We start from the raw sequence: 194,505 nt of genomic DNA, 5'->3' as shown, positions 1-194,505 counted from the left end.
CCCGCGGAGCGGGTCAGAACGCGCTGCGCGCGTTCGAAGGGAATCCACCTCGCTTCGCTCGGTGGCCTGGGTCCGCTTCGCTCTCCCAGGTTCAACCCTCGCGAAGCGAGGGTTGAATGACGGAGTGTCCGTTGAAGGCCGGCTTCGCTCGGCCTTCAACGGACCGCGCCGCTTCGCGGCGCGGTGGGCAGGTCCGCTGCGCTCCCCTGCCTTCGGCTTTTCGGCTACGCCTTCAAGCCCTGGCCCACTTCGTGGGCGGCTGGCTACGCACTCTGCTGGCCTGGATGTTGGTGAGGGCTTCGGCTTCGCTCGATGTGGTGGGCTGTTCCTTCACGCTCGTACGGGCGGGCGGTGGTCCTGTCATAGTGGGTGGGGGCCCGGTCCTACGGGCGAATGCAATCAAAAATAACTCCGGATAGAGTCTACGCTTAGCGGGTAGTTCCTCTTCCGCGGTGGAAGGTGGTGTGGTGTGTCGGCTCGGGTGACTCTCCGTCCTCACCAGGTCGAAGCCGTCGATGCTGTGGTTCGGGCTTTGGGGGGCGTACCGGGTGAAGGATCGTCGGATGGGGGGCGGGCACAGGTCGTCGCGGCTACCGGTACCGGTAAAAGCCTGATCGCTGTCCATGCGGCGAGGGCGCTACGTGCCAAACGAGTCCTAGTGCTGGTCCCTACGCTCGGGCTGCTGGCGCAGACCGTTTCGGTGTGGCGGGAGGCGGGGCGCCGGGGCCCTATGTTCGGCGCCTGCTCGCTGTCGGGTGAGGACGGAGAGGGTCTTCAATGCACCACTGACGAGGTGGAGTTGGTGGGGTGGGTATCGGGTCTGGAGTCGGTGACGGTCTTTGCCACCTATGCCTCGCTAGGACTGGGGGTGCTGGAGCGGAGCCATCGCGTGGGGCTGGAGGCGTGGGACCTCGTGGTGGTGGATGAGGCACACCGGACGTCAGGGGCGTTGGGGAAGGCGTGGGCGGGGGTTCATGACGATGGGCGGGTGCCGGCGCTGCGTCGGTTGTATATGACGGCTACGCCGCGGTTGTGGGAGGTGGCGGATCGGGAGGGTCCGGAGAGGGGTGGTGAGCTGGTTGCGTCGATGGACGATGAGGCGGTGTTCGGGCCGGTGGTGTATCGGCTGTCGCTGTCGGAGGCGATCGAGCGGGGGCTGATCGCTCGCTACCAGGTGGTGTGTGTGGACATCGCGGATCCTGGTCTCCCCGTGGTCGAGTTGGCGGGGGGTGCGCGCAGGACGGCGCGGGTGCGGGGGGCGCGGCTGGCGGCTTTGCAGACGGCGGTGGTGAAGGCTGCTGCGGAACGGCGGCTCGGGCGGTTGCTGACGTTTCATTACCGCACGGGTGAGGCCGAGGCGTTCTCCAGTGGCCTGGGTGAGGTGGCGAAGGAACTGCACGAGAGCGATCCGGGTCTTTATCCGGGGGTTGATGGGGTATGGGCTGACTGGCTGTGCGGGGAGCACAAGCCGGGGCACAGGGGTCGGGTGCTGGAGCAGTTCGCGTCGGAGCCGGAGGTTGATCCGGGAGCGGCGTGGGTGCGGGTGCTGTCGTCGGTGCGGGTGCTGGGTGAGGGGGTCGATACCAAGGAATGCGACGCGGTCGTCTTCGCGGATGTGCGAGGGTCGGCCGTCGACATCGTCCAGGCGGTGGGGCGGGCGCTTCGGATGCAGCCGGGGGAAGGCAAGGTGGCTTCCCTGGTCGTTCCTGTCTTTCTCGGGCCGGGCGAGCAGCCTGACGAGATGCTGGTCTCGCGGGCCTACGGGGAGCTGGTGAAGGTCTTGGCGGCGCTTCGGGCACACGACGCCCAGGCGGTGGAAGAACTGGCTGCTCCCCAGGTGGCCGGGGGCCAGTCGGGCGGCGGGGTGGTGGAGGTACCGGGCGAGGTGAGCCGGGTGGCCGCAGAGCTGTTGTCGTTCTCCCGGCCGCGGGATCCCGCGCAGCTGGCGGCCTTTATCAGTCTGCGAGTCCTGCAGCCGGAGAGGCAGTTCTGGCGACGGGGTCTGGCGACCGCGCTGGCCTACCACAGTGACCATGGTGATCTGGCGGTCCCGTACGAGTACCGGACCGCGGACGAGTTCGCCCTGGGAATGTGGATCGCCCGACAGCGCAGTGCCCACACCCGTGGGGAGCTCAGCCAGGAGCGGATCGACCAGCTGGACGAGCTCGGCATGATCTGGTCGCATGCCGAGGTCGCATTCGCCGAAGGACTGTCGGCGGCACGAGGGTGGGCCTCCGAGCATGGGCACCTGCTGGCGCCGGCCGATGCCATGTGGGACGGGTACGCGGTCGGGGTGTGGCTGAAGAACCAGCGGGCCGCCGCAAGACAGGACAAGGATAAGCAGGGGGCAGGCGGACTGAGTGCGGCCCGGCGGCAGGCGCTGGAGGACATTGACCCGGCGTGGTGCCCGTCCTGGTCGGTTGCCTGGCAGCGATGCTTCCACCTCGCCCGCCTCCACGTCCAAGACGGGCGGGCGCTGCCCGAGGAATCGGGACGGGTCGTGGTCCAGGGAGAGGACCTGGGGCAGTGGGTCAGCCGGCAGCAGCGCCAGTGGGAGGCCCTCGGGACGGCGCAGCAATGGCTGCTGAGAGAAGCCCTCGGCCTCGGGCCCTTGGAGGTCGGCGAACGGGGCGTGGCAGCGCCGCGACGTACCCGGGCGCAGGTATGGGCAGCGAACCTGGCTGCCGCCCGCCAATACCAGGAGCGGGAGGGGCACCTGGAAGTACCCCACCGCCACATCGAGAAGGTCGACGGGAACGAGCATGCCCTCGGGGTGTTCATCGCCAACAGTCGGACCCGCCAGGGACGGTTGGCGCCCGAGCGGATCGAGGAGTTGTCCGAACTCGGAATGCGCTGGGGGTGAGTCGGGAGTGGGGCAGCCGAAGATGCTTGCCTTCAGGAGGCGCGGTTGCTTCTGCGTGAGCGGGGGCAGTGCTGGCAGACCATGCCCTTGCTTCGGTTAGCCACGGAGTCTTCGGCGGCGTGTCCCTGAGTGCACAGCCACCACACCACGCGTCGGGTATGCGGCGTAACGTGCGTGGGCAGGAGGGGCCCGTTGAGCGTTGGATGCCACTGCGCGGCAAGATCCGGTATACGGGCCGCAAGCGAGGTCGTCTCGGTGGCGTAGCGGCCGGAGCAGAAGCCGCATCCGGTTCCCTTGCCGACACGCTGGTCGATCTTGGCGCGCCATGCGTGTCCTGCGGCGCACAGCCACCACACCTCTTTGCCAGAGTGGGCAGTGACCTGTCTCGGGGTCAGCTTGCCGTTTCGGTGCGGATGCCATTGCCCGGCGATACGGGGGAATTGCGCTGCGAGGGATCTGGCTCCGTGGTCTTGGGCGCGCAGCGCGTTGATGGCGCGGTCTGCTTCTTCCTGGGCGACGAGTCGACCGGCGGCGATGTACATCACGACTGCTTCTCGCGCAGCGGCCGTGGGGAGGTAGTCCTCCTCGATCATTTTCGGCATAACCGCCGCTGCTACCTGGAAGGGTTTCGCGGCTCTCGGCGCCGTGGTGTCGCAGAGGCCAGTCAGGAGCAGTGGGTGCTCGCGCACCCTGATCACATTGTAGCCGGCGCGTTGCAGCCGCTGTGTCTTCTCCCGGTCGCGTGTGCCGGTGTCCTTGTGCCAGTAGAAGCCGTCGTACTCCACCGCGATATCACCGAGGATCATGTCCACCCGCAGGCGCTGCCTGTGGGGCGTGCTCAGGCGCACGTCACGATTGAGCGGCTTCAGGTGACCATCCAGCACGTGGCGAAGTTCGGCGAAGGCTCTCACCTCCACCTCAGATACGCCGGTGAGCTTGCACTGGTCGCACGCGCTTCCTGCGGATCGCTTGAAGACCATGGCTCGCCATTCGTGGCCGCCGACGCAGCGCCACCAGGCGTTAAGCCGTGCCCCGTAGGGGATTTGGTTTGGAGTCAGATCCTTGTTACGGGTGGGGTGCCACTGCGCTGCGAGTTCCGGGTTTCGGGTAGCGAGGTCATTGCCGTACCCGACCTTCTGGTTGGCGCAGTACGGGCATCCGGAGCGTCTGGCTGTGCGGTTCGCTACGACGGCCTGCCACTCGTGGCCGCAGGAGCCCAGCCACCAGACTTTCCGGTTGGATTTGGGGGCGATACTGTCGGGTTGCAGGTCGCCGTTGCGGGTGGGGTGCCAGTCACCAGCTACCTCGGGGAACTGGGCCGCCAGATCGTTGCCGTATCCGACTCTACGCTTCCCGCAGTAGGGGCATCCGCACCCGCGGCTCCTGCTGTGGACCACGGCCTGCCACTCGTGGCCACACGAGCCGAGCCACCACGCCTTTCGGCTTGACCCCGCTGCGATCGAGTCCGGAGTGAGGTCACCGTTGCGGGTGGGATGCCATTCGCCAGCTACCTGCGGTGCGGCCGACCTGAGGCTGGTCCCCCTGGCCGGTCTCAACTCGTGATCGCCGGTGGTGGGTCGGGGTGCGGATGTCATGGCCGTGAGGTTAACTCCCGCCGCTGACAGTTGGTGTGGAGGCTGAAGGGGTCGACCGTTCTGCGCTGCGTGCCGTGGCGGCTGTGGCAGAGGCGGAGTCGATGGACACCTGCGAGTTATGCGGGGCACCCGGCAGCGTCCGTACCCGCAATGACGAGCCGGCCGGACGGCTGGCGCAAAACCGTGTACGCCACCTGCCACCGCAGGTGGTCCGCCCACCGACTCATGATCATTCATGGTGTGGTGTCAGGAGCGGCAGAGATGAGGCAATGCCTCGTCTCTGCTCGCGTTACCAGCACCAGCCCTCCAGCCAGTGCGTTAAGGCCAGTTAACCTCGCCTGACCCTTGCTGTCAGTCCCTGCGGCTAGGCTTCAAAGCCGGTCAAGGAGGAGGGTTGCATGATCTACGGTCTGCTGACACCGGATGTGCCGCTCGGCCCGTTCGAGGGCTCGCCCATCACCGTGTGGTCCGCCCAGGGCAAGCAGGCCAAACTGCACGCCAGTTCTTCGTGTTCCTACCTACGCTCCGCCCGCGCCACCAAGCGGGAGGTGCATCTGGATGCCTCGGTGGTCGCCCGGATGTGCCCGCAGTGCGGGGCATACAGCTCCTGGGCGCGCCCCGGGACGGGCCTGGCCGTCTTCCTGGACACGCTGACCGGGCTGGGCCTGCTACACGAACTGGACAGCTTCCGGGACGCGGACGAGGACGCCTCCAGTGACGAAGAGGTCCGGCAGGCGGCGGCCCTGCTTCACTGGCCTGCGCCCGGGGTGCCGACGGACACCGCCGCACAGGCCGAAGCGGAGGACGACGACGACACCGCGTGGGAGGAGTTGCAGCAGGCTCGGCGTGTGCGCGAGGCGGTATTTCGTGAATGGCGCGACGCGTTGGCGAGCATGCACCGTGCGCACCAGCAGCTGGAGCTGTTCCCGTGGCTGAGGTCTTGGGCCAAGGCTGCGCTGCAGGTGAAGGCCGATCGGCTACGCGCCGTGCAGGTCCAGGCCCAGCTGCTGGTCACGGAGGATGCGCTGCTGGCGGCAGCAGCAGCAGCCGCAATGCAGGAACCGGATGTCCCCGCCGACGACGCGGGATTCGCCCTGCTGGGCGCTCCTGCCGAGGCGAGGAAGAAGCTGTTGTCGCTGTGGCGGCGGTGGCAAAGGACGGTCGAGGACAGCTGGGATCCTCCACGGGAACAGGCCTACCTCGTCCACCATCTGGCAGACGGGACGAGCAGCCGCCGCAAGGGACGCGACCAGATGCTCGAGCGCGCCCGGGCTGTACTGACCGAATGGGAAACCCGTGCCCGGTTGGCGGCCGAGCGAACGTATGACGAGCAGGTCCTGGTCGCGCGCCTTCCCCACGACGCGGTGACGGAGCGCGACTCCCGCAGGTCACTCCTTGACCGGTTGGACGAGTGGGAGCTGGGCGTCCTCGCCGTGTACACGGTCGACACCGTCTGGCAGCCGCATTCCGTCATCACCGTGCGGGTACCGGAGCCCGTGGCCGCGCGCCTGCTGAAGCAGCATCACGGCCTCTCCTACACCAAGAGGGAGGCTGCCGGGATGGAACCGGCGTCCGATGCAGTGGCCGAACCATCTTTCGGTCCTGGGGTGTTCGACGACACTCCGGTCCGCAGCAGGCGCCCAGTCACCCTCGCACACCTGCGTGCACTGCGCGCCGCGATGCGGAACGCGGAGCAGTTGTACGTCGTCTTCTCCGCCGACGCCGGCCTCGAGGTCGTGGCGCTGAGCGTCCTGGAACAGCGCTGCGCTGCGGGATGGCGGGGCGTCATCATCGCGGGCGCCAGCGACCTGCCCGACGCCCTCTTCGACAACCAGCCCACCCCTGCCGGTCAGGACGCGCCGGAAGACGGTGAGATCTGGCCCGAGCGTGTCTACGATCCGCATCACGCGGCGTTCGGCGCCGGACTGGGTGTGGCGGAAGGCGAAAGGGTGCTGGTGCGGCTGTGCGCGGGGCGCCGGGACGTGGATCACGCGCTGCGGTCGCTGGCCCTGGCGCGAGGCATGGCCGACCTGCGCGAGTTGGAGACTGCCGGGTACGACGACCGGGGCCTTGCACGCCGTCCCTTTGCCACCGCGGTCTGGCACGGTCTGCTGGCCATGGAGCAGCTGGACCTGCAGCCTTTCGAGCCCGACACTGAGACTGGCTGGCAGCGCGGGTCGGGTCTGCCGCTGGGCGTGCTCGCCCAGGCGCAGGTGTACACCTCCGACGCGGCCGGCCGGTTTCAGGGCCGGGCCCACTCGCCCGGCTGCGCCCACCGGCGCCCGGAGCGCGGCGTCGGCCGCGATGACGACCTGGTGACCCTCGAGGAACTCATGGGCAGCAAGGATTTCGACCCGTGCAGCAAGTGCGGCGGATACGCGATACGTCGCCTGGACCACGACGAGGTCGCCTACTACCGCGCTGCGCACCTGCTGCACCATCTGGCACAGCAGGTGCATGCCGTGGCCCGCAAAGATGGCGGGGACCGCTCGGACCTGGCGGCCACGCTGGAGGAATTCGCCAGCCTGGACCGGAATCAGACCGAGGCGTGGTTCCCCTCACGGGAACAGGCCCGCCGCTGGCGGGAGATTGTGGACCGTCTGCATCGGGCGCTGCCCAGGCCCGGACCGGCATAGCACAGACCCCGTCCGCGGCAACGGGCGTCCCGGCCCGCCGCCGCCCCACACACAGGTCAGCAGGGAGCACGGCTCATGAGCCCGCGCGCCCAGGTCGACGTATCCTCCCTTCATCTCCCGGAATGCCGCCCCGTACAGGGCGTGAGTCCGCAAGGCCGCCTGGGTAACGAGGTGATTCGCCTCCATCGCGTGCCACGATGAAGCAGAATCGGCCGATGTGAGTGACATTCCTCCCATGCCCTGCGGTGATGTCTTCCTTACGCCCGAATCCGGGCTGGCCGACACGTACTCGCGGTTGAGCTCAGCAGAAAATCCGCACCAGCGGGGCAAAGACTTCGAGAAGCTGCTGCGCCGGGCCTTCGAGCTGGCGCACTTCATCGTGGAGCTCGATCCGGGCATGGCCCTGCCCCGGCAGACGGACCTTGCCGTGCGTTACGGGGAGCGGCAATACCTGCTGGAGTGCAAGTGGCAGCAGGCAAAGGCCGACATCGATGTGCTGGGTACGGTGCATGATCGGCTGCGGCGTGTCAGTTCCCATGTGGTCGGGGTCATCGTCAGTGTCTCGGGGTTCACCACAACGCTTATTGACGAGGTGGGCCGAGAGCGCAGCAGGCCGGTGCTGCTGATGGATCACGCAGATGTGCTTGCCGTACTGCGTGATCCCGCGTCGCTCCCGGGTCTCTTGCAGAGCAAGCAGGAACGGCTCGTCACCCACGGGCGCGTTCATCTGGGCGGCGGGGCAGTTCAGGGGCTGCGCCGCCCAGCGCGCGAGCTGCCAGCCAGCGATCTGATGCTGTGCGGCCGGGATGGTGAGGCCTTGCCCTACATGTTCGTTCCAGGAGGGTTTACCTCCGCGGTCTTCGCCATATCGGTGACGGATGTCGACTGGTCTTTCGGCCGAGGGCGCGGGGTGTGCCTGGACATGCCTGTGCAGGCTCGTTCGACCGAGGATCTGGTGGGGCTGCTTCACACTCTCGACGAACTCGGTCTGACCAGCCACCGTCCCACATGGGCTTTACAGCAGCTCGGGTCCTCCTGGTTCGGGATCGGCGCCCCGGCGCTCATCGAGGCTCTCGACGAGGCTCCGCAGCGGACAGCAGCCCTGGACGAGCCCCACCACAGTGAACAGCTCGTCTACTGCGACACCGCGCTGGACGGTCTCTACACCCTGACCGCAAGTATCAGCGCTCCCCCACTACCCGGTGAGGTCTCTTCCGAGGACGAGCAGGCAGGCCGGCGCGCGGTCTCCCAGTGCAGGCTTTCCTTCCAGCTGCCCGGTACTCCGCTGGACACGACCGCGCTTCAGCACCTAAGGGAGCGCTTCGGCGTCACCACGAATGCCTACTTCCGACCTCTGGAGGCCACAGCGGTACGGGTAACCTGGCTCGACCAACAGCCGGTTGAGCCGCTGGCCACGGTCGTGGAGCTTGACCCCATCACCGGAACAAAGTTCGTCGTCGGTCTCGTCATACGCGACCATTACTCAGCAAACGGCGACCACGCAGTCCTCACGGACTGGCCCCTTGAGCTGCAGGACAGCGGATTCCTCGTGTGTACCCTGGCCCACCACCATCCCGTGGACCAGCCGCCCGAGCGGTACTGGCTCGAGGCGATCCACTCGACCAGCACGTCCGACCTCACCGTCACTACCATCCAGGCCAACTGGTAACCGTAGAGAAGGCCGCTGAAGCATCAAGGCCGTGCGCTGCATGGTGGGGCTGAGCGGGGGCGGGGCCACGTCCGGTTTGGGAGATGTAATTCTTGATGTCCTTTGAATCGTGATGGGTGGGCAGCGCTAGAGAGTCCCGGAATGACCAAGGCTGTGAACAGGCAGGCTAAGACGTTGTTTCAGTTGGTGAGTCTGCGGTGGCAGATGAGGGCTGCGGCTATGCCGACGAAGGCGAGGAAGTGCTCGGGCTTGCGTTCGTAGCGGCGGTGGAGTCGTCGGCAGCCGGCCAGCCACGACACCGTGCGTTCGACTACCCAGCGGTGGCGGCCCAGGCGCTGGGAGGACTCAATGCCCTTGCGTGCGATGCGGTGGCGGATGCCTCTGCCGCGGAGCCATCGGCGCAGGTAGGCGTAGTCGTAACCCTTGTCACCGTGGAGCTTGGCCGGGCGGCGCCGTCGTGGTCCGCGTCGGGAGCGGATGGGCGGGATGCCGCGCACGAGGGGCATCAGGCCGAGGCTGTCGTGCATGTTCGCGGCCGAGATGCCCAGCGACAGGGGCAGTCCGTTCCGGTCGGTGATCAGGTGGATCTTCGATCCGAGCTTGCCACGGTCGGTCGGATTCGGTCCGGTCAGTAGCCCCCTTTTGCAACCCGGACACTCACGGAGTCGATCGCGCACCGCGACCAGTCCAGCTCTCCGCGGGCACCGAGTTCGTCCAGGATCACGCGGTGGAGCCGGGCCCAGACCCTCTCCCGGCTCCACTGGGCGAAGCGGCGGTACACCGTCTGCCAGCACGGGCCGAACACCGGGGGCAACTGCCGCCACGTGCAGCCCGAGGTGGCCACGAAGACGATCGCCGCCAGGGCCTCCCGATCACCCGCCCGCCGCTTGCCCCCGCCCTGCGGACGCCTGTTCTCCGTCGGAAGCACCACTCTCCGGAACAACACCCACAACTCATCCGGCACCAACCGCTCAACCAGGTCCGTCACACACAGTTCAACGAACGATCAAGCCAACAGAAACGATGTCTAAGCGGCGGCTAAAGCCGGGGCTCTGGGAGCGGCGTGTGACCTTCGCGGACAGCCACGCGGCCCTGGCGCCTTGTATCCGCTCGGCAGTCCCCGTGGAGAACCGAGGGTGGACGACCCTGTCGCTGGCTGGCTGGCTGGCTGGCTGGCTGGCTGGCTGCGGCAACGAGGAGTGGTGTGCCAGTCACCGGATCCAGCGGAAGTCGAGGGCTTCGAGTGCGTGGCGTTGTTCTTGGGTGAGCCGGAGTGGGTCGCGGCGTTTGTCGGCGATCCAGGTCGCCAGGTGAAGTCCGGTGTCGGGGCAGAGATAGTCGTAGGGGACTTCAAGGTGCTGGTGACTGCGCCAGAAGGCACGTGCCGCGCGCAGTCCTCGGACGAAGGCCCACGCTGCATGGCCGCGGGGGCGGCGCAGGAGCAGGGCCAGGGGGTGGCGCAGCGGGAGGGCGCCGAGGAGTTCGTGCTGGTCTGGGTGGAGGGTGGGGAGGGCGTCGATCTGTGTGTCCAGCCAGCGGGTGAGGGCCGTCTCGTCGGTGTCGGGGCTCAGGTCTGGGAAGGGGAGGTTGCCGGCGCGGGCGGCAGCAAGGGCCTGGGCATAGGTGTGATGCCAGTGTTTCGGCCAGTAGGTGTCCCACCACGGATAGATCTCGTTCAGGGCACGCTGATAGCCATAGGGCAGGATGTGCCGGCGCGCCTCCCGGCGGCGGTCCGCGATCCAGCGGCCGAGACGGATTCCGCCGAAGGATTCTTCGCGGTGCGGGGCGAGGTGGCCGTGGCGGGCTTTGTAGTCGCGGGCGATCTGGAGCTTGTGCTCGATGCTGTGGTGGGGGTGGGGCCAGATCATGCCGAGGGTGTCGAGCTGTTCGATGCGTTCGGGCAGGAGCATGTGGTTGATGCGCAGGGAGCGCTGTCGGCCGAGCCACCAGCCGAGGTAGAAGTGGTCGGGGTCGAGGTAGCGGCTGGGGACGTTCAGGTGACCATAGGTGTCAAAGTAGCGCTGTGCGCTTTCGAATCCGATCTGCCATACCCGGTTGGGTACTCCGGTGGCTTGGAGGTCGAGCAGGGGGATGATCTCGTCGGCGCGTTCGGGCCGGGCGGCGACTCCTAGGTTGTCCTCGGAGTCATGCGACAGGGCCCAGTCGACGCGATGGATGACGTGCTCGTCGTAGGTGCTCAGGGCGATGAGGACCTGGTAGAGGAGCCGGTAGCGGGTTCCTTTGACTCCGTCCTCCAGTTCTTGTCCGGGTTCCATGAAGACAGGGACGACGATGGTGGAGATCTTGTCGTCGCCGGGATTCTGACGCAGCGCGCGACCCACGGCCTGGGTGATGTCGAGGGAGCTCTGTTTGGAGTCGGCGAAGAGGATCGAGTCGGTGCTGGGGACGTCGATGCCCTCGCCCAGGCAGCGGCAGTTGCTCAGGACCGCCCTTTGAGGGGCGGCGTCGGCGCTGGAAGTGTTAATCGGGACGGAAGCGAAAGCTTCGAGAGACTGGCGGCGGACAGCGGGGCTCTGCTTGGCGTTGACGGTGCCGACAAGCAGAGGCGCCCGCGCCTCTACGGGCATGAGCGCTGCTGTTTCAGGGAGGGTCTCGGCGAACATGCCGGCGGATGCGATGAGGCGGTGGAAGGTCAGGGTCCGCCGCAGGTCGTAGAGGTGCTGGGCGCGCAGCAGGGCGATCTGTGCGGCTGCCACGCGTAGGGCTTCGGCGCCAGCGGATGCGATGGAGGCGTATCTCAGGACGCGGTGCAGTTCGGCGTCGCTGATCTCGACGGCGACGATGCGGTAATCCGCGAGCAGGCCTTGGTCGATCGCTTCGGCCAGCGAGATGCGGTAGACAACGGGGCCGTAGAGGCTGTGGTCGTCCATGGAGGCCGCTTCGCAGCCGATCGCGACGTGTGAGCCGGCTTTCTCGTCGAAGACGCGCGGGGTGGCGGTCATGTAGAGGCGGTGGCGGGCGGGCAGGACGTCGTTGTCGTGGATGACGCCCCAGGCTTTGTGGCGGTTGCCGGCGGTGCGGTGAGCCTCGTCGGAGATGACGATGCCCCAGCGCGGCAGGTGGTGATCGCGGTGGGCTCGGGCCAGGTGATTCAGCGAGTGGTAGGTGCAGAAGACGTTCACCGGGCCGCCGGTCAGCGAAGCGTGGCGAGCGAGTTCGCCCGGGTCGTGGACCATGGTGAGAACGCCTCGCAGGGAGCGGACGTGGGTGTCCTCGCGCGAGCAGTAGCCCAGGTAGATCCCCGGGCGGCCTTCGCTCTGCCAGACGGCGGCCGTCTGCTCGAGCAGGTCCAAGGTGGGCATCACGACCAATGCGTTGCCGTGGGATGCGGTCTCTCGGGCGGTGTTGAGGGCGACGAGGGTCTTGCCCGTTCCGGTGGCCATGACGACGCTCACACGGGGCGCGCCATCGGTGAACTCGTGAACGCAGGCATCGACGGCGAGTGCCTGGTGCCCGCGTAGCGGTGTTCTGAGGCCGTTGCTCGTCAGTGTGGGCACAGTGCCCTCCCGGCAGCGGATCGTCACTTTGCGGATCAAGGTTCAGACCCGTGCCGCGGAGACTGTCGGGGTGTTGCCGCCAGATTCACCCGAAGGAGTTAGAGGTCCTTGACCGGGCTACGCGGTGGCTGGTGACGATAGAGCGCAGACATGCGTGCGGGGCGGGGCGGTCGCAGAAGAGGAGGTGCGGCGTGGTGGTGCAGATGCTGGGGCTCTACGGTCCTCGTCAGCCCCTGCCGATGCGGGTGCTGCCTCTGCCCGGTGAGTCGACGGGGTCGTTCGTGAACCGGCTGGCGCACGCCAACGGGCTGGAGCTCTGGGACTTCCTGCAGCGCGTGGGTCAGGGCACGGGATCATCGTCGGATGATGCGGCCCGCGTGGCGAAGTACCCCCAGTGCACGGAGATGTACGTGAACGGGCCGGGCCTTGAGTATCTGGCCATGCTGGCCGGTCAGCCGGCGGCCAGGCTGCGACGGGCACTGCCCGGGCTGGCGCCACGCCACCGGCTGCCCGGTGACGGGGACGCGGTGTGGAAGTGGCCCTGGCAGCCGGCGGAGGGGCGCCTCGTGCGCTGCTGCACGAGGTGTGCGGAGGGCCGCGGGGTCAGGGAGCCAGCCTGGTGGCTGCTGTCGGACGGCTGGCGGGTGTGTGCCCGGCACTCGCGATGGTGTGACGACTCAAGAACGGAGCCGCTGGACGGGCTGTCCTTGACGGAGCTCCCCGAGGTCGTCGAGGCGCATCTGGAGCGTGGCCGGCTGCAGAGACAGTTCGGCGGGTCGGGTGAGGAGCTGTTCGCCGACGCTTTCCAGGTGGCGGCGGAATGGTGGCGGACGATGCCCATGGTGCTGCGCTGGGTCCACCGGGCGTGGGCGTGCAAACTGGAGGACCGCAGCCGCCGGGTGATGCCGCTGGTGATCTACCCGGAAGCGGCGCGGCTTGCGCGGTTGATGCTCGAGTTCGAGCAGTCGGACCTCCGGGACAGCGATGCCCGCGGCCGGTGGCTCGGCAAGACCGAGGCACTGATGGGGTCGTGGGAGCTAGACGTGCAGGCGGGAAAAGGGCCGCTGCTGGACTGGCTGCACCGCCACCGGCTACTGGCTGCCCCGGAAGCACAGCCGGCTGACCGGTCCGGGCGGGGACGGTTGCCGCTTGCCCCGGGGCACCGTCGGCTCGCCTCGACGAATGGGCCGTTGGAACAGCGCTCATGCCTGTCTTGATGGCCCTTGCCCTTCAGTCGGCAGCTGGTGCGTAGCAGGAGCCCGTCGTGTCCTGTGCCGGTTCGGTTCCCGGCGGAAGAGCGGGCCTCGAGTGTCAGTGCGGGTCTCTAGGCTGGCATCCGGCGCGCACGCTGTGGGGCGGCATAACGAGTCAGAGGGCGGCATTGGTAGCAAACGACAGCAGGGCTCACAACTGGCGCAGTATCCGTGAGTGGGACGGAAGCCAGCATCGTGCCTTCGAAGAATTGTGTTTCCAGCTCCGCTCAGCGGCCCCTGCGGGTTGGGAGACGATCAAGACCGCTGCTCCGGACGGCGGGGTCGAATGGTACGACCAGGCCCCTGACGGCAGTGCCGCACACGGTTACCAGGTCAAGTTCGTCCACAGTCTCGACGACCTCCTCCCCCAGGCGAGGAAGAGTGCGGCGACGGTGGGTGAGAACATCGCCAACCGGAAGATTGTCCGTCTGGAGTTCCTCACCCCCTTCGACCTCCCCGACCCCACCCCACTCACCCCGGCGGGCAAGCCGCGTGAAGGCGCACGGGACAAGTGGAACAGGAACGTCGCCTCGTGGAAGGAGACGCTGCCCGGTCTCGCTAATGTCGACATTCGCTACGTCGGTGGTGGTGAGCTGCTGGACCGGTTGACCCGGCCGGGAAATGAGGGGCGCCTGTGGTTCTTCTTCGAAAGGCGCGCACTGGGCAGCGACTGGCTCAAGGAGGAGCTCACGCTGGCTGAGCGTCTGGCTGAAGCACGCTACACCCCCGAGCATCATGTGCCGTTGCCGCTGGCCCAGGTGGCCGACGCGTGTGCGCTGCCCGCGGAGTTCGTGCGGCAGGGCACCCAAAGGGCCCGGGACCTGCAAAGCCAGATCGAAGCGTTCCTCACCCAGCTGACACGGTGGAACAGCACCCATCCCCCCTCGCCCAGCAGCCCGGCACACCAGGACCTGTCGCGGTGGGTGCGATCGTGGACGCCTGCGATACGGGAGGGCGTACAAGAGGCCGTTGACGGCCTCTCCGCCGCGTCTGCGCTTTCCGGGTTCCCTGCCGAGGAGACAGCCTCTGTCGCTGAGGACATGGCGCGCCTGCTGGATGACTTCGCGCAGCTGGCCGACCGGTTCGTCACGCACTCTCGGCGCGCCGAGGCTTCCGCTTCGCCTGCGACGCCGGGGCAGATACGGCCGGCCTGGGAGGGCGTCAAGGCGCTGGCCGAGGGCCCGCTGGCTCGTGCGTACGGCACCTGCGAACGGATGACGGCGCTGATGCGGGACACGGCGGCCCAGGCGGCACAGAAGGGGATGTGGCTGCTGAAGGGAGCCGCCGGGCAGGGCAAGACGCATCTGCTGGTCAACGCCGCACGCAGGGCCGTGGACGCCGGTCGGCCGGCGCTGGTGGTGTTCGGCCAGGAGCTCAGCGGGCGCGATGCGTTGACTGAGATCGCGCAGAAACGCGGGCTGGGCGCGATCGCCGAGCGGGACTTCCTTCAGGCGATGGACGCCGCGGGAGCCGCCAGCAACTGCCGCTTTTTGTTGATCATCGACGCGCTCAACGACGCCGACGATGCCACGCGCTGGAAGAGCGAGCTGGTCGCCCTGCAGGGGCGCATCGCCGCGTTCCGGCACATCGCCCTGGTGGTGTCCTGCCGCTCGACCTTCACATCCCTGGTCGTACCCGACGGTTTCGAGGGCCCCGTCTCGGACCACCCCGGTTTCGCCGGCCGGGAGATGGAAGGCCTTGAGAGCTACCTCAAGGGAGACCCTGCGGCTCTTCCGAGCACTCCCCTGCTCTCCTCGGTCTTCACCAACCCTTTGTTCGTGAAGCTGTACGCGGACGGTCTGAGCAGGAGCCGAAGCCGCGGTTCGACCGACACCGCCGGGCAAGCCCGTGACCGCAGCACCGTCTTCGACGCCTACGTCGAGCACCGGGCGGAGGTGATCTGTGCGCGCCTCGGCCTGGATCCGCTGACCCGGCCGGTCCACCGGGCGGTGGACACCCTGGCCGCGCACATGGCCGCCGCCGGGGTGTCCGTTCTGGGCCGGGCACAGGCCCGTGCCCTGGTCGACGCGTATGCGCCCGCGGCCGCGAAGTGGCCGGACACCATGCTCGGGGAACTACTTCTTCAGGGCATCGTGTCGAACGAGCGGACCTACCGAGCTGAAGAGGAGACGGGGATCGGTTTCCCCTACCAGGCGTTCGGCGATGACCGCATCGTGCGGGCGGTGTTCGCTTCCCACCCGGGCGAGATCGATCGCTTGCGTGAGGGCCGGGAACTGGGCGAGGACTCTGCGTTGCGGGCCTGGCTGGCTGCGGCCGCCCCGAACTATCAGGAGGCCGCCTCGATTCTGCTGCCCGAGCAGACGGGGACGGAAATCATCGATCTTCTGGCCTCCCCTTCCCCGCCGCCGGCCGGGGAAGACAGGCCCGCCGGCCGGCCGGAGGTGCGCAGCCGTCAGCTGGCCCGGAGCTTTGTGACCACTCTGCCGCTGCGCAGCGCCCGCAGCGTCAACGAGCGCACCGTCGAGCTCCTCAACGAGACGGGAGCCCGTCACGGACGTCTCGGCGATGTGCTGGAGGCCGTGGTGGCAGTCACCGCGGAGCCGGGGCATCTACTCAACGCCGACCGTCTTCACGCGACGCTGGCGAAGATGCCGCGGCCCGAGCGTGACGCGTGGTGGGGCATCGAGACGTACAACCTGTTGGGGGAGGTCACCGCGCTGCACCGGCTGCTGCGCTGGGCCGAGCAGTACCCCACGCCGCCCCGTCTGCGCCCGGCCTCGCGCCCTGGCCGGCCCCGTCTGGGCCTGCGGGCACGCCTGCAGGCGCAGACGTCGGGTCCAGCGGAGAAGGAGGCGGTCCGTCTGGCGGCCACGACACTGGTGTGGACGCTGACGTCGTCCAACCGGTTTCTGCGGGACCGGGCGACGAAGGGACTCGTGCAACTGCTCTTGGGGCACGGGGACGTTCTGGTGTCCTTGCTGGACAGGTTCCTCGATGAGGACGTGGAGAAGGTCGACGACCCCTACCTCTTCGAGCGCCTGGTGTGGGTCGCCTACGGGGTGGTGGGCCGGTGCGGGCAGGGCGAGGAGCAGGATGCGCTGGTGGGCCAGATCGCCCGGCGGCTCATCGGTCACGTCTATGGGGACGTCGGTTCGCCTGCCCATGCCTCACGCAACGCGCTGCTGTGCGATGCGGCCACACGCCTGGTCACCCTGGCGCACGGGGCCGGATGCCTGACCGATGAGGAGGCAGCCGCGGTCCGGCATCCGCACCCCTGTGCCGAGATCGGGCCGGCGCCTGCGCAGGAAGACCTTGATGCGCTCTTCCCCCGGACAGCGCAGCCGGAGTCTTCGTGGGGGGCAGTCCTCGCTTCCCTGTCGTCGCTGGGCGACTTCGCGCGCTACGAGATCGAGCCCGCGGTGCACCACTTCAGCATGCTGCCATTGTCCTGCGACTATCCCGGCCGGCCGTCGTGGGAGCGGAGGAATGATCCGGTCGTGGTGGACCCTGCGAGCATCCCGGCTTTCGCCGAGAGCCTCCCGCCCGACGTCCGGGCCGCTTTGAGCACGCCGGAAGCAGTCGCGCAGCTCCTCGCCGGCGGGGAGGGCAGACAGGTCCTGGAACAGGACCAGTACGCACTGCTGCAGGGCTGCCAGGTGCCGCCGACCGAGGACGAACGCCTCGCGCAGGACCGCGTGGATGCCGAATGGGCGTCGCGCTGGGTTTTGGGCCGCGTCGCCGAACTGGGCTGGTCGCCCGAGCTCTTTGCCGAGTTCGACACCTACCGGCGTCATCTGCCCAGCTCCGCTGTCTCCCACAAGGGTGAGCGGATCGGCAAGAAGTACCAGTGGATGGCTCTGCACGAGCTCGTGGAACGCCTGGCGAATCATCACCATCCTCACCGGACCAATGAGCAGGACCCTGCCGCATATCCCGGTGCGGCACAGCTGTTGCTGCTCGACATCGATCCCTCCCTGCCTCCGGCCCGGCAACCGTTCTCCGTCATGGACGACGACACCAGCCCCGACGAAGCCGACAACGCCACGTTCCCGCCCGCGGATCCCTCGCACCCCCTGGCGCCTGCCGTGCCGACTCTGCCGGACGACGACGCAGCGGCCGACTGGATCAATGCCGCGGACCGTATGCCCGATCTTGAGGAGCTGGGCCTCAGGACCGACAGTGAGGGCAGGCAGTGGATCGTCCTCCACGAGCAGGCCACGGACGACCACGACGGCAGAGGCTGGAACGCCAGCCGGGGCCAGGCCGAACAGTGGCACCACCTCTACAGCTGGATCGTGCCCGACCAGCAGTCCGCAAGCCTGCTCGCATGGCTTGAGGGCCGCCCCTGGACGAACCGGCTGATGCCCGAGGGCCCCGACCGTCACAGTCTCCTTCTGGCCGACTTCCCCACACCTCCCGGCCCCTGGACCGATCCCGAACCCGATACCTGGCATGTGGCCACGTTCGCTTACGAAGAGGCCCAACCCGTTCAGGAAGCAGAAGCAGCCCTGGACAGCCTGCTTGTCCCAGACAGCGACGAGGAATCCGATGACGATACGCAGGCGCTGGATCCCGATCCTGAGCCCGCTGACCTGAGCGGGACCGGCGACGTCTACACCCGTTGGCGTGAGCGGCAGGCACGGAGGAGGGCGGAGAGGCTCGTCGGTCTCGCGCGGCGGTGGGCGGACGGTCCAGTCGAGGACGACGACGAGTGGGCGGAGCGTCTGCTCACCACGCCGCGGGGCCGGCGCGACCGCGCCACGGACGCCACCGGCAAGCCCGTGACGGCCATCCCGACCGACCAGACCTACCAGTGGAGCGGGCAGGCTTCGGACTGTTCCCTCGATGCCTCCGTCTGTGTGACCCTGCTCAACGACCCGCTGCTGAGAGAGGCCGGGCTGCGACGCGACCCCGACCAGCCCCACTGGTACGACGCGGACGGGCTACTGCGGGTGCAGTACCTGACGTGGGTCCGCCCCAGCGGCAAGGCCAACGCCCTGCTGGTCTGCCGGCAGTGGCTCGAGCAGCAGCTCAAGCGCCTGGGCTGCGATTTGATTCACGCGCTGCGCGGAGAACGGCAGACGCTGTCTGAACACCCACGTTCCTGGCGGGAGTTCAGACAGATTAGTGGTCACAGCGCCCAAGGGCACCGGACTGCGGGAACGCCCGTCACCGCCCTGAAGAAGAGCTTCCGCTAGGTGGCGGGAGCCGGGCGCCTCGGCGTGGCTGGACGTCCCGTCAGCCGCGGTGCGGCATAGGGCGCAGGGGCCGTGCCCGGGCAGGCGGCACAGATGCCTGTGGTGCGGCGGCCTGCTGCGGACGGGGCCGGTGGCCGAGGCGGGCCACGTTCTGCGCGGGAGGATCACTCCTTGTGCGGGGGCGTGTAGGTCACGGCTGCAGCCGATGCTGCACGCACCGGCGCGTTCACCCTTTCGGGCGTATCGGGCCGCCGGGGAATCCTGGGCACACCGGCGCGGAGCACTATGGCTGCCTGGGCTTTTGCGGTACTTCCAGCCGTCGAAAGAGGGGCAGGGCAAGGGCGTGTTGCGAACCTGTGCGTCCTCGCCTGTTCCGTCGTGGCCGGCAGAGAGCCGACCGGGGTGGGGGCGCGCCATCCGCGTGGCGCCCGGGCGGCGGGTGAGGGAGGAAGCGCCGGCCGGACATGGACGCGGGCGGTGGTCTGTGTGAGCGCGGCGACGTCCTCTGGCGGGCTGCTGGACAACAAGGCGGGCCCGGGCGTCGTGGCACTGTACCGCGAGCCGTACGGGCCGGTGCGTGCGTGCCGCGCTACGGCGCTGCGTGGGTTGGCCCTGGAGGAGTTCGGGCCGGTGAGCGAGCCGGTGCCGTACCGGGGCCGCAAGGGCATCATCACGTACTGGCCGATCGCGACGCGGGAGCAGACGGTGGTGTGCGGCAGCCTGCGGCAGTGGCGGCTGGCTATGGAACTCGACTTCGAGCCGCAGTGGGTGGCGTTCAGCGCCAGCCCGGTGGAACTAAGGTGGCAGGCCAGTGGGCGCGAGCGCCGCTGGCGGCCGGATTTCGTGGCGCGCACCGCCGATGGGGTACGCGAAGTGCTGGTGCTGAAGCCGCCGGGCAAGCAGGACGTGCCTGCGTCGAGATCTCAGATGCTCGCGGAGGTGGCCCGGGAGGCAGGCTGGCGGGTACGTCAGGTCCGCGAGCCCTCAGGGGTCCGCGGACGGAACCTGGCCTGGCTGGCCGGCTACCGGTTTGCCTGGGGTGATGAGGAATCCCGGGGGCGGGCTCTGCTGGAGACGTTCAGGTCACCGAGGGGGCTGCGGGCGGGGGTGGCGGCAAGCGGACTGGACAAGTTGTCGGGGCTTGACCTTGCTTATCGGCTGCTGTGGCAGCGGCGGCTGCTGTTCGACGGTAAGCGGCCTCTGTTGCCCGATGCCGAGGTGTGGACAGCCTGAAGGCCGGAGAGGGGCGCGTGGCGATGACGGGCAAGGGCGGGCGTGCACAGTCGCTGTCCATCGGGGCGCAGGTGCGCTGGCAGGGGCAGGAGTGGGAGGTGGTGGAGTGGCGGGGGTCTTTGGTCACGTTGGTGGGGCAGAACGGCGAGGAGTCCCCTCGCGCGGTGTCGTACCGGTGGCTGGTGGGAGCGGACGACTTCGCCGTTCTCACCGGCGGTGCAGCGCAGGCGGTGAACGGAGCGGCCCGTAGGGCGACGGGGCTGCAGGAGGGACGGGAGGAGGAGGCCGTTCTCTGGCAGGCGCGCATGGTGGAGATCGACACCGGTTGGGCGCCGGGCCGCAGCGAGCGTGCGCAGGGGTTCGGGCCGGAAACGACGCTGGCCCAGAGGTGTGCTGCGATGTCGGCGCGGATGGCGGCTGAGGGGCTGCGCTGCTCCGCCCATACTCTCGCTGACAAGCGGCGTAAGTGGAAAGCTGCTGGGGAGAACCCGGTCGTTCTGCTGCCTGCAGCGCGGGAACGACGACCAGGGGGCTTTACCGATCCGCGCTGTCTGACCGCCATGCAGGACGTCGTGGCGCGACGTGCGAACGATTCGGACGTGACCATCGACCTGATCCGTGAAGAGGTCGAGGACCTGCTGCACGCGCGCCATGGCAAAGAGCTCGGTGGCCGGGCGGCCGTGGCGGCTCTGTTGCCTTCCCGGTCCACGTTCTATCTGCGGATGAAAGAGTCCGGACTGGCTGATGTCCTGGACCTGCCGACTCGCGGCCGTGCTGCGCTGGCCTCCACTCCGCCGCTACCCCATGGCGGGCGTGAGGTCGTGCTGCGGCCGGGGCAGGTGACGCAGGTCGACACGACACCGCTGCGGATCCTGGCCCGCGGCGACAACGGCCGGCCCATCGCCACGGAGATGACCACGCTGATCGACGTGGCCGGTCACAGTCTCTGCGCGATGATGATCACTCCCAGCCGTCCCAGGGACACCGAGAGTGGGCGGGTCGGCCAGGCGACCCGTGCGATCGATCTGACCTTGATGCTGGCCCAGGCTTTCGCGCCCTGGCCCGTGATGCCCGGCTGGGACCCTCTCAGCGCGGCTGCTGCCTCGAGTCTGCCGTTCGAAGCGCTGGCGGCGGCGGATGAACGGTTCACGGAGGCGACCGCCGCCCGCCCGGTCATCCGCCCCGAACTGATCGTCTACGACCAGGGCAGTCCTTATGTGAGCGAGCACTTCACCGAGGTCTGCGACCGGCTGCGTATCGCCCGCCGCCCCGCGCGCAAGAGGACCGCGTCCGACAAGCCGATCGCCGAGCGCTTCTTCATCACCCTCGCGGTCCGCTTCAGTCAGTACGTTCGGCACGGCTGGCAGGGCCGCAGCCACAGAAAGCGTGGCCGCGGCATCGACCGCATGCCGCTGTTCACCATCGCGGAGCTTCAGCAGATGGCCCAGGAATGGGTGGCGCTGGAGTACCAGCAGAACCCGCACTCGGGGATGTGTGATCCGTTCCGCCCGGGCATCATGCTGTCCCCCAACGACATGTATGCCGTCCTGGTGGCACGCAGCGGCTACCGTGCCGTACCGCTCTCCCCTGCCGACAACCGCTTCTTCCTGCTGGCGCGGTGGGTCACTCCAGGCAAGGGCGGATTCATGATCAACCGCCGGACGTATCAGCCCGTCGCGCAGGACGCCGGGCACTACCGGGAGATCCTCCTGCGCGGCGGATCGAAGCTGCCCGGCCGAGGCAGCCAGTGGGAATGCCGCTTCAACCCCTACCGCCCCGAGCGGGTGTGGCTGTACGACCACACCACGGACACCTGGGTGACCTGCGATTTCCGGCTGCGGCACCTGCTGACCGATCCGTGGACTGCGGACATGTGGCAGGAGCACGCAGAGCAGCACCTCGTATCCGGCGACAGCAAGCAGGACGAGGAAGCCATCGCCCTGTCCCTGGCGCAGCGCGACCGGCGGCGGCGCTCCTCGAAGACGCCGCCCAAGCGCACCGGGAAAGAACCGATCTTTCAGGGAATGGAGCTGGAGACCGAGGAACCATCCCAGGACCCCTACGCGGAGCTGGAGGAGTTTGACCTGTCGACGCTGCGACCTTATCCGGCACAGCCCATCTCTCCCTGGTCCCCTCCGGCCGCAGACTCTCTGCCGGCGCTGCCCGCAGGCGCAGGTGGCACAGAGACGTCGCAGGGCGGGCGGGACCCGCACCCGCTGGCAGCGCTCTTCCCCGACGACGAAGGCGACGATTTTACGGACGGCGCCGTGGTCGAAGATCCGGACGATGTCTATGAGGTCGTCGAGGCGGAGCTTGTCGACGACGTCGATCCGGATGGTGATGTCGGTGGCGAGAGCGAGGGCGACGTGTGGGAGGCGTAGACGACGTGCCACAGCCGTGCACATCCCGGCACCACGTAAGCCTGCGCCCGGGGCAGGACATCCGGCTGTGGGCCGGCCTGTGAGTGCAAGGCCGAACCGCGATGAGAGAGAGGTGTGATGAAGGCATCCGTCGAACTACGCAACAAGCGGGAAGCACGTCTGCGTCAGCAACTGCAGGACACCCCTATGCGGCCCCTGCCGCTGTTCCAGCTCACCGGCTGGACACACTTCGTCGACGAGGATGTGCTCCCGCCCGCCCTGGCGCCGGACAGTCCACCCGACGCGAACCGGAAGGAGGACGAACAGGCCATCGCCTACCACCGGCATCTGCGCATGGTGCCCACCGACGCGATGACCCACATGCAGGACATGGTCGTCAAGGCGGTCCACGGCAACAGCGGGCGCCGTGACGGGCTGATGGACCACGTCATCGACGGCCCCTCAGGCACAGGCAAGTCCTGCCTGCTGCGGGCGATCGGACGCACCGCCCAACGAGAGATCGAAACCGCCATGGGCGGCAGGCAGACGAACACCATCCCGGTCGTGCACATCACCACCCCCGCCGACCCCGAACAGAGGGTGAACTGGATCTGGGAAATCGGCTCCTACCTGGGTCTCAACCCCGAGCCGAAAAGCCTGGCCGAGGTTCTGGAGATGCGCCGCCACCAGGACGTGACCCTGCCGGTCAACTACGTCCTCGAGACCGCACAGACCCGCCTGCTCCTCATCGACGACATCGACCGAGCATCCCCCCAGCACCTGGCGAACGTCCTCCCCTACTTCGACTACCTGCGCAACAAACTGGGCATCTCGCTCATCTTCTGCGGCACCGGCGCCAGCCACCGTCTGCACCAGGCCCGCATCCTGGCCCAGGACCTCACACGGGTCAGCGAGGAGAACCGGGTCCGGCTCGAACAGGCAGGCCGGCCAGCCGAGCCCGTCTCGCCCTCCCCCACCGCCCTGCTGCCGGTGACCTGGCTGCACCCCCTGCCCCTGGGCACCAAAGCCGAGGAACAGGAGCTGTTCCGGCGCGTGCTGACGGGCTTCGAGGCGGACCTGAGCCTGTACCGCCTGGAGGGGAATGCCCTGAGCCAGCATGCCGCCGAACTCCACCGGCGTACCGGCGGTTACTTCAAAGCCCTCACCTACGTCGTCTCCACCGCCGCCGTCATCGCGATCCAAAGCGGCAGCGAGAACATCACCATGAAGGAGATCAACGCCGCGACAGCACAGCTCGGCTGAGCCGCCCCGGCGACGCTCCTGCAGACGCTGAGGGGAGGAGTGGCTGGGGTGGGGAGTCGCAGGCGCCGAACTCACCGGCCCTATGCCCTCCGCCCTCTACGCCGCGGTCGCAGCCGGGCGCAGCCCGGCCAAGGCCGCGTAGGGAAGGTCCCTCGACGGCGTGCCCGTACTCCTGTTGGTCGACCTCTCCCGCTATGGAGCGGCATGGATGCGGTCCGACTGTGTCTGGGCGGGTGCTCTGACCGCCTCTGAGGAGGTGACGGCCGACTACCCCTTTGCCAGCATCGGTGCCTTCCAGCAGAGGCTGGAGAGTCCTGCCGTTGTTGGTATGGGTGTCGGGCTCTCACCACATCTCGGTCCTGAGTCCCGACAGGCGGCTGAGGAACTGTGCGACGCTCTGGGCTGGGCCCGCTCCTGACCGCCCCGAGCCTGGCGACCGCGTTGCTACACCCGTGAGGCCTGCCCCGGGTGCACACGGCTCAGTCAGGTCCCACGACGATGAGAGCACCAACTACCTGCAAGAACGCCAACCACGTGAGAGGGGACCTATGAGCAGTCGTGGTGACATGCATTTCCCGGTCATCATCAACGGGCTCGACTACCTGCACAGCACGGTCAGTTCGCTGGCCGACGAGCCGGAGGGCCGCGCGCTGAAGTACGCCGTGCTGCACCTGCAGTTCGCGGCCGAGACTCTGTTCAAGGCACGTCTGGAGCAGCACGATCCGGCCCTCGTGTGGGTGAAGCCGGAGAAGTTCGACGAACGACTGCACCGTCAGGGCGACTTCAAGAGCGTCGGGACGAAGGATGCGCTTGAACGACTGCGTGACAAGGCGAAGATCGCGGATCCGATCGACCCGGATCACGCGGCCTTGAAGGCCTTGGTCGATCTGCGTAACCGTCTCACTCACTTCGGGGCCACCGACACCGCCGTTGCCGTGGAAGCGCGAGCCGTCCCTGTCCTTGACCTGCTGCTAACGTTCATCGACGAGGAGCTGCTGCCCCACGACAACAGCGATGCGGCCGCAGAGGCCTGGGAGCTGATGGAGAGCATCAGACCGCTCGTCGGCCGGATCCACGGGCTGGTGAACCACCGCCTGGGCCCTCTGGGCGAGAAACTCGGGCCCGCCAGCGGCCATACGCTACGGTGCCTGTCCTGCGGCCACTTCGCGGCGCTCGTGACCGGCGGTGACGAGCGCCCTGTGGGATGCCTGCTGTGTGGGAAGGCCTACGACGACATTCCGGATGCAGTCGAGGCCTATGGCATCGGGAGCTTCTATGAAGCCATCACGCAAGGCGGGGAACCGCCGGCTTACGAGTGCTCCGAATGCTCCACCGGGCAGGCATGCGTCGTGCCAGTACCGACAGCCGAAGAGCCTGACAGGCAGGTGCTGATGTGCCTGTGGGGTGTGCACCCCGTCGAGGGTGTGTGTGGCGACTGTCAGCGTGGGGCCGACTTCGCACTCGACATCGGAATGTGCAGCGACTGCACCGGCAACGCCTACGCACGGTTCTGAGGGGCACCAGGGCGGTTCTGACTACAAGGCAGTTCGTCGAATCGTCCTATCAGCCAGTTCCGGCCCCGACGGTCCCGCCGACAAGGCGGACATCTCACGGCCGCCCCTCGGCGTCATCGCGTCGCAAAAACTTCGCAGTCTCGCTCTCCTGGCTCGAAGCCCCGCCAACGACGTCGCATCGCACCCTCTCCAGCCGCCAAACACACGGCTGCGGTACACCGTCGGGCCGACTCCCGGCGCCGACCGCCACACCGGATCTGAAGCCCCGTCCACCTCCGCAGCACGAATAGAATCCCGCACTGATCACTACATTCCGAGACAACTGCTAAACCTGCGCTTCAGAGCCCATCCACCCCATCAACACTTCTCGTAGGCCACTCCAGAGGCGCCTGGAGCAGTCCGGAAACGATCACTAGATCACCAGCTCAGACAACCCATCGATCTGGTGATCGTCGGCAGATTCATCAGAGGAGCGGGCGCATGGAGGGCAGAGTGACGACGGCGTCGAAGTCCCAGATCCGCAGGAGTTCGAGGAGTTTGCGCAGGTTGCGTGAGTCGAGGGCGGCATCGAGTTCGTCGATGAAGACCATGTGCGGCCCCTGGTAGCCCTCGGTGGAGTAGAAGGCGTGTGCTGCCGCGAGTAGCGGCAGCATAGTGACCAGTCGCTTCTCTCCTCCGGAAAGGCTCGCGAGGGGGTTGTTGCGGGTGGTCAGCGTGCGAAAGACCTCGGCGTCGCTGGTGGGGTCGTCACGGAAATCGTTGTGGGTGAGTGCGATCTCCCAGGTAAACCAGTTGCGGTAGTTGAAGACGTGCTCTACGCGTTTGGCCCATGTGGGGTGGTTGGCTTCTTCGTTCTTCAGCTGCTCGATGAAGAAGTCGTACATGCGGTCGAAGTTGCCTGTGAGGTCGACTGCCTGGATGAGCTGGAGTGCTTCGGTGGCGATCGGGTCGTTCTTGGGCTGCCACTGGAGGCGGATTCCGACGTTGGCTACGCCTGTCCGGACGCCGTCGAGGGTTTTGGTGATGTCGTCGACGATGCTCTGGGCCGTGTCGATGCGGGTGTTGATGTCTCTGCGGAGTTCGGAGAAGACAACGCCCTTGACTTCGTTCTGCACCTGTTCGCTGAAGTCGTTTTCCAGCGTGGTGATGGTGTGGGTGAGGCCGGCCAGGATGGCGCTGAGCGGCTGCATGTGGGGTTGCGTGGCGCCGGCTTCGCTTGCGTGGCCGAGGTGGGTGACGGTGATCCGCCGCCAGGTGGTGCCGGGGATGTCCTCGGAGACGACGTGCCGGTTGATTTCCAGGAGTCGGCTGAGGTTGTGGCGAATGCGGCGGTCGAGTTGTGTTCTGGCTTCGCTCTCGGCTGTAGCTGCCTGTTCGCGGGTCGGCGCGAGGCCGAGGCCTCGTTGTTCCATGACGGCCCGGGCGATGTCGAGTGCCTCGCCGGGATGTTCGGGCCGGTGAAGGCTCTCGCTGTCTGCGAGTTCGGCGACCAGCCCGTGGTCGAACAGCGCCTGCAGTTGAGTCAGGGCCGCTGCTCGTCCTTCTGCCGCGGCCGCGACGCGCGCGGTACAGGCCACGGTCTCGTCGCCTCTGCGCGAATGGTCAAGGCGGGCCTGCTGATCGGCGTTCCGGCGTTCGGCAAGGCGGGTGCCAAGGTCGTTCTGTTCTTTCAGGCGTTGTTCGAGTTCGGCGGAGAGCTGCTGGTACGGACGCTCATGCTGGCGGACCTCCTCGTCATGGCGGTGGCGCGCATGGTCGGCGGCGCGTTGATCGTCGCTGGCACGTCGGCGAAGTCGTTCCGCCTGCTCTTTGGCGGCGGCGGCATTGCTGAGGCTGCCCGCAGCGGTCTGCGCGGTGAACTGCGCGCGCATGGCGGCGTCGCCCCAGCCGGAGAGGGAAGCAATGAGCGTCTGCAGGCGGCTGCGGTAGCGCCCCAGGGCTTCGGCTTCTACCGGGAGCTCGGCGACGCCATCGCGCGCTGTGGAGTGCAGGCGGGATACGGCTGTACTGAGCAGGCGTGTGCGGCGGCCGAGTGCTTCCTCGGCTGCGGTCGCTTCCTTCGCCGCCTCCTGGGCGCACCGGTGGGCCCGGCCGGCCGCTTCCTGGGCTGGGGCCAGGAGGTCGAGTTCGCCCGGGAGGTTCCTGCGGTCCTGTTCGGTTTCGTGTGCGGCTTGTCGTGCACGGCTGAGTGCGTGGTGTGCTTGGGCAGCCTCGACCCGAGTCCTGTCGGCGTACTCGTTGGCGGCGTGCAGGGTGCGAGTGGCTGCGATCGCGGACTTTGTGGCGACGGTCGTGGTGGTGAGGCGCCCGGCCAGCTCGGTGCACAGCGCCAGGGCGGCTTCCGCGGCCTGCTGGTTCATGGTGAGGCTCGCGTTGGTGCAGGCCTGCTGTGCGGTGCGAGAGGTGGACTGCCGGTGCTCCTCCACGACGGCGGCGGCGTGTGCCGCGTCGCCGGCGGCGGCGTTCTTGACCTCGGCTTCGAAGGCAATGGTGGCGGCGGCTTCTTCAGCGCTGCGCCACGGTACCGGGTCGGGGGTGGCCTGCTCGCGATCGGCGGTGGTCAGGTCGCGCTTGAGGGTGTCGACAAGCGTACGGGTTGCGGCGAGTGCCGTTGTCGCGTGGTGACGTTTCTCGTTGAGGTCGGCGAGGAGCTGCTGGCGAGCGCGTTCGCGGGCTGCGGCACCGATGTGGCAGGCGTCCCAGGTGGCAGGGGACGCGGCGGCCAGGGGGCCGATGTATGCGGTGCCGTCCAGTCCGACGGCTGCCTGCCCGGGCAGCGGTTGTTCACCGGGCTGCAGGAGGCGGATTCCTGCCAGGATCCGTCGGACCAGTGCCGGGTCGAGGGGGGTGTGGGAGTCGGGCACCAAAACGTCGGCCAGGGACGGTCCTTGGTGCTCGGGGGTGAGGGTGAGGGTGATGTCACCGACTGCCATTTCGCCTGTGGGCGAGATCCAGGCGTCCAGGAGTCCGGCCGCGAGCAGGGCTCCTTCCAACCGGCTGGCTTCGTCGGGCTGGAGGTGCTGGGCGAACTCGACGGCCTCCCACAGGGGCGTCCCGGCCCGGCCGTGCCGCGAGGCCCTCCAGTCCGGTGGGGTGGGAGGGGTGCCGGCCTGACGGGCGTGGCGGATCTTCGCCTCGAGGTCTTCCAGGGATGCGCGGTCTGCGTCCAGGCGCAGTTCTGCTTCGGCAAGTCGGCCGGAGAGGGCCTCCACGGCGCTGCGGTGCGCTGTCGCGGTGTCCTGGGCGAGGTGGTGCGCCGCGTTGAGGTCAAGGGGGCCATCGGTAAAGTCCGGCAGGCGCAGGCCGGCCGGGTCGAGGATCTTCAGGTCGTGGGCCCATGCGTGAACATGGCGTGCCCAGGTGTGTGCTTCCTGGTCCGCGGTGCATCGTGCGTCGCGGGATGTCTCCTCCGCGGCGTCTGCGAGGGCTTGTGTCTTCTGGGCCTGGGCGTATGTGGCGGTAGCCCGATCCTGGGCGCGTGCGGCGTCGGTGAGGTCGCGGGCGGCTTGCCGAATCAGGAGCCGGCGGCGGCCGAGGTCGCTGTGGGCGGTCTCCTCCAGGGTGTCGAGGAGACATTCCTCCTGGTCACTGGGCTCCGTGTGAGTGGTGGACTTCGGGCGTGGGGGTGCGGGGCGGGTGACCTCGCGGGCGGCGTGTACGAGGTCGAGCAGGGAGCAGGGGGTGTCGGTCAACGCATCGGCTTTGTTGCTCAGCGCGTCTGCGATGGACGTGGCTTGCCTGACTGCTCCGGCCGCGAGTTCACTGGCTGTGGTGGCACGCGCGGACGCTTCGTCCGCAGCCTGGGATCGGGCATCCGCGCGTTCCTCGCAGGCTCTGACGTCGAGCTTCGCGAGGGCGTCGGCGGTCTGGTCGTTGACCCAGGCGCGGATGGCAGTCGGGTCGAGCGGGGTCGCGTCGCCCAGGTCGTCCGGGAGCGCCGGGAGTCGCTTGAGGTGGGTGCTGTAGCGCGACAGTGCGGTGCGGGTGGCCACCTCGGCCTGTTCCAGCGCGTCGGTCGCATCCTGTGAGTGTGCTTCTGCTGTTTCGGCGTGCTGCCGCTTGTTCTCGTAGGTGTCTTGAGCGGCGCTCTGCTCGTTCTGCTCGTTGGTGAAGTGCTCCAGCGCTGCCTGAACACGTTCGGCCGCCTGGGACTGTGCCTGGCCCCATGCTGCTGCCTGTTCGCGGGCGGCTACGGTGGCGCCGTTGTCGGCAGGCTTCTGGTGCTGCTGGGTTTCGCTGAGGACGCTGGCCAGCGGCTCGTGAAACGCCGCGGCGCCCAGGTCCCCGGCGAGTCTGCCGAGGTCGTGTGTCGTCTTGGCCCAGGCCGCCAGGGCTTGGTCGGCTGTCTGCTGGTCGGCTGCGCTCTGTGCCTGGCGCTCTTGGTGGATGGCTTGTGCTTCGTCGGCGTGCTGCAGGCTGTCGGAGGCGCGCTTCTCGCAGTCCTGGGCGTGGCGGCTGAGGTCTGCGAGGCTCGTTCCGGGATGCTCGTTGAGCCGGTTCTCGAGGGTGCGGATTGTGCCGCGTAGTTGCTCTGCTCGGTCTTCGTCCTCCTGGAGGGCTGCGGCGGCCTCTTTCTGTCGCTGTTCTGCGAGGGTCTCTGCGTGGAGTGCCTGGTCGCGGGCGGTGACGGCGTCGGCGTGCAGGGTGTGGAGGTTTGCGTAGGTCGTAGCGGTCGTGGTGGCGGCAGCGGCGACGTAGCGGCGGTAGGCGGTTCGGACGTCGGACAGGATGCCGCGCTCGGTGTGTGCCGCTTGCAGGTGGCCCTGGAGCTGTTCGGCCTTGCTCAGAGCGTCGGCAAGGTTTTGGACGCGGCGGGTTTCGAGGGCGGGCAGTGCGGAGGTAAGGGTCTCCTCCATGATCCGGGGGCTGATCTTGTCTCCGGCCTGGACGCTGCGCAGGGCGCGCAGGACGGTGGCGAGGGCGTCGGTCTGGGTGCCGTCCAGCGGCTGGTACATCAGCTCGCGGACTGTCTCCGGATAGTCCTCTTCCTTGCGCAGCACAGAGGTGTGGTCCCGGCATTGCTGTTCCAGGCGGGGGGACGAGGTGAACAGCAGGCCGTCGAATGCCTCCAGCTGGGCGGCGAGGTCGGTGATGGTGACGGGCATGCCGTCCCGTTCGAGGATGAGCTGGGCGTGGACGCGGGCGGGGACAAGGAACCACGCCCGGTCCAGGGTGTTGCGCTGGCCTCCGCCGCTGTGCAGCCACAGACCGGCGGTGAGCCACCGCGTACGGGAGTGCGGGCCGTCGGGGTCGGTTCGTCCGTACTCCTGCCACCAGGTGCCGCTCTTGGGCGGTCCTGGCCTGCCTAGCGTGTGGATGGCGGTCAGCGTTCCGGCGGCCTCTGCCGCGGCCGAGAGGTTCTTGGCGGTGACGTTGCCATCGATGAAGGTCGGGAACAGGACGGCGCTGGTCAGGGACTTCCCGGAGCCGTTCATGCCGACCATGGCAAGGCTGCCGCCTGCGTAGGCGAACTGCTCGTTGGTCCAGAGCCAGGAGTTGACCGCTCCGGCCCGGGTGGGCTGCCAGCGCCCGCGTGCGGTGGGGTGCGGGTCGAGGGTCGGTACATCGGTGAAGGCTCCGGCCGCGTCGGCGAGGAGGCGGTGGCGGGGGGTGTCATTCATCTCGGCTGGATCCCTCGTGAGCTTCGGTAGCCGGGTGCGGGCGGGGCGCGTCGGTGATGCTGAGTCGCCAGAGGTGGATGGCGGGGGTGGGCTGCCAGCCGGTGCCGGGCGGCGGGTCGGCGGGTCGGCGGTGCACGCGCCGATGGAGAGCAGGTGGTGTACCGCGGCGGTGGCGAGGGTTCTGGCCTTGCCTGTGCCTTGGTAGTTGCGGGCCCACCACGGTCGCTGTCTGAGGTGCTCGGCGAGTACGTCGGTGGTCCAGTGGAGGCCGAACCAGGCCATGGGGTCGTCCCGGCCTGTCAGGGCCTCGAGCAGGAGCAGGGCTGCTTGCTGCTCGACGGTGCGGCTGCAGGGGAAGGTGAGGTCCGTGGTGTGTCCGGCCGGGTCGGTGATCATCCACCAGTCCTGGCGGACCGTGCAGGCCAGGCCGGCGGCTGCGGCGACGTTCAGGGCCTGCTCGCGGCCGCTCCACGAGGAGAGGTAGGCGCCTGGCCCGGTGGCGGGGTCGGGCGCGATCCCGGGGTTGTCCAGGACGGCGCGCAGTGCCGTGTGGCGGTGGTGGCGTGCCGTGTCGACGGGGAGTGCGTCCTCGGGCGGGGGTGCCTGGTCTGGGCAGAGGGCGGCGATGTGGCTGTCGGGGGCGTCCAGGTCGATCGGGAGGAGTGAGGGTGCTGGGCAGGCGATCAGCAGGGCGAGGCGTTCGCGGCGTGCGGTGATGGTCAGGTCTGCGTCGATGTCCTGTTCGAGGACGTTCAGGGGCTGGTCGGAGGTGAGGAAGTGCCAGGACTCCAGGAGGCGCAGGGCGTCGATGAATGCCATGCGGTGTGCGGCGGCGGTGGCCTGCTTCTGTCCTGCGGTGGCGACCGGCTGGAATCGGGGAAGTCGGCCTGTTGAGGCTTCGGTGCCGCATGCCTGGATGACGGCGCGCTGGAGGTGGTTGAAGGTGGTCTGGGTGGCGCGCCACATCTGCTCGCAGATCAGCGCGGTCAGGATCTGTACGAGAGGAGAGACGGGGGTGCGGGCGGACGGCTTGCTGCGGTGCAGGAGGGGGACGCGGCCGGCGGGTGGGTCGTAGTGGCGTTTGTAGAGGCGGCCGATGCCTGCCGGGCGTTCGATGTGGAAGCGCCAGCCGGGGTTTTCGCTGAACCAGCGGGTGATCTCGTGTCGGTGGTGGCAGGCCAGGCGGAACTGTTCGGGGTCGTCCTCCTCTGCCAGGATCTGGTGGCCCAGCAGTCTTGCCACGACCGGCTCTGCTTCGGGGCTGAGCGGTGGCTGGTCGCCGGTTGGAGCGGGGGGTGTGGTGGTCATGCCGCTTCCTCTCCTTCTCGCGGCGGGGTGCATCGAATGCGGATGAGGAAGTCGGGGGCGATCAGCTCTCCTTCTTGCAGCACGACGCTCACCGCGTGACCTGGCGTGCCGATCCACAGGGTCAGTTCGGCCCCGACCGTGGCGGCTGTCCCCGTGCCTGTTGTGTCGTCGAAGCTGTTGAGGGCTTCCTCGATCAGGTCCACGAGGACTTCGGCGTGCGCGGTGTCCAGTCCGGTGAAGTGGGTCAGCGGGACCACTCCGGGCGTGGCCAGCGCTCTGGCAATCGATTCCGTGCGGGCGATCTCGGCTTCGTTGGCGGCTTCTGCCGCTCGCCGCTGCTCGGTGAGGTCGGCGACCTTGCGGGGTGCGCCGGTGGAACGCGCACCGCGGTCATGGGGCCGCAGGACCAGCTTGATGGTGCAGCTGCCTGCGCTGCGGGTGGTGTGCAGTGGGGCGAGGGACTCTTCGACGGTCTCCACGGGATGGCGGGCGGGCCAGATCCCGAAGGCCGCGGCGAACACCTGCTGGGTGCGGGCCTCGGTGGGCTGGGCGTGCAGCATCCGGGCGATCTGGCGGAAGTCCTCGCCGACGTCGCTGCCCCGGGCACTGGCGTAGAAGCGTCGGTCGATGGCTCCCAGCAGGGCGTGGATGGCGTCCGCCGCCGCGTTGACCAGGCGCTCGATCGAGCCGTGGGGTACGAACCATGCCTCGAGGTCGGCCAGGTCCCGTTCCCGGTCGGCCGTCCACGCTTGTCGTTCGGCCGGGTCGAGGATGCCGGCACCGGCGATCGCGCGGTGGACGACGTTCTTGGTGCCGACCTCGGCCAGTGCGCCGAAGGCCGCCCTGACCTGGTGGAGGGACTGTTCGGTGCGGCGTGCGAAGTGCTGCAGGGCCAGGAGAATGTGGCGGCGGCTGGTGATGAACACCGCGTCGTCGGTGACGTCCCCTTGTGCGAGGGAGCCGACCGCGCTGTAGAAGTCTCCGCCTGCCTCCTGGAGCTGCTCCAGGTGTGCGCGGACCTGGTCCAGGGTGGGGTCTAGCATTTCGGCGTCTTCGTGGTACTGCTGCAGCAGGACCTGAAGGGTCTGCTCGACGGCGTCGAGCAGACGCGGTGGAAGCCGCAAGGACCGGTGCAGACGGCGGGCGATGTCCCGGATGCCGGCCACGACCACCCGGCCCTGCCGCGTGAGCGCCCACGCCTCACGGCGCCGGCGTCCGTCACTGAGGCTCTCGACGGCCGCGGTATGGTCGACGCTCGGCGTGACGTATCCGTGGGCCTTGAGGACCTCGAGGACTTCGACGAGGTCTTCGTTGCCGGCCGCGTTCTCGTAGCCCACCTCAACCAGCAGCTTCCTGATGTCGGACAGCGTCCACATCGGGCCGCGGCTGCTCGCCACCAGCAGAGCGGCGAGTACGGCGCCGGTCAGTCGCTGCTTCCCAGCCTGTCTGTCGTCGGTGAAGACGTCGAACAGGCCGGTCTCCACAACGCTCCACCAGTCCTCAGCCACGTGCGCTGGCCCTCCCCTTTCAACACGCCCTGCTGCGAGTGCCGTTCGGCGCGGCCCGCGCCCTGGACAGGGGCGAGCAGCCCCGTCCGGCGGTCCGGACGCGACGACTTCAACGACGGTAGAGGAAGGGTCTGACAATCCAACTTAATAGAATACATAAGCGACATTTAGCACATGCGTGCTGACGCAGGGACAGGCCGGCCTTACCGGCCAAGGCCAAGGCCGGTCTGCGACGTTCACAGCGGGGCCAGTGCAACGACCAGGAGCAACCCCAGGCGCGGTCCATCGCGATATGCCGCTTGCGACTGTTGGCTGCTGACCGCTGTCGCAGTCGCGCAAGACGGCGGGGACCGAAGCCGGCCAGCCTCACCGACCGCGTGTCGACGACCGCCGTGGCCGGCTCCGGCCCCCTCCCGCTGGCCCACCTTGCAGCGCAACCGGTAGTGGGTCTCGGCTAGTTGGCCCCCCTGCCGACAGAGAAGGAAGGCGGCCCCGGCCCGCGGGGATGCCATGCCCGCTGGCACCGGCCGTCAGAAGATCCTCCCTCGACCAGGATGCGTGCCCGGGCAACGCTCCTCCGAGCAGGCAGTACCGGCGCCTTCGCTCTGCCCCACGGCACGGTGCGGAAGCCGCTCGTGGACAACGGCTCCCGCACCGTGCCGTGGGCGGTAGAGGCCGGACGGCCGGATACCGGCCCTGCCCACCCCGCACTTGCGGGCGGGGCGGTCCGGAGGTCAGCCCGCGAACCGCCGAATGGGCGCGGCCCAGGAAGGTTCCGGCGCCGCCCACCACGCGCCCGCTTCTTCAGAGGCGCCGGCTGGGAGCGCTGCTCCCCGGAGTTGCTCCGGTTCGATGCCCAGGGCGGTCAGTGCGGTGATCTGCAGCGAGGTCAACTGTGCGGCGCCGCTGCGGTGCTTGGTGATCCAGCGGTTGAGGAGGACCTCGTCGCCGTGGAGGTTCTCCCGGTGTCCGGCAGGGACCTGGAGGTGGCCTTCGCGTCTGTGGAACTGGCGGGCGGCTTTCAGCCCGCGGTGGAAGGCACGGGTCCTGGGGTGGGAGGCCGGCAGGAGCAGCATGCTGTGGGGGTGTGTGCTGGGGTGCTGGGCTGCGAGGTCGCTCAGGAGTCGGAGCTGCTGGGGGTGCAGGTCGTGTTGGCGTGCGATCTGGTGGTCCAGCCAGGTGGCCGGGGTTTGGCCGGATACGGGTGTGGGCGTGGCTGTCTGGTGAGCGGCTTGGAGGCAGACGTGGGTGTAGTCGTGCTGCCATTCGGTGCCCCAGGGCGGGTTCCACCAGGGGTCGACGGCTTTGAGGGCTTCACTGCGCGCGGAGTGCATGCGGCCGCTGTCGGCGAGGGCGCGCTGGCGGTGGAGCCAGCGGTACATGGGACCGTCGCTGGTGCTGGGGGCGGTGGTGACGGTGAGGGTGCCGTGGGTGTCGGCGAAGGCGATGGCCTGGGTGAGGCGGCTTTCGAAGCTGCGCGGGGGGTGGGGCCAGGATATGTGCAGGGTTTCCAGGGCGAGGGCCCGGTCGGGGGCGAGGTCGCCTTTGGCGTAGAGGGAGCGCTGCTGTCCGATCCACAGGCCGAGGGGGTAGTTGAAGGGGTCTGTGTATTCGCTGGGAACGTTGAGGTGGTGGTGGCGCTCGTAGTAGCCGACGGCGGCTGCCCAGCCGGTTGCCCATACGCGGGTGTCGACCTCGTGGGCGCGCAGGCCGGTGAGCGGTGCGATCTCGGCGGCGCGCTCGGGTGCCGGGGGGAGGGGGTCTGCGGCTGTGTCGCGGTCGGGGTCGCCGAATCGGCGCCAGAGTTGGGAGTCGTGTTCGCGCAGTCCGTTGAGGACCTCCCAGAGGATTCTGTACGCGGACGATTCGAGGGCCTTCTCGGTGGTCTGGCGGCGGCCGACGTAGATGGGGATGATCAGGAGGGCGACCTTGCCGGCGCCTGGGGGCTGGCGCAGGGCGCGGCCGAGGGCCTGGATGATGTCGGAGGGGCTGCGTTTGGGGTCGGCGAACAGGATGGCGTCGGCGTCGGGTACGTCGACGCCTTCTCCCAGGACCCGGACGTTGGACAGGACGGCGCCATCGACGGCGCCGGGGATTCTGGTGCTGTTGGTGAGCAGGGGGATGTTTTCGAACTCGGCCAGGCGGTGGGCGCGTTCGCTGGTGGGCTGGCTGCTGTGGAGGGGGTAGGTCCACAGTTTGCGGATTCCGGTGCTGCGGGTGGTCGCGGCGACGGTGTCGGGGAGGGTCCGGCTGAACTGGTGGGCGTTGACGATGCGGCTGTGGAAGGTTATGACGCGGCGCGCTTTGTGGGTGGCCATGGCGCGCAGGAGGCTGACCTGGAGTGCGGACAGGCGCAGTCCGTCGATGTGCCGTGTGACCCCTGGGGTCTGGAGTACTGCGCGTAGTTCCTCGTCGTTGATGACGGGGACGACGATGCGGTAGTCGGCGAGGATGCCGCGGTCGATGGCGTCGGCCAGGCCCAGGCGGTAGACGACGGGTCCGTAGATGGTGGGGTCGTCCATGGATGCGAGGGGCTCGGGTGCCTTTTGCGGGCCGGTGGTCTTCCGGCGGCTCTTCGTGGGGTCGGGGAGCGCCCAGGTGCGGGGGGTGGCGGTCATGTAGAGGCGCCGCCGGGCGGGGATGGCGGCGTTGTCGTGGACGGCGGCCCATTGTTTGCCGCTGTTGCCGCTGCTGCGGTGGGCTTCGTCGATGATCACGATGGACCAGCGCGGCAGGCGGTGCTTCTTGTGGGCGCGTGTGAGCGCGGGCAGGGAGGAGTAGGTGGCGAAGACGACGGTGGGTCCGCAGTTTTGGGCGATGAGCTCGGCGATGCGGCGGGGCGCGGTCGTCAGGGGGAGGCGGACGGTGCCGGCCTGTGCGGGGGTGAGGGAGCAGACGCCGAGCATGTTCTCGACCACGCTGTCCCGGGCCCAGTGAGCTGCGGTCTGGCTGATCAGGTTCAGCGAGGGGACGACCACGAGAATGTTGCCGTCGTTTGCGAAGTGTTCGCCTACGCGCATGGCGGTGAGGATCTTGCCGCTGCCGGTGGCCGAGATGACGGTGACGCGGGACATGTGGGCGAGGCTGCGGGCAGCGGCTCTGAACGCGTCGCGCTGGTGGTCCCGCAGCTGGATGGCGGGGTGTGTCATGGGGCTGCGGGCCTTCGGTCGGGGCGGCTGTGCGGGGCAGTGCACCGGGGGTGTGGTGCAGAGCACTGCCCTGGCACCATCGACTTTGCGTCAGCTAAGTAGTCTGTTCCAAGTCATCGCGCCTCGTCGTTGCCGAGATCACAGTCCGGTACGCGGGGGCGAAAGGGTCGGGAGCGCGGGCTTGGAGGGGTGCGGTGCGGGAGCACGTGCGGGCTCTGCCGCTGCGGTCGCGCTTCGTGGCCGGGGAGTCGACCGGTTCCTACGTGACCCGGCTCGCCTCGCGCAACGGGCTGACGGTTGCTGGACAGTGTCGGTGAAGGACTGTCGGCGGCGGAGGTCGATCCGCGGTACACGGAGCTGTATGTGAACCGGGCGGCCCGGGAGCGTCTGGCCGCGCTGGCCGGGCGTCCTGTCGAGGAGCTGGTCCGGGCGCTTCCCAGCCTCGGCGAGGAGTATCTGCTGTCCGACGGGAAGTCGCGGCAGCCGTTGTGGAGGTGGCCGTGGGAGCCGCGTGGCGGGTATCTGGTGCGGGGGTGCGCGCTGTGTGCTGCCGCGCGGGATGCCGGTGATTCCGTGTGGCTGATCAGTCCGGACACATGGCAGATATGCATTCACCACGGTCGCTTTACGGATAATTCGCGCGACGACCGGGAGCTGTTCATCGACCTGTCTCGCGGACCGCACGTGCTGGAGGCGGAGCGCCGCCGCGTGGAGCTCGTCCGGACCCTCGGGCCGGCGGGGCGGGCTCTGGTGGCGGACGCGTTCGGTGTTCTCGCGCACGAGTTCCGACGAGCACCGCGGCTGGGCACGTCCCGTACGACGCCGCTGGAGCTGCTGCCGTCCGTGATGAGGATCGCCTCCGTGATGGTCTCGGCCGAACGCCGGCGGCTGGCGGGGCGACTGTCGTCCCCGGAGTTTGAGCAGTGGCTGCAGCAGGCGGCATCCGGGCTCGGTCATGGCTCCGGTTGGGGCCTGAGGGCTTGGAGGGCGCAGCGCCCCGCTCTCGGCGCACCGGTTCCACGTCCTCAGCGTGGCACCTATCTGCCCCTGGCCGCACCGCACGAGCAGGTCGGCGGCATGCAGTCGGTCGACGAGCTCTCCTGCGTGCCCTGGAAGGTCCTGGCTGATGTGGAACGTCCCTATGGATAGCAAGAGGGGTCCCGGTGCCCACAGACCGGGGAAGCACTGCAGCCTCACGTTGAACAAGCAGGAATGCCTGCCCACAGACATCGACGTGCGGGTGCACTACCGCAGTGCGGCAGGCCGCACGCTGGTGCACGAGCCCGGTCTGCTGCGCGATATACCGCTGGAGGAGCGTGCACCGCTGTCCGAGCCGCATGCCTACCGGGGGCGGCGGTCCATCCTGACCGACTGGTTCTGTACGACGAACGGGGTGACCGTGTGGTGTTCCAGCACGGTCCAGATGGACGCGGCGATGCTTCTCGACTTCGATGCGGACATCGCCTGCTTCCAGTCCGGAGTCGCCGAACTGCACTGGCAGCACGAAGGACGGCAGGGGACGGTACGGCCAGCGTTCTTCGCGCGCACGCACGACGGCCGGCGGTTCGTCATCCCGCACCGCCTGGCGGCCCGGGCGGCCGAACTGGAGGAACGGGTGCTGCGTCATGCGGCGGCCGCGGCCGGATGGCAGATCCGTCCCCTTCAGGTACCTGAAGGCGTACTGCACTCCTCGCTTCGGAGCATGGCGCACTTCCGCGGTGCCGAGTTCGCCCCGGGGACGCAAGCCCGGCAGGTGCTGCTGGACGTCTTCGCCGTGCCGCGCCCGCTGCAGAAGGGTGCCGCCGTCTCGGGCCTGGGACTGCCGGCAGCCGGTCACATCTGGCATCTGCTGTGGACAGGCACGCTGGACTTCGACCGGACGCTGCCGTTGCTCCCGACCTCACGAATATGGGCAGTCCCCGGTAACGACCACTCCTGGGAGGACAACGGATGACGCCGGTTGGACCGCTGGCCGCGGCGGCGCAGCAGAGCGGGCTGCCGCTGGGTGCCCGGGTGCGGTGGCAGGGCGGAACGTACCGTGTGGTGGCACTGCAGGGCGCCGAGGTGCAGCTGGGCTGTCTGGACGAGCAGGGGCATGACGTCCGCGCCCTGGTGGCGGCGGTGGTCGGCGCTGAGGACTACGCCCTCCTGGACGATGACGGCCAGGTGCAGGATGCGGTGAGGGTGGCGGACACCAGCGGCCTGTCGTTGCTGTCGCAGGCCGAGCGAGCGGCGGTGCGGGACTGGGAACGGCATCTGCGGGAGATCGACGAGGGCGTGCCACCGGATGCCGCGGAGGGTACGGTGCCGCGCCCCAACTACGATCCGGCACGGTTCACGGTCCGCCAGCGCATCGCCGCCAAGGCCGCCGAACTGAAAGCACTGGGGTTCAAGAGCTCCTCGGTCAGCACGATCGAGCGCCGCCGACGCGCCTATCAGGCACGGGGCGTGTTCGGCCTGGTCCGCGAAGTCGTGACCGGCTCGCCGTGGGGGCGCACGGACGAGCGGGTGGTACGGCTGCTGCTGGCGGAAGTGGAAGCGGGGCGGGACGAGTCCGACGGGCACGGCACTCGCCTGTACGAGCGGCTGCAGGCCGCTGTGGAGCGGGAGCATCCCGACGAGTACGACCGGCTGATGATCTCTCGCGCCACCTTCTACCGGCTGCTGGAGCGGCTGGGCATTGCGGTGGACTCTCTGCGGTGGCCGACCCAGCGGCGGATGGACGCGGCCAACGGGGCCACTGCCCCGTACACGCCGACGTGGGCGCTCCGGCTGGGCGAGCAGGTCCAGATCGACTCCACCGGTCTGGACATCATCGCGGTCGGTGACGACGGCCGGCCGGTGCAGGTCGAGCTGACCGCGGCGATCGATGTGGCGTCGCGGTCGATCATCGGCGCGATGATCGTGCCGAAGGTTCCCGGCCGCGGCCCGCGGGGCCGTCGGCTGGGCGGGCGCGGCACCCGGTCCTTCGACGCGGTGCTGATGCTGGCGCAGGCTCTGGCGCCGATGCCCGGCCGGCCCGGCTGGTCGCCGTCGGCCCTGGCGGAGCGGTCCGAGATGCCCTATGCGGACCTGGTGGCCTGCGATCCGCGCATGGCCGGCGCCGCGGCCCGGCCGGTGATCCGGCCCCGGATGATCGTCGTCGACCACGGCAAGATCTTCAACAGTGAGCACTTCGACGACGTGTGCCGCATGCTCGGCATCAACGTGCGCCCGGCCCGGACGCGTACCGCCACCGACAAGGCCGTCATCGAGAGCACCTTCGGCGCGGTGAAGAAGCGTTTCTCGCAGTACGCCGCCGGATACACCGGTTCGGATCTCGCCCGGCGCGGCAAGCACGTCGCCGAGGGTTCGCTGTGGAGTCTGAACGAGCTGCAGGACCTGCTCGATGAGTGGATCGCCCTGGACTGGCAGCAGACTGCGCACGACGGACTGCGCAGCCCCTTCCTGCCTGGGATCACGGTCAGCCCGAACCGGATGTACGCGACGCTGGTGGCCGCCGAGGGCCACGTGCCGCTGCCGCTCACTGCCCGTGAGAACCGCAAGCTGCTGCCGTTCAAGCGGCTGAAGGTGACCGACAAGGGCGTCACCATCGACAACCGCACCTACAACAGCGAAGCCCTGCAGGAGTACAGGAACCGGCACAGCCAGATCCCCGGGCAGGGCATGCGGTGGCAGATCCGCTACAGCCCCTACGCCCCCAGGTTCGTGTGGCTCTACGACCACACCACCGACGACTGGGTGGAAGCCGAGTTCATCCACCAGCGCCTGATCAGCGACGCCTGGACCCAGTGGACCTGGGAACAGGCCACACTGCGGGTGCTGGAGGACGGCGGCCACAGGGACGACCAACGGCGCATCGCACGCGAGGTGTCCGCGCTGCGCGAGCGCGCCCGGCGCGGCCCCGACCCGCAGGCCAAGCAGGTGCCGCAGCTGTTCACCGGCCCCGTGCTGGACCTGGATGTCGACGTCCCCGATCCCTACGAAGGGGTGCCCGACCCCGACCCGGCAACAGTCGTGCGGGCACCGTCGCTGGCCATGGACGCCGAACACATCCTGGCGGCCGGAGACACCACTCCCCCACCGCGCACGGCTGCCCCGGATCAGTCGCTGCCGGCTGTACCGGACGCCCCCGAGAGCATCGACGACGACGGTCATGAGGATGAGCAGATCTCCTGGTCCCGTCCGTCCGGCGCGGACTCGCTCAGCCTGCGCGGCAACGCGGCCGACATCTTCGCCTTCGGCTACGACCGACCTGCCACCCCGCCCCTACCCAACGACCCCATACCCCACGGCAGCGCGTCCGACGACGACGCAGCAAACGGAGAATGCCTGTGAGCCGAGAAGAACTGATCCGGACTTTCAGCCCGGAGGTCGCCCATGCCGTGACCCGGCCCATCGAGGCCCCACTGCTGACCACTCGGGAGGGCTGGGACGCCGCTGCCTCACGCACGCTCCAAGCGCCCGACCTCGCGGACTGCGCTCCCAAGGGCACCCGGGTCGGGCCCCGCGACCCGCGGCTGATGTACCACGGCGAGATGCTGCCGGTCATCACCCCGGCGCTGCGCCGCGGTCTGCTCGACGCTCGGCGCCAGCTGCGCAAGAACCGCTTCAGCAGCGTCGGCCGCAGCACCAACATGATCATCGACGGGGACCGCGGCACCGGCAAGACCACCCTGCTCGTCCAGATCGGCCGCGGCTTCCAGGGACTGATCGAGGCCGACCTGGGCTCGGACGCCAACCGCATCCCGGTCATCTACCTCAGCGTCCCGCCCGAACGGGAGACCAACCTGCACTGGTCGCTGCCCTTCGCCGAGTTCCTCGGCCTCAACCACACCCTCAACCCCACCGATCGCACCCGCCGGCCGGCCGACATGACCGAGCCCGTCGCCCACGTCATGGCCCACGCCCGCACCCAGCTGGTCCTCGTCGACGGCGTGGACCGCATCCAGGACAACGAGATCACCGGCGCCTTCGACTACTTCGAAGCCCTGCAGGACCGCACCCGCGCGACGTTCGTCTTCTGCGGCACCGGCGCCCGCGAGATCGTGCACGACGCCCGCAACGGCAAGCGGCGCAAAACCCTGCCCCCGGGAATCAAGGGCAAGACCTACCTCAGCGACCTTCCGGTGCTGTGGGCCGGCGCCATCCCCTACGGCGACGACTGGCACAGCTGCGTCCAGGGCTTCGAAGAAGACCTGCGCCTCCACGACCACCAGCCCGGAACCCTGGTCAAGCTCTCCCGCTACCTCCACAAGCGCACCGGCGGCTACATCGACTCCCTCAACGACCTCATCTGCCAGGCCGCCCAGGAAGCCATCGAAACCGCACACCTGACCGGCACAGAAGCGATCACCCGCGATCTCCTCGACGACATTCGCATCGGCCGCGGCGACAACCGCTGAGCAACCGGCAGGCCACGAGGGAAGCCAGCGGTACGAAGGGGCTTCGCGATCAGCTGACCCCGACGGTGTGCGCGCTGGGCGCTGCGTCCGATAGAAACATGGCATGTGGTGGAAGCGGACGCGGTCGGCCGTCCTAGCAGTATCCGGTGTGGTGGTGCTCGGTGGAGTGGTGGCTCTTGTTTTCACTCCGCTGACGGTGCGTCTGGCGCGATGGGTGACGAGCGACGACTGGTCTTTGCTCGATGGTCCCGGCCGGGCGGCGGCTGTGGGCCAGTTTCGTCTCGCCGTCGTCCAGGTGGTCGCCGCGGTTGGGGCCGGGATCGCCCTGACCTATACCGCTCGTACGTTCCGGCTGTCTCGGCGGGGCCAGGTCACCGACCGCTTCACGAAAGCCTTGGAACGGTTGAGTTCCGGCGAGCCCTATGTGCGTCTTGGAGGTGTCCTGGCGATGGAGCAGATCGTGCAGGATGCGCCAGATCAGGGCGACGCTGCGGCACGGGTACTCAACGCATTCGTCCGCAAGGAGGCACCGCCTGCCGCGACGACGACACTGGCGACAGCGCAGTTGGCGAAGAAGCCGGACGCGCAGGTCCAAGAAGCGCTGCGCGCGCTCACCGCGGCGCGCCCACGACGTGGTGGCAGTGGTGTGCGGGTGGACCTGGCCGGCCTGCATCTGCGGAAGGTGCAACTGGCCGGCGCGTATCTGAACGGGGCCCGGCTGGAGGGGGTCAGGCTCAGTGAAGCGAACCTGCGCGGTGCGAGGTTCAGAGACGCCAACCTCAAAGGGGCTGATCTCACGAAAACCGATCTCACCGACGCCGATCTGAAAGGCGCCGACCTCACTTGTGCCGACCTGTCCTCCGCGTTGGGCCTGACGGCCGCTCAGGTGCTTCAGGCCGGCAGCTTGATCGGCTGCGTGCTGCCGGATGCAGTTGCCGCGAACAGTGCAGTCGCCGCACGCCTCTCTCCGAGTGAGTGACGGGCCCTTGGGCCGCGGGGTTCGTGCTGTGGTGGCGGGGCGTGCGCCGCAGGGAAGCGGTCAGGCTTCCAGGGCCCAGTCCGCGATGGGCTCCGGCAGGCGGTCCAGTACTTGGGTACGGGTCGTCAATTCGCGCAGGTTCTGCCAGAAACGGCGCCTGATCATCTGGGGTGTCGTGCCGTGGAGCACGGCCAGCCGCTGTTCGAGCGGGGCAACAACTCCTGGACGGGCCGCGCCGGTGGCACGTCTGCTGGCGGGAAAGTCGGTCTCGGGCAAAAGGCGTTGCAGAGGGAAGGCCGCGAGTGTCTCGTCCGGCATGGCGGCGTTGACGGAGAAGTAGGCACCCAGGCTGATGGCATGCTGCCGCTCTTCGGGAGTACCGAGGAACCAGTGCAGGATGATCCCCGGATGCGGGTGGCTGGTGAGCAGGTCCATCAAAGCAGCGGTACGTCCGCTGCTGTGCAGCGAGAGGAGGACCGGTTCATCGCGGGCGGCGGTAAAGATCTGGGTGAGGACGGACCGCTGCAGTTCGAGGCTGCCGCGGCGATCGAGCCCGACTTCTCCGATGAAGCAGGTCCGCTGCAGTGTGGTGCGGAACTGGTGTGGGTTGAAGTCTTTGAGGGCGGCGGACACCGCCGGGTGCACGCCAGTGCCCCAGACCAGGGTGGGGTCGCGGCGTCGCAGGGCGTGGTCGGTCTCGGCCGGGGTGCGCGACACCGCAAAGACAACGGCTCCGTTCAAGGCGCTGATCTGGGAGTCAGTCACGTCAGGGGCGATGTGGGCGTGACAGTCCAGCGCGGGCAGTTCGTTAGGGAAGAGGGACACGGCTCAGTTCCTGAATGCCTCGCTGGCACAAATCCACGATGGCATCAATGTCGGCTTCGGGAGGCAGATTGCCTACGGCGAGGATATCGATTTCGTCGATGCCGTTGAGGTAGGCATGCTGGACATCCAGGACGTCTCTCCGGCGGCGCTTGAGCAGCAATTCCCGTGAGGGGCCCGCCAGATGGTCGACGAGGTAGACGGTGGGGTCGTGGCGGGGGCCGACGGTAAAGGATCCGCGACGCACAAAGCAGGCCACGCACAGCCCACAGTTGAGGTTGGCGTTGCCGCCCTTGTAGCGGCCTCCGTCGAGTTTTCCGCACGAGACAGTCGCGGCGGCAGCGGCAAGGAGCGCGTCTCCGGCGCGGTTGTGGGCCCGTTCCAGGAGCTCTCCCTTGGTGCAGTGGAGATAGGGGTTGCCGATGGTGACGGGGATAGCTGTGGCGGCCAGAAGGGCATTGAGGCGGCTGAAGGTGCCTGGGTGGGTGGACCGGGTGGTCAGGGCACCGCCACGTGCGGTGGCCAGTGGCGGGTTAATGCTGGTGAATCCGTTCTCGGGCACGGTCACCTGCGGGCTCGACGCGGTGGCCGCCGTGGCAGTTGCAAGCGCGGCAAACAGCAAGCTGCGGCTCCGTGAGGTGGATTCAGCGGGAGTACCGTTGGGGCGGATCTTGATGCTGTGGTGGCGCAGGGGGGAGGAGACGCGGCCTTGCAGCCAGGAGTTGGCCATGTTCTGCGCGCTCCGTACTGCGGTACTGCCGTCGTAGTGGCTGAGATAGATCCGCTCGGTGCCGTCCTGCAAGTGATCGGCAGCTCCGCACAGCGAGTCAAGCCCGCCGCTGAGGAGCATGACGTCATCGGCGGGCACGAGGGGGGCGCGCGTACGGGCAGTCACGGTGGCGGGCACGGCGCGCAGGTGCCATACGTCACCGGTCAGCCAGTGCAGGAGCTCTTCGGTCAGCTCACCGGGTGCACTGTTCCAGGGTTCGGGATTGACGGTGTGGACGGCGAGTTCGAATGTCCTTACGAACGTGGTGGGGCGGGGGGTTCTGCGATCGGCGAGGTAGGCCGCAGCAGCGATGCGCACCAGGTCGGAGGCCTCCACGGGGACGGCGCCGATCAGGTCGAGGTCCCATCCAAGATCGCCGGCCACTTCCGGCGTGGGACTGTGGGCAGCGGTGCGGGCCCAACGCAGGGCCGTGGCGGAGGGTTCGTGCTGCTGGGCGTCGTGGGGCAACACTTCGAGAGCAGTTGTCATGAGCGTCGTGCGCGGAGCATGCGCAGTGCCTCCCCGGTCACCTTGGCCGCTGTTGCGGTGAACTCTTGTACGGTCATGCGGCGCGTGTCGGGGACATCGATGTTCTTGAGGCGGCGCTCAAGCCAGGAGCGGACCCATCGTTGTTTGCTGATCGCTTCCTGCGCCGTCAGGTCTCCTTGTGCCTTTTGTGATCCGAGTTCGACCAGCGAGAGTTCGTAGATCCATTCAGTGACGAGTCCGCGCAGACCGTCTTGTTGCGCGGGTGGATCAGGATCGACGAGCACGGCCTTAACGTACCTGGTAGCGGCCTTGCGCAGGGCCGCCTCATCGGGGTGGCCCGCGTCACCGAGCACCGTCTGCAGGATGCGCGAGACCTGCGCGAGCGGGCGCAGGCTGCGCAGTTCGGCGAGGTCCAGGCCGAGTTCTCGCAGTCGGGCCGCGTCCCCGTTTCGCAATGCGTAGGCGCCGGCCAGAGCAGCGGCGCCGCGGGAGGATCCCTTGATGACCTGGCGTCTTGAACCGGCACCAGCTCTTCCGACGAGGTTGCGGGTGCCTCCCCCTCCGCCGCCGCCCCCGTTGCCGCCGCGTCGGGGAGAGGCCAACAGCCCGGAGAGCGCGTACGGGTTGGCCGGTGGCCTCCCGCGGTCGGCGTCGTCTTTCTGTAGAGCGGTGGACAGCGCGCTGAGCACGCTGTCGAGGAGCTGCTCCTGACCGTCCGGGAGGTCGGGCGGAGCTTGGGAGCCACTGCCGGAGGACACAGAGGCGGGCAGGGCGTCGAACGCTTCGTGGGCGTGCTTCCAGTCCGCGTTGCCGCTCCCTCCGTAGGAACCGGAAGTGCCCATCAGTTACTGCCTGCGGTCGTGATCCGTGCATTTTCCTGCGTCGCCGGCTCGATGTCGGTGGCCTCGGCCAGCTGCGGAATCAGCGCCTGCAGTTCCTCGACGCCGCTGCTGTCCATGTCGACGACGGCTCCGGGCATGAGGTATTTGCGGATCTCCCACAGCCCCTGCGCGACGGCTGACCGCAGTTCGGGGGTGTGGATTGCGATATGCACCAGTGACTCGGCCAGCGGATCGGTGTCCGACTCGCGGCGGGCGCGCTGAACCAGGGCGTCGACGACAGCCTGCTGGTCGGTGACCAGCGCGGTCACGATCTCGGCCTGGGCGTCACGCCGGTGTGGTTCAGAGGCGCTCGCCAAGTCACTGACCCAGGTGAGCTGCTGCTGTGTCAGGGACGCGGCGGCGGTGAGACTGACCAGCGATGCGGCCAGACTCAGGTACGGGCCGATCGGCGCGGTGGTGAGATCGGGATCCGATGCGGCCCATTCTCTGCTGTCCTCGGTGACCTCAGCGGGCTTGTCCTTCTCCTCGTCCCGACCCCAGGCCTGCCAGCGTTCCAATAGCTCGGCCCGCTGGGCTTCCTGTAGACGGACGAGTGTCTCGAAGTCCTTGCCGTGGCTGTCCTCCAGCAGCATGAGCTTGGCGATCACCGAGGCGTCGATGTTGATGCCGTGCCGCTCAGCGATGCGGGTGCGCAGCGCGAATGCGTTCAAAAACCGCTTGATACTGCGAGGGCTTCCCGTACGGTGCGCGGCCAGGCCTGCGGCAAAGCGGCTGGCCAGTGCCAGAGTGTCGGCGTCGGGCACCCACGGCAGGTCCTGCATGTCGGCCAGAACTGGTGAGCGTCCCTGCGCGCGACGCTGCTGGGCGTGCGTAACCAGCCGCTCATAGTCCCCCTCCTGTTCGCACCGGCGCTGTGAAAGCAGGAGAGCGATGAAGGCGCCCGCCTCGTCCGTACTGATACGCGGCAAAGACAGCGGCAGTTGAACAATCTTCTCCACGTAGCGGAGTGCGAACTGCTCGCCGCGGCCCGTAGCGTCAAGACTGACAGCAATGGACTCGCGCACCATCTCCTGATCGGCCGCTAGGACGAACGCCACCTTCTTGACGGACAGGAACAGCTTGATGGCCTCCAACGTGGCCATCACGGCGTCCGGCAGGCACCGGTCTAGATCGTCCACCAAGACAACGAGGCGCTGGAGAGGTTCCACGTCCTGAAGCAGCTTGGCGAACTCGCTGCGGAATCCCGCCAGGCTCTTGGCGTCATGCCTCGGCTGCGGCGTGAAGGCTTTGACGAGGTCTTCGGTCTGCGCCACGAGCTGACCGCGAGCCATACTGGCCGCAACACGTGACCAGCTGATCCGTTCCAGGAGACCCTTCGCAGCATCCTCGAGACCCGCGTCCGGGTAGGCCGTCAGCAGGTCCTGCAGGACTTCACCGATGACAGCGCCACGCACGTCGAACTGGTCGTCGAACTCCCACGGATCGAGACGGATGACGCGATATCCGGGTTCCTGGTCCAAAACCTGATGCAAGAGGCCGAGGACGGTGGATTTCCCTCCACCCCAGGGGGCGTTGATACCGATCGTCACGGGGTCCAGAGACGGCGACCGCAAGGCGGCCACGACAGTGTCGACGATCGAAGCGAATCCCAGAAGATCCACCGTCGTCGGGTTGTCATCCCACAGCTGCAGTTCACTCATCAGGTGCCCCCCGGCAGGCCGATCCACACGCTCGCCGTTTCACCCCACCGACGGATTCCCGTCTCCACACCGCTTACCAGCGGACGAAACGGCGCTACAGCAGCAGCGAGCACAGGTGATCAGGCACACATCGAAGAGTCCCATGCCAAACCAGCAGCATCACCCTCCAATCAAAACCATACATACCACGGCGCCGACGCGAGCTCGGAAAGCGACACGCCAGCAAGCACGCCGGCGGCAACCACATCAAGATCGAACGTGACCGGCCACTGCAGCCTGTTCGACCCGCTGAGACCACTTCCGGCGGGGAGCCAGGGAGCGAGGCCCCGGGGCCGGAGGCGCCTACGCGCAGAGATGTCCGCTGCTGGCCGCGCTGGCCAGCCGTGATATCACGGCCGCTCCCCCATCAGCACAACTACGGCAGCCCACGCCGGGGGCACGCTCAGCATCCCGCCACAAAACCTTGCCGCGCCCAAGGTCGTCTCAGTGGAAGTGACGCCGCGTCTCATGATCTGCACAAGAGCAGTTCACAGCTCCGACGTACGACCAGTCCGCGAGATTTCAGCAGCCAATCGCCCGGAAGATCACCTTCTCAGCATGTGAAGGTGTGCAGGTCAGAAGCTTGAAGCATAGTCACGTGCTGCAAACATATTGAGACGACATATCCTCAACCGCACCACCACCGTCCGTACTCCCCCACCACGCCGCTCCCAGAGCCGGTACCAGGCACCCCGACCGCAGCCGGGGGCCACGTATGCAGGAGAGGACAGCCTCGACGGCCTCGACCAAGACCAGGAAACACAAGGCCTCGCGCAGGAGGGGACTGCGGAGGGCCCGGCCGCGCCGGTGAGCGGGTACGGGCTCTACGACGCAGAGGAAGAAGCTCTCAAGTGGTGACCGGCCCCCGCCCGGGAGCAGGAAGCAGTCCTGTCACAGCACACGGAAAGGACGCCCGAGCAGGGCACGGCATAAGCGCACCGGCCGGCGACGGGCCAACTGGCGCGGCATGGCCGGTGACGACCTGGCAGGGCTGGCAGCACTTCGCCACCACCCCTCCCCCACAACCACCCGCACCCGGAGAACCCCAACGAAGTGCGGAAGAACGCCTCGCCTACCACTCCGCGTTCGTCACGGTACGGACCCCGGCCATCGACACCCTCACCACCAACGTGCGCACACTGATGATCCTGGGACAGCACCAGCAGACCACCGCACGGCCCTCGCTGATCGTCACCGGGCCGGCAGCCGCCGGAAAGACCACCGCCCTCCTGCACACCGGGCGCACCTGCCACCTAGCCCACACCCGACAGCACCCGCCACCGGACCACAGCATGCACGCACCGGTGCCCGTGGCATATGTGCTGGTCCCGCCCGCGGCGAGCGCGAAAGCCCTCGCAACCGAGTTCGCCCGCTACCTCGGCATCCCCGTGACCGGCCGGATGACGCAGGCCCAGATCACCGACGCCGTCTGCCACACCTACAACCACACCGGCGTACGCCTGATCCTCATCGACGAGATCCACCGACTCAACCCTCGCACCACCACCGGCGCGGAAACCGCCGACCTCCTCAAAGACCTCACCGAACGCATCCGCGCGACCTTCGTGTACGCGGGCATCGACGTCACCACCACCGCCCTTTTCTCCGGCGTACGCGGAGCCCAACTCGCCGGGCGAGCCTCCCTGGTGGAATGCGGCGCCTTCCCCGCACGCCTAGGGAAACACGAACCCTTCCGCGAACTCATCACGGGCGTGGAAGCAGCACTCGATCTCCGGGCACACCAGCCAGGCACCCTCCCCCGCCACCCCGCCTACCTCCACCAACGCACCGCAGGACGCATCGGATCCCTGACCCGCCTGATCCGCCAAGCAGCCATCACCGCCATCCACGACGGCACCGAACGCATCACCAAGCAAACCCTCGAAGCGATCCGCCTGGACCACCTCGCCGAAACCCACCACCGGCCCACCACACCCCGCCGCTAACCCCCGGGCCGTCCGACGACCTCAGAGCACGCAACGCTGTGACCAGGGAATACGCACACCGGTTCTTTAGAAGACAGGACCCCACGAGAGACACGGGAAAAATCCCAACGAAAACGAGAGAACCCCACACCAGCAAGCCCACAGCCCCGCAAGACCACGCTCACACAGTCTCAACCAAACCGGGATAACCCCAGCACAGGACACCGCCTGTACCGCAACTACACCCCTACGAAACGACAGGAAACAGCCCCGGAGTGCATGGCCGCGCATCACCAACGTCACGACGCTTCTAATTAGAGCATTCGTTTTAGTTGCATGTTAGCCTGCGACTCGTTAGAACGATCCATCTAGAGAGTCTGGGATACTTCATGCTGAAGCAGTCGGTCACCCTCATCGGTCTCGGTCCGATGGGGCAGGCGATGGTGAGCGTCCTCCTGGACAACGGTCACGAGGTGACCGTCTGGAACCGCACCGCAAGCAAGGCCGAGGGCGTGGTGTCCAGGGGCGCCGAGCTCGCCCCCACCGTGGCCGACGCGCTGGAGGCCAACGAACTGGTGATCCTGAGTCTGACGGACTACTCCGCGATGTACACGATCCTCGGCGACGCTGCCGACGCTCTGGCGGGCAAGACAGTGGTCAACCTCAGCTCGGACACCCCGGAGAAGACCCGCGCCGGTGCCAAGTGGATCGAGAGTCACGGCGGCCGGCACGTCACCGGCGGCGTGAACGCCTCCCCCACCGGCATCGGCGCCCCGGAGTCCTTCACCTTCTACAGCGGCCCCAAGGACGCCTTCGAGTCGGTCCAGGAGACCCTAAAGTTCCTCTCCAAGACCGACTACAAGGGCGAGGACCCGGGTCTTGCCGCCCTGTACTACCAGCTTCAGCTGGACGTCTTTTGGACCACGGTGACCTCGTGGCTGCATGCCCTGGCGGTGGCCGACGCCAACGGCATCAAGGCCGAGGACCTCCTGCCCTACGTCTCGCCCCAGCTGGCCCAGATGCCCGCCTTCATCGGCTACTACTCGGGCCGGATCGACGCGGGCAACTACGCCGGTGACATCGAGCGCCTGTCCATGGCGGTGGCCAGCATCGACCACGTCGTGGAGACCGCCAGGGACTCCGGCGTCGACACCTCGCTGCCTGCCAAGGTCCTGGAGATCTTCCAGCGGGGCATCGCGGACGGCCGCGCCGAGGACAGCGCCACCAGCCTGGTCGAGATCTTCAAGAAGGCCTCGACGTAAGGCACTTCGCCACGGCCGGGACTTGCTACCGGCATACCGCCCTCAGCGGCGCATACCGTCACGGGTGTGCGCCGCGAGTGCTCGTGCGCCTTCCTTCGTCCGTTCGCCCACCAGAAGTTCACCCACCCGGAAGTTCGCCTACCGGAAGCCGGAGATCAGCCGGGCCAGGTGGCGGCCTGCGATCTTCAGCGGTACACCGCTCCGGGACACCTGGAGCACCAGCTCCGCCCCTTCGAGCGTCACCTCGATCGCGAAGGACGTCCTCGCCACCGACGATGCCGTGGACTCACCGCGACGCCGGACACTCCCGCACGATGGACCACCCTCTCCCCGCCGGTGGAAGCCAGCGGGCCCGGAACCGTATGCCATCGATCAGCTGCCGCCGAGGCCAGACGGACGCCCGCCCCGCCCTGGCACCCTTCGGCAACAACGGATCCGGCACCGTCCACTACTCGTCCGTGAGACTTCCCCACCCCGTGAACCGTGATCATTTCACGGCCGAAGATCCGCTTTCGCAACAGACCCTAAAGGATGTTGCAGAAGGTCCGTTTCGGGCAGGCCTGAGTGACGTCTGACCTGCTGTTTCACCGTGTCATGGCGAGGTTGTGCATGGTGGCGACGGCCTGGACTGCGTGGTGGCGACCGTCGCCCTTCTGGCTGCAGTCGCGCAGGATCTTCCAATTCTTCATCCGGGCGAAGGTGTGCTCGACGCGGGCCCGCACCCGGCGGTGCTCGGCGTTGTCCTCCTCCTGACCCCGCAGGAGTGGCCAAGCCAGCCCTTCTGCGGTGCGGGACGATCAGGCCGGTACCCAGGTAGGCGCCACCGGCGATGACGGTCGTCCCGGCCGCCGCGGCCGGCAGGTCCGACTCCCGCCAGACGTGGGCGTCGGCCTTGTTCCCGAGCGCAGGCCGGGCCGAGGCGACGACCAGGCGACTGTCGGCGTCGATGACAACCTGCACGTTCGCCGAGAGAACCGGTGTTCCTTGAGGAGACGCGCCGACGGTGCGGTCGCGGACCGGGACCAGGGTGCCGCCCACGATCCACAACCGGCCCACGTCGGCGACCGGCCGCGGGGCCTGCTCCAGCGCCAACAGCGGTCGCAGGCGCTGGACAACCCGGCAGACGATGGCTGAGGAGATCCCGAGGAGCAGGACGAGCTGCCGCACGGTGAGGTTGGTGCGGCAGCAGACGGCGACCAACAGGACCCGGTCAGCCAGCGGCAGACACCACGGACAGCCACCACCAGGACCGTTCCCACCCCCCTCCCGCACCACATTCACCAGCTTCGCGAACCGGCCGATCCACAAGCCCGCGAACCTCGCGACCCACACCAGCTCAGCCCACAACACCCCACCTATAAAGGAGAAATGCCCAGAACCGAGCCTTCTACAACACCCTTTAGACGGTGCCCGGGACGAGCCACCACTCCACCCACCACAGCGGCGGGTGCCCGGTCCGGAGCACGGTTGGATTTCACCGGATGGAATGCCGGACCCATCCGGTGGGCGGACGTCTGCGAATAGCAGGCATGGAGCACCCCCGCCACAGGCGCATCGCCACCGGTGCAGTGGCCACCTCGCCCTCCGGTAGCGCGCTGCGGCCCTTCCCACAGGCGATCCCGGCCCGCCGTGCCAGCTCCGCGTCCGTGTTGCGGACCGGCCGGACGCTCCTTCCCCATCGAGTCCCCGTCCGGGGCGACTCACCGCTCAACTGGAGATCCTGATCATGAACCGTACGCGTGCCAGCCGTATCGCGACCGCCGTGGCTACGGCCGTTGTGCTCCCCTTCGCACTGGTCGCCTGCTCCGAATCCGGCTCGGACACCAAGGCTGCTTCCACTCAGGCGTCCGAGGAGGCTGCCGCGGCCGACAAGGCACCGGCGAGTGAGGCGATGACCCCCGATCAGCCGTTCGGCCCTGCCTGCGCCGGCGTTCCGAAGGAGGGCGCGGGTTCCTTCGACGGGATGGCCAAGGACCCGGTCGCCACCGCCGCCTCCAACAACCCAGCCCTGTCCACCCTGGTCGCCGCCGTCAAGCAGGCCGGTCTGGTGGACACCCTCAACAGCGCCCGGGGCATCACCGTGTTCGCTCCGACGAACGATGCCTTCGCGAAGATCCCGAAAGCCGATCTCGACAAGGTCCTCGCGGACAAGAAGAAGCTGACCGACATCCTCACCTATCACGTCGTCGGCCGGAACCTGACGCCCGAGCAGTTGGAGAACGGGTCCTTCGAGACCCTGCAGAAGGGCATGGTCACCACCAGCGGATCCGGAAAGTCGTACAAGGTCAACGACTCCGCCAGCGTCGTCTGCGGCAATGTCAGCACCTCCAACGCCACCGTCTACATCGTCGACAGCGTGCTCATGCCCCAGTAGCCACCGCTCGCGCCTGCCTGCGTGCGCGACGTCGCCCAATGCCTGGTGCCCCTTCCTCGATGAGAGGAAGGAACACCAGGCATCGAACCGTCTGCGGATCCGGCGGCCCGGTCACCCGCCGGCCTCCCCTGTCGCCGTGTTCAAGCCCCTCTGCTTCATGGCGGGCTACTCCTGCGGCGCTGCACCGGCCGCCTCGAACCTGGACGCCGCGCCCAGGGCGGCCAGCACGACGACCTCGACGGCGGCGCGGTTTCGCATGTTCACTGCCGGATCGGTTGTCTCGGCCCGGTGAATCAAAGTCGTGGAAGGTTCGTCGCCGCGGCCCCGCCGGAGGCGCCGAGCACGCTGGTGCCATCCTCATGGCGCACGAGCGATCCACCCGCTGTTCCTCGGACCGGGCCAATGTGGCAGGCGTTGCCCGAGGTGCGTTGTGGCGCGAACGCGGTGCCATCCGGCCGCGGTACGGGTCCGAATGAGGTGTCAAGGGACGCATCCGGCGTTCCATCGACCAAGGCGGTCACCATGCTCACCCTCGTCCTGATCGGTCTGCTCGGCGGTCTGATCACCGCTGTGTCACCGTGCATCCTTCCCGTGCTCCCGGTGGTGTTCCTCGCCAGCGGAACGGGCGGGGCACCAGAACGGGCGGGGAACACCGGGAGGAGTTTCGCTGACACGGCCGCGGCGGGTTCGGTGCTCCTCGAAGCACCGCCCGGTGCCCCACCACGCGCCGCCCGTAACCGTCGCCCCTACGCCGTCGTCACCGGCCTCGTGCTGAGCTTCAGCTTCTTCACCCTGCTCGGGGTGACGATCATCTCCGCACTCGGGCTGCCCGAGGACATCCTGCGCCACACCGGACTGGCCCTGCTCGTCCTGATCGGCCTCGGGCTGGTCTTCCCGCCCGTGGAACGGCTGTTGGAGAGGCCGTTCTCCCGGATTCCGCAGCGTCAGGTGAACAAGGAGGGCAGCGCGCTCGCCCTCGGGCTGGGCCTCGGAGTGCTCTACGTCCCCTGTGCCGGACCGGTCCTCGCCGCGATCACCGTCGCCGGGGCACGTGGCGAGATCAACGCCGACATCGTGGCCCTCACCGTGGCCTTCGCCGTCGGCACCGCCATTCCGCTGCTCGCGTTCGCCCTCACCGGCCGCCGGGTCGCAGAACGCGTCGCCGCATTCCGCACCCGTGCCCGCGCACTGCGGATCACCGCCGGACTGCTGATGATCGCCCTGGCCCTCGCGCTCGCCTTCGACGTCACCACCGCCCTCCAGCGGACCCTGCCCGACTACACCGCCGCAGCCCAGCGGAAGGTCGAGGACAACGACACCGCCCGACAGGAACTGTCCGGCCTCTACGACAACTCCAACAAGGCACTGTCCCGCTGCGAGGACGGCGCCGACGAACTGCGCTCCTGCGGCCAGGCACCGCCCCTCGAAGGCATCGACTCCTGGCTCAACACCCCGGGCGATCGGCCCGTCGACCTCAAGGACCTACGAGGGAAGGTCGTCCTGGTCGACTTCTGGACCTACTCCTGCATCAACTGCCAGCGCGCCGCGCCGCACCTGCGCGACTGGGACCGCGCCTACCGGAACGCCGGGCTACGCATCATCGGCGTCCACTCACCCGAGTTCGCCTTCGAGAAGAAGCGCGGCAACGTCGCTGACGGGACCCGCAAGTTGGGCGTCACCTGGCCCGTAGCCCTCGACAACGAACTCACCACCTGGAACAACTACCGCAACCGCTTCTGGCCCGCCAAGTACCTCGTCGACGCCGACGGAACCGTCCGCTACTTCAAGTTCGGCGAAGGCCAGTACGACCAGACCGAAACGATGATCCGGGACCTGCTCCGCCAGGCCGACCCCACCGTCGACCTCCCCAACCCCACCGGCCGGGCCGTGGACGACCTCACCGAAGACCGCACCCCCGAGACCTACCTCAGCACCCAGCGCATCAACGGGTACATCGGAACCCCCTTGGTAAGCGACAAACCCACCACCTACCGCTTCCCCAACCGGCCCCTGCCCCTCAACCGCGTCTCCCTCGACGGCACCTGGACCGCGGGCTACGAACACTTCACCGCAGGCCGCGACGCACGACTCGCCCTCACCTACCGCGCCAAGAACGCCAACCTCGTCCTCGCCGGAACCGGAAAGGTGACCGTACTCGTCAACGGCACACCCACCCGCACCCTCACCGTCTCCGACGCCCCCGCCCTCTACCGGCTCACCGACGAGGAGAACGCCCACACAGCGCACCTCGAACTCCGCCTCGACGAAGGACTCCGCGCCTACGCCCTCACCTTCGGCTGATCCCCGGCATCTCCCCCGCCCGCTCAGGCACGGAAGTACCTCACACGCCCACCTGCGCCGGCCCACGCGGACGCCCCCCGGCTCGACCTGCGCACCACGAAAGGGATCCGTGGACAGGGAGATGGAACACCCAGCCTGCGGGTACCGCCCCCGTTGGACACGACACGTGGAAGCTGTACGGCACGCCGGATGAACCCCAGGCGACCTCACATCGAATCGCAACGCGTCGACACCCACACCGGCCTTGAGTACACGTACTCATGACGCACCGAAAACCCGGTGATCGTATGGACGCATGGGAATCAACGCGAAGAACTCACTGGCGGGCGCGGCTTTGGTCACCTCGGCGCCGCTCATCCTGTGGGGTCTGATGGGGCAGCAGAACGAGCCCGGGTCCGTCCCGTCCGAACTCACACACGTCATGGAACCGATCAGGGCTCTTGAAGGCTGGGCGACGGCGCTCGGCCTGGTGGCACTGGCGGTCACCGGCGCCTGCACCCTGTACCTGCTGCGCGCCACCCAGAGCGGCGCTTGGGACCCACGCCGCTGGTACGTCCTACTGCCGTTGGCAGGCGCCGGCCTAGTCACCGCGTGGAGTCACCGTGTAATGACCGCCGGGACGGTCGACGCGAACATCGGAGCCGGGCTCGCGGTCTTCTTCGGCACCCCGGCGGTAGCCGGACTGTTGTTCTGGGCATTGGCACAGACGGTCCGCCTCCACGACAAGCGCAACACCACACACACAAACCCCACCCACCACTGACCGTCCTGGTGATGGGCACCGGTCCTCCAGGACGCGCAACTTGGGAACACGGCCCGCCGGTGGAAACCCGCCACACCACCCGGGCGCACCGGTGCACACCCACTCGCCGCCCCTCCCGCCCGGCGGCGGCCGGTGAGCTTCATCGAGGGCAGCGTCGAGCGCCCGAAAGGGACCTACCAATCACCATCGGTGATCCCGGTCAGCGGCGGCCGGTGGTCAGGATGACGAGGAACTGGCCGCCGCCCGCCTCGACACCGGCGGTCACAGGCAGCCCTGGTGCCAGTCGGGAGAACCGGTCCACCAGCCAATCCGCCGCCTCTTGGGCATCCTTCTTGGTCGGGCAACGGCCCACGATCTCGCGGCCCCCCTTGCGCTCCAGCCTGTCGGCAACGGCGATCAGCGGCGCGGGTTCGACCACGTACAGGCGCTCCGGCCAGGCGATGACCACCTTGACCGCACCCTTGCGGGTGTTGCAGCCGCGGTGGGCGAGCCGCTCGGCCACCTTGGCCTTCCGGTCGGCGGTCCGGCTGTCGACGCTGGGCCCCCGCGCGTCGTTCACCGACTTGTCGGGGTCGACCGGTTCGTCACACACCCAGCATCGCCAGCCGTCGCGCTCGGCCACATCATTGAGGAGAGTCATCCCAGCAAACTAGCCTGCCCGGCCGCCACCCGCGCAGCAGGGCCCTGCAACGCCTCGACACCGGTCTCTCCCCCGCCGGGGCCGACCGGAACCCGTGAACGACGGCGAGCCGTCCGGTCCCTAGGAAGCGCGGTATCCCTGGGCGGGATCGCGCAGCGCGCCGCAGATGCCGTCCAGTGCTTCCCCGAAGACTGGTGACCAGCCGAGGGACCGCAGCCGGCTCGCGTCGAGTGCCGCGTCCATCGCCAGGAATCCGGCCAGCGGGCCGTGGGTCTCCAGTGCTTCGGTCAGGCTCCACGACGCCACGGGTACCCGGGCGGCGTCACCGATCGCGGCCGCCAGCGACGCCATGTCGACCGGGACCGGCTCAGCGATGTGGAACACCCCGTGGGCAGGGGTTTCGAGCAGCGTGGCGTACCCGGTCGCAAGGTCGTTCACCTGCACGGTGGACCAGCGGTTGTCGCCCGGGGCCGCGTAGCGCGCCACACCGTCGGCGGTGGCCTGGTGGATCAGCCGGGCGACCGGTCCGCCGCCGTCGCCGTACACCAACGGGGGGCGGACGACGACGCCGCGGACCCTCGGGGCCTCCAGCACGCGGGCCTCGGCCAGGGCCAGCCAGGCGAGCGGTCCGGTGGGCTCCGCCGTGTCGTCCTCGGTGACCGGTGTCCGCGACGAGCGGGCGCGCGGCGCACCGGTCGTGGTGATGAAGACGCCGCCCTCCATCGCATCGAGCATGGCGGTCACCGCCGCCGCGTCCACGGCGGGCCGGTCCACCGTGTCGGTGGCGGCGGTGTGGACCACCGCGTCGCCGCCGGCCGCCCGTTCCGCCAGTACGGCGAGGTCGGTGAGGCTGCCCCGGACGGGGTCGCCGCCGTTCGCCCGTACCCTGGCCTCGGCCGCATCGCTTCTCGCCAGTCCGCGCACCCGGTGTCCGCGGGCGACGAGGGTACGGGTCAGCGCCGAGCCGATGTAGCCGCTCGCGCCGGTGATGAAGATGTCCACGGTGGTCTCCCTGTTCGTAGGGGGTTGTCGGGGGTCGTTGGGGGTCATCGGAGGCCCGGCGTGCTCCGGGTCCGCTTGGTCTCTGGGGTCCCCCGGCCTCGGGTTGTCCCGGGCTCTCGGGGGTTCGGTTCGATCGTAGGAAGCGGCAGGAGGGGCGGACATGCGCCGGAGTCCAGGTGTTATGCGTGATCGTTCAGGTCCGGATGCCCTCGGTACGTTGCTCGACCGGATACGGGTCGGCACCGGCCGGTTCGGACGCATCGAGCTCGGTGCGCCGTGGGGGATGCGGGTGGGGCCGCGGGACACCGTGACCCTGCATCACCTGCTCGACGGCGAGATGTGGCTGGACGCCGGCGGGCGGACGGTCCGGATCGGGCCGGGGGATCTGGTGATCCTCCCGCACGGCGTCCCGCACTCGCTCAAGTACCGTCCGGACGCCCGGGTCATGGCGGAGGAACGGTGGCACGGTTCGCTGCCGGAAGGCGGGTTGTCGGTGCGGCGCCGCTTCGGAGGCGACGGGGCGCGCACGGTGGTGCTGTGCGCCGAGCTCACTCTGACAGGTGCGGCCCGCGACCTTCTTCTGCGGGCCCTGCCGCCGGTGATCCATCTCCGGCCGGACGCGGACGGCGACCCCGTTCCGGGGCTGCGTCGGATTCTCGACGGTCTCCGTGAGGAGGTCCGCGACGGCCGGTCCGCCTCGCCCCTGCTCGCCGCGCGATTGGTCGAGGTGCTGTTGCTCCAGGGGATCAGGGCCGAGCTGGAGCGGCCGGCCGCGGTCGGTACATGGCGTGCCGCGCTCGGCGACGAGCGTGTGGGCCGGGCGCTCGACGCGTTGTACGGGGCGCCCGGGCATCCGTGGAGTGTCGCGGAGCTGGCCCGGGTGGCGGGTATGAGCCGGGCGGCGTTCGCGCCGCTGTTCCGGGAGCTGGTGGGCGAGAGCCCGATCGCCCATCTCACCGGGTGGCGCATGTCACTCGCGAAGACCGCGCTGTGCGAACAGCCCGATCTCCCGGTCGGCCGGATCGCCGCATCGGTCGGTTACGGCAGCGAGTTCGCGTTCAGTGCGGCGTTCCGGCGGGTGGTGGGGATGCCACCGGGCCGATACCGCGCCACCGCGGGGACCGCGGGAAATCCCTGGTGAGGGCTCTGTGGGTCGGGGTGTAGAGGTGTCGGGGAGGGGAAGCTCTAGAGTTCTCTCTCGTGCAGCGGCTTGAGATTTCCGACCTGATCACAGCAGTGGATCCACACAGCGGTCACCGCATTCCGGTCCGGCGCGCCGAGGTGATCCAGCGGCTCCGCGACAGTGGGGACGAGCGCGCGGTGCGGATCGTCGCCGGGTTGCCCGTGGACCGGGACGGTGTCCTCGATGCGCGCGCCGTGGATCGCTTGCTGATCAGCGTGCACACCGAGCTTCAGCGCCTGAGTGAGGAGCTGCGGATCGGTGAACGTCTGGTTCACCTGCTCGGGCCGCTCTTCACCGCGGTTCGGGCGGCTTCCGGGCAGCCCGGCCCGTACCGCTTGGTCGACGTCGGGTGCGGCCTCGGTTATCTGATCCGCTGGCTGGCGGCCACCAACGCGCTGGGCACGGACGTCGAACTCGTCGGGGTCGACCTTGACGCCGCGCTGGCCGAAGAGGCGCAGCGCCTCGCCCGTGCGGAGAACCTCGACTGCCGATTCGTCTCCGGGAACGCCTTCGACGTTCCGGAGGTCGCAACCGTGTACGTGTCCACCGGCGTGCTGCATCATTTCAGCGGGTCCGCCCTGGCCGGGTTCTTCCGGGCCCAGGCCGCCTCACCGGCGCTGGCCTTCTGCCACTACGACATCGCCGCCACCCGTCTGGCACCTGTGGGCGCATGGATCTTCCATCGTGCGCGGATGCGCAACCCGCTCGGTCGTCACGACGGTGTCGTCTCCGCGCTGCGCGCCCACAGTGACGAGGCCCTGTTGCGCGCTGCTGAGGTCTCCGGCATCCGCCCACTGGTGTACGAGCCGCGGGGCGCGGCGAACCCGTTCTGCACCACGTTGCGTCCGATCATCGGGGTGCGCCCGCAGTTGGAGGCGCCCCTTCGTCGAGCCCTGGGACGGGACGCGCGCCGCTTGGTCGGTCGGGCTGACCTTCTCGGGGCCGGCCGATGACGGTCGCCTTCGCCCTTCTCGTCCTCGGCCTGGTCGACGCGGCGTTCAGCGGATTCCGCGCCTACGCCGGCAGGGACGCCCGCATCCGTAAACGGCGGGCCACCACCCGCGCCGCCCTCCGCGGGCTGTTCGTCGGCGCGGTCGTGTTGCTCGCCCCCGTGTTGACGGCCGTGCTCCTGTTGTCGGCCACGCGGGACGCGGAACGGACCTACCGTGCGCTGGTGGCCGGGGGCAGCGGTTACCTGCTGCCGCTCGTCGTCTACGCCACGGCCGTGTTGCTGTCGCTCGCCGCCTACTTCGCCTTGCCGTTCCGTGCCAGCACCCTCGCCGTGGTGACCGGTCTCGGCCCGCTGACCCTGCTGCGCCCGCTCGCCGTTGCCGCTGCCTGCCTCGGCGCGGTCCTCAACGGCGGCGGTGCGTCCGCCCTGCTGGTCGGCGCGATCGCGGGAGTCGCCGTGCTGTGCGTCGAACCCATGGTGCACCGACGCTGGTACCGCCACGTCCAGTAGGCGGGGAGGGGTGGTTCCGTCTTCCGCCGTCCTGTTTCAGGGGGATGAAACCCTGGTGAAGCCGGGCTGAATGCGCCCTGCCGCAGCCTCTGCGGCATGACGACGCACACATCGCGCTCTCTCGCCATCGCGGCCGAGGGGCTGCGCAAGGCCTACGGGGACAAGACGGTCCTCGACGGCATCGACCTGGCGGTGCCGACCGGTACGGTCTTCTCCCTGCTCGGCCCGAACGGCGCCGGCAAGACCACCGCCGTCAAGATCCTCTCCACCCTCATCAGCGCCGACTCCGGCGATCTACGGGTCGGTGGACACGACCTGGCCACCGACCCGCAGGCGGTGCGGGCCACGATCGGTGTCACCGGGCAGTTCTCCGCAGTGGACGGGCTGATCACCGGCGAGGAGAACATGCTCCTCATGGCGGACCTGCACCACCTCCCCCGCCCCGAAGGCCGCCGCAGCACCGCGGAGTTGCTGGAACGGTTCGACCTCGCCGACGCCGCGAGGAAACCCGCTGCCACCTACTCCGGCGGTATGAAGCGCCGCCTCGACCTCGCCATGACGCTGGTCGGGGCCCCGCGGATCATCTTCCTCGACGAACCGACCACCGGACTCGACCCGCGCAGCCGCCACAACATGTGGAAGATCATCCGTGAGTTGGTGTCCGGCGGCGTCACCGTCTTCCTCACCACCCAGTACCTGGAGGAGGCCGATGAACTCGCCGACCGCATCGCGGTGTTGAGCGACGGCAAGATCGCCGCTGAGGGCAGCGCCGAGGAGCTGAAGCGGCTCGTGCCGGGCGGACACGTCCGGCTCCGCTTCACCGATCCGACCGCCTACCAGACCGCCGCCCTCGCCCTGCGCGAGGCCACCCGCGACGACGACTCCCTCGCGCTGCACATCTCCAGCAACGGCAGCCAGCGCGAGTTGCGCTCCATCCTCGACTGGCTGGACTCGACAGGGGTCGAGGCCGACGAGCTGACCGTCCACACCCCCGACCTCGACGACGTCTTCTTCGCCCTGACCGGTAGCACCGGTGCCCCCGACCAGCCCACGGAGAAGACCCGATGAACCTCGTATCCGTCGCCGTACGCGACTCCTCCACCATGCTGCGCCGCAACCTGCTCCACGCCCGGCGCTACCCGTCCCTCACCCTCAACATCCTGCTCACCCCGATCGTCCTGCTGCTGCTCTTCGTCTACGTCTTCGGCGACGTCATGAGCGCGGGCATCACCGGCGGCGGCGCCGAACGTTCCGAGTACATCGCCTATCTCGTCCCGGGCATCCTGTTGATGACCATCGGTGCCACCCCGGCCGGGACCGCGATCTCCGTATCCATGGACATGACCGAGGGCATCATCGCCCGCTTCCGCACGATGGCGATCCACCGCGGATCGGTGCTCATCGGACACGTCATCGGAAGCGTGCTCCAGGCACTCATCAGTGTCGCCCTCGTCGGCGCCGTGGCCGTCGCCATCGGTTTCCGGTCCACGGACGCCACGGCCCTGGAGTGGCTCGCGGCGTTCGGCCTCCTCGCGCTGGTCTCCGTGGCGTTCACCTGGATCGCCGTCGGTTTGGGCCTGGCCAGCCCGAACGCCGAAGCCGCCAGCAACAACGCGCTCCCGCTGATCATCCTCCCCCTCATCTCCAGCGCCTTCGTACCCGTCGACGCGATGCCGGGCTGGTTCCAGCCGATCGCCCGGTACCAGCCGTTCACCCCGGCCATCGAAACGTTGCGCGGGCTGCTGCTCGGCACCGAGATCGGCAACGACGGGTGGATCACCGTCCTGTGGTGCCTGGCCCTGACCGTTCTCGGATGCGCCTGGTCGACGTCGCTGTTCAACCGCGACCCGAAATGAGCGTGCGGGCCGCCTCCCGCAGTTCGTCCCGCCCAAGAGGGGTGTACCGGGACACCGCGTCGAGGTAGACCGTCTTGTCGGTGTTCTCGGCCGCCCGTCTGGCGCGGGCCTGCGACATCGTCGGTTGGAACTCGCGCAACACCCGCAACCGTTCGGCCAGTGCGATCATCCGTGCGGCGCAGGGGTCACCGGACACGAGCCCCGCCATGCCGAGCGCGTGCAGCACCGTCCCGAGCACCGGGAGCGGCGCGGGTGGGTGGGCCGGGTCGAAGAGCAGCGTCCGCAGCCGCTGCCGCAGTTGGCCGACGATCCCGGCGACGGGTTCGAGCCGGTCGGCGTGGGCGTGCGCCGTCACCGCAGCGGCCTGGATCTGTAGCGCCCACGGGTCGAGCCAGGGGTCGCCGCTGTGCACGGCGGCGGCCTCCGACATCCGCTGCACCGCGCTGTGCCACAGCGCGAGCCCGGTCTCCGTCTGCCCGCGGGTGAGCGCGATCTCAGCGCGCCCGCCCAGGTTCGGGCTGTAGAAGGCTCCCTGTGGTGGGAAGTCGTCGCCGTCGGCCTGACGCAGCCAGTGTTCGGCTTCGTCGGCATCGCCGCGTTGCAGACAAGCCAGGACGAGGGCGGAGCGGATGCCGATGTAGTCGTGTTCGTCACCGAGCCGCGGCAGTATCTCGATCGCCCTCTTGAGGTGTCGGTACGCGGGCTCGCCCTGCCCCGTCTTCAGGCACAGCTCGCTGATGCGGGAGTGGCCCATGAGCTGCACCAACGGGTTGTCGACCGACGCCAGTGCGCCGGCCATGCGATGGGCCGACGCGAGTGCACGGTCGACATCGTGTTCGTACTCCCACACGTAGGTGGCGACGCACTCGGCCACTCCCGCGACCATCGGTCGTGCACTCCCACACAACGCGTGCAACACCTCGTGACGAGGGGGCGCCATGTCGGGTACCGCGCACAGCACGACCGCGATCGCGCGCAGCAGCGTGTCCGGCGCAGGCGTCGGCAACCGGCGCAGGACGACGAGTTGGCGGGCCACACCAGCGTGCGGGCCGTAGTCCATGTACTGGCTCGCGACACACAACACCGCCGCGGCGCGGGCCACTTCCACATATTCGGGCTCCGGACGGAAATGCGACAGGAACGGGCCCACGTCCGTAGTGAGAGCAGCCAGGCGAGGGTAGTTCGAGTCAGTGGACCACAGGGCGGCCAGGACCGCGGTGAGAGCGGCGACCGCGGGGCCATCGGCCAGGGCCAAGGCGTGTCGCAGGGCCGACACGAGGTTGTCCTGCTCGGCCCTGATCCGCTCCCACGCACTCCGCGGTTGCGGACCGAACACCCAGTCGTGGTACCTGACCCCGAAGTCCCTCGCCCAGACGACGAACCGGCGGACGGCCTCGTCCTCCTCGCCCCTCTCCGCACGACGGGCCGCGCTGAACTCCCGTACGGTCTCCAACATCCCGAACCGCACACCGGCAGGGGTGTCAGTGACCGTGAGTAGCGACTGACCGACCAACTCCTCCAGCCGGAACAACGCGTCCTCCCCGAGGACCTGTTCCGCCGCTCCGGCCAGGAATCCGCCCGGGAAGACGGACAGGGTGCTGAGGGCCGCCCGGGTGTCCTGTGCGAGCAGGTTCCAACTCCACTCCACGACCGCGTGCAGGGTGCGGTGACGCTCCGGTACGTCCCGCGCCCCACCGCGGAGGAGCGCGAACCGGTCGCCGAGACGCAGGGCGATCTCCCCGACCGACAGCACGCGTACCCGCGCTGCGGCCAACTCCACGGCGAGCGGCAGCCCGTCGAGGTGGCGACACAACTCGGCCACCGTGTCCGGCGGCAGTTGCACACCGGGTCGGGCGGCCCGGGCCCGCTGGGTGAACAACTCGATGGAGGTGTCGAGACCGAGCTCCGGCAGCGCGTACACCGCCTCCGAGGTCAGGCCGAGGGGAGCCCGGCTGGTGGCGAGCACCCGCAGGTCCTTCGAGGACGCGACGAGGGCCCGTACGAGGTCAGCGGCGCTCTCGACGACCTGCTCGCAGTTGTCCAGGACCAGCAGCGCGGGCCCGGCGCCGAGCACTCCGAGGATGCCGGACACCGGATCGGGCGGTGCGAAGCCGCTCAGGGCGCCGGGCCGCCCCTCCCCCGCGCCGAGCGCGGACGCCACCTCCGTGGCCACGTCCTCATCCGCGGTGACACCCGCGAGGGACACGAAATGCACCAGGCGCTGCTCCGCCCGGCGGCTCACGGCGTGCGCGAGCCGGGTCTTGCCGAGGCCACCGGTGCCGACCACGGTGACCGCGCGGGAGTCGCGCAGCAGCCGCGCCACCTCCGCGATGTCCTCGTCCCGGCCCAGCAGCGGGTTCGGCTCGTACGGCACCCCGTGCCTGATCAGGGGGGTCTCACCGCGCAACAGTTCCTGGTGCACGGCCATGAGCTCGGCGCCCGGATTCGTGCCGAGTGCGTCGCGTAGTTCGCGACGATACGCCTCGTAGCGCACCAACGCGGCGGACGGTCCCGCTGTCGCCGCTTCGCTGACCAGCAGTTGAACGAGGACCTCCTCGTCCCGCGGATGCTCTGCGGCGGCCACCGCCAGCAGTTCGGCGGCCTCCGCGTGCCGGCCCAGTCGGGCGAGTGCGATTGCCCGCGCGCGTACGAGCGCTCTACGGACCGGGGCACGCTCGGCACGTAACGCGGCCAAGGGGTCCTCGGTACGATCGGCCCCGTCGGGAGTCCCCTCCCACAGCGCGAGGCCGGCTTCGGCCGCAGCCAGCGATCCCGCGGGGTCGCCGGCCCTGGCCCGGTGCGCGCTCGTGGCAGCGTGGAGGAGCAGGGCCGAGCTGTCGACCTGGTCCTGGCCGAGGGCGAGCCGGTACCCGGCCGGGGTACTCACCATGACGTCGGGGCCCAGGCGCGCCCGCGCCCTGGACACGAGGACCTGCACCGCCTTGCCCGGCCGCTCCGGCAAGTCGTCCGGCCACAGCCCCGCCACCAGCCGCTCCGTGCTGCATCCCGTACGCAGATCGCCCGCGAGGAGCGCGAGGAGAGCGCGGAGTCGGGGCGCGGTGACCTCCTGTCCACGGTAAGCGACACGCGGCAACAGGATCAGATCGGTGGTCACCCGTGCAGACTAGCCAAGGCCCGGTCGCCGGGGTTTCCGGCACGTCGGGTCCCGCGGCCCTTCGCCGGCTGGACGGTCAGCAACGTGAGCGCACAAGCCGCTGGAGCAGTTCGTCGTGGCGCGACCCGTAGACGTGGCCTGCCGATCTCAACGGGGGGCGTCCGTCGCACCGTTGGTGGAATGCGGTCGAGTGCCACGGCAGCCTTTCGCGGGTGACGACGACGAGGCCGAGGTACTGGCGGTCGGTGGCGCGACGGATCCGAGCCCGGCAGGCGCAGCGCCGGCGACGACCGCACCGCCGCTCCGTGAGCCCCGACCCGCCGGTCTTCCCTGCGAGTGCGGATCCACACCCGGCACCGCCGCGCTCGGCGCGGGTTCCCGTGACGACACGCCGCCCTCAAACGATCTCTTGAGGAATACCCCCGGGGGGTATATGGTTCTGGTGGGTGCTCGGGCCACCGACACCCACCAGAAACGCATCACCAGCACGCTCAGACAGGCGGAGACACGATGACGAACCATTCCGGCCACGACATGACCAGCCACAGCGGCCACGGCGGGGCCCGTCCCGGCGGCCTCTCGGTCTCCGAAGACGGATACACCCTCGAATTCGACTCGACGATCCTCTCCACCGGAGTGCAGACGATCAGCTTCCGGATCACCGGCCCCGACGGACGGCCGGTGACCGAGTTCACGCCCGAACACGGGAAGGAACTGCACCTCATCGCCGTCCGGCGCGACACGACCGGGTTCCAGCACGTGCACCCGGTGAGGGACGAGAAGGGCACCTGGAGCGTCGACGTGACCCTGGTACCCGGAGACTGGAGGTTCTTCGCCGACATCCACCCGGCCGGCCGAGAGGGGACCATGACGCTGGGGATCGACGCCTCGGTCGCCGGGCAGTACGACCCCCAGCCGCTTCCCGGGGACACCCGCACCGCTCACATCGGCGAGTACAGCGTCACCCTCGACGGAGAGCTGGAACCCGGCGGAGCGAGCGACCTGACACTCACCGTCCACCGGAACGGCCAGCCCGTCACCGACCTCCAGCCCTACCTGAGCGCGTACGGGCACCTGGTGGCGCTGCGGGTCGGCGACCTGGGCTACCTCCACGTCCACCCGGAGGGCGAGCCCGGTGACGGCACCACCGAACCCGGACCCGAGATCACCTTCATGGCCACCGCTCCGTCAGGTGGCACCTACCGCCTCTACCTGGACTTCCAGCACGACGACGTCGTCCGGACGGCCGAGTTCACGGTGCGGACCACCACGGCCACCCACGGCACGGACGCGGCAACCCTGGCCACGCCCCAGCACACGAACCACCACGGCCACCACTGATCGCACGCACACCACTGGACGACGGACGGCCGGGACGCACGGCGCAGCACGAGCGTCCCGCCGCCGGTGCATCCACGTCGGAAGGACCGTCATGCCCCGCCTCGCCCGACTCACCCCCGACACCGCGGTCGGCGCCTCGCGCGACCTCCTCGCCGAGTTGGCCTCCCGCCACGGCCCGCTCGGTGACATGGTCTCCACGATGGCGCACTCACCCGCCGTTCTGGGCGGATACCTCCAGCTCAGCCGGGCCATGGGACGAGCCAAACTCGACCGCGGGACCAGCGAACGGATCTCCATCGCCCTCCAGGTCCTCCAGGGGTGCCGGCTGTGTCTCGACGCGCACGTGAGCGCTGCCCGTGCACGCGGAGTGGACGAGGAGGAGATCGAGCGCGCCCGCTCGGGCACCTCGGCCGATCCCGCGATCGCGGCGATCATCGCCCTCGCCCTCCAGATCTACCGCGCCCCGACGTCGATCACCGATGCGCAGATCACCGCGTTGCGTGAGCACGGCTACAGCGACCGCGCGATAGCCGACGTCGTCGGCGTCGTCACCCTCAACGTCCTCACCGGCGCCTTCAACCTGCTCGCGGGCCTCACGCCGGAGAGCGGCACCGATGTGTAGGGACGTCCCGGCCTCCCCCTGTGGGGCACGGTCTCCGCCCCGAGGCCGTGCCCCACCGCATGGACACGGAAGGACAACACGCCATGCGACTGTTCGCCAACCGCGACTACCGCCACTTGTTCGGCGCCCAGATCATCGCCCTGTTCGGTACCGGGCTGGCAACGGTGGCCCTCGGACTGCTCGCCTACGAACTCGCCGGCCCGCGCGCCGGTATGGTCCTGGGCACCGCGCTAACCGTCAAGATGGTCATGTACGTGGTCATAGCCCCCCTCGCCGCCGCGTACGTCGACCGCTTCCCCAGAAGAACCCTCCTGATCCTCCTCGACGTGGTGCGCGCCGCGGTGGTCCTGGCGCTGCCGCTGGTGACCGAGGTCTGGCACATCTACGTCCTGATCGGTCTGCTCCAGGCCGCGTCGGCAGCGTTCACCCCGACGTTCCAGGCCGTGATCCCCGACATCGTCACCGACGAGTCCGACTACACCCGCGCCCTGTCGGCGTCCCAGGTCGCCTCCACCATGGAGAGCCTACTCAGCCCCGTTCTGGCGGCGGTCGCCCTCGCGTTCATGAGCTTCAACTGGCTGTTCCTGGGCACCTCCGTCGGCTTCCTCGTCTCCGCCCTGCTCATCTTGCCGACGCGCATCCCCGAAGCCCGCCCCAGTGCCCACACCCGGGTACGGGACAAGGTGGCAGCAGGGATCAGAACCTTCTTCCGCACACCGCAACTGCGCGGCGTCATGGCGCTCAACCTCGTGGTCGCGGCGGCAGGATCGATCGTCGTCGTCAACACCGTCAACTACGTCCGTGACGAGCTCGGCGGCTCGCAGTCGGACGTCGCGTGGACGCTCGCCGCCTCCGGCAGTGGAACCCTCCTGGCCGCCCTCGTGCTCCCCCGGGTCCTCCGCAGGATCACCGCCCGCAGCGTCATGGTGGCCGGTGCCGGAGTCCTCGTCGGCGGCACGATCGCCGCGGTGACCCTCACCACGGCCGGCCTGGCCACATGGACCGGTACGGCGATCGTCTGGACCGTGATCGGCGTCGGCATGGCGCTGGTCATCACACCGACCGGCAACGTCCTGCGCGCCTCCGTCGAACCGAACGCGATCCCCGAGGTCTTCGCAGCCCAGTTCTCCCTGTCGCACCTGGCCTGGCTGATCACCTACCCCATCGCGGGATGGCTCGGTACGAACTCCGGCTTCGCGCTTGCCTGGTCCGTCCTCGCGACCCTCGCCGGAGCGGGCGCCGTCGGCGCCCTCCTCCTGTGGCCGCGCCACGGTGGACGGCAGGTGGCGACCGTGCCCTCGACGCACGACCGGCCCGTGTCCCGGATGGACAGGTCGGCCCTGTCCAAGGCCGCGTAAGTCACCTGCACGGTTCGGGCCGCGAACCCGTTCGTCCCTGGTCAGACTTCCGGAAGGACAAAGGCCGTGACCGCCGTCTCGCTTCACTCGGGCGGCGGTCACGGTCCTTTCCCATGGCCGTCCGTGTGAAAGGACGCCGTCATGTCGCCCGGGCGACTGCGCCCGCCGCGCCCGCGTCTCAGCGGGCCGGCCGAGGTCACCCTGTCGTTCGCCCTGCCCCGTCCGACTGCGGCCCCGACCATCCCGGTCGGACGGTGTGCCGTGGGCCGGTGGGGACGCTGCAAGAGCCCACCCGATCGTGGGCATCGTGCCAGGGGGAGGGCTAGATCGGGTCCAGGTCGGTGTGCACCAGGTGGTGGTCCGAGATCGTGGTGGGGTGTACACCGTGCTCGCGCGGGGTGATGCCCCGCAGGAAGACGTAGTCGAACTTGCTCAGCCAGTCGGTGGTCGGCTTGCAGGCTCCGACGAGCGAGGGGCGGCACTCGGGGTCCACGTCCGCGGCCAGGGCCCACAGGTCGGCGAGTTCGGGGGCGTCCGGCACCGCGTTGAAGTCGCCGAGAACGATCGCTCGGTCATGCCGGGCGACATCTCGGGCGAGTACCTCGACCTGGTGTGCCCGGACTGATTCTTGGCGTCGTTGGGCGAGGTGCGTGTTGAAGACCCGGACGAGCTTGCCGCCCACCTCGGTCGTGACCGCCAGGTAACCGCGGTCTTCGGAGCCGCCGTCCGGATACTCCGTCTTCACGCGGTCCGTCATCGGCGCTGCCGAGAGGATCGCCTGGCCGAAGGCCCCCGGGCTCCACGGCATTCCCCCGCAGCGGCCGCGATGGGGGAGAACGGCTCCGTACTCGACGTGGTAGACCAGCCCGTACACGCCCTCCAGGTAGTCCCGGATCCTTTCGACGTCACGCACGCACGCTTCTTGCAGGCCGATGACCTGGGGTGCGTAGGTGGCGATGTCAGCCGCCCGGTCGATGTTGCCTTCCTTGCACGGGTTGCAGAGGTTCCACGTCATGACCCGGTTCGGTACGACGTCCCGCGCTGCTTCGGCGGGCAGCGACCTCGCGAAGAGCGCTGAGCTCGGTGCGCTGGGGCCGACGAGCAGCATGCAGGCCAAGGTCATGGCGCCCGCGATCAACCACGTGCCCCGTCCGAACACCGTCGCCTCCTCCAAGTGGGTACGCATGCATCTGATGTCTCCATGCACGAGGTCATGGGGCCAAGCCGTCAGCAACACGTGTGGTACAGCGCATCCGTTGTGCCCGGACGGCCGTCGTCAGCGGGTTGTCGACCCGTGAGCGGACGGACCGGTCGAGCGCTCCGAGTCACCCTGGTCGGGACGCTCGGCTCCGCTGACCTCCGTGAGGCAATCGCCAGCGTACTGGATCTCTGCCGGGGCGTTCCGGTTCGCCTGAAGCACGCAGTACGTCGTCTCCGGCCCAGCTCAGCACGGCCCTGTCGCGCCGGGATCCCGACGGACGACCACTCCTCGTCGTCGTACGGCACCAGGACCCGCAGTGCCTTCACACCTGCCCCGGCCGGAGGCGGGCCGCGTGACCCGGTCCGCTGGAATCCGCCCCGGAACGGGAGGCGACCTCCTGAGTACGGCAAGCGATTTTCAGTGCCCCGGAGCCCATCACGTCATCGCCGCCCGCGAACGGCCCCGACTCGCCCCGTCCGAGCCGCGTGCCTGCACGTGCACACCTAGCGTGACCTCTGGAAGGGTAGGGACGTCGTCAGACCAACCGAACAGAAGGGAAACGATGAGCACCGAGACGCTGGAGTTCCAGGCGGAAGCACGGCAGTTGCTGGAGCTGATGGTTCATTCGATCTACTCGAACAAGGACATCTTCCTGCGGGAACTCGTCTCCAACGCCTCCGACGCCCTGGACAAACGACGTCTGGCCGGACTCAAGGACGAGGCACTCAGGACGGACGACCTGCACATCGAGATCGAAGCCGACACGGAGGCCCGCACGCTGACCGTGCGGGACAACGGCATCGGCATGTCCCGCGAAGAACTGGTGGAGTTGATCGGCACCATCGCCAGATCGGGCACCGCCGAGACGCTGCGCCGCCTCAAGGAGAACAAGGAGTCGGCCGAACTGATCGGCCAGTTCGGGGTCGGCTTCTACTCCGTGTTCATGGTCGCCGACCGGACCACCCTGCTCACCCGCAAGGCCGGTCAGGCAACGGGCGTGCGGTGGGAGTCCACCGGCGACGGTACGTACACCGTCGAAACCGTGGAGGACGCTCCGGAAGGCACGTCGGTCTGTGTGCACTTGCGGCCCGCCGACGAGGAGGACGCTCTCTACGACTACACCGACGAACGTAAGATCCGGGAGATCATCAAGCGGTACTCGGACTTCATCACCTTCCCGGTCCGGCTCGGGGACGAGACCCTCAACTCCATGAAGGCGCTCTGGGCCCGTCCGCGCGCGGAGGTGAGCGACGAGGAGTACCAGGAGTTCTACCGGCACATCAGCCACGACTGGACGGATCCGCTCGACATCATCCAGATGCGGGCGGAAGGCACCTTCGAGTACGAGGCCCTGCTGTTCCTGCCCTCGCGGGCCCCGCACGACCTCTACCAGCGCGACACCCGCCACGGCCTACAGCTGTACGTCAAGCGCGTCTTCATACTGGACAACAGCCGCGAACTCCTCCCGGACCACCTGCGGTTCGTCAAGGGTGTCGTCGACGCCGCGGACCTGTCGCTGAACATCTCCCGCGAGATCCTCCAGCAGGACCGCCACATCCAACTCATCCGGCGGCGGCTGGCGAAGAAGGTCCTGGCCTCCGTCAAGGACCTGATGACCAAGGACGCCGAGAAGTACCGCACGTTCTGGCGTGAGTTCGGGCCCGTCGTCAAGGAGGGGCTCCTCGACGCATCAGAGGACCACCAGGCGATCCTCGACCTCGCCTCCTTCACCTCCACCGCCGGCGACGAGCCCACCACCCTCGCCGACTACCTCGCGCGGATGCCGGAGGGTCAGGACAAGATCTACTTCATGACCGGTCACAGCCGCGCACAGGTCGAGAACTCACCCCATCTGGAGGCCTTCCGGGCCAAGGGGTACGAGGTCCTCCTCCTCACGGACCAGGTGGACGAGATCTGGGCCGAGGCGGTGCCGGACTACCGGGACACGGAGTTCCGGTCCGTCACCAGGGGCGTGCTCGACCTGCCTTCCGAGGAGGAACCGTCCCCCGAACAGGCCGACGCCTACGCAGCGGTGCTCACCTGGCTCAACGAGACGCTCGACGACGTCAAGGACGTGCGCCTGACGACCCGGCTCACCAGTTCCCCGGCCTGCCTGGTCAGCGACACCGACGGTCTCACCCCGGCGCTGGAGAAGATGTACAAGGCGATGGGCCAGGGGCTTTCGCCGGTCAAGCGCATCCTGGAGCTCAATCCGCAGCACCCGCTGGTCAGTGGTCTGCGCACGGCTCACGAACAGCGCTCCGACGACCCGGCTCTCTCCGAGACGGCCGAGCTGTTGTACGGCACCGCCCTGCTTGCGGAGGGCGGAGAGCTGACCGACCCGGCGCGCTTCGCCTCCCTGCTCGCAGACCGGCTGAGCAAGACGCTGTGAACCGCAGCTCGTTGAAGGCCGGCTGCCGCGACCGTCCCCGCGGGTCTCTGCCCATCTGAGACGTTGCGGGTCGAGGGAGCTGCCCGATGTCGAGTCCGTCGTGGCCCTGCCGGATGAACGGCGGGGCCACGACGGCGGACGGGTCTGCATGACGAACCGGTGACGGCGGCACCTTCACCCGTAGGCCCGTCCGCGCGGTCGATCTCGCCCCGGAACTCGTCGTGCTCGCTCGCCAACTCGCGCCGGGCAAGCTCGTCGTCCTCTCCCACGCGCCCGACAGCGGCGGGCACGAGCAGATCGTCGACCTGCCGCACGGGACCCTGACCACCCCATTGGCTGCGCCTGCGGCAATGTCTGGTCGACTCCCGCGACTTCCGTCTCCGGCAGGAACAACTACGCGCCGACCTGCACCGCTGGTAGTCCCGGCAGCATGAGCGCCCGTCTGTTCGGCGGCGCCGATCTGGCCGAGGCGGAGTGCCGGCTGGACGCGCACACCGAAGCGGGCGACGTCTCGGCGGCCGAGCGAGAGTACGTCCGTCTCAGCGGAAGGCACACACGGCGCGGACGATGCGGGGGGCTCATGCGCACTGCTTCCGCAGGGCGGTGCGGAGCTGTGGCGTGTCAGACGGGGAGGGAAGAGCGGCAGGAGCAACCCCCACTCAGCAGGGGCGCGCCGAGTCGTGGCGGGATTCCCTCCGGCTTCCCGGCGCTCGTATGCTCCGGACCGCGATGCCCGAGTTGTGGGGGCTACAGGTCCCGGCGTTCGGAGACCCGACAGCAGGAGCAGGGAAGAGAGCACACATGATCACGATTCATCTGAAGTACGAGATCGACCCCGATCGCATCGAGGACTTCGAGGAGTACGGCCGCAGATGGGTCGGCCTCGTCAACCGCTTCGGCGGCACCCATCACGGCTACTTCCTCCCGAGCGAGGGTGACAGCGACATCGCCTACGCCCTCTTCTCCTTCCCCGACTTCGCGCAGTACGAGCGTTATCGGGTGGACAGCGCCACCGACCCCGCGTGCCAGGCGGCGTTCGAACTGGCCCGTCGGACGCAGTGCATCCGACGCTATGAACGCCGATTCCTGCGCCCCCTCGACACCTCGCCGACCGCTCGGGAACAGCCGTCCGGGTGAGGCGGTCCGGTCCCGCCCGTCGGACCGGGCGGTACGGACCGACCGTCCCGCTCGGGCCGAAGCGGCGATCCGACCTCCCCCTGGCACGGACGGCCTCACGAAGCCGCTGGCGCCGCCGGGTCCAGAGGAGAGGGGCGGAACGCCCCGGGCGGGGCTCCCTCAGAGGGTGGGCAACCTCGTCACCTCGACATGACGCTGCTCAACCGGGTCTCCCGGGCTTCGGAAGCGTGAGGGTAGGCGGCTGACCGGTTCTGGAAGGAGAGGATCTTGGGGTTCCGGACGACGCCGTCACGGATCTCGATGGCCCGTCTGACCGTGACGTCGGCGTCCCACGCCTCGGGACCGCTCATGACCGTGCGCAGGTAGGGAAGGAGGGCCTCACTGATCTCCCAGGTCGCGGAGTTCCACAGGTGTGACGGGCTGTGGTCCACCCCGTAGGAGTGGCAGCCCTCCCCCACCCCGAACATGGGTTCGTCGAAGGTCGTCGGGCGGGCCCAGGCGAAGCCCATGCCCTCGTCGCAGGCGACGTCGACGAAGAAGGTCCCCGGCCGGAAGAGGGGCAACTCCTCGTCGGTGACGAAGGTGAGCGGCGCATCGGTGTCCTGCAAGACGCAGTTGACGATGATGTCGAACCCGGCCAGGTACTCCGCCATCGGCACGGAACCGGTCTCCGTGACCACTTCCAGGCGGGTCGGATCGCCCTCCTGTTCCTGGAAGTGGCCCATCACGACCGAGGGCATCGGTGAGGCCACCGCCGTGGCGGCACGCCGGGTGAGTACCGTGACGTCGGAAACCCCCATGGCGCCCAGGCCCGTGACCGCACCGCGCGCCGTGGCGCCGAAGCTGATGACCACCGCGCGCAGACGGCGTCCGTAGCTGCCCGTCAGCCCACCGAGTTGGAGGGCGTGCAGCACCGAGCAGTAGCCGGCGAGTTCATTGTTCTTGTGGAACACATGGACACTGGACGCGCCAGCCGAGGTCCAGTGGTTCATGGCCTCCCAGGCGATCAGCGTGAGCCGTCGGTCGATGGCGGTCTGGGTCATCTTCTCGTCCTGCACGCAGTGCGGCCATCCCCACAACACCTGGCCCTCGCGCAGTTCGGCGATGTCGTCGTGCATCGGTTTCGGCAGCAACAGGACGTCACACTCGGCGAGGAGCCCCGCGCGGGAGCGCAGGCCGGCCACGAGTGGGCGCAGCGCGTCATCGGCGATGCCGAACCGTTGGCCGTACCCCTCTTCCAGGAAGATCTTCTCGCGTACGTCCGGGGCGATCCGGTCGAGGTGGCGGGGGTGCAGCGGCAACCGGAACTCGTTCTCCTTGCGGGAGGACGCGATTACTCCGAGGCTCATCGGACTCATGTGGGGCGGCTCATTTCCGACCGGACGCGATGCGCTCCGGCATTGGCCGTGACCCGAGGGCGACGCCGAAACGGATGACGGCGTGCGAGGTGCGCTCGGTACCGCCACCGTACTCCGTCCCGGGCCTCCGGGCGCTCACCGCTCGTTCGAGCGCGAACACCCGTGAACACCCGGGGGTCCGGTCAGCTTGGCGAGGGTGATCGCCCCGGGAGGCGTCCACCGCGCCGAACGGACGGGGACGTCGCTCGGGCTCGCCGGCTGCCAGGCGGTGGCACCGTTACGGCGCGAGGTCTGTCGAGCTGCTCGCGCGTCTCGTCGCTCAGTGTGGCCAGCCCGTCGTCGTACTTCACGAAGGGCGCCCGGACTCCCAGCAGCGCTCGGTCTCCGGCTCCTCCTCCGAGGAAGTTCCCGAGTAGTCCGCGAGTCCTGTCTGCAACCCGTGCTTTCTCTGCCTCCAGTTCGGATCGAATCGCCCTTGGGCCTGTTGTGGTAGTGCTGATCGCGCGGTCAGCCCGGTGGCAACTGGGCGTCCGTCCGGGCCTATGGGACATGATGGGTGCTGGGAGCGAGCAGTTGCAGAGGAGTGCCTTGAGCAAGACAGTGCCGGTGATCTCTGGTGACGCGATGATCTGGGCCTACGACGTGGCACTCGGAGTTCTCTTCATCGCAGCGGCAAGAGTCTGTGGGGAGACGCCTCCGGATCTGCAACCCTCATGGCGGGGGGAGTTGGAGCAGGATCTCCGCACGCACGCATTGGTCGGCAGCAATTTCGCCGTCCTCCTCGACGACTACGGCGCCGAACAGAAGCAGGAACTCCTGAAGTGCGCTCTGGAGGCGGCTCACCGAATCGAGGCCCGCGGTGGGGTGACACGAGACGAAGTCTCGACATGGCCTGAGTTGGAGGAGAGCGCCACCAGTTTCCTGCGCGGTGCACAGCACATCGACGCCGCTCCGCTTGTTGAGTTGGCGGAGGCGCTGGCTGATCTTGCGGCCGGCACTCTCCCTCCTGCCCCGGCTGAGCGGCACTGGTACTTCGGGACTCCGGAGGGTCGAATCCTTCAAGGCGGATAGGCGTGGCTGGGACCGTGCTGGTCATAGCCATTCGTTGATGGCAGCCACTGGCTCGGTCGCGTGGCAGCGGACGGCAAGCTTGTCGTACCTCGTCGTAACCGCACGGTGGCGCTTGAGCCGGTTGATTCCGCACTCGACCGCATGCCGCTGCTTGTGGTCGCCTTGACCGTTCCCACCCCGCCCCGCGCCACTTTCACCAGCTTCGCGAACCGGCCGGTCCGCAAGCGCGTGAACGTCTCGACCCACACCGGCTCAGCCCACAACACCCCATCGATGCAGGAGAAATGCCCAGAGCCGAGCCTTCTGCAACACCCTTTAGAAGGCGTAGGGGCCGAACCGGCCCCAAGCGATGACGACGGCTATGACGAAAAGGACCGCGTTCACTGCGATGCTGGGCAGTTCGCGGGCCCGCAGGTGGGTGATCGCGGCGCCGATCATGAGCAGGGCCACGCCGACGGCGGCGATCGGGGTCCAGACCGGTGCGAGGTCGGTGGCTGCCGGGGCCACGAGCCCGATGGCGGCCAGCACCTCCAGCACGCCGATGCCCCTGATCTGGGCCGGGGTGAAGGAGTTCACCCAGTTCATCGATACGGCGAGCTTCTCGCGGGACTGGGCGAGCTTGGATCCGCCGGCGGCCAGCATGACCAGCACCAGAAGGATCTGCAGGACCCACAGGAAGACGTTCACGGCAGGTTTCCTTAATCTGTGAAGGCGTTGAGGGGCGGCGCTGCCGCCCCCGCCCGGTAGTCAGATACGGGTGAGTGTGCGGTCGGCAGTCATCGCGGCGGTGTGGGATCGGTGTGCTGCTGCGCACCGAGGTCCCTCAGGCTCTCCGTGCCCGGCGTCGCGACCAGCGTCGGTTCGTGCTTGATCACCGTGAGGTCGGCCTCCCGCAGGTCACAGGCATCGGCGCCGATCGGGTCGGTGCCCAGATGGCGGCGGGTCACCGTGCCCTCGGCGTGGGCTGGGCGAGCCGCTTGACCTCGACGCGGTCGGCGATCTCCTTGCTGCTGGCGGACGCCGCCGGGAAGGTGCTGGGGTCCGGACGGAACAGGCACATGGAGCTTCTCACTTCTGCATGGGTGATCAATGGGCACGGCCGGACAGCCCCGGCTCGTGCTTCCACGCTAGCACGCAAACGGACTTTACCCCGCTTAGTTGTTTCAGGGAGGTACATTGGAGCTTGTGAACTTGCCTGTCGTGCCCTTCGGAAAACCGCGCCATGAACGCGCTGACGCGGTGCGCAACCGCGAACACCTCCTGCGGACCGCCCGCGAGATGATCGCCGAGCAGGGAACGCAGAAGGTGACCATGGACGCCCTCGCCGAACGCGCCGGCCTGGGCAAAGGCACCGTGTTCCGCCGCTTCGGCACCCGCGCAGGCATCTTCCAGGCCCTCCTCGACGAGGACGAGCGCCACTTCCAGGAGCAGGTCCTGTCCGGCCCGCCTCCCCTTGGCCCCGGCGCGGGTCCGGCCGAGCGCCTGATCGCCTACGGTCGCGCCCGCATCGCCTTCCTCCTGGACCACCACGCCATCGCACGGGCTTCCCTGGACCGCACCCAGCCCATCCCCGTCGGCGGCGCCACCATGACCCGCCCCCACATCCGCATCCTCCTCGGGCAGACCCGCCCGTCCCCGCCCTACCTCGACGATCTCGCCGTCCAGCTCACAGCGGCGCTGGAGGGCCCCCTCCTGCTCTACCTGTCCATGGACGAAGCCGACCCCGCCCCCGACGCCGGGCACCCCCTGGCCGAGAGCTGGCAGAACCTCATCGAACGCCTCCTGCACGACGCCACCCCCACACCACAGCAGGTAGATCCCGTCTGATTCCGCAGCAAGCAGAGCGACGTCGAGGGTGCTTTCGTTGACCTTCGTCCGCAGGTCAACGAGTCGCTGGAGGTGTTCATCCCATCGTTTGCGCCAGAGCATCTCGGGCCAGCTGGAGCGGAGCGACACCAACTGGCGGCGCAGGAGCGCGAGGCGCGGATGGTGGCCGTTGTGGAGGTGTAGTCGCGGGCCTGTTCGAGGGCTTCCTCGGCACCCGGCCGCGATCACGTCCACGGTCGCCCGCTGGACGTTCTCGTCGGACAGGACGTACACGCTCTCGTGGGTGCCAGTTTATGCTGCAGCGGCTTGCCCGCACTGCGCGGCCTCCAGGGCCTGGCCCGAGTGCCGACCTGAAGAGCGTGTCACGGGCTTCGAGGCACCGCTTCAGTGCCTCGTGCGTACTCCGGTCCCACAACCCTCGCACAAGCGTGCAGGGTTGCCGTCCTGATCGGTCACCGGCCGTTTCGGTGCATCAGATACCCCAGGGCCGCCTCGGACAGGCCACGGACGCCGGGCACGCACTTGCCGCAGCCGTCGCAAGGTCGTTCGATCACGTTCCGGTCCGTACCGTGCGCATTCCCTCCGTTTCGAACGCGCAGAGTACGGAGATTGGGGGGCGGCCGACCCCAGGGTGATCTTGATCAACCGAGGAAGCTGAGCCGCACCTGACGGTTGGCATTGTCGATGTTGGTGTCCACCAAACAGACCGACTGCCAGGTACCCAAGGCCAGTTCCCCGGCGACGACGGGCAGGGTCGCGTGCGGGGCCACGAATCCAGGGAGGACGTGGTCGCGTCCGTGCCCGGGGCTGCCGTGTCGGTGCTGCCAGCGGTCGTCCGCCGGGAGCAGTTGGTGCAGGGTGGCCAGGAGGTCGTCGTCGCTGCCCGAGCCGGTCTCGATCACGGCGACGCCCGCCGTGGCGTGCGGGACGAAGACGTTGAGCAGGCCGTCCCGGCCCACCGCGACGTCCCTCAGGAAGGACGTGCAGTTCTCGGTGAGGTCCATGACCGTCTCGCCGGAACCGGTGGTGACGTCGAGTACGCAAGTGGTGAAGGTGTGGGACATGGTTCCATGCTGACTCAGGAGCCGTCCGGACCGTTGGATCACCGCTCCCATCCGGACGGGCGCGGACGGGGGAACCACGGCCGATCGGGCGCGGGTCCTCGTGGGCGGGGCCGCGGTCCACCGGTGCGTACCGGGGCCGTGGTGGGCATTTCGGGCTCTCGTGGTGTCCGACGTCACGATCGGGAACTTGGCCGGGGGGAAGCTTCGACCCACCAAGCCGGTTAGTAGAAGCGTGAACGATATCGGAGACCTGAGCAGCGGCGACGACTTCACCGTCCCACGGGTGGACGTCGTGGTCATAGGCGCCGGGCAAGCCGGACTGTCCAGCGCCTACCACCTGCGGCGCACCGGCTTCGTGCCGGAGGACGACTTCGTGGTGCTCGACCACTCGCCCGCGCCGGGCGGGGCCTGGCAGTTCCGGTGGCCGACGCTGACGTACGGCAGGGTGCACGGCATGCACGCGCTTCCTGGCATGGAGCTGACCGGCGCCGACCCCGACCGGCCGTCCTCCGAGGTGATCGGGGAGTACTTCACCGCGTACGAGCGCGCCTTCGACCTGCGGGTTCGTCGTCCCGTCGACGTGAAATCGGTACGCGAGGGGGAGAACGGCAGGTTGGTGGTGGAGAGCACGTCAGGGCGGTGGGCCACCCGTGCCGTGATCAACGCGACCGGCACCTGGGACCGGCCCTTCTGGCCCCGGTACCCGGGGCAGGAGACCTTCCGGGGCGAGCAACTGCACACCGCCCAGTACCGGGGGCCGGGCGGGTTCGCCGGGCGGCGCGTGCTGGTGGTCGGCGGTGGGGCGTCGGGAACGCAGCACCTGATGGAACTGGCTCCCTACGCCGCCGAGACGCACTGGGTGACGCGACGGCCGCCGGTGTTCGTCGAGGAACCGTTCGACGCCGAGGCGGGACGGTCAGCGGTGGCGTTGGTCGAGGAGCGGGTACGGGCCGGACTGCCACCACGGAGCGTGGTGTCGGTGACCGGCCTCCCGCTCACGGACGCGGTCAAGGCCGCGCGTGCCAGTGGGGTGCTGGAACGGCTGCCGATGTTTGACCGGATCACGCCGGAGGGGGTGGTATGGGCGGACGGGCGGAGCATCGAGGTCGACGTCATCCTCTGGGCCACGGGCTTTCGTCCCGTGACCGACCATCTGGCCCCGCTGCGACTCCGCGGGCCCGGTGGCGGCATCCAGTTGGAGGGAACGCGGGCGGTTGCCGATCCTCGGGTCCACCTGGTGGGTTACGGGCCGTCGGCGAGCACGATCGGAGCGAACCGGGCGGGACGCGCCGCGGTGCGCGACATCCGACGGTTGTTGTCGGACTCGTTGGTGTCGGTGTGAGTCACGGGCCGTGCAGGGGCAGGCTCAGTGGGCCGTTCGCGTCATGAGGTGGGCGAGGGCGATCGGGTGTCGGGGCTCTGGTTCTGGTTCTGGTTGAACTCGGTCACATTGCGCTGGTGGTCCTCGTACTCCACGGTGAAGCGCGTGTCACCGGGCTTCACCGTGACGAAGTACAGCCAGTCGCCCGGTGGCGGAGCGACTGCCGCGCGCAGGGCTTCGTCGCCGGGGCTGGCGATGGGGGTGGGGGGCAGTCCGGTGCGGGTGTAGGTGTTGTAGGGGGTGTCGACGCGGGCGTCGTCGTTGTTGCTGCTCGATGTGTTCTGGTGGAGCACGTAGTTGATCGTGGAGTCCATCTGGAGGGGCATCCCCTGGTCCAGCCGGTTGTGGATCACTCGTGCGACCTTGCCCATGTCGGTCTTGTCGTCGGCTTCGGTCTGGATGATGCTCGCGATCGTCACCGTCTGGTAGAGGTTCAACGTGCCGGCGCTGGCACCGGCGGCGACCGGGCCCGCGCGGAACTTCTTGTTGGCGTTGTTCACCATCGACGACAGCAGTGAGCGGGGTGTCGTCTTGGCGGTGACCGGATAGGTGGCCGGGAGCAGATAGCCCTCCGGGTTCCCCCGTGCGTCGCCGGGAAGCGCCAGACGCATGGTGGGCACCTCCTTCTTGGTGGTCCCGGCCCGGAGGGCGAGTGCCTTGTCGACAGCCGTGTACACCTGGTCGGCGCGCCAGCCCTCCGGCACGGTCAGGGAAGTGGGTTCGGCGGGCTGCCCCTCCGACAGGGCCACGGGGACGGCGATCGAGGTACCGACCACGACCGCGCCGGCAGCGACCAGGGCGATCCGGCCGCGGCGCGTGAGGCGGATCGGGCGACGACGCGGAGTCTCGGTCTGCATGGCGGCACGGTAACCCGACAAGGTCGACGAACCGCGCATATGGTTATCTTGCGGGCTCCAGTTCGGCGTCTTGATGCACCAGCGCGGCGTAACGGCCCTCCAGTGCGAGCAGTTCCTGGTGGGTGCCGCGCTCCACGATCCGCCCCTCGTCGAGAACCACGATGTGGTCGGCACCCCTGATGGTGGAGAGCCGGTGGGCGATGGTGAGGGTGGTGCGCCCCTCGGACACGGCCTCCAGGGCCGCCTGTACAGCGGATTCGGTGTGGGTGTCGAGCGCGCTCGTCGCTTCGTCCAGGACCAGCACCGGAGGGTTGCGCAGGATGGTGCGGGCAATGGCGAGCCGCTGCTTCTCGCCCCCCGAGAACCGGTACCCGCGCTCCCCCACCACCGTGTCGTAGCCCTCGGGAAGCGAGGCAATGTGGTCGTGTATCTGAGCCGAGCGAGCCGCTGCGACGAGTTCCGCGTCGGTGGCTTCGGGGTGGGCGAACCGCAGGTTCTCGGCGACGGTCGCGTGGAACAGGTAGGTCTCCTGGGACACCACGCCGACGGTGCGCGCCAGGGTGTCGAAGCCCACGTCCCGCACGTCGACCCCGTCGATGGTCACGCGGCCCGTGGTCACGTCGTAGAGACGCGGCACCAGGTGGCCGAGGGTCGACTTCCCCGCCCCCGTCGCCCCGACGACCGCAAGGCTCCCGCCGGCCGGGACGGTGAGGTCGATCCCTTCGAGCACCGCTCTGCTCTGGTCGTCGTAACGGAATCCGACCTGCTCGAAGGCGACTTCGCCCTTGACGTGGTCCAACTGGACGGGCTCGGCGGATTCGGTGATGTCGGCGGGAAGGTCCAGGTACTCGAAGATCCGCTGGAACAGGGCGAGTGACGCTTGTACGTCCACCCCGGTGGACAGCAGGCTGACCGCGGGGCGGAAAAGCCCCTGCTGGAGCGCGACGAAAGCGACGAGGGTACCGATGGAGACGGCGGGTCCGCCGGACGCGGAGGCCATGCCCGCGGACCAGTACAGGACGGCGGGCATGGCCGACATGACGATGGTGATGACGGCCATGCGCCAGCGTCCCGCCGTGCTGGAGCGTACTTCGAGGTCGACCAGTCGCTCGGACTCCTTCGCGAAGGAGTCCGTGAGGGAGTCGGCCCGCCCCATGGTGCGACCGAGGAGGATGCCGCTGACGGAGAGCGACTCGGTGACGGTGGCGGCCATGACGGCCAGCTGTTTCTGTCTCTGGGTGGTGATCCGTTTGCGCTCCCGACCCACGCGGCGGCTGATCCAGGCGAAGACCGGCAGCAGGAGCAGGGAGACCACGGCGAGTCGCCAGTCGAGCGCCAGCATGGCGACGATCGTGGCGACGACGGCGGTGAGGTTGGAGACCAGGGACGTCGCCGTGGAGGTCACCGTCGCCTGCATGCCGCCGATGTCGTTGGCGAGGCGGGACTGGACCTCTCCGGTCCTGGTCCTGGTGAAGAAAGCCAGGGACATGCTCTGGAGGCGCGCGTACACCGCGGTGCGGAGGTCGTGCATCACGCGTTGTCCGACCGTGGTGGAGATCAGGACCTGGAGGACGCCGAGCACGCTCGTCACCACCGCGCTGAGGACCATGCCGAGCGCCAACAGGCTCAGCAGGACCGTACGGCCCTCCGGGATCGCGGTGTCCACGATCGCCTTCAGCAGGAAGGGCGTCACCACCGAGGCCACCGAGGCGGCCGCGACGAGCAGACCGACGATGACGAGCTTGCCGGTGTAGGGGCGGAAGAGTCGCAGGATGCGGCGCAGTTGTCTCGCCCCCTCGGGCGCGGAGGGGGCGGTCGTCCGGGAGTTCACTTCGGTGGGCACGGGCCTCCTCCGGGCAAAGGACGGATGCGGGACGGCGTCTTCTTGTTCGAGCGCAGGGGCGACCGGGCCGGGAGGGAGCCCGGCACGGCGACCCGAAGCCGCTTCAGCGAGCATAGCTCATAGTTACCTACGTTCACAATGACATAGGTCCTGCTACTGTTCCGGCATGAACACCCCGGACGCTGACGGCATCCTCGCCGAGCAGTTGCTACGGCTCACCCGTCGTGTGCACCGCATCCAGAAGCGGCACCTGGAGTCCCGCGGGCTCGGCATCACCCCCGCTCAGTCGCGCCTGCTCAGGACACTCTCGCTGTACGGCTCGCCGCCCCGCATGGCGGACCTCGCCGAGCGCCTGGAGGTCGTCCCGCGGGCCGTCACCACGCTGGTCGACGGGCTGGAGGCCACGGACCAGGTGCGCCGGGCGCCCGATCCGACGAACCGGCGGGTGATCCGGATCGAGATCACCGACACCGGACGTCGGACCCTGGACGAGCTCCGGTCCGTGCGCCGCGCCGCGGCGGAGGAGATCCTCGCCCCACTGACCGCCGGCCAGCGCGATGTCCTCGGCTCTCTCCTGATGGCACTGATCGACGGCCCGGATCTGACATCGGGTCGGAGTCCCGAATCCCGTTAGGCCGCCCCGCCGGCCGTGACCGGGCGAAGCAGGTGCCGGGCATCGCGTGTCGGCGGTGGCAGCAGGGTTTCCGAGCTCCGGTGGGGCGTCGTGGGGTGCACCGAACGCACTTGGGGCGATCATGAAAGGAGCCCCGGTGCACGGCGGTCAGCTCGGGTGTGTTCGAGTGGGCACGAGCGAGCACAAGGAACGAGGAGGACCACATGCCCCTTCTGGAGCCGGACCCGAACATCCTGCGCCCCGTTTCCCGCCCGGCCGCCCCCGCCCCCGACCGGGTGGGCGCCGCACTCTCCGACGGCACGCCGGAGCCCCTGCGCGGCGAGCTCGTCGCCCTCCTCGGCGTGGACAAGGTGCTCACGAAGGTGTCGGACCTGGTGCGCTACGCGTCCGACGCCAGCCCGTACCGCTTCCTGCCGCAGGTCGTCGTCGTCGCGGAGGACATTGACGACGTCTCAGCCGTTCTCTCCTACGCGCACGGAAAGGGCCGGGAGGTGGTCTTCCGCGCTGCGGGCACCTCGCTCAACGGTCAGGCGCAGGGCGAGGACATCCTGGTCGACGTGCGCAAGCACTGGGCCGGCGTCGAGGTCCTCGACGCCGGGGCCCGGGCGCGCATCGGGCCGGGGACCACGGTCGTCCGGGCCAATGCCACGCTCTCGCGGTACGGCAGGGTCCTGGGCCCCGACCCGGCCAGCGCCATCGCCTGCACCCTCGGGGGCGTGGTCGCCAACAACGCCTCGGGAATGACGGCCGGAACCACCCGGAACTCCTACCGCACCTTGGCCTCCCTCACCTTCGTCCTCCCCTCGGGGACCGTCGTGGACACCGCCGACCCGGAAGCGGACGCACGGCTCGCCCGGGCGGAACCGGCCCTGTGCGAAGGGTTGCTGGACCTGAAGGCGGAGATCGAGGCCGATCCGGAGCTGGTCGCCCGGATCCGCGCCAAGTACGAGATCAAGAACACCAACGGCTACCGCCTCGACGCCTTCCTCGACGGGGCGACGCCGGTGGAGATCATGCGCGGGCTGATGGTGGGTTCCGAGGGGACCTTCGGGTTCATCTCGGAAGTCGTCTTCGACACCTTGCCCCTGGAGCGACACGTCACGACGGCACTGCTGTTCTTCCCCTCCCTCCCGGCAGCAGCGGCCGCGGTGCCCGCGTTCAACGAGGCCGGGGCACTGGCCGTGGAGCTGATGGACGGGAACACCCTCAGGGCGTCGGTGAGCGTGGAGGGCGTGCCCGCCGACTGGGCGACGCTGCCCCGCGACACCACCGCGCTCCTCGTCGAGTTCCGGGCTCCGGACACCTCGGCTCAGGAGGCGTACGAAAGGGCCGCGCGGGCGGTGCTGACCACGCTGGACCTGGTGCGACCCGTCGCCTCGGTCACCAATGACTTCACCCGCGACCCGAAGACCATCAGCGGGTACTGGAAGGCCCGCAAGGCGTTCGTCACCGCGGTCGGGGGTTCGCGCCCCTCCGGTACGACCCTGATCACGGAGGACTTCGCCGTACCCCCGTCGAGGCTCGCCGAAGCGTGCGAGGCCCTGCTCGAACTCCAGACCCGGCACGGCTTCGACGCCGCCGTCGCGGGCCACGCAGCCCACGGAAACCTGCACTTCCTGCTCGCCTTCGACGCGGGTGACCCCGCTGACGTGGAGCGGTACGCCGCCTTCATGGACGAGTTCTGCCGACTCACCGTGGAGCGCTTCGACGGTTCCCTCAAGGCCGAACACGCCACCGGCCGCAACATCACGCCCTTCCTGGAACTCGAGTGGGGCGAGCGCGCGACCGGGTTGATGTGGCGCGTCAAGCAGTTGATCGATCCGGACGGGGTCCTGGCCCCCCGGATCGTCCTCGACCGCGACCCGAGGGCCCATCTGCGTGGCCTCAAGACCATCCCCAAGGTCGAGCTCATCGCCGACCCCTGCATCGAGTGCGGCTTCTGCGAGCCCACCTGCCCCAGCCAGGACGTGACGACCACACCCCGGCAACGCATCGTGCTGCGCCGCGAGATGACGCGTCAGCCCGCGGGCTCCCCCGTCGAGGAGAAGCTGCTGGACGCCTACGGCTACGACGCCGTCGACACCTGCGCCGGTGACTCCACCTGCAAGTTGGCGTGTCCGGTCGGCATCGACACCGGGGCGATGATGAAGGACTTCCGGCACGCACGCCACTCGCCCCGCGAAGAACGCGTGGCCGCGTTCACCGCCCGGCACTTCGCGGTGGTCGAAGCGTCCGCGCGTCTCGCCGTGGCGGCCGCGGACCGCATCAGCGACCGGCTGCTCACCGCGGTCACGCGCGGGGTGCGCAGAGCGGTCCGCCCCGACCTCGTTCCGGAATGGCTACCCGGCATTCCCGGGGCGGCCCCGAGCAAGCTGCCCCGCACCAGCCGGGCCGGCGCCACCGCCGTGTACTACCCCGCATGCGTCAACCGCATCTTCGGCGGGCCCGACGGACAACGGAGTCCGTCGCTGCCCGAAGCCGTGGTCGCGGTGTCCTCCCGTGCGGGCAAACCGGTGTGGATCCCCTCCGACGTGTCCGGAACCTGCTGCGCCACCATCTGGCACTCCAAGGGGTACGAGTCCGGCAACGCCGTGATGGCGAACCGGATCGTCGAGGCGGCGTGGGCCTGGACGGAGAGCGGACGGCTTCCGCTGGTCGTGGACGCGTCTTCGTGCACGCTCGGCATCGCCCATGAGGTCGTGCCGTACCTGACCCCCGCCAACAGGGAGCTCCACCGGGAGCTCACGATCGTCGACTCCGTCGTGTGGGCCGCCGAAGAGCTCCTCCCGCACCTCACGATCCACCGCACCGTCGGTTCGGCGGTGCTCCACCCGACCTGCTCGATGCGCCACTTGGGCGACGAGGCCCAGCTCCGTACCGTGGCGGAGGCGTGCGCCGACGAGGTGATGGTGCCCGAGGACGCCGGTTGCTGCGCCTTCGCGGGCGACCGGGGGATGCTGCACAGGGAACTCACCGAGTCCGCCACCCGCAAGGAGGCCGCGGCGGTGACCGCGCGTGACTTCGACGCGCACCTCTCGGCGAACCGGATGTGTGAGGTCGGCATGGACCATGCGACGGGTCAGCGCTACCACTCCGTCGTGTGGGAGCTGGAACGCGCCACGCGGCCCGGCCCGCCCGACTGAGCCGCCCGAACCGCCCGCCGGCATCGGCTACGCGCGCAGTTGCGCCCGGTCCCCCATCACCACGACGGGTCGCAGATCGGGGTCGAGGGTGCGGAGCAGGTACTCCATACCGGACTTCGACAGACTCACGCACCCCGACGTCCCGCTGCCGTGGTCCAGGTGGAACCAGATGCTCCCGCCCTTGGACCGGCCCAACGGACGGGTCGGGTCGTTGGGTGCGGTGCCCTTCACCCGGTTGTAGTCGATGGCGATCACGTAGTCGAAGTCGTTCCAGTAGCGCTCGGCCCAGTAGCGCGGCGCCTGGAAGGCATCGGAGTGCGCGTACGGGAGCTTGCTCCCGGGGTCGGGCAGCACCCCGCCGGCATCGGACAGCGAGAACACGCCGACCGGGCTGCGCTTGTCGTTCTCCCGGTGGTGGGGTGTCCACCCCTTCCTGCCGTTGTGCGCGGGCCAACTGCGCGCCACCCGCCATTCGGTGGCCTGTTTCGTGTACAGCACCACGGTCGACTTCGCGGAGTCCGCGTGGTCTCCGTACACCGCGACGACCTGCCGCGTTGTGGCCGGAATGCGGTTGCGGATCCGGTCGCCGACGCCGGGTATCCTGTCGAAGCGAGCCGGGTGGGGACCGGAACGGGGTTCGGGGCGGGCCGGTGCAGAGACGCCGTCCTGGTCACTTCCTCCTGGCTCGCTCGGGGGGCCTCCGCCCGTTCCGCAGGCGCCCAGCAGGGTGAGGAGAGCGGCCCAGACCACAGCGAAGGTCATGGGCCGTGACGCGGCGACAGTAGGCATGCACCCCATGTTCGCACCGCGTGGACGAGTGCTGACGACCGTCGTGCGAACTGCGCAGCGGGGTCCCGTCGGTTCCTCGCCGGACCCGGGCAATTCGTTTGCTTGACCGAGGAGAGGAGGGCGAGGCTTTCACGGTTGGCTGCTCCCAAACCGCGCGCGCGGTTCTGACAGCACACGCTCAGGTCCGTCGTCCAACTCGGGCGACTTCCTCTTCACCCTCCACCTACCCTCTGTCCACATCCGAGTCCTGGGACACCATGCACATCCAAGACCTCCCGTACGCCGATCCCGGTGTGCCCGACGTGCGATCAGGCCCCCGGTTCCTGTTCTGGCTCGGGCGGAACCAGTTAGGCGGCCAACTCAAAGCCCTCATGTGGGGGTTGATCCACCTGATGGCCGTGGCCGGCTTACCGTTCGCCGTTGGTTTCGCCGTCGAAGCAGTCGTCGACCGTTCGGGGACCCAACTGGCCCTCGCGGGTGGGGCGCTCGCCCTGCTCGGGCTGAGCATCGCCCTCGGCGACACCATGTTGCACCGCGTCGCCATGAGTAACTGGATCACCGCTGCGGCCCGGGTCCAGCAGTTGTTGGCCCGCAAGACCGCCCTGCTCGGGGCCGCGCTGACACGGCGCGTGGCCGCCGGCGAGGTCGTCGCCGTCTCCACCTCGGACGTCGAGAAGATCGGCTGGTTCGTCGACGTCCTCTCCCGCTTCGTCGCCGCAGTCGTGACGGTCCTCGTCATCTGCGTCGGCCTCGTCGTCTACGTACCCGAGCTCGGTGTCATCGTGGCGGTGGGCGCCCCCGTCCTGGTGCTGGGCGTCCTCCCGCTGCTGCCCGTCGCCGCCCGTCACGCCGATGCGCAGCGCGACAAGGCCGGGTACGCCACCGAGTTGGCCTCCGACACGGTGGCCGGCCTGCGGGTCCTGCGCGGCATCGGCGGCGAGGAACTGTTCCTCAGTCGCTACCGCTCGGCCTCCCAGGCGGTGCGTGGGGCCGCCGTCCGCACGGCCCGCACCTGGTCGCTGATCTCCGCGATCCAGGTCTTCCTGCCGGGCGTCCTCCTCGTCGCCGTGGTGTGGCGCGGGGTGCTGCTCGTCCAGGACGGAAGCATCTCCGTGGGCGCCCTGGTGACGGTGTACAGCGCAGTGACGCTGTTGAACCTTCCCCTGCGCCACTTCGAGGAGTTCGCGATGGCGTACTCCTTCTCCCGGCCCGCGGCGGTCCGCGCCGCACGGGTCCTCTCGTTCGAGCGGGCCGTGGAGGCACCGGGCCGTGACCCGCGGTCCGACGGGGACGGTCCGGACACCCCGGCCGGCGACCTGTACGACCCGACCACCGGGCTCCTGGCCCCGTCCGGACGGCTCACCGCCGTGGTGTGCGGGGACCCGGACGTCGCGGGCGAACTCGCCGAGCGCCTCGGGGGGCATGTGGCCACGGACGACGACCCGGGCCCGTCCGTGCTCCTGGGCGGAACGGCGCTGGACGACCTGTCGCTCGGCGCGGCCCGTACGGCCGTCCTGGTGCAGGACAAGGAGCCCGTGCTGCTCTCCGGCACCCTGCGTGACCTGATGGACGTCCCCGCGTCGGGGAAGGTCTCGGCCGAGCGGGCGTTGGAGGCCGCCCAGTGCGCGGACGTCATGGCCGCACTGTCCCAGAGCTCGGGCGAGACGGCGGACCCGTTCGACGTGCGGATCACCGAGCGCGGCCGTTCCCTCTCGGGCGGGCAGCGCCAGCGGCTGGCGCTGGCGCGCTCGCTGCTCACCGACCCGGAGGTGCTCGTACTGGACGAACCGACCTCGGCCGTGGACTCCCACACCGAGGCCCGGGTCGCCGCGGGTGTCCGCGCGGTGCGGGAGGGGCGCACCACGGTGGTGTTCACCTCCTCACCGCTGCTGCTCGACCGGGCCGACCGGGTGGCCCTGGTGCACGAGGGTGCGGTGGCGGCCGTCGGCACGCACCGGGAGCTGTTGGACGGGGAGCCCCGGTACCGGGCCGTGGTCACCCGCGAGATGGAGGAGAAGGCATGATCGGCGTCGCGCCCCCCACCCATGACCCTGCTGCTCCGACGACGGCGAGCACCTTGCCGGTCGGTGGGCCCAGCACCGTACGTGCCTACGTCGGCGAGTTGGCGCGCCGGCACCGGGTGGCGTTCCTGGTCCTGGTCACGGTGAACTCCATAGCCGTGATCGCCTCGATGGTCGGGCCCTATCTGCTCGGTTCGCTGGTCGAACAGCTCTCCGAGGGCGGCGCCACGTTGCAGGAGTTGCGGGTCGGCCCGACGGTGGGGTTCTTCGCCCTCGCGCTCCTCGTCCAGGCGCTCTTCATCCAACAGGTCCGGCTGCGCGGTGCGGTCCTCGGCGAGCGGATGCTCGCGGACCTCAGGGAGGACTTCCTCGTCCGGGCCGTGCGGCTGCCGCCCGGGGTGCTGGAGCGGGCGGGGACGGGTGATCTGCTGTCACGCATCACCACCGACATCGACCGTCTTTCCAGCGCGATGCGTGAAGCGGTTCCCCAGCTCGCGATCGGTGCGGTCTGGGTGGCACTGCTGCTCGGTGGGTTGGCCGTCACCGCTCCCCCGCTGGCTCCGGCGGTCCTCCTCGCGGTGCCCCTGTTGGTCGTGGGGGCCCGGTGGTACTTCAAGCGGGCCCCGCAGGCGTACCGCTCGGAGGCCGCCGGCCTCGCGGCCGTCGCCGGCGCACTCGCCGAGACCGTCGACGCGGGGCGCACCGTGGAGGCGCACCGTCTGGGCGGACGGCGGGTGGAGCTGTCCGACCGCCGGGTCGCCGAGTGGACCGCGTGGGAGCGCTACACGCTGTGGCTGCGCTCGATCCTGTTCCCGGTCATCAGCCTGACGCACATCACCGTGCTGTGCTCCGTGCTGATGGTGGGCGGTGTGTTCGTCCTCAACGGTTGGATCACGGTCGGGCAGCTCACGACCAGTGCGCTCCTCGCCCAGATGATGGTGGACCCCGTCGCGCTGATCCTGCGCTGGTACAACGAGCTCCAGGTGGCCCAGGTGTCGTTGGCCCGGTTGGTGGGCGTGCGGGACATCGAGCCCGACGCGGGCGACGCCTCGGTGGTTCCCGGGGGCCGTACGGTCCACGCCGACCACGTCCGGTTCGGGTACCGCGAGGGGGTCGACGTGCTCCGTGACGTGTCGATCAAGGTCGAGCCCGGTACCCGGGTGGCCCTCGTCGGACCGTCGGGGGCGGGCAAGTCCACCCTGGGTCGGTTGCTGGCCGGCATCTACGCGCCGGGCTCGGGTGCGATCACCCTCGGCGGGGCCGAGTTGTCCCGGATGCCCGCGGAGCGGGTGCGTTCCCATGTGGCCCTCGTGAATCAGGAGCACCACGTCTTCGTGGGAACGCTCCGCGACAACCTGCGGCTGGCGCGTACCGGTGCGCAGGACGACGCGTTGTGGGCGGCCTTGGAAGCCGTGGACGCGGACGCCTGGGCCACATCACTGGCGGACGGGTTGGACACCGAGGTGGGCTCGGGGGGCGTGGCGCTGACTCCGGCGCAGGCCCAGCAGGTCGCACTGGCCCGACTGGTGCTGGCGGACCCTCACACCCTGGTGCTGGACGAGGCGACCTCGCTGATCGACCCGCGGTCCGCACGTGAGGTGGAGCGGTCGCTGGCCAACGTGCTGGAAGGCCGGACCGTCGTGGCGATAGCCCACCGGCTGCACACGGCGCACGACGCCGATGTGATCGCCGTGGTGGAGCAGGGCCGGATCGCGGAGCTGGGCAGCCATGACGAGCTGGTCACCGCGGGCGGCACGTACGCGGCCCTGTGGCGTTCCTGGCACGGCTGACGGTGTGGGGCACCGAGCGGTGCCCGTCCGTCGGTGCGCCGGTCCTCCCGATCTTCGAGGGGGCCGGCGCACCGGCTGTCAGATGACGTTCAGCGCCACGGCACCGCCCACGCCTCCGAGCAGCATGAACGCGGGCATGAGCACCTTCACCTCGACCCAGCTGCCCGCGCGGAACCGCATGAACCTCGGCGGGCCCAGTGGGTACCAGCGCCTCCCGGCTATCGGGAGCGGCCACAGGACCGGGCAGCCGGACACGGTGAGCGCGTCGCCGAGGTCGTGGACCAGGGCACCGAGCACGATCGGCAGCCCGAGCCACAGGTACTCCTGACCGGGGGCGGTGAACAGCCAGTCCGCGCCGTTGCCCGGGCGGTCCAGTACGCCGGCGAGGATCCAGGAGCTCGTTGCTGCGAGCAGCCATACGAGGACGTCGGCGCCCTGGCCGCGGGTGGCCCGCCAGAGCAGGCCCTCGATCGCGAGGACCAGGTGGACGAACAGCAGGGCGAGGACCGCCCACCGTCCCCCCGTGATCGCGAGCGCCGAGGCGCCTCCGCCGATCAGGACGGCCCAGAGCCAGGTGTGGGTCAGGGTGCGGTGCCCGCCGGAGCGTCGGGGGTCGCCTGGCTTCCGGGTCCCCTTGTAGACGGCGTAGGAGAGCCGGTCGACGATCTCGCACAGGGCCCGGGAGACCGGGCCGAAGGCTCGCGATATCGTCGCGGCCTTGTGGTCGAGGTCCGGGGCGAGCGCGGCGCCCGCGCAGATCAGTGCGCCGGTGAGCAGAACCGGCCAGGGCATGGTGTGACCTGCCGCTGCCGCCGCGGCTCCCACCCCCAGCCAGGCTGCCGCTCCTGACAGGGAGTGTGCCGGTCCCATCATGGTGGTGCCCCGCCCCTTTGTTCCTGTTGTTCGTGGTTCTGGTGTGCCGCGGTCTCGTGCCCGGGGGTCGTCCCGGATCCGGATGGTCCCTTCCTGAGCGGGAGGGGCCGTCCGCGGGCGCTGACGTCGTGTCGGCGCGCATCAGCGTAGCGTTAGCGATCTTCGTACGGTCATGCGATTCCGTGATCGGGGTCGGAGCCAGGCAAGATAGGCGTGTGACCCTCATCGCTCAGCTGCCGCAGTCCGCCGACCCCGACGCCCTTTACGAAGCATTCGAGTCGTGGGCAACGACGCGCGGGATCACGCTCTACCCGCATCAGGAGGAGGCCCTGATCGAGGTCGTCTCCGGGGCGAACGTGATCGTGTCGACGCCGACCGGGTCGGGCAAGAGCATGATCGCGGCGGGCGCGCACTTCGCGGCGCTGGCGCGCGACGAGGTCACGTTCTACACGGCGCCGATCAAGGCGCTCGTTTCGGAGAAGTTCTTCGAGCTGTGCAAGATCTTCGGCACCGAGAACGTCGGCATGCTGACCGGTGACGCCTCGGTCAACTCCGACGCTCCGATCATCTGCTGCACGGCGGAGGTGCTCGCCTCGATCGCGCTGCGCGACGGCAGGAACGCGGACGTCGGCCAGGTGGTCATGGACGAGTTCCACTTCTACGCCGAGGGCGATCGCGGCTGGGCGTGGCAGATTCCCCTGCTGGAACTGCCGCAGGCGCAGTTCGTTCTCATGTCGGCGACCCTCGGCGACGTGTCGATGTTCGAGGAGGACCTGACCCGCCGGACGGGTCGTGCCACGGCGGTGGTCCGGTCCGTGACGCGCCCCGTGCCGCTGTCGTACGAGTACCGTCTGACCCCGCTCACGGACACCTTGACCGAGTTGCTGGCGACGAAACAGGCGCCGGTGTACATCGTGCACTTCACCCAGGCACAGGCGGTGGAGCGGGCGCAGGCCCTCATGAGCATCAACATGTGTTCGCGTGAGGAGAAGGACCGGATCGCCGAGCTCATCGGGAACTTCCGGTTCACGACGAAGTTCGGCCGCAACCTGTCGCGCTACGTTCGGCACGGCATCGGGGTGCATCACGCGGGGATGCTGCCCAAGTACCGGCGGCTGGTGGAGAAGCTGGCCCAAGCGGGCCTGTTGAAGGTGATCTGCGGTACGGACACGTTGGGCGTCGGAGTGAACGTGCCCATTCGCACGGTCCTGTTCACCGCTCTCACCAAGTACGACGGGAGCCGGGTGCGGACGCTGCGCGCACGTGAGTTCCATCAGATCGCGGGTCGCGCCGGGCGGGCGGGCTTCGACACGGCCGGACTCGTGGTGGCCCAGGCCCCGGAGCACGTGATCGAGAACGAGAAGGCGCTCGCGAAGGCGGGGGACGATCCCAAGAAGCGTCGCAAGGTGGTGCGCAAGAAGGCTCCGGAGGGGTTCGTGGCGTGGACGGAGGCGACCTTCGACCGGTTGGTCGCCGCGCAGCCCGAGCCCTTGACCTCGCGTTTCCGGGTGACGCACACCATGCTCCTGTCCGTGATCGCCCGGCCGGGCAACGCCTTCGACGCGATGCGACACCTGCTGGAGGACAACCACGAGCCCCGCAAGCAGCAGCTGCGGCACATTCGGCGCGCCATCGCGATCTACCGGTCGCTGTTGGACGGCGGCATCGTGGAGAAACTGGACGAGCCGGATGCGGAGGGTCGCATCGTCCGGCTGACCGTCGACCTCCAGCAGGACTTCGCGCTCAACCAGCCCTTGTCCACGTTCGCCCTCGCCGCGTTCGAGCTGCTCGACCCGGAGTCGCCGTCCTATGCGCTCGACATGGTCTCCGTGGTCGAGTCCACCCTCGATGACCCCCGGCAGATCCTCGCCGCGCAGCAGAACAAGGCCCGCGGTGAGGCGATCGCCGCGATGAAGGCGGACGGCGTCGAGTACGAGGAGCGCATGGAGCGGCTCCTCGACGTGTCGTACCCCAAGCCGCTCGACGAGTTGCTCTTCCATGCATACGACACCTATCGGCTCAGCCACCCGTGGGTGGGTGATCACCCGCTGTCGCCGAAGTCGGTAATCCGTGACATGTACGAGCGGGCCCTCACCTTCACGGAGTTCGTGTCGCTGTACGAGTTGGCGCGTACCGAGGGCATCGTCCTCAGGTATCTGGCGAGTGCGTACAAGGCGCTCGACCACACCGTGCCCGACGACCTGAAGTCGGAGGATCTTGAGGATCTCATCGCCTGGCTCGGTGAACTGGTCCGTCAGGTGGACTCCAGTCTGCTCGACGAGTGGGAGCAGTTGGCCAATCCGGAGGAGATGACGGCGGAGGAGGCGCAGGAGCGTGCCGATCAGGTGAAGCCGGTGACGGCCAATGCGCGGGCGTTCCGGGTGCTGGTGCGCAATGCGCTGTTCCGTCGCGTGGAGTTGGCGGCCCTCGACCACGTGGACGAGTTGGGTGCGCTGGATGCGGACTCGGGCTGGGACGCGGATGCCTGGGGCGAGGCGATGGACCGCTACTGGGACGAGTACGACGATCTGGGTACCGGCCCCGATGCGCGCGGGCCGAAGCTGTTGTCGATCGAGGAGGACGTCCCGCACGGGCTGTGGCGGGTCCGGCAGGCCTTCGCCGACCCCAACGGCGATCACGACTGGGGCATCAGCGCTGAGGTCGACCTGGCCGCCTCCGACTCCGAGGGCAGGGCCGTGGTCCGGGTCACGGATGTCGGACAGTGGTGAGTGGCCCGAGGGCACGGCGGGTCCTTCCCTTCTGACGGCCGAGCGACGAAGAGGTGGGCCGCTGCGGTTCCGATCCGGCACCGCAGCCGGTCGATGAGGTGCCGACGACGGTCGTGGCCCGAGGCGTTCGACACGGCCTCGGCCCCTGTGTCACGGGTGGGTCTGCGTCCGGGCAGCCGGGGTTCCGCTCGCGGGCGTCTCGGAGGCAGAGGCGCAGGTGGGCTTGGTACCCGCGGATCTCCTCCTCGGTCTCGGCGGTCATGAGGTCGGGGGAACGGGAGGCCGCGTACCGGTTCCCCGTCGTGGTGGCGGGGCGCCCGGGCCGCAGGTCGTGGATGCGTGCTCGCTCGTCGGGGTCGGGGACCGTGTCCGCGAGCTGTTCGTCGTTCAGGAAGGCGGCGCTCACCGCCGCGCTCTCCCAGGGGCCGTCCGCGAGTCCCAGGAGGCTTTCGTGGCACCGGGCTCGCCAGTTGCGGGCCCGGGAGTCCAGTCCTGCGTCGAGCTGTTGCCTGAGCGGGGCGGGCGTCCGACCGGTGAGGAGGGCACGGTGCTCGGGGTGGGCCGCGAACCCTGCCACTTCCTCGGCGAGGTAGCGCCAGACGACCACCCGGTAGCGGTTGCGGTAGTGGAGTACGGGGGTGAGCCTGCCCAGCCGTGCGAGCCTGGTGAAGCGGGCGGTGGTGATGTCGAGGAGGGCCGCGGCCTCGGCCGTGCCGACGGTCTTGACCTGTGCGCGCAGGGCCGCGGGAAAGCCCGGTCGGGTGCGGATCCGGTCGATCTCCGCGCGGGTGACCCGTCGTTCTCCGGGACCGTTCCCGCGCACCGTGTGGATCCGGCCGAGCCGCACCGCGAGTTCGAATTCGGCACGCAGGAGGACGAGTTCCCTGGCTGCGTGCGTCGGTGCGAGCGTGGGAGGAGCCTGCTTCTCGGTCCGGGGCACGGCTGCTGGTGCCGGCAGGCCGAGTAGAACACGTCCGAACGGTCGGTCGGCGATGGGCGTCATGACGTTCTGCTTCATGTGGCACTTCCCCCGTGATGTGACGCTGGTCTCTCGGGAGAAACCGTAGCGCGAATCGCCCTCATCCCGCCGGGCCTGTGGATAACTTCCCGGGATGTTGACTCTTCGCAGGTCAGAGGGGGTTCGCGCGAAGCTGTGCGCTCATCTGTCGACTATGGACGTGCGCTCCGGATACCGGGCCCCCACCCCGAGGTGCTCCCCGACGCGGTTCACGAGCAGCGTCATTTCATACGCGACCTGACCGATGTCGACCTCGGCCGTGCTCAGGACGCAGAGGCAGCTGCCTTCCCCCGCGGCCGTCACGAACATCACCGCTCCGTCGAACTCGATCATCGTCTGGCGCACCCTACCGGCCCCGAAGTGCCGGCCCGATCCCTTGGCGAGGCTGTGCAGACCGGACGCCACCGCGGCGAGGTGTTCGGCGTCCTCACGAGGCAGTGCCGTGCTGGCACCGGTGACCAGCCCGTCGCTGGAGAGGACCAGCACGTGCCTGACGTGTTCGACCCGGTCGATCAGGTCGTCCAGCAGCCAACTCAGTCCCGTCTTCTGGCCCATCGTCGCGCTCTCCCCGCTCCCCATGCTCCCGGCCTTCCCACCCGCCGACCGGAGACTCCTTTCCGCAAGCCTTCCCCACCCTTGGCCCCTGGGCAAGCAGGATGGCCACATGGCACAGAAGATGACCGACGAGCGGTGGAGGGCCTTCGTTTCGCAGGGCACGCGCACCGGGAAGCTTTCAACGGTTCGGGCTGACGGAAGCCCGCACATCGCACCGATCTGGTTCGTCCTGGACGGCGACGAACTGGTCTTCAACACGGGGAAGGAGACTGTCAAGGGGCGAAACCTGGCCAACGAGAAGCGTGTCGCGCTGTGTGTGGACGACGACCGGCCTCCGTTCGCCTTCGTCATCGTCCAGGGCCGCGTCAGCCTGTCGGAGGACCTCGACGAGCTGCGCCTCTGGGCCGGGCGCATCGGCGGCCGCTACATGGGCGCGGACCGTGCCGAGGAGTTCGCCGCCCGCAACGGCGTGCCCGGGGAACTCCTGGTCCGCTTGCACATCGAGAAGGTGATCGGCTACGAGGGCGTGGCGGACTGACTGATCCGGGGCGCACGCCAGGCGGTGTGCGCCCCGTCAGCCGCTCGGGTCCGGCAGCGCCGCAGGTCCCGGCCGGGAGACCGGGCTGACGCCCGGCGTCTGGCCACCCCGGGCGGGCGACCGCTCCGCCGGCCATGACCGGGCGAGGTTCCCGAACGCGCCACGGCCCCGGGGCGCGGGGCCGGACGTCGCGGTCCCGCTCGGCGGCTCAGCGCCCCAACTCCTTGCGGCTCACCCGTCGCAGCCTGCGGCGCTGGGAGGGATCCAGCGCCAGGTACGCGGCGGCGGGCACTCCCAGGACGATCAGGAGGACCGCCCAGAACGGCAGCCAGATCCACAGGATGAGTCCGACCGCCACACCACCGGCTGCGATCTTCGCTCGCTTCGACATCCGTGTCGCCTCCTTCTTCACAGCGCCTGTCGATTCCCACAGAACAGAACGACCTGATCGCCCGCGCAGTTCCGTCCCCCGACCCTGAGCCGCCCCTGAGGCCCACCCCTCATCCCACCCTGAGGGGCTCGCCCACGTCGTGCATGTGGCGCAGGGCCTGGCGGTACGACGCGATGAGCCCGGTCTCCGCGTAGGGGATGCCCACCCGCCGGCAGTGCTCCCTGACCAGGGGCTGGGCGAACTTCAGGTGCGGGCGCGGCATGCTGGGGAAGAGGTGGTGCTCGATCTGGTAGTTCAGTCCGCCGAGGAACCAGTCGGTGAGCCGGCCGCCCCGGACGTTGCGGGAGGTCAGCACCTGTCGGCGCAGGTGGCCCCAGCGCTCGCCCTCGGGGTCGGGCATCTCCATGCCCTTGTGGTTGGGGGCGAACGCCATGCCCAGGTGCAGGCCGAACAACGCCTGGTGGACGGCGGCGAAGGCCAGGGCCCTGCCCGGCGGCATGGCGCCGAACAAGAGCGCCGCGTAGCCGGCGACGTGCCCGACGAGCAGCGCCCCCTCGACCCGACGTTCCCCGGCGTTCTGCCGCCGCAGGTCCCGGAAGCCGGACACCTTGAGGGCCAGCCCTTCGAGGAGGGTCAGCGGAAAGAAGAGCCACGCCTGGTGGCGGGTGAGCCAACGCCGGAACCCCACGCGCAGCCTCGCTTGGTGACTGGTGAAGACCAGGACGTCCGCGACCACGTCGGGGTCCTTGTCGATGTGGTTCGGGTTGGCGTGGTGCCGGTTGTGCTTGTCGTTCCACCACGCGTAGCTCATGCCCAACATGAGGTTGCCGTGGACGAGGCCCACGGCCCGACCGATGCGCTTGTCGGAGGATATCTGGGCATGGCCGGCATCGTGGCCGATGAAGGCCGTGCGGGCCGACACGAGCGCCAGTGCGGGCGCGAACGCGAGGCTCCACCAGGAGTCCCCCGTGACGATCACCCCGGTGACGACGGCACCGAACAGGAGCGCGTTGACCGCGATGACCACCGTGTACCACCCCGCGCGGCGGTCGAGCAGCCCCTGGGCCCGGACGTCACGGAGCAAGGGGGTGAACTCGCTGGGTTCGGATGTCCTGTCGGGTGCGCCCGCCTGCGGTTCCACGACGGGTACAGCGGCCTCGGGCATGGGATTCTCCGGTCTACGAAGGGTTGACCTGGTGAAACGTACGGTTCGGACCCTCCGGGTGACCATGCGGCCACCACCCGTCCCCTCCGGGGGAGTTCCCTCCGGCCGTAGGGGGGTTGACCACACCCCACCCACAACGTGACGCATACCACTATTGACATTCGAGCGGAATGACGTTCGACGATCTACAATAGGCCGCTTGCCTTCTAATCAAATTTGAGGAGTGTGCCTTGGTGGTGCAGAGCATCCCCTCGACGTCGGGGGACGTGACCTCCGGTCTCGCTGGCCTGACCACGGTGTTCGTGCCCTCCGACCTTCCCGGAGCGCAGCAGGTCGCCTTCTGGTGCCCCTCGGGGGACCCGCTGCCGGACACACTCCCGGGACGGACCGCGGACCTGACCGTCGTGGTACCCCACGAGGGCGGTGCCCTCGCGGTCGACGTACCCGCGCGCATGCTCACCGTCCCCGCGGCACTGCCGTTCCTCACCCGCGCCCGTGCCCTGGACGGCGCACACCCCACCACGGCCTTCTGGGGCGGCGCGACGCTCTTGGCCCTCCACTTCGCGGCCCGGGGCCTCCTGCTGCCCGGCCTGGACCCGGACGACCACGACACCTGGCGGTTCGGCCCGCTCGGCGCCCAGGACGCCCAGCGGGTGCGCGAGTTGGCCGCCTCGATGCCACCGGCCGCCCATGCCCTGCCGGTGTACGCGGGCGAGGCACTGCACCTGCCCGAGCCCGAGGAGCACCTGTGGGCCTTCCTCGGTGCGGTGGCCGACGCGCTGCCCCGCTCCCCCGCTGCCGTGTCCGCCGCCGGTTCGGCACCCTTCGCGGCTCCCGAACGACGTCGGTTGCCCGAGCTCCGGAGCTGGGCCGCGGACGTGGCGGCAGCACATGACGCGGGGGTGCGCATCTCCCTGAGGGTGGAGGTTCCCGGGCTGACGCCGACCGATCCCGACACGGCTCCCATCGCGTTCCGTGCCGTGCTCCAGGCCCACAGCGCCGGCGATCCCACCGTGATCGTGGACGCGGCCGACATCTGGTCGGCCGCCGGTGGATCCGCGGTCCTCGGCCCCCAGGCCCGGATGGACGTGCTGCTGGCACTGCGCCGGGCCACGCGTGCCTGGACGCCTCTCGCCCCGCTGCTGTCGGCCAGCGTGCCGGACGCCGTCGACCTCATGGACGAGGAGGTCATCGACCTGCTCGGCACCGGGGCGCGTGACCTCGCCCTCGTGGGGGTGGAGGTGCACTGGCCGCGGGAGTTGGCGCACCGACTCACCACGCGTGCCGTGATCGGCCCGCCGGTGGACGCCACGGGCCGGAGCCGCGGCGAGTCCGGCGCCCCGTCCTTCCTGTCCGCCGATGCCCTGCTCGCGTTCGACTGGCGCTTCGCCCTGGGCGAGCGTCCGCTGAGCAGAGCGGAACTGGACCAACTCGCCGAGGCGAAGCGCCCGATGGTGCGGCTTCGTGACCAGTGGGTCCTCGTCGACCCCGTCGAGGCGGGACGTGCGCGGGCCCGGCAGGACCACGAGGTGTCCCCGGTGAACGCGCTCAGCGCCGTTCTGACGGGCGCCGCGGAGGTCGACGGGCAGACCGTGCGGGTGGAGGCCACGGGTTGGCTGAAGGGGCTGCGTGAACGGCTGTCCGATCCGGAGGGGATGCCCCCTGTGGACCCGCCCGAGGCGCTCGCGGCCCGCTTGCGCGACTACCAGCTGCGGGGGCTCACCTGGCTGGCCCACATGACCTCGCTGGGGTTGGGGGCCTGCCTCGCCGACGACATGGGGCTGGGCAAGACGATCACCGTGATCGCGCTGCACCTGCACCGCCAGCGGGAAGCGGAGTCCGCGGGCCCCACGCTCGTGGTCTGCCCGACGTCCCTGATGGGCAACTGGCAGCGTGAGATCGAGAAGTTCGCGCCCGGCGTCCCGGTGCGCAGGTACCACGGCGCCCAGCGCTCGTTGGAGTCGCTCGCGAACGGCGAGTTCGTCCTCACCACGTACGGCACCATGCGCCTCGACGCGGCGCGGCTCGGCAGCGTGTCCTGGGGACTGCTCGTCGCCGACGAGGCACAACACGTGAAGAACCCGTACTCGACGACCGCCAGGGAACTGCGCACCATCGGCGCGGGCGCACGGGTGGCCCTCACCGGCACCCCGGTCGAGAACAACCTCTCCGAACTGTGGGCGATCCTCGACTGGACGACTCCCGGTCTGCTCGGTCGGCTGGCCACGTTCCGCAGCCGCTACGCCCGCGCGGTGGAGTCCGGTGCCGACCCGCAGGCGGCCGAACGGCTCGGGGCGCTGGTGCGGCCCTTCCTGCTGCGCCGGCGCAAGTCCGACCCCGGCATCGCCCCGGAGCTGCCGCCGAAGACGGAGACCGACCGTGCGGTGTCCCTGACCCCGGAACAAACGGGACTGTACGAGGCGGTGGTGCGCGAGGCTCTCGCGGAGATCGCCAGTGCCGAGGGCATGGCCCGCCGGGGAATGATCGTGAAGCTGCTGACCGGGCTGAAGCAGATCTGCAACCACCCCGCCCAGTTCCTCAAGGAGGACGAGCCCCGCATCGAGGGGCGCTCCGGCAAGCTGGAGCTGCTGGACGAACTGCTCTCCTCGATCCTGGCGGAGGGTGCGGGCGTTCTGGTGTTCACCCAGTACGTGCAGATGGCGCGGCTCCTGGAGCGGCATCTCGCGGGGCGCGGGGTGGCCACCCAGTTCCTGCACGGGGGCACCCCGGTGGCGGAGCGCGAGGCCATGGTCGCCCGCTTCCAGGAGGGCGCGGTGCCGGTGTTCCTGCTGTCCTTGAAGGCCGCCGGTACCGGCCTCAACCTCACGCGCGCGGAGCACGTCGTGCACTACGACCGGTGGTGGAACCCCGCCGTGGAGGCGCAGGCCACGGACCGTGCGTACCGCATCGGGCAGACCCGGCCCGTGCAGGTGCACCGGCTGATCGCCGAGGGCACGATCGAGGACCGGATCGCGCGGATGCTGGTGCGCAAGCACGAGTTGGCGGAATCGGTCCTCAGCGGCGGCGAATCGTCGCTGACCGAACTCTCCGACGCCGCGCTGGCGGATCTGGTGACCTTGCGGGGAGGTCCGCAGTGAGTTCCGCCGGGGGGTTCGACGGAGCGTACGGGAGAAGCAGTCACCACGAGGACGCGGAGGCGGACGGTATGCGTACGAACGAGGACGGGGTCTCCCCGGCGGACGGGGAGGAGCGGACGTTCGCCACGCTGCCCCCCACCCGGGGCAGGGGTTTCGCCCTGACCTGGTGGGGCCAGGCGTGGCTCCGGGCGCTGGAGGACACCGCACTGGACCCGGGGCAGTTGAAGGCCGGGCGGGCACTCGCGCGTGCAGGTGCCGTGGGCGCGGTGACGGTGCGCCCGGGCAGGATCATCGGCGTGGTGCGGGATCGCGACGGCACCGCCCACCGGTCGGACGTGCTGATCCAGGAACTCCGGGACGACGAGTGGGACCGGCTGCTGGACATGACGGTGGACCGCGCGGCGCACATCGCCGCCCTGCTCGACCGTGACATGCCGCCCCACCTGGTCGAGGACGCGGCGACGGCGGGGGTGGAGCTCCTGCCGGGGATCGGCGATCTGGAGCCGGAGTGCGACTGCGGCGCGTGGGACCAGTGTGCGCACACGGCCGCGCTGTCGTACCAGATGGGGCGGATCCTGGATGAGGACCCCTTCGTCCTGTTGCTGCTGCGCGGACGCGGGGAGCGCAGGGTGTTGGACGAGTTGCAGGTGCGGAGCGTCCTGCGCGCAGCGGCCGAGGACCCGGGGGAAGACGCGGGCGCCGCGGTGGGCGTGGACGCCGTCGAGGCCTTCGCGGCGGGCTTCGTCCTGCCCCCGCTGCCCGAGCCGCCCGGCCTGCCCGCAAACCCGGGATCGCCGCCCGCCCTGGACGTCGAGACGAGCCCCGCGCCGGCCGTCCGGCCGGAGGCCCTGGAGTTCCTCGCGCTCCAGACGGCCCAGGAGGCCCACCGGCTGCTCGCTGAGGCGCTGTCACCGCACCACGCGGATCGGCCCGTCCCCGCCACGGCACTGGAGCAGGACGCCGTGCGACTGGCCGCGGGCGAGCCGGGCAGGGAGGCGCTGGGCCGCCTGGCGACGGCTTCCGGTCGTACCGACGAACAGCTGGCGCTGGCGGTGCGTGCCTGGCACTACGGAGGCGTCGAGGCCGTGACCGCTTGGGAGCGGGAGCACACGCTCACCCCCGAGGCACGGGCTCGGGCGAGGGCGACGGTGGACTCCGCGTGGGAGGAGGACGAGCGCCCCGCGCTGCGCAACGAGGGCAGCCGCTGGACCACGGCGGACGGACGTGCGCAACTCCGGGTCGACGGAGACGGCCGGTGGTGGCCGTTCCGGGAGGACGGCGGTCACTGGGTGCCCGCCGGAAGCGCGGCGAAGGACCCCGCGACCGCCCTCGCGGCGGCGCTCGGCACCGAGTGACGCCCCGCGCCGAGCCCCCTGGACACCGTGGTGTCGGGGCGAGGCGCGAGGCGCCGGCCTCCTCATTCACTCTTTAGAGTGCCGGAGTTATCCACATTTTCATCAACACCCACAGATGTCTCGTCGGGGCTTCCGCTCCGATCTTCGGGAGTCGTACCTTTGCAGCAGACGAGGCGACCCCTGTGGCCCTCGCAGAGCAAGAGGAGCAGCGCCGCGATGAGCGACCCCCGGATGATCACGGTCCGTCCCGAGCCGGGCGACTACGCCTGGACGTTCGGTGGCGCCGCCCCGTTCGCACGCATCACCCCCGGAACGGTGCTGGACCTCTTCACCGAGGACTGTTTCGGCGGCCGGGTGCGGTCGGACAAGGACCTCGTCTCCCAGGTGTGCGAGTTCCCCTACCTCAATCCGCAGACCGGGCCCTTCTACGTGGAGGGTGCGGAGCCCGGTGACACGGTGGCGGTGCACTTCGTGTCGATCGACCCCGCTCGGGACTGGGCGGCATCGACGACGGTGCCCCTGTTCGGAGCGCTCACCTCCACGTCCTCGACGGCCTCGTTGCAGGCGCCGTTGCCGGAGACCGTCTGGATCTGGGAGCTCGACCGGGCCCGGCGGACCGCGCAGTTCCGCGCCAAGGACAGCGACATCGCGATCGCCCTGCCGATGGAACCCATGCACGGCACCGTCGGGGTCGCACCCGCCCATCTGGAGGTGCGCTCGGCCCTGGCTCCGGGCGCGCACGGCGGGAACATGGACACCCCGGAGATGCGCGCGGGCGTCACCTGCTACCTCGGGGTCAACGTCGAAGGTGCGCTGCTGAGCCTCGGCGACGGTCACGCCCGACAAGGGGAGGGCGAGACCTGCGGGGTCGCCGTCGAGTGCGCCATGAACACGGTGGTCATCGTGGAACTGCTCAAGGGGGTGTCCACTCCCTGGCCGCGGCTCGAATCGGATTCCCACCTGATCTCCACCGGCTCGGCCCGCCCGTTGGAGGACGCCTTCCGCATCTCCCAACTCGACCTGGTGCAGTGGCTGGTGCGGGACTACGGATTCAGTGAACTCGACGCCTACCAGTTCCTCACCCAGACGGTCGAGTCGCCCGTGGCGAACGTCTGCGACACCAACTACACCTGTGTCGCGAAGATCCGCAAGGAGTGGCTGCCGGTGCGGGAGACTCACCGGGGTCTGCACACCAGACTGCGGGAGATAGCCGCCACCCTCCCCCGCTCCGACCGTTCGGCCCACTGACCCGAAGGCATCCGGCTCGGTGGCCCCGCCGCGCACCGCACTCCCGTCGCCACGTACGGGGTTGACGCACGGGTAGGGGCTCGACCGCTGCCACCAGGGTGATCACACCGTGGGCGTCGCCCACGCACCGACCGTCCCCGCTCCCCATCCATGCTCACCGCAACCGCAGAGACAGGAGAGTCATGCAACGGCCCCCGGGTGAGCCGAGCCGACGCCGCCTACTGAACCGAGCCGCCCTCGCGGCGATCCCCACGACCCTGCTCCCCTCGTCCCGTGCCTTCGCGCGCCCCCAGGCAGTCGACTACCCGACCGCGCAGCCCGCGCCCGCGAGCACGTCCAACTACACCGCGTCGAACCGCCCGAGCAGCCACGCCATCGATCGGGTCGTCGTCCATGTGACCCAGGAGACCTGGCTGGACACGCTGGCGATCTTCCAGAACCCTTCGAAGAAGGTGTCCGCCCACTACGTGGTGCGCTCCGAGGACGGGCACGTCGCCCAGTGCGTCCGCGAACGCGACATCGGCTGGCACGCGGGGAACTGGACGTACAACACACGGAGCATCGGAATCGAGCACGAGGGCTGGGTCGACCGGCCCGAGTACTTCACCGACACCCTCTACCAGAGTTCGGCCGTGCTGACCGCAACCCTCTGCGCGAAGTACGGCATCCCGCGGGACAGACGGCACATCATCGGCCACAACGAGGTGCCGGGAGCAGACCACACCGACCCGGGGCCGCTCTGGGACTGGTCACGGTACATCCGACTGGTGCAGTCGGTCTGATCCGCGTCGAGCCGCCCACCGGTGACGGAACCGGCTCGATCCAGCGGGAGGCCCGTCGAACGGACCGGCGGGTCACACCGCCGGCTCGATGTTCTGGTTGCGGCGGAAGACATTGGCGGGGTCGTAGACGGCCTTGAGCGCGGCGAGACGGTCGAGAACCGGCTTCTCGTAGAACTCGGACCGGAACTCGTCCGCGGCCCGCTCTCCGTAGACGAAGTTGAGCGAGCGGCCCACGGTCCAGGGCCGGACCGCGTCGTCGAGGCGTCGGTGCACGGCACGTACGTCCGCGAGGTTCTGCCCGTCGGGTACGGACAGGATCCGCAGGACGTACGCGGCGTCCCGGAAGCTCAGGGCGCTCGGCGTCTCGGGTGGGCGCGACAGGGCTCCGCCCAGGTGACGGAGGTCCACGATGCACCCCACGGGGGCGTCCGCACCCGCCAGTTGACGGACCGCTTCGAGGACGGCCGGGTCCAGCTCGCTCAGCAGCACGCTGTTGCCGTCGTAGGGGTGGCTGAAGTCCGGTTCCCGGTAGATGGAACCCGTCTCCCGGTAGGGCAGCTCACCGAGGTGTTCGAGGAGCACGGGAGCGACGTCCAACCAGGGGCGCACCAGATCCGGACCGCCGGTCAGGTCGGTCGTGGTGAACCGTACGTGCACCACGTGCCGACCGCGCAGGACCTCGGGAAGGGAGGGCATCGGCGGGTAGCCGATCATGCCCAGGGAAGCGGTCATGCTGTCCGGCACTCGGGACGTCCACTCACGGAAGAAGGACATCACCGCCGCGGCGTGCTCGGAGTCGAAGAACAGCCCACCACCGTAGACGCGGGAGACCGATTGGAGGTCGATCTCCAGGCTGGTGACGATGCCGAAGTTGTCGCGCCCGCCGCGGAGCGCCCAGAACAGGTCGGGCTCGCTGGCGGCCGTGACCTCGCGCAGTTCGCCGTCGGCGGTGACGACGTCGAGTGCGCGCACGTGGTCGGCCGCGTAGCCGAACTCACGGGCCAGTAGGCCCATGCCTCCGGCGAGGGTGTAACCCACCACACCGACGTGTCCGGCTGAGCCGCTGGGCGGGGCCAGTCCGTACGGTTCGGCCCGTTCGACGACGTGGTGCCAGCGCGCTCCGGCGTCGATCCGTGCGCGCCGGGTCTCCGGATCGACGGTGACCTCCGTCATCCGGTCGGTCTTCAGGAGCAGGCCGCCGCGGTCGACCACCGTAAGTCCGTGCCCGGTCGACTGCACCGCCACCGCCATCCCCCGTACGGCGGCGAACCGGACGGCAGCCCGTACGTCGTCGGCGCCGAGCGCGCAGACGATGACCGCGGGTTGGTGGCTGAACCCGGCCTGGAATCCGCGTAGTTCCTCGTCGTACCCGTGCTCACCGGGGAGGAGCACATTGCCGCGGACGTCGTCCGCCAAGTCGGAGAAGGGGTGCGGAATGTTGTCGGTGGGCATCGTCTACTGTCCTCGTCCTCGTACCGTTCGGGAGCCGTTGGACCCGGGCTCCGCTGCCTCGACCATCCTCGGCGGGAAGGTGATCAGAAGTCCAAGAGCTGGTCCTGCTCGCTCCCAGAAGCGATCCTGCTGGGCGAACGGGGACGGTCAGTCAGCGGCGTACCCGCTCCTGGGGGTGGAGTCCGCCCAGGTCAGCCGGGCATGCCGGAGGAAGGCCTTGGCCGCGGGGCCGATCGGCCCGGCCGTGCGCCAGGCGATCGCCATGCGGCCGCGCAGTCCCGGGGGGGCGAACCCGATCGCTTCGAGTGCTCCGACGTGTTCGGCGGCCAAGGACGCGGGCAGGACCGCGGGCCCGAGGCCACGCGCGGCGAGTTGGGCCAGCACCCCGGGATCACCCGTCTCCAGGGCGATGCGGGGCTCGAACCCCGCGGCGCCGCACGCCTCGTCCAGACATGTGCGGATGCCGGTGCCCCGGGGCAGGCTGATCAGGGGCCGGTCGCGCAGGGCGTCGATCGCGACCGTGCGCCGGCCGGCCAACGGATCGTCGGGGCGGACCGCGACGACGAGGGGTTCGTCCACGAAGACGTCCAGTTCCACGTCCGGCGGGGTGGTGGCGGTCAGGGCCACGACCGCCACGTCGAGCCGTCCGGTGTGGAGGCCCTCCAGCAGGGCGTCGGAGTCGTCCTCCACCAGGGTGATCTCCACGGCGGGATGGGCCTGGTGGAAGTCCGCCAGCACGCCGGGCGTGCCGAGCCCCGGGCAGGAGCGCACCGTTCCCACCGAGACGCGTCCCCGCACCAGCGCCGCGAACTCGTCGGAGACGAGCCGCACGGCGGCCACCCCGTCCAGCACCGCACGGGCGTGGCCGAGGACCGCCGCGCCCACCTCGGTCAGCCGCACGGTCCGCCCCGAGCGGTCCAGGAGTTCGTGGCCCAGCTCCCGTTCCAGTCGCCGTACCTGTGCGCTGACCCCCGACTGGGCCACGTACAGTCGTGCGGCCGCCCTGGTGAAACTCGCTTCCTCCGCCACCGCGACGAAGTACTCCAACTGCCGCAGCTCCATGACGGACAGGCTAGTACGACCGCAGTCCCGTCCCGTCACCGCCGGTGGCGGGACGGGTCAGGGGGCGGGAGGAGTGGGCTAGTAGTTCCGCCATTCGTGGCGGGTGTACTCCAGGACCGCGGGGTCCATCAGCGTGCTCGCCCGCACCTCCTGGCGACGGCGGTCGACCGGGAAGACGGTGGAGGCGCTGAGCACGGGGCCGTCCAGGAACCTCAGCCGCGGGGCGTCCGCGGCGAGGCGCAGCGGCGGTGGGGTGTCGGTGTCCGCGGTGGCGAGGAGGAAGCCCCAGTTGCCGAAGCTGGGCACGTCGACCTGGAAGGGCGTGGTGGTGTAGCCGGCCTCGGCGAGCGTTTCAGCGATCGACCAGTACGTCTTGGGGGCGAAGAACGGGGAGCCGCCCTGGACGAGCACCTGGCTGTCCGGGTTCAGAACCTTGCCGAGCAGGTGGTAGAACTCCACGCTGTACAGCTTGGCCAGTGCGGCGGTGTCCGGGTCGGGGAAGTCGATGAGGACGGAGTCGTAGCGTCGGGTGGCGTCCCGCAGCCAGTTGAAGGCGTCGGCGTGCACGGCCGTGACCCGCGGGTCGTCGAGGGCTCCGTCGTTCAGTCGGGCGAGCGGCGGGAAGGTGCGTGCCAGCCGGGTCATCGCCGGGTCGAGGTCGACGAGCGTCACGTGCTCGACGTCGTCGTAGCGCAGGACCTCCCGCAGGGCGAGTGCGTCGCCGCCGCCGAGGATCAGCACGGACGCGCGCTTCTTCGACAGGGCGGGGTGGACGAGCGCCTCGTGGTAGCGGTACTCGTCCACGGAGGAGAACTGGAGGTCGCCGTTGAGGTACAGGCGGGTGTCCGGGGACCCGGTGAACGCCCGGGAGCGGGTGATCACGATGTCCTGGTAGGGCGTGGTCTCCGCGTGGACGATCGGGTCGCGGTAGAGCTGCTGACGGGCGCTGACCTCGATCTCGTCGGCCAGGACGTACACCGTGCCGAGCACGCCGAGGACGGCGGTCATGCCCGCGAGCAGACCGATCCGCACGATGCGGCGCGTCTCGTGGCGGAAGATCCACAGCACGACGGCGACACCTGCGGTGGCGTTGACGGCGCCCACGACCAGCGCGCCCTGGAGTTGCCCGAAGGCCGGCAGGAGCAGGAACGGGAAGGCCAGTCCGCCGACCAGGGCGCCGATGTAGTCGACCGCGAACATGTCGGCGACGGCGCTGCCCGCCTCCTGCCGTTTGATCCGCTGGAGGAGCGTCATCAGCAGCGGGATCTCGGCGCCGATGAGCAGTCCGACCGCGAACGACACCACCACCATGGCGGGCATGTAGATGCGCAGCCAAGCGAACGACACGTACAGGACGAGCACCGACAGGCCGCCGACGAGGGCGAGGGTCCCCTCGATCAGGGCGAAGCCGCCGACCGCGCGTTTCTGGAGCGGTTTGGCGGCCAGCGAACCGATGCCCATGGCGAAGACCATGACGGACAGGACCACGGAGGTCTGCATCACGGAGTTGCCGATGAGGTAGCTGCCGAGCGCGGTCAGCGCCAGTTCGTAGGTCAGGCCGCAGGCTGCGCAGATGAACACCGCGAGCAGCAGCAGGAACCGTGCCCCCCGTGACGGGGGCCCGTGCGCGGGCGGCGCGGGGGCGGACGTCCGGGGGGCCGTGTCGGTGCTCATGGGGTGGTCAGGAGACGGCCGCGCCGACCATGAAGGCCGTACCCAGGTACATCGCGGCCTGGACCCAGGCCGCGGGGTGCGGGCGGTCGCCGGTGTCCTCCAGGACGACGGCGCCCAGGCGGCCCGGGGTCATCAGACCCACGATGAGGGAGATGAGCGTCATGACGGCGACCCCGGCGAGCCCGTAGAGCAGGGTGCTGGCCAGTCCGTTCCCGAGGCCCTGTTCGGATTCGCTGGCCCGGATCGACTGTTCGATGACCAGGCCGATGGCGATCGTCTGGCCGGCGAGGAGGACGGCCGCCCCGCGGTTGCGTTCGGTCCACACCACGTGGAACAGCTTGCCGGGGGTGACGAGGTCGAGGGCGATGAAGCCCACCGCCATCACCACGAAGCCGACGAGGCCGTAGAGCAGGGCGATGCCTGCCGACTCGAAGATCTCTGCCACGGTGGTGCCTTTCGCTGGGGTCGTTGAGGGGCTCGGACGGGCGGCGGTGGGCTACTTGCCGGCGCCGGGGCCCCCGCCGCGGAACTCGTTGCTGTCCGGGTGCGGCCACGTCGAGGGCAGCTTTCCGCTCCACCGCTGGTAGCCGGTGCGATAGTCCGCGATCTCGATCTGGCTGCCCCGCTGGTAGGGGGCGACGGCAACGATGTCGTCCCGGTAGCGGAGGAAGACCGTGTCGCCGGTGGTGTCCACGTCCTGTGCCGAGGTGTGGTCGTCTATCTCGTCGGCGACCTCGGACGGCAGGTCCTGCTTGTCGACGTAGCCGACGGGCACCAGCGTGTACTGCTGGGTGATCCATCGGTACGGGACGGCGTTGGTCGGCTCCGAACTGTCGGAGCAGGCGGCGAGGGCCACCGTGGCGAGGAGCGTCGCGCTGATGCGGCGTGCGGTCTTCATCGGGCCTCAAGTCGGGTGTGCGTCGCCACGATCCGGCGGCTTTGCGGATAGGTGTGCCAGGTGCGCCAGGTCAGTCCCGCGGCGAGCGGGTCCACGACCAGTGCCGTCACTGCTTCGGTGGCGCCGGGGAAGATCCCGTACAGCGCGCGGGGGTGGGTGTCGGACATCCGGCGGACCCAGGCCACCTCGTCGCTGAACTCCTCCGGGGTGAAGTCCCGTACCCGGGCGTCGAACCGGTACTCCCAGCCGTCGAACGCGCGCACCGTGTCGGGCAGGCCCCCCGTGGCGCCGGGCAGGCAGGCCACGGTCTCCCGGACGGGGCCGGCGAACACCTGGTGGGACGCACCCAGCAGTCGGAGGTGCACGTCGATGCCGCTGACCGTCAGCTCGCGCACCGCGAGGGCCTCGCGGGGATGCTGGTCGAGGGAGAAGCAGAGCTGGTCGGCGTCCGTGTCCAGGTACGGGGTGGTCAGGGCTATGCCGGAACCGTCACTCATCCGGCGCGGCCCCGCCGCACCGGTGGCACGGGTCTGTGGCGTCCGGCGCCTGCCCCGCGCACGCCCCTCAGGACGGCAGCATCGAACGTCACAGTGGCCCCCCGTGTTCACGGTCGTGTCGAATTCCCGCTGAGTATGCTACAAATCTCGGCCGTCGCCGGACGGCGGGGTCGGGTCCCCCCACTCGGCCCCCCGCCGCGCACGTCCGGTGTCGCCGGCGCCGCTCTCAGCCGTTCGTCAGCAACACTTCCAGTGCCCTCGCCGTGTCCGGGTGACGGGCGATGAGCTCCGCTCCGGCGGGAGCGGCCGGCTCCCAGGGCCCCTCGCAGCCCAGGAGTGCCGCGATCGCGGTGCAGGTCGCCGGGTGGGTGGTGAGCAGGGACGCCCCGCCCTGGGACGGCGGCAGCACGGGTGGGGCGGCCGGAGCGCTCTGCCACGGCGGCACCCAGGCGTCCAGGGCGGTGAGCTTGCCCGGGAAGGTCCGCCCCGCCTCCCGGATCAGCAACGGCGCCCGTTCGGTGCCGCCCGCGCGCAGGGTACTGATCAGGGTCGGTAGCCAGGGCAGGAGCACCGGGTCCGGTAGCCGGGCGAACGCGTTCGACACCGCCTCGACGACGAAGTCGGCGAGCTGCGGCACGGGTTCCAGTGCGTGCAGGAGCCCGCTGAGGTAGTGCGGGTAGGACGGCACCACCAGCGGGTTGTCCAGCAGGCCGTCGCAGCGGGCGCGCAGTTCGGCCCGGGAGGTCCGCCCCAGGTGCACCTCGGCCGCCCACAGCAGGGCCACCTTGGCGGGCTCCTGCGGATGGGACTGGGTGATCGCCAACTCCAACTGGTGGCGGTCACAGCCCAACGAGAGGGCCAGGCCCTCCATCCCGAACAGGAAGCCCAGCATCGCGGAGACCTGGCGGACGGTCGCGTCCTCGGCGGTGGACGCCGTGGGCAGCAGGGTGCAGTAGTGGGCGTAGCCCGTGGTGACGAAGGACTCGATCCACGGCGGCAGCATCGGGCGGGCGGTCCGGTAGTGGGCGAGGAGGCGACGTGTCCGGCGCAGTACCTCCGGTGCGCCGTCGACGCTGCGTTCGGTCGCCAGGACTTCCAGGGCGCGCCGGCCCAGTTCGTCGGCGAGCCGGTGGCCGGGCAGGTACAGGGTGGCGTCCTCGACGGCTTCGAGGACGCTCGCGGTGGTCGTCTGCGGGTCGTGGGCGACGCGTCGGAGGCGTTGTTCGAGGACCTGTTCGATGCTGACGCCCTCGTAGCCGAGTTGGATCAGTGCCCGCTGGTGGGTGCCGAGGGCGAGGTCCCAGGACTCCTGGATCGGTCGCTCGCCGAGGCGGCGTTCGCCCATGATCGGTCGGGCGGCGCCCTGCGGCATCAGTCGGTGCAGCATCCACAGCACGTCGGAGCACCGTTCCAGCTCCGGTCGCGCGGTCATGTCCAGCAGGGCCCGCTGCACTCCGCGGCGTTCGGGTTTCAGCCCCAGGGGGGCGAGCCGGTCGTGGACGTCCCGGGCGAGCGGCGGCAGCGCGTCGTAGCCGACCCGCCCGATCCGGTCGCCGCCCATGAGGATCTCCACCAGGCGGCGCACGTCGCGCCGCCCGGGCACCCGGTCCTTCTCGATGCAGGTGATCGCTGCGTCCTGGAAGTCGTAGGGCGTGGGTCTGGCCCGGTCGCGCAGGCCGGCGAGCAGGATCGAGGTCTCGAACACGGCGATGGCGTCGGCGGTGGAGGCGAGGTACCCGTTGCGGCGTGCGGAGCGCACGATCTCCACGGACCAGTCGAGCAGTTCGGCCTCGTCGAGTCCGTCGAGGACGGGCGGGCGCTGGAGGAAGCCGGAGAGCAGGTCCGGGAGCGCGTCGCCGGCTGCGGGGGTGGTCGGCGGCGGCTTGCGGGGCTGCGCCGGTCGCCGGGGTCCCGCTTGTCCCGCCAGCCGGAAGGGGCGTACCCGGGTACGACGGACGTTCTTGGCCCACTGGGTCGCGGCGATCGACACGGAACCCGCGGCGAGCCCGAACTGGGCCTCGATCGCCGCGTGGCTGGACGGGATGAGGCCGTAACTCCACGGGGTCGCGGTGCGGGGGCCGATCTCGAAGCCGTCGGTTCCGTGCACACCGAACTCCGCGACCCGGCTGGCCGCGTGGAACGCCCCGCAGACGTAGAGGCAGTCCGCGGGATCGGTCCCGGAGGCGGCGAGGTGTGCGCGCATCCGCGTCCACATGTACCGTTCGCGGTCCTCGTCGACGCGCACCCGCTCCGGGTCGCCGGGTGCCAGTCGGCGGAACAGGCTGCCGATCAGGAACATGACCTGGCGGTAGGTGTGGTGATCGCTGTCGCCGAGCGGCACCTCGACGTACTGGTGCCACCACTCCGACCAGTGGCGTACCCGCCCGTGGTGCAGCAGGTGTTCCTCCAGTTCGGCGAAGCGCGGACGGAGGTCGCCGATCTTCACCCCGACCGCGTCACCGTGCAGCGCGGCCCGTTCCTCGGCGGGCGGGGCGTCCGCGGTGCCCGGCCCCGGGGTGCGGTGGTCGCGGGCCTGCCACTGGAACACGTGGTCCGAGGAGCGGTCCACCAGCACCAGTTCGACGTCGGGTGTGTCCAGCGCGTAGGCGATCGCCTGGTACTCGGCCGACGCCTCGGTGAGCGGGGCGACCACGGACAGCGGTGCCCACGCGGCGGGGAAGCCGTCCGCCTCGCTCGCGAAGGCCTGTACCGCGACCGGCAGCGTGCAGTTGCGGAGCTCGGTCAGCAGGGGGGCCATGTCCTCGCACAGTTCCACGTACACGACCTTGGGCTGCTTCTCGCGCAGCCGCCGGGCCATCGCGGTCGCGGAGGCCGGCGAGTGGTGGCAGACGGGGAAGACCTCCAGTGGTTCGCGGACCGCGCGGTCGACGTCGTCGACGATTCCGAGGAGGATGCCCTCCAGGGCGTCGGGGCCGTCGGCGAAGGCCGTGGCGGCCTGCTGCATCTGGGTGCGCAGCGCGTCGAATCCGGTCCCCTCGTGTTCGGGGATCACGACAGCGTGGCGATCGCGTCGCGGCCGCCCTCCAGGAACGGGCTCCACTCCCCGCCCTCCTCCTTGCTCCGCGGCTCCACGACACCGTGCAGGTACTTGTTGAGGATGGCCAGGTCCTCCGGTTCGCGCCGGGCCAGCGAGCCCACCAGCGAGGAGGCGAGGGTGCGGGCCGTCAGTGCGCGCTCGCCGAAGAAGGTGCCGTGCAGGACGGCGTCCTCCAAGACGCCGATCTGTTCGGCGGTGGACAGCGCGGACTCCAGTCGTTCGTCGTCGCTGGCCGCCGCGGCGGAGGCGGCACGCAGGTCGGCGAAGCTGCGCAGCAGTACGTCGAGCAGGGTGGGCGGCACCTCCAGCTCCAGTTGGTGGCGGCGCAGCAGTTCTTCGGTGCGGAAGCGGACGATCTCCGCCTCGCTCTTCTTGTTCGTCACCACGGGGATGCGGACGAAGTTGAAGCGGCGCTTGAGCGCGGAGGACAGGTCGTTGACTCCGCGGTCGCGGCTGTTGGCGGTGGCGATCACGGAGAAGCCGGGCTTCGCGAACACGATGTTGTCGCTGTCCAGCTCGGGGACCGACAGGTACTTCTCCGACAGGATCGAGATCAGGGCGTCCTGGACGTCGCTGGTGGAGCGGGTCAGTTCCTCGAACCTGCCGATCGCGCCGGACTCCATCGCGGTCATGATCGGCGAGGGGATCATCGACTCCCGGGACTGGCCCTTGGCTATCACCATGGACACGTTCCAGGAGTACTTGATGTGGTCCTCGGTGGTGCCGGCGGTGCCCTGGACCACCAGGGTGGAATTGCGGCAGATCGCGGCGGACAGCAGTTCGGCGAGCCAGCTCTTGCCGGTTCCGGGGTCACCGATGAGGAGCAGGCCGCGGTCGGAGGCGAGCGTGACGATGGACCGTTCGACGAAACTGCGGTCGCCGAACCACTTGGGGGAGATCGCGCGGTCGAGGCCGTCGGAGCGCTCGGACCCGAGGACGAACAGTCGGACCATCTTGGGTGACAGGCGCCAGGTGAAGGGCTTGGGGCCGTCGTCGACGGACTCCAGCCAGTCCAGTTCCTCGGCGTACTTGATCTCGGCGGGGGCGCGCAACAGGTCGGACATGCGGGGCCTTTCTAAGCGAGGAACGTCTTGAGCTCGTGGACGAGCTTGCGGATGTGGCCGGAGAGGACCGGTGTGCCGAGGTCTTTGAAGCGTTCGCGGAACCACGGGTTGACGCTGCCGCGACCGGAACTGCTGACCGAGCCGACCGGGATGAACTTGGCTCCCGAGCGGTGGAGGGCGGCCATGCTCTCGAACAGCGGTTCGGCCTGCCATTCGTAGAAGTCCGATATCCACACGACGACGGTGTTGCGGGGTTCGGCGACCTTCGGCCCGGCCAGTGCCATGGCGACCGTGCCGTCGGTGCCGCCGCCGAGTCGGGTGCGCAGCAGGGTTTCGAACGGGTCGTGGACCCAGGGGGTGAGGTCGAGGGCCCGGGTGTCGTAGGCGATCAGGTGGACGTCCACCTTGGGGAGTCCCGCGAAGATCGACGCCAGGATGGTGCAGTTGACCATCGCGTCGACCATGGAGCCCGACTGGTCGACCACGACGATCAGTCGCTGGGGCGTGGTCTTGCGCGCGGTGTGGCGGTAGTAGAGCCGGTCGACGTAGAGCCGTTCCTCTTCGGGGCTCCAGTTGGTGAGGTTCTTCCAGATGGTGCGGTCGAGGTCCAGGTTGCGGAACACCCGTTTGGGTGGGACCGAGCGGTCCAGGGCGCCGACGGTGGCCCGGGCGACCTGGGTGCGCAGCACCTCGGCGACCTCGTCGACGAAGCGGCGGATCAGGGACTTGGCGTTGGCCAGTGCCACGCCGGAGAGGTTGTCCTTGTCGCGCAGCAGTTGCTCGATGAGGGACATGCTCGGGGTCAGTCGCCCGGCGAGCCGGGGGTCGGCGAGCACTTCGCGCAGCCGCATGCGCCGTACGAGCGCGGCTTCGATCGCGCCGAGTTCGGGTCCGATCTCGGGGATCAAACGGCTGGGGTCGGGGGTGGTTCCGGCGCTGTCGGTGCCGGTCGGGCTGACGCCTGTTCCGGGTCCCCCCGCGGCTCGGCCGGCGCGCAGTTGGCCGGGGGCGCAGCCGAGCGCGCGCTCCAGCCAGCCCGCGTCGGACTGCCAGTGGGCGAGTTGCTGCGCGGTGACCGGTCCGGTGCCGGAGGAGTAGACGTTGAGGAGGATCTTGGACACCAGTGCCGCGCGCCGTACCTCGGCGGCCCGATCACGGTCGTCGCGATCGCGGTCGCTGCCGTCGCCGTCGTCGTCGCCGTCGTCGTCGCCGTCACTGCCGCCGTCCGGGGAGCCGGTCGCCGGCCCGGGTCCGGTGAGCATCAGGCCGTCGAGTTCGGCGGCGAGCTCGGGGTGGCGCTGGACGACCGAGTCGACGGAGACCTGCGGGTCGAGGAGCGTGGACGGCAGTCCGATGTCGTCGACCACGGCGAGGCTCGCTGTTTCCAGTGCGGGCTGTTCCTCGGGGTCGAGGAGTCGGGCGAGGAGTCGCCAGTACAGGACCTGCCGGCGGTTGTCGTGGGAAGTCGCTCCCGGGGTGGGCTCGGTCATGTCCGCAACAGCTTTCCGGCGCGCTCGCGCAGTACGGCCACGGCGTCCGTCGCGGCCCTCTCGGCCCTGGCTCCGGCCTTGTCGCTGGTGCCGCCGGCCCAGGCGCCGGCGTGGACGGCGACGGTCTTCTTCCGGACCGTGGTCTCGACGGCGAGCGGCTGCACGCTGAACGTGCCAGCATCCCAGCGGAGCAGGCCGATGCACGCGCTCGACGCCCCGACGGCCTCGGGGGTGAGCGGTCCGGCGATCGGCAGGCGGTCGGTGGCGACCGCGAGTCGGTGTCCGGCGAGGGTGAAGGTCGGCTCGACCGCGTCCTGTTCGACGGTGTAGCCCTCCAGGAGGACGGGGACGGCGATGCCCGCGGGGTGTCGGTCGAGGGGCGCGGTCGCCGCACGGGTCGCGGTGGACAGCACCACCCGGGCCGTGGTGAAGGGGGCCGCGGGCTCGCCGGCACGGGCCTGTTCGTCGTTCCAGATCAGGTCGCCCCCGGCAGTGATCGGCATCGCGGAGAGGTCCATCGCCCGGCCCTCGCTGACGGCGTTCAGCAGCGACAGTCGCGGGCGGAGCAGTTGCCATGGTCCGGCGCCCACGACCGTGTCGGGTTTCGGCGCCGACGCCGTGGCGCGTACGAGCCGCGGCGGGCCGTCGTCGGCGGGTTCGAACACCGCGTGGACCTGGGCCTGTACCGCGGTCGCGTGTTCCTGGAGGTCGATCCCGAGGGGCAGCAGCCGTCCGGTGGCGGGGGTGGTCGCCGGCGGGGTGAGCGCGCCGGGCAGGGTCAGCAGCACGGCGCGCGACCACAGGTCGGCCCAGCGTCGGACGGGTACGCGTTCGAGGGCGGTTCCGGGGCAGGAGGCGGCGAGTTCGGCGGCGAAGCCGTCGAGGAGGGTCGCCAGGCGCCGTAGGTCGGGGACCGGGAGCATCGCGGAGACGATCGGGGCGGCCCCGGAGACCGTCTCGTGGTCGATGCCGGTCCATCCGCCGCGGGCCAGTTCGGACAGCCAGGAGCGGGCCGCCGCGAGGAGGTTCGCCGCCAGCGGTTCGCCCGGTGCCGGGAAGGAACTCCCGCCGGTGGGCCGTCCGATCGCTTCGTCGACGCAGTGGGTGAGCGCGTCGTGGACGGAGCCGAGCAGTGCGCTGCGGGCGGCGGCCAGGGTGAGGAGGTGTTCCTCGTCGGCGGCTCCGGCGACGGTCTTGGCGGCGGCCTCGGTGACGCGTGCGGCCAGTGGCGTCCCGCCCAGGGCGTGGGCGAGGCCCGTCACGCCGGCGGCCCGGTCGGACGGCGGGCGGAGCAGGCCGGTGACGAGGGCGCGGTCGAAGCCGTCGACGGCGGTGAGGGCCTCGTCCAGCCCGGCGATCGGTTCGGTGAGGACGTCGGCACGCATCACGCCACCGCCCTGGTCGGCGGGAACCACTGCATCTCGGGCACCGGGACGGTGGTCGGATCGAGTTCCAGGTAGGCGAGGTGGCGCAGGAAGCGGCTGAACACCGGTGCGGCGGCCGTGGTGTCGCCCTGCGGGGGGCGGGTGCCGCTCATCGCCGTGGTCAGGGTCTGCGCGGTGGGCTCGTCACCGGTGGCGTCCACGCCCAGGTAGCGGGCGACGCGTTCGGCACCGTACTGGAGCACGGCCTCGACCAACAGCGCACGGATGTGGTTGCAGTAGGTGCCGCGCGCCCCGCCGCAGGGCCGGTTGTTGTTGGTGCTGCAGGCGAAGGCGTAGGTGCCGGCCGTGACCGACGAGACGTACACCCGCCCGATGTCGGAGCCGCTGGACACCACGCCCTGCACCCGTCGGTCGGCCAGCTCGACGAACGGAACCTTGGCGAGCTTGCGCGGCCGTGCGGGCGGCACCACCCGCGCCGTACTCGACCTCTCCCCATCGGACAACACGTCATCTCCTCCGCACACCACAGGGACGTCCACGCCGGATCTGCGGGACGGGTACGAACCTAGGTGCGCGCACTGACAACGCGGGGTGGGCGCCCGTCGGAACGGGTGCGCAGGGGACGGTGGGCCGCTGCTCAGTCCGAGGTGCGGCGCAGCACCAGGCTGAGGAAGCCCCAGGTGTCTCGGTAGACGCGCAGCCATTCGGTGCGCCGGGTGGCCGCCGTCGCGAGGGCCTCGACGCCGTCGGGGTGGTCGGGGCGGTCCAGGCCCCACGCGGCCAGCGTCCCCCAGCACGCCCACTCGTAGTCGTCCAGTTCACGACGGGTGCTCACATGGCCGTGCACGGGTGTCCAGCCGTCGGCGGTCACCAGGTCCAGCGTGGCGGCCAGGTCGGCGAAGTCCCCGAGCATCTCGACGGCCTCCCGGGTGGGTTCGCCCTGCCAGATGCCGTCGCCCACCAGCACGTGTCCGCCGGGGGCGAGGTGTTCGCGCGCGGCGGCGAGGGTGGGGAGGAGTCCGCCGAAGGCGTGGGTGGCCCCGACGCTGAGCACGACGTCGAAGGGACGGTCCGGAACGAACTCCTCGGCCCGCCCGCGGTGCAGGGTCAAGCGGTCCTGTACGCCGAGGTCGGCGGCGGCCGCACGGGCCTGGGCGAGCGCGTCGGCGGAGACGTCGACCCCTTCGGCGCGCAGTCCGGGGCGGCTGGCCAGGGCGCGCAGCAGCCACTCGGCCGGGCCGCAGCCGAGGTCGAGGACCCGGGCGTCCTCGTGGGGGATCGCGCGGTCCAGGAGCCGGCGCACCGACTCGTCGTCGAGCGGGGCCTTGACGGGGTGGTCGGTGTGGGCGATGCGGGAGATCTGTTCGTGGTTCACCGCCGCAGCCTGGCACCGACCGGTTGCCTCCCGCACCCACTTTTCGGGCGCCCCGCAGCGGTCGGTGCCCGGTGACCGCGGAAGGGACGTCCCGTGGTCGACGTGCGTCCCGGCACGGCCGGGTCGGGGAATTGCGGAGTTCTGCAATTGTCTACATCATGGCTTCCCTGCCGTACTGGACCGGGCCGCCGGGCCGGATTCCACGAGGCGGCCGGGGCCGCCCTCGTGTCACCTGCGGTCCCTGCGACCTCGACGAGGAGGGCACTGTGACGATGTCGGGCCCGCGGTGCCCGTGCCGGACGGCGGGACGGTGATGGCCGCGCCCGCCGAGCACTGGCCGCTGCGGCACGTACTGGTGCTGCCCACGACGGGCGAGTCCGTGCGGACGGTACGCGAGATGACCGAACTGGTGCTGGTGGAGTGGGGCATCGACTGCCGTCACCCGAGCGTCGACCCGGCCCTGCTGATCGTGTCCGAACTGGTCACCAACAGCGTTCGGCACGCCGCCGCGCTCTCACCGACGGTGACGGTCACCTACGCGGCCAGCGCCGATGCCCTGGCCTTCGCCGTGCACGACCGGCACCCCTACCAACCTGCCCTGTACGGCTCGCTCGCCGGTGGTCCGGGCAGCGGTCTGGCCACCGTCGTGGAACTCACCATGGGCCTCGGCGGCACCGCCGTCCTGCGCGGCGACGCCGACGGTCGGGGCAAGAGCATCTGGATCACCCTCCCCCTCTAGCGCTGCGCCGGGAGGCGGCGTCGGGGCCGCCGAGGCCGGTGGGCGGCGTGGAGGACCGGCCCGGCTGCCGGATGAACGGGACTTCGCGCAGGTCCTGGAGGGGCGCCCCGGCGAACCGGCAGTCAGGGAACGTCCGTCCGCACCTCGGCGGCCCGTAGCTCGGTCAACAACTCGTGCTGCCCGGCGAGCATTTCGGTGAGGATGCGGCGTGCCGCGCGCATCAGGTCGGCCACGTCCCCGCCCGCCAACGCGTAGACCACCGTGGACCCCTCGCGGGTGGCCGTCACGATGCCGGAGCGCCGGAGGACCGCCAACTGCTGTGACAGGTTGGACGCTTCGATCTCGATCTCACCCAGCAGTTCGCGAACCGGTTTGGGCCCGTCCTGGAGCAGTTCCAGCACCCGGATGCGCACCGGGTGCCCCAACATCCGAAAGAACTCCGCCTTCGCCTGATACAGCGGTACTGCCGCGTTCACCGCCCGCTCACCCCGTTCTCCGTGTAGCCCGTACTGGTGCCATGCTCGCATGCGGGCCGCAGGACGTCCCCGACTTCCCCCGGCAGGGAGATCCCACGGAGGCGGCGTGGGGCGTGCCGGAGCCGTTGTTGCCCACGGGGACGGAGACGGGTGACCGTCCGTCCGGCCCGGGAGACGGCTGAGCGGCGGCGTACGGTTCCGGGCAGGGGCGTGTTCGAAACACGCGCCGGGCCCTACGATGCGCAGCATGGAGTGTTTCGGCGCCTGGCGCACGCGTCGCTGAGGAGGCCGGCTCACCGTCGATCCTGGGGCGGGGAGCGGGCCGATCGATGCCCTTGTCCCGCCCGGGCACCACGCCCTCGGCCCGAGAGGCACACTCCGTGCTCATCCGCGCATTCACCCGGCACGACCTGGCACCACTGACCGAACTGACCATCGACACGTTCCGGCCGTTCTACGAGGAGTCCTTCCGCCCTTCGGTGGGCGAGGCCGTCTTCGCCGTTCAACACGGCAACTGGCGCGAGGACTACCGCACACAGGTCGCCGAACTCCACGCACCCGAACGGCACGCGTACGTCGCCGTCGCCGAAGTCGGAGCCGACCTCGCGGGCTACGTGGCGTGGAGCGTCGATCCGCCCCGCAGGAAGGGCGAGGTGACGGTCCTCGCCGTCTCGGCCCGGCACCGGCGCCACCGCCTGGGCACGGCCCTGTGCGAGCACGCCTTCGACCGGATGCGCGACCTCGGTGCCGAGGTCGTCGAGATCGGCACCGGAGGCGACCGGTTCCACGCACCGGCCCGAGCCCTGTACGAGGCGCTCGGGTGTACTCCCCATCCCCTCACGGTCTACTTCCGTCAGCTCTGACGCCCCCGGGCGGGGTGCCCCCGGGCGCCCCGCCCGGGTCGGCAGGCCGTTCCGGCTCCGCTTCCGCAACAGACTCCAGCTAGTCAATTGCAAAATTCTTCATATCTACGAATCGACGTCCCCGACGCCTTCCGAGGGGGCGTTCCTGGCTCGTGCCCTGCGCGACGAGAGCCCGTTCGGGAGCGAACAGCAGGGCTGTGACCAGGCACGACGACAAGGGAGTCGACCGTGGACCCCGCCGCCCGTGCGGGACGCGTCGGCACACCGGGCGGGGGTGAACCCGCGGTTCCCATGAGGCCGCTCTCACCATGATCTCACCGACGGCTCACACCACCGGCGCATGATCCGGCCCGAGGTGCCCGTCCGGACGCCTCAGGAACCCCAGATGTCCCAGCCGCTCGACAGGGAGCGCGGCGTGCGGCGACCACCGGTCCGCCCCGAAGGACCGGAGGCGTCACCGCGCAGGGCCCGGCGTGGTCGACGGGTCCTCCCGGCGCCCTCCTCCACGACCTCAGACGCCCGCGGGAAGGGCGAAACCCCGTGGGGCGGCGGCGGAGACGCAATCCCCCAACCCATGCGTCCGCGCACCCGGCACGAGCCCGGGGGGAGCCGCACGGCTCGTCGACGTGCACGACGCAGCGAAAGGAACACGGTGTCGTCTAAACGAACACGTCCCGGTGCGGGACGGCACGCGCGCAGGAGCCGTGGATCGACAGCGGGCGATCCGTCCGGGGCGTTGTCCCCGGCCGCCCTCGGCGCGGACCTGATGGCGTCGGTGGTCGTCTTCCTGGTCGCGCTGCCGCTGTGCATCGGCGTCGCGGCGGCGTCGGGCGTACCCGTGTCCCTGGGCATCATCTCGGGCATCGTGGGCGGCCTGGTGGTCGGTTTCCTGCCCGGCAGCACGTTCCAGGTGAGCGGCCCGGCCGCCGGACTGGCCGTACTGGTCCTGGAGTTCACGACGGAACACGGGGTCGGTCTGCTCGGCGTCGTGGTGCTCGTCAGCGGCGTCCTGCAGATGGCGCTCGGCCTGTTGAAGTTGGGCCGGGTCTTCCAGTCGATCTCGCTGTCCGTGGTGCAGGGCATGCTCGCCGGCATCGGTCTGCCGCTGATCCTCAGCCAGACCTACGCCCTGGTCGACTCCAAACAACTCGGCACCGCCCTCAAGAACATCGCGGGGCTCCCCGATCTCGCCGCCGACGTCCTGGGTGACTCCCGCAAGGGCGCGGCGCTCGCCCTGGGCCTGATGGCCGTGGTGATCTGCTTCCTCTGGAAGAAGGTTCCCGACCCGCTGGGCAAGGTGCCGGCGCCGCTGATCGCGGTGGTGCTGGGCTCGGCGGTCGCCGCGCTGCCCGGGTTCGACGTCAAGAAGGTCCAGGTCGGCAATCTGCTGGACGCGGTGGACTTCGTCGGGCTCGCGGACTTCCACGGGCTCACCGACCCGAAGGTCCTGACGATGGTCGTGACCTTCACCGTCATCGCCTCGGCGGAGAGCCTGTTCAGCGCCGCGGCCGTCGACCGCATGCACACCGGCCCGCGCACCAAGTACAACGCCGAACTCTTCTCCCAGGGCGTCGGCAACACCCTCTGCGGATTCCTCGGTGCACTCCCCATGACCGCGGTCATCGTCCGCAGCGCCGCCAATCTCCAGGCCGGCGCCACCACCAAGGTCTCCCGGATCCTGCACGGCGCCTGGCTGCTCGGCTTCGGGCTGCTGTTGCCGGGCCTGTTGGGGGTGATCCCGGTCACGATCCTCGCCGGCGTGCTCCTCCACGCGGGCTGGAAGCTCTTCAACCCGCCCTCGTTCGTGAAGATGTGGCGGACCGACCGGGGCGAGGGCCTGGTCATGTTCGTCACCACGGGCGCCATCGTGGTCACCGACCTGCTGGACGGTGTCATCGGCGGTCTGGCCGTCGCCATCGTGCTCACCGCCCTGCGCATGTCCCACCTGTCCGTGCGCAGGGTCGGCGACGGCGACACGACCCGTCTGGTGCTCAAGGGCAACGCGACCTTCCTGCGGCTGATCCGGCTGATCCGTGCACTGGACTCGGTCGCGGGCGAGCGACGCGTCGTGGTGGACGCCCGCGCCGTGACCCACCTCGACCTGGCGTGCCGGGCCCAGATCGAGGAGTGGGCGGAGCAGCGGCTCAAGTCCGGTGCCGAGCACGTCGAAGTGCTGCTGCCCGGCGAGGAGCCGGCCGCGGAGGCCGGACCCCCGGCCGACGGACGGGCCGACGGAACCGGTTCCCGGGCCGGGGACTTCATCGCCGGGTCCGAGGCTCCGACCGCCGGGCGGCCCTGGCCCGCCGAGCAGCCCGGCACCAGCGCGCCGTACGGGGCTCCCGCCGGGTCCGGCACGGCCGCACCGCAAGCGCCGGCCCACGGCTACGTCCAGGGGGGCGCCCACGAGGCCGCACCGGCCCGCCCGCACCCGTACGCGCAGCCGCACCCCGGGATGGGCGGGCAGGTCTACGGGAGGGCGGCGTACCAGCAGCAGGCGGTGCAGCACACCCAAGTGCACCTCGCGCACCCGGCCCACAGTCACCGCTGGCAGGGCCCCCTGGAACCCCAGGCCGCGGCACCGTCCCCGGAGCACCGGCACGAGGAGTCGATGCCCCGGGGCGGCCCCGGCGAGGAGTACGGCGGCGGCCCTGCGCACTTCCCGCTCCACCCCGACGACCCGTACCCCTCCCCCGGGGGCGACGGCGGGTGGAGTGACCCTCGGTACGGCGGAGGGCAACCCGGCTGAACCCGGCACCCGCTTCCTTCTGCCCATGAATTGCAGAAATCTGCAATTCCACACATCGCATGTTCGACCGTGTCGGCGGCCCCTGGCCGGCACGGTTCCGCCCGGGGCGTCGGGCCGGCCTACAGCTGCGCCCACACCGTCTGGCCGGTGTCGGTCTGGCGGGCGCCCCAGGCGTCGGACAGGGCCACCACGACCTCCAACCCCCGGGCGTACTCCCGCAGGTCACGCACGGGGTCACCGCCGCCCTCGGCGCTGGCGGCGGGACGGGGGCCGGGCAGGCAACTGCACGGCGGCCCCTCGACGGTGACGCGGACGACGCCCCGCTGCCAGTGTTCGACCTGACAGCGGACCCGTTCGACCGCGGCGCGACCGGGGACGGCGCCGGAGTGCAGGACCGCGTGCGTGACGATCTCGGAGGCCACCAGGGTCGCCGTTTCGGTGACGGTCTGGTCCACGTGCCACCGGGCGAGCGCCGCGCGGACGTGCGCCCGTGCCTGCCGGGGGCCCTCCGGGCCCGCCTGGACGTATCTGGCGAGCGTGCGCGGCCGGTCCGCCGGGCGCCCGCTCCGCCGAGGGCCCGACCGGGGCTCGGGGCGCTCCTGGTCGGCCATACCTCCACGATGCGCGCAAGTCGTGCGGCCCGCAATATGGCTGCATGAGGTGATTTCCGGCGCACGTGACGAACGGGCGGTCGTCGCCCGGGGCGGGCGACCCCGACACGGCCTCCCCGGGCCCCGCCCCGACCGCCGCCCCGAGGAGCCGCACCATGACCGAGCCCGTTCCGCCGCGCCAGGCACCGACCGACGTCGACACCGGCGTCCCGCACTCGGCGCGCATCTGGAACTTCTGGCAGGGCGGCCACCTCTTCTACGAAGCCGACCGGGTCGCCGCGGAGGCGTTCGCGGCGGAGGTGCCGGAGATCCGGGAGCTCGCCCTGTCGAGCCGTCAGTTCCTGCGGCGGTCGGTTCGGTGGGCGGTGACCGAGGCGGGTCTGCGCCAGGTGCTGGACCTGGGCGCGGGGCTGCCCTCCGAGCCCAACGTCCACGAGATCGCCCAGGCGGCCGACCGCACGGCCCGCGTGGTGTACGTGGACAACGACCCCATGGTCACCGTGCACCAGGCGGCGTACCTGGACGGCACCCCGCAGGGGGCCACCGCGTACGTCCACGCGGACATCCGCGATCCGGAGCGGGTGCTGACCGAGGCGGCGCGCACGCTGGACCTCGCCCGGCAGCCGACGGCCCTGGTGTTCAGCGACATGCTCGGCCACATCGTCGATCTCGACGAGGCGTACGCGCTGGTGCGGCGGCTGGTCGACGGGGTCGCCCCGGGCAGTTGTCTGGTGCTGAGCCACACCGCGCCGAGTTCCCGGCTGCCGGCGCTGGCCACGGCGAACGACCACTACGCCGCGGCCGGCGGCGTCCCGTACGTCCTGCGGACGCCGGAGCAGATCGCCGGCTTCTTCGAAGGGTTGGACCTGGTGGCGCCCGGGTTGGTCCCGATGCCCCGTTGGCGGCCGGACGGCAGCACGCTCGGCATCGCGGCCGACGTGGGGTGGGGTGCCGTGGCCCGCATCCCCTGACCGTCCCGCCGCCGCACCGTGCGACAGCCGACGGCCGCCGCTCCCCCGCCCCGACCACCGACCTGCTGGCCCGCTGACCTACTGGCGGACCGGCCTACTGGCGAGCTGGCCTACTGGCGGGCTGGCGGGGGCCTCCGAAGCACCCGAAGGAGTGTGTTTTCTGATCCGTTCGCGTAGCGCGGGGAGGTGTTCCCCCCACTGTCACCGACCCTTCTGATGGACTCGCTCACCGACCGAAGCCCGTTCCACCGGGCGGAAGTTGGACGGGTGACCAGCGAAGGGAGCACGCGCAGTGACAGAACGCGGTACGGGACGGGCGACCGGACCCCGCCGACGGCCTCGCGCCGAACGGTCCGGGCCCACCGCAGAGCGCGTCCGGGTCAGGGCGGTGTGGACGGCGTACCTCGCGTGCACCGCGCTCGCCGCCACGGCCCTGTCCGCCGCGGCTCCGGCCAGCGGCGCCCAGGCCGCGGACCGGGCACCCTCGAAGAGGGCCCTCGCGGGCGCGGTCCGCGGCGCGCCCCCCGGGGCCCACGGTTCCCTGGGGGTGACCCAGCGCGTCGCCGGCGGGGTGACGTACCGTCACTACGACATCGAGACCCCGCGCGGGATGACGCACGGACACCTGGTCACCGTCGACCTGGGTGCCCCCGGGGTCAGTGTCGGGCTGCTCTACCCGTCGGTGGTCGGCGCCCGGGCCACCGTCTCCTCGCTGGCGAACGCCGCGGGCGCCGTCGCCGGGGTGAACGGCGACTTCTTCAACATCTCCGAGGCCCAGCATCCGGGCGTGTCACCGACCTACGCCCCGGTCGGCCCGGCCGTCGCCCAGGGACGGGCCCTCAAGGCCGCGGTCCCCCGCAAGCAGCGCTTCGGACCGTCGCTGCCGTCCGGCACCAGCCCCGAGGACGTGCTGGGCGTCGACACCACGGGCCGGGCCCGGCTGGACCGGCTCCGGTTGGACGGGGCGTTCACCACACCGGACGGCACGGTGAAGCTGCACGGACTGAACCAGTACGCCCTCAAGGTCGGCTCCGTGGGGGCCTTCACCCCTGACTGGGGCAGCCGCTCCCGACTCCGCGCGACCTGCGGCAGCGACACCAGCCGGGGCGCGCCGTGCAGCGAGGACACCCATGAGGTGGCGGTACGCGGCGGCGAGGTCGTCGAGACCGCGGACGTGCCGGGCAGTGGACGCGTTCCCGAGGGCACGACGGTCCTGGTCGGACGGGAGGAGGGCGCGCAGCGGCTGCGGAAGCTGTCGGTGGGCGACGCGGTGACGGTTCGGCACCGGCTCGTCCCGTCGGTGACGGACGTGTCGTACCGGTTCGCGATCGGCGGGTTCCCGGTGCTGCGCGGTGGTGCTCCGCTCGCCGGGCTCGACACCGCGGCCTCTGCGGTGCGCACCGCGGTGGGCATCGCCGGCGGCGGGCGCAAGCTGCTGTTGTTCGCCGTGGACGGGGCGGCGGCGCACCGCAAGGGCCTGACCGTGGCGGAACTGGCCCGGGTGCTGCGGGACGCGGGTGCCGAGGACGGGTTCAACCTCGACGGGGGCGGCTCGACGACCCTGGCGACCCGGGCCTCGGGCGCGCGCAAGACGTCGGTGCGCAACCATCCCACCGACGGTTCCGAGCGCATGGTCGCCAACGGGATCGGCGTGTTCGCCGCGGAGTGACGGAGCGTCCCCGATCGGTCCCGCACCGGGTGAGCGGGGAGCGCACCGGTCCGATCGTCGTACCTCCTCTACGATCATCGACGTGTGCGCAGAAGTCATGGTCGCCGAAGATGACGACAAACAGGCCGAACTGATCCGTCGCTATCTGGAACGCGAGGGACACACCGTCACGCACGCCCGTGACGGTCTGTCCGTCCTGGAGCGGGTCCGGCACCACGAGCCGGACCTGCTGATACTCGATGTGATGATGCCGAGGGCCGACGGCCTCGACGTCATACGGGTACTGCGGGCCGAGTCCCGTGAACTGCCGGTGCTGATGCTCACGGCCCGCAGCACCGAGGACGACCTGTTGCTCGGGCTCGACCTCGGCGCCGACGACTACATGACCAAGCCGTACAGCCCGCGCGAGTTGATGGCCCGGGTCCGGACCCTGCTGCGCCGGGCGCGGGCCCCGCCCGGGGCCCGGGGGGCCCCGCCCCCCGCCCCCGCCCCCCCGCGGCGGGGGGGGGCGCGCCCCCGCGAACCCCGGGGCCCCGGGGTGGGCCTCGGCGGCGTCGCGGGCGCGGGCCCCCCCCGCCCCGCGCCCCCGACCCCCCCCCCCCCCCCCCCGGGGGGGTGGCGGCCCGGGGCCGCCCCGGGGGGGCGGGGGGGGGCCCCGGGGGGGGGCCGGGGGCCCGCGCCGCCGCCGGAACCGGAACCCGCGCTGAGGGTGGGGGCGCTCACCGTCGACCCCGGGCGCCACGAGGTGGGCATCGACGGCGTCGCGGTCGAGTGCACGCCCGGGGAGTTCCGGTTGCTCGCCGCGATGGCCGCCGAACCCGACCGGGTGTTCAGCCGGCAGCGGCTCCTGGAGGAACTGCACGGCTTCGACCGCTACATCAGCACCCGCACCGTGGACGTCCATGTGATGAACCTCCGCAAGAAGATCGAACGCTCGCCGCGGCGCCCGGTGCGGTTGCTCACCGTCTTCGGGGTGGGCTACAAGCTCACCGATCCGGAGCGGGGCCGCGGTGGCCCCCGGAGCGGGCACCGTGGGTAGCACCGCGCCCCCGCGACCGGGCCGCACGCCCCGGGCGACGGGGCGGCCGCGGCGGCTGCCCCTGCGCAAGAGCCTGCTGGGGCGGTTCCTCGCCGTGTCGGCTCTGGTGGCCGCGTGTTCGGTGGCGGCGACGGCATGGTTGGCCGTGCAGACCACCTCGGGTGCGATCAAGAAGGAACAGGGGCAGTTGCTGGCCGACGACACCCGTGTCTACAACACCCTGCTCGACTACGCGGCGACCCACCCCGACTGGGACGACGTGCAAGGCACCGTGGACGACCTGGCGCAGCGGACCGGCCGTCGGATCACCCTGACCGACGGGGACCGCACCCCGTTCGCGGACTCCAGCCCCGAGGCGGTGCGCCCGAACCTGCCGCCGCAGGCGTCGGTGACCGTCAACCCGCTGGCCGTGGACACCACGCTGTCGGCGCTCGCCGGCGGGGAGTCGGCCGAAGACCTGACGACCCGGAGGACCATCGCTCCTCAGACGCCCCGGCCCACGAAGGTCCGCCCCGAACCGGTGCCTTCGCAGGCCGTGGTGCCGGGCCGAACGCCGAAGGTCGACCTCGCTCCGGAGGCCCCGACGGCCCCGCAGGCCCCGGAGGAACGGCCGAAGCCGAACGGCGGGGCGCGCGGTTCGGTGGGGGCCTCCCGCTCCGTGGACGAATCGGGGGTCGACCGGATCGACCCGCGGGCCGTCGGTCCCTTCCGTCTCTCCGCGGCGGACCGGACCCGGCTGCGGGTGCTCGCCGAGCGTCAGGCCCAGTGTTACGCGGCGCGCGGGCTGACGGTCACCCTCGTCACCGGCCCCAGTGGACGGCCACGGCTGGAACGCACGGCGCACACGGACACCTCGGAGATGTTCCTGGACGACGGCCGGGGGTGTGACACGGGAGCCCTCAGCGCCCCCACCGCGTCCGAGCGCACGGCGCTCGACACGCTCAACGACCTCACCAACGCCTGTCTCGACCGGCGGAGGCAGCCACGGGTGGAGGTCGGCCTCGACCTGACCTGGTCGGACACGCCGAACCCGAGCACGGCACGCACCTCACAGGACCACCGGACGATCGGCCTGTGCCTGCACCAGGCCCGGGGCGAGCAGTTGTCCTCCCACGTGGCTCCCGAAGCGTTGCTGTTCATCACGGACCGGGACGGGGGGACCCCGTCGAAGTTCGAGCTGTCGCCGGGCAACACGGCGAAGATCGCGGGTGCCGCCGCCCTCGTCCTGGCGCTCACCGTCGGTGTGTCGGTGGTGGCGGGCACGCGGCTGGTGCGTCCGCTGCATGCGCTGACGGGTGCGGCGCAACGGATGAAGGACGGTTCGGGCGGCGACCGGTGGACGCCGGTTCCGGTGCCCGCGGACAGCGAGATAGGACGACTCGCGGCGGCGTTCAACGACATGGCGGCGCACCGCACCCGGCTGGAGGAGCAGCGCAAGGTGATGGTCAGCGACGTCGCGCACGAGTTGCGGACCCCGTTGAGCAACATCCGGGGGTGGTTGGAGGGTGCTCAGGACGGGATCGCCGACCTGGACAAGGCGCTCGTCTCCTCGCTGCTGGAGGAGGCGGTGCAGCTCCAGCACATCATCGACGACCTCCAGGACCTCGCGGAGGCCGATGCGGGGGCGCTGCGGCTGTATCCGGAACCGGTGCCCGTCGCGGAGTTGCTGGCCCAGGTCGCGGCGGCGCACCAGGCCCGGGCGGACGCCGCGGGGGTCACCCTGACCGTGAGCGCGTCCACCGGGCCGGCGGGGGGCGGCGGTCCGGACGATCCGGTGGCCGACCCGGTGCGGCTGCGGCAGGCCGTGGGCAATCTCGTCACCAATGCGATCCGGCACACCCCCTCGGGCGGGGAGGTGACCGTGCGCGCGGCGCGCAGCGAGCCGGACGGGGATCTGGTGTTGGAGGTCAGCGACACCGGGGAGGGTCTCACCGCGGAGCAACTGCCGTACGTCTTCGACCGGTTCTGGCGCGCCGAGAAGTCCCGTAACCGCCGGACGGGCGGCAGCGGGTTGGGCCTCTCGATCGTGCGACGGCTCACCGAGGCGCACGGGGGAACGGTGAGCGTGTCGAGCACGGTCGACGTCGGTTCGGTGTTCACCCTGCGCATTCCGGCCCGGGGTTCCGCGTCGGAGCCGGTGGGCGTCCGGCAGGGCTGATCCGATCCGCACAGTGATCTGACAGGTTCTTCACACGGCCGGGCGAGCCTGTGCGGACAGGCCCGGCGGGGCCGGTCGCCTGACCGGTCCCCGTCGGGTCCCATCCCGGCTGAAACGGAGACCCGTTCATGTCCCACCGCACCATCCTGCGTCGGGCCGCCCTGCTGACCGTCGCGGTCGGCGCCGTGCTCGCCCCGACCGCCGCCGTCGCCTCGGACTCCCCCGAGAAGTCCCGCGGCGCCCTGGTCCTGTCCCCCAAGGAGTCCCCGGCGCCCGCCGCTCCCCGCGGCGGTGTCGCGGCCGGTGCGGCGACCCCGTCGGCGTCGCCCACCCTTCCCTCCCGTGAGACCCCGAAGGTGTCCCTCGCCGAGGGCGACCGGGCCGTCACGCCGCGGGGCGGGGTCGCCGCGGGCGAACGCCCCGTCGAGCAGAGCGGCTCCCCCGCGCTCATCGGTTCCGCGGCCGGTCTGGTGCTGCTGGCGGGCGCCGGAGCGGTCGTCGTGCGGCGCCGGGTGACGGCGGCGCGCCCGACGGTCTGATCCACCGGTGGCGCCGCCCGACCCACGGGTGGCGCCACCTCCCGTGTTCGGCCCGCCCGGCCCGGCCGGGCGTCGGTCTCCTCAACCGCAGCCCCCGTGAGGACCTCAGTGATCCCGCACCCGCGTTCCACCGCTCTCGGCATGACCCTGCTCGCCCTCGCCTCGGCCGGTCTCGTCACCGGTTGCGGCGGCTCCGACACCCCCGCATCGGCAGCGACCGGTCGGGGTGCGGACTCCGCCCCGACCTCCTCCGCCTCGGACGCCGGCGCCGACCGGCCGGACGGTTCCCCGTCCGGCAGCACGGCGTCGCAGCCCGCCGCCCCCACCCGGGTGTCCGTCCCGTCCCTCGGCATCTCCAGTGAGCTGATGCCCCTGGGGCTGAACGAGGACGGCACCGTCGAAGTGCCCCCGGCGGAGCGGGGGATGACGGCCGGCTGGTACACGGGGCGGCCCGTGCCCGGTGCGCCCGGCCCCGCGGTGATCATCGGGCACAACGCCACCCGGCACGGACCCGCCGTGTTCAAGGACCTCAAGGACATCCGCAAGGGCGCCCGGATCACCGTGCGCAACGCGGCGGGCGCGAACACCCACTTCCGGGTGACCGACACGGAGACGGTGAGCAAGAAGGAGTTCCCGACCCGGAAGGTCTACGGCTCCACCGCGGAACGGGCCCTACGGCTCGTCACCTGTGACGGGGCGTTCGACGCCGAGGGCCATCCGGTGGACAACCTGATCGTGTACGCGGTCCGCAGCTGATCCCGTGCGGGCGGGTCAGACGGCCGCGGGGGCCGATGCACAGGGGCACGGCCGGTACTCCAGGCCGAGTTCCTGGTCGACGGCCCCGCTCGTCCGGGTCGCGGCCTCGGTGACCTCCTCCCAGGAGCCGTACTTGGCGTACAGCTGGTCCGCCGTCGGGCCGAGCGGATTGCCGTACTTGGCGATGTTCCGCTCCTCCAGCCGCCGCACCTGCTCCGGGGACATGCCGGCGCGGGTGATCTCCTTGGCGTCGTTGCGCAGGTCGACCATGCGCCGGGCGATCTCCTCCTCGGATGCGCCCCGGGCCCGCATCGCGCACTCCTCGCGGTCCAGGTCCACGAGGAGCCCGTGGTAGCGCATCCGGACGTCCCGGGACGCCACCCGTTCCTCGGGGGTCTGTGCACGGATCTGACAGACGACGGGCTCCGGGCTGGCGCACGGCCCCGGGCTCGCCGGTTCGGCGGAGAGCGGTGCGACGACGACGGAGCCGCAGGCGGTGGGCGCGCAGGCGACGGGCTGGGCGTGGGCGGCCGGGCCGGTGAACAGGACGGCCTGCACCGTGAGGACGGCGGGCAGGACGTAGCGGGTCAGGACGGGGAACCGAGGTGTGGGCATGGCCCGCATCCTGGCCCTGCGGCGACCCCCGTGACCGGGTCTTGCGGCCGTGGTCCCCCGTCCGGGCAGCCGAGCTCCTCCTGACGGGGGATGCACCGGTCAGACGTGCGGGCGGGGCGGCGGGGCCTGATGCTCCTCCTGGGTCAGCGCCGACCAGGACACGGTGCGCTCGCACCAGCGTTCCAGCAGGACCCGGTCGTGGCCCACGGCCAGCAGCGCGGCGCCCGACTCGGCCCGGTACTCCTCGACCACGGCGACCAGCGCCGCGGTGGTGGAGGCGTCCAGCATGGCGGTCATCTCGTCGGCGATCAGCAGACGGGGCCGCAGGACGAGGGCCCGGGCGAGACAGGCCCGCTGCAACTGGCCGTCGCTGACCTCGTGCGGTCGGCGGCCGAGGAGGTCCGGGCCGAGGCCCACGGTCCGGGCCAGTTCGGCGATCCGGTCGGCGGCCTCGGCGGCGCGGCCGGTGGCGCGCAGCGGTTCGGCGACGAGGTCGGTGAGGGTCAGGCGGGGGTCCGCCGCGAGCCTCGGCTGTTGGAAGACCACGCCGATCGCGGTGCGTTGGGAGCGCGGGGCCCGGTGGCGCCAGCCCCGTACCGGCTCGCCGTCGAGCGTCACCTGCCCCGCGTACGGGCGGTGCAGCAGGGCGGCGACCCGGGCGAGGGTGGACTTGCCGCAGCCGCTCGGGCCGAGCAGGCCGATCGACTCGCCGGGGGCGACGTGCAGCGTCACTCCCCGGACGACCGGTGCGCGCCGGTCGTACCCGGCGACGACGGAACGGAGTTCAAGCACCGGGTACCTCCACGGCGGCGGCCCGTAGGGGCAGGGGGTGGTGGCAGGCGACCCCGTCGAACGCGGGGCGGGCGCCGCAGCGGTCGGTGGCCCGGTCGCAGCGGGCCGCGAAGGCACAGCCCGCGGGCAGGGCGGTGAGCTCCGGCGGCATCCCGGGGACGGGGGTGAACGCCCGCTCGGGCAGGGCGTCGAGGAGCCCGTGGGCGTAGGGGTGGCGCGGACCGGGTGCCCCGAAGAAGTCGGGTGCCGGGGCGATCTCCACGATGCGGCCCGCGTACATCACGGCGACCCGGTCGGCGATGCGTTGGGCGGCGGCGAGGTCATGGGTGATGAGCAGCAGGGCCCGTTCGTCGCCGATGTGGCGGCGCAGTTCGTCGACGGTGCGGTCCACCAGGTCGCGGTCGAGGCCGGTGGTGGGTTCGTCGGCGAGCAGCAGCGGGGCGTCACCGACCAGGGCGAGGGCGGTGGCGGCGCGCTGGGCGAGTCCGCCGGAGAGCTCGTGCGGGAAGCGGTCGAGGTGGTCCTCCGGGAAGGCCGCGCGGACGGCGGCGGCCCGGGTGGCGGCGCGCAGCGCGGACCGCGGGGTGCCGGTGACCTCGCGGAGCGTCTCCTCCAGTTGGGAGCGGACCGTGCGGACCGGGGTGAGGTGCGCTGCGGGGCTCTGGGGGACCAGTGCGACGCGGCGACCGCGGACCCGGCGGGCGAGGGTGGCCTCGTCCGCGGCGAGCAGGTCGACGTCCCCGTCGAGGACGGCGGTGCCCGCGGTCTGGGCGTTGGCGGGCAGGAGGCCCAGGAGGGCGGAGGCGAGCACGGACTTGCCGCAGCCGCTCTCCCCGACGAGGGCCAGGCACTCGCCGCGCCGGAGGTCGAAGTCGGCGTCGCTGACGGCACTCACCTGGCTGCCGCCCCGCATGCGGAAGCGGACGGACAGCCCGCGCACCGCGAGCAGCGGTGCCCCGGTGGGGGGCGTGCCGGCGCCGGGTACTTCGGGAGCGGGAGATGTGCCGCGCCCCTCGACCGGGGTGCCGGCCGCGGGCTGCGGGCCCTTCGCCGTGCTGCTCACAGCATCAGCTCCGATCGACGTCGGGGGTTGAGGCGTTCGCGCCAGATGCCGGCGAGCCCGGCGATGGCGAGGGTGGGGACGATGATGAAGAGCCCGGGGAAGAGCGTGGGCCACCAGTCGCCGGCGAGGAGGGAGCCGCGGGCGGTCTGGACGAGGGTGCCCAGGCTGGCCTGGTGGGTGGGCAACCCGAGGCCGAGGAAGGAGAGCGCAGACTCGTGCCAGATGGCGTGCGGCACCATGAGGACGGCGGCGAGGCCGGCCTGGGGCAGGACGCCCGGCAGCAGGTGGCGCACGGCGACCCGACGGCGGGAGGCGCCGCCGGAGACGGCGGCGTCGATGTACGGCCGGGAGCGCAGGGACAGCACTTCGGCGCGGACGATCCGGGCGGTGGACAGCCAGTGGGTGAGGGCGACGGAGAAGACGACGGGCCACACCCCGGGGCGGAACATCGCGACGATGAAGATGCCGAGCAGCAGGTGCGGGACGGATGCGAAGGCGTCCACCAGCCGCATCACGAGCCGGTCGACCCAGCCGCCGAAGACGGCCGCGGCGGTGCCCACGGCGGTGCCGATGACGGTGGCGACGAGGGCGGCGACCAGACCGACGAGCAGGGAGACCCGCAGTCCGTACACGCAGCGCAGCAGCAGGTCCCGGCCCACGTCGTCGGTGCCGAAGGGGTGTTCCCAGGACGGCGGCCGGAGCTTGGCCGCGAGGTTCACGGCCTGTTCGTCGAGTTGGACGAGCGGCGGCACGACGAGGACCGCGAGGACGACGGCGGCGACGATGACGGCCGAGGACCACCGTCGCCAGGTGCGGGTGGAACGTCGGGTGCCGCCCCGGGACCGCCAGGTCGGGGCCTCGGCGCCCGGGCCGTCCTGGTGGGTGGCGGGCGGGTGTGCGGTGTCAGCCATCGAAGCCCACTCTCGGGTCGGCGAGGCCGTACAGCAGGTCGGCGAGGAGGTTGCCGAGGAGCACGGCGGCGGTGGCGAGGACGGTGAGCGCGGCGAGCAGCGGGAAGTCGACGGAGGTCGCGGCTTCGACGGTGGCGGCGGCGATGCCGGGCCAGCTGAAGACGGTCTCGACGAGCAGGGCGCCGGTGATGAGTTCGGGGACCCGCGAGCCCACGAGGGTGAGGACGGGCAGCATGCCCGAGCGCAGGGCGTGCCCGACCAGTACGGTCCTGGGCGCGAGTCCCCGGGCGCGGGCGCCGCGCACGGGGTCCTCGTCGAGGGCGTCGCCCACGCCTTGGCGGACGTAGAGGGCGAACCACGGGAGTTGGGAGACGGCGAGGACCAGTGCGGGCAGGATCAGGTGGTTGGCGACCTGTCCGGCGGTGATGACGTGGGTCCCGGTGTCGGTGAGGCCGCCGGCGGGGAGCGCGCCGAGCTTGAGGGAGAACAGCCAGATCGCGAGGAGGCCGAGCCAGAACGGCGGGGCGGCTTCCAGGGTGTACGCGAGGGAGGTGACGACCCGGTCGACGAGGCCGCCGCGCCGGCGTGCTGCGAGGACCCCGAGCAGGGTGCCCAGCAGGATCGCGAGGGCGAAGGCCGTGGCGGCGAGCAGGACGGACCAACCGATGCGTTCGGTGATCACGTCGGCGACGGGCTGCCGCATCACGGCGGAGTCGCCGAGGTCCCCGGTGAGGGCGCCGGTGACCCAGTCCCACCAGCGTGCGGTGAGCGTCTGGTCCGCGCCGAGGTTGGCGCGGAGTTGGTCGAGGTTCTCCTGCGAGGCGGTGAGGCCGGCGGTGCCGGCGTACGCCTTGACCGGGTCGAAGGGTGAGGCCGCGGCGATGGCGAAGACGCCGAAGGTGACGGCGAAGAGGATCGGCACGCCGAAGAGGACGCGCCGGCCCGCGAGCCGTGCCATGGGCCCCCAGGGCAGCCCCCGCCCGGTGCGGGGGCTGCCGTCGGTGGCCTCGGTCACTGCTGGGGCTGCCAGTCCTCGACGTTCCACCAGGGCCCTGAGGCGAGGCCGTGGTCGTGCGGCTCGATCTGGGTGGTGAGGGAGCCGAAGCGGTCGTCGACGACGTACAGGTGGTCGATGTGGGTGAGGAAGGTGTAGCCGGGGTTCTTCACCAGTTCGCGCTGGACGGTGTCGTACGCGGCGCCGCGCACCGCCCGGTCGCCGCTGCGGCGGGCGTCGTCGAGGGCCTTGTCGACGGCGGGGTTGTCGTACCAGGCCATGTTGTTGAAGCCGTCGCCCGCGAGGTCGGACTTGAGGAGGGTGTACTGGTCGAAGTCCGGGTCGGCCGGGGAGCCGCCGCCGGCGAGGACGGCGTCCTCGGGCATCCGGGGCTCGATGACCTCCCAGGTGCCGGCCTGCACCTTGATCTCGATGCCCGCCTTCTTGGCGTCGGAGGCGTAGGCGAGGGCGTGGTCCTGGCGGAGCTTGTCGCCGGAGACGTACCAGAGCGGGAAGGAGGCGCGGACTCCGTCCTTCTTGCGCACGCCGTCGCCGCCGGCCTTCCAGCCCGCGGCGTCGAGGAGCTTCTTGGCCCGGTCGAGGTCGTGGGTGCGTTCGGTGCCCTCGGTGAACCACTCGCTGTCGGTGGGGACGGGGCCGTACGCCTCCTTGCCGGCGCCGTTGAGGATCGATTCGACCATGGCGCCGCGGTCGACGGCGATGTCGAGGGCGCGTCGGATCGCGGTGTCGCCGGTGACCTCGTTGCCGGTGGGCAGGGTGACGACGCGGTAGTCGAAGGTCTTGGCCGCGTGCGTCTTGCGGTCCCCGTCCTTGGCGAAGGTCTCGGCGAGGTTCGGCGGGAGGATGGCGCCGTCGAGGTCGCCGGAGCGCAGCCGGGTGGCGCGCACGTCGTCGTCCTTGATGACGGCCATGGTGAAGTTCTTGACCTTCGGCGCGTCGCCCCAGTAGCCGGGGTTGGCCTTGAAGGAGATCTTCTCGCCCTTGGACCAGGTGACGAGCTGGTAGGGGCCGGTCCCGACGGGCTTGGTGGTGAAGGGGCCGTTGTTGACGTCCTGGCGGCCCGCGACGTGCTCGGGGGCGATGGGCAGGACGGTCCGCTCGGCGAAGGGGGCGTACGGGTACTTCAGCCGGAAGACGACCGTGTCCTCGCCCTCGGCCTCGACCGTCTTCAGCGCGTCGAGTTCGCCCTTGGACGCGTTGTTCGTCTTCGGGTCGAGGATGGTGCGGTAGGTGAAGACGACGTCCTTGGCCGTGAAGGGCTTGCCGTCGCTGAACTTCACGCCGTCGCGCAGTCGGTAGGTGTAGGTCAGCCCGCCGTCGCTGACCTTCGGCAGTTCGGCGGCGAGCGCGGGCCGCAGGTTCATCTCGGCGTCGTGGGTGAGCAGCCCGTCGAAGATCTTCGAGTTGCCGTCCTTGCCGAAGCCGAGCAGCGGGCTCAGGCTCTCGGGCTCGTAGGCGATGCCGACGACGGCGGAGTCACCCACGGACCCGTCCTCGCCGCCGGGGGCCGAGCAGGCCGTCGCGGTCACCGCGACGGCGGTCGCCGCCGCCACGATGCCCGCGCCACGTATCGATCGGGCCCTCATGCCGCTCCACCCCTAGCATCCTGGTGATTCTTTGATGATCAAAAGTTATTGCGAGTGATTCGCAATTGTGCATTATGCATGAGGTAACGGTCACCGAGCGAGGGGCATCCCTCCGCGGGCGCACGGCCGTTCGCCCGGCGCGGCGGGGACGCACCGGGTGGCGGGGACGGTGGTGTGGGGGACCTCACAGCAGGGGGCGGAGCGCGTCGCCCCGTCCGCACGCCGGTCGGTGGATCAGCCGGACCCCTGGCCCTCACCCCCGGCGCGGGTCGGACGGGCGCGTACGTGCATCCGCTCGCCCTGCGGGCCGAAGAGGCTCAGGTACTCGACCGCCCCCTCTCCCGTGGAGCCGAACCAGTGCGGCACCCGGGTGTCGAACTCCGCCGCCTCCCCCGCGCCGAGCACGATGTCGTGCTCGCCGAGGACCAGCCGCAGCCGGCCGGCCAGCACGTACAGCCATTCGTAGCCCTCGTGGACCCGGGGGTCGGGGGGCTCGGCCAGCCGCGCGGGTTCGACGACCTTGTACGCCTGGAGGCCACCGGGCTGGCGGGTGAGCGGGAACAGCGTGCGGCCGCCCCGGTGGATCGGCTTCGACCTGACCCGGGGGTCGCCGGTGGGCGGGGCGCCGACCAGTTCGTCGAGGGGGACCTGATGGGCGCGGGCGAGCGGCAACAGCAACTCCAGGCTCGGTTTGCGCAGCCCGGACTCCAGTCGGGACAGGGTGCTCACCGAGATGCCGGTCAGGGCACCGAGGCCGGCGAGGGTCACCCCCCGCTCCTTGCGGAGTTCCCGCAACCGGGGCCCCACCGCTGCCAGCACTTCGTCGGTCCGGTCCCGGTCGTCCCCGTCCGGGACCGGACCCTGCTCGTCATCCGTCACGTGTTCATTGCAGGTTCGGCAAAGCCGATTGTCAATCGCGCATCGTCGGCGAGAGCGCGCACCCCTGCCCGCGCCGGGTCGGTGCCCGACGCGGTGACGGACCGGGCCGGTCGGGTGACGGCCCGACGACCCGTGCGAGCGGCCGCCCGTCAGGACTGGTAGCTCGGGTCCAGACGGTAGAGCGTCGAGCCGACCTCCGTCATCACGCTGTCGGCGACGGCTCCGTCCTGACACGCCACGCCGAGGTCCGCCTCGAAACGGGTCACATCGGGCCGCGCGGGCTCGTCGGCGCCCTCGCCGCGCTGGTCGGTGAGGATCTCGGCGGCCATCACCCAACGTTCCGGGGAGGTCATCTGCTGACGGAACTGGTCACAGGTGGTGTCGGCGGTGGGCCGCTTCCAGGTCTGTTCGTAGCTGCCGTCGGGGCCCGGCTTGGGCAGGGCCTGCTTGGACGCGCTGGCGGGCGCGGAACTGCCGGCGTCGGCAGCGGTGCTGGACCGGTTGTTACCGGAACCTCCCGAAGTGTCGGTGCCGCAGGCGACGAGCGCCAGGGACAGGGTGGTGACAGCGAGCAGAGCGGAGCTGGTGCGCATGGTGTGCCCCCCATGTGAACGGTGCTTTTGGAGCGACATTCTGGAGGGAAAAGGATCGTCCGAGCACGAATCCGAACGCTTCGTTTCCTACCCGTAACGCAGCGCTAAAGTGGTCTGGACCAGCACTTTTGTCCTCGGGAAGGGTTCCGGAGGGGCTGGGGACGCCCCTCTCTCCGCTGCCCAGCAGGCATTTGACGCCCCGTCGGGCACCACCGTCACCCGTGCGCGCGCCGGGGCGCACGCCCCGCGCGGACACAGACGTCATTCCGGACCCACGCGCACCCCGAGCCGGGGCGCGCGCCGCAGGAGCATCCCCGGGGCGGCCACCTCGGTACGGGCCTCGGCGCACGCCCCGGACCCCGCGCTCCTGCTTCAGACCTCGTCGCGGACCAACGCCAACAGCCGGTCCAGGACCCGACCGCCCCCGACGCGCACCCCGTCGTGCTCGAACTCGTCGGTGACCCAGGTGCGCAGCCCGCGTACGGTCCGGGCGGTGGCCAGCGAGTGGGCCGTGTCGACGTACATGTCGTCGTGGTAGACGGCCGCGGCGACCGGCACCTCGTTGCGGGCGAGGCGGTCCGCGTCGTAGAGGGGCGTCCAGTCGGTGCGTTCGGCCAGCAGACCGGCGGTCTCCCGCAGCGGGCGCAGGGCGGGGTCCGCCGTGAACATCCACGGGTGGACGGTCTCCCCGGTGAACAGCAGCGGCCCCTTCCCGGCCCACGTCCTCGCCGCGTCGAACTCCGGGAACTCCGCCCGGACCCGCTCGGCCGACCAGCCGGTCGCCCGGTGGTCCTGGGCGTAGATGGACTCGTGGACCACCGCGTACAGCGGATGTCCCGCGTGCGAGAGGAGGGCGTGCACCTCCTCCAGGAACGCGTCCGCGAGGGCCGGTCCTGACGGGGTGCGCACGAAGGCGTGCTCCAGGAGGTAGTGCAGACGGTGGCTGCCGTCGCCGCTGCCGAGGAGGATGCCGAGGGACTGGAACGCCTCCACCGTCAGCCGGTAGCCGCCGCCGGTGACGACCTCGTGTTCGGCGAGGTGAGCGGCGATCCGCCAGGCCCGCTCGACGTCCATGGGATAGCGCAGGTAGTGGGCGCCGACCTTCCGGGAGATCCGCGGGTACGCGGCCCGGTAGACGTCGTCGGCATGGCCGTCCAGGGACGGCAGTCCACCCGTGATCAGGGCCGCCGACAGCCCCTCGGGGGCGGTGGACAGATAGCTGGTGGCGCAGAACCCGCCGAAGCTCTGGCCGAGCACGGTCCAGGGCGCGCCGCCGGTCAGGACCGGGCGGATCGCCTCGCAGTCCCGGACGATGGAGTCCGAGCGGAAGCGGGTCAGGTAGTCGGCCTGTTCCCGGGGCCCGCCGCGCGCGGGCAGCGTCTGGCGGGTGGCCGGCGTCGAACGGCCGGTGCCCCGCTGGTCGAGCAGCAGGACCCGGTACTCCTCCAGGGCGCGCGGCAGCCAGGCCGAGGCACCGGCGAAACGGTTCGCGCCGAACCCGGGACCGCCCTGGAGGTAGACCAGCCACGGCAGGCCCTCGGGGTCCCGCCCCGGGGCCACGGCCTCCCGGGCGAACAGTTCGATCTGCTCGCCCGCGGGCTGGTCGTGGTCCAGCGGGACGCCGAAGTGGTGGTCCGTGAAGACGACGCCCGGCTGACGGTACGAAAGCGGCACGGGGTTACTCCTGCGATGCTCGGTTTGTGGGATTGTGCGTCAAGTTGACCACAGGGCCCGCCGTGCCCGCCGCGCGCCCGCGGCGCGTAGGGTGCGACCCAGTCGCCGACCGAGGAGGCGTGCCCCACGATGCGTGTCGCCCTGTTCCTGACCTGCGTCAACGACACGCTGTTCCCGGACACCGGGCGGGCCGTGGTCGCCCTGCTGTCCCGGTTGGGGGTGGACGTCGACTTCCCGCTGGCCCAGACCTGTTGCGGACAACCGCAGTACAACACCGGCTACCGGCGCGACACGGAACCGCTGGCCCGGCACTACGCGGACGTGTTCGACGGCTACGACGCGGTCGTCACCCCTTCGGGGTCGTGCGCGGCCATGGTGCGGGAGCAGTATCCGCGGCTCGGTGAGCGGGCCCGGGCGGAGGGCCGCGGCGGCGGGTTGGCGACGGCCCTGGCCGCGGTCGTGCCGAAGACGTACGAGTTGACGGAGTTCCTGGTCGACGTGCTGGGCGTGACCGACGTCGGCGCCCACTACCCGCACACCGTCACCTACCACCCCACCTGCCACGGGTTGCGTTCGCTGCGGCTCGGCGACCGGCCCCTGCGGCTGCTGCGGGCGGTGCGGGGGCTCGAACTCGTGGAGTTGCCGGGGGCCGAGGAGTGCTGCGGCTTCGGCGGCACCTTCGCCGTGAAGAACCCGGACGTGTCGGTGGCGATGGGCACCGACAAGGCGCGGGCCGCGGAGGGCACGGGGGCGGGGGTGTTGTGCGCCGCCGACAACTCCTGTCTGCTGCACCTCGGCGGCATCCTGAGCAGACGCGGGGCCCGGGTGCGCCCCGTGCACCTCGCGCAGATCCTGGCCAGCACCGAGGGGAGCACCCCGTCATGAGCGGCACGTTCGTCGGCATGCCCGCCTTCCCGGTGGCCGCGCGGGAGGCGGTGCGGGACGCCACGCTGCGCCGCAACCTCCGGCACGCCACCCGCACCATCCGGGACCGCCGGGCCCGCGCCGTCGACGAGCTGTCCGACTGGGCGCAGCTGCGGGAGGCGGGCCGGCGCATCAAGGACCACACCCTGCGCCATCTGGACCACTACCTGCTGCAACTGGAGGAGTCGGTCACGGCGGCCGGCGGCACCGTCCACTGGGCGGCCGACGCGGCCGAGGCGAACCGGATCGTCACCGATCTGGTGACGGCGACCGGCCACCGCGAGGTGGTGAAGGTCAAGTCGATGGCCACCCAGGAGATCGGGCTGAACGAGGCCCTGGCCGCCGAGGGCGTCCGGGCGTACGAGACGGATCTCGCGGAGCTGATCGTGCAGCTCGGCGACGACCGGCCCTCCCACATCCTGGTCCCGGCGATCCACCGGAACCGGGGTGAGATCCGGGACGTGTTCGCCCGTCGGATGGGCGACTGGGGGCGGCCCGCACCGGACGGGTTGACCGATGCGCCGGCCGAGCTGGCGGAGGCGGCGCGGCTGCACCTGCGGGAGAAGTTCCTGCGGGCCCGGGTGGGGATCTCGGGGGCGAACTTCATGGTGGCCGAGACCGGCACGATGGTCGTGGTCGAGTCGGAGGGCAACGGCAGGATGTGCCTGACCCTGCCGGAGACCCTGATCTCCGTGGTCGGCATCGAGAAGGTGGTGCCCACCTGGCAGGACCTGGAGGTGTTCCTCCAGACCCTCCCCCGTTCCTCGACGGCGGAGCGGATGAACCCGTACACGTCGATGTGGACGGGCACCGCGCGGACGCCCGACGGGGACGGGCCGCGCGCGTTCCACCTGGTGCTCCTCGACAACGGCCGCACCGACACGCTCGCCGACGAGGTGGGCCGGCAGGCGCTGCGCTGCATCCGCTGTTCGGCGTGCCTGAACGTCTGCCCGGTGTACGAGCGCGCGGGCGGCCATGCGTACGGGTCGGTGTACCCGGGCCCGATCGGCGCGATCCTCAGCCCGCAGCTGCGGGGAACGGGCAGCGCGGTCGACGCCTCCCTGCTGTACGCGTCGTCCCTGTGCGGGGCGTGCTACGACGTCTGTCCGGTCGCCATCGACATCCCGGAGGTGCTGGTCCGGCTGCGCGAACGGGTGGTCGAAGGGGGGCCGGTGGTGCGCCGGGGCACCAGGGTCGTGCTGCGGCCGGCGCGGGGGCACGCGGCCGAGCGGGCGGCGATGCGGGTCGCCCGCTGGGCCTTCACCCGTCCGACCGCCCTGGCCGCCGGTCAACGGCTCGCGTCCCGCACCCGACGGCTGCACCCCCGCAGGCTGCCCGGCCCCGGCCGGGCCTGGACGGCGGGCCGCGATCTGCCGCCGGTCCCGCCGGAGTCGTTCCGCGACTGGTGGCGCCGCACCTCGGGCGGCCGGGACACCGGGCCGGGCACCACGGACGGCACTGACCGGGGGGCCACGGCGTGAACGGCAGGGAACGGGTGCTGGGCCGGGTGCGTCGGGCCCTCGCGGACGAGCGGGGGGAGGGTCCCGCCGCGCCCACGTCCGCGTCGACGGGGCCCCGGGAGCATCTGTGGACCCATGGCGAGCGGAGCGAGCGGGAGCGCACCGCACTGCTGGCGGAGCATCTGACGGAGTACCGCGCGCACGTCCACCGGACCGACCCCGACGGGCTGCCGGAGCTCATCGCCCGGCTGTTGGACGCGCGCGGCGCGAGGCGGGTGCTGGTGCCGGCGGGGCTGCCGCCGCACTGGCTGTCGGCGGTGGTGCAGGAGCCCGTGCCCGACCGGGCCGAGGACACCGCCGCCGCGCTGGACCGGGTCGACAGCGTCCTGACGGGGTGCGCCCTGGCGATCGCCGAGACGGGCACGCTCGTGCTGGACGGCGGCCCGGACCAGGGGCGCCGCCGGATCACGCTGGTCCCCGACCACCACGTCTGCGTCGTGCGGGTTCCGGACCAGGTGGTGTGCTCGGTGCCGCAGGCCGTCGCCCGGCTGGACCCGACCCGGCCGCAGACCTGGATCTCAGGACCGTCGGCGACCAGTGACATCGAGCTGGACCGGGTGGAGGGGGTGCACGGACCGCGCACCCTGGACGTGGTGCTGGTGGGCTCCGAGGGGCCCGGACGTGCGTGTGCGGGGGACGGCGGCCCCGGCTAGCGTGAGGGAATGATCCGGTTCGAGCAGGTCGGCAAGCGCTACCCGGACGGCACGACAGCGGTGGACGGCCTGGACTTCGAGGTGGCGCGGGGGGAACTGGTCACCTTGGTGGGACCGTCGGGCTGCGGCAAGACGACCACGATGATGATGGTCAACCGGCTCATCGAACCGAGTACGGGACGCATCTTCGTCGACGGCGAGGACGTCGCCGCGGTCGATCCCGTGCACCTGCGCCGTCGGATCGGCTACGTCATCCAGCAGGTGGGCCTGTTCCCGCACCGGACCGTCCTGGACAACACGGCGACCGTGCCCGCCCTGATCGGCTGGAAGAAGGCCCGGGCGCGGGCGCGGGCCGCGGAACTGCTGGAGCTGGTGGGGCTGGACCCGGCGACGTACGGTGCCCGCTACCCCGACCAGCTCTCCGGTGGGCAGCGGCAACGGGTGGGCGTGGCCCGGGCGCTCGCCGCCGACCCACCGGTGCTGCTGATGGACGAGCCGTTCGGCGCGGTGGACCCGGTCGTCCGGGAGCAGTTGCAGGACGAGTTCCTCCGGATGCAGGCCGCGGTGCGCAAGACGGTGCTGTTGGTGACCCACGACATCGAGGAGGCGGTCCGTCTCGGTGACCGGATCGCGGTGTACGGGCGGGGCCGCATCGAGCAGTACGACACCCCGGCCGCGGTGCTCGGCACGCCGGCCACCCCCTACGTCGCCGAGTTCGTCGGCGCCGACCGGGGGCTCAAGCGGTTGTCGGTGACGTCGATCGAACCGGACGACCTGGAGCAGCCGGTCGTCGTGCGCACCGGGGAGGCGGCCGATCGGGCGGCGGCCCTGCTGCGGGGCGAGGGGGCCCGTTGGGGCGTGGTGCTGGACGCCGACGGGGATCTGCACGGCTGGGTCGGCGCGGACGAGTTGGCGCTCGCGGAGCCCGGCGCCGCGGTCGGGGACCTGGCCCACCGGATGAACGCCTGGGTGCCGATCGGTGCCCCGTTGAAGCAGGCGTTCGGGGTGATGCTCCAGCACGACGCGGGCTGGGTGGCGGTCATCGACGGGGCCCGGTTCCTGGGGGTGTTGACCCCGGCGAAGCTCCACGAGGCGCTGCGGCGGTCGGTGGACGCGGACGCGCGGGGCGTGGCGCGGGACGAGGTGTCGTTCGACTCGGTGTCGGACGTGTGAGGGTCGGGGGCGTGAGGGTCGGGGCGGTGGGCGGACGGGGGGTGCGTGCGGTTCAGAGGAGGCCCTGTTCCTTGAGGTAGGCCCGGGCGACGTCCTCGGGCAGGCGGCGCCAGCTGTCGACCTGCTGGTTGAGCGAGGCGAGGTCGGCGGTGGTGAGGACCTCGTTCACCCGGTCCAGGACCCGGGTCACCCCCTGGGCGCCCACCCGGGCCCGGTTGACGACGGGGACGACGTAGTCGGCGTTCTGGAGGTGCTTGTCGTCGGCGAGGATGACCAGCCCGAACTCGGAGAGCGTCGCGTCGGTGGTGGTGGTGAGCACCATCTGGTCCTGCCCGCTCTGCACCGCCTTCTTCGCCTGGGTGGTGCCGACGCCCTTGGGGTCGATGCCGGTGATGTCGATGCCGTACACCTCCTTCAGGCCGGGTTCGCAGTACGGGCGCTGCACGCACTCGTCCCCGGCCGCGAGCCGCACGGGCAGTCCGGAGCGTCCGAGGTCGCTGAGCGTCCTCAGTCGGTGCTCACGGGCGTAGGACCCGGCCACCGCGAAGGCGTTCTGGTCGACGGCCCGGCCCGGGTCCAGGACGGTCAGGCCCCGGGGCCCGGCGAGCCGGCGCAGGGCGGCCATGGTGGTGCGCAGGTCGGGTGAGCCGACGGGTGCGGCGTCGGGACCGTTCTCCTTGGCGTTCAACCAGTCGGCGAACGTCGCCGCGTACTCCGGGACGACGTCGATCTGACCGGATTCCAGGGCGGGTTCGTAGAGTTCGCGGTTGGCTACGGTGAGCAGTCGCGTCCCGTACCCGGCGTGTCGCAGGAGCAGTGCGTACATCTGGGCGAGCAGATCGCTCTCGGTGAAGCCCGCCGAGCCGACGACGAGGTCCTTGCTGTTCCCCGGCGGTGCGGTGACCGCGTCCCGGGTCTCCAGCGCGGGTCCGCCGGCGCAGCCGGCCGGAAGGAGCACCAGGCCCAGCACGACGCACACGCGCATGACCCGCGCGCCCCGACTGACACGGCTGACACGGGTGCGACGGGCTACCGGACGGCGGGTCACCGGGCCGCCCGGGCGCGGGTCCGGGCGGGCGCCAGCCGTTCGACGACCTCGAAGACGCCCTCCACCAGCAGGGCGAAGAGGGCGACGAGGACGGCGCCCGCGACCACCATGGGGGTACTGGCCAGGTTGAAGCCCGCGGTGATGATCCGACCGAGTCCGCCGCCGCCCGCGAGGGCGGCGATGGTGGCGGTGGCGACGAGTTGCACGGCCGCGATGCGCACTCCGGTGAGGATCAGGGGCAGTGCGAGCGGGAGTTCGACCCGCAACAGGACCTGCCGTCCCGTCATGCCCATGCCACGTGCGGCCTGGACCACGCCCCGGTCGACGCCGCGCATCCCCACGTAGGCGTTGGTGAGCAGCGGCGGCACGGCGAACAGCACCAGTGCGACGACGGTCGGGCCTTCCCCGTACCGGCCGATCGGAGTCAACAGCAGCAGGACGAGGACCGCGAAGGTGGGGACGGCCCGGCCGATGTTGGCGAGGTTGACCGCGAGGGCGCCGCCGCGGCCGAGGTGGCCGAGCACCAGGGCCACGGGCAGGGCGATCAGACAGCTGACGACCAGGCAGACGACGGTCAGCGCGGCGTGCTGGAGCAGCCGGTGGCCGATGCCGTCGGTGCCGGACCAGTGCGCCGGATCGGTCAGCCACTGCCAGGCCTCGGTGAGGGTGTTCAGGGCCGCACCCCCCGGGTCCGGGACGTCACGCGCGGGAGGCCCGCGTCCAGGGCGTGAGCAGTCGCTGCACGCCGAGCAGCAGGACGTCCGCCAGGACCGCGATCACGACGCAGAGCACGGAGGCGGTGAGGACCTGGGCCTTGAAGTAGGTGTTCATGCCCGCGTAGATGAGGTTGCCGAGCCCGCCGAACCCGACGATCGCCCCGACCGTGACCAGGGACACGGCGGAGACCGTGGCGATGCGCAGCCCCGCCATGGCCGCGGGCAGCGCGAGCGGGAGTTCGACGGAGAGCAGGAGGCGGACCGGTCCGAAGCCGAGGCCGCGGGCCGCCTGCCGGGTCTCCTCGGGGACCGCCCGCAGCCCGGCGAGGATGTTCCGCACCAGCAGGGTCAGCGAGTACAGGACGAGTCCGGCGACGACGAGGGAGGCGGACAGTCCGTACGCGGGCAGCAGCAGCGAGAACATCGCGAGCGACGGAATGGTGTAGAGCACGGTCGTCACCACCAGGACGGGGCCGGCGGCCCAGTGCCAGCGGCGGGCCGCCACGGCCAGCGGGACGGCCACGACCAGGGCGATCAGGACCGCGAGGAAGGTCAGCTGGAGGTGCTGGAGCACCGCGTCGGCGAGGATCTGGCTGCGGGTCGTGAGGTAGTCGCCGCAGATCCATTCGTTGCGGGCGAGGCAGTCGTCCGGGGGCGCGGTCATCTGCTCATTCCAGCGTGGCGGGCCGTCACCCGCCCGGTGGGCTGGGCCGTTCGGGGGCATCGGCCGGGTCGAAGCCGGGGGGACGGGGGATTCCCCGGCGCGGACGGGCACACATGGGCACACCGGTGGGTCGGGTGTCGGCCCCGTGATCGAGAGGTTCCGTCGTGTCCGCGAGCTCCGTCCGCTTCCGCCCGTCCAGGACCCGCACCGCCCGGGGGCTGCTGGCCGCCGCCTCCTGTGCCGCGCTGTTGCTCACCGGGTGTTCCGGCACCGCCCGGCAGCCCGTCGAGGGAGCGACGAGCGGGCGGGCGGCCGGTGAGGGGGCGGTGAGCGGGGACAAGGACGCGTCGCCGCGGGCCGGTGCACGGGGTTCGGCCGGCCCACCGGTCGCGGGACGGCCGGGGCCGGCGGCCACTGCGGCAGCGGCGGTGCTGCCCGGGCTCGGGCCGCGCACCGGGGCCCGGGTGCCGGCGAAGGCACGGCAGGCCCTGGTGGTGACCGGCGCCGGGCGGGACTCCAGCGCGAGCACGGCGGCCCTGCACCAGCGGGACGCGCACGGCGTCTGGCGGCCGGCGGCCGGTCCCTGGCCCGCGCACAACGCGCTGCGCGGCTGGACGGACGACCACCGGGCGGGCGATCTGCGCACCCCGGTCGGCGTGTTCGGGCTCGGCGACGCGGGCGGGCTGCTGCCCGACCCGGGGACGAAGCTCCCGTACGACCAGGACGAGCAGTTCGGCGACTCCGGCACGGGCTATCTGGACGAGTCGTTGGAGGGCTCCTTCGACTACGTCCTCGCCATCGACTACAACCGGGTGCCCGGTACCTCGCCGCTGGACAAGACCCGCCCGCTCGGTCTCGGCAAGGGCAGTGGCATCTGGCTGCACGTCGACCACGGCGGGCCGACCAAGGGCTGTGTGTCGTTGCCCCGCGGACGGATGCGGGAGCTGTTGCGCCGGCTCGACCCGGCGTTGCACCCGGTCGTGGTGATGGGGGACGCCGAGACCCTGCGGAAGTGACCGCGGGGCCCTCGGGGCCGTCCCGGCAGCGGGCGGGTCAGTCGGAGCGCACCCCGGTGCGCAGGGGGGTGCCCCGCTGTTCGAACTCCAACAGGTACTCCACGTCCGTCGCCGCCTTGGGGCTGACGTCGCGGGCCAGCAGGTGGATCGCGCCGTCGATGCCGGAGCTGACGCCGCCCGCCGAGACGAGGTCGCCGTCGTCGACGACCCGCACGTTGCGGACGTCGCACCCCTCGTCCCTCAGGTGCTGTCGGGCGCCGGTGTGCGTGGTGCACGGCCGGGTGCCGACGAGTCCGGCGGCGTGCAGCAGCACCACGCCCGTGCAGACGCCCAGGAGCGTCGGGCCGCGGCGGGCCGCCTCGCGCAGTCGGCGGGTGAGGACCCCGCGGCGGATCTCCGGCCAGATCCCGGGTCTGTTGCGGTCCCGGAAGCCGCCGCCGGGCACCACGATCACGTCCGTCCCCTCGGGGTCCCACTCCTGGGCGACCTGCACCTGGGTGCCGAAGGCGAGGGTGACCCGGGCCGCCGCGCCGCCGGTCACCAGTCGCACGCGCACCGGGTGCCCCATCGCGGCGGCGCCCGCGAACACTTCGTAGGGGCCGAACACGTCGAGTTCCTCGACCCCGTCGAACAGGACGATGTCCACGCGCAGCGGGTCCGCGGCGCCGCGCGGTGCGTCCGGGACAGCGGTGCGGGTGCCCGTGGCCGCCGCGGCCGGACCCGCTGCGGCGATGCCCGCGCCGAGGGCGGCCCCGGCGGCCGTCGCGAGTGCGCTCCTGCGTTTGATCCGGGTCACCGGAACCTCCGTGGCCTGGACGTCGTCCGGTGACGCCGTCCGATGGTGGTGTCGTGGTCGCTGAGGTAGTCGTGCCGGATGGGATGTGAGTTCCCCGAGTGACGGGGCGGGGGACGCGGTCCGGACCGGAGTCCAGTGGCCCGAAACGACCGATCGGCGCCGGAGCAACGGTTCGGCGGCCCGGTGGACGGACAGGCCCCCGAGGAGCCGGCGGCCCGCCCGGGAACCGGGGACCGACCCGAGGCCGGCCGCCGCACCCGCTGCGAGCCTTGAGGTGGTGCCGGTGCCGCGTCAACTGCCCTCTCGTCCGCGCGGGTTCGTCGGACGGGAGCCGGAGCTCCGGCGGCTCGGCCGTGCGGTGGACCCCGGGCCCGCGGCAGGGCGGTACGGCGGTGATCTCCTCGTTCGCCGGGACCCGGTCCGAGTCCGGACCGGGTCAGGGGCGGGGGTGCCGGCCCGTGCGCGGTGCGCCGATGACGACCCTCTAGGGTCACCCGTATGCGATTCGGTGTACTGGGCCCGCTGCTCGTGCTGACGGACGGGGGGACGCCCGTCCGGATCCCCGGGCTGAAGGTGCGGGCGCTGCTCGCCGCCCTGCTCGCGCACGAGGGCCGGGTGGTGTCCGTCGACCGGTTGATCGACGACCTCTGGGGCGACGCCCCGCCCGCGAAGCCGGCGGCGGCCCTCCAGGTACGGGTCTCGCAACTGCGCCGCGCGTTGGAGGAGGCCGAGCCGGGCGCCCGTGAGCTGGTGGTCTCCCAGGCTCCGGGTTATGCGCTGGTGGTGGCGGCCGACGCGGTCGACGCGCACCGCTTCACCACGCTGGTGGCTGCGGGCCGCCCCGCCGAGGCGTTGGCGCTGTGGCGGGGGGCCGCCTACGCGGACTTCGTCGACCTGCCGTTCCTGGGCCCGGTCGTCGCACGGCTGGAGGAGGCCCGCCTCACCTCGACGGAGGACCTCGCCGAGCAGCGGCTCGCGACGGGGGAACCGGTCGACGTGGCCGCGCTGGTGGCGGACCATCCGCTGCGGGAACGGTTGCGCGGGGTGCACATGACGGCGTTGTACCGGGCGGGGCGGCAGAGCGAGGCCCTCGCCTCCTACACGGAGTTGCGCACCGTACTCGCCGACGAGTCGGGGCTCGACCCGTCGCCCGAGCTCGCCGGGTTGTACCGGCGGATGCTGCGTCAGGACCCCGCGCTGGCCGCACCGCCCGCGGGCCGGCCGGCGACGAACCTGCCGGCGTCGGTGAGCGAACTGATCGGACGGGACACGGCCGTCGCCGAGCTCACCGGGGCACTGACCGCCCACCGGTTGATGACCCTCACTGGCTCCGGCGGGGTCGGCAAGACCCGGCTGGCCCTGGAGGTGGCCGGGCGGCTGGTGGCGGACCGTCCCGACGGGGTGTGGCTGATCGAACTCGCCGCCCTGGACCGACGCACCACGTCCCTGGCCGAGGCGGTGCTCGTCGCCCTGGACGTCCGGGAGGGTCCCGGTCACCCCCGTGACCAGTTGGTCGCCGCGCTCGCCGGCCGGGCGCCGCTGTTGGTGCTCGACAACTGTGAGCACGTGGTGGAGCCCGCCGCCGCACTCGTCGCCGACCTGCTGCGCTCCGTACCCGGGCTGCGGGTCCTGGCGACCAGCCGCGAGCCGTTGGGACTGCCCGGCGAGGTGCTGTGGCAGGTGCCGCCGCTGTCGCTGCCGGAGGGTGCGGGGCTCGACGACGTGGCGCGGTCCGATGCCGTGCGGCTGTTCCTCGCCCGGGCCCGGGCCGGCGCCCGGGAGTTCGCCCTCGACCCGTCGAACGCGGCGACGGTCGCCCAACTGTGTCGGCGGCTGGACGGCATCCCGCTCGCGTTGGAGCTCGCCGCGACCCGGGTGCGGGCCCTCGGGGTCGAAGAGCTCGTCGCCCGGCTCGACGACCGCTTCCGGCTGCTGGCCGGTGTCCACCGGGGCGCGCCGCCGCGCCAACAGACCCTGGTGGCGGTCATCGACTGGAGCTGGAACCTGCTCACCGATGAGGAACGCCTGGTCCTGCGGCGGCTGGCCGTGCAGGCCGACGGATGCACCCTGACGGCCGCCGAGGCGGTCTGCGCCGAGCCCGGGGTGGACGTCCTGGACACGGTGGCACGGCTGGTCGACCGTTGTCTGGTGACGGTCGTGGACGGGCCGGCGGGACCGCGCTACCGGATGTTGGAGTCGGTCGTCGCCTACTGTCTGCACCGGCTGACGGACGCGGGCGAGACGGACCGGGTCCAACGGGCTCACCGTGCGCACTACACCGCCCTCGCCGCCGAGGCGGACACCCGTCTGCGGGGCCCGGAACAGGGCCGTTGGTTGGCCCGTCTCACCGCCGAGTCGGCGAACCTGCGGGCGGCCCTGACGACGGCGCCCTCCGGTCAGTCGCTGCGGCTGGTCAACTCGCTGTGCTGGTTCTGGTTCCTGCGGGGACGCCTGTCAGAGGCCCGCCAGTGGCTGCGCACGGCGCTCGCCCGGGCGCAGGAGGAAGCCGACGGCGCCCCGGTCGGTGACGGGGAGGAACGGGCACGTGCCCGGGCCTGGTACGAGGGGTTCGGCCTGCTGTTGGGCGAGGGGGGTGATCCGGCGGTCGCCGAGGAGATCCACGATCCGCTCGCCCGGGCCCGGGCCCGGTTGTTCCTGTCGCTGGGCCCCGCGGACCTGCCGTCGGCCAGGGCCCTGGTGGACGCGGCGCTCGTGACCTGTCGTGCGCTCGGCGACGACTGGGGCACGGCGGTGGCACTGAGCAGACAGGCCCGCGACGCCTACACCGTCCGCGACCCGGCCGCGTTGGCGCGGACCAGCGAGGAGAGCGCCGCGCTGTTCGCCCGGCTCGGGGACGGCTGGGGAGCCATCCAGGCCGGCGAGTGGCGGGCCGGACTAGCGGAGAACCTGGGTGACCACGCCCGCGCCGCCGAGTTGTTCGCGGCGGACCTGCGGACCGCGGAGGACCTGGGGCTGTGGCCGGACGTGGTGCGTCGCCTCGCCTGGCTCGGGTGGCTGGCCATGGAGGACGGTGCGTACGACCGGGCCATGGAGTACGCGGGGCGGGCCCTGCGGCTGGCCGGGGAGCGGGGCTACCGGGAGGGGGAGGTGTTCGCGCGCATGGGGTACGCCTTCGCCGCGCGCCGCGCCGGGTTGCTGGACGTCGCCGAGGGGCAGTTGCGGCACTTACTCGACGGGGTCCCGGACGACGGCGAGCCCCCGCTGTTCCTGCCGAGCACCCTGCTGGAGCTGGGGCAGCTGCACGAGGGGCGCGGGCACCCCGACCTCGCGCTGCCGGTGCTGCGCCGGTCGTTCACCGCCGCCCTCGCGGTCGGTGACCCCCGGACGACCGCCACTGCCGTGGAGGTGGCGGCAGGTCTGGCCCCGCCCGAGCGGGCCGCCCTGTTCCTCGGCGTCGCGGCCGAGGCCCGCCGCACGCACGCCACTCCCGCCACGGCACGCGAGCAGCAGGGCGTCGAGCGGGCCGGGAAGCGGGCCGGGGCAGCGTTGGGCGGGGAGGCGTTCGACGCCGCCTACGTCCGTGGGCGGGGGCTGACGTTCGAGGACCTGGCGTCCCGGTGGCCGGCGTCCGACCCCTCCCCCGCCGGAGCCCCGATCGATCCGGCGACCGTCTGAACGGACAGGTACTCGTCGAGCCGGTCGAAGAACTCCAGCCAGCCCGCCCGGACCCGTGCGACGTGTTCGGCATCGGTGTTGACCCCGTGCTGGTGGAACCGCATCAGGGTCCGGGCACCGCGCCCCTCCAGGGTGAGGGTCGCGAGGAACGCGGGTTCCCCATCGGGGTGGTCCGGGTCACCGGTGGTGAACACCAGTCGGGCGGGGGCGTCCACCTGGCGGTAGCGCCCCCGCAGGACGGCCTCGAAGCCCTCCTCACCGACCAGGACGGCCCGCCACCGTCCGCCCGGTCGCACGTCGAGCGACACCCGCTCGACCGGGGTGGTCAGCATCCGGGGCCCGAACCACCGGGCGAAGCGTTCCGTTTCGGTCCAGGCCGCGTACACGTCCTCCCGGCCGGCGGCCACTTCACGGACGATCTCGTACTCGGTGCGGGGCATCGGTCTGTTCCCTCCGAACGGCTGGGCGCGCTGTGGTCGGACCACACCCTGCCGCGGGGCGCTTACGGTTCCCCTTCCGTCCGCTTGAGGTCCGACGGCGTCCGCGATCGGCCCCGTGGTGCTCAGTGCACGGAGAAGCCGCCGTCCACGAAGATCGACTGGCCGGTGACGTAACCGGAGGCCGAGCTCGCCAGGAACACGGCCGCGCCCGCGAAGTCCTCGGCGACCCCGTTGCGCCCGGTCAGGGTGCGGGACGCTAGGGCCGCCACTTTCTCCGGATCGGACGACAGCCGTTGGTTCAGGGGGGTCATCACGAAGCCCGGGACCAGGGTGTTGCAGGTGACGCCGTGCGGTGACCACGCCTCGGCCTGGGACCGGGCGAGGGACTCCAGGGCTCCCTTGGACACCCCGTAGGCACCGCTGTCGACGAACGCCCGGTGCGCCTGTTGCGAGCTGATGTGGATGATCCGGCCGAACCCCCGGGCCGCCATGCCGGGCCCGAAGCGCTGGCCGAGCAGGAACGGGGCTTCCAGGTTCACCGCCATCGTGGTGTCCCAGACGTCCTCGCCCAGTTCCCCCATCGGCGGGCGCAGGTTGATCCCGGCGCTGTTGACGAGGATGTCGGGCTCGCCGAAGGCCGCGGCCGCCTGCTCCGCCGCGGCGCGCACCCCGTCCCTGGTGCTGAGGTCGGCGCTGACCCAGGCCGCTCGGCAGCCGGCCGCCGTCAACTCGTCCGTCGTCGCCACGAGTTCCTGCTCGCCCCGGGCCACGATCACCACGCCCGCTCCGGCCCGGGCCAGTGCACCCGCGACGGCCCGGCCGATCCCCGAGCTGCCGCCGGTGACCACGGCCACTCGGCCGTCCAGCGAGAACAGCTCGGACAGATAGGTCTGTGAGGTCATGCCCGCACCCTAGAGGGGGCGCCGGGCCCCGGTGCGACGGCCCCGGCGAGGGCCCGGCAGAGGCGAACCGGTCCGGGTGGGCCCCGATCTGCCCTGCCGTCAGCGCGTCGTGACCGCCCGGGGCCGGTCCGGATCGGCTCGCTCACGGAGACGGGTACCGCCGACGCCCGCGAGGGCCTGACACGAAGGCGGGCACCGTTCTCGGGACGATCGGCCCTGCCCCGGCTCCGGCAGGTGGGGAAGGCTGGGGCACGGAGCGGTAGCGTTGCCGCTCCGTCGCGTCACGAGGAGGCATGGCAGATGACCCGCGCTATCGCTGTCGGGGTCGACGGCTCACCGGCGAGTGGAGCCGCCGTCGACTGGGCGGCCCGGGAGGCGTCCCTGCGGCGGCTTCCGCTCCGGATCGTCCACGCGCCGTGGTGGGAGCCCCGCGACTTCCCCGTGGTCGAGGGGGACGACGCACTGGACCGGGCCGCCGCGCAGGTGGTCTCCGAGGCGGGTGCACGGGCCGCGGACGGGCACCCGGAACTGTCCGTCACCACCGAGGTGCTCTCCGAAGCGCCGGTCGTGGCGCTGCTCGCCGCGGCCCGTGACTCCGAGATGCTGGTGCTCGGGTCCCGGGCCCAGGGTCCGGTCCTCGGGTTCCTGCTCGGATCGCACGGTCAGCGGGTGATCTCCGACACGACCCGGCCCGTGGTCTCGGTGCGGGCCGCCGAGGACGGCCCCCGCCCGGACGGGGAGGTCGTCGTCGGTCAGCAGGGCACCGCCGGGGACAGCGATCCGGCGCTCGGCTTCGCCTTCGGGGCCGCCGCTGCACGGGGTGTCGCGGTGCGGGCCGTGCGGGCGTGGAACCTGCCGCCGCTGCACGCGCTGAACCGCGAGTTCCTGCACCGCACCGATGAGGCGGGCGGCCTGGAGCCGCTGGAGCGCGAGGAACTACGGAAGGTGCTCGCGCCGTGGCGGGACCGCTTCCCCGAGGTGCCCGTGGTGGAACACGTGGAGATCGGGAGCGCCGGGCAGGTCCTGCTCGCCGCGGCGACCGGTGCGGAGCTCCTGGTCGTGGGCCGGCGGGCCCGCTACACCCCGACCGGTGGCCTCATCGGTTCCGTGGCCCATGCCGCCCTCCACCACGCCCGCTGCCCCGTGGCGGTGGTCCCGCACCAGTGAGCGGCCTCTGGGGCGCCCGGTCCGCGGACCGGGCGCCCCGGAGCCGGGCCGGCTCGACGGGGGCGGGCCCGACAGCGGCGGAGGCGGTGGCGGGCCCGCGGTTGCGGTGGCGGTGGCGGTGGCGGTGGCGGTGGCGGTCGGTGCGTAGTCGATCATCAGCCGGCCTGCGGCCCCTTCCAGCCATTTACCATTTGACTATATTTGGCACGGTAGGGTCGTGAGTACCATCGCACCGGCCGGGCCGCGTCCCGGCCGTTTCCGTGCCGGCCACCCCGGGGAGTTCCATGCGCCGCCGAATACATCCCGCTGCCGTCGTGGGCGGCGCCGCCGTGCTCGGAACGGGCGCGCTCTACCTCACCGGACTGCTGCTCACGGCCGAGGAAGCGCCCACCGGGACGAGCGTCCTGGGGGTGGACATCGGAGGGCTGGAGCAGGGCGAGGCCCGGCAGAAGCTCGACCGGGAGCTCCGGGCGGTCACCACGGCGCCGATCGACGTGACCGTCGGGGACGGCACCGACCGCGTGGCACCGGCTGCGGCCGGTTTCCGGGTGGACACCGAGGAGACCGCCGCCGACGCCACCAGGTCGGGCAAGGGCCCGTTCACGGTGATCGGCAACCTCTTCGCGTCGGACGGCGGTCCGGTCGATCCGGTGGTGCGCATCGACGAGGACCGGACCCGTCAGGCCGTGCAGGACCTGGCGGACAAGCACGACCGCACGGTGCGTGAGGGCGCCGTCACCTTCGACAAGGGGGCCCCGAAGGCCGTGCCGGCCCGTACCGGGCTGTCCCTGAACGTCGACGAGTCCGTCGACCTGCTGCGCGACGCCTACCTGTCGCCGGAGCCCGAGACCGTCACCCTGCCCGTGCGCGAGAGCGCACCGCGGGTCAGCGCGGCCGAAACGGAACGCGCGATGCGCGAGTTCGCCCGGCCCGCCCTGTCCGCGCCGATCGTCCTCACCACGGACCAGGGACGGATCACCCTCACCCCGGCCACGCTGAGCAAACACCTCAGCATGCGCCCGGACGGCAAGAACCGGCTCCAGCCCGAGCTCGACGGCGAGGCACTGTTCAAGGATCCGGCGGTGGTCGCCGCCGTCGACGCGGTCACGACCGAGCCGAAGGACGCGACCCTGCGGCTGGACGGCGACCGGGTCACCGTGGCGACGGACGGCACCCCCGGCCAGAAGGTCACGTCCGAGGCACTGAGCAAGGCCGTCGTCCCGCTGCTGACCGAGTCGGGAGCCGCCCGCACCGGCGAGGTGGCCACGGTCAAGAAGCAGCCGACGCTGACCCGTGCGAAGCTCCCCGAGCTCGGGTTGACGGAGAAGGTGTCGTCGTTCACCGCGAACTTCGAGAAGGCCGCGTACCGGACGAAGAACATCGGCCGGGCCGCGGAGCTCATCAACGGCTCGACGGTCATGCCCGGCGAGACCTGGAGCTTCAACGACACCGTGGGCGAGCGGACGACCGAGAACGGGTTCGTCGACGGGATCATCATCCTCAACGACAAGTACACCAAGGCGTCCGGCGGCGGCGTGTCGACGGTGGCCACCGCGATGTTCAACGCCATCTTCTTCGCCGGGGTCAAGCCCGTGGAGTACGGCGCGCACTCCTTCTACATCGAGCGCTACCCGGAGGGCCGGGAGGCCACGGTCGCCTGGGGCAGCCTGGACCTCAAGTTCGCCAACGACTCCGGCAAGGCCCTGCACATCCTGACGAGTTCCACCGACACCTCGATCACGGTGACCTTCCTCGGCACCAAGAAGTACGACTCGGTGGAGGCGAGCAAGGGACCCCGGACGAACATCAAGGAGCCCGGCACCCGGCCCGGCGCGGAGAAGGACTGCCAGCCGCAGACCCCGCTGGAGGGATTCGACGTCACCGTGGAGCGGATCTTCCGCAACGACGGCGTGGAGGTGAAGCGGGAGCCGTTCCACACCCGCTACACGCCGCGTGACGAGGTCACCTGCGACTGACCGCGCACGCACCAGAACCGCGGCCCGCGACCGGGCGCGCCCCGCACGGGTGCGACCGGTCGCGGGCCGCGGCGCGTACCGTCCGGGATGCAAGGCGCCGCCGGGGCGAATCCTTTCGCGGCTCCGGTGGCTCTCATGGGTGTGCCGACCACCCGGTGGGCACACCCCACCTGGAGGTAACCATGCTCGTCGGTGCGATCGTCACCGCCGCCGTGCTCGTCTGTCTGTGCACGGTGTACGCCCTGCGTCGACGGGGGCGGTCCCGTGGCTGACCGCAGTTGGCCCGGTGAAGGGCTGGTCCTGGCCGCGCAGCGCGGGGACGCCGGGGCCACGGCCGAGCTGGTCACCGGCTCCCATCCGCACGTACGGCGCTTCGCCCACTCGCTGTGCGCGTCGCCGGAGGACGCGGAGGACGCGGCGCAGGAGGCCCTGATCGTCCTCTACCGGAAGATCGGCATGCTCCGGGCCTCCGGCGCACTGGCCTCCTGGATGTTCCGCGTCGTCCGCAACGAGTGCCTGCGCCGGGTCCGGGCGCGGGTCCGGCGGGCGGACGCCCCCGCCCCCGATCCCGGCCTGCCCTCCGCGGAGGACCAGGTGTTGGAGCGGTTGGAGGCCCAGTGGGTGGTGGACGCGATCCTCGCGCTCCCCGCCGAGCAGCGCCGGGTACTGATCATGCGCGACATCCAGGGGCAGAGCGGGCGGCGGACCGCCGAGGCGCTGGGCCTGTCGACCGCCGCGATGAAGTCCCGGCTGCACCGGGCGCGCAGCACCCTGCGGGAGCGCCTCGCCGCGGCGGGTCCGGTTCCGGGGGACCCGTCGTGACGGGCGCCCCCACGTTCGCCAGCCGGTCCGTTCCGGTGCACCTGCTCCGCGGCCTGGTCGGATTCGGTGCGCTGGCGGCGTCGGTGCTCCTGCTGCCCGTCACGGGGGCGTGGAGCCTGCTGCTCGCCCCGGTCGGTCTGCTGGCCCTGCGCGGCTGCCCGATGTGCTGGACGGTCGGCCTCGTGCAGACGGTCTCGCGGGGACGGCTGCGGCGGTCGTGCACGGCCGGACGGTGCGAGGTGACCGTCGCCGGCCGGACGCCCCCGACGCAGGGGTGAGGTCGCGGGCCGGGCCAGTGTGGCACCCGGCCCGGGGCGCCCGGGTCAGTACCGAGGGGGGTGGAAACGTCCGCCCGGTTCGACGCCGGCCCGGGACAGTACGTGGTCCCGGGCTCCGTCGACCAGGCCGACGACCCTGCTCTCGTCGACACCGACCAGCTTTCCCCCGGCCTTCACCCGTCGTCCGGCGACCCACACCGAGTCGACCAGCCCCGGGTGTCCGGCCAGGACGACGGCGCCGGCGGGGCTGTTCATCGGGGCCATCTCGATGCCGTCGGCGCGCAGCAGCACGACATCGGCGTCCTTGCCGGGGGTGAGCGATCCGATCCGGTGGTCGAGCCGCAGCGCCTTCGCCCCGTTGATGGTCGCGAACTCGATGACGTCCCGGGTGTTCAGCGGAAGCTGTTCCTCCAGCACCTCCCCGCGTCGTGCGGCCCCGGCGTGTGCGAAGGCGCGTTCCACGAGGAGCACCGTGCGCATCACCTGGAAGAGGTGCCCGCTGTTGCAGGTGGCGATGTCGATGCCCAGGGTGGGGGCGAGTCCCGCGTCGAGGAGGCGTCGGGTGGCGGGCCAGCCGTGGCCCATCTGCATCTCGATCTCGGGGGTCATCGCCGCCGAACAGCCGGTGTCGGCCATGATCTGGAACTCGTCGTCCGCCAGCGAGTTGCAGTGCGCGCAGACGACGTCGGGGCCCAGCAGCCCGTTGTCGGCGAGCCAGGCCACCGGGCGGTCCCGCCCCCAGGCGCCGTCGCCCACGTGCACCGAGATGAGGACGCCGAGTTCCCGGGCGAGCGCCCAGTCGTCCCGGGTGACGTCCGGGGTGGCGTACTGGGGCCCGCGCAGCGCCATGCCCATCTGGACGAGTTGTTCGTCCGAGGAGAAGTGTGCGGAGCGCACCCGTCGGGCGTCGGCGGCGTTCGTCGGTTTGTCGCTGACCGGGAGCCATTCGTCGTTGGCGTTCCCGTAGCACATGACGAACCGGCCGTGGGTCTCCTTGAGCGCGGCCACGGCGGCGTCCGCGTGTTCGGGGGTGTTCATGTTGTGCGACCAGTCGAGAACGGTCGTGACCCCGGCGTTCAGCGCTTCGTAGGCTCCGGCCAGGTTCCCCGCGTAGACGTCCTGGGCACGGAAGTGTCCGCCGAGTTGCACCCGGACGCCGGCGAAGTACTGGCTGAGCGTCCAGTCCGCGGCGATGTTGCGCAGGACGGTCTGCCAGAGGTGGCGATGGGTGTCGATCATGCCCGGCATCACGATGGTCCCGCGGCCGTCCACGATCTCGGCGCCGTCGGCGGTGAGACCGGGGCCGACCGCGGCGATCTTGGTGCCTTCGATGAGCAGGTCCGCCCGGTCGAGGTTCCCGATGGTCGGGTCGACGCTGATCACGCTGGCGTTCTGGATGAGGGTGCGCTTCACCACGTTCTCCTCTGTACCGCCCGAGCCCCTGTGCTGCCCTGGTGCGTGCCGTCACGGAGGCAGGGGTGTGGTGTGCCTCACGTGCCGTGAGCGTAGGAATCACCCCTCCGGACTGTCAAGTGTCACTGCACGCATCCAGTCGCCGTGGATCATCAACAGGGCATCTCTTCAGGGGGTGAGAATGTTCGTACAGTCTCTCTATACACACCAGGTGTGCGGTCTAGACTGACGGGCGTGACTCACTCGACGCCCCCGCCGTCCCCTCCGTCCGGCACCGCGGCGCTCGGCGGACGGCTCAGGTCCGCGCGGCAGGCGCGTGGCGAGTCGGTGCGCGGACTCGCCCGGAAGATCGGCTGTTCGGCGAGCCTGCTCTCCCAGATCGAACTCGGCAAGTCGGCGCCGTCGGTGGGTGTCCTCTACAACCTGGCCAACGAACTCGGCGTGTCCACCGACTTCCTGCTGCGGCGGGAGCCCGACTCCCGAGGGCCGGCCGACAACGGCCGCCCCCTACCCGCGGGTTCACCGGACGTCACCGGTCCGACCCCCGCCCCGGGCGCCCCGTCGCCCGACGGGTTCCGCTCGTTGCGCACGCTCCCGCCCTCCTACCGGGTACAGGTCCAACGGGCGGCCGACCGGCAGGCCGTCGACTTCGGCGGGGGCGTCCGCTGGGAGCGTCTGACCACGACCTCGCAGACCCTGGTGGACTTCCTGGAGATCGTGTACCAACCCGGCGGGTCGTCGGACACCGACGACCACCCGGCGGGCCACGAGGGCTACGAGTACGGCGTGGTGACCGAGGGGGAACTGACCGTCCGGGTCGGCGAGGAGGAGTACCTGCTCGGCGCGGGCGACTCGGTGGCCTTCGACTCCACCGTGCCGCACGTCTTCCGGAACGCGGGCGCGGTGACCGCGCGCGCCGTCTGGTTCGTCCTGCACGGCACGCCCGGCCTCCCCACCTGACCCTCCTGACCCTCCTGACCCTCCTGACCCTCCTGACCCGACGGTGGCGCCCCGGCCACGAATGGCAGGCGCGGAGCGGACGTGCGACGCTCGCAGGGTGAGCCCGACCAAGGACCGCGTGACGTGGGGGGCGGCCAAGGAGTACACCGGGACCTTCTCGTGTTGGTGGAACCGGTCCCGGCAGTCGGTGGTGATGTCCCGGCACCGCGAGGCCGAAGCGGAGATCGACCGCCGGGTCCTGGACTACATGCGGCGCCGCCACGTGCCCGGCATCTCCCTGGGCATCGCCCGGGGCGAACGGCTCTTCCTCGCCAAGGGCTACGGATGGGCGGACCAGGCGCTGTCGCACGGGCCGGCGGGGCCCCTGCGGCTCCCGGTGTCGGCGCAGCCCGAGCACCTGTACCGCATCGCCAGCATCTCCAAGCCGCTCACCGCCGTCGCCGTGATGACCCTCATCGCGAACGACCGACTCCATCTGGACGACCGGGTGTTCGGCGCCGACGGCGTCCTCGACGCCCGGTTCCCGATCCCCGCCGCGGCGCCCGACGCGGGCAAGCTGCGCAAGATCACCGTCCGCCACCTGCTGGAGCACACCAGCGGCTGGGACCTCGGCGGGGACGACGACGTGATGTTCCTGAACGACCCGGCCGGACCGCGGCTCAGCATGAGCCAGGACGAGCTCATCGACTGGGTGCTGACCCACCGGGCGCCGACCGCCGAGCCCGGGACCACCGCGCACTACTCGAACTTCGGGTACTGCGTCCTGGGCCGCGTCATCGAGGCGATCAGCGGGCACCCCTACGCGACCTACGTCCGGGCCGCCGTGCTCGACCCGTGCGGCATCGCCGACATGCGCATCGCGGCGAACGAACGTCTCGGCCGGGCACCCGGCGAGGTGCGGTACTACCCGAACGGCACCGGCACCTTTGACCCCTGTCACCGCATCGTCGCGAACAAGCCCTACGAACTCAACGTCAGCCGGATGGACGCGCACGGCGGTTGGGTGGCCTCGGTGGTCGACCTCCTGCGGTTCGCGGTGCGCACCGACGGGTTGTCGACGGTCGCCGACCTGTTGACCCCGACCGGGCTGCACACCATGACCACCCCGTCCGCCGCCGACGCCTCGCGCGGGCTCGCCTGGGAGATCCGCACCACCTACGAACTGGTCCCGGGCCCCTATCCCCCGCGGCTGCGCCGGCTACGGACCTGGGGGCACCGCGGCCTCATGGTGGGCACCCTGGCCCATCTGCTGATCCGGGACGACGGGCTCGCCCTCGCCGCGCTCGGCAACAGCCGCCCGGCGGAGGACTGCTCCGCCGCCGAGTTCGTGGAGATGCTGGAGGACATCGCCGAAACCGTTTCGGGGTGGAGCTCCTGGCCGGTGTACGACCTGTTCGCCTGTTACTGACCGCGGGCGGGCGAGGGAAGCGGACCGCGAGCACGCCGCCCGCCCGTGCGCTGGGCCACCGGAGGGCACCTCGGCGGGGCTCCCGGTTGTTGCGGCGTGCCGGAACGCCAAAAGGGCCCGCGGCTTATAGCTATGTTTCATGAGTGATGTCCCTCGCGTCGCCCGGCGCGGCCCTTCGGCTCCCGGGGCCGTATGGCGGCGCTGATCCTCGCCCACTTCCTCCTCGCCGCGTGCGCCGGCCCGCTCGTCGGGCGGCTGGGGACGCGGGCCTTCCTGGTGCTGGCGGTCCCCCCCGTCGTCACCGTGGTCTGGGCCGCGACGCAGTGGGGCACGGCCGCGCGCGGCGGTGCGGTGTCCTGGTCGTTGGCGTGGCTCCCGGCGTACGACGTGTGGATCGCCCTGCGGCTGGACGCACTGGCCCTGTTGATGGTGCTGCTCGCCGCCGGGGTGGGGGCGCTGGTGCTGCTGTACTGCGTGCGCTACTTCGACGACCGGACCCCGCTGCTCGGCCGGTTCGCGGGCAACCTGCTGGCCTTCGCCGGTGCGATGCTCGGACTGGTCCTCGCGGACGACCTGGTCGTGCTGTACGTCTTCTGGGAGCTGACCACCGTCTTCTCCTACCTGCTGATCGGCCACGGCAGCGAACGCAAGCAGAACCGCCGGTCCGCCCTCCAGGCGCTCACGGTGACCACGCTCGGCGGACTGGCGATGCTGGTCGGCTTCCTGATGATCGGTCAGGAAGCGGGCACGTACCGGATCTCGGAACTGCTGGCGGACCCGCCCGCCGCCTCCACCACGCTGTCCGTGGCGGTGGTCCTGGTGCTGCTGGGGGCGTTGTCGAAGTCGGCGATCTGGCCGTTCAGCGTGTGGTTGCCGAACGCGATGGCGGCGCCGACGCCCGTCAGTGCGTATCTGCACGCCGCGGCGATGGTGAAGGCGGGCGTGTACCTGGTGGCGCGGCTGGCGCCCGCGTTCGCCGACACCCCGCCCTGGCGGCCGATGCTGCTGGTGCTCGGCTCGGTGACGATGCTGCTGGGCGGGTGGCGGGCGCTGCGCCTCGGCGACCTGAAGCTGGTCCTGGCGTACGGAACGGTCAGCCAACTCGGCTTCCTCACCGTGCTCGCCGGTGCCGGCAACCGGGACGCCGCGCTGGCCGCCGCGGTGCTCGTGCTGGCGCACGCGCTGTTCAAGGCGCCGCTGTTCCTCGTCACCGGCATCGTCGACCGCGCGACCGGCACCCGCGACCTACGGTTGCTGTCCGGAGTGGGCCGCGCACTGCCCTGGGTCGCGGGGACGGCGGTGGTCGCGGGCGCGTCGATGGCGGCGCTGCCGCCGTTGCTCGGCTTCGCCGCGAAGGAGGCGGCCTTCGAGGCGCTGCTGCACGGCGGCCCGGCCGACCGCTGGGCGCTGGCTGCGGCGACCGCGGGTTCCGCGCTGACCTGTGCCTACACCCTGCGCTTCCTGTGGGGTGCGTTCGCCCGCAAGCCGGGACTCGCCGACACTCCCGTCCGTCCGGTGGGCGCGGCGTTCCTCGCTCCCCCGGCGTTGCTCGCCCTGCTCTGTCTGCTCTTCGGACCCGGGGTGTCCTGGTGGAACGGGCTGCTGGGCGCGTACGCGTCGGCCTTCCCCGCACCCGCGCATCCGTACCTGCTGGCGTTGTGGCACGGCCCGGGGACGGCCCTGGTGCTGTCGGCCGTGGCCTGGGTCGGCGGCCTCGTGCTGTTCCTGCTGCGCGAACCGGTGACCCGACTGTCCCGGCGCATCGCCTGGCCCACCGCCGACCGGGTGTTCGGCCTCGGGCTGCTCGGCCTGGAACGGCTCGCCCTCCAGGTCACCGGCTTCTTCCAGCGCGGCTCCGTCTCGGTCTACCTGGCGACCGTGTTGAGCGTGCTGCTCGGCGGTCAACTCGCCGTGCTCGTCGTGGACGAACCGTGGGTCGGGGCGTCGCCGCCCCGGCTGTGGGACTCCGGTGTCCAGGGGGCGATCGCCCTGCTGACCTGTGCGGCGGCCCTGTTGTGCCTCCCGGTGCAGCGCCGGATGAAGGTCGTGGTGCTGGCGGGCCTGACGGGGTACGGGACCGCGCTGCTGTTCGTGGTGCACGGCGCCCCGGACCTGGCCCTCACCCAACTCTGCGTGGAGACCGTCTCCCTGCTGGTGTTCGTGCTGGTGCTGCGTCGGATGCCGATCTACTTCCAGGAGACCATCAGCCGACGTCGGCTGCTGATGCGGGTGCCGCTCGCGCTGGTCGCCGCGGCGGTCGTGGCGACCGCGCTGTGGGTGGTGGCCGCGGCACGGATCGCCCCGCCCGCCGGTGCGGCGCTGGTCACGGCGACCGCCGGGCACGGCGTGAAGGACGTGGTGGCGACGGTGCTGGTCGAGTTCCGGGCCTGGGACACCCTGGGCGAGTCGGCGGTGCTCGCGGTCGCCGCGGTGGGCGTCACGAGCCTGATCTACCTGCACCGCAGGGCCGGCACCGCGGAGGCCACGGAGGCCCTGGCGGTGCCCGGCACGGCACCGGAACCCCTCGCGCCCGCCTCCCCCGCCGGACCCACCGCGTGGTCGTACGGTTCCCACTTCGTCACCCGGGGACCGGTGGCGGAGGACACCGCACCCGAGCGGACCTGGCTGGCCGCCGGGCGCACCCTGGCCCCCGAGTACCGGTCCGTGGTCTTCGAGGTGGTGGCCCGACTGGTCTTCCACCCCATCCTCGTGCTCTCCGTCTACCTGTTGCTGTGTGCGGAGAACCTGCCGGGCGGCGGGTTCGTCGCCGGGCTGGTGGCGGGGCTCGCGATGATGGCGCGCTACCTGGCGGGGGGACGCCATGAACTCGCCGACGCCGCGCCGGGCCATCCGGGACTGCTGACGGGCCTGGGTCTGCTGCTGTCCACCTCGGTCGCCGTCATCGGGCTGTTCGACGGCGCCGTGCTCCACCCCTTCTCCTACGACGGGCACCTGCCCGTCCTGGGCCACTTCCACCTCGGCACCCCGGTGTTCTTCGACACCGGGGTGTACCTGCTGGTCCTCGGGGTCGTGCTGGACATCGTGCGGGCGCTCGGCGCCCGGGTCGACCAACAGGTCGAACGGGCGGCGCACGAGGTGGCGAAGGGGGCGAGGCCGTGACGGTCAGTCTGACCCTGTTGGTGACCGGCGCCCTGTTGTGCGCGGTCGGCGGCGTCCTGCTGCTGATGCGGGCCCTGACCCGCATCCTGACCGGCGCGGTGATCCTGAGCAACGGGATCAACGTCCTGATGCTCACCGCCAGCGGTGCGGCGGGTGCGGCGCCGCTGCTCTACCCACGGGTGGACCCGGCGCGGGTCAGCGACCCCCTGCCGCAGGCGATCGCGCTCACGGCCATCGTCATCACGCTCGCCACCACCGCGTTCCTGCTGGCGATGGCGTACCGCAGTCAACGGGTCAACGGGACCGACGAGGTCATGGACGACATCGAGGACCGTCGGGTCGCCCTGCGCGCCGAGGTGCAGGAGCAGCGGTCCGCGCTGCGGGAGCGGCACGGGCCGCGGGGGCGGGGGCCGGAGGGCGACCGGGACGCGTACCGCTCGGAGCGCCGGCGGCTGCGGGGCGTGCTGCGGGAGGACCGGGCGCTCCAGGCCCGGGCCCGGGACGCTTCGGGTGACCTGTGGAACGACATCCTCGGCGAGGACCCCGAGGAGGTCGCCCCGTGAACGCGTTGGTCGCGCTGCCCGTGTTGTTGCCGCTGTTCGCCGCCGGGTTCGAGCTGGCCCTCGGCACCCGGTTCCCGCGTGCCCAGCGGGTGGTCGGCGTGGTCGTGCTGACGGCGGTGCTGGCGCTGTCGCTGGCGATGCTGGTCGCGGCCGACCGGGACGGTCCGCTCGTGATGCACCTGGGGGACTTCGCTCCGCCGGTCGGCATCAGTCTGGTCGCGGACCGGTTGTCGGCGCTGATGCTGACGGTCTCGGCGGCGGTGACGTTGTGCGTCCTGGTGTACTCCATTGGGCAGGGCATGGCGGACCGCGAAGACCAGTCCCCGTTGGCCGTCTACCACCCGGCGTACATGGTGCTGGTGGCCGGGGTGTCCTGCACGTTCCTCGCCGGTGACCTGGTCAACCTGTACGTCGGGTTCGAGATCATGCTGGTGGCGAGCTTCGTCCTGTTGACCCTCGGTGGCACGGCGGCGCGGCTGCGGGCGGGGGCGACCTACGTCCTGGTGTCGTTGGTCTCGTCGATGGTGTTCTTCACCGCGGTGGCGTTGACCTACGCGGCGGCGGGCACCGTCAATCTGGGGCAGTTGGCCGTGCGGCTGGCCGAACTGCCGCTCGGGGTGCGGACCCTGCTGGAGGCGACGCTGCTGACCGTGTTCGCCGTGAAGGCGGCCGTGTTCCCGCTCGCGGCGTGGCTGCCCGACTCGTACCCGACCACCCCGGCCCCGGTCACCGCGGTGTTCGCGGGGTTGCTCACCAAGGTCGGGGTGTACTGCGTGCTGCGGGTGGAGACGCTGCTGTTCCCCGGCAACCGGCTCGGTGACCTGCTGTTGGTGGCAGCGCTCGCCTCGTTGGTGATCGGGGTGCTCGGTGCGGTCGCCCAGACCGATCTGAAACGGGTGCTGTCCTTCGTCCTGATCAGCCACATCGGCTACATGATCTTCGGTATCGGGATCGGCAGCCGGGCGGGGCTCGGCGGGGCGATCGTGTACGTCGTCCACCACATCACCGTGCAGACCGCGCTGTTCCTGGTGGCGGGGTTGATCGAGCGGCGCACGGGCACCACGGAGCTCACCCGGGTCGGGGGGCTCGCCCGGGCCGCGCCGGCGCTGGCCGTGCTGTTCCTGGTGCCCGCGCTGAACCTCGCGGGGATTCCGCCGATGTCCGGGTTCATCGGCAAGCTCCAACTGTTGAGGGCGGGCGTGGCGGACGCCGGGGTCCTCGCGTACGCGCTGGTGGCGGCCGCCTCCCTGACCAGTCTGCTGACCCTGTACGTCATGGCGAAGGTGTGGAACCTCGCCTTCTGGCGGGCCGCTCCGCCCGGGCGTCCGGCGCGGGGCACGGTGTTGGAGGAGACCGACCCGGGAGACGACGGGGCCGACGCCCCCGAGGAGGACGGCGGGGCGGCGCGCCGGCCGGCGCCCGCGGGGCAGGCGGTGACCGCGACGCTCTCCGGCCGGGCGATCACGACCACCACCGACCGGCTGCCGCGCAGCATGACCTGGGCGACCGTGGCGCTGGTGCTGCTGTCGTTGGCCTACACGGTGTGGGGTGACCCGTTCACCACCCTCACCGAGCGGACGGCGGCCGAACTCCTGGAACGTTCCCCCTACATCGAGGCGGTGCTCGGCCGATGACGTCCCCGTGATCTCGCTCCGGTTCCGCGAACCCGGACTCCCCCCGTACAGCTGTGTGGTGGTGGGCCGCCGGCGACGGGTGCTCGACCTGCCGTTGATCACCTGGCTGACCGTGGTCTGGATGCTGTTGTGGGGCACGCTCAGCCTCGCCAACGCCGTCACCGGGGTGGTGGTGGCGGTGACGGTGTGCCTGGTGTTCCCGCTGCCGTTGGTCAACATCGGGCTGCGGCTGCATCCGGTGGGCATCGCCCGGCTGACGGTCCGGCTGTTGTGGGAGATGTACACGGCCGGTCTGAAGGTCTCCCACCAGATGCTCGACAACCGGCCCTTCAGGGCGGCCGTCCTGGCCGTCCCGTTGCGTTGCCGCAGTGACCTGATGCTCACCGCCACGGCACTGGCCGTCTCCAACGTGCCCGACGGCTCCGTGGTCGAGGTGCACCGTTCGCAGGCCACCTTGTTCGTGCACGTGCTGGAGGCCGACGACCCGGCCACTCCGGAGCGGGCACGGCGGGCCGTGTGGCACATGGAGGAACTCGTGGTGCGGGCGTTCGGCGACCGGACCGAGATCGCCCGGGTCCGACAGCCCCCGCCGCAGCTGAGGGGGGCGCGGTGAGCGCGGCGCAGACGGTCGACCGGGTCCTGTTGGTGGCCGCCGCGGTGATGATCCTGCTCGCCGGGGCCCTGGTGCTGTACCGGGTGTGGCGGGGGCCGTCGATGCTGGACCGGGCGATGTCGCTCGACGTGTGCGCGGCGCTGATGATCGCGGGGATCGCGATGCGGTCGGCGCTGACCCGGGACGCCTTCTACTTCCCGGTGATGCTGGTGCTGGCCTTCCTGGGGTTCACCGGTTCGGTGGGGATCGCCCGGTTCATCGCGGTACGGGACCGGGCGCCGGACCTGCCGCGGGCCGGGGAGGAGGGGCGATGAGTTCGTGGGCCCAACTCGCCGACACCACGGGTGCGGTGTTGCTGTTCCTCGGCGCCGCGGTCAGTCTGCTCGGCGCCATCGGCATGGTGCGGATGCCCGACGTGCTCTCCCGCAGCCATGCGGCGACCAATCCGCAGTCGCTCGGGATGCTGCTCGTGCTGATGGGCGTCGCGCTGCGGCTGCGCAGCGGCATCGACCTCGGCACGCTGGGGCTGGTCGGGTTCTTCCAGTTGCTGACCGGGCCGGTGGCCGCGCATCTGGTCGCCCGGGTCGCCTACCGCACGGGGTACGCGGGGCGCGAGGGCCTGGTCTTCGACGAGTTGGACGAACAGCTGAGCTCACCGCCGCCGGGCGGCGGTGAGCAGGGGTGAACGGGACCGCGGTGCGGGCGGCCCCGTCCCCCGGGTGCTTCGGGGTCACTCCCCCTTGGTGCGCAGCGGGGCGAGCGCGGAGCTCCAGGCGATCAGCTGGTCCAGCATCGCGTGGACGGCGTCGGTCTGGAGGGGCTGCGGAGCCAGGGTGGTGAAGTCCTCGAAGTCGTTGAACAGGGAGAGCATCACCTGGTTGCGGACGGTGGCCACCTGGACCTCGGCCATGATGTGCCGCAGGTGCTCGATGGCGCGGGAGCCGCCGGCGCTGCCGTAGCCGACGAATCCGGCGGCCTTGTTGTTCCACTCGGTGTAGAGGAAGTCGATGGCGTTCTTCAGCACGGCCGAGGTGGAGTGGTTGTACTCGGGGGTGACGAAAACGTACCCGTCGTAGCCGTCGACGGTGGCCGCCCACTGCTTGGTGTGCTCGTTCTCGTACTGCTGGAGCGACGGGGGCAGCGCTTCGTCGAGGAAGGGCAACGAGACGTCACGGAGGTCGACGAGGTCGAACGCGGCGTCGTCACGGGTGCTGGCGATCCGGTGCACCCACTCGGCGACGGATCCGCCGACCCGACCGGGACGGGTGGCACCGATGATGACGGCGATCTTGGGCTTGGACTGGGACATGGGATTCCTTCGGGACGTCAGGGGCTGGGATGGTGCGGAGGGGGTGGGGGAAGCAACGGTGTCGTGGTGGCCGGTGGGGCACGGGGAGCGTCCGTGGTCGTGGTGGTCACACCGGGTCCCGTTCGCGGTCGACGTGCGGCGTGCCGTGCCCCGTGAGGTGGTGTTGCAACTGTTCGCTGATCGCGTGCAGCTGTCGGAGCTGTTCGTCGCTGAGGTGGTCCAGCAGCCGGGTGCGCGCACAGGCCGCGTGCCAGGGGGCGGCGTCCTCCAGGGCCCGCAGCCCGGCCGGGGTGAGGTGCGCCAGATGGACGCGCCCGTCGGCCGGGCTGGCGAGGCGCTCGACCCGACCCTGCTGCTCCAGTCGGTCCACGAGATGGGTGAGCCTGCTGGTGGAGACGCCGGTGCGGCGCGCCAGAGCGGTCATCGGGAGGCTGAGTCCGGGCGCGTCCGAGAGCCAGGCGAGGACTTCGTAGTGGATCTGGGACACGTCGCTCTCGCGGCGCAGTTCCCTGCCGAGTTGTTCGGACAGCAGGCGCGCGGCGGAGAGGAAGGCCCGCATGGTCCGCTGTGCGGTGAGGTCGGACCCGGCGGGTGCTGTGGACATGACGTGCCTCCTTCGGAGCGGGGCGGGGACGGGGCCGGGGTGCGGTGCCCTCGGCGGGGGCACCGCACGGGTCAGGCGGCGCGGGGAGCGGGGTGCACGATGTGCTTGATCTCCTGGAACTCCTCCAGGGCCCGTTCGCCGTTGAGACGGCCGACGCCGCTCTGCTTGAAGCCGCCCTCCTCCATCTGGTCGACGATGACGGCCCAGGTGTTGGACCACACCGTGCCCGCCTCCAGTTCGCGGGCGACCCGCAGCGGCCGGTCCGCGTCACGGCTCCAGACGCTGGCGGCGAGGCCGAACTCGGTGGCGTTGGCGCGGGCGATCGCGTCGGCCTCGTCGTCGAACACCTCGAAGGTGGCGACCGGACCGAACACCTCCTGCTGGACGATGGGCCGGTCGACGTCCTGGACCTCCACGAGGCTGGGCCGGACGAACGCTCCCCGGGCGAGCGGCCCCTCGGTGATCCGGCCGCCCCGCACCAGGACCTCGGCGTACTCGGCGGCGTCCGCCACCACGCGGTCGACGCGGTCGGCATTGGCCAGGTCGACGAGCGGGCCCATCTCGCTGGCGGGGTCGGTGCCCGGCCCGACCCGGACCGCCTCCAGCGCGGCCGACAGTCGGCTGCGCAGGGCGTCCGCGACACCGCGCTGCACCAGGATGCGACTGCCCGTCATGCAGAACTGGCCGGTGAAGGTGGTGATGGCCTTGGTGAGGACGGGCACGGCGGCGTCCAGGTCGGCGTCGTCGAAGACGATCATCGGGGTCTTTCCGCCGAGTTCCAGGGACATGCCCTTCAGCGAGGCGGAGGCGTCGGCCATGATGGCGCGCCCGACCCGGGTGCTGCCGGTGTAACTGATCACGTCCACGCCCGGGTCCGCGACGAGGTGGCGGGCGCCGGCGCTGCCGGACTCGGTGAACGCGTTGAACACGCCCGGCGGCAGGGCCGTGGTGGCGGCGACGATCTCGTACAGCAGGTGGTTCGTCAACGCGGTCTGGGCCGGCAGCTTGAGCACCACGGTGGCGCCCGCCGCGAGGGCCGGCGCGAAGGAGCGCACGGAGAGGATCACCGGTGAGTTCCAGGGGGCGATGACGCCGGCCACCCCGACGGGCTGGCGCAGGGTCATGGAGTACAGGCCGGGCTTGACCTCCGCGGCGCGCCCCGACTCCGTCAGGGCCAGCGCCCCGTAGTAGCGGATCTTGGAAATGGTGAGGTCGACCTCCAGCGCCGCTTCGGCGGGGATCTTCCCGTTCTCCCGGGAGAGCAGGGCGACGAGTTCGTCGCGGCGCTCGGCCATGCGGTCGGACATCTCGAAGAGGGCCCGTGCGCGCAGGTCCCGGTCGCGGGCCCAGTCGCCGGTGCGGAAGGCCCGTCGGGCCGCCTCGACGGCGGCCTTCGCCTCGTCGGTGCCGCCGTCCGCGTAGGTGCCGAGGACCTCGCCGGTGGCCGGGTCGAGGGATTCGCCGACGGTGGTGGAGTCCGTCCAGACGCCGTCGATGAGGTGACGGGCGTGGGCGGTGTTCTGGGTGGTCATCTGGCTGCTCCTGGTGTGCAAGCGAGGGCGGGGCCTCGACGGTCGTTCCGGGCGCCCCGGCGGCTCGGGGAGCCGTGGGGTGCTTCGGCGCCGGTCGCGGTGGCCCGGGGTGCGCGCCCCGGGATGCGGAGGGACGGTGGAGTGGACGAGCCGGCGGGCCCGGTCGCCGCGGTGTGTCGACCGAGCCCGGGTACGTACGTCCCGGGAGGTGGAGGGCACCGCCAGCCGGGAGAGTAGTTCGTTACGCAACCAACTGTAAAGAGGTCAGCACCCAACCGGAAGCAAGTATTCCCATGGATTCAAGGGCGACGGACGGAGCACGTTCGAGTCGCTTGCCCCTTGACCGAATATGTGTTTATTCTTCGTTGCACAACGAACTACATGGGGTCGGATCCCGGCACCGAGAGACGCACAGCCGCCCGCTGCCGCACTTTCCCCGGCCCCCATTCCAGCCGCTTCGGCGGCCCGTGGATCACCGCCCCCGCCCGTGGCCGTAGGCCCGCCCGGGAGCGCATCCGGTTGGGAGAATCGATCATGGCGGCAGCATCAGGCGGACCCGCCCCGCACGCACCCGACACCCCGCACTCCCCCACCACCCCCGTCCGGGCGGCGGTCGTCACGCAGCAGGGCGGCCCCTTCGTCTTCGAGGACCTCGCACTCGACACCGACCTGCGTCCCGACGAGGTCCTCGTCAGGGTCGTGGCGACCGGCGTCTGCCAGACCGACGTCCACGTACGGGACCAGGCACTGCCCGTGCCGCTCCCGGCGGTGCTCGGTCACGAGGGCGCGGGCGTCGTGGAGCGGGTGGGCGACGGGGTCACCTCCGTCGCAGCGGGTGACCACGTGGTCATGTCGTACCAGTCCTGCGGGCGGTGCACGCCGTGCCTGAGCGGGAACCCCGCCTACTGCGCGGTCTCCTTCCCCGCGAACTTCGGCGGCTCCCGGCTCGACGGCACCAACGCACTGCACCGCGCCCCGGACGCGGGCGGCGAGGAGGTGCACGGCCACTTCTTCGGCCAGTCCTCCTTCGCCACCCTCTCCCTGGCCACCGAGCGCAACGTGGTCAAGGTGCCCGACGACATCCCGCTGGACCTGCTCGCGCCGCTCGGCTGCGGGCTCCAGACCGGGGCGGGCGCCGTCCTGAACTCCCTGGCCGTGCCGGCCGGCGCCTCGGTCGTGGTCATCGGAACCGGAACCGTCGGCCTCGCCGCCGTGATGGCCGCCCGCGTCGCGGGAGCGGCACCGATCGTCGCGGTGGACATCGTGCCGGAACGCCTGGACCTCGCCCGGGAACTCGGCGCCACGCACACCGTCAACGCCAAGGAGGAGGACACCGCCGCCCGGATCGCCGAGATCACCGACGGCGGCGCCGACTACGTCCTGGAGATCACCGCGCGCCCCGAGATGCTGACCCTGGCGGTCGACGCGCTCGCCCCCCTGGGCACCGCCGCACTCATCGGCGGAGCACCCGCCGGAGCCCACGCCCCCGTGAACATGAACGCGCTGCTCGGCGGGCGGACCGTCCGGGGCGTCGCGCAGGGCGACTCGATCCCGCAGCTGTTCGTCCCGCAGCTGATCGACCTCTACCGCGCCGGACGGTTCCCCTTCGACCGGCTCATCACGCACTACGGCTTCGACGAGATCAACGAGGCCGTCTCGGACACGCGGACCGGGGCAGCGATCAAGCCCGTGCTGCGCATCGGGGCCTAGCAGGCCCACCCCTGGAGAAGTCCCACCCCTTGGGGAACGGCGGCGCCGACCGCGCCACCGCCCCGTCGCTTCCGGTCCCCCCGGCCGGATACGGAACCAGAGCAAGGACACGCACCATGAACGACCAGCAGAAGCCCGGCACCCCGACCGACCGTCACCAGCTGGGCGCGGCCGGCATGCCGCTCAACACGCTCGCCGACTACCGCCCCATCCCCGCGGACGGGTACGGCGCGCTGTTCCTCCCCGGCCGGCTCGCCAAGGGCTACCACGTCGAGGAGATCAACGACGGCGCGTACTACGTGACGTCGGGCGCGTACGACACGATGTTCGTCCGCACCGGCAACGGGGTCGTCGTGGTCGACGCCCCGCCCCTGCTCGGGGAGAACCTGAACCGCGCGATCGCCGAGGTCACCGACGAGCCGGTCACCCACCTGATCTACAGCCACTGGCACTCCGACCACATCGGGGCCGCGGGCATCTTCGCCGACGCCAAGCCCAAGGTCATCGCGCACGACTACACCCGCGAGATGATCGAGCGTTGGCCCGACCTCGGCGGCGAGCAGGGCATACCCGTTCCCACCGAGACGATCACCAGCAGCGACAGCCTCGTCGTCAACGGCGTCCGCTTCGACCTCGACTACCACGGCGTGAACCACACCCCCGGCAACATCTTCATCTACGCGCCCCAGCAGAAGGCGCTGGCCGCGATCGACATCATCAGCCCCGGGTGGAGCGCCTTCAAGCACTGCGACGCCTCGGAGAACATCCGCGGCTGGGCGGAGGCCCACGACTGGATCCTCCAGTACGACTTCAAGGGCGTCGTCTCGGGCCACGTCAACCGGTACGGCACCCCGGAGGACGCCAAGGCGTCCCGGGACTACACCAACGACATCGTCGAGTTCTCCAAGGAGGCGCTCGACCACGGGCAGGAGCTGGAGTACATCGAGCGCCTCGGGTTCAGCAACGCCTGGGTGCTCTGGGAGAACTACTTCAACGAGATGACCAACTACGTCACCAAGAAGACCCTGGAGAAGGTCACCGACAACGGCCAGACCTGGGCCCAGCGGCTCGCCGGTGCGGACGTCATGACCAAGTACCACGCCTACTCGGTCCTGGAGGCCCTGCGGCTGGAGTACGGCATGGTCTCCGGCTTCGAGAAGCTGATCCTGCCGCAGCCCCGCGGCTGACCCCAGGTGGTCACGCGGGGGACGGCCCGGCCGAGGCGCGGCCGGGCCGTCCCCCGCGTGGCCCCGCCTATCATTCGTCGTGGAACACACCAGCTGGGAGGGGCCATGAGCCTGAACACCGAGACCGGGTCAGCGGAGCGCGCCGGCGTCCACGCCTCGCCCTCGCGCCCGCTCAACCCCACGGAGCGCGCCGTCTGGCTGGGCCTGCTCTCCACCCACCTGCGCCTGCTGCGCACCCTGGACGCGGAGCTGGTCGCGGCCGAGCGGCTGCCGATGTCCTCCTTCGAGGTCCTGCTGACCCTGGCCGAGTCCCCCGAGGGGCGGCTGCGGATGAAGGACATCGCCGCTTCCCTGCTGATCAGTCGCAGCGGTCTCACCCGCATCGTCGACGACCTGGAACGCCAGGGCCTGGTCGTACGGGAGAAGTGCCCCACCGACGCGCGCGGCTTCGACGCCGTCCTCACCGAAGGCGGCAAGAAGGCGTACCGACGGGCGCGGAAGGTGCATCTGACCAACCTCCGGCGTGAGTTCCTCGACCGGCTCAGCGAGGAACAGTTGGCTTCCCTCGCGGACATCTGGCGCACCCTCGGCTTCGACGACGGCGCCGACGCCTGCTGAGCCCTCCCCACCCGCGCACCCACGACGCCCCGGGGCGGCCGGGCACCCCGCTCCGGCACCACCTGTGCCCGGCGGTACCGGCACCCGGCTGAAGGCCCTTCCACCAGGGCCTGCGCCAACGAGATGCGCCGCGTCCGGGACGCCGTGCACGAGAAGGCATCCACAGCCCCCCCCGGGCGCTCGCATCGGACCCGCCCCCCACCTGGCGGAATACTTCCGCACATCCTCCATGTTGTTCGTTGCGCAACTAACGATCTCATCGGACCTGACCAGCGGAGAGAACCTCTCATGGCTTTTGAACTCGGCATCTACCACTTCGGTGAGCTGACGCCCGACCCCGTGACGGGTCAGCCGCCCGCCCCCGGGCCCCGGCTGCGGGAACTGGTCGAGCAGGCGAAGACCGCCGACGAGGCGGGCCTGGACGTCTTCGCGGTCGGCGAGCACCACCGCACCGACTTCGTGGTCTCCTCCCCCGCCGTCGTCCTGGCGGCAATGGCGGAGAACACCCGCTCGATCAAGCTCTCCAGCGCGGTCACCGTGCTCAGCTCGGACGACCCGGTCCGGGTGTTCCAGCAGTTCGCGACCCTCGACCTGCTGTCCGGCGGCCGTGCCGAGATCATCGCCGGACGCGGCTCCTACGTCGAGTCCTTCCCCGTCTTCGGCTACGACCTGGGCGACTACTCCGAACTGTTCGCACAGAAGCTGGACCTCCTGCTCAAGCTGCGCGCGGAGAACCCCGTCACCTGGCGGGGCGCGCTGCGACCGGCGCTGGTGGACGCCGACATCACTCCGCGTCCGGACCGTGAGCTGCCCGTCTGGGTGGCCGTCGGCGGCACCCCCGCCTCGGTGGTCCGTGCCGGACGGCTCGGCCTCCCGCTGTCGCTGGCGATCATCGGCGGTAGCTACCGGCAGTTCGCCCCGTTCGTCGAGCTGTACCGGTCGGCGGCGGCGCAGGCCGGACACGACCCGGACGTGCTCAAGGTGTCGGTGAACTCCCCGGGTTTCGTCGCCCGCACCCACCAGGAGGCGATCGAGGTGTCGCACCCGTACTTCCAGGCGGGCTGGATGGCCAACCACCACCAGCGCGGCCAGGGCGTCCCGATGCCGAAGCCGGCCTACGAGGCACAGGCCACCGAAGCCGGGGCCTTCTTCCTGGGCAGCGCGCAGGAGGTCATCGACAAGATCATGGCGCAGTACGCGCTCTTCCGACACGACCGGATGATGATCCAGCTGGGCTTCGGCAACCTGCCGCAGCGCGAGGCGCTCAAGTCCATCGAACTGCTCGGCTCCGAGGTGGCGCCCGTCGTCCGCAAGGAGATCGCGGCCCTCGCGGCGTCCGGGACGAAGGTGGCGTCATGAGCCGCCCCCTGCGGGTGACCGCCGTGGTCGGCACCCTCAGTTCACCGTCGAAGACCACGGCCCTGGTCGAACTGATCCTCCGGACACTGGCGGCACGGACCGACATCGAGAGCCGACTCGTCGAACTGCACTCCCTCGGCCCGGCGTTCGCCACCACCGTGGAACGGGACGGACTCGGCGCGGATGCCGAGGACGCACTGCGCGCGGTGGAGGAGGCCGATCTCGTCATCGCGGCGACCCCCGTCTTCCGCGGCTCGTACACCGGGCTGTTCAAGCACTTCTTCGACCTGGTGGACCCCTACGGACTCGCCGCCACACCGGTGCTGCTCGCCGCGACCGGCGGGAGCGACCGCCACGCGCTGGTCATCGAGCACGCCATGCGACCCCTGTTCGGCTTCCTCCAGGCGTGGACCGCGCCGGCCGGCATCTACCTCAGCGCCGGTGACTTCGACGGCACGACGATCCTCAACCCCGAGGTCTACGAGCGCATCGAGATGGCCGTGGGAGACGTGGTGCCCGTGGCCCGGGCGCTGGCCGAGGCGAGAACGACGACAACGGCGACAACGGCGACAACGGCGACAACGGCGAAGACAGCGCACGCACCGGCCTGACCGGCGGGCCGCACGGAACTGCCCCTCGGCGGCCGGGCGCGCCCGCGCGGCCCACCACTCCACCTGAGGAACGGACAGCATGCCCGACACACCGCCCAGCGCGCTCCGCACGCAGGAGCGGCCCCCGCCCACCGTGCCGCCCCGACCGCAGCGGCGCACCCTCGCCCGCCGGGCGGGCAGCGCCGCGCGACCGGTGCTGCTGCCGGTGACCGTCGCGGTGGCCATCGGCGCCATCTTCATCAGCGTCTACCTCTCCGCCTTCCACGCCCCGGTGGCCCGCGACTTGCCGGTGGCCGTCGTCGGCACCGCGGCGACGGCCCAGCAGATCGCGGACCGGTTGCCGCACCCGCCGTCGGACACCTTCCGCGTGGAGGCGGTCGCGGACCGCCCAGCGGCCCGGGACGCCGTCGAGCACGGCGAGGTGTTCGCCGCGTACGTACCCGGCCCCGGCGGTGCGGAACTGCTCCACGCGGGGGCGCACGGACCGGCGGTCACCACGCTGGTGACCGCCGGACTGGGGCAACTCGCCCAGGAGGACGGGCAGCGGCTGGCAGTGACCGACGTCGTTCCCGCCTCGCCGCAGGACACCCGCGGCCTCGCGGTCTTCTACACGACCTTCGGACTGGTCCTGGCCGGGTACCTGTTCGGGATCATGACCTATCAGCTCGCCCCGGGGGTGTCCATGCGGCGGCGGCTGGCCGGCCTCGCGGCGTTCGGGATCGTCGGGGGGTTGGCCGTGGCCTTCGTCGTCTCGGCGTTCGGTGCGCTGCCCGCCCCGTTCGCCGGGGTCGCCGCGCTGGTGGCGCTCGTCGCCACGGCGGTCGGCGCCGCCACCATGCTGTTGGTGCGGGCGCTCGGCGTGTTGGGGTCGAGCGCCGCCGCCGTCGTCTTCATGACGGTCGGCAACGCGACCAGCGGAGGCAGTCTGCCCGCCGAGTTCCTGCCCGGCTGGCTCGCACCCTTCTCCGAGGTCCTTCCGGTGGGCGTGGGGGTGCGGGCCGTCAACGGGCTCGCCTACTTCCACGGCGACGGCGTGCTCGTCGGCGCCCTCGTCCTCGCCCTGTGGACGACGGCCGGGGTGGGCGGACTGGTCCTCCTCGAACGGGTCGGGCTGCGGCTGCCGCTGCCCGGTGTCCCCCGGCCGTCCTGACGGGTGTGCGGACCGGTCGTGACCGGGCCCGTCCGGTCCCGACCGGGTCAGGCGAAACGGTCCGGGTCGCCGGCGCCCAGACGGACGATCTCGGGCTCGCCGTCCGAGAAGTCGACGACCGTCGTCGGCTCGGTCCCGCAGTCCCCCGAGTCCACCACCACGTCCAGGACGTGTTCGAGGCGTTCCTTGATCTCCCAGCCCTGGGTCAGCGGCTCCTCCTCCCCCGGCAGGAGCAGGGTGCTGGACAGCAGCGGCTCCCCGAGGTCGGCGAGGAGCGCCTGGGTGACCGCGTGATCCGGGATGCGGACCCCGACCGTCTTCTTCTTGGGGTGCAGCAGCTGGCGCGGCACCTCCTTCGTGGCCGGCAGGATGAAGGTGTACCGGCCGGGCGTCGCCGCCTTGACGGCACGGAACACGTTGTTGTCGATGTGCACGAACTGCCCCAACTGGGCGAAGTTCTGACACACGAGGGTGAAGTGGTGCCGGTCGTCGAGCTGCCGGATGGACCGGATCCGGGCGAGGCCCTCGCGGTTGCCCACCTGGCAACCCAGCGCGTAGCAGGAGTCCGTGGGGTACGCGATCAGCGCGCCGGACCGGATGCTGTCGGTCACCGTGCTGATCATGCGCCGCTGGGGGTTCTCGGGGTGCACGTCGAAGTACTTCGCCATCCGGCGAGTTTACGGCCCGGCGGGACGCTCCACTGACCGGCCGGGCCGGTACTGCCGACCGGTCGGCGGAGTCGGGCCCTGCGCCCGCGGCGACGGGCGGTGGGTGGCGGGCGCGTCAGGCTTGCGGGCGCAGGAAATTCCCCGGCGCCGCCCACTCTGCATCAGCGAGACTCGCCCCATGTCCTCCCACTTCACCGTGCGCCCGGCTCGCCCCGCCGACGCCGGCCCGTTGGCCGCACTGCGTTGGGCGTTCAAGCACGAAGACCACGCAGGACGGGACCCCGCTCCGGTGGATCCCCCGGCGGAGGCCGTGCAGTGGATCCGTGACCGCCTCGACCACGGCACCTGGCTGGCCTGGGTCGCCGAGTCGGACGGCGAGGTCTTCGGTCAGGTGTTCCTCCACCTGGTCGAGAAGGTGCCGGAGCCGTACGGCGACAACGCCCCCCTGGGCTATGTGACGAACTTCTACGTCACGCCCTCGCGGCGCAACGGGGGAGCCGGCTCGGCGCTCCTCACCGCCGTGGCCCGGTACGCGCGCAGCGCCCCGCTCGACACCCTGGTCGTCTGGCCGTCGGAGCGGAGCGACCCCCTCTACCGGCGTCACGGATTCCGGCCCCCGGAGGAACTTCTCGAACTACCGATCGATACCTGAGTGGCGCCCCGGCTGCGTCGGCCCCCGCGAACCGGGCCGGGGCGCCGGTCCCCGTTCGCACCGCTCCGCTAAGTTGTCCGACATGAGCAACCTTGACCGCGCACCGGAACCCGCGCTCTGTGGAGGCCGGGGATTCGTCGTCGCCGAACCCGTTCGCGAACTGCTGAGCCCGCGTCGCGTACAGCTCGGCGAGTCCACCGAGGTCCGACGGCTCCTGCCCAACCTCGGCCGGCGCATGATCGGCGCATGGGCCTTCGTCGACCACTACGGCCCCGACGACATCGCGGATGAACCGGGCATGCAGGTGCCTCCGCATCCGCACATGGGACTCCAGACGGTGAGCTGGCTGCACCAGGGCGAGGTGCTGCACCGCGACAGCACCGGGAGCCTCCAGACGATCCGGCCGCGCGAACTGGGCCTGATGACGTCCGGTCGGGCGATCAGCCACTCGGAGGAGTCACCGAAGTCGCACGCCCGTTTCCTGCACGGAGCGCAGCTCTGGGTGGCGCTCCCGGACAGTGACCGCCATGTGGAGCCGCACTTCGAGCACCACAGCGCGCTCCCCACGGTCACGGCCCCCGGTCTGACGGCGACCGTGATCCTGGGCGACCTCGACGGCTCCCGGTCACCGGGCACGACGTACACCCCGATCGTGGGCGCCGACCTCGCGCTCGCGGCCGGGGCCGATGTGCGGTTGCCGCTGGTACCCGACTTCGAGTACGGCGTGTTGGCCATGTCGGGCGAGGTCCGGGTCGACGGTGTCCCCGTGCTCCCCGGTTCGATGCTCTACCTGGGCTGCGGCCGGTCCGAGCTGCCGCTGCGCGCGGAGTCCGACGCGGGCCTGATGCTCCTCGGCGGAGAGCCGTTCGCCGAAGAGCTGATCATGTGGTGGAACTTCGTCGGACGGAGCAACGAGGAGATCGTACAGGCGCGTTCGGACTGGATGGAAGGCGCACGCTTCGGTGAGGTGCAGGGGTACGACGGTGCGCCACTGCCTGCCCCCCCACTCCCGCCGGGGCAGCTGAAGAAGCGGGGACGGACGGGCTGAGCCGGCTTTTTTTGGGGGGGCTATGCATCCGGCTTCCCCGTGCGGCTGCACCGCCCTGGGGGAGGGAGCCGCACGGGGCGGACGCCCCCTTCGGCGGGGCTCGCTCAGGCTGGCTACCCCATCGCTGCGCGGGCCGTGTCGAGAAACGCCGACCGGTTGCCCTCCAGGTAGTCCCGTACGCTCTCGCCGTCGGGCAAGCCTTCCCACACGGCTCGGTTGAGGTCGAGGAAGTGCGCATGTGCGGCGTCACACACGGGTGTGAGGAACTGGATGCGGATGAGCCGGTCCGCGACCCAGAAGCGGTACATCACGTCGCGGGCCGTGAGGTACCAGGCGTCGGTGTCCTCCCACTCGGAAGGTCTGGTGTACGCGGTGCGTTCCGCTTCTGCCGACACCTCGATGAACCGCTCCAGCAGCGCCAGCCGTTCCGCGCGCCGAGCCTCCGACAGGGCGCTCTACTACCGTTGCAGTTCAGCGCGCTCCGCGGAGAGTTGAGTCCTGTGCTGGACGAGGTAGGACAGCATGCCGCCGAGGGCAACACCGCCCAACGATATGAGTGACACCCAGACTTGACCTGACATGGTGGCCATCGTGCCATGCTGTCGATCTTCGAGAACATCTTGATTCGTGGCTGGTGTGATCACGACCCCCCTCGGGCCGATGCTCGCGCTCCGGCCCCGCAAGCGGTTCGCCGAGGCCGCCGCGGGTAACACCATCACGATCGCCGACGGCGGCTACCTACTCCCGCACCCCCGCTGACGGCGGTCGGCGTCGCGGGGGCGTCTCGAACCCGGAGCCCGAAAACCGGGCGGAGGACAGCTGGGCGTCCGCCATGCCGCGCATATGGACCAGGAGCGAGTCGGCGAAGCGCATCGCGTCACGGCGGACACGCTCGTCGTCCGTCACGCACTCCAGCTCACGGGGAAGTGTGCCGTGAGCGGTCACGGCGTGCCGCATGGCGACGGTCACGGCCTCGTCGTTGAAGGCGTCAACGGCCTCCTGCAACGAGCAGCCGCGTTCCTGCCACAGGATCAGGACCCCGTTGTAGGGGTCTGAGGTCGACAGTTCACGGGGGAAGCCGATCAGGTCGTTGGAGAACCCCGTATGGTCGACGACGGCCAGCCGCAGCTGGTTCCAGGCCGGCAGTCTGCGTACCGCCTCGGGTACGTCGACGTCGAGTCCGTACTCACCGAGATCGACGCTGACGGCAGTAGCCGACGAATGGCGCCGGTGATCGGGGTACTGCGCGAGCGTCAGTCCGGACCCGGTGTGCTTCACCACGCATTCCCTGTAGTTGGCGACGAAGTTGTCCTCCCACGACTGCCGGTACCTCTTCACCCATCCCGGTGAGCGCCCCGCCTCCGTCCGGGTCAGGACATCGGCCAACGCCTCGGCCTGTCGGCTCTTCGGCTGCCCTCCGTTGATCACCTCGACATGCGGGGCGACCACCTGTTCGCACCGTCGGAAGTCCCCCGACGCGGCGCCCTCGCTCAGCTCCATGTCGATCCAGTACGCGTACGCGAACACACAGGCGGCGGTGATCAGCCGCTCGGGACTGGCCCAGGGATGGGCGAGCGCTGTCGTGTACGCCAGCCGTCCTCCCCCCACTTCCCACGCCTTGGCGTCGGTGAACAGCTCGTAGGAGTCGACCCACTCCCACATCGCGTCATAAGCCTGTCGGCACGACGGATTGGGCTCGTGCGGCGGCATCGGCAGATAGAGCTCGGGCATGACCAGCCCGCGCAACTCGTCGGAGTCGTTCACGGTCTTCCTTCCCGCGGCGTCTTCGGTGAGGGCGGCCGCGACGTCCACGGCGGGACGGTGCCGGTGCTCCCGCTCCTGCTGATTCCGCTGCCGGTCACGCACCTGCCCCCTGGATCAGGCACCGGGATGGGAAAGCACTGCTTCCGCCGAGGTCGGATCACCGCCAACCAGCTCACACCCGGATACGCCGACGGTCCGTTTCGGGTCGAACTGCGTCCGGATGCAGTTCAGTTCACCACTGGCAGCCCGGGCCCGAAAGAGACTCACCGCCGCCGATGTGGTGCGCACGCTGTCACCTTGCGCGCTTGTGAGCGCCCGGGGCTTCCCGGGCCCCGCCACGTGCCGGTGCCGAGGCCGCCGCCCTCGTTCAGCTCCGGCGTGCCCCGCTCACAGGTGGGCGTCCAGGAACTCGCCGAGCGCGGCCCCGGTCATCGGACCGCTCCCGGCCACGGTCGCCTCGCCCCGATCGATCAGCACGAAGAAGGGCGCGCCGGTGACGCCGTACCGCCGTACGGGGCCGGGGCACCTCGCGATGTCGGCCCGCACGACGATCAGCCGCCCCTGGTAGGAGTCGGCCACCTCCCGCACCAGGGGCTCCATTTCCTTGCACGCTGCCACGGCCTTGGGCCACACACCGTGGAAGTAGGCGAGCACCGGGACGTCCGCCTTCGCCAGGATGAACGCGAACTCGGCGTCCTCCTGGGGTTGATGGACGCTGACTGCCATCGGCCCTCCTTGACGTGCACTCGATGTGAGGCAGCGGGTCGGCCTCCCGGTGTCCGCTGACCGCGGCGGCGCGCACCGCCCGTCAGCGGGCCTTGCGCACACGACCGGCCCTGCGGGCCTCTGCCAACATGCGCGCCTCCGCGGCCTTCCGGGATTCCTTCGGCGGGCGGCCGGCGTGGACGCCCAGGCCCCGGAACGCCGCGTTGCCGGCCTTTGCCTTGTCCTGCACCGGCGGACGCTTCGCGCCGGTGATGGTGGTCAGCCTCTCCTCGCCGGAGCGGACCTGGGTGACCGTGGGCCGGATGCCGGCATCCGACATCATCCGGTTCACGTCCCGGCGCTGGCCGGGCGTGACCAGTGTGACCACCCTGCCGGACTCGCCGGCACGCGCGGTGCGCCCGCCGCGGTGGAGGTAGTCCTTGGGTTCGGAGGGCGGATCGACGTTGACGACGAGGTCCAGGTGCTCGATGTGGATGCCACGGGCGGCGACGTTGGTGGCCACCAGCACGGTGATCGCGCCCTCCTTGAACTGGGCCAGCGTGTGCGTTCGCTGCGGCTGCGACTTCCCGCTGTGCAGCGCACCCGCTTTGATGCCGCTGCTCCGCAGATGGCGGGTGAACTGGTCCACGGCGTGCTTGGTGTCCAGGAACATCAGCACCCGTCCGTCCCGGGCCGCGATCTCGGTGGCTGTCGCGTACTTGTCAGTGGGATGGACGTTCAGCACGTGGTGCTCCATCGTCGCGACCGAGCCCTCCGCCCGGTCGACCGTGGCGAGCACCGGTTCGCTCAGATGGTCCCTGACCAGTTGGTCGACGTTCCGGTCGAGCGTCGCGGAGAACAGCATCCGCTGCCCGCCGGGGGGAACCTGGTCCAGGGTCTGCGAGACCTGCGGCAGGAAGCCCAGGTCGCACATCTGGTCGGCCTCGTCCAGCACCGCGATCCGTACCCGGTCCAGGTGGCAGTCCCGCCGGGCGACGAGGTCGGCCAGCCGTCCCGGCGTCGCCACCACGACCTCGGCACCCGCCCGGAGCGCCGCCGCCTGTCGATTGATCGCCAGCCCGCCGACCACGGTCACCGACCGTAGTCCGAGCGCTTCCGCATAGGGCGCCAGCGCCTCGCTCACCTGCTGCGCGAGTTCCCTCGTCGGCACCAGGACCAGGGCGAGAGGGCGCTTCGGTTCGGCTCGACGACCCGCCGTACGGGCGAGGAGCGCCAGCCCGAAGGCAAGGGTCTTCCCCGATCCGGTCCGCGCGCGGCCCAGCACGTCCCGGCCGGCCAGCGCGCTCGGCAGGATGGCCGCCTGGATCGGGAACGGATCCCGTACCCCGAGCTCCGCCAGCACCCTCATCAGCTCGACCGGCAGTTCCAGCTCCGCGAAGGACACGGCCGGCGGAAGGCCGGGGGCCGACGTCCCGGGCACTGAGAGCTCGCCCCGCGGGGCGCTCCCCCGGTCAGACCTGCCTGGTCCGGAGCGGCCGGAGGACGGCTGCTTCGCCTTCATGGGGTCCTTCCTCGTTTCGGTGCCCTGAACGGGCCGGGGCCCGTGCCTTGTCCGGCACGGGCCCCGGCTCTCTACGAGCGTAGCCTCGACTTTACCAGCGCCGGGCTCACGGCCCGCGTCCCGGAACGTGGGCGGAGTTCCGAGGCTCCGGACAGGACCGGCCGCCCTTCCCGCCGGGAGGAGCCGCAGCACGGGCCCGGTGTCGTGCGGTGCCGACGGCTCCGGAACCTCAGCACCTCGCACGAGGCTCGGTGCCGCGTCCCGGTTCGTCGTCCCTGAGCAGGTGAAGGGGTCGGAGAACGGAGCCGGGACCCCGGGTGTCCCTCCGGACCGGCGCCGGCGCACCTCGTCGGGCTCCTCGGCGGGTGCGCTCCGGAACCGACCCGGCGTTCGGCAAACCACTCGTTCGGGGGGCGCTCACGGAGCAGCGCGGGGACGTTTTCGGGCGTTTGGGAGAGGGGCGGCAGTCAGAAGTGCGCTTCGTGTGACGGGGGTGAGACGCGGAGGGAGAAGGCTGTGCGACGGCATCGGTGGAGCCGTCCGGCAAACGCGGTGCGGGCGGTTTGGCGAGGAGCCGTCAGCGTCGCTTCTCGTCCCTTTCCGACTGTGCTCTGATCCTCCATCGGTCCCGCCTCAGCCGGGGCCGTGCCCGTGGTCCGGCCGTCCGGACGCACCCCCAGCAGCGCCGAAACAAGGGGAAGAACTGTGACCACACCTCCGTCCACTCCGCTCCGGGTCGCCCTGGTCAACGGCGGCTTCGAAGAGCCGGTCCTCAACGCCACCTTCGAGATCCTGCCGGACTCGACCCAGTCGCAGGCCAGGAAGGTCCCCGGCTGGATCACCACCGCGACCGACCATCTGATCGAGCTCTGGCGTTCCGGCCACGACGGGGTCCCGTCGGCCGTGGGTTCCCAGTTCGCCGAGCTGAACGCCCATCAGGTGTCCACGCTCTACCAGGACCTGCCGACCACCCCCGGCACCAGGCTCTACTGGAAGCTGTACCACCGGGGGCGGGCGGGCACGGATGTCATGGCGCTGGACATCGGCGCGCCGGGCGCCGTGGTCCAGCAGCGGACCTTCAGCGACGGCAACACCGCGTGGGGCTTCTACACGGGGACCTACACCGTGCCGGCGGGCCAGACGCTGACCCGGTTCGCCTTCCGCTCCGTCTCCTCCGTCGGGGGTGCGTCGGCCGGGAACTTCCTGGACGGGGTCTTCTTCGGGACCGCCCCGGTCGTGGTCCTCGAAAAGACCGTCTCCCCGGCGGGGCCGGTGGAGGTCGGCAGCGTCCTCACCTACCGCGTCAAGGCGACGAACACCGGCGGCGACGCGGCCGAGGCCCTCGTCCTGACCGACGCCGTCCCGGCCGGCGCGGCCTTCGTGCCCGGCTCGCTGCGCATCGTCGAGGGCCCCAACAGCGGCGCGAAGACCGACCAGAGCGGCGACGACCAGGCGAAATTCGACGCCACGGGCAACAAGGTGGTCTTCCGGCTCGGCACCGGCGCCTCCGCGACCCAGGGCGGCGCGCTGGCCAACACCGCCGCTCTGCCCGCGGGGACCACGGTGGAGTACAAGGTCACCGTGAACACCGCGAGCGGTGGCGGGCGGATCACCAACACGGCCTCGGCCACCTATGAGAACCGTCTCGCGGCGACCCCCGAACAACTGACCGCCACGTCCAACCAGACGTCCGTCGACGTCCGCCCGGCCGCCGACCTGACCGTGACCAAGGCCGCCGACGCGACCACCGTCACCGTCGGGCAGACCGTGACCTACCGGATCACCGTCCGCAACACCGGCCCCAACCCGGCCACCGGCGTCACCGTCACCGACCGGCTCCCCGCCTCCCTCGTCTTCCTCTCGGCGGAATCCTCCACCGGGGCCTACGACCCGGCGACCGGTCAATGGGCCGTCGGCGCCCTCGCCCACGGCGCCACCGCCACCCTGACCCTACGGGCCAAGGCCACCGCCCCCGGCCGGGTCACCAACACCGCCACCGTCACCGGCAGCGAGAACGACCCCGACCAGACGGACAACGCCGACAGCGTCATCGTGTGCGTCACCGCCGCGCCCGTCTGCGCCGCGCAGGCGTAGGCAGCCAGGGCCGCCCCGGGCTCGGGGCGGCCCCCGGCGTCGGGCCGCCGACCACGTCCCGGGTGCCCGCCCGCTCACCCGCGCGGCCCGTCAGAGCCGGTGCGACCGTGTTCCGCCCGTCGCCCAGTGCCAGTTGACGACCGGCCCCCACGCCTTCGCCCACTCCTTCTTCAGCGCGGTGCGCTGTTTCGTGTGGATCCGGAGGGCCTCCGCCACCACCGGACCGAGTTCGGTCAGGTCGTCGGGGATCGGTATGCGCAGCATCAGGTGCTGGGTCCGGTGGACCAGGGCGAGGGTGCCGTCCGGTGAGACCTCCATCGGCGTGAACCGGGTCAGCGCCCTGAACTGCTGCTCCTCGGTGGCGAGCCTGGCCCGCAGCGAGCCGTCCGCCGTCCACGCGTACAGGCCGTACCGGTTGAGGTGGAACGCGTGACCCCGGTGCGGGTCCGCGACCAGGTTGAAGCAGTGCCCGGTGAAGGGGCTGTCCTTCCACGGCTCCATTCCGCCGAGGCGGCCGGTCACCCGACCGTCGGTGTCGACGAGCAGGAACGCGTGCGGCTGGCCGCGGCTGCCGCCCCGGTAGGTGCGGGCGAAGACCGGCACGACGAACAGCTCGGCGCCGATCGGCGCGGGCCTGCCCAGCCGCGACTGGCTCCAGACGTACGAATCCCCCGTGTCCCGGCGCAGATGGTCGACGAGCGAGTGCGGCCGGTTGTCGAGCCCGACCGGTGCGCCCGCGTAGGTCACATGGGGGCGCAGGTCGTTCTCCGCGGTCTGGTGCGCCGGGCTGCCGTCGAGGGAGACCAGGGCGCGCACCTCGGGCTTGTGGCCCGCGGCCGGGACGGTTTCCGCGAGGCCGACGATGTTGGGGAGGCTGTTGCCGTACCGGTGGGTCCCGTACTCCGTGGCCACGCAGAGCAGCCGGCCCGAGGGCATGACGCTCATCGAGGTGACGAACGGGTCGCCCGGCAGCGGTTCCTCGTCGTACGGCCGGTTCGGCATGGACCAGGCGGCCAGGACCGTGTCCAGCTCGGGTGTCAGCACATGGGTGCGGTCAGGTGTGCCGGACAGCGCCACCTTGCCGTCGGGCAGGACGCACAGGCTCATGTCCGGGGAGCACTTCACGGCCGACGGTGTCCCGTCGGGGTGGTCGTGGCAACAGAGCGCCGTGTTCAGCACGGTGCCGTCGGGCGCGTACCGGGTGAGGATCCGGTACGCGAGCCGCTCCTCGGCGGGGCTCGCGGCGACTTCCCGGAAGCCCGGCCCGGCTCGCCACAGTGTGTACAGGGCGTAGAACTCGCCCGTGGGAGTGGTCCGGACGTCCTCCGCCTCGACGCCCCATCCGCTGGTGTACGGGGCGGCGAGGTCGATCCGGTGTTCGTCGACGAGCGTGGCGGGCAGGGGCAGCGGCAGTGTCTGGACCATGCCCCGCATTGTTCACCGCCGCACTGACACCGTCCGGTCGGTGTCACGAGCGCCCGTAGTCGTTCACGTAGGTGGCGATCAGCTCCCGCAGCGCGACCGCCCGGTGCCGGTCCTCCCGCTGGGCGCGCAGAGCTAGGTCGGCGGCGCGGAGGCGGGCCAGGGCGGACGGGTCACCGTCCACCAGGGCGTCGACCACCGGCTCGGTGAGCAGGTCCAGGCATGCGGTGAGCAGTCGACGGGTGGCCGGCGACGGCGGGGCCGGGTCCGGGGCCGCGTGGGCGGTGGTCAGGTGGCGCGCGGGGTCGGTGAGGCTCCAGCCGACGACCGCCCCGCGCTGGACGAGGAGCGACACGTCGGGGGCGATGCCGATACGGGCGTCCAACGGCTCGTCCAGGACGTCCGGATCACGCAGGCAGATGAGTACGCCGTCCCCCGGGCGCGGCACAGCACCGTGCACATCTCGTGTCTGAAGTCCCGGATCCCGTCCGCCCGGAGCCCGGCCCGGTGTACCGCGGGCAGGGTGGGCAGGCGATCGGAGGTTCCGGACGACGCGGAGAGGTAAGGCAGTTGGAACTCGGCCCCGACGAGCGCGCGGCTGCCCGGGTCGAACCGGAGGACGTCGGGCGTGTCCCACAGCCCGTGCCCGCTGCCGAACGTGTCGGCGGCGAACCGTTCCCGCTCCTTGACGTCCGTGTACTCCACGAGGCGCAGGGAGTCGCCCGCGAAGCGGGGAGTGACGGAGAGCGGCTCGCCCGTCACCGTGGCGCGCCAGCCGTCGTGGAACGACAGGTGCGTGTTCATCGACGCCTCCTCTGGATCCGCGCTCCGGGGGTCGAGCGGTCGAGCCTGCCGGGCATCCTGTCACCCACGGGGTCTTCGTGGGTGACAGGATGCCCGGAGTCCGACGGTCCGCCTCCAGGATCTCCGGGACGCGTTCGGGAGGCCCCGACGCCGGTGGGGTTCAGCCCGTGACGAGACGGTCCCCGGCGATGCCCGCCTTGTCGGGACGGTAGAAGTCCCGGATGCCGTCCGCCCACACGACGACCGGGACCCGGTCGCCCTCCACCGGGCCGAAGGCGTCGAACAACGCCTCGATGTGGTCCGGTTGGAACCCGATGGCGATCATCAGCACGAGGAAGTCGGGCCGTTCGACCAGCCCGTCGCCGTCCGGGTCGCCCAGCGCCGACAAGGCGATCGCGAACGCGTCGACGACCGCGTCGAACCGTTGCGGATCGAGGACGACCGCGGTGAACTCCTCAGGGCTGATCCGCCCGTCGCCGTCCGCGTCCAGCTCCGACGTCAGGGTGGCGCCGTACGCGCGGAAGGCCTCGGACAGTGCGTGCCCCGCCTCCGCGCTGCCGGTCGGCAGCGCCTCGACCGTCCGGCTGGCCATCAGCTCGAAGTCGGCCGGCTCCAGGTAGCCGTTGCCATCGGCGTCGAAGAGTGAGAACACGAGCTGCACGCGAGCGACGGCCTCGGTGGTGGGCATGGGGGAACACCTCTGCTTCCGGGTGCGGGGTGAGGGAGACCGGGGACGTGTCCCGGCGGTCGGCTCCACTATCCGGCGGTGCTCCGGCCCCGTCGGTGGAAAGTCCGCCCGGTGCACACGAAGGGGGGCAATGCCCGGGTGCCACGCATGGCGCGGCCGAGGACGGGAAACGCGAGGCGGATCAACACGCCCCGGCCGAGGGCGACATCGACGAAGCGGAGCGTTCCCACCTGGCCGAAACCGCACCTCTCGCTACGTCGTGTGAGGCATTGACCCCGTAGTGCTCCCGTGGTTGCATGCTTGCGGTCCTCTGGTGGACCGAGCAACGACCGCGCCCTGCCCGGGGGATCGAATGAGGCGAAACGCGAAGTCGAGCACCACCAGACGGGTGCGGGTCGCCCTGAGCACGGCGGTCGCCGTCTGCGCGGCCGCGGCGGTGCTGCCCACAGCCGCTTCGGCCCAGCCGGTGGGCCACCGCACGACCGGTGTCGAGCGCATCAGCGTCGCGGCCGACGGCGCCCAGGGCGATTCCCATTCCGCCGGCGCCTCGATCACGCCGGACGGCCACCGCATCGTCTTCTCCTCATCGGCGACGAACCTGACGCCCGAGGGCACCACCGGGGACGACCGGGCGTACGTCCGCGACCAGCGCACGGGGCAGATCCAGCGGATCGGGCCCTACAGCCCGCTCCGGCCCCCGGTGATCAGCGGCAACGGGGAGTACGTCGCCTACCCGGTGCAGTGGGTGAACAACGTGCGGATCCGTCAGTACCAGGTGAGCACGGGGTACACGGCTTCCGCCAACTGCTCGTCCCACAGCTGCAACCAGCCGTCGTCAAGCTCGGACGGCAACTCCCTCGCCCTCGTCGTCCTGTTCCGGCCACCGTCGTCCGGCCAGCGCATCGAGGTCCACGACGGGGACGGCACCAAGAGGACCGTCGCCGACTTCGCCCACACGCACGAGTCCCGACCGTCCCTCAGCGGCGACGGCCGGTACGTCGCCTACCAGGACGGCGGGGCGGGGGACGTCTTCGTGTGGGACCGGACCGGCACCACCACCGGCCCGATCGAGGGCCCGTCCACGGCGGCGGCACTCGTCCAGCTCAGCGACGACGGCAGCAAGGTCGTCTACGTCGCGGGCTCCGACACCTACGTCCACGACGTGTCCTCGGGCACCGTCCACCTGGTCCCGAACGCACGGGGCGTGGCCATCGACCCCACCGGCCACCATCTGCTGTACGCCCCGCTCGGCACGAGCGGGGCGGCGCTCACGCTGCGCGACCTGCGGACGGGCACCGACCAGATCGTCGCGAACCAGCCCGCCACGGCCGGTACCGACGCGGTCAGCGCCGGTGGACGCGACGTGGTCTTCCACTCCACGGCCGACGACATCGTGCCCGGCGACACCAACGGGAAGTCGGACGTCTTCGTCCGCCACTTCCCCTGACCGCCCAGGACCCGGGCCACGGCTACTTCTTGCGGGCGAGGGTGAGTCCGTCAGCGATGTGGATCATGGTGGCTTCGACGCGGTCGTCGGTGCGGACGCGTTCGTTGAGCTGCCGGACGGCCCGGGTGGTCCCGGCGGTGTCGTCGGGGTCGATGACGCGCCCGTGGTAGAGGACGTTGTCGACCAGGATCACGCCGCCGGGTCGGACGCGGGGCACCGCCTCTTCCCAGTAGGCGGTGTAGTTCTCGTAGTCGGCGTCGATGAAGACCAGGTCGTAGGTCGGCCGTTCGGGCAGGGACCTGAGGGTGTCCAGGGCCGGGCCGAGACGGAGTTCGATGCGGTCCTGGACACCGGCGGCCCGCCAGTGGCGGCGGGCGATGCGGGTCCAATCCTCGCTGATGTCCAGACAGGTCAGACGGCCGTCCTCACCGAGTCCGCGGGCGATGGCCAGGGCGGAGTAGCCGGTGAACGTGCCGATCTCCAGGGCGGTGCGGGCTCCGATCAGCCGGGTCAGGAGAGTCAGGAAGGTGCCTTCGTCGGGGGAGATCTGTAGGCGGGCCTCGTGTCCGAGGGTGGCGGTCTCGGCGATCAGCCGGGACTGCACGGGGTCGGGCGGGGTCCCGTTGGCGCACAGGTAGTCGAACAGCTCGTCGGACAAGGGTGTGGGCGTTCGAGTCATGGTCAACGATTCTATGGACGGCCCGAGTTGGGGTGCGTGCGGGATCGATGCTGTCGATGGGGCGGCTCAGGAGAGCCGTGGCGAATTCGCCGTCCCGCTGCGGTGTCCACGTCCGCGCTCCTATCCTGGCTCGCAGGGGTGGAGACGACCTGGGGGGCATGCCTCATGAGGGCAGCAGGCAGGAGTACGTCGGTGTTGAAGTCGGGAGTCAAGCGGCTCTTGGGACGTACGGGATTCGACATCGTGCGCAGCACCAACAAGCTGGGGGGCGTGGACGACTTCCTTCCGTTCGAGGCCACGATGCGGGCCGCGCGGGCAGCCGGCCGGTCGGTCGGTGACCACATCGACGAGGTCATGAACGGGACGCCGGGCGCCACCCAGTCCACCATCGACCAGTTACGCGACCTCGGTGTCTTCGCCGCCGCCCCGAACACGGTGCTGGAGATCGGCCCCGGGTCCGGTCGGTACCTGGAGAAGACGCTGAAGGAGTGTTCACCGGACCGCTACGAGATCTACGAGACGGCAGCGCCCTGGGCCGACTACCTGGTGGAGACGTTCAAGGTGGTGGCTCGGCCGACCGCGGGAAGCAGTCTCGCCCCGACCCCCGACGGCAGCATCGACCTCGTCCAGGCCCACAAGGTCTTCAACACCGTGACCTTCCTCTGCGCCTCCCGCTACTTCTTCGAGATGGCACGGGTCACGCGTCCCGGTGGTCGGATCGTCTTCGACGTCATGACGGAGACCTGCCTGGACCCGGCCGCGGTACGCACCTGGGCGACGGAGGGCGGCGCGGGTCACGGGTCGTACCCGGCCGCGATGCCGCGTCGGGTGTGCGTGGACCTCTTCGCGACCCTGGGGTGCACGTTGGAGGCCAGCTTCCTGGCGCCGCTGGGCGTCGCCTCCACGGAGGTGCTCGTCTTCGGAAAGGGAACCTGATCCTCAGGTCCTCCGGTGGGCGGGTGACCGGCCGGCCGACGCCCGGGGTGCTGCCCCCGGCGCTGCGCGGGTGGCTCGGGCCGATCGCGGCACTCGCCGCGCTGGTGGTCGTCGTCCTCGGGGTCCGGTACTCCGACCGCAGCGGGCCGGGCACGGTGGACGCGTGGATCCGGTCGACGGTGGACGGTGGGCGACCGCCGTGGCGGCGGGTCGCCCTCGCCGTCGACTTCCTGGCGGAGCCCGCCGGGGCGGCGGCGCTGGTCGTGGCCGCCGTGACGGGCTGTCTGCTGTGGCGACGGCGTCGGGCAGCGGTGCTCGTCGTGGTCGGCACCGGTCTGAGCGTGGTGACGACGACGCTGCTCAAGCCGCTGGTGGGACGCACCATCCACGACGGGCACCTGTCCTACCCGAGCGGGCACACGGCCTTCCTCACCGCGTTCGCCCTCGTGGTGGCGCTGCTCGCGGCCGGCCGCCTCGGCCTCGGCAGGGCGGCCGGCACGTTGCTGGTGGTCTCCTCGGCGCTGCTCGCCGGTGCCGCCATGGGCTGGGCCCAGGTCGCCCTGGGCGCGCACTACCCGACGGACACCCTCGGCGGCTGGTGCACGGCGCTTGCGGTGGTCCCGACGACCGCGTGGCTGGTCGACCGGTGGGCCGACGCCGGTCGGCGGGAGCCGCAGTGACGGTGGGTCACGCCAGCGGGCGGAACACGGGTTTCACCGGGCGCCCGGCCAGCCAGGGGGTGGGGTCAGCGGCGTCCAGTGCCTTCCGGTACACCGCACACGCCTGGGCCACCACGTCGACGGTGTGGTCGATGTCGGCCTCGTCGAGCGCGCTGCTCACCACGAACGACGGGGCGAGCACCCCGCCCACCAGGAGTTGACGCAGGAACAGGGTGCGGTACTCCTGCGAGGGCTGCCGGTCCTCGTCGAGGGTGGCGAAGACCAGGTTGCTGGCCCGGCCGCGGACGAGGACGTGGTCGCCGACGCCCATGCTGGCCGCGGCGTCGCGGACCCCGGCGGCCAACCGTTCGCCGAGGGCGTGCAGCCGGGCCGTGACGCCCTCCTCGACGTAGGTGGTGAGCACGGCGGTCGCGGCGGCCAGCGAGTGGGTCTCCGCGCCGTGGGTGGTGGACAGCAGGAACACCCGTTCGCGGGTGTCGCGCAGCCCGCCGCGCTCCATGAGGTCGCGGCGCCCGGCCAGCGCGGAGACGGCGAACCCGTTGCCGAGCGCCTTGCCGAAGGTGGAGAGGTCGGGGACGACCCCGTACAGCCCCTGCGCGCCCGCCTCGGACCAGCGCAGGCCGGTGATCATCTCGTCGAAGACCAGGACGCAGCCGTGTCGGTCGGCGAGTTGACGCAGGCCGGCGAGGTACCCGGGCGGCGGCTCGGTGTGGGTGGCGGGTTCGAGGATCAGGCAGGCGACCTCGCCCGGGTACCGGGTGAGCAGTTCCTCCGTGGCGACCAGGTCCCCGTAGGGGAACGTCACGGTGAGCTCGGTGGTCGCCGCCGGAATGCCGGCGGACATCGGTGTGGTGCCGATGAACCAGTCATCGACGGAGAGGAACGGGTGGTCGCCGCAGATGGCGACCCGGGGGCGCCCGGTGACGGCGCGGGCGAGGCGCACCGCGGCGGTGGTGACGTCGGAGCCGTTCTTGGCGAACTTCACCATCTCGGCGGTCGGCACGGTGGCCAGGAAGCGTTCCGCGGCGTCGACCTCCACGATGGACGGCCGCACGAAGTTGCTGCC

General features: G+C 70.7%; 155 protein-coding genes and 1 pseudogene (1 of these 156 cut by a window edge). 82 read left to right on the top strand and 74 right to left on the bottom strand.

What is annotated here, in order from left to right; genetic code table 11:
• The first annotated feature begins 469 nt into the window (after positions 1–469).
• On the top strand, positions 470–2,863 hold the full coding sequence (locus ACFYOU_RS22815; RefSeq protein WP_391308024.1) for a Helicase associated domain protein: 2,394 nt from the start codon (positions 470–472) through the stop codon (positions 2,861–2,863).
• A gap of 32 nt (positions 2,864–2,895) precedes the next feature.
• Here the strand turns inward: ACFYOU_RS22815 and ACFYOU_RS22810 are convergent, their stop codons facing one another.
• Complete coding sequence (locus ACFYOU_RS22810; protein WP_391308022.1) at positions 2,896–4,458, bottom strand: zinc-ribbon domain-containing protein; 1,563 nt, start codon at positions 4,456–4,458, stop codon at positions 2,896–2,898.
• Positions 4,459–4,856: 398 nt separating this feature from the next.
• On the opposite strand from ACFYOU_RS22810, the gene ACFYOU_RS22805 reads away from it, so the two are divergent.
• Entirely contained in the window at positions 4,857–7,094 is a 2,238-nt protein-coding gene (locus tag ACFYOU_RS22805) for a hypothetical protein (RefSeq protein ID WP_391308021.1), read from the top strand.
• 217 nt (positions 7,095–7,311) lie between these two features.
• Complete coding sequence (locus ACFYOU_RS22800; RefSeq protein WP_391308019.1) at positions 7,312–8,763, top strand: hypothetical protein; 1,452 nt, start codon at positions 7,312–7,314, stop codon at positions 8,761–8,763.
• Positions 8,764–8,942: 179 nt separating this feature from the next.
• Here the strand turns inward: ACFYOU_RS22800 and ACFYOU_RS22795 are convergent.
• Together ACFYOU_RS22795 and ACFYOU_RS22790 are read right to left on the bottom strand one after the other, a co-directional pair.
• Positions 8,943–9,742, bottom strand: a protein-coding gene (locus ACFYOU_RS22795; protein ID WP_391308040.1) for an IS5 family transposase whose coding sequence is annotated in 2 segments (ribosomal slippage) — positions 8,943–9,401 and positions 9,404–9,742 — 798 coding nt in all. Because the reading frame shifts where the segments join, the coding sequence is not laid out codon by codon here.
• 232 nt (positions 9,743–9,974) lie between these two features.
• Positions 9,975–12,281 (bottom strand): Helicase associated domain protein, encoded by a 2,307-nt coding sequence (locus tag ACFYOU_RS22790; RefSeq protein ID WP_391308017.1) that lies wholly within the window; start codon positions 12,279–12,281, stop codon positions 9,975–9,977.
• A gap of 191 nt (positions 12,282–12,472) precedes the next feature.
• On the opposite strand from ACFYOU_RS22790, the gene ACFYOU_RS22785 reads away from it, so the two are divergent.
• From ACFYOU_RS22785 to ACFYOU_RS22760, 6 genes are all read left to right on the top strand, one after another.
• A complete protein-coding gene (locus tag ACFYOU_RS22785) occupies positions 12,473–13,498 on the top strand; it encodes a TniQ family protein (protein ID WP_391308015.1) in 1,026 nt (341 codons plus the stop codon).
• A 428-nt stretch (positions 13,499–13,926) separates the two neighbouring features.
• On the top strand, positions 13,927–18,693 hold the full coding sequence (locus ACFYOU_RS22780) for a hypothetical protein (protein WP_391308013.1): 4,767 nt from the start codon (positions 13,927–13,929) through the stop codon (positions 18,691–18,693).
• Positions 18,694–19,179: 486 nt separating this feature from the next.
• Positions 19,180–19,926, top strand: coding sequence for a TnsA-like heteromeric transposase endonuclease subunit (locus tag ACFYOU_RS22775; protein WP_391308011.1), 747 nt, complete (start codon positions 19,180–19,182; stop codon positions 19,924–19,926).
• On the top strand, positions 19,914–22,307 hold the full coding sequence (locus ACFYOU_RS22770) for a transposase (protein ID WP_391308009.1): 2,394 nt from the start codon (positions 19,914–19,916) through the stop codon (positions 22,305–22,307). The genes ACFYOU_RS22775 and ACFYOU_RS22770 overlap by 13 nt, the downstream gene beginning before the upstream one ends.
• 117 nt (positions 22,308–22,424) lie before the next feature.
• Positions 22,425–23,549 carry an AAA family ATPase gene (locus tag ACFYOU_RS22765; RefSeq protein WP_391308007.1) on the top strand — a complete coding sequence of 375 codons (1,125 nt, stop codon included), beginning with the start codon at positions 22,425–22,427 and terminating at the stop codon, positions 23,547–23,549.
• A gap of 548 nt (positions 23,550–24,097) precedes the next feature.
• Positions 24,098–25,063 (top strand): hypothetical protein, encoded by a 966-nt coding sequence (locus ACFYOU_RS22760; RefSeq protein ID WP_391308006.1) that lies wholly within the window; start codon positions 24,098–24,100, stop codon positions 25,061–25,063.
• Between the two features lie 464 nt (positions 25,064–25,527).
• Here the strand turns inward: ACFYOU_RS22760 and ACFYOU_RS22755 are convergent, their stop codons facing one another.
• The 3 genes from ACFYOU_RS22755 to ACFYOU_RS22745 all read right to left on the bottom strand — a co-directional run bounded on the left by ACFYOU_RS22755 (position 25,528) and on the right by ACFYOU_RS22745 (position 36,649).
• On the bottom strand, positions 25,528–31,992 hold the full coding sequence (locus tag ACFYOU_RS22755) for a DUF2398 family protein (protein ID WP_391308004.1): 6,465 nt from the start codon (positions 31,990–31,992) through the stop codon (positions 25,528–25,530).
• Positions 31,989–33,500: a DUF2397 family protein gene (locus tag ACFYOU_RS22750; RefSeq protein WP_391308002.1), complete on the bottom strand. Its 1,512-nt coding sequence runs from the start codon at positions 33,498–33,500 to the stop codon at positions 31,989–31,991. Before ACFYOU_RS22750 ends, ACFYOU_RS22755 begins: the two co-directional genes overlap by 4 nt.
• Before the next feature lie 734 nt (positions 33,501–34,234).
• Entirely contained in the window at positions 34,235–36,649 is a 2,415-nt protein-coding gene (locus ACFYOU_RS22745; RefSeq protein ID WP_391308001.1) for a Helicase associated domain protein, read from the bottom strand.
• A gap of 297 nt (positions 36,650–36,946) precedes the next feature.
• Here ACFYOU_RS22745 and ACFYOU_RS22740 point away from each other — a divergent pair, with 297 nt between their 5' ends.
• From ACFYOU_RS22740 to ACFYOU_RS22720, 5 genes are all read left to right on the top strand, one after another.
• On the top strand, positions 36,947–37,798 hold the full coding sequence (locus ACFYOU_RS22740) for a hypothetical protein (protein WP_391307999.1): 852 nt from the start codon (positions 36,947–36,949) through the stop codon (positions 37,796–37,798).
• Positions 37,799–37,847: 49 nt separating this feature from the next.
• The gene (locus ACFYOU_RS22735; RefSeq protein ID WP_391307998.1) at positions 37,848–38,603 is read left to right on the top strand and encodes a hypothetical protein; all 756 of its coding nucleotides are present in this window, start codon (positions 37,848–37,850) and stop codon (positions 38,601–38,603) included.
• 86 nt (positions 38,604–38,689) lie between these two features.
• The gene (locus ACFYOU_RS22730) at positions 38,690–40,987 is read left to right on the top strand and encodes a Mu transposase C-terminal domain-containing protein (protein ID WP_391307997.1); all 2,298 of its coding nucleotides are present in this window, start codon (positions 38,690–38,692) and stop codon (positions 40,985–40,987) included.
• Positions 40,984–42,054 (top strand): AAA family ATPase, encoded by a 1,071-nt coding sequence (locus ACFYOU_RS22725; RefSeq protein WP_351510451.1) that lies wholly within the window; start codon positions 40,984–40,986, stop codon positions 42,052–42,054. Before ACFYOU_RS22730 ends, ACFYOU_RS22725 begins: the two co-directional genes overlap by 4 nt.
• 169 nt (positions 42,055–42,223) lie before the next feature.
• Positions 42,224–43,033 carry a pentapeptide repeat-containing protein gene (locus tag ACFYOU_RS22720; protein ID WP_391307995.1) on the top strand — a complete coding sequence of 270 codons (810 nt, stop codon included), beginning with the start codon at positions 42,224–42,226 and terminating at the stop codon, positions 43,031–43,033.
• 60 nt (positions 43,034–43,093) lie between these two features.
• Here ACFYOU_RS22720 and ACFYOU_RS22715 read toward each other — a convergent pair whose 3' ends face one another.
• From ACFYOU_RS22715 to ACFYOU_RS22700, 4 genes are read right to left on the bottom strand one after another with little or no spacing between them, the layout of a single operon-like run.
• Complete coding sequence (locus ACFYOU_RS22715) at positions 43,094–43,858, bottom strand: TatD family hydrolase (protein WP_391307993.1); 765 nt, start codon at positions 43,856–43,858, stop codon at positions 43,094–43,096.
• Entirely contained in the window at positions 43,842–45,113 is a 1,272-nt protein-coding gene (locus tag ACFYOU_RS22710; protein WP_391307992.1) for a hypothetical protein, read from the bottom strand. The genes ACFYOU_RS22715 and ACFYOU_RS22710 overlap by 17 nt, the downstream gene beginning before the upstream one ends.
• Positions 45,110–45,955, bottom strand: a complete 846-nt coding sequence (locus ACFYOU_RS22705) for a hypothetical protein (protein ID WP_351510459.1) — start codon at positions 45,953–45,955, stop codon at positions 45,110–45,112. The genes ACFYOU_RS22710 and ACFYOU_RS22705 overlap by 4 nt, the downstream gene beginning before the upstream one ends.
• Positions 45,955–47,655 (bottom strand): P-loop NTPase fold protein, encoded by a 1,701-nt coding sequence (locus ACFYOU_RS22700; protein ID WP_351510461.1) that lies wholly within the window; start codon positions 47,653–47,655, stop codon positions 45,955–45,957. Before ACFYOU_RS22700 ends, ACFYOU_RS22705 begins: the two co-directional genes overlap by 1 nt.
• Before the next feature lie 1,013 nt (positions 47,656–48,668).
• Between ACFYOU_RS22700 and ACFYOU_RS22695 the strand changes: the two genes are divergently transcribed.
• The gene (locus ACFYOU_RS22695) at positions 48,669–49,640 is read left to right on the top strand and encodes a TniB family NTP-binding protein (RefSeq protein WP_391307991.1); all 972 of its coding nucleotides are present in this window, start codon (positions 48,669–48,671) and stop codon (positions 49,638–49,640) included.
• Between the two features lie 368 nt (positions 49,641–50,008).
• Entirely contained in the window at positions 50,009–50,881 is an 873-nt protein-coding gene (locus ACFYOU_RS22690) for an NAD(P)-binding domain-containing protein (protein WP_391307989.1), read from the top strand.
• 138 nt (positions 50,882–51,019) lie between these two features.
• Here ACFYOU_RS22690 and ACFYOU_RS22685 read toward each other — a convergent pair whose 3' ends face one another.
• Together ACFYOU_RS22685 and ACFYOU_RS22680 are read right to left on the bottom strand one after the other, a co-directional pair.
• A complete protein-coding gene (locus ACFYOU_RS22685; RefSeq protein WP_391307988.1) occupies positions 51,020–51,151 on the bottom strand; it encodes a hypothetical protein in 132 nt (43 codons plus the stop codon).
• 314 nt (positions 51,152–51,465) lie between these two features.
• Positions 51,466–52,240 (bottom strand): annotated as a pseudogene (locus tag ACFYOU_RS22680) (transposase family protein).
• Positions 52,241–52,607: 367 nt separating this feature from the next.
• On the opposite strand from ACFYOU_RS22680, the gene ACFYOU_RS22675 reads away from it, so the two are divergent.
• The 3 genes from ACFYOU_RS22675 to ACFYOU_RS22665 all read left to right on the top strand — a co-directional run bounded on the left by ACFYOU_RS22675 (position 52,608) and on the right by ACFYOU_RS22665 (position 56,319).
• Entirely contained in the window at positions 52,608–53,255 is a 648-nt protein-coding gene (locus tag ACFYOU_RS22675) for a fasciclin domain-containing protein (RefSeq protein ID WP_391307986.1), read from the top strand.
• A 522-nt stretch (positions 53,256–53,777) separates the two neighbouring features.
• Positions 53,778–55,556 carry a cytochrome c biogenesis protein CcdA gene (locus ACFYOU_RS22670; protein ID WP_391307984.1) on the top strand — a complete coding sequence of 593 codons (1,779 nt, stop codon included), beginning with the start codon at positions 53,778–53,780 and terminating at the stop codon, positions 55,554–55,556.
• Between the two features lie 295 nt (positions 55,557–55,851).
• Complete coding sequence (locus ACFYOU_RS22665; protein ID WP_391307983.1) at positions 55,852–56,319, top strand: hypothetical protein; 468 nt, start codon at positions 55,852–55,854, stop codon at positions 56,317–56,319.
• Positions 56,320–56,518: 199 nt separating this feature from the next.
• On the opposite strand, the gene ACFYOU_RS22660 is transcribed toward ACFYOU_RS22665, so the two are convergent.
• Both ACFYOU_RS22660 and ACFYOU_RS22655 read right to left on the bottom strand, forming a co-directional pair.
• Positions 56,519–56,959, bottom strand: a complete 441-nt coding sequence (locus ACFYOU_RS22660) for a hypothetical protein (RefSeq protein ID WP_391307981.1) — start codon at positions 56,957–56,959, stop codon at positions 56,519–56,521.
• 120 nt (positions 56,960–57,079) lie between these two features.
• Positions 57,080–57,961 carry an NAD-dependent epimerase/dehydratase family protein gene (locus ACFYOU_RS22655; protein ID WP_391307979.1) on the bottom strand — a complete coding sequence of 294 codons (882 nt, stop codon included), beginning with the start codon at positions 57,959–57,961 and terminating at the stop codon, positions 57,080–57,082.
• 181 nt (positions 57,962–58,142) lie between these two features.
• Between ACFYOU_RS22655 and ACFYOU_RS22650 the strand changes: the two genes are divergently transcribed.
• Positions 58,143–59,102, top strand: a complete 960-nt coding sequence (locus ACFYOU_RS22650) for a cupin domain-containing protein (protein WP_391307977.1) — start codon at positions 58,143–58,145, stop codon at positions 59,100–59,102.
• Positions 59,103–59,146: 44 nt separating this feature from the next.
• On the opposite strand, the gene ACFYOU_RS22645 is transcribed toward ACFYOU_RS22650, so the two are convergent.
• Positions 59,147–59,419: a hypothetical protein gene (locus ACFYOU_RS22645; protein ID WP_391308044.1), complete on the bottom strand. Its 273-nt coding sequence runs from the start codon at positions 59,417–59,419 to the stop codon at positions 59,147–59,149.
• On the opposite strand from ACFYOU_RS22645, the gene ACFYOU_RS22640 reads away from it, so the two are divergent.
• From ACFYOU_RS22640 to ACFYOU_RS22625, 4 genes are all read left to right on the top strand, one after another.
• Positions 59,306–60,097 carry a methyltransferase domain-containing protein gene (locus ACFYOU_RS22640; protein ID WP_391308039.1) on the top strand — a complete coding sequence of 264 codons (792 nt, stop codon included), beginning with the start codon at positions 59,306–59,308 and terminating at the stop codon, positions 60,095–60,097. The genes ACFYOU_RS22645 and ACFYOU_RS22640 overlap by 114 nt on opposite strands.
• Positions 60,094–60,606 carry a hypothetical protein gene (locus ACFYOU_RS22635; RefSeq protein ID WP_391307975.1) on the top strand — a complete coding sequence of 171 codons (513 nt, stop codon included), beginning with the start codon at positions 60,094–60,096 and terminating at the stop codon, positions 60,604–60,606. The genes ACFYOU_RS22640 and ACFYOU_RS22635 overlap by 4 nt, the downstream gene beginning before the upstream one ends.
• 96 nt (positions 60,607–60,702) lie before the next feature.
• A complete protein-coding gene (locus ACFYOU_RS22630; protein WP_391307974.1) occupies positions 60,703–61,674 on the top strand; it encodes an ATP-binding cassette domain-containing protein in 972 nt (323 codons plus the stop codon).
• Positions 61,671–62,462 (top strand): ABC transporter permease, encoded by a 792-nt coding sequence (locus ACFYOU_RS22625; RefSeq protein ID WP_391307972.1) that lies wholly within the window; start codon positions 61,671–61,673, stop codon positions 62,460–62,462. Before ACFYOU_RS22630 ends, ACFYOU_RS22625 begins: the two co-directional genes overlap by 4 nt.
• Here the strand turns inward: ACFYOU_RS22625 and ACFYOU_RS22620 are convergent.
• Positions 62,443–65,577 (bottom strand): BTAD domain-containing putative transcriptional regulator, encoded by a 3,135-nt coding sequence (locus ACFYOU_RS22620; protein WP_391307970.1) that lies wholly within the window; start codon positions 65,575–65,577, stop codon positions 62,443–62,445. The genes ACFYOU_RS22625 and ACFYOU_RS22620 overlap by 20 nt on opposite strands.
• 510 nt (positions 65,578–66,087) lie before the next feature.
• Between ACFYOU_RS22620 and ACFYOU_RS22615 the strand changes: the two genes are divergently transcribed.
• From ACFYOU_RS22615 to ACFYOU_RS22605, 3 genes are all read left to right on the top strand, one after another.
• Positions 66,088–66,918, top strand: coding sequence for a hypothetical protein (locus ACFYOU_RS22615; protein ID WP_391307968.1), 831 nt, complete (start codon positions 66,088–66,090; stop codon positions 66,916–66,918).
• Between the two features lie 91 nt (positions 66,919–67,009).
• Positions 67,010–67,540 (top strand): carboxymuconolactone decarboxylase family protein, encoded by a 531-nt coding sequence (locus tag ACFYOU_RS22610; protein ID WP_389768891.1) that lies wholly within the window; start codon positions 67,010–67,012, stop codon positions 67,538–67,540.
• Between the two features lie 83 nt (positions 67,541–67,623).
• Positions 67,624–68,898 carry an MFS transporter gene (locus tag ACFYOU_RS22605; RefSeq protein WP_391307966.1) on the top strand — a complete coding sequence of 425 codons (1,275 nt, stop codon included), beginning with the start codon at positions 67,624–67,626 and terminating at the stop codon, positions 68,896–68,898.
• Positions 68,899–69,220: 322 nt separating this feature from the next.
• Here the strand turns inward: ACFYOU_RS22605 and ACFYOU_RS22600 are convergent, their stop codons facing one another.
• Complete coding sequence (locus ACFYOU_RS22600; protein WP_391307965.1) at positions 69,221–70,084, bottom strand: endonuclease/exonuclease/phosphatase family protein; 864 nt, start codon at positions 70,082–70,084, stop codon at positions 69,221–69,223.
• Positions 70,085–70,661: 577 nt separating this feature from the next.
• On the opposite strand from ACFYOU_RS22600, the gene htpG reads away from it, so the two are divergent.
• Together htpG and ACFYOU_RS22590 are read left to right on the top strand one after the other, a co-directional pair.
• Positions 70,662–72,491 carry a molecular chaperone HtpG gene (htpG, locus tag ACFYOU_RS22595; RefSeq protein ID WP_391307963.1) on the top strand — a complete coding sequence of 610 codons (1,830 nt, stop codon included), beginning with the start codon at positions 70,662–70,664 and terminating at the stop codon, positions 72,489–72,491.
• Positions 72,492–73,292: 801 nt separating this feature from the next.
• The gene (locus ACFYOU_RS22590; RefSeq protein ID WP_391307962.1) at positions 73,293–73,628 is read left to right on the top strand and encodes an NIPSNAP family protein; all 336 of its coding nucleotides are present in this window, start codon (positions 73,293–73,295) and stop codon (positions 73,626–73,628) included.
• A 179-nt stretch (positions 73,629–73,807) separates the two neighbouring features.
• On the opposite strand, the gene ACFYOU_RS22585 is transcribed toward ACFYOU_RS22590, so the two are convergent.
• Entirely contained in the window at positions 73,808–74,986 is a 1,179-nt protein-coding gene (locus tag ACFYOU_RS22585) for a N(5)-(carboxyethyl)ornithine synthase (RefSeq protein WP_391307960.1), read from the bottom strand.
• A 588-nt stretch (positions 74,987–75,574) separates the two neighbouring features.
• Between ACFYOU_RS22585 and ACFYOU_RS22580 the strand changes: the two genes are divergently transcribed.
• Entirely contained in the window at positions 75,575–76,057 is a 483-nt protein-coding gene (locus ACFYOU_RS22580; protein WP_391307959.1) for a hypothetical protein, read from the top strand.
• A 315-nt stretch (positions 76,058–76,372) separates the two neighbouring features.
• On the opposite strand, the gene ACFYOU_RS22575 is transcribed toward ACFYOU_RS22580, so the two are convergent.
• From ACFYOU_RS22575 to ACFYOU_RS22565, 3 genes are all read right to left on the bottom strand, one after another.
• Positions 76,373–76,744, bottom strand: a complete 372-nt coding sequence (locus tag ACFYOU_RS22575; RefSeq protein ID WP_391307957.1) for a DoxX family protein — start codon at positions 76,742–76,744, stop codon at positions 76,373–76,375.
• 89 nt (positions 76,745–76,833) lie between these two features.
• Entirely contained in the window at positions 76,834–77,004 is a 171-nt protein-coding gene (locus ACFYOU_RS22570; protein ID WP_391307955.1) for a hypothetical protein, read from the bottom strand.
• A complete protein-coding gene (locus ACFYOU_RS22565) occupies positions 77,001–77,129 on the bottom strand; it encodes a hypothetical protein (RefSeq protein ID WP_391307953.1) in 129 nt (42 codons plus the stop codon). Before ACFYOU_RS22565 ends, ACFYOU_RS22570 begins: the two co-directional genes overlap by 4 nt.
• A 113-nt stretch (positions 77,130–77,242) precedes the next feature.
• Between ACFYOU_RS22565 and ACFYOU_RS22560 the strand changes: the two genes are divergently transcribed.
• The gene (locus tag ACFYOU_RS22560) at positions 77,243–77,884 is read left to right on the top strand and encodes a TetR family transcriptional regulator (RefSeq protein ID WP_391307951.1); all 642 of its coding nucleotides are present in this window, start codon (positions 77,243–77,245) and stop codon (positions 77,882–77,884) included.
• A 641-nt stretch (positions 77,885–78,525) separates the two neighbouring features.
• On the opposite strand, the gene ACFYOU_RS22555 is transcribed toward ACFYOU_RS22560, so the two are convergent.
• Positions 78,526–78,948 (bottom strand): YjbQ family protein, encoded by a 423-nt coding sequence (locus ACFYOU_RS22555; protein ID WP_389768861.1) that lies wholly within the window; start codon positions 78,946–78,948, stop codon positions 78,526–78,528.
• Between the two features lie 232 nt (positions 78,949–79,180).
• On the opposite strand from ACFYOU_RS22555, the gene ACFYOU_RS22550 reads away from it, so the two are divergent.
• On the top strand, positions 79,181–80,290 hold the full coding sequence (locus ACFYOU_RS22550; RefSeq protein WP_391307949.1) for an NAD(P)-binding domain-containing protein: 1,110 nt from the start codon (positions 79,181–79,183) through the stop codon (positions 80,288–80,290).
• A gap of 41 nt (positions 80,291–80,331) precedes the next feature.
• Here the strand turns inward: ACFYOU_RS22550 and mltG are convergent, their stop codons facing one another.
• Positions 80,332–81,186, bottom strand: a complete 855-nt coding sequence (gene mltG / locus ACFYOU_RS22545; RefSeq protein ID WP_391307948.1) for an endolytic transglycosylase MltG — start codon at positions 81,184–81,186, stop codon at positions 80,332–80,334.
• Between the two features lie 43 nt (positions 81,187–81,229).
• A complete protein-coding gene (locus ACFYOU_RS22540; protein WP_391307947.1) occupies positions 81,230–83,029 on the bottom strand; it encodes an ABC transporter transmembrane domain-containing protein in 1,800 nt (599 codons plus the stop codon).
• A gap of 166 nt (positions 83,030–83,195) precedes the next feature.
• On the opposite strand from ACFYOU_RS22540, the gene ACFYOU_RS22535 reads away from it, so the two are divergent.
• Complete coding sequence (locus ACFYOU_RS22535; protein WP_391307941.1) at positions 83,196–83,663, top strand: MarR family transcriptional regulator; 468 nt, start codon at positions 83,196–83,198, stop codon at positions 83,661–83,663.
• 203 nt (positions 83,664–83,866) lie between these two features.
• Positions 83,867–86,806 (top strand): FAD-linked oxidase C-terminal domain-containing protein, encoded by a 2,940-nt coding sequence (locus ACFYOU_RS22530; protein ID WP_391307939.1) that lies wholly within the window; start codon positions 83,867–83,869, stop codon positions 86,804–86,806.
• Positions 86,807–86,833: 27 nt separating this feature from the next.
• Here the strand turns inward: ACFYOU_RS22530 and ACFYOU_RS22525 are convergent, their stop codons facing one another.
• Entirely contained in the window at positions 86,834–87,595 is a 762-nt protein-coding gene (locus ACFYOU_RS22525; RefSeq protein WP_389768846.1) for a L,D-transpeptidase family protein, read from the bottom strand.
• A 257-nt stretch (positions 87,596–87,852) separates the two neighbouring features.
• On the opposite strand from ACFYOU_RS22525, the gene ACFYOU_RS22520 reads away from it, so the two are divergent.
• Together ACFYOU_RS22520 and ACFYOU_RS22515 are read left to right on the top strand one after the other, a co-directional pair.
• On the top strand, positions 87,853–89,619 hold the full coding sequence (locus tag ACFYOU_RS22520; protein WP_391307937.1) for an ABC transporter transmembrane domain-containing protein: 1,767 nt from the start codon (positions 87,853–87,855) through the stop codon (positions 89,617–89,619).
• Positions 89,616–91,406 carry an ABC transporter ATP-binding protein gene (locus ACFYOU_RS22515; RefSeq protein WP_389768841.1) on the top strand — a complete coding sequence of 597 codons (1,791 nt, stop codon included), beginning with the start codon at positions 89,616–89,618 and terminating at the stop codon, positions 91,404–91,406. The genes ACFYOU_RS22520 and ACFYOU_RS22515 overlap by 4 nt, the downstream gene beginning before the upstream one ends.
• A 78-nt stretch (positions 91,407–91,484) precedes the next feature.
• On the opposite strand, the gene ACFYOU_RS22510 is transcribed toward ACFYOU_RS22515, so the two are convergent.
• Positions 91,485–92,279, bottom strand: a complete 795-nt coding sequence (locus ACFYOU_RS22510) for a metal-dependent hydrolase (protein ID WP_389768838.1) — start codon at positions 92,277–92,279, stop codon at positions 91,485–91,487.
• Positions 92,280–92,494: 215 nt separating this feature from the next.
• Here ACFYOU_RS22510 and ACFYOU_RS22505 point away from each other — a divergent pair, with 215 nt between their 5' ends.
• Entirely contained in the window at positions 92,495–95,008 is a 2,514-nt protein-coding gene (locus tag ACFYOU_RS22505; RefSeq protein ID WP_391307935.1) for a DUF3516 domain-containing protein, read from the top strand.
• On the opposite strand, the gene ACFYOU_RS22500 is transcribed toward ACFYOU_RS22505, so the two are convergent.
• Positions 94,986–96,026: a DUF6397 family protein gene (locus ACFYOU_RS22500; protein ID WP_391307933.1), complete on the bottom strand. Its 1,041-nt coding sequence runs from the start codon at positions 96,024–96,026 to the stop codon at positions 94,986–94,988. The genes ACFYOU_RS22505 and ACFYOU_RS22500 overlap by 23 nt on opposite strands.
• Before the next feature lie 141 nt (positions 96,027–96,167).
• Positions 96,168–96,581 (bottom strand): roadblock/LC7 domain-containing protein, encoded by a 414-nt coding sequence (locus tag ACFYOU_RS22495; protein ID WP_385493886.1) that lies wholly within the window; start codon positions 96,579–96,581, stop codon positions 96,168–96,170.
• 109 nt (positions 96,582–96,690) lie between these two features.
• Here ACFYOU_RS22495 and ACFYOU_RS22490 point away from each other — a divergent pair, with 109 nt between their 5' ends.
• Positions 96,691–97,119, top strand: a complete 429-nt coding sequence (locus ACFYOU_RS22490; protein ID WP_391307931.1) for a TIGR03618 family F420-dependent PPOX class oxidoreductase — start codon at positions 96,691–96,693, stop codon at positions 97,117–97,119.
• Between the two features lie 208 nt (positions 97,120–97,327).
• Here the strand turns inward: ACFYOU_RS22490 and ACFYOU_RS22485 are convergent, their stop codons facing one another.
• Entirely contained in the window at positions 97,328–97,510 is a 183-nt protein-coding gene (locus ACFYOU_RS22485) for a hypothetical protein (RefSeq protein WP_385493734.1), read from the bottom strand.
• Positions 97,511–97,619: 109 nt separating this feature from the next.
• On the bottom strand, positions 97,620–98,675 hold the full coding sequence (locus ACFYOU_RS22480) for a fatty acid desaturase (RefSeq protein ID WP_391307929.1): 1,056 nt from the start codon (positions 98,673–98,675) through the stop codon (positions 97,620–97,622).
• A 236-nt stretch (positions 98,676–98,911) separates the two neighbouring features.
• On the opposite strand from ACFYOU_RS22480, the gene ACFYOU_RS22475 reads away from it, so the two are divergent.
• The 4 genes from ACFYOU_RS22475 (at position 98,912) to ACFYOU_RS22460 (ending at position 105,158) form a co-directional block, all read left to right on the top strand.
• Positions 98,912–101,773, top strand: coding sequence for an SNF2-related protein (locus tag ACFYOU_RS22475; RefSeq protein ID WP_391308037.1), 2,862 nt, complete (start codon positions 98,912–98,914; stop codon positions 101,771–101,773).
• 68 nt (positions 101,774–101,841) lie between these two features.
• Complete coding sequence (locus tag ACFYOU_RS22470) at positions 101,842–103,128, top strand: SWF or SNF family helicase (RefSeq protein WP_391307928.1); 1,287 nt, start codon at positions 101,842–101,844, stop codon at positions 103,126–103,128.
• 216 nt (positions 103,129–103,344) lie between these two features.
• Positions 103,345–104,376 (top strand): acetamidase/formamidase family protein, encoded by a 1,032-nt coding sequence (locus ACFYOU_RS22465; protein ID WP_389768823.1) that lies wholly within the window; start codon positions 103,345–103,347, stop codon positions 104,374–104,376.
• A gap of 182 nt (positions 104,377–104,558) precedes the next feature.
• Complete coding sequence (locus ACFYOU_RS22460) at positions 104,559–105,158, top strand: N-acetylmuramoyl-L-alanine amidase (protein ID WP_391307925.1); 600 nt, start codon at positions 104,559–104,561, stop codon at positions 105,156–105,158.
• A 72-nt stretch (positions 105,159–105,230) separates the two neighbouring features.
• On the opposite strand, the gene ACFYOU_RS22455 is transcribed toward ACFYOU_RS22460, so the two are convergent.
• From ACFYOU_RS22455 to ACFYOU_RS22400, 12 genes are all read right to left on the bottom strand, one after another.
• Complete coding sequence (locus tag ACFYOU_RS22455; RefSeq protein WP_391307924.1) at positions 105,231–106,610, bottom strand: FAD-binding protein; 1,380 nt, start codon at positions 106,608–106,610, stop codon at positions 105,231–105,233.
• A gap of 147 nt (positions 106,611–106,757) precedes the next feature.
• A complete protein-coding gene (locus tag ACFYOU_RS22450; protein WP_391307922.1) occupies positions 106,758–107,672 on the bottom strand; it encodes a LysR substrate-binding domain-containing protein in 915 nt (304 codons plus the stop codon).
• 78 nt (positions 107,673–107,750) lie between these two features.
• Positions 107,751–109,346, bottom strand: coding sequence for a polyamine aminopropyltransferase (locus ACFYOU_RS22445; RefSeq protein WP_391307919.1), 1,596 nt, complete (start codon positions 109,344–109,346; stop codon positions 107,751–107,753).
• Positions 109,347–109,353: 7 nt separating this feature from the next.
• Positions 109,354–109,791 carry a DUF350 domain-containing protein gene (locus ACFYOU_RS22440; RefSeq protein ID WP_391307917.1) on the bottom strand — a complete coding sequence of 146 codons (438 nt, stop codon included), beginning with the start codon at positions 109,789–109,791 and terminating at the stop codon, positions 109,354–109,356.
• Between the two features lie 51 nt (positions 109,792–109,842).
• Positions 109,843–110,244: a DUF4247 domain-containing protein gene (locus ACFYOU_RS22435; protein ID WP_389768810.1), complete on the bottom strand. Its 402-nt coding sequence runs from the start codon at positions 110,242–110,244 to the stop codon at positions 109,843–109,845.
• Entirely contained in the window at positions 110,241–110,741 is a 501-nt protein-coding gene (locus tag ACFYOU_RS22430; RefSeq protein ID WP_391307915.1) for a DUF2617 family protein, read from the bottom strand. Before ACFYOU_RS22430 ends, ACFYOU_RS22435 begins: the two co-directional genes overlap by 4 nt.
• A gap of 226 nt (positions 110,742–110,967) precedes the next feature.
• Positions 110,968–113,706 (bottom strand): hypothetical protein, encoded by a 2,739-nt coding sequence (locus ACFYOU_RS22425; protein WP_391308035.1) that lies wholly within the window; start codon positions 113,704–113,706, stop codon positions 110,968–110,970.
• A gap of 44 nt (positions 113,707–113,750) precedes the next feature.
• Complete coding sequence (locus tag ACFYOU_RS22420; protein WP_389768804.1) at positions 113,751–114,863, bottom strand: AAA family ATPase; 1,113 nt, start codon at positions 114,861–114,863, stop codon at positions 113,751–113,753.
• A gap of 11 nt (positions 114,864–114,874) precedes the next feature.
• A complete protein-coding gene (locus ACFYOU_RS22415) occupies positions 114,875–116,353 on the bottom strand; it encodes a VWA domain-containing protein (RefSeq protein WP_391307913.1) in 1,479 nt (492 codons plus the stop codon).
• On the bottom strand, positions 116,350–117,768 hold the full coding sequence (locus ACFYOU_RS22410; protein ID WP_391307911.1) for a hypothetical protein: 1,419 nt from the start codon (positions 117,766–117,768) through the stop codon (positions 116,350–116,352). Before ACFYOU_RS22410 ends, ACFYOU_RS22415 begins: the two co-directional genes overlap by 4 nt.
• Entirely contained in the window at positions 117,738–118,241 is a 504-nt protein-coding gene (locus ACFYOU_RS22405) for a hypothetical protein (RefSeq protein WP_391308033.1), read from the bottom strand. The genes ACFYOU_RS22410 and ACFYOU_RS22405 overlap by 31 nt, the downstream gene beginning before the upstream one ends.
• Positions 118,242–118,375: 134 nt before the next feature.
• Positions 118,376–119,113, bottom strand: coding sequence for a methyltransferase domain-containing protein (locus ACFYOU_RS22400; protein WP_391307910.1), 738 nt, complete (start codon positions 119,111–119,113; stop codon positions 118,376–118,378).
• 313 nt (positions 119,114–119,426) lie between these two features.
• On the opposite strand from ACFYOU_RS22400, the gene ACFYOU_RS22395 reads away from it, so the two are divergent.
• Positions 119,427–119,852, top strand: coding sequence for an ATP-binding protein (locus tag ACFYOU_RS22395; protein WP_389768977.1), 426 nt, complete (start codon positions 119,427–119,429; stop codon positions 119,850–119,852).
• Positions 119,853–119,974: 122 nt separating this feature from the next.
• Here the strand turns inward: ACFYOU_RS22395 and ACFYOU_RS22390 are convergent, their stop codons facing one another.
• Positions 119,975–120,328, bottom strand: coding sequence for an ArsR/SmtB family transcription factor (locus ACFYOU_RS22390; RefSeq protein ID WP_385493757.1), 354 nt, complete (start codon positions 120,326–120,328; stop codon positions 119,975–119,977).
• 380 nt (positions 120,329–120,708) lie between these two features.
• Here ACFYOU_RS22390 and ACFYOU_RS22385 point away from each other — a divergent pair, with 380 nt between their 5' ends.
• Together ACFYOU_RS22385 and ACFYOU_RS22380 are read left to right on the top strand one after the other, a co-directional pair.
• Positions 120,709–121,191, top strand: a complete 483-nt coding sequence (locus ACFYOU_RS22385; protein ID WP_391307908.1) for a GNAT family N-acetyltransferase — start codon at positions 120,709–120,711, stop codon at positions 121,189–121,191.
• Between the two features lie 736 nt (positions 121,192–121,927).
• Positions 121,928–123,937 (top strand): SulP family inorganic anion transporter, encoded by a 2,010-nt coding sequence (locus ACFYOU_RS22380; protein WP_391307906.1) that lies wholly within the window; start codon positions 121,928–121,930, stop codon positions 123,935–123,937.
• Positions 123,938–124,056: 119 nt separating this feature from the next.
• Here the strand turns inward: ACFYOU_RS22380 and ACFYOU_RS22375 are convergent, their stop codons facing one another.
• Positions 124,057–124,548, bottom strand: coding sequence for an ATP-binding protein (locus ACFYOU_RS22375; RefSeq protein ID WP_391307904.1), 492 nt, complete (start codon positions 124,546–124,548; stop codon positions 124,057–124,059).
• A gap of 155 nt (positions 124,549–124,703) precedes the next feature.
• Here ACFYOU_RS22375 and ACFYOU_RS22370 point away from each other — a divergent pair, with 155 nt between their 5' ends.
• The 6 genes from ACFYOU_RS22370 (at position 124,704) to ACFYOU_RS22345 (ending at position 131,680) form a co-directional block, all read left to right on the top strand.
• The gene (locus ACFYOU_RS22370; protein WP_391307903.1) at positions 124,704–125,519 is read left to right on the top strand and encodes an SAM-dependent methyltransferase; all 816 of its coding nucleotides are present in this window, start codon (positions 124,704–124,706) and stop codon (positions 125,517–125,519) included.
• A gap of 388 nt (positions 125,520–125,907) precedes the next feature.
• Positions 125,908–127,188, top strand: a complete 1,281-nt coding sequence (locus tag ACFYOU_RS22365) for a phosphodiester glycosidase family protein (protein WP_391308031.1) — start codon at positions 125,908–125,910, stop codon at positions 127,186–127,188.
• 97 nt (positions 127,189–127,285) lie between these two features.
• On the top strand, positions 127,286–128,227 hold the full coding sequence (locus tag ACFYOU_RS22360; protein ID WP_391308029.1) for a response regulator: 942 nt from the start codon (positions 127,286–127,288) through the stop codon (positions 128,225–128,227).
• Positions 128,220–130,385, top strand: coding sequence for an ATP-binding protein (locus ACFYOU_RS22355; RefSeq protein ID WP_391307902.1), 2,166 nt, complete (start codon positions 128,220–128,222; stop codon positions 130,383–130,385). The genes ACFYOU_RS22360 and ACFYOU_RS22355 overlap by 8 nt, the downstream gene beginning before the upstream one ends.
• 128 nt (positions 130,386–130,513) lie before the next feature.
• The gene (locus ACFYOU_RS22350) at positions 130,514–130,924 is read left to right on the top strand and encodes a hypothetical protein (RefSeq protein WP_389768782.1); all 411 of its coding nucleotides are present in this window, start codon (positions 130,514–130,516) and stop codon (positions 130,922–130,924) included.
• A gap of 141 nt (positions 130,925–131,065) precedes the next feature.
• Positions 131,066–131,680 (top strand): class F sortase, encoded by a 615-nt coding sequence (locus ACFYOU_RS22345; RefSeq protein WP_391307900.1) that lies wholly within the window; start codon positions 131,066–131,068, stop codon positions 131,678–131,680.
• A gap of 15 nt (positions 131,681–131,695) precedes the next feature.
• Here the strand turns inward: ACFYOU_RS22345 and ACFYOU_RS22340 are convergent, their stop codons facing one another.
• The 9 genes from ACFYOU_RS22340 to ACFYOU_RS22300 all read right to left on the bottom strand — a co-directional run bounded on the left by ACFYOU_RS22340 (position 131,696) and on the right by ACFYOU_RS22300 (position 140,808).
• Positions 131,696–132,295 carry a hypothetical protein gene (locus ACFYOU_RS22340; protein WP_391307899.1) on the bottom strand — a complete coding sequence of 200 codons (600 nt, stop codon included), beginning with the start codon at positions 132,293–132,295 and terminating at the stop codon, positions 131,696–131,698.
• 99 nt (positions 132,296–132,394) lie between these two features.
• Complete coding sequence (locus ACFYOU_RS22335) at positions 132,395–133,087, bottom strand: ATP-binding cassette domain-containing protein (RefSeq protein ID WP_391307897.1); 693 nt, start codon at positions 133,085–133,087, stop codon at positions 132,395–132,397.
• Complete coding sequence (locus ACFYOU_RS22330; RefSeq protein WP_391307895.1) at positions 133,080–134,150, bottom strand: oligopeptide/dipeptide ABC transporter ATP-binding protein; 1,071 nt, start codon at positions 134,148–134,150, stop codon at positions 133,080–133,082. Before ACFYOU_RS22330 ends, ACFYOU_RS22335 begins: the two co-directional genes overlap by 8 nt.
• Entirely contained in the window at positions 134,147–135,061 is a 915-nt protein-coding gene (locus ACFYOU_RS22325) for an ABC transporter permease subunit (protein ID WP_391307893.1), read from the bottom strand. Before ACFYOU_RS22325 ends, ACFYOU_RS22330 begins: the two co-directional genes overlap by 4 nt.
• Positions 135,054–136,019 (bottom strand): ABC transporter permease subunit, encoded by a 966-nt coding sequence (locus tag ACFYOU_RS22320; protein ID WP_391308028.1) that lies wholly within the window; start codon positions 136,017–136,019, stop codon positions 135,054–135,056. The genes ACFYOU_RS22325 and ACFYOU_RS22320 overlap by 8 nt, the downstream gene beginning before the upstream one ends.
• Positions 136,020–136,072: 53 nt before the next feature.
• The gene (locus tag ACFYOU_RS22315; protein ID WP_391307891.1) at positions 136,073–137,662 is read right to left on the bottom strand and encodes an ABC transporter substrate-binding protein; all 1,590 of its coding nucleotides are present in this window, start codon (positions 137,660–137,662) and stop codon (positions 136,073–136,075) included.
• Between the two features lie 234 nt (positions 137,663–137,896).
• Positions 137,897–138,541, bottom strand: coding sequence for a helix-turn-helix domain-containing protein (locus ACFYOU_RS22310; RefSeq protein WP_391307889.1), 645 nt, complete (start codon positions 138,539–138,541; stop codon positions 137,897–137,899).
• Between the two features lie 149 nt (positions 138,542–138,690).
• Positions 138,691–139,134, bottom strand: a complete 444-nt coding sequence (locus tag ACFYOU_RS22305; RefSeq protein ID WP_391307887.1) for a hypothetical protein — start codon at positions 139,132–139,134, stop codon at positions 138,691–138,693.
• A 372-nt stretch (positions 139,135–139,506) separates the two neighbouring features.
• Entirely contained in the window at positions 139,507–140,808 is a 1,302-nt protein-coding gene (locus ACFYOU_RS22300; protein ID WP_391307885.1) for an alpha/beta fold hydrolase, read from the bottom strand.
• A gap of 129 nt (positions 140,809–140,937) precedes the next feature.
• Between ACFYOU_RS22300 and ACFYOU_RS22295 the strand changes: the two genes are divergently transcribed.
• Genes ACFYOU_RS22295 through ACFYOU_RS22280 form a run of 4 tightly spaced genes read left to right on the top strand, consistent with a single transcriptional unit; the run spans position 140,938 to position 145,078 of the window.
• Entirely contained in the window at positions 140,938–141,693 is a 756-nt protein-coding gene (locus ACFYOU_RS22295; RefSeq protein WP_391307884.1) for a heterodisulfide reductase-related iron-sulfur binding cluster, read from the top strand.
• Positions 141,690–143,213: an LUD domain-containing protein gene (locus ACFYOU_RS22290; RefSeq protein ID WP_391307882.1), complete on the top strand. Its 1,524-nt coding sequence runs from the start codon at positions 141,690–141,692 to the stop codon at positions 143,211–143,213. Before ACFYOU_RS22295 ends, ACFYOU_RS22290 begins: the two co-directional genes overlap by 4 nt.
• The gene (locus ACFYOU_RS22285; RefSeq protein WP_391307881.1) at positions 143,210–143,905 is read left to right on the top strand and encodes an LUD domain-containing protein; all 696 of its coding nucleotides are present in this window, start codon (positions 143,210–143,212) and stop codon (positions 143,903–143,905) included. Before ACFYOU_RS22290 ends, ACFYOU_RS22285 begins: the two co-directional genes overlap by 4 nt.
• 9 nt (positions 143,906–143,914) lie before the next feature.
• Positions 143,915–145,078: a betaine/proline/choline family ABC transporter ATP-binding protein gene (locus ACFYOU_RS22280; RefSeq protein ID WP_391307879.1), complete on the top strand. Its 1,164-nt coding sequence runs from the start codon at positions 143,915–143,917 to the stop codon at positions 145,076–145,078.
• Between the two features lie 52 nt (positions 145,079–145,130).
• On the opposite strand, the gene ACFYOU_RS22275 is transcribed toward ACFYOU_RS22280, so the two are convergent.
• From ACFYOU_RS22275 to ACFYOU_RS22265, 3 genes are read right to left on the bottom strand one after another with little or no spacing between them, the layout of a single operon-like run.
• Positions 145,131–146,063, bottom strand: coding sequence for a glycine betaine ABC transporter substrate-binding protein (locus ACFYOU_RS22275; RefSeq protein ID WP_391307878.1), 933 nt, complete (start codon positions 146,061–146,063; stop codon positions 145,131–145,133).
• Positions 146,064–146,122: 59 nt separating this feature from the next.
• Positions 146,123–146,800 (bottom strand): ABC transporter permease, encoded by a 678-nt coding sequence (locus ACFYOU_RS22270; protein WP_389768963.1) that lies wholly within the window; start codon positions 146,798–146,800, stop codon positions 146,123–146,125.
• Positions 146,801–146,825: 25 nt separating this feature from the next.
• Positions 146,826–147,506, bottom strand: coding sequence for an ABC transporter permease subunit (locus ACFYOU_RS22265; protein WP_391307876.1), 681 nt, complete (start codon positions 147,504–147,506; stop codon positions 146,826–146,828).
• 164 nt (positions 147,507–147,670) lie between these two features.
• On the opposite strand from ACFYOU_RS22265, the gene ACFYOU_RS22260 reads away from it, so the two are divergent.
• Positions 147,671–148,522: a L,D-transpeptidase family protein gene (locus ACFYOU_RS22260; protein WP_391307874.1), complete on the top strand. Its 852-nt coding sequence runs from the start codon at positions 147,671–147,673 to the stop codon at positions 148,520–148,522.
• Positions 148,523–148,559: 37 nt separating this feature from the next.
• On the opposite strand, the gene ACFYOU_RS22255 is transcribed toward ACFYOU_RS22260, so the two are convergent.
• Positions 148,560–149,318, bottom strand: a complete 759-nt coding sequence (locus tag ACFYOU_RS22255; protein WP_391307872.1) for a DJ-1/PfpI family protein — start codon at positions 149,316–149,318, stop codon at positions 148,560–148,562.
• 498 nt (positions 149,319–149,816) lie between these two features.
• Here ACFYOU_RS22255 and ACFYOU_RS22250 point away from each other — a divergent pair, with 498 nt between their 5' ends.
• Positions 149,817–152,954, top strand: a complete 3,138-nt coding sequence (locus tag ACFYOU_RS22250) for a BTAD domain-containing putative transcriptional regulator (RefSeq protein ID WP_391307870.1) — start codon at positions 149,817–149,819, stop codon at positions 152,952–152,954.
• Here the strand turns inward: ACFYOU_RS22250 and ACFYOU_RS22245 are convergent.
• Together ACFYOU_RS22245 and ACFYOU_RS22240 are read right to left on the bottom strand one after the other, a co-directional pair.
• A complete protein-coding gene (locus ACFYOU_RS22245) occupies positions 152,852–153,394 on the bottom strand; it encodes an SRPBCC domain-containing protein (protein WP_391307868.1) in 543 nt (180 codons plus the stop codon). The two genes, ACFYOU_RS22250 and ACFYOU_RS22245, sit on opposite strands and share 103 nt — an antisense overlap.
• 122 nt (positions 153,395–153,516) lie before the next feature.
• Positions 153,517–154,296 carry an SDR family oxidoreductase gene (locus ACFYOU_RS22240; RefSeq protein ID WP_391307867.1) on the bottom strand — a complete coding sequence of 260 codons (780 nt, stop codon included), beginning with the start codon at positions 154,294–154,296 and terminating at the stop codon, positions 153,517–153,519.
• Between the two features lie 300 nt (positions 154,297–154,596).
• Here ACFYOU_RS22240 and ACFYOU_RS22235 point away from each other — a divergent pair, with 300 nt between their 5' ends.
• The 4 genes from ACFYOU_RS22235 to ACFYOU_RS22220 all read left to right on the top strand — a co-directional run bounded on the left by ACFYOU_RS22235 (position 154,597) and on the right by ACFYOU_RS22220 (position 158,539).
• Positions 154,597–155,463, top strand: a complete 867-nt coding sequence (locus ACFYOU_RS22235; protein WP_391307865.1) for a universal stress protein — start codon at positions 154,597–154,599, stop codon at positions 155,461–155,463.
• 284 nt (positions 155,464–155,747) lie between these two features.
• The gene (locus ACFYOU_RS22230) at positions 155,748–157,439 is read left to right on the top strand and encodes a VanW family protein (RefSeq protein WP_391307863.1); all 1,692 of its coding nucleotides are present in this window, start codon (positions 155,748–155,750) and stop codon (positions 157,437–157,439) included.
• Between the two features lie 264 nt (positions 157,440–157,703).
• On the top strand, positions 157,704–158,261 hold the full coding sequence (locus ACFYOU_RS22225; RefSeq protein WP_389769703.1) for an RNA polymerase sigma factor: 558 nt from the start codon (positions 157,704–157,706) through the stop codon (positions 158,259–158,261).
• Entirely contained in the window at positions 158,258–158,539 is a 282-nt protein-coding gene (locus ACFYOU_RS22220; RefSeq protein WP_387010839.1) for a hypothetical protein, read from the top strand. Before ACFYOU_RS22225 ends, ACFYOU_RS22220 begins: the two co-directional genes overlap by 4 nt.
• Before the next feature lie 45 nt (positions 158,540–158,584).
• Here the strand turns inward: ACFYOU_RS22220 and ACFYOU_RS22215 are convergent, their stop codons facing one another.
• Complete coding sequence (locus tag ACFYOU_RS22215; RefSeq protein ID WP_391307861.1) at positions 158,585–159,952, bottom strand: amidohydrolase family protein; 1,368 nt, start codon at positions 159,950–159,952, stop codon at positions 158,585–158,587.
• Positions 159,953–160,186: 234 nt separating this feature from the next.
• Between ACFYOU_RS22215 and ACFYOU_RS22210 the strand changes: the two genes are divergently transcribed.
• The 8 genes from ACFYOU_RS22210 to mnhG all read left to right on the top strand — a co-directional run bounded on the left by ACFYOU_RS22210 (position 160,187) and on the right by mnhG (position 168,935).
• Positions 160,187–160,912: a cupin domain-containing protein gene (locus ACFYOU_RS22210; protein ID WP_391307859.1), complete on the top strand. Its 726-nt coding sequence runs from the start codon at positions 160,187–160,189 to the stop codon at positions 160,910–160,912.
• A 97-nt stretch (positions 160,913–161,009) separates the two neighbouring features.
• The gene (locus ACFYOU_RS22205; protein ID WP_391307857.1) at positions 161,010–162,320 is read left to right on the top strand and encodes a serine hydrolase; all 1,311 of its coding nucleotides are present in this window, start codon (positions 161,010–161,012) and stop codon (positions 162,318–162,320) included.
• Between the two features lie 192 nt (positions 162,321–162,512).
• Positions 162,513–165,440 (top strand): Na+/H+ antiporter subunit A, encoded by a 2,928-nt coding sequence (locus tag ACFYOU_RS22200; protein WP_391307855.1) that lies wholly within the window; start codon positions 162,513–162,515, stop codon positions 165,438–165,440.
• The gene (locus ACFYOU_RS22195) at positions 165,437–166,003 is read left to right on the top strand and encodes a Na(+)/H(+) antiporter subunit C (RefSeq protein ID WP_387010834.1); all 567 of its coding nucleotides are present in this window, start codon (positions 165,437–165,439) and stop codon (positions 166,001–166,003) included. The genes ACFYOU_RS22200 and ACFYOU_RS22195 overlap by 4 nt, the downstream gene beginning before the upstream one ends.
• Positions 166,000–167,637, top strand: a complete 1,638-nt coding sequence (locus ACFYOU_RS22190) for a Na+/H+ antiporter subunit D (RefSeq protein ID WP_391307853.1) — start codon at positions 166,000–166,002, stop codon at positions 167,635–167,637. The genes ACFYOU_RS22195 and ACFYOU_RS22190 overlap by 4 nt, the downstream gene beginning before the upstream one ends.
• 7 nt (positions 167,638–167,644) lie before the next feature.
• On the top strand, positions 167,645–168,250 hold the full coding sequence (locus ACFYOU_RS22185; protein ID WP_385754660.1) for a Na+/H+ antiporter subunit E: 606 nt from the start codon (positions 167,645–167,647) through the stop codon (positions 168,248–168,250).
• A complete protein-coding gene (locus ACFYOU_RS22180; RefSeq protein WP_391307851.1) occupies positions 168,247–168,564 on the top strand; it encodes a monovalent cation/H+ antiporter complex subunit F in 318 nt (105 codons plus the stop codon). Before ACFYOU_RS22185 ends, ACFYOU_RS22180 begins: the two co-directional genes overlap by 4 nt.
• Positions 168,561–168,935, top strand: coding sequence for a monovalent cation/H(+) antiporter subunit G (mnhG, locus tag ACFYOU_RS22175; RefSeq protein WP_389769724.1), 375 nt, complete (start codon positions 168,561–168,563; stop codon positions 168,933–168,935). Before ACFYOU_RS22180 ends, mnhG begins: the two co-directional genes overlap by 4 nt.
• A gap of 45 nt (positions 168,936–168,980) precedes the next feature.
• On the opposite strand, the gene ACFYOU_RS22170 is transcribed toward mnhG, so the two are convergent.
• The 3 genes from ACFYOU_RS22170 to ACFYOU_RS22160 form a co-directional block, all read right to left on the bottom strand.
• Positions 168,981–169,559 carry an NAD(P)H-dependent oxidoreductase gene (locus ACFYOU_RS22170; RefSeq protein WP_391307849.1) on the bottom strand — a complete coding sequence of 193 codons (579 nt, stop codon included), beginning with the start codon at positions 169,557–169,559 and terminating at the stop codon, positions 168,981–168,983.
• 106 nt (positions 169,560–169,665) lie between these two features.
• Positions 169,666–170,163, bottom strand: a complete 498-nt coding sequence (locus ACFYOU_RS22165) for a MarR family transcriptional regulator (RefSeq protein ID WP_391307848.1) — start codon at positions 170,161–170,163, stop codon at positions 169,666–169,668.
• A 71-nt stretch (positions 170,164–170,234) separates the two neighbouring features.
• On the bottom strand, positions 170,235–171,695 hold the full coding sequence (locus tag ACFYOU_RS22160) for an aldehyde dehydrogenase family protein (protein WP_391307847.1): 1,461 nt from the start codon (positions 171,693–171,695) through the stop codon (positions 170,235–170,237).
• Positions 171,696–172,229: 534 nt separating this feature from the next.
• Between ACFYOU_RS22160 and ACFYOU_RS22155 the strand changes: the two genes are divergently transcribed.
• The 6 genes from ACFYOU_RS22155 (at position 172,230) to ACFYOU_RS22130 (ending at position 178,330) form a co-directional block, all read left to right on the top strand.
• Positions 172,230–173,405: a zinc-binding dehydrogenase gene (locus ACFYOU_RS22155; protein ID WP_391307845.1), complete on the top strand. Its 1,176-nt coding sequence runs from the start codon at positions 172,230–172,232 to the stop codon at positions 173,403–173,405.
• Between the two features lie 116 nt (positions 173,406–173,521).
• Entirely contained in the window at positions 173,522–174,592 is a 1,071-nt protein-coding gene (locus ACFYOU_RS22150) for an MBL fold metallo-hydrolase (protein ID WP_385493817.1), read from the top strand.
• Positions 174,593–174,697: 105 nt separating this feature from the next.
• On the top strand, positions 174,698–175,210 hold the full coding sequence (locus tag ACFYOU_RS22145) for a MarR family transcriptional regulator (protein ID WP_391307843.1): 513 nt from the start codon (positions 174,698–174,700) through the stop codon (positions 175,208–175,210).
• A 288-nt stretch (positions 175,211–175,498) separates the two neighbouring features.
• A complete protein-coding gene (locus ACFYOU_RS22140; protein WP_391307841.1) occupies positions 175,499–176,569 on the top strand; it encodes an LLM class flavin-dependent oxidoreductase in 1,071 nt (356 codons plus the stop codon).
• Complete coding sequence (locus tag ACFYOU_RS22135) at positions 176,566–177,180, top strand: NAD(P)H-dependent oxidoreductase (RefSeq protein ID WP_391307839.1); 615 nt, start codon at positions 176,566–176,568, stop codon at positions 177,178–177,180. Before ACFYOU_RS22140 ends, ACFYOU_RS22135 begins: the two co-directional genes overlap by 4 nt.
• A 79-nt stretch (positions 177,181–177,259) precedes the next feature.
• Positions 177,260–178,330: an ABC transporter permease gene (locus tag ACFYOU_RS22130; RefSeq protein ID WP_391307837.1), complete on the top strand. Its 1,071-nt coding sequence runs from the start codon at positions 177,260–177,262 to the stop codon at positions 178,328–178,330.
• Positions 178,331–178,377: 47 nt separating this feature from the next.
• On the opposite strand, the gene ACFYOU_RS22125 is transcribed toward ACFYOU_RS22130, so the two are convergent.
• On the bottom strand, positions 178,378–178,998 hold the full coding sequence (locus ACFYOU_RS22125) for an L-threonylcarbamoyladenylate synthase (protein WP_387010820.1): 621 nt from the start codon (positions 178,996–178,998) through the stop codon (positions 178,378–178,380).
• A gap of 178 nt (positions 178,999–179,176) precedes the next feature.
• Between ACFYOU_RS22125 and ACFYOU_RS22120 the strand changes: the two genes are divergently transcribed.
• Both ACFYOU_RS22120 and ACFYOU_RS22115 read left to right on the top strand, forming a co-directional pair.
• Positions 179,177–179,650, top strand: coding sequence for a GNAT family N-acetyltransferase (locus tag ACFYOU_RS22120; protein WP_391307835.1), 474 nt, complete (start codon positions 179,177–179,179; stop codon positions 179,648–179,650).
• Positions 179,651–179,732: 82 nt separating this feature from the next.
• A complete protein-coding gene (locus tag ACFYOU_RS22115) occupies positions 179,733–180,698 on the top strand; it encodes a pirin family protein (protein ID WP_391307833.1) in 966 nt (321 codons plus the stop codon).
• A gap of 113 nt (positions 180,699–180,811) precedes the next feature.
• Here ACFYOU_RS22115 and ACFYOU_RS22110 read toward each other — a convergent pair whose 3' ends face one another.
• Both ACFYOU_RS22110 and ACFYOU_RS22105 read right to left on the bottom strand, forming a co-directional pair.
• Entirely contained in the window at positions 180,812–181,093 is a 282-nt protein-coding gene (locus tag ACFYOU_RS22110; RefSeq protein WP_391307831.1) for a hypothetical protein, read from the bottom strand.
• A gap of 63 nt (positions 181,094–181,156) precedes the next feature.
• A complete protein-coding gene (locus ACFYOU_RS22105; protein WP_391307829.1) occupies positions 181,157–181,279 on the bottom strand; it encodes a hypothetical protein in 123 nt (40 codons plus the stop codon).
• Positions 181,280–181,325: 46 nt separating this feature from the next.
• On the opposite strand from ACFYOU_RS22105, the gene ACFYOU_RS22100 reads away from it, so the two are divergent.
• Positions 181,326–181,457 (top strand): hypothetical protein, encoded by a 132-nt coding sequence (locus ACFYOU_RS22100; RefSeq protein ID WP_391308042.1) that lies wholly within the window; start codon positions 181,326–181,328, stop codon positions 181,455–181,457.
• Here ACFYOU_RS22100 and ACFYOU_RS22095 read toward each other — a convergent pair.
• The 3 genes from ACFYOU_RS22095 to ACFYOU_RS22085 form a co-directional block, all read right to left on the bottom strand.
• Entirely contained in the window at positions 181,437–182,510 is a 1,074-nt protein-coding gene (locus tag ACFYOU_RS22095) for a terpene synthase family protein (protein WP_391307828.1), read from the bottom strand. The genes ACFYOU_RS22100 and ACFYOU_RS22095 overlap by 21 nt on opposite strands.
• 339 nt (positions 182,511–182,849) lie before the next feature.
• A complete protein-coding gene (locus ACFYOU_RS22090; protein ID WP_391307826.1) occupies positions 182,850–183,188 on the bottom strand; it encodes a thioredoxin domain-containing protein in 339 nt (112 codons plus the stop codon).
• A gap of 82 nt (positions 183,189–183,270) precedes the next feature.
• Positions 183,271–184,689 (bottom strand): DEAD/DEAH box helicase, encoded by a 1,419-nt coding sequence (locus ACFYOU_RS22085; RefSeq protein WP_391307824.1) that lies wholly within the window; start codon positions 184,687–184,689, stop codon positions 183,271–183,273.
• Positions 184,690–185,394: 705 nt separating this feature from the next.
• On the opposite strand from ACFYOU_RS22085, the gene ACFYOU_RS22080 reads away from it, so the two are divergent.
• Positions 185,395–186,783 carry an isopeptide-forming domain-containing fimbrial protein gene (locus ACFYOU_RS22080; protein WP_391307822.1) on the top strand — a complete coding sequence of 463 codons (1,389 nt, stop codon included), beginning with the start codon at positions 185,395–185,397 and terminating at the stop codon, positions 186,781–186,783.
• 90 nt (positions 186,784–186,873) lie between these two features.
• On the opposite strand, the gene ACFYOU_RS22075 is transcribed toward ACFYOU_RS22080, so the two are convergent.
• From ACFYOU_RS22075 to ACFYOU_RS22065, 3 genes are all read right to left on the bottom strand, one after another.
• Complete coding sequence (locus ACFYOU_RS22075) at positions 186,874–188,208, bottom strand: hypothetical protein (protein WP_391307820.1); 1,335 nt, start codon at positions 188,206–188,208, stop codon at positions 186,874–186,876.
• 43 nt (positions 188,209–188,251) lie between these two features.
• Complete coding sequence (locus ACFYOU_RS22070) at positions 188,252–188,665, bottom strand: hypothetical protein (protein ID WP_391307818.1); 414 nt, start codon at positions 188,663–188,665, stop codon at positions 188,252–188,254.
• A 504-nt stretch (positions 188,666–189,169) separates the two neighbouring features.
• Entirely contained in the window at positions 189,170–189,697 is a 528-nt protein-coding gene (locus ACFYOU_RS22065) for an EF-hand domain-containing protein (protein ID WP_391307816.1), read from the bottom strand.
• 352 nt (positions 189,698–190,049) lie between these two features.
• Between ACFYOU_RS22065 and ACFYOU_RS22060 the strand changes: the two genes are divergently transcribed.
• Positions 190,050–191,144 (top strand): hypothetical protein, encoded by a 1,095-nt coding sequence (locus ACFYOU_RS22060; RefSeq protein ID WP_391307814.1) that lies wholly within the window; start codon positions 190,050–190,052, stop codon positions 191,142–191,144.
• A 22-nt stretch (positions 191,145–191,166) separates the two neighbouring features.
• Here ACFYOU_RS22060 and ACFYOU_RS22055 read toward each other — a convergent pair whose 3' ends face one another.
• On the bottom strand, positions 191,167–191,823 hold the full coding sequence (locus ACFYOU_RS22055; RefSeq protein WP_391307812.1) for a class I SAM-dependent methyltransferase: 657 nt from the start codon (positions 191,821–191,823) through the stop codon (positions 191,167–191,169).
• A 165-nt stretch (positions 191,824–191,988) separates the two neighbouring features.
• Here ACFYOU_RS22055 and ACFYOU_RS22050 point away from each other — a divergent pair, with 165 nt between their 5' ends.
• Entirely contained in the window at positions 191,989–192,759 is a 771-nt protein-coding gene (locus ACFYOU_RS22050; protein ID WP_391307810.1) for a methyltransferase domain-containing protein, read from the top strand.
• Positions 192,760–192,782: 23 nt separating this feature from the next.
• Positions 192,783–193,439, top strand: a complete 657-nt coding sequence (locus ACFYOU_RS22045; protein WP_391307808.1) for a phosphatase PAP2 family protein — start codon at positions 192,783–192,785, stop codon at positions 193,437–193,439.
• A 7-nt stretch (positions 193,440–193,446) separates the two neighbouring features.
• On the opposite strand, the gene ACFYOU_RS22040 is transcribed toward ACFYOU_RS22045, so the two are convergent.
• A protein-coding gene (locus ACFYOU_RS22040) for a glutamate-1-semialdehyde 2,1-aminomutase (RefSeq protein ID WP_391307806.1) crosses the window boundary here: on the bottom strand, positions 193,447–194,505 show its 3' portion. It continues 267 nt past the right edge of the window; only the last 1,059 of its 1,326 coding nucleotides appear in the window; its start codon lies off the right edge, out of view; the stop codon is at positions 193,447–193,449.

Source organism: Streptomyces sp. NPDC005955 (assembly GCF_042871255.1).
Classification (GTDB): Bacteria; Actinomycetota; Actinomycetes; order Streptomycetales; family Streptomycetaceae; genus Streptomyces.
This window is presented reverse-complemented; position numbering and strand designations above follow the sequence as displayed.

Coding starts and splice junctions, on each gene's coding strand:
- ACFYOU_RS22635 (WP_391307975.1), top strand. CDS start 60,094: ATGACGGTCGCCTTCGCCCTTCTCGTCCTCGGCCTGGTCGACGCGGCG.
- ACFYOU_RS22675 (WP_391307986.1), top strand. CDS start 52,608: ATGAACCGTACGCGTGCCAGCCGTATCGCGACCGCCGTGGCTACGGCC.
- ACFYOU_RS22155 (WP_391307845.1), top strand. CDS start 172,230: ATGGCGGCAGCATCAGGCGGACCCGCCCCGCACGCACCCGACACCCCG.
- ACFYOU_RS22090 (WP_391307826.1), bottom strand. CDS start 183,188: ATGGCAGTCAGCGTCCATCAACCCCAGGAGGACGCCGAGTTCGCGTTC.
- ACFYOU_RS22485 (WP_385493734.1), bottom strand. CDS start 97,510: ATGTCGAAGCGAGCGAAGATCGCAGCCGGTGGTGTGGCGGTCGGACTC.
- ACFYOU_RS22135 (WP_391307839.1), top strand. CDS start 176,566: ATGAGCCGCCCCCTGCGGGTGACCGCCGTGGTCGGCACCCTCAGTTCA.
- ACFYOU_RS22340 (WP_391307899.1), bottom strand. CDS start 132,295: ATGCCCACACCTCGGTTCCCCGTCCTGACCCGCTACGTCCTGCCCGCC.
- ACFYOU_RS22530 (WP_391307939.1), top strand. CDS start 83,867: ATGCCCCTTCTGGAGCCGGACCCGAACATCCTGCGCCCCGTTTCCCGC.
- ACFYOU_RS22325 (WP_391307893.1), bottom strand. CDS start 135,061: ATGGCTGACACCGCACACCCGCCCGCCACCCACCAGGACGGCCCGGGC.
- ACFYOU_RS22515 (WP_389768841.1), top strand. CDS start 89,616: ATGATCGGCGTCGCGCCCCCCACCCATGACCCTGCTGCTCCGACGACG.
- ACFYOU_RS22510 (WP_389768838.1), bottom strand. CDS start 92,279: ATGATGGGACCGGCACACTCCCTGTCAGGAGCGGCAGCCTGGCTGGGG.
- ACFYOU_RS22650 (WP_391307977.1), top strand. CDS start 58,143: ATGCGTGATCGTTCAGGTCCGGATGCCCTCGGTACGTTGCTCGACCGG.
- ACFYOU_RS22585 (WP_391307960.1), bottom strand. CDS start 74,986: ATGAGTCCGATGAGCCTCGGAGTAATCGCGTCCTCCCGCAAGGAGAAC.
- ACFYOU_RS22235 (WP_391307865.1), top strand. CDS start 154,597: ATGACCCGCGCTATCGCTGTCGGGGTCGACGGCTCACCGGCGAGTGGA.
- ACFYOU_RS22320 (WP_391308028.1), bottom strand. CDS start 136,019: ATGGCACGGCTCGCGGGCCGGCGCGTCCTCTTCGGCGTGCCGATCCTC.
- ACFYOU_RS22630 (WP_391307974.1), top strand. CDS start 60,703: ATGACGACGCACACATCGCGCTCTCTCGCCATCGCGGCCGAGGGGCTG.
- ACFYOU_RS22200 (WP_391307855.1), top strand. CDS start 162,513: ATGGCGGCGCTGATCCTCGCCCACTTCCTCCTCGCCGCGTGCGCCGGC.
- ACFYOU_RS22760 (WP_391308006.1), top strand. CDS start 24,098: ATGAGCAGTCGTGGTGACATGCATTTCCCGGTCATCATCAACGGGCTC.
- ACFYOU_RS22765 (WP_391308007.1), top strand. CDS start 22,425: ATGAAGGCATCCGTCGAACTACGCAACAAGCGGGAAGCACGTCTGCGT.
- ACFYOU_RS22345 (WP_391307900.1), top strand. CDS start 131,066: ATGACCCTGCTCGCCCTCGCCTCGGCCGGTCTCGTCACCGGTTGCGGC.
- ACFYOU_RS22625 (WP_391307972.1), top strand. CDS start 61,671: ATGAACCTCGTATCCGTCGCCGTACGCGACTCCTCCACCATGCTGCGC.
- ACFYOU_RS22500 (WP_391307933.1), bottom strand. CDS start 96,026: ATGAAGCAGAACGTCATGACGCCCATCGCCGACCGACCGTTCGGACGT.
- ACFYOU_RS22145 (WP_391307843.1), top strand. CDS start 174,698: ATGAGCCTGAACACCGAGACCGGGTCAGCGGAGCGCGCCGGCGTCCAC.
- ACFYOU_RS22610 (WP_389768891.1), top strand. CDS start 67,010: ATGCCCCGCCTCGCCCGACTCACCCCCGACACCGCGGTCGGCGCCTCG.
- ACFYOU_RS22430 (WP_391307915.1), bottom strand. CDS start 110,741: ATGAGTGACGGTTCCGGCATAGCCCTGACCACCCCGTACCTGGACACG.
- ACFYOU_RS22710 (WP_391307992.1), bottom strand. CDS start 45,113: ATGACAACTGCTCTCGAAGTGTTGCCCCACGACGCCCAGCAGCACGAA.
- ACFYOU_RS22060 (WP_391307814.1), top strand. CDS start 190,050: ATGAGGCGAAACGCGAAGTCGAGCACCACCAGACGGGTGCGGGTCGCC.
- htpG (WP_391307963.1), top strand. CDS start 70,662: ATGAGCACCGAGACGCTGGAGTTCCAGGCGGAAGCACGGCAGTTGCTG.
- ACFYOU_RS22170 (WP_391307849.1), bottom strand. CDS start 169,559: ATGTCCCAGTCCAAGCCCAAGATCGCCGTCATCATCGGTGCCACCCGT.
- ACFYOU_RS22480 (WP_391307929.1), bottom strand. CDS start 98,675: ATGCCCGAGGCCGCTGTACCCGTCGTGGAACCGCAGGCGGGCGCACCC.
- ACFYOU_RS22525 (WP_389768846.1), bottom strand. CDS start 87,595: ATGCCTACTGTCGCCGCGTCACGGCCCATGACCTTCGCTGTGGTCTGG.
- ACFYOU_RS22065 (WP_391307816.1), bottom strand. CDS start 189,697: ATGCCCACCACCGAGGCCGTCGCTCGCGTGCAGCTCGTGTTCTCACTC.
- ACFYOU_RS22520 (WP_391307937.1), top strand. CDS start 87,853: ATGCACATCCAAGACCTCCCGTACGCCGATCCCGGTGTGCCCGACGTG.
- ACFYOU_RS22535 (WP_391307941.1), top strand. CDS start 83,196: ATGAACACCCCGGACGCTGACGGCATCCTCGCCGAGCAGTTGCTACGG.
- ACFYOU_RS22420 (WP_389768804.1), bottom strand. CDS start 114,863: ATGTCCGACCTGTTGCGCGCCCCCGCCGAGATCAAGTACGCCGAGGAA.
- mnhG (WP_389769724.1), top strand. CDS start 168,561: ATGAGTTCGTGGGCCCAACTCGCCGACACCACGGGTGCGGTGTTGCTG.
- ACFYOU_RS22375 (WP_391307904.1), bottom strand. CDS start 124,548: ATGGCCGACCAGGAGCGCCCCGAGCCCCGGTCGGGCCCTCGGCGGAGC.
- ACFYOU_RS22465 (WP_389768823.1), top strand. CDS start 103,345: ATGAGCGACCCCCGGATGATCACGGTCCGTCCCGAGCCGGGCGACTAC.
- ACFYOU_RS22050 (WP_391307810.1), top strand. CDS start 191,989: ATGAGGGCAGCAGGCAGGAGTACGTCGGTGTTGAAGTCGGGAGTCAAG.
- ACFYOU_RS22460 (WP_391307925.1), top strand. CDS start 104,559: ATGCAACGGCCCCCGGGTGAGCCGAGCCGACGCCGCCTACTGAACCGA.
- ACFYOU_RS22075 (WP_391307820.1), bottom strand. CDS start 188,208: ATGGTCCAGACACTGCCGCTGCCCCTGCCCGCCACGCTCGTCGACGAA.
- ACFYOU_RS22450 (WP_391307922.1), bottom strand. CDS start 107,672: ATGGAGCTGCGGCAGTTGGAGTACTTCGTCGCGGTGGCGGAGGAAGCG.
- ACFYOU_RS22745 (WP_391308001.1), bottom strand. CDS start 36,649: ATGACACACCCCGCCATCCAGCTGCGGGACCACCAGCGCGACGCGTTC.
- ACFYOU_RS22755 (WP_391308004.1), bottom strand. CDS start 31,992: ATGACCACCACACCCCCCGCTCCAACCGGCGACCAGCCACCGCTCAGC.
- ACFYOU_RS22280 (WP_391307879.1), top strand. CDS start 143,915: ATGATCCGGTTCGAGCAGGTCGGCAAGCGCTACCCGGACGGCACGACA.
- ACFYOU_RS22290 (WP_391307882.1), top strand. CDS start 141,690: ATGAGCGGCACGTTCGTCGGCATGCCCGCCTTCCCGGTGGCCGCGCGG.
- ACFYOU_RS22130 (WP_391307837.1), top strand. CDS start 177,260: ATGCCCGACACACCGCCCAGCGCGCTCCGCACGCAGGAGCGGCCCCCG.
- ACFYOU_RS22230 (WP_391307863.1), top strand. CDS start 155,748: ATGCGCCGCCGAATACATCCCGCTGCCGTCGTGGGCGGCGCCGCCGTG.
- ACFYOU_RS22555 (WP_389768861.1), bottom strand. CDS start 78,948: ATGTCCCACACCTTCACCACTTGCGTACTCGACGTCACCACCGGTTCC.
- ACFYOU_RS22615 (WP_391307968.1), top strand. CDS start 66,088: ATGACGAACCATTCCGGCCACGACATGACCAGCCACAGCGGCCACGGC.
- ACFYOU_RS22105 (WP_391307829.1), bottom strand. CDS start 181,279: ATGTCAGGTCAAGTCTGGGTGTCACTCATATCGTTGGGCGGTGTTGCC.
- ACFYOU_RS22395 (WP_389768977.1), top strand. CDS start 119,427: ATGGCCGCGCCCGCCGAGCACTGGCCGCTGCGGCACGTACTGGTGCTG.
- ACFYOU_RS22160 (WP_391307847.1), bottom strand. CDS start 171,695: ATGACCACCCAGAACACCGCCCACGCCCGTCACCTCATCGACGGCGTC.
- ACFYOU_RS22425 (WP_391308035.1), bottom strand. CDS start 113,706: ATGCAGCAGGCCGCCACGGCCTTCGCCGACGGCCCCGACGCCCTGGAG.
- ACFYOU_RS22240 (WP_391307867.1), bottom strand. CDS start 154,296: ATGACCTCACAGACCTATCTGTCCGAGCTGTTCTCGCTGGACGGCCGA.
- ACFYOU_RS22115 (WP_391307833.1), top strand. CDS start 179,733: ATGAGCAACCTTGACCGCGCACCGGAACCCGCGCTCTGTGGAGGCCGG.
- ACFYOU_RS22810 (WP_391308022.1), bottom strand. CDS start 4,458: ATGACATCCGCACCCCGACCCACCACCGGCGATCACGAGTTGAGACCG.
- ACFYOU_RS22670 (WP_391307984.1), top strand. CDS start 53,778: ATGCTCACCCTCGTCCTGATCGGTCTGCTCGGCGGTCTGATCACCGCT.
- ACFYOU_RS22435 (WP_389768810.1), bottom strand. CDS start 110,244: ATGAAGACCGCACGCCGCATCAGCGCGACGCTCCTCGCCACGGTGGCC.
- ACFYOU_RS22805 (WP_391308021.1), top strand. CDS start 4,857: ATGATCTACGGTCTGCTGACACCGGATGTGCCGCTCGGCCCGTTCGAG.
- ACFYOU_RS22250 (WP_391307870.1), top strand. CDS start 149,817: ATGCGATTCGGTGTACTGGGCCCGCTGCTCGTGCTGACGGACGGGGGG.
- mltG (WP_391307948.1), bottom strand. CDS start 81,186: ATGCAGACCGAGACTCCGCGTCGTCGCCCGATCCGCCTCACGCGCCGC.
- ACFYOU_RS22445 (WP_391307919.1), bottom strand. CDS start 109,346: ATGAGCACCGACACGGCCCCCCGGACGTCCGCCCCCGCGCCGCCCGCG.
- ACFYOU_RS22370 (WP_391307903.1), top strand. CDS start 124,704: ATGACCGAGCCCGTTCCGCCGCGCCAGGCACCGACCGACGTCGACACC.
- ACFYOU_RS22085 (WP_391307824.1), bottom strand. CDS start 184,689: ATGAAGGCGAAGCAGCCGTCCTCCGGCCGCTCCGGACCAGGCAGGTCT.
- ACFYOU_RS22055 (WP_391307812.1), bottom strand. CDS start 191,823: ATGACTCGAACGCCCACACCCTTGTCCGACGAGCTGTTCGACTACCTG.
- ACFYOU_RS22690 (WP_391307989.1), top strand. CDS start 50,009: ATGCTGAAGCAGTCGGTCACCCTCATCGGTCTCGGTCCGATGGGGCAG.
- ACFYOU_RS22470 (WP_391307928.1), top strand. CDS start 101,842: ATGCGTACGAACGAGGACGGGGTCTCCCCGGCGGACGGGGAGGAGCGG.
- ACFYOU_RS22455 (WP_391307924.1), bottom strand. CDS start 106,610: ATGCCCACCGACAACATTCCGCACCCCTTCTCCGACTTGGCGGACGAC.
- ACFYOU_RS22605 (WP_391307966.1), top strand. CDS start 67,624: ATGCGACTGTTCGCCAACCGCGACTACCGCCACTTGTTCGGCGCCCAG.
- ACFYOU_RS22590 (WP_391307962.1), top strand. CDS start 73,293: ATGATCACGATTCATCTGAAGTACGAGATCGACCCCGATCGCATCGAG.
- ACFYOU_RS22315 (WP_391307891.1), bottom strand. CDS start 137,662: ATGAGGGCCCGATCGATACGTGGCGCGGGCATCGTGGCGGCGGCGACC.
- ACFYOU_RS22125 (WP_387010820.1), bottom strand. CDS start 178,998: ATGGCGAAGTACTTCGACGTGCACCCCGAGAACCCCCAGCGGCGCATG.
- ACFYOU_RS22665 (WP_391307983.1), top strand. CDS start 55,852: ATGGGAATCAACGCGAAGAACTCACTGGCGGGCGCGGCTTTGGTCACC.
- ACFYOU_RS22295 (WP_391307884.1), top strand. CDS start 140,938: ATGCGTGTCGCCCTGTTCCTGACCTGCGTCAACGACACGCTGTTCCCG.
- ACFYOU_RS22150 (WP_385493817.1), top strand. CDS start 173,522: ATGAACGACCAGCAGAAGCCCGGCACCCCGACCGACCGTCACCAGCTG.
- ACFYOU_RS22275 (WP_391307878.1), bottom strand. CDS start 146,063: ATGCGCGTGTGCGTCGTGCTGGGCCTGGTGCTCCTTCCGGCCGGCTGC.
- ACFYOU_RS22165 (WP_391307848.1), bottom strand. CDS start 170,163: ATGTCCACAGCACCCGCCGGGTCCGACCTCACCGCACAGCGGACCATG.
- ACFYOU_RS22495 (WP_385493886.1), bottom strand. CDS start 96,581: ATGGGCCAGAAGACGGGACTGAGTTGGCTGCTGGACGACCTGATCGAC.
- ACFYOU_RS22265 (WP_391307876.1), bottom strand. CDS start 147,506: ATGACCGCGCCCCCGGACGACTGCCTCGCCCGCAACGAATGGATCTGC.
- ACFYOU_RS22140 (WP_391307841.1), top strand. CDS start 175,499: ATGGCTTTTGAACTCGGCATCTACCACTTCGGTGAGCTGACGCCCGAC.
- ACFYOU_RS22415 (WP_391307913.1), bottom strand. CDS start 116,353: ATGACCGAGCCCACCCCGGGAGCGACTTCCCACGACAACCGCCGGCAG.
- ACFYOU_RS22705 (WP_351510459.1), bottom strand. CDS start 45,955: ATGGGCACTTCCGGTTCCTACGGAGGGAGCGGCAACGCGGACTGGAAG.
- ACFYOU_RS22660 (WP_391307981.1), bottom strand. CDS start 56,959: ATGACTCTCCTCAATGATGTGGCCGAGCGCGACGGCTGGCGATGCTGG.
- ACFYOU_RS22490 (WP_391307931.1), top strand. CDS start 96,691: ATGGCACAGAAGATGACCGACGAGCGGTGGAGGGCCTTCGTTTCGCAG.
- ACFYOU_RS22245 (WP_391307868.1), bottom strand. CDS start 153,394: ATGCCCCGCACCGAGTACGAGATCGTCCGTGAAGTGGCCGCCGGCCGG.
- ACFYOU_RS22120 (WP_391307835.1), top strand. CDS start 179,177: ATGTCCTCCCACTTCACCGTGCGCCCGGCTCGCCCCGCCGACGCCGGC.
- ACFYOU_RS22700 (WP_351510461.1), bottom strand. CDS start 47,655: ATGAGTGAACTGCAGCTGTGGGATGACAACCCGACGACGGTGGATCTT.
- ACFYOU_RS22600 (WP_391307965.1), bottom strand. CDS start 70,084: ATGCGTACCCACTTGGAGGAGGCGACGGTGTTCGGACGGGGCACGTGG.
- ACFYOU_RS22305 (WP_391307887.1), bottom strand. CDS start 139,134: ATGCGCACCAGCTCCGCTCTGCTCGCTGTCACCACCCTGTCCCTGGCG.
- ACFYOU_RS22360 (WP_391308029.1), top strand. CDS start 127,286: ATGGTCGCCGAAGATGACGACAAACAGGCCGAACTGATCCGTCGCTAT.
- ACFYOU_RS22350 (WP_389768782.1), top strand. CDS start 130,514: ATGTCCCACCGCACCATCCTGCGTCGGGCCGCCCTGCTGACCGTCGCG.